Here is a 230,686-nt window from a genome sequence, read left to right on the forward strand (position 1 = left end):
GAAATCGTCCAGCGACACGCGCACGCCAATGTTATGCAAATCCTGCAGCTGCTTGCGGCTGTGCACCAGGTTGTGAACCAGCGAAGGCTCGGTGATCTCGACTTCCAGTTGCCGGGGTTTCAGGCCATGCAGCTGCATGGCGCGCTGCAGCTCGGCCGCCAGATTCGGCAGGCTGAATTGCGCAGGGCTCACGCTGACGCTCATCACCAGATCGTCCGGGAATACGTCGCTCCAGCGCTGGCGCTGGGCCGCACCCTGTTCGAAAATCCAGCTGCCGAGTTTGTTGATCAGGCGCGTTTCTTCCAGCAGCGGAATAAACACCCCTGACGGCACATCGCCCGCGTCCGGATGATGCCACCGCAGCAGCGCTTCGAAACCCCGCGTCTTGCCGGTGACCACGTTGACCTGCGGCTGGTAGACCATGGAAAAGTCTTTGCCATCGATGGCCGTACGCACGCTCTCTTCGAGCATCAGACGGGAGCGTGCGCGGCCATTCATGTACTGATCGAAGAAACGGTACTGCTGACGCCCTGCCCGCTTGGCTTCGTACATCGCGATGTCTGCCGCGCGCAGCAGGCCATCCAGATTGGTGCCGCAGTCCGGGTAAACCGCGATGCCGATACTCGCCCCCAACGTGGCTTCGACCCCGTCAATCATGCGCCGGGCAGACACCCTCTCGATCAGCTTTTCGGCGACCTTCGCGGCGTGTTCGGGGAAGTCCAGCCCGTCGATGACCACTACGAACTCATCGCCACCCATGCGCGCGAGCACATCGTAAGGGCGCAGGCAGTCTTTCAGTTGCGCACCGACCCACTGCAACACCTGATCGCCGGCGTCGTGGCCCAGGGAGTCATTCACATCCTTGAAGCCGTCGAGGTCCAGGTACAACACCACCAGATACTTGCCCGCGTGTTCGTTGCGCAGCAGCATGCCTTCGACCGTCTGATAGAAGCCGCGGCGGTTGAGCAGACCGGTGAGGGAGTCGGTTACCGCCTGATGTTCCAACTGACGATAGAGGTCACGCACCACCGACATGTCGAGCACGCTAAGCACCATGGCGCGCTGTTCGGCAGGCAGCGGCGCGCAGGACAACGCGACCGGCACTTGTCGGCCCTCGGGCGTTCGCAGCACGGCGTCGTGAACGCGGTAGGTGTCGGCACGGCGATAGTGGTGATAAAAACCGGAATCGGCCCACTCGCCGACACTGGGTTCGTGCAGGTAGGTGCACAACCCGGTGCCGCGCAGCTCGCCGTCGGTCATGCCCAGCAAGCGGCAGATCGCCGGATTGGCGAAGCTGATGACGCCATCTTCGGTGACGACAAGAATGCCTTCGGCCACGTTTGCCAGCACCGAGGCGTTGAACGCCCGCGCCGACTCCAGTTCGCGGCTCAGCTTTTGCAGAGCACGCCGATTGTGCTGCTGCTCCAGCAGCGCCTGAACCTTGGGCCTGAGAATATTCGGGTCGAAGGGCTTGAACAGGTAATCGACTGCGCCGCTGGCATAGCCCTTGTGGACAGAGTCGCGAGATTGTTCGTTGGCGGTGAGGAATATGATCGGCGTCAATCGCGTTCGCAGACTGCCACGCATCAGGCGGGCGACTTCAAAGCCATCCATGTCCGGCATCTGCACATCAAGCAGCACCAGATCGACATCTCGGTCCAGCAAAATACTCAACGCTTCCATGCCCGAGGCGGCGGTGATGATTTCCCGGTCCTGTCGCTGCAGGACAGCGCACATGGTCACCAGGTTTTCGGGGTAATCATCAACAACCAACAAAACGGATTTGCCACTTAATGGCGGGGACTGCACGCATTCCATGCTGCTACTCATCATTCACTTTACTGCCCGGGGGACGGCCCCGCCGATGGACTGATTGGCCATTACTCTAGCTTCGATTGGGGAAAAGAGAAGGCAGGTATAAGTAGCGCCCTCTAAAAAGTGCCATCCAACCGACTAACGGTAACGCCCCTTGACGTCAGCCCCACCCTGCGCTGGAGCAAAAGTAGCGGCACTTTGACGTCAACCGTTCGACGGAATCGCATTAACAAACGCAGCGGTGAACCGTATAAAAAGCGCCCCTTAACCCCTTGCGCCCGCGACTTTGCTGGCAATGAGACATACCGGACGACTAGACATGATTGATTTGGGAACGTGGAATCTGAGCATTCCAGTGGGCTCGCCCCCGCCACGATCGAAACGCAGCAATTGCTAAAAGGTTACGACAGCAAGTATTTCAAGTCCGGCTCATCGAACGTCACGTTCTGGGCACCGGTCACCGGCACCAAGACCGCCAATGCGATCTATCCGCGCAGCGAATTACGTGAGACCTGGTCCAACGGCACACTGCACAACTGGTACTACCAGGACGCCGACAATTACCTGAACGCAAAGCTTAAAGTCCTGCAGGTGCCATCCTCTGGCAGGGTCGTCATCGGGCAGATCCACGTTTACGACAGCACTCAGCCGCTCCTGAAGCTCGAATATCAGTACCTGGAAGCGACGCACATGGGCAACATCGTCGCCAAGGTCCGCTATCGCCCTAGCGATAAAAAAGCGCGTGTGATCACGGTTGCGGAAAACGTCAGCCTGAATGAGACGTTTAACTACGTCATCCACCTGAATAAGGCCGGGCTGCTCAGTGTGACCGCCCATGGCATGGGCTGGAACGACCGGATCAGCGCCACCTGGACCAAACAGCAGCTTTACTTCAAGGCCGGGGTCTACACCCAGGACCACACTGGCTATACCAGCGAAGGCGGCAAGACCATGTTCTTCAATCTGGACGCCGACCACAACTAAGGCGGACGCGATCGCAAGGGCCCGAGCGCTTACCTCGCCCGGGCTCTTGAGCAGGCAGCCGTTATGCCGCCCTGTACTCTTTTTCTGCAGCTGCGAAGCGCGTCAGCATGCCCGGCGTCGGGCCTTTGCCCACAGCGCTGAAGACCACGATGGCGACACTGGCAAAGATGAATCCGGGGATGATTTCGTACAGGCCCAGCAGTTCGAAATGCTTCCACACCACGACTGTAATCGCACCCACCAGAATCCCTGCCAATGCGCCGTTGCGGGTCATGCCTTTCCAGATCACCGAGATCAGCACCACCGGCCCGAACGCTGCGCCAAATCCGGCCCACGCATAGCTGACCAGACCCAGCACGCGGTTTTCAGGATTCGCGGCCAGGGCGATCGCAATCAGCGCCACTAACAGCACCATGGCCCGGCCGACCCACACCAACTCTGTCTGGGACGCGCTTTTGCGCAGAAAGGCCTTGTAGAAGTCTTCGGTCAGCGCACTCGAACACACCAGCAACTGACAGCTCAGCGTGCTCATGACCGCCGCAAGAATGGCTGACAGCAGCACGCCGGCGATCCATGGATTGAACAGGATCTTGGCCAGTTCGATGAAGACGCGCTCGTGGTTTTCAGTCACTGGGCCCGCCACCTCCGGGTGCGCCGAAAAGTAGGCGATGCCGAAGAAGCCCACGGCGACAGTGCCGCCCAGGCAGAGAATCATCCAGGTCATGGAAATGCGACGCGCCTTGGCGATTGACCTGACCGAGTCAGCGGCCATGAAGCGCGCCAGGATGTGCGGCTGACCAAAGTAGCCCAGGCCCCAACCCATCAGCGAAACGACGCCGATGAAAGTGGTGTTCTTGAGCATGTCGAAGTTGCTTGGGTCCTGCGCTTCGATCGCCATGAACGTGGTGTCGATGCCGCCCGTCGCCAATAGCACGATGATCGGCGTGAGGATCAGCGCGAAGATCATCAGGGTGGCTTGCACGGTGTCTGTCCAGCTGACTGCCAGGAAGCCGCCGATGAAGGTGTAGGCAATCGTCGCCGCAGCGCCTGCCCACAAGGCGGTTTCGTAGGACATGCCGAAGGTGCTCTCGAACAGCCGCGCGCCGGCGACGATGCCGGATGCGCAGTAGATCGTGAAGAACACCAGAATCACGATGGCCGAAATCACCCGCAGCAAACCGCTGTGGTCTTCAAAGCGGCTGGAGAAGTAATCCGGAAGGGTAAGCGCATCGCCGTTGTGCTCGGTCTGTACCCGCAGGCGGCCGGCAACGAACAGCCAGTTCAGGTAGGCGCCGATGATCAGCCCAATGGCGATCCAGCTTTCCGATAGACCTGACATGTAGATCGCGCCCGGCAAGCCCATAAGCAGCCAGCCGCTCATGTCCGATGCACCGGCCGAAAGCGCCGTGACCACACTGCCGAGGCTGCGCCCGCCAAGGATGTAGTCCGAGAGATTGTTGGTGGAACGGTAGGCCATGAGTCCTATGAGGACCATCGCGGCGATGTAGATCACGAAGGTGATCAAGGTAGGGTTGCTGACGCTCATCGGTTAGATTCCGGCGTTGTTTTTATAGGCGCGAGCAATGCGAAGTTCCCCTGAGGCATCAGGTTCGCGTTCAAACGCTCGCGTATGTCGCGGGCTGGCAAAAGACTTGCCGCTGCACACCGCTTGAATGCACCAAAGCGGCGCATCCTAGAGGACACTCCGGCGCAGGTGCAACCTGAAAAGGGTCATTCCGAGGCTTTTTTACAATTTAGATCAAAGTGCCATACGCCCCGTATTTGCAGGGTAAACACCGGTTAGAGGCTCGGCCGGGCAGGCACCCGAATCGGGCAAGCAGAATCCACTACGACTCAATAAAGGGCACTTAGGAAACACTTTGAAAAAAGCGGTTGCACCCGGTTGCACCCTTTCGATCCCGCAGCTAATCTTGCCGCAGCTTAGCCACATGACCGTGGCTGTCATGAGGATAAGAAATGGCCACCACCACCCTCGGCGTCAAACTCGACGATCCCACCCGCGAGCGTTTGAAAACAGCTGCGCAGTCCATCGACCGGACGCCCCACTGGCTGATCAAACAGGCGATCTTCAATTATCTGGAGAAGCTTGAGGGCGGTGCGACCCTGAATGAACTCAGTGGTCAGGGTGGCAAAGACGCCGATGACCAGGGTGACCTGCCCGCCGACAATGGCCATCAGGCGTTCCTTGAATTCGCCGAAAGCATCCTTCCCCAATCGGTCTTGCGCGCCGCGATCACCTCCGCCTACCGCCGTCCCGAGCCTGAAGTGGTGCCCATGCTCATCGAGCAGGCGCGCCTGCCGTCCCCGATGGCCGATGCAACCCATAAGCTCGCGGCGTCGATTGCCGAAAAACTGCGCAACCAGAAGAGCGCCGGCGGCCGCGCCGGTATCGTCCAGGGCCTGCTCCAGGAATTCTCGCTGTCATCCCAGGAAGGCGTGGCGCTGATGTGCCTGGCCGAAGCCCTGCTGCGCATCCCCGACAAAGGCACCCGCGACGCCTTGATCCGCGACAAGATCAGCACTGGCAACTGGCACCCGCATCTGGGCAACAGCCCGTCGCTGTTCGTTAACGCCGCCACGTGGGGCCTGCTGCTGACCGGCAAGCTGGTCAGCACTCACAACGAGGCCGGCCTGACCTCCTCGCTGAGCCGCATCATCGGCAAGTCCGGCGAGCCAATGATCCGCAAAGGCGTGGACATGGCCATGCGCCTGATGGGCGAGCAGTTCGTCACCGGTGAAACCATCGCCGAAGCCTTGGCCAACGCCAGCAGGTTCGAGGCGAAAGGTTTCCGTTATTCCTACGACATGCTCGGTGAAGCGGCATTGACCGAGCATGACGCGCAGAAATACCTGGCGTCCTACGAGCAGGCCATCCACTCGATTGGCAAAGCTTCCCACGGCCGTGGCATCTACGAAGGCCCGGGCATTTCCATCAAGTTGTCCGCCCTGCACCCGCGTTACAGCCGGGCGCAATACGAGCGCGTGATGGACGAGTTGTACCCGCGTTTGCTGTCGCTAACCTTACTGGCCAAGCAATACGACATCGGTCTGAACATCGACGCAGAAGAAGCCGACCGCCTGGAGCTGTCCCTGGATTTGCTCGAACGCCTGTGCTTCGAGCCGCAACTGACCGGCTGGAACGGCATCGGTTTTGTCATTCAGGCGTATCAGAAGCGCTGCCCGTACGTGATCGACTACGTGATCGACCTGGCCCGCCGCAGTCGCCATCGCCTGATGATCCGTCTGGTCAAGGGCGCGTATTGGGACAGCGAAATCAAGCGCGCTCAGGTCGAGGGCCTGGAAGGCTACCCGGTCTACACGCGCAAGGTGTACACCGACGTCTCCTACGTCGCTTGCGCCCGCAAACTGCTGTCGGTACCGGAAGTCATCTACCCGCAGTTCGCGACCCATAACGCCCACACCTTGTCGGCCATTTACCACATCGCCGGTCAGAACTATTACCCAGGTCAGTACGAATTTCAGTGCCTGCACGGCATGGGCGAGCCTTTGTATGAACAGGTCGTAGGCAAAGTCGCCGACGGCAAGCTGAATCGACCGTGCCGCGTGTACGCCCCGGTCGGCACCCATGAAACGCTGCTGGCGTATCTGGTGCGTCGACTGCTGGAAAACGGCGCCAATACCTCCTTCGTCAACCGTATTGCCGATCAATCGATTTCGATACAGGAACTGGTCGCCGATCCAGTGTCCAGCATCGAGCGCATGGCGACCCAGGAAGGCGGTTTCGGCCTGCCGCATCCGCGCATTCCATTGCCGCGCGACCTGTACGGCAGCGAGCGCGCCAACTCCGCCGGCATCGATCTGGCCAACGAACACCGTCTGGCATCGCTGTCTTCGGCCCTGCTCGCCACCGCGCATAACGACTGGAAAGCCGGGCCGATGCTGGGCAGCCCGGTCAGCGCTGGCACTGAAACGCCGGTCTTGAATCCGTCCGATCTGCGTGATGTGGTCGGCCACGTCCAGGAAGCAACCCTGGAAGACGTTGATAACGCCCTGCTCAGCGCCCTCAGCGCCGGACCGATCTGGCAAGCGACGCCGCCGGCCGAACGTGCCGCAATCCTTGAGCGCGCCGCGGACCTGATGGAAGCCGAAATACAACCGTTGATGGGCTTGCTCGCCCGCGAAGCCGGCAAGACGTTCGCCAATGCCATTGCCGAAGTGCGCGAGGCTGTGGATTTCCTGCGCTATTACGCGGTGCAGGCGCGCAACGATTTCAGCAACGACGCTCACCGTCCGTTGGGCCCTGTGGTGTGCATCAGCCCGTGGAACTTCCCGCTGGCGATTTTCAGCGGTCAGGTCGCCGCAGCCTTGGCGGCCGGCAACCCGGTGCTCGCTAAACCCGCCGAACAGACCCCGCTGATTGCCGCGCAGGCCGTCCGCATTCTGCTCGAAGCCGGTATTCCCGAAGGCGTGGTGCAACTGCTGCCGGGCCGCGGTGAAACCGTCGGCGCACGATTGGTCGGCGATGATCGCGTCAAAGGCGTCATGTTCACCGGCTCCACTGAAGTCGCCCGCTTGCTGCAACGTAACGTCGCCGGCCGTCTCGATGCCCAGGGCCGGCCGATCCCGCTGATTGCCGAAACCGGTGGCCAGAACGCGATGATCGTCGACTCCTCGGCGCTCACCGAACAAGTGGTCATCGACGTGGTGTCCTCGGCGTTCGACAGCGCCGGTCAACGCTGCTCCGCGCTGCGTGTGCTGTGCTTGCAGGAAGATTCCGCTGATCGCGTCATAGAGATGCTTAAAGGTGCAATGGCCGAAAGCCGCCTCGGTAACCCGGAACGCCTGTCGGTGGACATCGGCCCGGTGATCGATCAAGAAGCCAAGGCCGGTATCGAGAAACACATTCAGGCGATGCGCGACAAAGGCCGCAACGTGTATCAGGTCGCCATTGCCGACAGCGACGAGATCAAACGCGGCACCTACGTGATGCCGACCCTGATCGAGCTGGACAGCTTCGACGAGCTGCAACGGGAGATCTTCGGCCCGGTACTGCACGTCGTGCGCTACAAGCGCCGTGAACTGGATCAACTGATCGCGCAGATCAACGCGTCCGGGTACGGCCTGACACTGGGCGTGCACACGCGCATCGACGAGACCATCGCCAAGGTGATCGACAACGTCAACGCCGGCAACATGTACGTGAACCGCAACATCGTTGGCGCCGTGGTGGGTGTCCAGCCGTTCGGTGGCGAAGGCTTGTCGGGCACCGGCCCGAAAGCCGGTGGCCCGCTGTACCTGTACCGTTTGTTGTCGACGCGTCCCGCCGATGCCGTGCAGAAGTCCTTTGCCGCCCGCGATGCGCAACAGGCGCCGGACACCCGGATGCAAGAGGCGATGCTCAAGCCACTGAATGCGCTCAGGGCCTGGGCAGGCAGCCAACAACTCAGCGAACTGGAAGCGCTATGCAGTCAGTTCGCCGAGCAATCCCAAAGCGGGGTGACCCGCACGCTCATGGGCCCAACCGGGGAGCGCAACAGCTACAGCATCCTGCCGCGTGAACACGTGTTGTGCCTGGCCGAGGACGAGACGGATCTGTTGGCGCAACTGGCCGCCGTGATGGCGGTAGGCAGTACAGCAATCGTGCCGGACGGTGAGCCGGGCAAGTCACTGCGTAACCGCTTGCCGAAGGACGTTCAGTCGCGCATCAAGCTGATCGCCGACTGGAACAAGGACGAGGTTGCCATCGACGCGGTATTGCACCACGGTGATTCCGATCAGCTGCGCGCCATCTGCGAACAGGTCGCTCAACGCAGCGGCGCTATCATCGGCGTTCACGGTCTGTCCAAAGGCGAAACCAACATCGCGCTGGAACGCCTGGTGATAGAGCGTGCGCTGAGCGTGAATACCGCAGCGGCGGGCGGTAACGCGAGCCTCATGACAATCGGATAGTCGCAGGGGGCGCAGGTCATCCGACCTGCGTTCCCCCGTTTGATCGCCCCATCACCCGCATCAATCATCCTGTTCACCCCCTCCCCGCCCACCTAGACTCGACGGCATTCTCAAGAAAGGTACGCCGCCATGTCCGAGACGCTGCTCAGTTCCCGCAACCTGGCTTTCGAGCTGTATGAGGTGCTGGACGCCGAGGCGCTGACCCAACGCGAACGTTTCGCCGAGCACAGCCGGGAAACCTTCGATGCAGCGATCAGCACGGCGCGCAACATCGCGGAGAAATACTTCGCGCCCCACAACCGCAAAAACGACGAGAACGAACCTCGCTACGAGAACGGCGCAGCGGTGCTGATTCCGGAAGTTAAACCGGCCGTGGACGCCTTTCTGGAAGCCGGGTTTCTCAACGCCGCCCGGGATTTCGAGGCCGGCGGCATGCAGCTGCCGACGTTGCTGTCTCAGGCTTGCTTTGCCCATTTCCAGTCCGCCAATGCCGCGACGGCTTCGTACCCGTTCCTGACCATGGGCGCGGCCAATCTCATTGAAAACTTCGGCACCCACGAGCAAAAGCAGCGCTTTCTGCAGCCAATGATCGAGGGCCGCTTCTTCGGCACCATGGCGTTGACCGAGCCCCACGCCGGCTCGTCGCTATCGGACATCCGCACCCGCGCCGAACCCGCCGCAGACGGCAGCTACCGTCTGCGCGGCAACAAAATCTTTATCTCAGGCGGCGATCACCCGCTCTCTGAAAACATCGTTCATCTGGTCCTCGCCAAACTGCCCGACGCGCCGGCGGGCGTGAAAGGCATTTCCCTGTTCATCGTCCCGAAGTTTCTGGTTAACCAGGACGGCAGCCTCGGCGAGCGCAACGACGTCATCCTCGCTGGCCTGTTTCACAAGATGGGCTGGCGCGGCACTACGTCCACGGCACTGAACTTCGGGGATAACGGCAACTGCGTCGGCTATCTCGTGGGGAAGCCGCATCAGGGCCTGAGCTGTATGTTTCAGATGATGAACGAGGCACGCATCGGCGTCGGCATGGGCGCGGTGATGCTGGGTTATGCCGGTTACCTGTACTCACTGGAATACGCCCGTGAACGCCCGCAAGGTCGACTTCCCGACAGCAAATCCCCGGACGGCGCGCCGGTGTCCATCATTCAGCACGCCGACGTCAAACGCATGCTGCTGACGCAAAAAGCCTACGTCGAGGGCTCGTTCGACCTCGGCCTGTACGCCGCTCGGCTGTTCGACGACACGCAGACGGGCGAGAGCGAGGACGTACGTAAACACGCCCACGAGCTGCTTGACCTGCTGACGCCCATCGTCAAGTCCTGGCCCTCGGAGTTTTGCCTGAAGGCCAATGAACTGGCGATCCAGATTCTCGGCGGCCATGGCTATACGCGCGATTACCCGGTGGAGCAGTACTACCGCGACAACCGCCTGAACCCGATTCATGAAGGCACCCACGGCATTCAGTCGCTGGACCTGCTGGGCCGAAAGCTGGCGCAGAACGGTGGCGCCGGACTCAAGCAACTGATTCGCCTGATCGCTGACACCTGCGAGCGGGCCCAGGCCCATGAACTGCTGACGGCATTGCGACAACCATTGGAGCAACTGGTCGCCCGCCTGCAAGCGGTGACCCTCGGCCTGCTAACCGATCTGAGCCAGGGCAAGGTCAATGCGACATTGGCAAACTCCGCGTTGTATATGAAGGCGTTCGGGCATGCGGTGATTGGCTGGCGCTGGCTGGAGCAAGCGATCCGCGCCCAAGAGGGGTTGGAGAAGAACAACGAAGCCGATGCCGACTTCTACAAGGGCAAGTTGCAGGCCGCCCGGTACTTCCTGACATGGGAAGTACCGGGTTGCCATCATGAACTGGCGATTCTCGAGCGCCGGGATGATGCGTGCCTGTCGATGCAGGGCGAATGGTTTTAAGCTCGCCGCATGCCGGGCCGAAACCGTAAACCACCCACCTGCGATCACGTTCGGGTCACGCCCCCGGTGCCTTCCAGGAGTTTTCGGTGCCCGGGAAAATCCTGAACCGTGAAGCGAACGGGCGATAAAACGCCTTCACCTGATTCAGGCGTTCGTAGTATTCGGACGAGTACACATTGGTATCAATCTCGAATCCGTCGTCGAGAATGTCTGCATAGTCGGGGCGGGTTTCCTTGAGCACATCCAGAAACAGCGTGGGACCGGTGACTTCCGAGATCTGCGTCATGTAGGCAGCCATCGCCGCGCTGGATTGATGCCGTGCCGACGCCAGCGCTTCCAGGTTGGCCTGCTGTGTGGCGAAGCGGGTATGAATTTCCTGTTCCATTTGCCTGAACACTGGATTGCCGGGCCGGCTCGCGAAATGACTGTTACCGGGGCCTTTGAACGACAGCGTCGGGCTTTCCAGTGTGCTGCCCACCAGCACGTCATGCGGCCCCGCCAGCAGCTCGGCGCCCGAGAAAGAGCGACCGATGACGTCGTCGCAGTCCACGTAGATACCGCCGTACTCCCTGATCAAGCGGTACCTCAAGACATCCGAGGCCGCTGCGAAGTTTTCAAACTCCCCCGGCGAAAGCAGGAAAACGCTGTGGATGTGTGCGGATCGCCCATAAACCCCTCGAAGAAAGGCTCATCCTGCAGCCTGGAAATGGTCATGTTGGGAAAGTCGGCGAACGCATTGTGCAGTTGCGCGTGGGGGGACAGGCCTTCCACGGCTGCCGTGTCGTCGATATCAACATGCAGCGTGAACCTGAGCTCGGGGCTCATGCGCATATTGGATTTGATCGTTTCAATGATCTTTTCGCCCGGCAGACGCCGACCCAGCCACACCTGATGAACGATTTGCTCAATGGGCTGCGGATTGGCAGGCAAGCCCGGCAAGCGCCGAAACGTGTAAAACACGTTACGCACGTCCAGCCTCAAGCTGTCCCTTACCTTGAGATAGGCTTTCTCGGTCCCTGTACGCCAGCGGCCCTTGTTGTCCAGCCAGAGAAAAGTGTCGTTGCCTGACTCCCAGCAGGCCACCTCAGCGTTGTAAATGACCTTCGTCCCTCCAGGAGCGGTGTTGGCAAAGTACCGGGGGCTCTGTTTTCCTCCCTCGTCCTCTACCCACCTCGTTTCGATGCCGTCCATGGGGATCTCCACCGTGACGGGTGGCTGGGCGCGCGTCAGCAAGATTTCATCCTTCTCGACGGGCAATACGACCTCGGGCAACTCTTCGATGAAGCTGTCGCCGCCACGCAGACCGGGGCTCAGGTCAATGTCGGAGTAAAAACCTTTAACCCGCTTGACGTATGGCCCCTTGAGCCGCGCATCGTCAGGCGCGTAAATGCGGTACTGGCCGGCTGCCTGTACGGGCTCTACGGGATAGAGCTTTGAATGCACGCGAGCGTAATAACGGGGTTTACCGGTTCCCGGGTTGCTCACCTTATAAACCGCTCCACGTTCATCGGTCGTCCAGATGCCCGACGGATCCAGTGGCGCGTTGTATTCGAACCGGGCGAGCGACGTGCGAAGTTCCGGGCTCAGTGCTCGCAGCCCTTGCGGCTCAACCCCAAAGGCAATCGCGCTGTCGTAGCGTGCGGCATGCTGGCTTTTGATGGCTAGCCTCTGGCGCTCTTCCACGATCAGGCGCGCATCCCTTTCCTCAGGCGACTGGCTGGCGTGCTCAAGAACGTCCTGAATCCGCTGGGCATGGGCCTGTTGCTGCCCGGCGAGCGCCACAGTCCGCTCGGCCTCGGTGCGGGCTCCGACCACGCTTGCCAGCTCATCCGCGGCTCCCGGTATTGCCTGATCCCCGATACGCGCAGCTGCGCCCAGCAAACGGCTTGCTGTCCCAGCCCCCTCGGCAAGCGCCGGTACCGCATTCAAAACGCCGAAGACAATGCGGCCCGTGCCGTTTTTCTTCTCCTCAAGTGTCCGGCCCTCAATGACCTCATCTGCCCCCAGCCCCATCAACGCCAGCGACATCGCCGCCAAAGGCACCCACAAGTAAGGCTCCACCATCGCGACTGCGCCCGTGGCGGCAATGGCATTGCTCAGGGCTTGCGCTGCCACCTCCTTATTGTGCTCGGCACGGTTGCGAATCAATTGGCGGCCATCTGCCTCAAGACGCGTCTGCAAATTGTGTTTGAAGTGCGAAAACGGCCAGGGAGAAAGCGCTGCACCAAGGTGCACCTCGCTGGAGGGGTTCCAGTAACCGGTGGCTTGGTCAAGGAAGTGCGGGTAGGCCGCCAGGCCCGCGAGGGTTTTCTGAATGCCGCTGTAAAACAGCCCGTCCGGGTCGTCCTCAAGCCTGAAGTGGCGCTGCAGTGCTTTTCGCCGACGCGCATCTTTGCATTGCAGCGCGATCCAGTCGGCAAGCGCCGGGAGGTCTGCAAATCCGTGCAGGGGCGAGGAATTGCCGGGGATGTACATCACAAGCCGATCCGTCCGCTCATCTCGCAGTACGATGATTTCAGTGGCGACATACCGGTACAGAACCAGTTCACGGATCGTAACGTCGTGCGCAAGCGGCGCATCGGCAAAGTGCTTGAACGTCAACGCTTCCCAGGCCTGAGCAGGATCGAGGCCGAGGCCGCGCAACACCAGCGACCTGTCTTCATTGCTCAATGACCCTTCGGCCTGCTGCACATACGCAGACTTCAGCAAGGCAGCCTTGATCAAGAGATTGTAGTCAGCCCCGTGCTCGGTCCAGAAACGCGTGAGTGTGGCCTGATAGTGCGCCTGCAGATCCGCGTCCCAGACATAAGCCTTGAACGCCACAGGGTCCAGCTCCACCTGAGTGGATGCGTCGAAACGCTGGGGGCTGGTTTTGCGGTAGATAGCTTCATAAGCGAAGCAATCCCACAACTCCAACGGCGCGGAGGAAATCTGCACCGGATAGCCGCCCTTACGGTAATGGCGCAGCGCCGAAAGGTGATCGAGGAATTGCCCGTTACCGCTCTGCTGCCAATTGCACATGAGCGCGTCAGTCAGCGTCATGGAATACGCGATATTGGCCCTTTGGGGCGCAGCGTCCTGGCCGTTGATGTACAACGTGGTGATCAGCAATTCGTCCGGATCGGTGTCTTCCAGCAAATGCTGGAACAGGAAGCCCTGTGCCTGAGCGCGCGCGTATTCTCGCGGCGATTCATAGCGCACGTGCTGCTGACCGAGCCAGTCGCTCAGCAGCGTGGCGTCAGCGTCGACTTCGTTCTCGGGCGCCGGCTCAATCAGCCATCCGCTTTCATCCCGCAGTTCCCACGGCTTTGTCCATCCATCGTTATCCCAGTCCTCGCCTCTCTGGCCATGCCAGCCCGAGACTCGCGAAATGTCGCGCCTGCGCCGAAGCTCGTCAGCTCTGCGCTCCAGAGCGGTCGTATCCTTTCTGTCTTTCATAACCCGACATCCTGTCAGTGAGTGAAGCCGTAGCGTTCACCAACAGGCACGCGGGATGGCAATAGATAATTATTGTTTACAAAATGAGCAGGCAGTTCATGGTTGTTGAGAAGGGAAAAACGATCGACCAGCACCCGCCCGGCGCCTCCCAGTCGCGCCGCATAACCCTGGCGAGTGAAAGGCTCGGCGGTGCGCATCTCGAGCAATTTCCGACCCGAGACCGGCCCGCTCACTTCGCGCAGTTGTACTTTCATGAACCGGTAGAAGGTCCCGACCACTTGCTCGATGCTGTCGATCTGAAAATAGTGACCGGGTAAAAAAATAACCTCGGCCTCGTCCGGACTCGCGGAAAACGGCGCGATGGGTGCTCCGCTCAAGTACTGTTTTTCCGGCAACACGAACACCACGCTGGTGTCGTCAAAGCGGATCGGCGCATTCGTGGCACTGGCATGTGCGCCTGCCTGAGTGCTGGCGAAAGTGCGAGCCTGATAGGGGTTTTCACTGAACGAGGTGATGTCGGTGTTGACCAGCACATCGCCTACGGTCACGTCACCGGTACGGAAGAAGGCGCCCGAGGTACCACGCGCCCCACTGCCGCCGCGATAGAGCGCGACGTCATTGTTGTACCCCAGCGTGCTGACGTCCTCGACGAGCTTTTGCACCAGCGCGACTTGATCGGAATACATCGCCACGCCGGTTCGCAAAAACTGGTTATACGCCTCGTCTTCGTGGGTGTAGTGCCTGATGGAAGAGCCGACGTATTCGCCGTCTGCGGTCTTGAACACGCGATGTTTGGCGCCCCACTGATCAAAATGTACGTCTTCACCTTCGGAGTCGGTGGCGACCACTTCTTGCGGCTCCATGCAGAACACCTCGACCACTGCCTTTTGCCGGGCCAGCGCCGCCTCGGAATAAAGGTGCTCATCGAAAAGGTTGAGTTGCATGAAGCGATCCCAGAATGCCGATTGCACACTGGCAACGGGCGCCACGGGCGGCGGCGTGATCGTCAGAGCGCCGGCCTCCATGGGTGCACCGCCAGCAAGGCCCGGGATCGGAAGCCGTTCCCACCGGTCTTGCCCATTGAATCGGACCGGGCATCTACCATTGAACGCAAACGGGTTCTGCGGATCGACCATGACCCAGCTGCCCAGGCCTTCATCGAAGGTCAAACGACGCGGCTGCCCTTCGACGACCGCCCATGTCTCGCCATTGCTCAGCCCATATGTCCCCTGGTAGCGCCCTTGCTCCGAGACCGGCGTCAGCGATTCAAGGACAACGTTGTTGCTCATGCCCGACAAAGGATCGGTGGCCACAGGGGTCGGCATTGCATCGGCACCTGCGCTCAGCCCCTCCGAGGTTCGGGCCGTCATGGGCTCCCTGACATCAGCCCCCATGCGCGACAGCAGGGGCAGGTTCACGAACAGATAAATAGCGCTGGCGATGGCACCCAGAATACCCCGCCTGCGTTGTTCGGCGCTTTTACCGTTGACCGCCTGATCGATATTCAATCCCGTGCTGATCAGGCTCGCGCCCACCACAGCCAATGCCAGCGGCCAACCCAGCGGCGCCAGATTGCCGAATACCGACAGAAAGGCATTCAGATAGCCGAGCCAGATCTGCTTGCGAAGATCGCTGTTATCGGTCAGCAAGGTAGTGGCGTCAGCGGTCATGTCATGACGGGCGATATCTCGCAGATAGACGAACGGATCACCCGAAATCGGCTCTGTTCCGCGATTGACGAGGCGATTGGCCCCATCGTCGTGATCATTGCTCAGCAGCTGAGCCACATCGCGCTGGAATGCCGCGCGGTGCGCCTCCCAGTCACTGGCCGAATGCAGAAAACGGGCGCAGAAGGCCGCCCGAGTCCTGATGGAAAGGAACTGCGCCTTCAACCATTCGTACAGTTGGTGGTGGGTATCGAAGCAGTAGAACGGCGCTTGCGCACCGCAGACATAAAGGATCTGACGCCCGCCCTCATCGACGATACGCAGAATGTCCCGAGCCTTGAAGCCGCCCAATTCCAGATGAAACACTGACACGGGCGACGTCGCAGGCATTGGTCCGCGCAGTTGGGCAAGCGTTACAGGTCTCGGTCCGGTCGCCAGCACGCTGCGCAGCATCCCGAAATCCGTTGCCGACAGCTGGTTTCCGCTCAGGGCTTCTCCAGCAGAGGCCAGGTATCGAACTTTGGCCAGCACGCAGAAGTTGTCGCTGTGCTGCGCCCAGAACCTGTCCATCTGGCGCCGGTAGCCGGCACTGAAATCTAGGGTCCAGAAATCGTTGAGCACCTCTGCCGGAAGCATGCGCACTTCATTGCGCTCGTCATAAAAGCCATGCTGCGGGCCGTCGGTGTAGAAACCGCCATACACCGCGAGCTCGTCGGGGGCTTGCTGCTCGCTTGCATTGAAACGACGAATCACGAGTTCGGTCATTGTCATGGACGTCACCGTAGCGCCCGCGTGCTGCCATCCGGTAAAGGACCGAGAACTGCTGCTGGCGCTGGAGAACCGATGCCAATACACATGATCGGGGTCCAGGTGTTTACCCGTGTGCCTGAAAATGATGCTCTGGGCGGCGGACCTCGCCAGCGCATTGAGATCGGGGTAATCGGTGACGTAACGGCTCGCCATTTTTTTGAGCTGACGTTCGTCCGATTCGGGTGATAGGTGGGCTTGTGCGTTCATGGTGATCACTTCTCCTGAAATAGAATTCAGAAGTGATCAGAGTTCGCAGCACTGGCTGGCATAAATATGTATTGCTGCTGTCATCCGGGAACGGATGTCATCAGCGGCCTGTGAGTAACAGGCCCGTTGGCACGGCCATTAGCCTGCCCATCTGGAATTACGCTTTGACAGCCAAGCAATTCAACAGGTTAAATCCCTTGGCACGCGGACTGCATGGTCAGTTCGCGCCCTCGTCTGTTTGAATTCGTTTTCTGGAGTACCGCCCTTGGATGCCACGACCATCAACAGCCTGTTCCTGATCGGCGCGTTGCTGGTGGGTGCAAGTATCCTGGTCAGCTCGCTGTCCTCCCGCCTCGGCATTCCGATTCTGGTGATCATCCTTGCCGTGGGCATGGTCGCCGGCGTCGATGGCGGCGGCATCATCTTCGATAACTACCCGACGGCCTATCTGGTCGGTAATCTCGCGCTGGCGGTCATTCTTCTCGACGGCGGCCTGCGCACGCGGGTGGCGAGTTTCCGGGTCGCACTCTGGCCCGCCTTGTCGCTGGCGACGGTCGGGGTGCTGATCACCACGGGGCTGACCGGCATGGTCGCCGCCTGGTTGTTTGACCTGAACATTATTCAGGGCCTGCTGATCGGCGCCATCGTCGGTTCCACAGACGCCGCCGCCGTATTCTCGCTGCTGGGCGGCAAAGGCCTGAACGAGCGGGTGACCGCCAGTCTCGAAATTGAATCCGGCAGCAACGATCCCATGGCGGTGTTCCTCACGGTCACGCTGATCGACATGCTGTCCAGCGGACAGACCGGCCTGCACTGGAGCCTGCTGGGCCATCTGGTTCAGGAGTTCGGCATTGGCGGGATCATCGGGCTGGGCGGCGGCTGGATCATGCTGCAGCTGGTTAACCGGATTAACTTGGCCAACGGCCTGTACCCGATTCTGGTGGTCGCTGGCGGTCTTGTCGTCTTCGCACTGACCAACGCCATTCACGGCAGCGGCTTTCTGGCGGTTTATCTGTGCGGTCTGGTACTGGGCAACAAGCCTATTCGCAGCCGCCACGGCATCCTGCACATGCTTGACGGCATGGCGTGGCTGGCGCAGATCGGCATGTTCCTGGTGCTCGGCCTGCTGGTCACGCCCCATGACCTGTTGCCGATTGCGCTGCCGGCCCTGGGCCTGGCGCTGTGGATGATTCTGGTCGCACGCCCTCTGTCGGTGCTGGCCGGCCTGCTGCCTTTCCGGGTGTTCCACCGCCGCGAAAAAGCCTTTATCGCTTGGGTCGGTTTGCGCGGCGCGGTACCGATCATTCTGGCGGTGTTCCCGCTGATGGCCGGCCTGCCCCATGCGCAGCTGTATTTCAATCTCGCGTTCTTCATCGTGCTGGTGTCGCTGCTGGTTCAGGGCACGAGCCTGCCGTGGGTGGCGAAATGGCTGAAAGTGACGGTACCGCCTGATCCGGCGCCGATTTCCCGCGCCGCGCTGGAAGTGCATGTCACCAGCGAGTGGGAGCTGTTCGTGTATCGCCTTGGCGCCGAAAAGTGGTGCATCGGTGCCGCACTGCGCGAGCTGAAAATGCCAGAGGGCACACGTATTGCCGCCTTGTTCAGGGGTCAACAACTGCTCCATCCGTCGGGTAGTACGGTGCTGGAAGTGGGCGATCTGCTCTGCGTCATCGGCCACGAACACGACCTTCCCGCCCTCGGCAAGCTGTTCAGTCAGGCGCCGCAACGCGGTCTGGATCTGCGCTTCTTCGGTGACTTCGTTCTTGAGGGAGACGCTGAGCTGGGGGCTGTCGCGGCACTTTACGGTTTGAAACTCGATGGGCTGGATCCGGGTATGCCGCTGAGTCAGTTCATCATTCAGAAGAATCGCGGTGCGCCGATCGTAGGCGACCAGGTCGAATGGAACGGAACTATTTGGACCGTCGCAGTTATGGACGGGAACAAGATCCTCAAAGTGGGCGTCAGATTCCCCGAAGGAAGCAGCCCGGGGCCCGCGCTGTTCCTTTAAACTGCCCCCCATTCTGTTCGCTCGACCCGGTGTCTATGTTCACGCTGCGTAACCTTTTTGCCTCGGCCCTGCTTGGGCTTTGCCTGTCGTCCGTACCGGCGCACGCCGCCGATACGCCACCCCTGTCCAGCGAGGCCGTCCAGCGCAGTCTGGACAAGATCGCCGACCGCAAACTGACCGCTGACGACCAGAAAGCCCTGCAGCAGGTCCTGGAACAGACGCTGACATTCCTGTCCAGCCAGAAGGACAACCAGCAAAAGCTGGATGACCTGAAAAAGCAGCTCGCCGACGCGCCCCGGCAGACCACCGAAAACCAGCACGAGCTGACCAAGCTCAAGGCCAGCAAGGTCATTCCGGTCGCTCAGCGTTACGCCAATCTGGACGTGCCGCAGCTTGAGCAAATACTGAGTCAGCGCAGTGCTCAGCAGGCTGATCTGCAAAAAGCCCTCAACGACGCCAACAGCCTGACCATCACCGCGCAGACCCGGCCCGAGCGCGCCCAGGCCGAGATCAGCAGCAGCCAGACGCGCATTCAGGCCATCAGCGGCACGCTCAAGTCCGGCAAGGATGGCGGCAAGGCCATCAACGCCGACCAGCGCAACGCATTGAACGCCGAGCAGACCTCGCTCAACGCGCTGATTGCCCTGCGTCGTCAGGAGCTTGCCGGCAACAGCCAGTTGCAGGACCTGGGCGGCAGCCAGCGCGACCTGCTCACGGAAAAGGTCAATCGTCAGGATCAGGAAATCCAGGACCTGCAGACGCTGATCAACGAGAAGCGTCGCGCCCAGTCCCAGCAAACCGTGACGCAGTTGTCCCTTGAAGCGCAGAAAGCCGGGGGCAGCAGCCTGCTGGCGACCGAAAGCGCCGCCAACCTCAAGCTCTCCGACTACCTGCTGCGTGGCACCGACCGCCTCAATGAGCTGACCCAGCAGAACCTCAAGACCAAGACCCAGCTGGATGCCATCACGCAAACCGATCAGGCGCTCGACGAGCAGATCAACGTGTTGAGCGGAAGTTTGCTGCTGTCGAAAATCCTCTACAAACAAAAGCAGTCGCTCCCCAAACTCAAGCTCGACAGCGGTCTGGCCGACGAAATTGCCGATATTCGCTTGTACCAATTCGAGGTCAATCAGCAACGCGAGCAGATGAGCAGCCCGAGCGCATACGTCGACACGTTACTGGCGACGCAGAAGCCGGAAGACGTCACACCCGCGCTGCGCAAGACGCTGCTCGATCTGGCGACCACTCGCAGCGACCTGCTGGAGCGGCTGAACCGCGAGCTGAGTGCGCTGCTCAACGAATCCATCACCCTCCAGCTCAACCAGAAACAGCTCGTCAGCACCGCCAACAGCCTGCGGGCCACCCTTGATGAGCAGATGTTCTGGATTCCGAGCAACAAGCCGCTGGATCTTGAGTGGTTCGAGCGCATACAGCCACGACTCGTCAAACAGGTGACCACCCTTCCCTGGACGTCCAGCGTCAGCGAACTCTACGACGGACTGACCCAGCGGCCGCTGATCTTCCTGCCGCTGTTTCTGGTGATCGGCGCGCTGATGTGGAAGCGCAAGGCGCTGTACGACAAGCTCAATCGGTTGCACGCCGACATCGGCCACTTCAAGCGGGACCGGCAGTGGCAGACACCGCTGGCGATCTTCATCAACGTGCTGCTGGCAATGCCGTTGTCGCTGACCCTCACGGTGTGTGCGTTCGCGCTGCAGATCGACGCCCGCGGCCAAAACGTCAATCTGGGTTCTGCGCTGCTGCAGGTGGCGCTGGCCTGGCTAGTGTTCTACACCGCTTACCGCATTCTGGCGCCGGGCGGCGTGGCGCAATTGCACTTCCGCTGGGAAAAACCACAAGTGGAATTCCTGCGCGGCTGGATCCGTCGTCTGGGTCTTGTCGTGCTGGCGCTGGTGACGGTGGTCGCCGTGGCCGAGCACGAGCCCTCGGCATTGGCCGACGACGTCATCGGCATCGCCGTGGTGCTGACGTGCTACGCCCTGATGGCCTGGCTGCTCGCGCGGCTGTTGCTCACCAGCCCGACCCACCAAAGCGCGTCGCTGTTTCGTCGTGCGGTGGGCCTGGCCTTCACCGCCCTGCCCGTCGCGCTGTTCGTCGCCGTGTGCTTTGGCTATTACTACACCGCGCTGAAACTCAGCGATCGGCTGATCGACACGCTGTATCTGCTTATGCTGTGGCTGGTGATCGAAGCTGCTTTCGTGCGCGGGCTAAGCGTGGCCGCGCGCCGTCTGGCGTACCAGCGCGCGCTGAGCAAACGTCAGGCCGCAAAAGAAGCCGGCGAAGGCGAGACGCTGATCGAGGAGCCGACGCTGGACATCGAACAGGTCAACCAGCAGTCGCTGCGATTGATTCGTCTGGCGCTGATTGCAGGCTTCATCGGCGCGCTCTACTTCGTCTGGGCCGACCTGATTTCGGTGTTCTCGTACCTCGATAACATCACGCTGTACGAATACACCAGCGGCACCGGCGCCAACATCAGCATGGTGCCGATTAGCCTGGGCGACTTGATCGGCGCCTTGGTCATCATCGGCATCACCTTCGTGCTGGCGGGCAACTTGCCGGGCCTGCTGGAAGTGCTTGTGCTGTCGAAACTCAACCTCAAACAGGGCAGTTCGTACGCAACCACGACGTTGCTTTCGTACACCATCGCCGGCGTCGGTTTTGTCTCGACGCTCTCGGCGCTCGGCGTGAGTTGGGACAAGCTGCAATGGCTGGTGGCGGCGCTATCGGTGGGCCTGGGCTTCGGTATGCAGGAGATCTTCGCCAACTTCATCTCCGGGATCATGATCCTGTTCGAACGCCCGGTTCGAATCGGCGACACCATCACCATCGGCGCCTTGTCGGGTACGGTGAGCAAAATCCGCATTCGCGCGACCACCATCACCGATTTCGACCGCAAGGACATCATCGTCCCTAACAAGACGTTCATCACCGGGCAACTGATCAACTGGTCGTTAACCGACACGATCACCCGCGTGACGTTAAAACTGGGGGTGGATTACGGGTCGGATCTGGACCTGGTGCGCAGCCTGCTGCTCAAGGCCGCGCGTGACAATCCCAGGGTGCTGAAAGACCCCGAGCCGATTGTTTACTTCCTCAATTTTGGTGAAAGTACCCTCGATCACGAACTGCGCATGCATGTGCGAGATCTAGGCGACCGCAACCCGGTGCTCGATGAGATCAACCGGTTCATCAACAAAGAATTCAAGAAACAGCACATCAATATTTCGTTCCGGCAAATGGAGGTTTACCTCAAGAACATGCAGGGGCAGGAGTACAAAATGGTGCCAATCGAGCCAGAGCAGAAAACCATCACGCCGCCCACTGCTGTGCCTCCAGCCCCAAAAGATGCACCTGAGCCGCCCGAAGTCAGGCTCGACTGACCCGGAAAAACCCAGCAGAATGGTCGGACATTCTGCTGGAGGCATCCCTTGAAAGCCCTCGACGAGCTGACCTTCGATAATCGTTTTGCCCGCCTGGGCGATGCGTTTTCCACCACCGTACTGCCCGAGCCCATCGCCGACCCGCGGCTGGTGGTTGCCAGCGAAGCGGCCCTCGCGTTGCTCGATCTGGACCTTGCTCAGGCAGAACAACCTCTTTTTGCTGAAATCTTCAGCGGTCACAAACTGTGGGCCGAAGCCGATCCGCGCGCGATGGTTTACTCCGGTCATCAATTCGGTTCGTACAACCCGCGCCTGGGTGATGGCCGCGGCTTGCTGCTCGGCGAGGTGTACAACGACGCCGGCGAACACTGGGACCTGCACCTCAAGGGCGCCGGGCAGACACCGTATTCACGCATGGGCGATGGTCGTGCTGTATTGCGCTCGTCGATCCGCGAGTTTCTGGCTTCAGAAGCCCTGCATGCCTTGGGCATCCCGACCAGTCGCGCGGCCTGCGTGATCGGGTCCAGCACCCCGGTGTGGCGCGAAACCCAAGAACGCGCAGCGATGGTTCTACGCTTGGCGCAAAGCCACGTGCGCTTCGGCAGCCTCGAATATTTCTTCTACACCAAACAGCCGGAACAGCTGAAGCAACTGGCCGATCACGTGCTGTCCCTGCACTACCCCGGATGTCTCGAAGAGCCCGAGCCGTACCTGGCGATGTTTCGCGCGATCGTCGAGCGTCAGGCCGAGCTGATTGCCAAATGGCAGGCCTATGGTTTCTGTCATGGCGTAATGAACACCGACAACATGTCGATCCTCGGCATTACCTTCGACTTCGGCCCCTTCGCGTTCCTCGATGACTTCGACCAGCATTTCGTCTGCAACCATTCCGATCACGAAGGCCGCTACTCTTTCAGCAATCAGGTGCCGATTGGCCAGTGGAACCTCAGCGCGCTGGCCCAGGCGCTGACACCCTTCATCAGTGTCGAGGCATTGCGTGAGGCGCTGGACCTGTTTCTGCCGCTGTATCAGGCGCATTACCTGGACCTGATGCGTCGACGTCTGGGCCTGACAACGGCCGAAGAAGATGACGCTGACCTGATCGCGCGCTTGCTCCAACTGATGCAGAACAGCGGCGTCGACTACACCCTGTTTTTCCGCCATCTGGGGAAGAATCAGCCGAAGTCGCGGCAGGAAAGTTGCGCGACGACTTCGTCGACATGCTCGGCTTCGACACCTGGGCCGACGCCTACAAAGCCCGCATCGCGCGTGAACCCGAGTCAAGCCAACAAGATCGCCGCGCGCGCATGCACGCGGTTAACCCGCTGTACATCTTGCGCAACTACCTCGCCCAACGCGCCATCGAAGCGGCCGAACAAGGCGACGACAGCGAAGTCCGCCGTTTGCATCAGGTGCTGTGCAACCCGTTCGAGGAGCAGCCCGGAATGGAGAGTTATGCACAGCGTCCGCCGGATTGGGGCAAACATCTGGAGATCAGTTGTTCGTCGTGAGTGCGGGCAAGTTGAGGTCAGGTGAAACCTCCACCGTTTTGGGCAATGCGGGATCCTCGTGCTCTAAGCGCTTTTTTCCGGATCAGTCATGGCAGCGAGGATGTCGTAAAGGTTGAGAATGTGCGTTTGGGCTTCGCGCTCGCCTCCCGCCGGCAGCGCTAGCTCTTCTGCGATTTTCGCCTCCATTTCTGCCTCGTAATTCCAGGGATAACGGTCCTGAACTTTTTCGATCATCGGCAGCGCTTTGTAGTAATTCAAGACCTCCCTCATGAACACAGGCTGCTTGCCAGTCGCACTGCTTTCGAGTTGAGCACGAGCAATGGCGCCTTGCGCCCACTTATATTCCATTTGCGCACTGCCGCGCCAAGCGGCTTGCCGCTCATTGATGGTGTAGCCGCCTTGGTCGTCATAGGCAATCAGGATCAACTGATCCCGTGAAAGGCCCGCGAAGGGACTTTTCGCGTTCGTGTCGCCCGCACTGGAACGGTTCACGTATTCAGTAGCTTGCCGGGCGCGATTCAGAAGCTCAGGGTCATCGGTTTGCGGCGTCTCCAGATCATGCCGGGCTTTTGCGGCTGTATACCCTTCGAATAAAAACCTGCTTTTTTGCTTGGCCGCATAGGCCGCCAGTTCATCGCGGGACATCGCAAGCTCTCGTTGGCTCGCCCTCTCTGCACTGTCACTTAGCTGACGCCCCAGAACTGACACGGTCGCGACCTCCGGTTGAGGCATTAGTGAGGCAATCGACGCTCGCTCAGTGCCTACGACTGGCAACCCGGCAGACGGCATTTTTTCAACTTCGGCTGCACTCAAAGAACCTCGTGTGGCCGAACGTATAGTGGAAAGCATAGAAAGTTCCTTTTCCGATACCACGCGCAGCCGAAGCCGCCACTAATGGGCAGCTCCGGTTCATGTTTGCGTCATCAGCGCATGATGAAGTTCACCACCCAATTGTGGTTGGAATAGTTGACGGAGGTGACAGTAACTTCACATCTGGCGCCGCCGCCCGACACTGCACTTCTGTTCCACTTAGGCGTGCGGACACCTCCCGGTGTAGAGCTCATCAAATAGCTGGTTGTAAATTGGCAGGTTTTGAACCCCGCTTGATATCGCACGGTGGCGTAGCTTATAGGAGACGCACCGCTTGGACGAACGTTAAAGCTCGTTGAGGCCCCTGCCGCCACGGCGTCAGGTTTGGGTGATGCGTTCGAGTAAGTGGTCAGTTCATTACTGCTACTTCCACGCACATAAACTGCATTTTCATCGGTTTCATTTTTAAAGTTTACGGTCACCTGAGGTCCTGCACTCACCACCCCAACCGTGGCCAAAGTAGAAAACAGCAACACTGTATTAACTTTATTTTTAGATTTCATTTTTAGATCCTCCTTTTTATTAGATCTAAAAAAAGCTAATCAGGCATCGCGTTAAATGCCTACTACCCGAACGGATAGGCTCTTTGGAGCGCATCGAGCGCGGACAGCAGGCGCCCTCAATGATCACGCTTCAGCTGCAGGCTTGGGTGAAGCAGAAACTTGCGCACCGGCATTCGCAGCCGCTGGCTTTTCAACCCCCTGCGCAGCCGCCGTAGCTGGCTCAGGTGAAGTACGAGGCGCGAACTTCTTCGTGTAGGCGATGTTGTTTGGGTCAGCTTTCTTGTCTTTGCTGGTGTCGACGATGCCGGCGAGGATGTCGTAAAGGGTCAGGTTGCGGTCTGTCGCTTGACGTCCGAAAGCGCCCGGCAGGCTGGGCAGCGTGAGGTCGCTCTTGATTCGCGCCTCCAGAATGCCTTCTGCTCCCTTGGGATAGCTCACCGCCTTTTCGATCGCCGGCAGCGACTTGAGGTAGCTCAGAGCGTCGTTATAGAACCGGGAGGCCTTGCCCGTCCGGGCTTGCTCGATCACCCCCTCGTTTATCGCCACTTTGCGCCAGTCCTCGTCCATCTTCTGCACGCCCTGCCAGGCCGCGCGCCGCTCGTTGAGTGTGAAGGCTCCGCTGTCGTCAAAGGCAATCAGGTTCAGTTGTTCACGGGACAGGTTTTCGAAAGGGCTTTTGGCGTTCTTGTCACCGGCCAGTGTCCGGGTCACGAACGCACTGGCCTCTCGCGCGCGGTCCAGCAATTCAGGGTCGTTAGTCTTGGGCACTTCCATGGCCCGGGTGCCGCTGTTGACTGTGCGGCCTTCGATCAAAAACTCATCGATGCGATTTCGCCCGTATTGCCCCAGCTCGGCGTGGGTCATCACCGCGTCCCTCTTCTGGGCTCGCGCAGCGCTACCGTTCAGTTGTGCCGCCAGTGTCGAAAACGTCGCCTTGTCGGTCGCGGTCGCTGCAGGTTTATCGACGGTTTTGGGGGCGCTGTTTGGAGCGGCGTCAACGACTGGCTTTTTATTCGCGACAACCGCTGCAACCGCGGCCTGGATCTGGCTGATCATGGGCGACTCCCTGGCTATGAGATGACAGGGGCCGACGCGCATGTTCGTCAGTCAGCCCCTCGCGTCGACACTAGCGACGGCCAGACAGGGCGAACAGTTGGGCGAACGGGGGATGCTTTCGGGGAATCAGCGACCGAGGATTGGGCTTAACGCCCGTAGTCAGGGGCTGGGACAAGCGGTGAAGGAGGAATGCGTTGCGTCTTCAGGTTAGAGAGTTTGTAGGCGTGGTGTGCTTAAACGAATAGTGAAACTTGAACCAAGTCACGTCGCCTATTTGAGGTAATTGATGAAGTCACCGCCACTCTCTACCGCTCGGCGCTTCAGATGAACCTGTAAAGCTTGATAACTCACCCCGCCGGCTCCACCTAGTAGTCATCAACCCTACTCAGGCCTCTGCCATGTCCGATTCCCTGCTGATCCCCTGCCCACATTGCAACGGGCTCAATCGCATCCCTGCCGGGCGGGTGTCCGACCAGCCGAAATGCGGGCGTTGCAAGCAGCCGGTTTTGCTGAGCAAGCCGTTCAACCTGACGCAGGGCGATTACGCGAGTCAGATCAAGGGCGATCTGCCGCTATTGGTGGACGTATGGGCGGAGTGGTGCGGGCCGTGCAAATCCTTCGCGCCGACGTTCGAGCAAGCGGCCACTCAGCTGAGCGGTAGGGTTCGGCTGGCGAAGCTGGACAGCGAGTCCAATCAGCAGCTTTCCGCGCAGCTGGGCATTCGCTCGATCCCGAGTTTGATCGTGTTTAAGGACGGTCGTGAAGTTGCCCGGCAGAGTGGCGCAATGCCGTTGCAACAGCTGATCGCCTGGCTGGCCAGTCAGGGAATTTGAGAGACGCTTCTTCAGCGATCGAAGTGCATGACAGCCAGCGCTGTAGGCAGGTTCTGAAAGACCTTTTTGGCCCCGAATCCGTTGAATTCTGCGTCTAGGCTTCGCCACTCCTATCGGTACCCTGGAGTGGTTTGCTATGACATACGTGGTCAGAGAGGGCGATTCAACGACAACCGGCGGCGTGGTGTTAAGCGCCTCAGGCTCGCACACATGGGAGGACCGGCGTCTGGCCCGCATGGGCGATCCGGTCTGGTGCGAGTTGTGTGCACAGGTTGGCTTCATTGCCCAAGGCAATCCGACCTTCATCGATGAGCTCGTGGCCGTGGCGACCCACGGACAGGCCGTGCGCTGCGGCTGTGCGGACGGCACCCACCATCTGATCGCCAGCCAGGATCAGCTTCAGGCCGACATGGAAGCGACCATCGACATTCCCAAGGACATGGCCGAAAAGGCGCGCAAGCGAGCCAAGCACATGACCCGAGCCCGTCGGGAAAGCCACGAACCGCTCGCCTAGCAGTCAGCGATTACCCGCACCCGTTTCCAGCAAGTGATGCAGCTCGACAAATTGCTGAGTCAGTTTATGCCGCGGCTCCAGATGGATCAGCGGCATATTGGCCTGGTGGGATTCACGCATCTTGATTGAACTGGTGAGGTAGACCGGCAGCACCGGCAACCCTTCAGCGATGAGTTCGTCGAGGATCTGCTGGGGCAGGCTCGCCCGCGCCTGGAACTGGTTGACGATAATGCCTTCCACTTCCAGATCCTCGTTGTGATCTTCCTTGAGTTCTTCGATTTCTTTGAGCAGGCCGTAAAGCGCCTGACGGGAGAAGCTGTCACAGTCGAACGGAATCAGCACGCGATCCGCCGCGATTAACGCCGACACCGCGTAGAAATTCAGCGCCGGGGGCGTGTCCAGGTAGATGCGCTCGTAATCTTCACTCAGCTCATCCAGCAGCTTCCGCAGCTTGTTGATCTTGTGCTTGGCTTCCAGCTTGGGCTGCAGATCCGCCAACTCGGCCGTGGCGGTCACGACATGGAGGTTGTCAAAGGGCGTTTCGTAGATGTCGACCTGATTCTTTTTGGCGCCAGGCCCGGATGACAGGGTCTGCTTGAAGAAATCCGCGATCCCCATGGGAATCTCGTCGCCGGTCAGACCGGTGAGGTACTGCGTCGAGTTGGCTTGGGCATCAAGATCGATCAACAGCGTCCGATAACCTTCATGAGCACTGACAGCCGCCAGATTGCAGGCGATGCTGGACTTGCCAACGCCGCCCTTCTGATTGAATACCACACGCCGCATGTATGACTCCCTGTTGCTGTCCAGCCGTGAAGGATCGCCTGCGACCCGATGAATGGTCCCGAGTCTAGGCAATCGCGAAGAGTAGGGCGAGCCTCTTGGAAAAATCTGACTGTAAGGGCGAGGCCCGCAACGCATACAGGCCCATTGCTCCTACAAAACCGTGTCAGATGTCGCCGCCATACCAGTAAGAATAATCGTCAGTAAACAAACCTTTTGTTTCAACGTTTGCCTCGGCGCTGTGGCATCCGGATAATGCCCGCCACTCGGCGATAGCGCCGCGCCATGGCTGGTGCCACTTCGGAGACTCGAAGTCCGGAAGTATGCCCGTATCAGGGCAGGATGATTTTGTGATCAAGTTCAACATTGCACAGTGGCGCGCGTGGGCGCCGGGGCTGACATCGGTCGAAGAGTGGCGCCAATGGAGCCACGAACCCGTGATCCCCGCCCCGACGGACGCAGCGCCAGACGTTTCATTTTTGCCGGCCATGCAACGCCGCCGGTTGAGTCGTCTGGCCCGCATGGCCTTCAGCGTAGGCTGGCCGCTGGCAGAGGGCCTGGAGCGATTGCCGCTGGTGTTCGTCTCGCGGCACGGCGAAACGCCCCGAACCTTCGACATCCTCAGCGATCTGGCCAACGACGAGCCGCTGTCGCCCACTCAGTTCAGCCTGTCCGTGCACAACGCCGTTATCGGCCTGTGGTCGATCCTGCGCGGCGAGACCAGCGAGATGACGGCCCTGGCCTGCGCGGGTGACGGGCTCGAACATGGCGTCGTCGAGGCCGCGTCCCTCCTTGAAGACGGTGCGCCGGCGGTGCTGCTGGTGATCACCGAGGAGCAGCCGCCTGCCGCCTACGCGCCGTGGATCGATGATGTGCCGTTCCCCTATGCGCTCGGCCTGCTGCTGACGCCGGGGGATGAGTGGCAGCTTTCGTTGATGACCCGCGAACCGACCGAGACGGATTCCGAGCGCAGCCAATGGCCCCACGCGCTCAACCTTTTACGTGCGCTGTCGACACAACAGAGCGCTCTGCAACATCCCTGGAAGAATCGGCTATGGAATTGGCAACACAACCGCTGAGCAAAAGCCGCGACGCCTATCGCTGGCGCCTGCTGGCCACAGCCCTGAGCTTTGCCCTCTTCGGTGTGGGCGGGTTGTGCCTGCGCGTGTTTGTCTTTCCCCTGCTGGCGCTGCTGCCCGGCGATGCCTGCAGCCACCAACGGCGCGCCCGCCGGACCATCAGCCGCCTGTTCTGGGCATTTATCCGGATCATGAGCAACGCTGGCGTGCTGACTTACGAGATCCAGGGCGCCGAGCGTCTGGGCCGCCCCGGGCAGATGATCATCGCCAACCATCCGTCGCTGATCGACGTGGTGTTTCTCATCGGACTGGTGCGCGACGCCAATTGCGTGGTCAAGCAGAGCCTGTGGCAGAACGTATTCACCCGAGGCCCGGTCCGGGCCACCGGGTATGTCAGCAACGACGGCAGCGCCGACATGCTGGAGCAAGCCGCGCATCTGCTGAGGACCGGCCAGACCCTGATCATCTTTCCCGAAGGCACGCGAACCCAGCCAGGCCATGCGCCCGCCTTTCATCGCGGCGCTGCGGCCATTGCCCTGCGTGGCGCCCACGTCATTACGCCGGTGACCATCCATGTGTCGCCGACCACGCTGACCAAGGCCGAGCCGTGGTACCGCATTCCCCTGCGCCGCCCGCATTTTCATCTGCGGGTAGGCAACGATATCGATCCAGCGGCATTTGCCGCGCTTGGCCCGGCCCCTGTGGCGTCGCGCAAGCTCAACGACTATCTGCATCAACACTTCACCAAGGAGCTCGCCACAGATGAGCGATCTGCACCAGGACATTAAACAGCTGATCATCGACGCCCTGGGCCTCGAAGACATCAGCACCCAGGACATCGGCAACGACCAGACGCTGTTCGGCGAGGGCCTGGGGCTGGATTCGGTCGACGCCCTGGAGTTGGGCCTGGCCATCCAGAAACGCTACGGCATAAAGATCGACGCCGACGCCAAAGACACTCGCAATCACTTCACCAGCGTCGACAGCCTCGCGGCATTCGTCAGCGCGCGCCAAGTGGCCTGAGGACAGAACATGCAATCCCGTGAAGACATCTTCGACACCCTGCGCTCGTCGATGGTTGAGCTGTTCGAGCTCGAACCCGAGCGCGTCACCCTCGAAGCCAACCTGTATCAGGACCTCGAAATCGACAGCATCGATGCCGTGGACCTGATCGACCACATCAAGCGCAAGACCGGCAAGAAGATCGCCGCCGAGGAATTCAAGTCGGTACGCACCGTGGGCGATGTCGTCGACGCGGTCTATCGCCTGGTCCACAGCCCCGCATGAGTCGACTGATTGGCCTGGTCCTGGTGCTTGCAGGCGTCCTGTACCCGTTTGCCGTCTACTTCGGCATGGGCCATTTCGCCCCATGGCAATTCGCGCTGCTGCTCGGCGCGCTGTGGGGGTGCGTGCGCTGACCAGCGAGGGACGTCCGGGCGGCGTGTCGATGGCGCTGACGGCGATGGGCTTTTGTCTGCTGCTCGGGTTGTTCAACAGCCCGCAATTGCTACGCTGGTACCCCGTGCTGATCAGCGGTTTCATGCTGACCCTGTTCGGGCTGAGCCTGATGCGCGGCATGCCGCTGATCGAGCGACTGGCACGCCTGACAGAACCCGATTTGCCGGTCGTTGCGGTTCGCTACACGCGCCAGGTCACCCGGGTCTGGTGCCTGTTTTTCTTTTCAACGGTTTCGTCGCCGCCGCCCTGACCCTCTGGGCGCCGCTGAGCTGGTGGACGTTATACACAGGGCTCATCGCCTACGGTTTGATGGGCCTGCTGTTCGCCGGTGAATGGATCGTTCGTCAGCGCGTGCGGGGGCGGACATGAGCTGGATCGATCTCGGACACCTGTTGCTTGATGCTCATCCACAGCGCGCCGTTGCCCATACTCCCGCGCTGAGCCATGCCGCGTTGCAGGAACGTGCGCTGCGTGTCGCCGCCGCGCTGCAGCAACGTGGCGTGACACGTTTGGCAGTCCATCTGGAAGACGCCGCTGAACTGGCCATCGCATTGTTCGCGGCATGGCGCGCCGGCGTGGCGGTGTTGCTGCCGGCCGATTTGCAGGCGCAAACGAGACTACGCTGGGCCGGCCATGTCGACCTGTGGCTGACGGATCTGCCGGACGACACTCGGCTCGATCAACTGAACGCCGACCCGCTTCCTCCCGCCGCGCTCGATCTGGATGAGTGCAGCTTGAGCCTGTGCACGTCCGGCTCCAGCGGCGAACCCAAGCTGATCGAGAAGCGCCTGCGACAACTGGCCAACGAGGTGTCTGCCCTTGAACGCTTGTGGGGCGCCGACCTGGGCGATGCCTGCATCATCGGCAGCGTGGCGGCGCAGCACATTTACGGACTGCTGTTTCGGGTGCTGTGGCCGCTGTGCGCCGGACGCAGCTTCGTGCGTCAGCAACTGCCGTTTCCCGAAGACTTGCAACGCGTCAGCCGTGAGCATCAATCCTTCGCCTGGGTGGCAAGCCCCGCGCTGCTCAAACGCATGGGGGACAATCTCGACTGGAATCACCTGAGCGCCGTGCGCCGTGTGTTTTCGTCCGGCGGCGCGCTTCCGACCGACGCGGCAGAATGCCTGCATCAGCGGCTCGGGCAGTGGCCAAGCGAAATACTCGGCAGCTCCGAAACCGGCGGCATCGCCTGGCGCCAGGGCGACCCGCTGTGGCGCGCTTTCGATGATGTCACGCTGGGTCAGGACGACGACGGCGCCCTGCGGATCGAGTCGCCGTACCTGCCGATCGGCCATGTCGAACAGACAGCCGACGCGGTGCGCTTTCTGGGAGACGGTCGTTTCGAGCTGCTGGGCCGGCTGGACCGCATCGTTAAACTGGAAGAAAAGCGCATATCCCTGCCGCTTCTGGAGCAAGCACTCGCGACCCATGAATGGGTCAGCGAAGCACGCTTGGGCGTGGTCCGGGAAAACCGCGCGTCGCTGGGCGCATTGGTGGTGTTGAGTGCCAGCGGCGTCCACGCACTGCGCAATCAGGGTCGGCGCGCGCTGACCCAGGCGCTGCGCCAGCATCTGGTGCCGCATTGCGAAGCACTGGCGTTGCCGCGTCGCTGGCGACTGCTGAGCCATCTGCCCCTCAATGCCCAGGGCAAGTTGCCGCAAGCGCTTATCGAGACATTGCTGGTGTCGCCGCGCACTCAAGCCCCTGAGCTGGTCGCACAGGAGCAACACGACGACGAGTGGCGACTGGAATTGATCGTCCCTCTGGACCTCGCGCATTTCCCCGGCCACTTCCCGGGCACGCCGATTTTGCCCGGCGTGGTGCAGGTCGACTGGGCGATGAACCTGTCCCAGCGTCTGATGGACCTGCCGCCGCGCTTTGCCGGCATGGAAGTGCTGAAGTTTCAACAACTGGTGCGCCCCGGCGATCGCATCAGCCTGACCCTGCGTTTCGACCCCGAGCGCAGCAAGCTGCATTTTGCCTATCGCAACGGCGAAGCGGCCTGCTCCAGCGGGCGGATTTTACTGGTGAAAGCGGATGCATGAGCTCTGCACATTCAAGGAAGAGGTCGCTTATGCATAACCCCTGCGCCGTGATCCCGGTCTACGACCACGAACTCGCCGTACCGGCTGTGGTTCAGGAGCTGCTGCACGCCGGGTTGCCCTGCGTGCTGGTCGACGACGCCAGCAGCCCGGCCTGCGCGACTGTGCTTGAATCACTCGCCCAACAGGCCAATGTCTTCCTGGTGAAGCTGGCGATCAATCAGGGCAAGGGCGGCGCCGTCATGGCCGGCCTGCGTGAAGCGTCGAAATTGGGTTTCAGCCACGCCCTGCAAGTCGACGCCGACGGCCAGCACGATCTGAACGACATCGCGGTGTTTCTCGATCATTCCCGCGAACACCCGGCGGCGCTGATCTGCGGCTATCCGCAGTACGACGCCAGCGTGCCCAAAGGTCGCTTGTACGCGCGCTACCTGACCCACGTCTGGGTCTGGATCAACAGCCTGTCTTTGCAGATTCCCGATTCCATGTGCGGCTTTCGGGTCTACCCGCTCAAGCCGGTGCTGCACCTGATCGACACCGTCAATCTGGGCAAGCGCATGGACTTTGACCCGGAAATCCTTGTGCGCCTGTCATGGCGCAATCAGCCGATGCGCTGGCTGCCGACCAAGGTTCACTATCCCCAGGACGGCCTCTCGCATTTTCGGCTGCTTCACGACAACGCCCTCATCTCGAAGATGCACGCCAAGCTGTTCTTCGGCATGCTCGGCCGCTTCCCGCTGATCCTCTGGCGGCGGTGGTTGCCATGAGTGACGCCGATCAAAAGCAGCACTGGGCGGCCCACGAAGAACGCGGCAGTTTCCTGCTGATGAAGCTTACGGCCTGGGGCGTGAAGGTTCTTGGTCGTCGGGTGCTCAGCCCGATCCTGCACGGTATCGTCCTGTACTTTTTCCTGTTCGGCCGCCGCGCTCGCCGCAGCGCCTGGCAGTACCAAGAGCACCTGGCGGACTGGACCCAGCAGCCGGAACTGCGACCCACGCACTGGCGCGTCTTCGGGCAGTTCATGGCCTTCGCCGACGCCCTGCTCGACAAGCTGGACGTGTGGAACGGCAAGCTCGGTCTGGAGCAGATTGAAATCATCGACGACGCCCAACTGCGTGACCAGTTGCGCGGCGAACGGGGGCAGATGCTGGTCGGCGCGCACCTGGGCAATCTTGAAGTCTGTCGGGCGCTGGCCGAGCTGGGTGAAAAAGTCACCATGAACGTGCTGGTGCACACCAAGCACGCCGAGCGTTTCAACCGTCTGCTGGGTGAGGCTGGCGCGACCAATCTACGGCTCATCCAGGTCAGCGAACTGGACCCGGCGATCATGCTGCAACTGAGCCAGCGTCTGGATCGCGGCGAATGGCTGGCCATCGCCGGCGACCGGGTTCCGCTGCACGGCGGGCGCAATGCACGGGTCGATTTCCTCGGCCATCAGGCTGCGTTCCCTCAAGGCCCGTGGCTGCTGGCCGGCTTGCTGAAATGCCCGATCAACCTGATTTTCTGCCTCAAGGGCGCGAGCGGTTACCGGGTGATTCTGGAGCCGTTCGCCGCTGCCATCGAATGGCGCCGCAGCGATCGCCAGCAAGTGATCACCCAATGGACCCAACGCTACGCCGACCGTCTGGCGCACTACTGCGTGCAAGCGCCGCAGCAGTGGTTCAACTTCTACCCGTTCTGGAAATCCGATGACGAACCCCGCACCTGAGCCCATCATTTTCGGCGAGTGCCACCTGCGCATCGAAGACGTACTGGCCTTGTCCAACCGCCAGCGGCCGACGGCGTTGCAGGACGACAGCGCCTACCGCCAGCGCATCGCCAAGGGCGCGCAGTTTCTTGATTCGCTGCTGGACAAGGAAGGCGTGATTTACGGCGTAACCACCGGTTATGGCGATTCGTGCGTGGTGGCGGTACCGCTGCAACACGTCGAAGCGCTGCCTCGCCATCTGTACACCTTTCACGGTTGCGGGCTTGGCGAGTTGCTCGATGCCCAGGCCACCCGCGCAGTGCTGGCCGCACGTTTGCGCTCGCTGTGCCACGGCGTGTCTGGCGTACGCGTCGAGTTGCTTGAGCGTCTTCAGGCGTTTCTTGACCACGACATCCTGCCGCTGATTCCGGAAGAGGGCTCGGTGGGCGCCAGTGGTGATCTGACGCCGCTGTCGTATGTCGCGGCGACCCTGTCCGGCGAGCGTGAGGTGCTGTTCAACGGCGAGCGTCGCCAGTCCGCCGATGTGCATCGTCAACTGGGCTGGGACCCGCTGGTGCTGCGGCCGAAAGAAGCACTGGCCTTGATGAACGGTACGGCGGTAATGACCGGTCTGGCGTGCCTGGCCTTCGCCCGTGCCGATTATCTGCTGCAACTGGCCACCCGCATCACCGCGATGAACGTCGTGGCGCTGCAAGGCAACCCTGAGCATTTCGACGAGCGCCTGTTTGCTGCCAAGCCGCACCCGGGGCAGATGCAAGTGGCCGCCTGGCTGCGCAAGGATCTGGCCATCGACGCGCCGACCGCTCCGCTGCATCGCCTGCAAGACCGTTATTCCCTGCGCTGTGCCCCCACGTGCTCGGCGTGCTGGCAGACAGCCTGAACTGGCTGCGCAGCTTCATCGAAATCGAGCTCAACAGCGCCAATGACAACCCGATCATCGATGCCGAAGCCGAGCGCGTGCTGCATGGCGGTCACTTCTATGGCGGCCACATCGCCTTCGCCATGGACAGCCTGAAAAACCTGGTTGCCAACGTCGCCGACCTGCTGGACCGCCAGCTCGCGTTGCTGGTGGACGAGCGCTACAACCATGGCCTGCCGAGCAACCTGTCCGGCGCCCCGGCGGACCGCGCGATGATCAATCACGGCTTCAAGGCCGTGCAGATCGGCACCAGCGCCTGGACCGCCGAAGCGCTGAAAAACACCATGCCCGCCAGCGTGTTTTCGCGCTCCACCGAATGCCATAACCAGGACAAGGTAAGCATGGGCACCATCGCCGCCCGCGACGCCATTCGCGTGCTGGAGCTGACCGAGCAGGTCGCTGCCGCCACGCTGATCGCCGCCAATCAGGGCGTCTGGTTGCGCAGCCGCGATGCCGACGCGCGCCCGCTTCCACCTCAGCTTGCGGCCATGCATGAACAACTGCGCGAGGACTTCCCGCCGGTGATCGAAGACCGCGCACTGGAGGGCGAGCTGCGGCTGTGCCTGAAGCGCATCGCCGAACAACACTGGAGGCTGCATGCGTAGCAAAGGCGTGATCCACGAAGACACCGAAATCCTGGTGCCGTTTTTCGACGTCGACACCATGCACGTCGTCTGGCACGGGCACTACGTGAAGTACCTGGAAGTGGCGCGCTGCGCGCTGCTCGACAAACTCGGCCACAACTACACGCACATGCTCGATTCGGGCTACGCCTGGCCGGTGATCGACCTGCAACTGCGCTATGTGCGCGGGGCGGTGTTCGGTCAGCGCATCAACGTGCGCGCCAGTCTCGTCGAGTGGGAGAACCGCTTGAAGATCGACTACCTGATTACCGACATCGCGACCGGCGAGCGCCTGACACGCGCCAGCACCGTGCAAGTGGCCGTCGACGTGAACACACGCGAGATGCAATTGGTCTGCCCCAGGGTGTTTGTGGAAGCGGTCGAGAGGGCTTTGAAATGAGTGCCTTTAAAGGCCTCCTCAGCTTGATGCTGCTCACGCTGACCCCACTGGCCCACGCCTTCGACCTGCAGCAACTCAGCGATCAACTGGCCAAACCTGCCGTCATCCATGGCGCCTTTGTGCAGGAGAAACACCTGCGTTCGCTGCCCCAGCCGCTGACCAGCAAGGGCAACTTCGTGCTGGCCAAGGATTCAGGCCTGCTGTGGCTGCTCGAGACGCCGCTCAAACAGGATTACCGCATCACCGCCGCCGGCATTGCCCGTCGCGCTACCGATGGCGGCTGGCAGATGCTGCCCGGCAAAAGCGCAGGCGCCGAGCAGAACCGGCTGTTTCTCGCCGTTTTACAAGGCGACAGCAGCGGCCTGCAGCGTGATTTCGACGTGCAGTTGAGCGGCGACGCCCAAGCCTGGCAGCTGACATTAGTGCCGCGCTCGATGTTGCTGAAACAGGTGTTCAACCAGATCAACATCAATGGCGGCGCGCTTGTGCAGCGTATCGAGCTGCTTGAAACCCAAGGCGACAGCACGCTACTGAAGATGATCGACAGCTCAAGCGACAAGCCGCTGAGCGACCCGGAGCGCGCTGACTTTGCCGATTGAACGCCTGCTGCCGCGCCTGTTTCTAATCGCCTTGCTGGCCGTGCTCGCACTCGCCGGCTGGCAATGGCGTCATGGCGCGCCGCTGTCGGCCAACCTCATGGAACTGGTGCCCGGCAGCACGCCCGACGCTCTGGAGCTGCGCGCCGAACAGCGCATTCAGGAACCGATGAACCGCGAGATGCTGGTGCTGGTCGGTCACGCCGATCCGGCCCAGGCCGTCGAGCTGGCGCAGCAGTTAAGCGAGAAATGGCAGGCCAGCGGGCTCTTCGAAAAGGTCCAGTGGAACGTGCAGGCCGATCTTCCGGCGCTGCGTGAACAACTGCTGCGCGGTCGTCTGGCGATGCTGCCGCCCAGGGACCGCACCGACCTTATCGAGCACCCGGAAGCGTTTATTCAGCAGCGCGTACAGAGCCTGTTCGATCCGTTTGGCGGTTTCAGTCTTGTCCCCAGCCAGGAAGACTGGCTCGGGCTGACAGGACGCATCCAGAACGGCCAGCCCATGCACGGCTCGGTGCAACTGGACATCGGCAGCGGCGCGCTGATCGCCAAGGCCGACGGCAAGAGCTGGGTGCTGCTGCGCGCCCGGACCCGCGCCGACGCCTTCGACATGCGCCTGCCGCTGCACGTCTCAGCGCTGCTGGACGAGGCGCGCCAACAGGCGAGCGCCAGAGACGCACAATTACTGGCGGCCAGCGGACTCTTGTACGCCGCCCACGGCCAGCAACAGGCTACCCGGGAAATCACCTGGGTCGGCGGCGGTGCCACGCTGGGCATCCTGTTGCTGCTGCTGCTGGCGTTCAAACGCTGGCGCGTGTTGCTGGCGTTCGTTCCGGTGATGGTCGGCATGCTGTTCGGCGCCACGGCCTGCGTCGCGCTGTTCGGCAAGATGCACGTCATGACGCTGGTGCTGGGCTCAAGCCTGATCGGCGTGGCGGTGGACTATCCGCTGCACTACCTCTCCAAAAGCTGGAGCCTGAAACCTTGGCGCAGCTGGCCGGCGTTGCGCCTGACGCTGTCGGGCCTGAGCCTGAGTCTGGCCACCAGTTGCATTGGCTATCTGGCCCTCGCCTGGACGCCCTTCCCGGCCCTGACCCAGATCGCCGTGTTCTCGGCGGCCGGTCTGGTTGGCGCTTATCTGACGGCGGTGTGCCTGCTGCCGGCGCTGCTCAACGGTGTCGAGTTGCGACCTGCGCAATGGCCACTGAAGATCGCTGAAGCCTTGATGAACGCACGCGCCAGACTGCTCACTCGAGTGGGCACGCCGGTGCTGTTGGGGGCGTTGCTCATTTTTTGCGCAGCCGGCCTGCTGCAATTGACCACCAAGAATGACATCCGCCAATGGATCGCCGCGCCGCAAAGCCTGACCGACGAAGCGCGCTCCTTGGCGCGCATCACCGGCTACCAACCCACCAGCCAGTTCTTCCTGGTGCGCGGCGCCGATCAGCAGCAGCTCCTGGAGCGTCAGACCGCGCTGAGTCAGCGACTTGATCAACTGGTCACTCAAGGCAAGCTGCAGGGTTACCTGTCACTCAACCAATTGGTGGCGACGCCCGCTGAACAACAGGCTGCGCGCGCCGCCCTCGACACGCTGCCTGCGCACTGGCAGCCGCTGCTAGCGCTGGGTGTGCCGCCGGAGGTGCTTGATAACGAACTGGCAAACCTGCGCGCCCTTCCCGTTCAAGGCATTGACGATGTATTGGCCGGACCTTTGGGCGAACCCTGGCGCCTGCTGTGGCTGGGCAGCAACGATCAAGGCGTGGCCGGAATCGTCAGCCTGCAGGGCCTGAACGATGCGGCGCTGCTCCGCGCGCAGGCGCAGGACCTGCCGGGCGTCCAATTGGTGGACCGTCTTGGCGACCTGAACAAGGTGTTTGCCGCCACCCAGATCAGCGCCGCCGAACTGAAGCTGGCGTCATGCGTGCTGATCGTTCTGCTGCTGATTCTGCCATTTGGTCTGCGCGGGGCACTGAGGGTGATCGTCCTGCCACTGCTCGCGGCCGTGTGCAGTCTGGCGAGCCTCGGCTGGCTGGGTCAGCCGCTGACGCTGTTCAGCCTGTTCGGTCTGCTGCTGGTCACTGCGATCAGCGTCGATTACGCGATCCTCATGCGCGAGCAGATTGGCGGCGCGGCCGTGAGTCTGCTGGGCACGCTGTTGGCTGCAGCGACCACGTGGCTGTCGTTCGGTCTGCTGGCGATCTCCAGCACCCCGGCAGTGAGCAATTTCGGGCTGTCGGTGAGCCTCGGTCTGGCCTTCAGCTTCATTCTGGCGCCCTGGGCCGGTCGGCAGCACGGGGCACGCTCGTGATGATTGTCGCGTTCTGGGCGCTGGTGCTCGGGCTGTTCGCGCTGGCCGGCCGGCTCGGCGCTCGACTGAACCTGATCCCCATCGTCAGCCAGTTGCTGCTGGCGACGTTTGCCATCCCGCTGCTGATGCTGTTCCTCATCGAACCGCAGTGGCAGCTCACCGGCGCGCAACTGGTCGCGCCGGTCTGGCTGAAAACCCTGTACGGCGTGAGCTTCGCGGTCGTGCTCGGTCACATCCTCAGCGACGTGATCGATGTGCGTCTCGACCCGCAGAGTCTGAAAGTCGCGCTGCCCAGCTTCTGCGTACCCTTTCTCTGCGGCATGGCCTGCGCCGTGTGGCTTTTGCCGGCATCGAGCTGGATAAGCAGCCTGTCGCTGGGGTTGGTGTTCGCCATCACCGCCATTCCGGTGCTGTATCTCTATCTCAATCACATCGGCTACCCGCTGCACGCCACGCGACGTCTGGTGCAGACGGCGATCCTGATCGATCTGGCCTGCTGGGGGCTGTTCGGGCTGGCCCAGGGCAGCCTTCACCTGACCAGTCTGATTATGCCGTTGCTGCTCGCCGGCGTGCCGCTGCTGTTACGGCTGCTGCGGGTTCGCCTGCCACAGGTTTACGGGGCTGTTTTCTTTCTGCTGCTGATGGTCGCCGAGCACTACCGCCTCAACGCGCTCATCGTCGGCATCGGCTATCTGCTGTGCATGAACGCGCTCAAGCAACCCTTTGCGCTGCCGCTGAAAGCCGCCTGGTTCAAGGCGCTGCAGCACTACGTGGCGATCCCGCTGATCCTCACGTTCGGCATCGTCCAGATCAATATTCACAGCGCCATCGGCGAACTGGGCGGATTGAATCTGCTGGCGCTGATCGGGCTGCCAATCGCCAGCAAACTGCTGGGCAACTGGATCGGCGTGCGCTGGGCGGCGCCGTCGTTTGCGGGTGCCGTGCGCTGGAAGGAAGCCCTGCTGCTGAACATCCGTGGCCTCAGCGAAATCGTCTTTCTCAATCTGCTGTTGCAACAAGGGCTGATCAGCCCGTCGCTGTATTTCGCGCTGATGCTCATGAGCCTGATCGCCACCCTGTTGCCTGCCCTCCTGGGCATGAATCGCCCTCTTGATTTGCATGACGTCGATGTCGTCGAACACTCGAAAAGGAAACCTTGTGCCAATAGCTGAAATGGAATGTCGCCAGATCGTCGTGATCGGTGCCGGTCCAGCCGGAGCCATCGCCGCTGCGTTGCTCAAACGTCAGGGCCACGATGTGCTGATCATCGAGCGCCAGCAGTTTCCGCGCTTCTCCATCGGCGAGAGCCTGCTGTCCCATTGCCTGGATTTCGTCGAAGAAGCGGGCATGCTGGAAGCGGTCAACGCCGCCGGTTTCCAGATGAAAAACGGTGCGGCATTCGCCTGCGGTGAGCAATACAGCGCCTTTGACTTCGGCGACACCTTCAGCAACGGCAAGCCCACGACCTTTCAGGTGCAGCGCGCCGACTTCGACAAACTGCTGGCCGACGAGGCCGAGCGCCAGGGCGTTGCAGTTCGCTACCGGGAAACCATCACCGCCGCGGACTTCTCCGGCGAGCAGCCGACCCTCGACGTGCAGCGCGAAGACGGCACAGGCTACCGCGTGCAAGCAACGTTCGTGCTCGACGCCAGCGGTTATGGCCGCGTGCTGCCGCGCCTGCTGGACCTGGAGGCGCCGTCGAACTTTCCCCTGCGTCAGGCGGTGTTTACCCACGTTGAAGACCGCATCGACGACGCGCAATTTGATCGCGAAAAGATTCTGGTGACGGTTCACCCAACCCTGAAGGACGTGTGGTTCTGGTCGATTCCGTTCAGCAACGGTCGTTGCTCGGTGGGCGTCGTGGCGTCCGCCGAGCGCTTTGTGGGCAAACCTGACGACCTCGACGCCTGCCTGCGCGCGTTCATCGACGAGACCCCAAGCCTGAGCCGCGTGTTGCAAAATGCTGTCTGGGACACACCGGCGCGCAGCATCGGCGGGTATTCGGCGAACGTCAAAACCCTGCACGGCAAAGGCTTTGCCCTCCTCGGCAATGCGGCTGAATTCCTTGATCCGGTATTTTCTTCCGGCGTCACCATCGCCATGCGCTCGGCGAGCATGGCGGCCGGAGTGCTTCATCGCCAGCTGCAAGGCGAGCCCGTTGACTGGGAAAGCGAGTTCGCCACGCCGCTGAAACGCGGTGTGGACACGTTCCGCGCCTACGTCGAAGGCTGGTACGAGGGCAGTTTTCAGGACGTGATTTTCTATCCGGACAGCCGACCCGACATACGCCGCATGATCAGTTCGATCCTGGCCGGGTACGCGTGGGATGAGCGCAACCCGTTCGTCGCCGAGCCCAAGCGTCGCCTGCGCATGCTCGCCGAAATCTGCGCGAGCCCACAGCCATGAGCGGCCAGTATTTCAGCGACAGCTACGTCGAAGAGACGCGCCTGGGCTTTCTTTTTCTGCGCAGTCACACGTGGCAGCACCGCGTTTTGCGGGTGGCCATCGACGACCTGCGCAGCCTGTTCAGTGAACCGCTGCCGGAGAGCCCGGTGTTGCTGGACGCCGGTTGCGGGCAGGGCAAGTCGTTTCAGTACCTGCACACTGCTTTCACCCCGGCGAAAATTTTCGGCATCGACGCCGACCCGCTCAGCCTGCAACTCAGCGCTGAAGAGGCCGGGCGTCGCGGGTTGAACGTCGAGTTGATTGGCAGCGATTGCGCAGCCTTGCCCCTGGCGGACGCGAGCGTCGACATGGTTTTCTGCCACCAGACGTTCCATCATCTGGTCGAGCAGGAAAAGTCCCTCGCCGAGTTCTATCGGGTGCTCAAGCCCGGCGGCTATCTGCTGTTCGCCGAGTCCACCGAGGCCTACATCGACACATGGGTGATTCGCTGGCTCTTCCGCCATCCGATGCATGTGCAGAAAAGCGCCGCGCAATACCTGGACATGCTGGGCAATGAAGGTTTTCATTTCACTGCGCACAACGTTTCGTACCCCTACCTCTGGTGGAGCCGGGCCAAAGATTTCGGTCTGCTGGAACGTTTGAAACTGGTCAAACCCAAGCCCTTTGGGGAACGTGAAGAGACGCTGATCAATGTCGTCGCACGCAAACCTCTCTCGGCCCCCATAGAAGGTAACGCCTCATGATTCGCGCCTTTCTGCTGCTCTGCGTCCTGTTGGTGAGTGGCTGCGCCAGCCATGCGCCGCTTCCTGCGCAAACGCCCCACATCAAATTCCCGGTGCAGCTGCATGTGCAGCGCGAACAGGCCGGCCAGCGCCAGGACTGGCTGATGGTGATCCAGAAGGAACGCCACGGCCTGCGCTTCTCGTTGATGGACCCCCTCGGTATTCCCGTTGCGCGCCAGCAGCTTCGCGAAGATCGCTGGAAGGCCGACGGTCTGCTGCCGCCGAATCCTGAAGCGCGCGAGTTGTTCGCGGCCGTGCTGTTTGCCCTGACGTCACTGAAAGAAGTGCGCTTTGAATACCCTGGGGTCGAGCTGCGTCCCTATGGCCGCAGCCTGGATGATCGCTGGTTCGTCGATTACGCCTCCGAGGGCGTGTTCAAGATCAGCATGGAAAGCGGCGAACTGAAATACGTCGTCAGCCCGCTCGAAGGCAAGGCGAGTCAATGACGGCATACCTCAATGCCCTGGGGTTGATCTGCGCGCTAGGGGACGACCGCCAGAGCGTGGCCCGGACGCTGTTCGCCGGGGACACCTCATGCATGCGCTCGGAAAGCGGCTGGATACCCGAACGCTCGCTGCCCGTGGCCGGCGTGAAAAGCCTGCTGCCGACGATCCCTGCGACGCTCGGCCAACAAAGCAGCCGCAACAACCAGCTGCTGTTCGCCGCCGCCCTCCAGATCGAGCCTGACATTCAGCAGGCGATCACCCGCTATGGTCGTGGCCGCATCGGCGTGATTCTGGGCACCAGCACCTCGGGCATCGACGAAGCGAGCCGCGGGATCGCCAGCTACCTGGCCGATCAGACCTTTCCGGACAGCTACGACTATCGCCAGCAGGAGCTCAGCGCTCCGGCCAACTTCCTCGCATCGTGGCTGGACCTCAGCGGCCCGGCCTACGTGATTTCCACCGCCTGCACCTCCAGCGCCCGCGCCCTGCTCAGTGCGCGTCGGCTGCTCGACATGAACCTGTGCGACGCGGTTCTGTGCGGGGGCGTCGACAGCCTGTGCAAGCTGACCATCAATGGCTTCTCGTCCCTTGAAGCGGTGGCGAACGAGCGCTGCAACCCGTTCTCGCGCAATCGCAACGGCATCAATATCGGTGAAGCGGCCGTGCTGTTTCTGATGACCCGCGAGCCAGCGAACGACCACCGCATTGCCTTGCTGGGCGCCGGGGCGAGTTCGGATGCGCACCATATTTCCGCCCCCGAGCCGAGCGGCCGCGGTGCGCGAGACGCCATGACCAAGGCGCTGACCAGCGCCAGCCTGGCGCCCACGGACATCGCGTATCTCAATCTGCACGGCACCGCGACCCAGCACAACGATGCGATGGAAAGTCTCGCGGTCAACGCCGTCTTCCCTGATGGCGTGGCGTGCTCGTCCACCAAACCCATGAGCGGGCACACCCTGGGCGCCGCCGGGGCCTTGGAAGCCGCGTTCTGCTGGCTGGCACTCGCCCCTGAAAATACCGAGGGGCAACTGCCGCCTCATGTGTGGGATGGCGAAGCCGATACAAGCCTGCCCGGGCTGAACTGGGTCAAGGCAAACGAAACCCTTCAGCCTGATTCACCGCGCCGGATGATGAGCAACTCGTTTGCGTTCGGCGGCAACAACGTCAGCCTGATCATCGGGGAGCAGCCATGACCGCTGCACCTTCATGCCCGTGGCCTCCGGCTGATTTACTGCCCCACGCCGGCGACATGGTACTCATCGACCAAGTGCTGTCGTTCGACGAAGAGCAGATTCACACCCGCGTCATCGTTCGGCCCGGCGGGCTGTTCAATCGCCCTGACGGGAGCATGCCGGCCTGGGTCGGCATCGAACTCATGGCGCAAAGCGTCGCGGCGTTTGCCGGCTGCCAGGCACGGGTGAAGGGTGACCCGGTTGAGCTGGGGTTCCTGCTGGGCACACGCAAATTCGAATGCAACGTCGAGCACTTCCCGGTCGGCAGCGAGCTGACCATTCATGCGCGGCGGTCCTTGCAGGACGACAGCGGCATGGGCGTGTTCGAGTGTTCTCTGAGCGGCGCCGGCATTCAGCTCAGCGCCCGACTCAATGTTTATTGCCCGCCACAATCGGCGAGCTATCTGGCCGAAGGAGCCGCACATGACTGACTCAATTCTGGTCACAGGCTCAAGCCGCGGTATTGGTCGCGCCATCGCGCTGCGCCTGGCCCAAGCCGGCTACGACATCGTCCTGCACTGCCGCAGTGGCCGGGCCGAAGCTGACGCCGTGCAGCGTGAAGTCGAGGCGCTGGAGCGTCAGGCGCGCGTCCTGCAATTCGACGTCGCCGACCGTGCTGCGTGCAAGGCCACCCTTGAAGCCGATGTCGAAACCCATGGTGCCTATTACGGCGTGGTCTGCAACGCCGGCCTGACCCGGGACGGCGCGTTTCCGGCGCTCACCGATGACGACTGGGACATGGTCATCCGCACCAACCTCGACGGCTTCTACAACGTGCTGCACCCGGTGATGATGCCGATGATCCGTCGCCGCGCCGCCGGGCGCATCGTCTGTATCACGTCCGTGTCCGGGCTGATCGGCAATCGCGGCCAGGTCAACTACAGCGCCTCGAAGGCTGGCGTCATCGGCGCGGCCAAGGCGCTGGCCATCGAGCTGGGCAAACGCAAGATCACCGTTAATTGCGTCGCGCCGGGGCTGATCGACACGGCCATGCTCGACGAAAACGTGCCGGTCGATGAACTGATGAAGATGATTCCCGCGCAGCGCATGGGCACCCCGGAAGAAGTCGCTGGCGCCGTGAATTTCCTGATGTCGGCGGAAGCGTCCTACATCACCCGCCAGGTGCTGGCCGTCAATGGAGGCCTGTGCTGATGAAACGCGTTGTCGTCACCGGCATGGCCGGCATCACGTCACTGGGCAGCGACTGGGCCAGCATCGAGGCCAATTTCAGCGGCAATCGCAGCGGCATCCGGCGGATGGACGAATGGGATCGCTTCACCGAACTCAACACCCGTCTGGCCGGTCCCATCGACGATTTCGCGGTGCCTTCGTACTGGACCCGCAAGCAGCTGCGCAGCATGGGCCGGGTGTCGCGACTGGCGGTCGGCGCCGCCGAACAGGCGCTGCGTGACGCGGCCTTGCTGGGCGATCCGATCATTCGTGACGGGCGCATGGGCGTGGCCTGCGGCTCGTCCACCGGCAGCACCGACGAGATCAAGGCCTTCGGCAACATGCTGCTGAATTCCGTGGCCGAAGGCCTCAATGCCAATTCGTATGTGCGCATGATGCCGCACACCACGGCGGCGAATATCAGCATCTTCTTCAACCTCACCGGCCGCCTGATCCCGACTTCCAGTGCCTGCACCAGCGGCAGCCAGGGCGTGGGCTATGCCTATGAAGCGATCAAGTTCGGGCGTCTGCCGTTGATGCTGGCCGGTGGTGCCGAAGAGCTTTGTCCCACCGAGGCCATGGTGTTCGACGCGCTGTACGCGACCAGTCTGAAGAACGATGCGCCGCACACCAGCCCTCGCCCTTACGACAGCGGGCGCGATGGTCTGGTGATCGGCGAAGGCGGCGGCATGCTGGTGCTTGAGGAGCTGGAACATGCGCTGGCGCGGGGGCGAAGATTCACGCCGAGGTGGTCGGCTTTGGCAGCAACGCCGATGGCGTGCACACCACCCGCCCCGAGCAGGTCACCATGCGCCGGGCCATGGAACTGGCGCTGGAAGACGCGGGTCTGCCGCCAGAGGCCATCGGTTACGTCAACGGCCACGGTACGGCGACGGAACAGGGCGACATCGCCGAGACGCTTGCCACGCAAAGCCTGTTCGGCTCGCGAATGCCGATCAGTTCGCAGAAGAGTTTTCTGGGCCACACCCTCGGCGCCTGCGGTGCCCTGGAATCCTGGTTCAGCATCGAAATGATGAACCGCGACCGCTACATCCACACGCTCAATCTCGACGAGGTCGACACTCGCTGCGGCGAGCTGGACTACCTGCGCGGCGAGCCCCGCCACATGAGCCACGAGTTCGTGATGAACAACAATTTTGCGTTCGGCGGGGTCAACACGTCGCTGATCTTCCGGCGTTGGTCTTGACCCCGTAATTCGTTCACCCCGCCGGCGCAACGGAAGACGCTCCCGGCGGGGCACATCACTGATCTTCTACACCCGTTAACCACCTCAAGGAGCGAAACCATGAAATTGAAAGTCTGGGCAGCAACGGCCGCCGTCGTTTTGTGCACACTGCCGGGCATCAGCCAGGCTCGGGACACGGCGCTGTATCTACCGTTCGACAAGGTGGTCGCGCAGATGACCCAGGAGAAAAACTCGACGGCAGCGTGAAGTTCTACCTCGCTGGCGTACAGCCAAAAGGCAAGGTGTCCGTGCTGTCGCCGAACGTGGTGACCAACAAGAAAACCAACGCATTCAACAAGAGTGACAACGACGCCTGCGAATGGGTCTTGCAGTCCGCGATCCTGCAACTGAATGAGGCCGCAAAAGGCGCAGGCGCCAACGCAGTGGTCAACATCGCCAGCTACTACAAAAAGATCGAACGCAAAGACCCGGCCACCTATGAGTGCCACGCCGGCGCCATCATGGCAGGCGTTGCGTTGAAGGGTGATCTGGCGAAGGTGCAGTAAGTTTTTGCCAGTGAGTTGAGGCGTTTCCCCGGCTCACTTGCTTGCCCATCACCTGTGCGGGAGCGCCACCCGGCGCTCCCGCATTTCAACCCTGTACAGGTCAGTTACCCCGCCTTGCGCGTCACCAGTTCGACAAACGCCTTGGCCATCGGGGATTTCTGATCCTTTCGCTGCACCAACCATACCGCTGACGTCGCCTGCGCATCCAGAAGGGTTAGGTACACCACCCCGTCGATGCGCATGCGTTGATACGACGCCGGCAGCACCGTCACGCCCAGCCCAGCTGCCACCAGACCAATGATGGTCATCGCCTCGCCCGCCTCCTGAGCAAACAATGGGCTAAAGCCCGCCTCCCGCGCCAGATCCAGTAACTGTGCGTAGAGCCCGCTGCCGTAACTGCGCGGGAAGAACACAAACGGCTCACTGGCCAGTTCCCGCAGATAAATGCCGCGTTCCGAGCCTTCGGCCAGTGGATGGTCCGAGCGCAATATCGCCACCAAGGGTTCGTGCAGCAGCTCCACTGCGACCAGTGAATCCGGCAACGGCAGTGGTCGCATGATGCCCACTTGCATCGACTCGTTCTCGAGCCGCTCAGCGACTTCCCGACTGCTCATTTCCTGAAGCGCCAGATGCACCGCGGGGTAGCGCTGGCGAAACGCGAAGATGGCCTGCGGGATGCTTGAGGTGAACGGCGCGGATGCCGTGAAGCCGATTTTCAGTTCGCCCAGCTCTCCCAACTGCGCGCGCCGAGCGACGTCCGAGGCCTTCTCGACCTGCGCCAGCACCAGGCGCGCTTCATCGAGGAACAACCGGCCCGCTTCGCTCAGCTCCACACGTCGATTGGTTCGCTCAAACAGACGCGCGCCGAGCTCTTGCTCCAGCGCCTGGATCTGCTGACTCAACGGCGGTTGAGAGATGCCGAGCGCCTGCGCGGCACGGCCAAAGTGCAGCTCCTCAGCAACGGCAATGAAGTAACGCAGATGACGCAATTCCATGGCGATTCCATTGGGTCGTTAAACCTATCAAACAGGTCGAACAATATATTGGAAGCAATCGTTAGCCGGCTATATTCTTCCGTCACTGCGTCCGCTCTCCCGTCTGAGGTCAATCGTGAATACTGCTGCATCCGCCGCCGCGCCTGCCGAGTTCGCCACAGCAGCCATCCCTTTGGGCGATACCTACATCGAGAAGGACACGCCTGCTTTCATTCGTACGGTATTGGCGCTGTTCTCCGGTGGCTTCGCGACGTTTGCGCTGCTGTACTGCGTGCAACCGATGATGCCGGTGCTGTCGCGGGACTTCTCCATCAACGCCGCCCAGAGCAGCATGATCCTGTCGGTGTCCACCGCGATGCTGGCAATAGGACTGCTTATTACCGGCCCCATCTCAGACCGCCTCGGCCGCAAGTCGGTCATGGTGTTCTCGTTGTTCTCGGCTGCCCTTTTCACCATCGCCAGCGCACTGATGCCCACTTGGGAAGGCGTGCTGATCACTCGGGCGTTCGTGGGCTTGTCGTTGAGCGGACTCGCCGCCGTCGCCATGACCTACCTCAGCGAGGAGATCCACCCGCAGCACATCGGCCTGGCGATGGGCCTGTACATCGGCGGCAACGCTATCGGCGGCATGAGCGGCCGGGTGATCACCGGGGTCCTGAGCGATTACGTCAGTTGGCACACGGCACTGTTGATCATGGGCATCATTGCGCTGGGCGCGGCGGGCGTGTTCTGGAAAATCCTGCCGCCGTCGCGTAACTTCCGCGCCCGCCCGCTCAATGGCCGCAGCCTGCTGGAAGGTTTTGTCCTGCAGTTCCGTGATGCCGGGCTGCCATGGCTGTTCCTCGAAGGCTTCCTGCTGATGGGCGCGTTCGTGACGCTGTTCAACTACATCGGCTACCGCCTGTTGGCCGATCCGTACAACTTGAGCCAGGCCGTGGTCGGCTTGTTCTCGGTGGTGTACCTGTCCGGCATCTACAGCTCGGCGAAGATCGGGGCACTGGCCGACCAACTGGGCCGACGCAATGTGTTGTGGGCCGTGATCGTGCTGATGCTTGTCGGCGTGACGCTGACCATGTTCACCCCACTGGTGGTGGTGATCGTCGGCGTATTGATGTTCACCTTCGGCTTCTTCGGCGCCCACTCCGTCGCCAGCAGCTGGATCGGCCGCCGCGCCATCAAAGCCAAAGGCCAGGCATCCTCGTTGTACCTGTTCAGTTACTACGTAGGCTCCAGCGTCGCCGGCACCGGCGGCGGTGTGTTCTGGCACTACGCCGGCTGGAACGGCATCGGCGCCTTCATCGGCGCCCTACTGCTGATAGCCCTCGCCGTGGCGCTGAAACTGGCGAAAGTAAAACCGCTGGCGGTGAATGTGCAGGTTTGAGCCAAGGGCACATCGGGCATTCGCCGCTGTTTTAGTGGGACTGGCTTCAGCCGGGAAGACGACCTTGTGTGCGCCCTCAATTTTGCAGCGTGACGCCTGAGGTCTTCCCGGCTAAAGCCAGTTCTAACTCTGCGTTCACAGGCACTCTCACTGACCGCAGCGCTATCTGTTCGCGATCAAAGCTCACCGCAGCCTGAACCCCACACAAAAACGCCCGGCAATTGCCGGGCGTTTTCATGTCTGCAAAGCGCTTATTGGTGGTACTTGGCCGACATTTCGTGCACCGCTTCGATGAAGGCGCCGGCATTGGCCGGGTCGACTTCGGGGGTGATGCCGTGGCCGAGGTTGAAGACGTGGCCGGTGCCGCTGCCGTAGCTGGCGAGGATGTTCGAGACTTCCTGGCGGATGGCGTTTGGGTTGGCGTAGAGCACGGTTGGGTCCATGTTGCCCTGCAGCGCGACTTTGTTGCCAACGCGACGGCGGGCTTCGCCGATATCGCAGGTCCAGTCCAGGCCCAGCGCGTCGGCGCCGGCGTCGGCGATGCTTTCCAGCCACATACCGCCGCCCTTGGTGAACAGGATGACCGGCACTTTGCGCCCGTCGCGCTCACGGATCAGGCCGTTGACGATCTTGCGCATGTAAGCCAGTGAGAATTCCTGATACGCCGCAGCCGAAAGGCTCCCGCCCCAGCTGTCGAAGATCTGCACCGCTTGCGCGCCTGCGAGAATCTGGCCGTTCAGGTACGCCGTGACTGATTGCGCGAGCTTATCGAGCAACAAGTGCATGGCCTGTGGGTTGTCGTAGAGCATGGCCTTGGATTTGCGGAAGTCCTTGGACGAGCCGCCTTCAACCATATAGGTCGCGAGGGTCCACGGGCTCCCGGCGAAACCGATCAGCGGTACGCGGCCGTTGAGTTCGCGGCGAATGGTGCTGACCGCGTCCATGACATAGCCGAGGTCTTTCTGGGCGTCAGGGATCGGCAGCGCTTCGATGTCAGCCAGGGTGGTGACAGTTTTGCGGAAGCGCGGGCCTTCGCCGGTTTCGAAGTACAGGCCAAGGCCCATGGCGTCGGGAACGGTGAGGATATCGGAGAACAGAATGGCGGCGTCGAGCGGATAGCGCTCAAGGGGCTGCAAGGTAACTTCACAGGCGAACGCCGGGTTCATGCACAAGCTCATGAAGTCTCCGGCCTTGGCGCGACTGGCGCGGTACTCCGGGAGATAGCGGCCGGCCTGGCGCATCATCCATACAGGCGTGACGTCAACAGGCTGCTTGAGCAGGGCGCGAAGGAAACGGTCGTTCTTCAGGGCAGTCATGTCGGCATCCGGAAAAAAGTGCGGGCATTTTCTCAGACACCAACTTAAAAGGCACGGTCGGTGCCGTGCCTTTTATTTATCGGGGCGATTTGTCGCATCAATGCAGCTGCGAGCTTCAAGCCGCAAGCTTCAAGTAAAAATAAATCAGCGTCTGCCTTAAGCTTGTGGCTTGGAGCTTACCGCTTACCGCTTGTGGCTTGGAGCTTGCAGCTTGCAGCTTGCAGCTTGCAGCTGGCGTCATCAGACGCCCAGATAATCCAGAATCCCTTCACCCGCATTGCGGCCTTCGAAGATGGCGGTCACCACCAGATCGGACCCGCGGACCATGTCGCCGCCGGCAAAGATCTTCGGGTTGCTGGTCTGGTGTTTGAACTGGCCCTGCTCCGGCGCCACGACGCGGCCCTGACTGTCGGTCTGGATACCTTGCGGATCGAACCACGACGCCGGGCTTGGACGGAAACCGAACGCGATGACCACGGCGTCCGCCGGGATGATCTCTTCGGAACCCGGAATCGGCTCGGGGCTGCGACGGCCGCGCGCATCAGGCTCGCCCAGACGCGTTTCGACGACTTTCACGCCTTCGACACGATCCTCACCCACGATGGCAATGGGCTGGCGGTTGTACAGAAACCTTACGCCTTCTTCCTTGGCGTTCTTCACTTCCTTGCGCGAACCCGGCATGTTTTCTTCGTCCCGGCGATAGGCGCAGGTCACTGACTTCGCGCCCTGACGGATCGACGTGCGGTTGCAGTCCATCGCCGTATCGCCGCCGCCGAGTACCACGACCTTCTTGCCCTTCATGTCGACGAAATCTTCCGGCGACTTTTCAAAGCCCAAGTTGCGGTTGACGTTGGCGATCAGGAAATCCAGCGCATCGTGCACGCCAGGCAGGTCTTCACCGGGGAAGCCGCCCTTCATGTAGGTGTACGTGCCCATGCCCATGAACACCGCGTCGTACTCTTCCAGCAACTGCTCGACGGTGATGTCCTTGCCGATCTCGGTGTTGAGGCGGAACTCGATGCCCATGCCGGTGAACACTTCGCGGCGATTGCTCAGCACGCTCTTCTCGAGCTTGAACTCGGGAATGCCGAAGGTCAGCAGACCGCCGATTTCCGGGTTCTTGTCGAACACCACAGGCTTCACGCCGCCGCGCACCAGAATGTCAGCGCAGCCCAGACCTGCCGGGCCTGCGCCGATGATGGCCACGCGCTTGCCGTTTGGCACCACGCGGGACATGTCCGGGCGCCAGCCCATGGCGAAGGCCGTGTCGGTGATGTACTTCTCGACCGAGCCGATGGTGACGGCGCCAAAGCCGTCGTTGAGGGTACACGCGCCCTCACACAGACGATCCTGTGGGCACACGCGGCCGCAGACTTCCGGCAGGGTGTTGGTCTGGTGCGACAGCTCGGCGGCCGCGAGGATGTTGCCCTCGGCCACCAACTTCAGCCAGTTGGGAATGAAGTTATGCACAGGGCATTTCCATTCACAGTACGGGTTGCCGCAACCCAGGCAGCGGTGCGCCTGATCGGCCGACTGCTGAGGCTTGAAGGGTTCGTAGATTTCAACGAACTCTTTCTTGCGTTGACGCAGCAGTTTCTTTTTCGGGTCTTTACGCCCGACTTCGATGAACTGGAAGTCGTTACTGAGACGTTCAGCCATGGTGGTAAAACTCCTGACTACAGCCTCAAGCGCCAAGCTTGAGGCTGCAAGAAAATCATGTTCGCAGGCACTCGCGCGCTGCCGTTAGCTTGCGGCTTGAAGCTTGCCGCTCGCAGCTGCTGTTATTGCGGATTCGCGCGGGTGCTGGACAACAGCGACTTCAAGCTCGCGGCTTTCGGCTTGACCAGCCAGAAGCGGCGCAGGTAGTCGTCCAGGTTTTCCCAGAGATTGCGGCCCCACTCGCTGTCGGTTTCGGTCACGTATTCGGCCAGCACACGCTCCAGGTGGCTGCGATAGGCTTCCATCGCTTCCCCGCTGATGCGCTGAATCTCGACCAGCTCGTGGTTGACCCGGTCAACGAAGGTGTTGTCCTGATCGAGCACGTACGCGAAGCCGCCCGTCATGCCTGAGCCGAAGTTGTAACCCGTCTTGCCCAACACGCAGACGAAACCGCCGGTCATGTATTCGCAGCAGTGGTCGCCCGTGCCTTCCACAACGGTGTGGGCGCCAGAGTTACGCACTGCGAAACGCTCGCCCGCCGTGCCCGCCGCGAACAGCTTGCCGCCAGTCGCGCCGTACAGGCAGGTGTTGCCGATGATGGCGCTGTCCTGGGTTTTGAACGGGCTGCCTTTTGGAGGCACGATCACCAGCTTGCCGGCGGTCATGCCCTTACCGACGTAGTCGTTGGCGTCGCCTTCCAGGTACATGTTCAGGCCGCCGGCGTTCCACACGCCAAAGCTCTGCCCTGCCGTGCCCTTGAAGCGGAAGGTCACCGGCGCGTCGTTCATGCCCTGGTTGCCGTGGAGCTTGGCGATCTCGCCGGAAATCCGCGCGCCGATGGAGCGGTCGCAGTTGCAGATGTCCAGTTCGTAGTCGCCGCCGCTCTTGGCCTGAATGGCGGTGATCGCCAGTTCAACCATTTTCTCGGCCAGCAGGCCTTTGTCGAACGGCGGGTTGCGCTCGACCTGGCTGAACTGCGGTTTGTCGGCCGGAATGTGGTCGCTGCCCAGCAGCGGCGTCAGGTCCAGATGCTGCTGCTTGGCGGTTTCACCCGGCAGGATGTCCAGCAGATCGGTACGCCCGATCAGTTCTTCCAGCGAACGCACGCCCAGCCTGGCCAGCCACTCGCGGGTTTCTTCAGCCACGTAGGTGAAGAAGTTGATCACCATGTCTACGGTGCCGATGTAGTGGTCCTTGCGCAGCTTGTCGTTCTGGGTCGCCACGCCGGTGGCGCAGTTGTTCAGGTGGCAGATGCGCAGGTATTTGCAGCCCAGTGCGATCATCGGCGCGGTGCCGAAGCCGAAGCTCTCGGCGCCGAGGATGGCCGCCTTGATCACGTCCAGCCCGGTTTTCAGGCCGCCGTCGGTCTGCACCCGAACCTTGCCGCGCAGGTCATTGCCACGCAGGGTCTGGTGGGTTTCGGCCAGGCCGATTTCCCATGGCGAGCCCGCGTATTTGATCGACGACAGCGGTGACGCACCGGTGCCGCCGTCATAGCCGGAAATCGTAATCAGGTCGGCGTAGGCCTTCGCTACACCGGCTGCGATCGTGCCCACGCCCGCTTCGGCCACCAGCTTGACCGAGACCAGCGCCGCCGGGTTGACCTGCTTGAGGTCAAAGATCAGCTGCGACAAGTCTTCAATGGAGTAGATGTCGTGGTGCGGCGGTGGCGAAATCAGCGTCACACCCGGCACTGCGTAGCGCAGCTTGGCGATCAGGCCGTTGACCTTGCCGCCTGGCAGTTGCCCGCCCTCGCCCGGTTTGGCGCCCTGGGCGACCTTGATCTGCAGCACGTCGGCGTTGACCAGGTACTCAGGCGTCACGCCAAAACGGCCGGTCGCGATCTGTTTGATCTTGGAGCTGCGGATGGTGCCGTAGCGCGCCGGATCTTCGCCGCCCTCACCGGAGTTGGAGCGCGCGCCCAGACGGTTCATCGCCTCGGCCAGCGCTTCGTGGGCCTCCGGCGACAACGCGCCGAGTGAAATACCCGCCGAGTCGAAGCGCTTGAGAATGCCCTCCAGCGGCTCGATTTCATCGATGCCCAGCGGCGTATCGAGCTCTTTCACCTTCAACAGGTCACGGATCATCGACACCGGACGATTGTCCACCAGCGCCGTGTATTCCTTGAATTTGCTGTAATCGCCCTGTTGCACGGCAGCTTGCAGCATCGCCACCACATCAGGGTTGTACGCATGGTATTCGCCGCCGTAGACAAACTTCAGCAAACCGCCCTGCTGGATCGGCTTGCGTGCGCTCCAGGCTTCGAAGGCCAGGGCTTTTTGCTCGGCTTCGATGTCGACGAAACGCGCGCCCTTGATGCGGCTCGGCACGCCACGGAAGCTCAGGTCGCAGACTTCTTCCGACAGGCCGATGGCCTCGAAAAGCTGCGCGCCACGGTAGGACGCGACGGTCGAAATGCCCATCTTCGACAGGATCTTGAGCAGGCCTTTGGTGATGCCCTTGCGGTAGTTCTTGAAGACTTCGTACAGATCGCCCAGCACTTCGCCGGTACGGATCAAGTCGCCCAGCACTTCGTAGGCCAGGAACGGGTACACCGCCGACGCACCGAAGCCGATCAACACGGCGAAATGATGCGGGTCGCGAGCCGTTGCTGTCTCGACAAGAATGTTGCTGTCGCAGCGCAGGCCTTTTTCGGTCAAACGGTGATGCACCGCACCGGTGGCCAGCGACGCGTGAATCGGCAGTTTGCCTGGCGCTATATGGCGGTCGCTCAAGACGATCTGGGTCTTGCCCGAACGCACGGCCTCTTCAGCCTGATCGGCGATGTTGCGCACGGCCGCTTCCAGGCCCATGGCTTCGTCGTAGTTCAGGTCGATGATCTGACGATCAAAGCCCGGACGATCCAGGGTCATCAGCGAGCGCCACTTGGCCGGGGAAATCACCGGCGAGCTGAGGATCACGCGAGACGCATGCTCTGGCGACTCCTGGAAAATGTTGCGCTCGGCACCGAGGCAGACTTCCAGCGACATGACGATGGCTTCACGCAGCGGATCGATCGGCGGGTTGGTGACCTGCGCGAACTGCTGACGGAAATAGTCGTACGGGGTGCGGACACGACGGGACAACACCGCCATCGGCGTGTCATCGCCCATGGAGCCGACCGCTTCCTGACCCTGCTCACCCAACGGGCGCAGGATCTGATCACGCTCTTCGAACGTGACCTGGAACATCTTCATGTACTGCTTGAGCTGATCCGGGTTGTAGAACGCTGAACCGTGGTCGTGGTCTTCCAGCGTCGCCTGAATACGCAGGGCGTTCTTGCGCAGCCACTGCTTGTACGGGTGGCGCGACTTCAGACGGCTGTCGATGGCGTCGGTGTCGAGAATCTGGCCGGTTTCGGTGTCCACGGCGAAGATCTGGCCCGGACCAACACGGCCCTTGGCGATAACGTCTTCGGGCTTGTAGTTCCACACGCCGATTTCCGACGCGAGGGTGATGTAGCCGTTCTTGGTGGTGACCCAGCGCGCAGGGCGCAGGCCGTTGCGGTCGAGCAGGCAGACGGCGTGACGACCTTCGGTCATGACGATGCCGGCCGGGCCATCCCACGGCTCCATGTGCATGGAGTTGAATTCGTAGAACGCGCGCAGATCCGGGTCCATGGTTTCGACGTTCTGCCACGCCGGCGGCACGAGCATACGTACGCCACGGAACAGGTCGATGCCGCCGGTCACCATCAGCTCGAGCATGTTGTCCATGCTCGAAGAGTCGGAACCCACGCGATTGACCAGCGGGCCCAGCTCGTCGAGGTCCATCAGGTCGTTGGCGAACTTGGTGCGACGGGCCTGAGCCCAGTTGCGGTTACCGGTGATGGTGTTGATCTCGCCGTTGTGGGCGAGGAAGCGAAATGGCTGAGCCAGCGGCCATTTCGGCAGGGTATTGGTCGAGAAGCGCTGGTGAAACACGCAGATCGCGGTTTGCAGGCGCTCGTCGTTGAGGTCCGGGAAGAATGCCGTGAGGTCACGCGGCATCATCAGGCCTTTGTAGATGATGGTCTTGTGGGAAAAGCTGCAGATGTAGTGGTCGGCGTCGGCAGCGTTGGCCACCGAGGAGCGACGACGTGCGCAAAACAGCTTGATTGCGAATTCCTGATCGCTCAGGCCTTCGCCTCCGATGAACACCTGTTCGATCTTCGGCAAGCGCTCAAGGGCCAGACGGCCCAGCACGCTGGTGTCGATCGGCACCTGGCGCCAGCCAATCAAGGTCAGGCCGGCCGCGAGGATTTCACGGTTCATGTTTTCGCGGGCGGCTTCAGCCTTCGCGTCGTCCTGATTGAGGAAGACCATGCCTGCGCAATACTGGCGCGGAAGCTCGACGCCGAAAGCTTCGGTGGCGACCGCACGCAGGAAGGTGTCAGGTTTTTGCATCAACAGCCCGCAACCGTCACCGGTCTTGCCGTCGGCGTTGATACCACCACGGTGGGTCATGCAGGTCAGGGCTTCGATAGCCGTCTGCAACAGGTGATGACTGGGCTCGCCTTGCATATGGGCGATCAGGCCGAAACCACAGTTATCCTTGAATTCTTCTGGATGGTACAGACCTGCTTTCATAGACACATTCTCACCAGGCTGCCCCTTAACGGGACAAATTTCTTTTCAATTCAACCATTTACCATCCACGCCGAACGTATGCCGGCTTTGCGGGAGCAAAAGGGAGGTCATTGTACACAGCGACACAAGTCCTCACAAATTTGACGACGAAGTGTCGCAAATTTATGTCGCATTCATGAAAGGTTTTATATCGATTCTCGTGCTAGCCAGAGCTTTGTTGCGAGTCTGACCAACGAGAGCCCGAAGATCAATGTGTGCCTGAGACGCAGACACCGCAAGGCGCGCTGCTCATTGGCAGCACGCTCATGCGTGATATCGGGAGGGCCAAGCGAGGGACCTGGATAAGGTCCCTGCGTCATCAGCGGGCGGCGGCGAGTTCCTGTTGGATGCTGCCGACAGTACGAGGCCAAGGTTTACCAGCCTGAACCTTCTCTGGCAAGGCCTTGATAGCGGTCAGTGCCGCGTTGCGGTCGGCGAAGCTGCCGTAAGTGACCACAAACAGGGGCTTGCCCTGCAGGGTTTTCTTGAAGTAGCGGTATTCACCGCCCTGCTCTTTCACGTAGCTCTGCGCGGTGGCTTCGGAGCTGGTACCGAGGATCTGCACCACGTAATGCGTCGGTGCCTGACCTGCGTACCAGCCACTGCCCGCAGCGCCGGACGCTGCAGCTGCCGCAGCTGGTTTGGCCGCCGGTGCCGGGGCAGGTTTGGCGGTGGCCACCTGAGTCGGCGCGGGCGCAGGTTTCGCGGCAGGCGCCGGAGCAGGCGTTGGCTTGGCCGCCGGTGCAGGGCGCGTTGCCGGAACCGGCTGCTGAGCCATGGTCGGAGCAGGACTCGCCGTCGCACCCGCCGGTGGCGCAGTGGTGGTCACGGTTGGTGGCTGCAGCGACTGGTTAGCTGCAGGGCCGCCATCTTCGCCGTCACCTTCGCCCGAGCCTGCGGCTTCAGCCAGCGGCGCGCGAGTCGCGGGTTGAGAGCCGTTCATCGGCAAAGGCATAGGCTGCGAATTCCCCGCGAACTCGATGGCCGGGCCACCGTTGTTCGATTGTTGCGCAGGCGCCTGGCCCTGACCCAGAGGCAGTTGCGCCTGAGAGTTGGCAGGTGCAGTGGCAGGTGCGTTGCTGCGGCCCGGAATCAGCCACGCCGCGAGAACGGCTGCAACAACAACCCCACCCAAAGCCAACACGTGTTTCTTAGGCATTTTGAACCCCATACTTGGACGCTTGACCGCAGAGCGGCTGGCAATCATGGCTTCGATCATCGAATCGCGCGCGACCTGGTTGATCGCGCCTGGCCATCCACCGGATTGCTCGTGGATATCAGTGATCTGTGCGGCGCTGAACAACTCCACGCCCTGTCCTGCGCCGTCGAGACGCTGAGCCAGATACTCACGGGTTTCTTCTTCGGTATACGGCGCGAGCTCGATAACGTGGAATCGCTCTTCCTCGGTACCGCTCTCGGCGCACAGTTGATCCAGGCGATCAATGATCGAAGCCTCGCCGAACAGGAAGACATGCGGACGCCCTTCCGGGGTGCCTGCTGCCAATCCCAACAACGCTTCGAGTGCGGATTCGCCCAGTTGTTCGGCATCGTCCACCAGGATGTAGACTTCCTGCCCGGTCAGCGCCAACTGCACGACTTGCGCCAGGATCGGGCGCATTTCCGCTTGAGCGACGTTCAGCGCCTGGGCAACCTGACGCAACACGCCCGTCGCGTCACCTGCGCCACGCGCGGACACCACAACGCTCTGCACCGACTGCTTGTTGGTGCTCGCCACCAGCGCCTGACGCAACAGTGTTTTGCCACTGCCCTGAGGCCCCGTGACGACCAACAGCAGTTGGCTGTATCGCGCGAGATGATGCAACTGACCCAGCACAGGCTTGCGCTGTGCCGGGAAGAATTTGAAGCCGGGAACCCGCGTTGCAAAGGGGTCATGACTCAACTGGTAATGACCGAGGAAGGCCTCATCGGCGTGCAAACTAGTCATGGATTTCTCATTAACCTCTAAGCTGATCCACCAAGGCGCGGTAGTCCGCGACCAGTGTGGCCTGTAGTACTTCTTGTGGATATTCGTCAGTTACCACTGCTTCACCGATGCGACGCAACAGCACCAGGCGCAGACGACCGTCAATGACCTTCTTGTCCACCGCCATGTGCTCGAGGAAGTGCTCGGGCGTCATGTCTTCCGGCGGAACCACCGGCAAGCCGGCGCGCTGGAAAATACGAATGCCGCGGTCACGTTCCTGCTCGCTGATCCAACCCAGACGCGCCGACATCTCCAGCGCCATCACCGTGCCTGCGGCCACCGCCTCGCCGTGCAGCCACACGCCGTAGCCCATGTGGGTTTCGATGGCGTGGCCGAAGGTGTGGCCGAGGTTCAGTGTGGCACGCACGCCGGACTCGCGCTCATCGGCGCCAACGACTGCAGCCTTGGCAGCGCACGAACGCTCGATCGCCGTGGTCAGCGCGGCCTGATCCAGCCCGCGCAGCTTGTCCACGTTCTCTTCGAGCCACGTCAGGAACGGTTCGTCACAGATCAAACCGTATTTGATGACCTCGGCTAGACCGGCGGACAGTTCGCGTTCAGGCAGGGTGTTCAGTGACAAGGTATCGATCAGCACCGCATTGGGCTGATAGAACGCGCCGACCATGTTTTTGCCCAGAGGGTGATTGATGCCGGTTTTGCCACCGACCGACGAATCGACCTGGGACAGCAGCGTGGTCGGCACTTGAATGAATTCAACGCCGCGCTGGTAACAGGCCGCAGCAAAGCCGGCCATGTCACCGATAACGCCGCCGCCCAGCGCAATCACAGTGGTGCGGCGGTCGTGGCGTGCGGTGAGCAGCGCGTCGAAGATGGTTTGCAGGGTTTCCCAGTTCTTGAAGGCTTCACCGTCGGGAAGCACGATCGGCAAGACGCTGTAACCGGCAAGGGATCGGGTGAGGCGGTCCATGTACAGCGGCGCGACGGTGGCATTGGAAACGATCGCCACCTGTTTTCCGACAATGTACGGCTTGAGCAACTCGGGCTGATCCAGCAAGCCTTCGCCGATATGGATCGGGTAGCTGCGTTCGCCAAGCTCGACCTTGAGTGTCTGCATGTGTCCCCACGCTGTTAACAATTGGTTGCCTGCGGGCGTCTGAGAAAACGCCGATACCGGCTATGGCGCAAGGCCATGTAGCGACCCCACTTTTATGGTCGCCGAGGATAGCGCATTTCCGTCTGCGCTTTAACGGGGAGGAAGCTCGGCCAGCAGGGCGAGGATGTCGATAACCACCATTCGCGGCGGCCGCTCATCGGTTTCGATGATGACATCGGCGATCTCGCGGTACAGCGGATCGCGGATGGCCAACAGTTCGCGCAGCACCCGCGCCGGGTCCGCGGTGCGCAGCAAGGGGCGATTGCGATCCCGCGAGGTGCGGCCCACCTGCTGCTCAACCGATGCATGCAAATACACCACCCGACCACCGGCGTGGAGCGCGCGGCGGTTCTCTTCGCGCATGACCGCACCACCGCCGGTGGCCACAACTACGCCGTCCAGTGCAGAGAGCTCGGCGATCATCGCCTGTTCTCGATCACGAAAACCCGCTTCGCCTTCCTTGTCGAAGATCCAGGGAATATTGGCGCCCGTACGCAGCTCGATTTCCTTGTCGGAATCCTTGAACGGCAGTCGAAGCTCTTTGGCCAGCAAGCGACCGATGGTGCTTTTGCCAGCCCCCATCGGCCCCACAAGAATTAAATTTCGCACAGAATCAACGACTCACAGCAATCGCCTGGTTATTCATGATACGCGGAGTGAGAAACACCAACAGCTCGGATTTTGACTCCGAAACCACATCGCGCCGGAAAAGGCGGCCAACATACGGCACATCGCCTAAAAATGGCACCTTGTCGACGACTTTACTCTGCGTATTCGAGAACACGCCACCAATTACGATGGTCTCGCCATCGGCCACCAGCACCTTGGCGTTCACTTCGTTTTTCTTGATCGGCGGCACACCCAGCACCGTGTTCACGTAGTCCGGCTCATCCTTCGTGACCTTGACCTCCATGATGATGCGGTTGTCAGGGGTGATCTGCGGGGTCACTTCCAGCGACAGCGAGGCCTCTTTGAACGACACCGACGTCGCGCCGCTGGAACTCGCCTCCTGGTAAGGCACTTCCGTACCTTTCAGAATTTTCGCGGTTTCCTTGTCCGACGTAACGACCTTCGGCTGCGAGACTACTTCGCCGTTGCCGCTCTTCTCCATGGCGGTCAGCTCAAGATCAAGAATCGTGTTGTTGGTCAGGAAGCCCAGACCGATAGACGAGGTGGCATCGGTCACGCCCATGTCGACATAGGGACCGTTGGTCGCTGCTGCGCCGGTCACGGTGCCGCTGCCGCCGGTGGTGAAATTGCCTCTGTTGCTCGACCCGCCCCAGCGCACGCCAAGGGCCTTGTCGTAATCGACGTTGGCTTCGACGATACGCGCCTCGATCATCACCTGGCGCACCGGGATGTCCAACTGCGACACGATGCGGCGCAACTCGTCGAGACGATCCTGAGTCTGGTAGGCAATGATGTTGTTGGTGCGCTCATCGACGGTGATCGAACCGCGCTCGTCGGTCTTCGATTCAGCGCTGGTCACCGACTGGAACAGCTTGGCGATGTCCGCAGCCTTCGCGTAGTTCACTTGCAGCAACTCGCGACGCAGGGGGCGAGCTCGGAAATCTGCTTCAGGGATTCCAGCTCCTGGCGCTCGCGGGCGGCGATCTCATCAGCAGGACCGACGAGCAAAACGTTACCGATCTTGCGCTTATCCAGGCCTTTGGTCTTGAGCACCAGATCCAGCGCCTGATCCCACGGCACGTTCTGCAGCCGCAGGGTGATGCCGCCTTGAACGGTGTCGCTCGCTACGAGATTGAGGTTGGTGAAGTCGGCGATCAGTTGCAGCACCGAACGCACGTCGATGTCCTGGAAGTTCAGCGACAGTTTCTCGCCGGTGTAGACCAGTTTCTCCGAATTGCGGCGCTCCTGATCTTCGTTGGTCAGGGGACGTACGCTGATGGTCAGCTTGTTGTCGGTCTGGTAGGCGGAGTAATCGAACGCGCCGGACGGCTCGATGGAGATGCTGGCCTTGTCACCTGTGGCGCTGGAATTGACGAACTGCACCGGGGTCGCGAAATCCTTCACGTCCAGGCGCACGCGCAGCGGTTCAGGCAGTTGCGTTTTGGCGAAGTCAACGCGGATCTTGCCCCCTGCTCCTGGATATCGGGCGCAATGCCGGTGTCGCTCAATTCGATAATGACGTTGCCTTCACCCAACTCTCCACGCTGGAAGTCGACGTTTTTTACCGACCGTGGGCCCGGCGCATATGAGCGGGCAACGGGTTTCGATTGCGCGGCAGGTCCGCTCGGCACACTCACTCGCGCTGCGCCTGTGGCAGTACTCGGCTGCGAGCCCTGAGCCGCGGCAGCGCCCTGCCCCACGACCACAAACAGGTTGTTGCCGTCGACACGCGAGCTGTACGGCGCGAGTGTGGTGAGGTTGATGATCACGCGTGTGCGATCCTTGGCTTCGACGACCACTACGCTGTGGGCATTGCCTGAACCCAGGTCACGGCTCTTGATCGCCAATTGGCTGGTCACGCCCGGCAAGTCCAGCGCGATGCGCGCCGGCTGCTCGGTGGTGTAGCCCCGCGGCGCCGCCACCGGACCGTCGAAGGACAGTTTCAATTCGACTCGATCCCCCGGCAATGCAGCGACATCCAGCGTCTTGAGGTTAGCCGCCTGGATAACCGGTGAAAGCATCGCCATCCCTAGCGACAGGCCGATAATCGAAAGAATCCTGTTCATGTTCACATTCCACCACTGTGCCGATCCGAAGGTGCTTCGCTTGCTTGCCGTCTTCATGAGCGCTCCTTGAGAGAGATGCTGAGCGGGCGCTCCAGCCACGCCCCTCTCCGTCCGGAACGATTTCCATCACTTGCACCGCCGAGTCGGTGATCGCCGTGATCCGGCCATCGTTACGCCCCAGGTAATCGCCCACTTTCACTCGATGCACCCCACCCGCCCCGCGAAGCAGCGCGAACGTGCCGGATTCATTGCTCAACGTGCCGACCATTTCGAAGGAATCGATGTTGAAGCCTTCGAGGAACTGCTTCACCCGCGTCGGATCAGGCTGCACCAGGTGCGAGCCCTTTGGACGGTTGACCAGATCGATCTTGACCGGCGGCTGAAACGGACTGCGCAAACTGGCCGCCGCATACGTAAAGGCTTCATACGGCCGAAACTTGGGCATCGGCTCGATAGTGCCGACAGGCCGCGCGCGCACCTCGGCCATGAACTGCTTGAGATCGTCAAATTCGTTCGAGCTGTCGCAGCCCGCGAGCCCCATCAGCGTGACGCCGACGCACAACCAACGCATCGCCCTCATTTCGCTGGCCCTTTCGTGTCGACGTTCTGAAGACCTTTGTCGTTATAGCGATAGGTCTTGGCAAGGATGCTCATGCGCAGCTTGCCGGGGGACTTGACGTCCAGCGGTTTGATCTCGAAGTCATGCAGCGTCACGATTCGCGGCAGGCTGGCGACGCCGCTGGCGAAGGTCGCGAGGTCGTGATAACTGCCTGTCACGGTAATCTGGATCGGCAATTCGATATAAAACTGCTGGGCCTCTTCGGGGAGCAGCTTGATTTCCTCGAACTCCAGGCCACTGCCCAGACCGGTGCGGGTAATGTCTTCAAGCAGGCCGGGGACCTCAGTGTCGCTCGGCAACTGCCGCAACAAGGCGCCGAAGGTGTTTTCCATCTCCACCATCTGGCTCTTGTAGGCCGCGAGGTTGGCAGCCTGATAAGCCTTGGTCGCGAACTGCTCTTTCAGCGCCGTCTCTTCGCCACGGGCCTGATCGAGCTGAGTCTGCATGTCCTGGATATAGAAGAAGTACCCACCGGCCAGTACCAGCGCCAGCAACAGCGCGCCGGCAATGGTCTTCACCGCAGCAGGCCATGAACCCAGGTTATTGACGTCCAGGTCGTTGATGTCGATCTTTTTCAGGCTATCGAGCCAGTCATTCATGTTCATGGCTTAACCCCTCAACGGCTGGCTGCGTCTGGCGCACCGTCAACTGGAAGGTATTGGTCTGATCCACGCCACCCGCCGCAGTGTTTGCCTTGACCTCGGTCAGACTCGGCGACTCCAGCCAGTCAGACGCATCCAGATTCCGCAGCAGGTCCGATACCCGGTTATTGGATTCCGCAGCGCCGGAAATGCTGATCATCTGCCCGGTCATCTTGACGTCGTTGAAATAGACGCCATCGGGGAGGGTACGAGCCATCTGATCGAAGATGCGTCCGATGATTGGCCGGTTACCCTGCAGGTCCTGAATGATCTTCATCCGTTCCAGCAACTGCTTGCGACGCGCCTTCAGCTCGCTGATCTCCTTTATGCGCGCATCGAGCTGGACGATTTCGGTCCTGACAAATTGATTGCGAGCGTTTTGGTGGGCGATGGCACTGCTCAAATATTGATCAGCCAAAAGAATGGCGCCTACGCCAAGCACCAGCACGCCAACCAGTGCCAGAATGAAGCGCTTCTTGCGCTCCTCGCGTTGCTGCTCGCGCCAGGGAAGTAAGTTGATCCGTGCCATTAGTCGAAGCTCCTCAGGGCCAGACCGCAAGCGATCATCAATGCGGGAGCATCGCTGGCGAGGGCGCCGGCGTTGACCTTGACGCTCAGCGCCATGTCAGCAAAGGGGTTGGCCACCAGCGTCGGCGTGCCCAGGCGTTCCTGGATCAGCCGATCAAGACCGGAAATAGAGGCGGTGCCGCCGGCCAGCATGATGTAGTCGACGCGGTTGTACTGGCCGGCCGCGAAGAAAAACTGCAGAGAACGAGACACCTGTTGCACCACGGCGTCCTTGAACGGCTGCAGGACTTCCATAACGTAGTCGTCGGGGAGTCCGCCCTGCTTTTTCGCAAGCCCGGCCTCGCTGACCGACAAGCCATAACGGCGCTGGATTTCTTCGGTTAACTGGCGACCGCCAAATAATTGTTCGCGGGTATAGATGATGCGGCCGTTGTGCAGCACGCTGAGGGTGGTCATGGTTGCGCCGATGTCTATGACGGCGACGGTCAACTGTTCGTGGTCCTGGCCCAATTGCGCCGACAGCAGACCGAACGAGCGCTCCAAGGCATAGGCTTCGACGTCGACCACGCGAGCGGTGAGCCCGGCCAGTGCCAGCGCGGCTTCGCGAACTTCTACGTTTTCCTTGCGGCAGGCGGCGAGCAATACCTCAACGCGTTCGGGATTGCGCGCCGAATAGCCCTGGACTTCGAAGTCGATGGCGACTTCTTCAAGCGGATAGGGAATGTACTGATCGGCCTCGATCTTGAGCTGGTTTTCCATCTCATCGTCGGAAAGGCCTGCGTCCATCTCGATGGTCTTGGTAATAACAGCCGAACCGGCGACGGCAACCGCCGCGATTTTGACGTTACTTTTGGCTTTTACCAGCAGCCGCGTCAAAGCACTGCCGACACCTTCGAGCTCCGCGATGTTCTTTTCGACCACTGCGTTGGCGGGCAGTGGCTCGACCGCATAAGACTCGACCTTGTAACGGTTACCGGAACGACTTAGCTCCAGGAGCTTGACCGAGGTGGAGCTAATATCGATCCCCAGAAGGGTGTTGGCCTTCTTACTGAAGAGTTCGAACACAACCGATTCCCTATGCGTTTCCGTCACTTACGGATGATTTCTAGTCCAGTGCCACTGTCGGCTGACTTGACAGTAGCGCAAATAACGCTCGACGACGAAAAATGCTTATAATGCCCAGCGTTTTTTCGTGTACCAACGCTTCAAGGCGTGTTCATTTGTAAATGCCTGCGTCTAACTCATTCTTTTTTCTGGAAATCCAAAAGCCTTGATACGCCTGCTGAAGTTCGTCTGGTGGTCCTTCGTCGCGGTCGTCTGCGGGCTGCTGCTCGGCCTGAGCGGCGCCTTTCTCTACCTGGCCCCGAACCTGCCCTCGGTCGATGCCCTGCGCAATATTCAGCTGCAGATCCCGCTGCGCGTGTTCAGCAGCGACGGCAAACTGATTGCAGAGTTTGGCGAAATGCGCCGCTCTCCCATCCGTTTCGCCGACATTCCCCCCAACTTTATCCACGCGCTGCTGTCGGCCGAAGACGATAACTTCGAGAACCACTATGGCGTGGATCCGAGCAGCCTGATGCGCGCGGCCAGCCAATTGGTCAAGAGCGGTCACATTCAGTCCGGCGGCTCAACCATCACCATGCAGGTCGCGAAAAATTACTTCCTGACCAGCGAGCGCAGTTTTTCGCGCAAAACCACCGAGATTCTCTTGGCCTTGCAAATCGAGCGCCAACTTACCAAGGACGAGATTCTCGAGCTGTACGTCAACAAGATCTACCTGGGTAACCGCGCTTACGGCATCGAGGCCGCAGCGCAGGTCTACTACGGCAAATCAATCCGCGACCTGAGCGTTGCGCAAATGGCAATGATCGCCGGCCTGCCCAAGGCGCCGTCACGATTCAACCCACTGGCCAACCCGGTGCGTGCCAAAGAGCGCCGCGACTGGATTCTGGGCCGCATGTTCAAACTGGGGAAAATCGACCAGAACACCTACCAGACCGCGCTTGTCGAGCCGATCAACGCCAGCTATCACGTTCAAAGTCCTGAAGTGAATGCGCCTTATATCGCTGAAATGGCGCGGGCCGAAATGGTGGGTCGTTATGGCAGCGCAGCCTACACAGAAGGCTTCCGCGTCACCACTACCGTGCCGAGCGGCCTGCAGGAAGACGCCAACAAGGCGGTGCAGGACGGCCTGATCGAATACGACCAGCGCCATGGCTATCGCGGACCTGAGAGCCGATTCCCAGGCCTGACCCGCGAGGGCTGGGTGCAGGAGCTGAGCAAACAGCGTCCGATCAGCGGTCTGGAGCCGGCCATCGTCACTCAGGTCGACAAGACCGGAATCCGCGTCCTGACCCGCAATGGCGAGAACGAAGAAACCGTCACCTGGGACAGCATGAAGTGGGCCAAGGCGTTTCTGAACACCAATAGCGTCGGCGCCAATCCCAAACAGCCCGGCGATGTCGCCCATGTCGGCGATCTGGTGCGCCTGCAGCGTCAGCCGGACAACTCGCTCAAGTTCAGCCAGCTTCCCGTGGCGCAGAGCGCGCTGGTTTCGCTGGACCCGCAGAACGGCGCGATTCGTGCGCTGGTCGGCGGCTTCGCGTTCGAGCAGAGCAACTACAACCGCGCGATGCAGGCCAAGCGTCAGCCGGGCTCCAGCTTCAAGCCGTTCCTGTATTCGGCAGCGCTGGACAACGGCTACACCGCCGCCAGCCTGGTCAACGACGCGCCGATCGTGTTCGTCGACGAGGCCATCGACAAAGTCTGGCGGCCAAAGAACGATACGGGCACCTTCCTCGGTCCGATTCGGCTGCGCGAGGCGCTGTACAAGTCACGTAACCTGGTGTCGATCCGCCTGCTGCAAAGCCTGGGCGTGAACACCGCGATCAACTACATCACCCGCTTTGGCTTCAACAAACAGGACTTGCCGCCCAACCTGTCCCTCGCACTGGGCACTGCAACCCTGACGCCGATGGAAATCGTCGGCGGCTGGAGTGCGTTTGCCAACGGCGGTTACAAGATCAGCCCGTACCTCATACAGAAAATCGAAGACCGCGAGGGCAAAACCCTTTTCGTCGCCAATCCGCCGACAGTGCCCGCCAACGACCCGAACCCGAAAGCGGTCAGCGAAGCGGCCCTCAGTAGCGCATCGACGTACGCTGCGCCAGAAACCCCACCGTTGACCGCCAACGTCGTGCCGAACGCGCTGGATGCCTCGGGCGCAGCGCCAGCACCTGTCGTAGCGGAACGGATTGTTGACGGTCGCACGGTCTACATCCTCAACAGCATGCTGCAGGACGTGATCAAACGCGGCACCGGTCGCCGCGCTCTGGCGATGAACCGTCCGGATATCGCAGGCAAAACCGGTACCACCAACGAATCGAAGGACGCATGGTTCACGGGCTACAACGCTGACTATGTGACGACGGTCTGGACCGGGTTCGATCAACCGGAAAGCCTGGGTCGCCATGAGTTCGGCGGCACGGTCGCGCTGCCGATCTGGATGAAGTACATGAGCGCCGCCCTGAAGGACAAGCCGCCCCATGTTCAAGCTGAACCGGACGGCATCCTCAGCCTGCGCATCGACCCCGTCAGCGGCCGCTCCGCCACGCCGAGCACGCCGGGTGCGTTCTTCGAGCTGTTCAAAAGCGAAGACACGCCGCCCAGCGTGAACGAACTCGGCGGCAGCCCGCCTCCAGGCAGCCCGCTGCCGGCGGACGAATCAGCGCCGATCGATTTGTTCTAGTGAGGCAGCGGCGAGCTTGAAGCGGCAAGCTACAAGTAAAGGCAAGAGCAGCGGCGATCTTTGCACTGCTTGTAGCTTGTAGCTTGCAGCTCAAAAAAACCCAGCACTTGGCTGGGTTTTTTGTGGCCGCGGTTATCAGCCGTTGAAAACGTCATCCACGCTTTTCAGCGGGTAGTGCTTTGGATACGGCAGGGTCGCAACACCGCTTTCGATGGCTGCCTTTGCAACGGCATCGGAAACGATAGTCAGCAGGCGCACGTCCAGTGGTTTCGGAATGATGTACTCACGACCGAATTCCAGGGCGATGCCGCCGTAGGCGTCGCAGACTTCCTGAGGCACCGGCAGCTTGGCCAGTTCGCGCAGGGCGTTGGCCGCAGCGATCTTCATCTCTTCGTTGATGCGCTTGGCGCGAACGTCCAGTGCGCCACGGAAGATGAACGGGAAGCCCAGCACGTTGTTGACCTGGTTCGGGTAGTCCGAACGGCCGGTCGCCATGATTACGTCGCTGCGAGTGGCGTGAGCCAGTTCCGGCGAGATTTCCGGATCCGGGTTCGAACAGGCGAACACGATCGGGTTGGCTGCCATCGACTTCAGGCCTTCAGCGCTCAGCAGGTTCGGACCGGACAGACCGACGAACACATCAGCGCCTTCCAGAGCATCGGCCAGCGTGCGCTTGTCGGTGGAGTGAGCGAACTGGGCCTTGTACTGGTTCAGATCGGTACGCCCGTCGTGAACCACGCCGTTGCGGTCGATCATGAAGATGTTTTCGATCTTCGCGCCCATGCTCACCAGCAACTTCATGCAGGAGATGGCTGCAGCGCCAGCGCCCAGGCAGACGATCTTCGCCGCTTCCAGGGTTTTGCCTGCGATTTCCAGCGCGTTGATCATGCCGGCTGCGGTAACGATCGCGGTGCCGTGCTGGTCATCGTGGAAAACCGGAATGTCGCACTGCTCGATCAGCGCCTTTTCGATCTCGAAGCACTCAGGTGCCTTGATGTCTTCCAGGTTGATGCCGCCGAAGGTGATGGAGATGCGTCGCACTGTGTCGATGAAGGCCTGCGGGCTTTCCGAATCGACTTCGATATCGAACACGTCGATACCGGCAAAGCGCTTGAACAGCACGCCCTTGCCTTCCATGACCGGCTTGGACGCGAGAGGCCCGAGGTTACCCAGACCCAGAATCGCGGTGCCATCAGAGATGACCGCTACCAGGTTGCCTTTGCCGGTGTACTTGTAGGCAAGCTCCGGATCGCGACCGATTTCGCGGACCGGCTCAGCCACACCCGGGCTGTAGGCCAGCGATAGATCGCGAGCGGTTGCAGTGGCTTTGGTGAGCTCGACGCTGAGTTTCCCTGGACGGGGATGAGCGTGATATTCGAGAGCGGCAGTTTTCAAATCTGACATGGGGGCATTCCGCTTTTTTGCTGTTGGACAGACGGACCGCCGAGCATACGCAAGTCATAAAGTCCTAACAAGACTGGCGGGTCACCTGTGTCAAGAGGCCGCATCTACGACTTTCAGCCTAGAACCGCAAGAAACAAGGCCTCCAGCTGCGACAATCCACGCTAAAAATGTCTACAATTTATTTATTTAATGTATCCAACATTGCAGGATGAGTAATCGACATCATCCAGCGCGGTTGGCCTGATTTCAGACCGCCCCGACGCGATCGATCGACTACCCAGCCACGGGCTTCGATTCGCTGACCTCTCAAGCGCTGCAGCGCGGCAGTGTCGAACTGGCCGAGCAGCTTGGGCGCAATGCGCAACACCAGCGCATCGCCGAATTCGATCCACAGACCGCCGCCATTGCGCTGCACGCTGGTCACGCGCCCACTGACCAGCGCGAACCCGCCGGCGTTGATCTGCTCCGCCGGCTGAACCGGCGAATTGCGCCACAGGCCCTGGCCGGTCTGGCGAGCTGACTTCTCTGCGACCTGCTGGCAGCTGACCAGCGCAACGTTTGGTGCGACCGCAACCAGATAGCCAAGGCCTTCCGCCAGCAGTTGCGCTTCAAGGTTGGCGCCATCGCGGCTATAGACGTTGGCGAGGGTGCGACCGTAGTGATCGGTCGGCTCTTCACCGACACGCAGCCTGACCTGCCCACCGCTGGCATCCACCAACGTCTGCAATCGACGCTTGGCCGCTTCGGCAAACGGCTGCGCGGACTGACCCTTTTGCCGGTTTCTGGCGTGTTCAGGCCAATCATGCGAACGCTGCGGCCATCACTCAGGCGCACCGTGTCGCCATCGACCACTCGCTGCACCTCAACCACAGGCAGAGACGGCGGCGCAGGACACAAGGCCTGGGCCGTCGAAAGCCAAATCGCGGACATAAAAAAGGCGCCCGCGAGGGACGCCTTCTTAAGCAGCCTGGAGAAACGCATCGGCGACTCCAGAACGGCCAACCTTACTCTGCAGCAGGAGCTTTGGTAGGACCGAATGCACCGAAACGCGACTTGAACTTGTCGACACGACCGCCGACGTCCAGAGTTTTTTGCTTGCCGGTGTAGAACGGGTGGCACTCGTTGCACACGTCCAGGCTCAGAGGCTTGGCCAGTGTGGAACGGGTTTTGATGACATTGCCGCAGCTGCAGGTTGCGTCAATGGCTTCGTAAACTGGATGGATATCAGCTTTCATGGGTATTTCCTCAGGCTATCGTGCCGCCACCCAACACTATTGTTGAATACCGCACGGAATTAGGCCGCGCATATTAACAGACAACGCCAATCACGCAAGGGAACGTTCACGCCGGTCGTCTGCTAAGATCGCGCCCTTCGTCATACTCCGTAACAGGAAATCCCCCGCGTGCCCGACGCCATCTTGCGCCTCGCCCTGCCCTCGCCGCTGCGTCGCCTGTTCGACTACCTTGCCCCCGCAGGGGTGGCGCGCAGTGCGTTGCAACCGGGGATGCGCCTGCGCGTGCCGTTCGGTCGTCGGGAAATGATCGGCGTGCTGGTGGAAGTCGTCGATCACAGTGACGTGCCGGCCGACAAGCTCAAGCCGGCCATTGCCGTGCTGGATGCCGAACCGCCGCTGCCGCCCGCGCTGTTCAAGTTGTGCCTGTGGACGGCCCAGTATTACCAGCACAGCCTGGGCGACACCCTCAGTTGGGCGTTGCCGGTGTTGCTGCGTCAGGGCGAACCGGCGGAAGCGCGGCAGGAGCGGTTCTGGCACGCAGCCCCGGACGCCAGCGTCGATGACCCGCGCATCGCCCGGGCGCCGAAGCAAAGGAAGCGCTGCGCACGCTGGCCCAGCACCCCCATGGCGTGGCTCACCAGTTGCTGAGCAAGCTGATGCTCAACCGGGACAGCCTGAATCTGTTGCTCGCCAAAGGACTGGTGACCGTCGAGGTACGCGGTCATGGGCCGGTTGAGCGACACGAGCACTGGCTGGCGCAGCCGGAATTGCCGCTCAACACCGAGCAACGGGCTGCCTATGAAGCCATTCGTTCGGGGTTCGGCAGTTTCCACGCTTCACTGCTGGCGGGGGTCACCGGCAGCGGCAAGACCGAAGTGTATCTGCAGCTCATCCGCGAAACGCTGGAAGCGGGCAAGCAGGCGCTGGTGTTGATTCCGGAAATCAATTTGGGGCCGCAGACCCTCGCCCGCTTCGAGCAGCGGTTCAACGCACGCATCGCGCTGCTGCATTCGGCGGTCAACGACCGCGACCGGCTGGAAGCCTGGCTGGCAGCACGCGATGGCGAAGCCGACATCATCATCGGCACCCGTTCGGCGCTGTTCACCCCGATGAAAAACCCCGGGCTGATCATCATCGACGAGGAGCACGACGGCTCCTATAAACAGCAGGAGGGGCTGCGCTATCACGCCCGGGACCTGGCGCTGGTGAGGGCGCATCAGGAGGACATCCCGATCGTGCTCGGCTCGGCGACGCCTTCGCTGGAAAGCCTGCACAACGCCCACACCGGTCGGTATGCGCTCCTGCGTCTGAATCAGCGCGCGGGTGGCGCTCAGCAACCGCGCTTCCTGCGGCTGGATGTAAAAAGCCGCCCACTCGACAGCGGCATTTCAGGCCCCATGCAGCAAGCCATCGGCCAGACCCTGGCGGCGGGCCAGCAGGTGCTGGTGTTCCTCAATCGGCGGGGCTTTGCCCCGACGCTGCTGTGTCACGACTGTGGCTGGTTGTCGGAATGCCCTCGCTGTGACGCGCGCATGACCGTTCACCAGCGCTCGGGCGAGCTGCGCTGTCACCACTGCGGCCATGTCGAGCGCGTGCCACGCAATTGCCCGGCGTGTGGCAAGGTCGATCTGCGTCCTGTGGGTGCAGGGACCGAACGTGCCGAGGAGCGGCTGGCGATTCTGTTTCCCGATTACCCGGTGCTGCGCGTTGATCGGGACAGCACCTCACGCAAGGACGCGATGAATCAGCTGTTCGCAACCATCCAGAAAGGCCAGCCGTGCATTCTGGTGGGCACGCAGATGCTCGCCAAAGGGCATCACTTCCCGCGCGTGACGCTGGTGTCGATTCTCGATGCCGATGGCGGGCTGTTTTCCGGTGACTTCCGCGCCAGTGAGCGCATGGCGCAATTGATCGTGCAGGTCGCAGGCAGAGCCGGGCGCGCCGAAGAGCCAGGCAAGGTGATCATCCAGACTCACCTGGCCGACCATCCTTTATTGATTCAACTGACCGAACAGGGTTATTTCGCCTTCGCCGAGCAGGCGCTGAGTGAGCGTCGCGCCGCCGGGCTGCCGCCGTTCTCGCACTTGGCACTGCTGCGCGCCGAAGCGCACAAGCCGGGTCAGGCCGAGGGATTTCTCGACGAAGCTTGCACCGAAGCCGAGCGCCTGTTGAAGGACATGGCCCTGGGCGGGATCGAGCTGTTGGGCCCGGTTCCCGCGCCGATGGAGCGACGCGCCGGACGCTATCGCGCTCAGTTGCTGGTCCAGGCCAACGCCCGCGCGCCGCTGCACAAGCTGCTCGCGACCTGGCTGCTGACACTGGAAAACATGCCCAGCGGGCGCCAGGTCAGATGGTCGCTGGACGTGGATCCGGTGGACCTTTATTGATTCGCATCGGTTGACCGCGCATCCAGCGCGGTTGGCAAGGTGGCCCCGGCCACGGATAATGCCCAGTTTTTCCACCCGCGCATCCAGGCGCGGCCGCGCTTGCGGTCGAAAGAGAGCACCATGAAAGACACCATTCGCCAGCTGATTCAACAAGCTCTGAGCCAACTCGTCACCGATGGCGTCTTGCCGGAAGGGCTGACGCCGGCGATTCAGGTGGAGAACGCCAAGGACAAGAAAAACGGCGACTTCGCCAGCAATATCGCCATGATGCTGGCCAAGCCTGCCGGCTTAAAGCCTCGCGATCTGGCCGAGAAAATCGTCGCCGCGTTGCCCGCCGACGAGCAGATCACCCGGGTGGACATCGCCGGGCCCGGTTTCCTCAATTTTTTCCAGAACACCCAGGCCCTCGCTTCACGCCTCGACGAAGCCCTCGCCGACACGACTCTGTCCGTCCGCAAGAACAGCCCTGCTCAACGCGTTGTGGTTGACCTGTCCGCGCCGAACCTGGCCAAAGAGATGCACGTTGGCCATTTGCGTTCGACCATCATTGGCGACGGCGTGGCCAGCGTTCTTGAGTTCCTTGGCGACACCGTGATCCGTCAGAACCACGTCGGCGACTGGGGCACCCAGTTCGGCATGCTGCTGGCCTATCTGCAGGAAACCCCGGCGACCAGCGACGAGCTGGCTGACCTCGAAAACTTCTACCGCGCCGCCAAGGGCCGTTTCGACGAGTCGGAAGAATTCGCCGAGCGCGCTCGTGGCCTGGTGGTCAAGCTGCAAGCGGGCGACGCCGAATGCCTGAGCCTGTGGACGCGCTTCAAAGACATCTCCCTGTCCCACTGTCAGGAAGTGTACGAGCGCCTGAACGTCAAGCTCACGCCGAAGGACGTCATGGGCGAAAGTGCCTACAACGACGACCTCGCCAATGTGGTCGCTGATTTGAAAAAAGCCGGTCTGCTGGTCGAGAGCAACGGCGCGCAGTGCGTGTTTCTTGAAGAATTCAAAACCGCTGAAGGCACGCCGCTGCCGGTGATCGTGCAAAAGGCCGGTGGTGGTTATCTGTATGCCACCACTGACCTCGCGGCTGTGCGCTATCGCAGCAACGTGTTGAAAGCCGATCGCGCGCTGTATTTCGTTGATCAGCGTCAGGCCCTGCACTTCCAGCAGGTTTTCGAAGTGGCCCGCCGTGCAGGCTTCGTCACCAACGGCATGCAGATGGAGCACATGGGCTTCGGCACCATGAACGGCGCCGATGGCCGTCCGTTCAAGACCCGCGATGGCGGCACGGTCAAGCTGGTCGACCTGCTCGACGAAGCCGAAGAGCGCGCCTACACGCTGGTCAAAGAGAAAAACCCGGACGTCGCCGAAGACGAGTTGCGCTCGATCGCCAAGGCCGTCGGCATCAGCGCGGTGAAATATGCGGACCTGTCCAAGCATCGCGCCAGTGACTACAGCTTCAACTTCGACCAGATGCTCAGCTTCGAAGGCAACACCGCGCCTTATCTGCTGTACGCCTACACCCGTGTGGCCGGTGTATTCCGCAAGCTCGAAGAAAAGGGCGAAACCTTCGACGCGAGCGCGGGCCGGATCATCCTCGACGCACCGCAGGAGCAAGACCTGGCCGCGCGTCTGGCGCAGTTCGGCGAGACCGTCAACACCGTCGCTGAAAAGGGCACGCCCCATGTGCTCTGCGCCTATCTGTATGACCTCGCCGGTCTGTTTTCCAGTTTCTACGAGAACTGCCCGATCCTGGCCGCGGAAAACCCTGAACAACAGCAAAGCCGTCTGCGCCTCGCCGCCCTGACGGGTCGCACCCTCAAGCAAGGCCTGCAGTTGCTGGGTCTGGACACTCTGGAGCGTATGTAAGTTGGCCGTTAAAAAGAAACCTGCTCCCAAGCGCGGCGCCAGCCGGTATCAGGCTCCCGCAAAGACGCCGATTCCGGGCTGGGTGTGGATGGCGATCGGCCTGACCGTCGGCGCTTTTGTTGTGTTCCTGATGAAGCTCGAACCCGGCAGTGGCGACGACATCAAGCGCGTCAAGGCGGAAGCCAAGGCTGCGAAGATCGCCGAAGCAAACAAGACGCCGCCCAGCCCGACCGCGCCGGTGAAGCCGAAGTACGACTTCTACACGCTGTTGCCTGAGTCGGAAGTTATCGTGCCGAACGAAGCAGTGCCGGAGAAGACGCCTCCGGTCGTTGCGCCAAGCACGCCGGTTACGCCTGAAGTCGCCGCGAAGATCGACACCGCTCGCGCCCAGGCGGCACTCAGTGGTTTGACCCCGCCACCAGCACCTCCGGTGACCAAACCGGCGGCGGTGACGACGTTCTTCCTGCAAGCGGGTTCGTTCCGCAAACAGGCCGACGCCGAGAAAGTGCGCGCGCAGATCATTCTGTTGGGGCAAACGTCGACCGTGGAATCGGGCACGGTGAAGGATGAAACCTGGTACCGCGTGCTGGTCGGCCCGTTCAGCAACCGCGAACAGCTGACCATCGCGCAGAAGCAGTTGGCAGGTGGCGGTTTCAGCAACCTGCTGCTGCAACAGCGTCAGGCTCGCTAGGGCACTGCCACCCACCGCAGGACCAACGATCGGTCGCGCTACAGGCGGGGGCGATCAGCTGTAGGAGTGAGCTTGCTCGCGATGACGTTGGCACATCCAACATAATGGTGCCTGATTCACCGCCATCGCGAGCAAGCTCACTCCTACACAAACTGGAAGCAACCTTACCCACCGCCTTTCATCCCTCAACCCACTCAACGGTTGAAATACCCGCCCCCACCCCCATATGAGTTTCCATCAGGGCATTTTCGCCCCGCAGCGTGGAGACTCTCCCTTGACCACCATCGTTTCAGTGCGCCGCCAAGGCAAAGTCGTCATGGCCGGTGACGGCCAGGTTTCTCTGGGCAATACCGTCATGAAAGGCAACGCCAAGAAAGTCCGGCGCCTTTACCACGGCCAAGTCATCGCCGGATTCGCCGGTGCCACCGCTGACGCCTTCACCCTGTTCGAACGCTTCGAAGCCCAGCTGGAAAAACACCAGGGTCACCTCATTCGTGCCGCCGTAGAGCTGGCGAAGGAATGGCGTACCGACCGCTCTCTGAGCCGGCTTGAAGCCATGCTGGCCGTTGCCAACAAAGACGCTTCGCTGATCATTACCGGTAACGGCGACGTCGTTGAGCCCGAAGATGGCCTGATCGCCATGGGTTCCGGCGGCGCCTTTGCCCAGGCTGCGGCCCGCGCACTGCTGCTGAAGACCGAACTCTCCGCCCGTGAAATCGCCGAAACCGCTTTGCACATTGCTGGCGACATTTGCGTCTTCACCAACCACAACATCACCATTGAGGAGCAGGACCTCGCGGAGTAAGCCTCAGGTAATGGCCGCCATTCATGGCGGCCTGCCGACTTGCACTCTGCCGAGGACCGTTGAAAACCATGTCCATGACTCCCCGTGAAATCGTCCACGAACTCAATCGCCATATCATCGGCCAGGACGATGCCAAACGCGCCGTCGCCATCGCGCTGCGTAACCGCTGGCGCCGGATGCAACTCCCTGAAGAGCTGCGCGTTGAAGTCACCCCCAAGAACATCCTGATGATCGGCCCGACCGGCGTCGGCAAGACCGAAATCGCCCGTCGTCTGGCCAAGCTCGCCAACGCGCCGTTCATCAAGGTCGAAGCGACCAAGTTCACCGAAGTCGGCTACGTGGGTCGCGACGTCGAGTCGATCATCCGTGATCTGGCCGACGCTGCCATGAAGCTGCTGCGCGAACAGGAAATCACCAAGGTTCGCCACCGCGCCGAAGACGCTGCCGAAGACCGCATTCTCGACGCCCTGCTGCCACCGGCACGCGCGGGCTTCAACGAAGACGCGACGTCGGGCAGCGACTCCAACACCCGTCAGCTGTTCCGCAAGCGCCTGCGCGAAGGCCAGCTGGACGATAAGGAAATCGAGATCGAGGTCGCTGAAATGGGCGGCGTCGACATTTCCGCGCCGCCGGGCATGGAAGAGATGACCAACCAGCTGCAGAGCCTGTTTGCCAACATGGGCAAGGGCAAGAAGAAGAGCCGCAAGCTGAAAGTCAAAGACGCGCTGAAGATGGTTCGCGACGAAGAAGCGGGCCGTCTGGTCAACGACGAAGAGCTGAAAGCTAAAGCGCTGGAAGCGGTTGAGCAGCACGGTATCGTGTTCATCGACGAGATCGACAAAGTGGCCAAGCGTGGCAATGTCGGCGGCGCTGATGTGTCCCGCGAAGGCGTTCAGCGCGACCTGCTGCCGCTGATCGAAGGCTGCACCGTCAACACCAAGCTGGGCATGGTCAAAACCGATCACATCCTGTTCATCGCGTCCGGCGCGTTCCACCTGAGCAAGCCGAGCGATCTGGTGCCTGAGCTGCAGGGTCGTCTGCCGATCCGCGTCGAGCTCAAAGCGCTGAGCCCGCAGGATTTCGAACGCATCCTGACCGAGCCCCATGCGTCGCTGACCGAGCAATACCGCGAGCTGCTGAAGACCGAAGGCCTAAACATCGCGTTCCTGCCGGATGGCATCAAGCGTCTGGCCGAGATCGCCTGGCAGGTCAACGAGAAGACCGAGAACATCGGTGCGCGTCGCTTGCACACGCTGCTTGAGCGGTTGCTGGAAGAGGTTTCTTTCAGTGCCGGCGACCTGGCGGGCGCTCAGGACGGCGGGACGATTCAGATCGACGCTGAATACGTGAACAGCCATTTGGGTGAACTGGCGGAAGACGAAGATCTGTCGCGCTATATCCTTTAAAGCAGCTGCAAGCGGTTAGCTTCAAGCTGCAAGCAGATTTCACTGGCTGCACGAATCTGCTTCGCTTGGAGCTTGTAGCTTGTAGCTTGTAGCTTGTAGCTTGTAGCTGAGATTACCTCTATGACCCGCATCCCCACCGCCATCCAGCTACACAAAGCCTCGAAAGTCCTCAGCCTGAAATACGGGCCGGATGAGGAGTACCGCCTGCCGGCGGAATTTCTGCGGGTGCACTCGCCGTCGGCGGAAGTGCAGGGGCATGGCAATCCGATTCTGCAGTTCGGCAAGCTGGGCGTCGGGCTCACCAAGGTCGAACCCGCCGGCCAGTACGCGCTGAAGCTGACCTTCGACGACGGTCATGACAGCGGGTTGTTTACCTGGGAATACCTGGAGCAACTGGCGCAACGCCAGGCCCAGCTATGGGAGGAGTACCTGGCCGAGCTCAAGGCCGCCGGCAAATCCCGCGACCCCTCCGAGCAAGTCATCAAGCTAATGCTCTAGCCGCATCTATAAGCGTCAGGCAGTGAGTACCTTGTCCAGCTGCCGTTCAACTTCCGACTGAATCGAACCGCTCATGGCGGAGAGGAAGAAGTTGAGGTCGATGTTCACCCGCACCCACTCATCCTCGACTGCGACAGTGCCCTTGGCGCCTTTGCCTTCCAGGGCCACGGTGTCACCTGTCCACTCGTGCTCGATGCCGTACTTGTCGGACAGCTTCTGCAGCATGATCTCAGCCTTCTCGCGGGCTTTTTCCTTTCCCAGCGTGTGCTGACGTTCCACGGTAATTCTGGCCACTGACGGGCTCCTGCTTCGGCTTAAATCGTCGGCGCACTATACCAGCGGCCCGGACCGAAGAAACTGTTGGCCGTGAGCCTTGTCAAGACAAAGCCAGCCTCGACGATTAGAATGGCGCCACTTTATTCCGGTGACAGCGATATGAATGATCCGCGCAAAGGCAGCGATGCCGAACCCATCACCCACTTCGGTTACAAAAACGTACCGGAAAGCCAAAAGGCCGAGAAAGTCGCCGAGGTATTTCACTCCGTAGCGGCCAAATATGACCTGATGAACGACGTGTTGTCCGGCGGCATGCATCGCCTCTGGAAGCGCTTCACCATCGAACTGTCCGGCGTTCGCAGCGGCAACCGCGTGCTCGACATCGCAGGCGGCACCGGCGACCTGGCGAAGAAGTTCTCCCATCTTGTAGGTCCGACCGGCGAAGTCGTGCTGGCCGACATCAACGCTTCGATGCTCAAAGTCGGTCGTGACCGCCTGCTGGATCGCGGCGTGGCTGGCAACATCAAGTTTGTTCAGGCCGACGCTGAAAAGCTGCCGTTCCCCGACAACTACTTCGACTGCGTGACCATCGCCTTCGGCCTGCGCAACGTGACCCACAAGGAAGACGCCATCCGCTCCATGCTGCGCGTGCTCAAGCCGGGTGGTCGGTTGCTGGTGCTTGAATTCTCCAAGCCCACCAGCAAAGTCATGTCCAAGATCTACGACGCCTACTCGTTCGCCTTCATGCCGCTGGCCGGCAAGTTGATCACCAACGATTCGGAAAGCTACCGCTATCTGGCAGAGTCGATCCGCATGCACCCCGACCAGGAAACCCTGAAGTCAATGATGGTCCAGGCCGGTTTTGACCGCGTGACCTACCACAACATGACCTCCGGGATCGTCGCGCTGCACCGGGGCATCAAACCCTGATGCTGCTCAACGGCTTGCTCGCCAGTGCCGAGCACGGCATCAACCGCGTGCTGCGCTTGGACAGCACCGCCCTGCCGCGCCTTGACCGGCTCAGCGGCAAGGTCATCGCGATCGAATGCACCAGCCCTGCGTTTCATCTGCACGTGCTGCCCAGTGACGACGGCCTGATGCTGGCGGCGAATTGGGAAGGCGGTGCTGATGTAACGCTGCGCGCCCCGCTGCGAGCCTGATGCGCCTGGCGATGAGCAAAGACAAAAATGCCGTGCTGCACAGCCCGGAAGTCGAGCTGGAGGGCGAAAGCGCCGTGTTGCTTGAGCTGGTGGGCGTGCTGCAGGATCTCGACCTCGACTGGGAGTACGAGCTGCAACGCTGGCTCGGCCCTGTCGCCGCGCCCCTGATCGGCGGGCACTTGCGCAACAGCGCACGCTGGACCCGCGACAGCGCAGCCAGCCTCAGCCACAACCTGGCCGAATACCTGGCCGAAGAATCCCGCACGCTGGTCGGCAAACGCGAGGCCGAAGCCCGCTTCGCCGAACTGGATCAGACCAAACAAGACCTGGAACGCCTCGAAGCCCGCTTCGAGCGTCTGGCCCACTCCCTCAAATCCAGCGATAACGCATGAGCCTGCTTGCCGTCCGCCGCCTGTTTCGCATCCAGCGTGTCGTAATCCGTTACCGCCTCGATGACCTGTTGTTCGCCCTGCCCCTGCCTTGGTGGCTGCTGGCCGTGCGCTTCGTGCTGCCATGGCGCTGGCTGCCGCGGCGCAAAAACGAACTGAGCCGTGGCGCCCGTCTGCGACTGGCGTTGCAGGACTTGGGGCCGATTTTCATCAAGTTCGGGCAGTTGCTGTCCACCCGACGCGATCTGCTGCCTGAAGACGTCGCCGACGAGCTGATGATGCTGCAGGACCGCGTGCCGCCGTTCGACTCCGCCAAAGCCGTCGCGCTGATCGAATCGCAGCTGGGCGCGAAGATCAGCGAAGTCTTCAGCCGCTTCGACGTCGCCCCGCTGGCTTCGGCTTCTGTCGCTCAAGTCCACGCCGCGCGTCTGAAAACAGGCGAAGAAGTCGTAGTCAAAGTGGTGCGGCCGGGCTTGAAGCCGATCATTGGTTCTGATCTTGCGTGGCTGTTCATTCTGGCGAAGATCGCCGAGCGGGTATCCGCTGACGCGCGACTGCTGCACCCGGTGGACGTGGTCGCCGATTACGAAAAAACCATTTACGACGAACTCGACCTATTGCGTGAGGCGGCCAACTCCAGCCAGCTGCGCCGCAACTTCGAAGGCTCGTCCATGCTGTACGTGCCGCAGGTCTATTGGGACTGGTGCCGGCCGAAGGTGTTGGTCATGGAGCGCATTTACGGTGTGCAAGTGACCGATCTGGCGACCCTCGCCGATCAGCGCACCGACATGAAGAAGCTGGCCGAGCGCGGTGTCGAGCTGTTCTTCACTCAAGTCTTCCGCGACAGTTTTTTCCATGCCGACATGCACCCCGGCAATATTTTCGTCAGCACGGTCACGCCGTGGGATCCGCAGTACATCGCCATCGACTGCGGCATTGTCGGCAGCCTGACGCCTGAGGATCAGGACTATCTGGCGCGCAACCTGTTTGCCTTCTTCAAGCGCGACTACCGCCGCGTGGCTCAGCTGCACATCGACTCGGGCTGGGTGCCGGCCGAAACCAAGCTGAATGAATTCGAAGCGGCCATCCGCACGGTGTGCGAGCCGATCTTCGAGAAGCCCCTGAAGGACATTTCCTTCGGGCAGGTGCTGATGCGCCTGTTCCAGACCGCCCGCCGCTTCAACATGGAAGTGCAACCGCAACTGGTGCTGCTGCAAAAACGCTGCTCAACATCGAAGGCCTCGGCCGTCAGCTGTACCCGGAGCTGGATCTCTGGGCGACCGCGCAGCCGTTCCTTGAACGCTGGATGCGCGAGCGCGTCAGCCCGAAAACCCTGCTCGGCAATCTGCAGTCCCAGGTCGAACAGATTCCGCATCTGGCCAACATGACCCGGGATTTGCTCGAGCGTCTGTCGCAGCCCCATCGTCATGATCCGCCCCCGCCCTATCGGCGCGATGGCGATCACTGGGCCCTTCGCCTGCTCGGCGCAGGCCTGCTGGCTGGCGGCGTACTGTTGGCGATCACCCATACCCAGACCGGCGCAGCGCTGAACAGCCTGAGCGCCTGGCCTGCCTTGTTGATGTTGGCGGCAGGCGTCTATCTGGTCGTTCGCCGATAGCCATCGGCGCAAGCCGCTGGCACACTAACCCTCCCTGGAACGGCCGGAGCCGATGATGAAAGACTGGCTGGACGAGATTAAGTGGGACAAGGACGGTCTGGTGCCCGCCATCGCGCAGGACCACAAGACCGGTCGCGTGCTGATGATGGCCTGGATGAACCGCGAAGCCTTGAGCCTGACTGCCAGCGAACAGCGCGCTATCTATTGGTCACGTTCGCGTGGCAAGTTGTGGCGAAAGGGCGAAGAATCGGGCCACGTGCAGAAGCTTCATGAGCTGCGCCTGGACTGTGATGCCGACGTCATTATCCTGATGGTCGAGCAAATCGGCGGCATCGCTTGCCATACCGGCCGCGAGAGCTGCTTCTACCGCGTCTACGACGACGCAGCCTGGAAGACCGTGGATCCGGTGCTCAAAGACCCGGATGCCATTTACCAAGCAGGACACTGAACATGACTGATACCTTGTCACGCCTTGCCGAGGTGCTTGAATCACGCAAAGGCGCGGCTGCCGACTCGTCTTACGTCGCCAGCCTCTACCACAAGGGACTGAACAAGATTCTGGAGAAGGTCGGCGAAGAGTCGGTCGAAACCATAATCGCTGCCAAGGACGCTGCCATCAGCGGTGACTGCAGTGATGTTGTCTACGAAACCGCCGATTTATGGTTCCACAGCATGGTGATGCTTGCCCAACTGGGTCAACACCCGCAAGCCGTGCTGGATGAGCTGGACCGCCGCTTCGGCCTGTCCGGCCACGCCGAGAAAGCGTCGCGCTCGGCGGAATAAACACCTGGGCTGCGGCCCGAAATTTCTTGTGAGGAACGCGTCATGGGCATTTTTGACTGGAAACACTGGATCGTCATTCTTGTGGTTGTCGTGCTGGTCTTCGGCACCAAGAAACTCAAGAACCTGGGGACCGACGTGGGTGAGTCGATCAAGGGCTTTCGCAAAGCCATGAATGATGACGACAAGCACCCTGAAGAGCCAACCGTGACGCCGCCGGTTCAGCCACAGCCGACCGCGCAGCCTGTCCCTCCGACTCAGCCGCTGCACCAGCCGCACACCATCGACGCTCAAGCGCAACGAGTCGAAGACCCCTCCGCAAAGACTAGGTCGTGACGCATGTTTGGTATCAGCTTTTCTGAACTGCTGCTGGTCGGCCTCGTTGCCCTGCTGGTATTGGGCCCCGAGCGTTTGCCAGGCGCAGCACGGACGGCCGGACTCTGGATCGGCCGCCTGAAACGCAGCTTCAATGCGATCAAACAGGAAGTTGAGCGCGAAATCGGCGCTGACGAGATTCGGCGTCAGTTGCACAACGAGCACATTCTTTCGCTGGAAGAAGAGGCTCGAAAAATCATGCAGCCGCAGCAACCGCCTGCTGCGCCTGTCGCCCCGGCGGCCCCGGCGGCAACTGTTGCGCCAGCGCCGGCCGAACCTGTCGCCGAGACGCCGGTTTCACCGGCTCCGGCCTCTACAGCGCCGGTTATAGGTGCCGCATCTCCGGTACAGAGCGCGGACATTGGCCCGGCCGCTCCGGCTGAAAGTGCGTCGGTCACACCGCCGCCTGCTCACGTTGGGCCTGCCGCGCCTGCTGCACCAGAATCTGCACCCGCACCTGCGCCGGTCATCACCCCTGCGACCGGGGTGCAAAGTGCGCCTTCTGCCAACGATTCGTCACTGCCACCACGAGCCCCATGAGCGAAATTCCGGAAAATGACCAGCAAATGCCGCTGGTCTCGCACCTGACAGAACTGCGCTCGCGACTGCTGCGCTGCGTGCTGGCGATCTTCGTGATCTTCGGCGCGCTGTTCTACTTCACCCAGAAGATCTACACCTTCGTCTCTGCCCCGCTGCGCAAGTTTCTGCCTGATGGCGCCACGATGATCGCGACCGATGTGGCCTCGCCGTTCATTACGCCGTTCAAGCTGACGATGATGGTGGCGCTGTTCCTGGCGATGCCGGTGATTCTGTATCAGATCTGGGGCTTCATCGCGCCGGGGCTGTACAAACATGAAAAACGCGTGGCAGTGCCGCTGTTGATCTCCAGCATCATCCTGTTCTATGCCGGGATGGCATTTGCCTACTTTCTGGTCTTCCCGCTGATTTTCCACTTTTTCGCCAGCGTTACCCCGGAAGGCGTGTCGATGATGACGGACATTGCCAGCTACCTGGACTTCGTCATGACGCTGTTCCTGGCGTTTGGTGTGGCGTTCGAGATCCCGGTGGCGGTTGTGCTGCTGGTGTGGATCGGCATCGTCGACGTCAAATACCTGAAGAAGATTCGCCCGTACGTGGTGATCGGCTGCTTCGTGGTGGGCATGATCCTCACCCCGCCGGACATCTTTTCGCAGACCCTGCTGGCTGTGCCGATGTGGCTGCTGTTTGAAATCGGCGTGTTGTGCAGTTCGATGATCACCAAGCGCGGCGATCATGAAGACGACGAAAAAGCCGAAGACGAGCAGAGCCAACCGCCAGCGACCCAGCCGTGAACCTGCTGTTGCTTGAGGACGCCGACTTCATCGCGGCGGACCGGGTGGTGCTGCGTGACCGGCGCCTCAAGCACATGCAGGAAGTGCATCGCAGCGAAGTGGGCGACAGCCTGCGGGTCGGTCGTGTGAGCGGACTGCTGGGCAGTGCGCAACTGCTGCGGCTGGAGCCTCGGGAAGCCGAGCTGTCAGTGAGCTTCGAGCACGCCCCGCCGGCCAAACTCCCCTTAACGTTGATCCTGGCACTGCCCCGCCCGAAGATGCTGCGCCGGGTGTTTCAGACCGTAGCGACGATGGGTGTGCCCCGAGTCATCCTGGTCAACAGTTACCGCGTCGAAAAAAGCTTCTGGCAGACGCCTTTTCTGGAGCCTGCGGCCATCCGCGAACAGTTGATTCTCGGGCTGGAACAGGCCCGGGACAGCGTGCTGCCGGAGATCATTATCGAGAAGCGTTTCAAGCCCTTCGTTGAGGACCGACTGCCCGCCATTGTGGACGGAACGTTGGGGTTGGTCGGTCATCCGGGTGACTTCCCCGCCTGCCCGCGTGCGGTTGAGCAGCCTGTCACCCTGGCGATCGGCCCTGAAGGTGGCTGGATTCCCTACGAAGTTGATTTGCTGCAGGCCTCGGGCCTGACTCCAGTCCAGCTGGGCGCGCGGATCCTGCGCGTCGAAACCGCCGTCACCGCGCTGCTCGCCCGATTGTTCTAGGGCCCGCGCACATCGAACATGGGGACACCCGTTTCCCCGCAGACGCAAAACCTGTGGGGAGCGAGCTTGCTCGCGAAGGGGCCGATACATCCGCTAAATATCCGGCGCTTGAAATGCAGTCTTCGTGAGCAAGCTCACTCCCACAAGTCCTGCGTCTGCTGCTCGACAGCGCCGTGTCAAAACACAGACCTGCGCTCACCGACCATCGTGACACCGCCTTCCTTACGGACGAAGAACCCGTGGGAGCGAGCTTGCTCGCAAAGGGGCCGATACATCCGCTAAATATCCGGCGCTTGAAATGCAGTCTTCGTGAGCAAGCTCACTCCTACAAGTCCTGTGTTTGCTGCTCGACAGCGCGGTGTCAGAACACAGACCCGCGCTTAGAGCACATGGCGACACCGATCTCCCCGCCGACGAAGAACCCCTGGGAGCGAGCTTGCTCGCGAAGGGGCCGATACATCCGCTAAATATCCGGCGCTTGAAATGCAGTCTTCGTGAGCAAGCTCACTCCCACAAGTCCTGTGTTTGCTGCTCGACAGCGCGGTGTCAAAACACAGACCCGCGCTTAGAGCACATGGCGACACCGATCTCCCCGCCGACGAAGACCCCGTGGGAGCGAGCTTGCTCGCGAAGGGGCCGATACATCCGCTGAACATCCGGCGCTTGAAATGCAGTCTTCGTGAGCAAGCTCACTCCCACAAGTCCTGTGTCTGCTGCTCGACAGCGCCGTGTCAGAACACAGACCCGCGCTTAGAGCACATGGCGACACCGATCTCCCCGCCGACGAAGAACCCGTGGGAGCGAGCTTGCTCGCGAAGACGCCGATACATCCGCTAAATATCCGGCGCTTGAAATGCAGTCTTCGTGAGCAAGCTCACTCCCACAAGTCCTGTGTTTGCTGCTCGACAGCGCGGTGTCAAAACACAGACCCGCGCTCAGAGCACATGGCGACACCGATCTCCCCGCCGACTGATAACCCGTGGGAGCGAGCTTGCTCGCGAAGGCTCACTGTCAGTCACCCGACAACGTTGCTGACTGTCCCGGCCTCTTCCTGAGCAAGCTCAGTCCCACATGGGCAGTGTTGGCTGGCTGAATTACGCGGTGTCAGAGCGATGGGGAATTTTCCATCCAACACCCCCACGCCCTCTTCATCACCCCACGCTTCAGTTCGTCACGCAGCGGCCGATGTACAGGCGTCCATAACTACAATTCGCAGGAATCATCATGTCTCGCTGGTTTACCCAACGCCTTGGAAATATGAGCGTCAGCCTCAAACTGGGTATCGGCTTCGGCCTGGTGCTATTGCTGACGCTGCTCATCACGGCGACGGGGTGGTCTAGCGTGAAGGCGTTGATCGAGCGCGGCGACAAGCTGGGGATGATCTCGCAGATCAGTGAGCGGACGATGGACCTGCGCACGGCACGCATGGTGTATGAAACCCAATACACCGCTGAAGCCGCGACGGCTGTCATGACCGCGCTGGACAATCTCGACGCCGACCTGAAAACCGCGCAGAGCATGGTCAAAGGTGTCGGCGATCTCAAACTGATGGACGCTCAGGCTCAGGCCGCGGGCGAATACCGCCGCGCCTTTGGCGACATGACCAAAGCCATCCAGACCCGCGAAGCGAGCCGAACCAATCTGGGAACTACGGCCGATGCAGCCGTAGATGTCGTCAAAAAGATCGAAGAAGCGTTGATCCAACACGACAACATCCTGCAATTCAACAGCGCGGTGGATGTCAGCAAACAGATTCAGCAGGCACGCTTCCAGGTGCGCGGTTACACCTTCAGCGGCAAAGCGGATTTCGAGAAGAACGCCACCGCCGCCATCGACGAAGCCATCGTCGGAGTGAACACGCTGGCCGGGGACGTTTCCTCCCAATACATCCCGCAGTTGCAAAAGGCCAACCTGGCGCTTAAAGGCTACCGCGACGCTGTCGGCCAGTACCGTGACGCACAACTGGTCAGCGTCCAGGCCCTGGCCAAAATGACCGAGCTGGGCCAGCAGCTGCTGGACAACAGCGAACAATTGAACAATTCGCAAAACGCCAAGCGCGATGCAGATACCCGTCAGGCCCAATCGACTCTCGGCATCGCTACGGTAGTGGCGCTGATCCTCGGTGTTCTCGCCGCCTGGATCATTACACGACAGATCACGGTGCCGCTGGGCCAGACGCTTGTGGCGGTCGAGCGCGTGGCGTCCGGTGATCTGACCCACAACGTGAGCGTCGACCGCCGCGATGAGCTGGGTCAGTTGCAGGGGAGCATCCAGCGCATGACCGTGGAGCTTCGCCAGTTGATCAGCGGCATCGGCGAAGGCGTGACCCAGATCGCCAGCGCCGCCGAAGAGCTGTCGGCGGTTACCGAACAGACCAGCGCCGGCGTCAACAGCCAGAAGGTCGAGACCGATCAAGTGGCGACGGCCATGCACGAGATGACCGCTACGGTGCAGGAGGTGGCGCGTAACGCCGAAGAAGCGTCCGAGGCCGCCGTAGCCGCCGACCAGCAGGCCCGCGAAGGCGACAAAGTGGTCAACGAGGCCATCGCGCAGATTGAGCGGCTCGCGACCGAAGTGGGTCACTCCACCGAGGCAATGGCCGAACTCAAGCGCGAGAGCGACAAGATCGGCAGCGTCCTCGACGTGATCAAATCCGTCGCACAGCAAACCAACCTCCTCGCCCTGAACGCGGCTATTGAAGCCGCGCGGGCTGGTGAGGCCGGGCGTGGATTTGCCGTGGTCGCGGACGAAGTGCGCAGCCTGGCGCAACGCACGCAGAAATCCACCGAAGAGATCGAAGAGCTGATTTCAGGCCTGCAGAACGGCACCCGGCAAGTGGCGACGATCATGGACAACAGCCGCGAGCTTACCGTCAGCAGCGTCGAGCTGACCCGCCGCGCCGGCACCTCCCTGGAAAGCATCACCCGCACCGTGTCTGCGATTCAATCCATGAACCAGCAGATCGCCGCTGCGGCCGAGGAGCAAAGCGCTACCGCCGAAGAGATTAACCGCAGTGTGCTCAACGTGCGCGATGTGTCGGAACAGACCTCGGCCGCCAGCGAGGAAACCGCCGCGTCGAGCGTCGAGCTGGCGCGCCTGGGCAGCCATCTCCAAGCGCTGGTGGGTCGCTTCCGGGTCTGATCCAGTGGCCTGATCCGCGTCCGCTTCAGTAACGGACTTGCCGGCAAAACCCCAATCAGGGGCGGAATTTGTGACACGTGTCACCCCTTTCTGCCCCTCGGAAATCTCCTACGACCTGATCAGGTCACGCCTCCGCTTCCCCTGCCGATGCGCGTTTATCGCTCATCCGCAGGAGACGCATCATGCTGCAAGGCATCAATCGGACGCTGGCCAATACCAGCGTCAAACTCAAACTCTCGCTGGGCTTCGGTCTGGTTCTGCTTCTGACCCTGGCCATCACGCTGACCGGATGGCATGGGCTCGACACCATGATCGAGCGCTCGGAGTCATTGACTTCCATCGCTCAGCTCAACGCGATGACCAAGGACCTGCGCGCCGAGCGCATCGTCTTTCGGGTCGAAAACACTGCTGACAGCGCCTCGCGTGTCGTCGACCGCATCAACGAGATTGAAGCGCATCTGGTGGTGCTGCGCGCCGACGCGCCTCCTGCCGACATCCTCAAGTTGCTCAATGGGCAGAGCGACACTGTCAGAGCGCTCGAAGCCACGTTCGCCGATCTGGCGAAGCTGTTGAGCGCACGGGCAGATTCCCGCGCGCAACTTGCCCTTCTGTCTGAAGAGGCGATCAAGTCCATTGGCCTGGTGGAAAGCGAGGTTCTGAAAGCCGTCAGTCAGGAGCAGGACAGCAGCGAACGCCTCGGGGAGTTCACAAATATCCAGCAATTGCGCGGGCAGGTGCAAAATGCCCGTTACGAAGTCCAGGCGTACGTGTTCAGCGGTAAAGAGTCCTACGAAGTCGCGGCCATTACTGCCATCGACGAAGCATTGAAAGAGGTCGAGCAGATTGCCAGCGATCAGGCCGATGGCAATGTCAGTGAATTGCTCAATGCCCGTAAGACGCTGCTTAAGTACCGCGAGCACATGGGGCAGTTCAAGGACCTCCAGGTCAAGGTTGAAGCCGCTCAGGAGTCCATGGAGGCGCTGGGCGAGAGTTTGCTCACTTCGACCGGCGAGATCACTGCGCTGCAAGGCCAGCGGCGTGATGCCGAAGCCAGCCAGTCGCGGCAGACACTCAGCGGCGTGGCCGGGCTGGCAATGCTGCTCGGCCTGCTGGCGGCCTGGTTGATCACCCAGCAGATCATCGCGCCCCTGCGGCTGACCTTGAGTGCCGCTGCGCGCATCGCCAAAGGTGATCTGAGTCAGGACCTGGAAATCGGCCGTCGCGACGAAATGGGCATGCTCCAGCGCAGCATGCAGGAGATGACCCTGAGCCTGCGGCAGCTCATCAGCGGCATCAGCGACGGCGTCACCCAGATTGCCAGTGCCGCAGAACAGCTGTCGGCCGTGACCGAGCAGACCAGCGTGGGCGTTAACAGCCAGAAAGACGAAACCGATTGCGTCGCCACGGCGATGAACCAGATGACCTCGACCGTCATGGAAGTGGCCCGCAATGCCGAAGAAGCCAGTGAGGCAGCGCGCCACGCCGATCAGCAGGCGCGGGACGGCGACAAGGTGGTCAACGACGCCATCGCGCAGATCGAGCGCCTTGCGGTGGAGGTCAATAACTCGACCGAAGCCATGGGCAAGCTGAAGCTGGAGAGCGACAAGATCGGCGGGGTGCTCGACGTCATCAAATCGGTGTCGCAGCAGACCAATCTGCTCGCCCTGAACGCCGCGATCGAAGCCGCCCGCGCAGGCGAAGCAGGACGCGGGTTTGCGGTCGTCGCCGACGAGGTTCGCGGCCTGGCCCAGCGCACGCAGGAATCCACCGAAGAAATCGAAGTGCTCATCGCAGCACTGCAGAGCGGCACCCAGCAAGTGGTGATGACGCTCGACGCCAGCCGAACCCTGACGGACAGCAGCGTCGATTTGAGTCGCCAGGCTGGCAATGCGCTGGGACACATCACACGCACGGTGTCGACGATTCAGACGATGAACCAGCAGATTGCTGCAGCGGGCGAGGAACAGAGCAGCGTGGCCGAGCAGATCAACCGCAGCGTGCTGAACGTGCGGGATGTGTCCGAGCAAACCGCGGCATCCAGTGAAGAGACCGCCGCCTCAAGCATCGAACTGGCGCGGCTTGGGGTGCAGTTACAGGAGATGGTCGGGAAGTTTCGGGTGAGTTGAGGCGAAACAGGCTGCGACGTTGAGTTGTAGGACTGGCGTTAGCCGGGAATGCGTCTGCATTCACACCGCAGAATTAATAGCGCACGCACTGGCCTCTTCCCGGCTAAAGCCGGTCCCACAGGGGAAGCGCCAACACCGGCCCCCAAACAAAAACGCCGCCGAAGATCACTCTTCGGCGGCGTTTTGTTTAGCGGGTGGATCAGGCGTTGACGAGGGTCGCGTCGTTCACATGGGTCGCTGGCTGCAGTGGCAGCAGCGGCGCATGGGGGTCGGCTTCCACCGAAGCGCGCCAGGCATTCAGCCAGGCGGAGTTGCCTTCGCTCCAGACCAGCTCGTGCAACCGAGCCAGCGCAACCGGATCGCTCAGCAACTGCAGGCGCTCGTGGTTGTTCAGAAGCTCAGGGCCTCCCTTGATCGCATGACGCACACGCTCGACACGCATCCACTCAATCGGCTCGGCTTCGCGATGGCGAGAGGTCGCCAGCGCGCAGGCCAGGGCGTTCTGCTGTGGATCAACCACGGCGCGAACAAAGCCGTCGTTCAGGGCGTGCCAGCGGTTTTCGTGGGTGTACTGATCAGTGGACACCAGCTCTTGAGGCGGCGTGTGCTCTTCCGGAATCAGGAACAGCTTAGTGTCGCGCGCCTTCAGACCCAGATTCGTGCGGCTGGAAATCACCGAGACCGGGATCGACAGCATTAACGAACCCACGATCGGCACCAGCCACCACAGGAAGCTTGGATTCAGCCAGGCCACCAGCAACGCCCAGCAAAAGCCCAGCAGCGTCTGCGGCCCGTGGCGCTTGACCGCTTCGCTCCACGGCGTCGAGTCATCATCACGCTGCGGCGAGTTCCACGTCGCTGCCCAGCCCAGGAACGCAGCCAGTACAAAGCGGGTGTGGAAGATCATGCGCACTGGCGCCAGCAGCATGGAAAACAGCATTTCCAGCAGCATGGACAGGGTGACCTTGATACGGCCACCAAAACCGGTCGCGCCCTTGGCCCAGATCAGAATCACGCTGAGCAGCTTCGGCAGGAACAACAGCACGACCGTCGTGGAGAACAGCGCAACGGCTTTTTCCGGGTGCCACTGTGGCCACAACGGATACAGCTGACGCGGTTCCATGAAGTAGGTCGGCTCCATCAGCGTGTTCACCGCCAGCAGCGCTGTGGACAACACGAGGAAGAAGAACCACAACGGCGCCGACAGGTACGACATCACGCCGGTCAGGAACACCGCACGGTGCACCGGGTGCATGCCTTTTACCAGGAACAGACGGAAGTTCATCAGGTTACCGTGGCACCAGCGACGGTCACGCTTGAGTTCATCCAGCAGGTTCGGCGGCAGCTCTTCGTAGCTGCCCGGCAGATCGTAGGCAATCCACACGCCCCAGCCGGCACGGCGCATGAGCGCAGCTTCAACGAAGTCGTGGGACAGAATCGCACCGGCAAACGCACCCTTCCCGGGCAGCGGCGCCAAGGCGCAGTGCTCGATGAACGGTTTCATGCGGATGATCGCGTTGTGACCCCAGTAGTGGGATTCACCCAGCTGCCAGAAATGCAGGCCGGCCGTGAACAGCGGGCCGTACACGCGAGTCGCGAACTGCTGCATGCGCGCGTAAAGCGTGTCCATGCCTGACGCACGTGGCGCGGTCTGGATGATGCCGGCGTCCGGCGTCGCTTCCATCAGACGCACGAGGCTGGTCAAACATTCGCCGCTCATGACCGAGTCAGCGTCCAGGACGACCATGTAGCGGTATTCACCGCCCCAGCGACGGCAGAAGTCATCGAGGTTACCGCTCTTGCGCTTAACGCGACGGCGGCGACGACGATAGAAGATCTTGCCGAAACCACCGGTCTCACGGCAGACGTCCAGCCAGGCTTGTTGCTCGGCCACGCAGATGTCGGTTTCGTTGGAGTCACTGAGGATGAAGAAGTCGAAACGATCCAGATCGCCCGTGGCTTTCACCGATTCAAACGTCGCTCGCAAACCCGCGAATACGCGAGGCACGTCTTCGTTGCAGATCGGCATGACCAACGCAGTGCGCGCACCGGCCTCGATTGGCTCATTGCCCGCGCTGGCACCGGAAATACGGTACTTGTCGTGGCCAGTGAGCAATTCGAGGAAGCCCATCAGCGCGGTCCAGAAACCGGCCGATACCCAACAGAAGAGAATCCCGAACAGCAGAAGGATGCTGGTCTGCAGCGCATACGGCATGACCTGAACAGCGGTCTGCCAAAGGGTCTGATGACTGATTTCGTCGAATGAAACCAGCGACCAGCCTTGATACGGCAGGATGCCCTTCATGTAGAAGCCGGCGACGATGGTCTGGCCCAGCATGAGGACCAGCAAGATGTAGCGACGGATCGAACCCACGGTGCGCCAGCGCGCCTTCGGCAGATCACGTGGCAGATCATCCTTGGGCGGCGGCGGATTGGTCTTGCCGGTCAGCCGGCGCCAGCCGCGGTGCAGGATGTTGGTCCGCCACGGTTCCGGCACGACTTTGGTACGACGAATCGGCGGCGTCGCTTTCAGGACAACGCGGCCACTGGCGTCCACACTCAGCATCTCGGCTTCGTGCAGTTCATCAGCGGTCGTCAGGGTCAGGCGACGACCCACCGAGGCCTGGGAGGCCTCGGCGGGATCAGCGACGGTTTGCGCGGAAAGGCGCTCATGCAGCTCAGCGAACGACGTACAGCTGGCAAGTTCTGCCCGCTGCGCGTCGGTCATCGGCAGATGCGCGAGGTACTCGCTGAGAGACTCATTCAAAGGCTCTGGCACCGCGTGTGAATTACTCATCGGCTGGCAACTGGTAGCTCCAGGTTTCGGTCAGGATTTGTTGAATCATGTCCGGCCCCTGTTGGGTGGGTGCAGCCTGGACCGCTGGCTGCGGGGTGTCTTTGGCGCCTTTGTTGGCCTTGGCGGCGTCGCCCAGCGCAGCTTCAGGCTTGTAGGCCTCGTCCGACTTGGCTTCGGCAACCTTGGCGGCGTCAGCAGGCTTGGCAGCGTCCTTACTGTCGGCTTTAGGGCCTTTGGCGTCCTTCATGTCTTTCGCGTCTTTCGCATCACCGGCCTTCAAGGCGTCGGTTTTGACGATTTCGGCTTTCTCGTCCTTCGGTGCGGCAACGACTGGCGCCGCGGCAACAACAGCTTTGGCGTCAGCCTTGGCAGCCGGCTTCTTGTCCGACTTGTCAGCGGTGATTACCGCTGGCTCCTTGCCCGGTTCGGCAGGGGTTTCGCGCAGCAGGTAGGCACGCATTTCAACCGACTTGCCCGGATCCTTGACCTTCAGGCGCAGCGTCAGACGCCAGCCTTTGGTCACCGGGTTGTAACGCAGGTTGTTCTCGACCAGATCGGTGTTGTCATCGGTGATGACCTGACTGCGGATCGAAGGATCTTCGCCCAGCTTGGCCAGATTCGGACCAACGAAGTCGACGAGGTAGGCAACGCTGCCGTCCGGCTGACGAATCAGGTTGGATTGCTTCACGTCACCGGTGGAGCGCAGGGTCTGCTTCACCCAACCCAGATCAGGCGAGTGAATGGCGTCTTCATCCATGGTCCAGTGCAGACGATAGTTGAAGTCGACCGGCTGACCCGGCTCTGGCTGGGTTTCCGGCTTCCAGAACGCAACAATGTTGTCGTTGGTTTCGTCAGCCGTCGGGATCTCCACCAGATCAACAGTGCCCTTGCCCCAATCGCCCTTCGGCTCGATCCAGGCGCTCGGACGCTTGTCGTAGCGGTCATCCAGGTCTTCGTAATGGCTGAAGTTGCGGCCACGCTGCAGCAGACCGAAACCGCGCGGGTTCTCGACCGAGAAGCTGCTGACGGCAAGGTGTTTAGGGTTATTCAGCGGACGCCAGATCCACTCGCCATTGGCTGCCTGGATCGACAGACCGCTGGAGTCGTGCAGCTCGCGACGGTAGTTGAGGACTTTAGACGGCTGATTGGCGCCGAACAGGAACATGCTGGTCAGCGGCGCTACGCCGAGCTTGCCGACCTTGTCACGCAGGTACATGCGCGACTGGACGTCGACCAGTGTGTTGGTGCCCGGACGCAGGGTCAGCTTGTACGCGCCGGTGGCACGAGGGGAGTCGAGGAGCGCGAAGATGACCAGATGATTGTCATCCGGGCTCGGCTTCTCGATCCAGAATTCGGTAAAGCGAGGAAATTCCTCACCTGACGGCATGGCCGTGTCGATCGCCATCCCGCGCGCAGACAGACCATAAACCTGACCTTTACCGATGACGCGGAAGTAGCTCGCGCCCAGCATGGTCATGATTTCATCTTGCTTGTCGTCTTTGTTGATCGGGTAAGTGACGCGGAAACCGGCGTAGCCCAGGTTCTCGGTCGACTTGGGATCGAACTTCACGTCGCCGAAATCGAAACGACTCGGGTCGTACTTGATCTCGTTGACGGAGTTGGCGGTGACTTCGTTGATTTTGACCGGGGTGTCGAAGTGCATGCCCTGGTGGTAGAACGACACCTTGAACGGGGTCTTGTCATTGGCCCATTCGGCTTTGTCTTGCAAGAAGCGGATCTTTTGATAATCCGCGAACTTCATGTCGCGGAATTCGGCCGGAAGATTGCTCTTCGGCGCGGTGAATTTCTGTCCGGCCAGATCTTTGGCCTTTGTCGCCACGTCGTCGAGATCGAACGCCCACAGCTGACTGGCGCCGAACAGACAAAACAAAGCCGACCCTGCCAGCAGCGCGCTGCGCAAGCGTCCGCCCGGGTTCTTTGGTGCATTACATGGACTAACAATCACGAGCAACCCTCGCCGAAAACAGATGAAGAAACCAACGGCCAGCTTTCAAATGCCGGGTTGGCGAGCACTGTTCCGACTCCAAAAAGGGCCAATGATTCCCCAAGCGGTGCCGGAGCAGTCTGCGTTTTACCGATTTGACGGGCCTTGGCCCGTCCTTGTAGCGCGCGATTATCCAGTAGCTCGCGTTACAACGCATCAGGGGACGCAAACTATTTATTGCGTTTGGAGCGCGTAAATCCGGGGCCATCAATCGGACCAGGCTATTCAGGTCTCAAGCAAAAATGTCACGGGGCCATCATTGATCAGGTGCACCTGCATATCCGCACCAAACTGGCCCGTTTCCACGGTTGCGTGAGACGTCTTGGCTTTTGTTACCAGATAGCCAAACAGCTCGGCGCCGAGAGCCGGGGGTGCTGCTTTTGAAAAACTTGGCCGCATCCCGCTTTTAGTATCCGCCGCCAGTGTGAACTGAGAGACCAGCAGTAACCCGCCATTAACGTCGATTAACGAAAGATTCATCTTGCCGTCGGCGTCGCTGAACACCCGATAGTTAAGCAGCTTGTGCAACATCTTGTCGGCGCTGGCCGGCGTGTCTTGAGGCTCGATGCCAATCAGGACCATTAATCCTTGATCGATCGCGCCAATGGTTTCGCCAGCAACGTCAACGCGCGCCTGGGAGACACGCTGAAGCAACGCTTTCATTTATGCCTCTTCCGGTGGCAGATCCAGCAAACGGCGCGCCACTTCTGATGCTGCGCGCACCAATGCGTCGGTGATACCCGGCTCGGACGCCGAGTGACCCGCGTCGCGGATAACCTGCAGCTCACTGTTCGGCCACGCCTGATGCAGTTCCCAGGCATTGTCCAGCGTGCAGATCATGTCGTAGCGGCCGTGGACGATGATGCCCGGCAGATGGGCGATTTTCGGCATATCACGAATCAGCTGGTTTTCTTCAAGGAACGCGCCGTTGGTGAAGTAGTGGCATTCGATGCGCGCAATGGACAGGGCGCGATGGGGCTCGGTGAAACGGTCGACCACCTGCGGATTCGGACGCAGTGTGGCGGTGCGCCCTTCCCATGTCGACCATGCCTTGGCGGCGTGCATCTGGGCGATCTGGTCGCTGCCGGTGAGGCGCTTGTGGAACGCGCCGAGCACGTCGTGGCGCTCGTCCGGCGGAATCGGCGCCATGTAGTCCTGCCAGTAATCCGGGAACAGGCGGCTGGCGCCTTCCTGATAAAACCACTTGATGTCCTGGGGCCGGCTGAGAAAGATGCCGCGCAAAATCAGTGCATGAACTCGATCAGGGTGCTTCTGCGCGTAGGCCAGGGAAAGTGTCGAACCCCACGAGCCACCGAACACGACCCATTTGTCGATGCCCAGGTGGGTGCGGATGCGTTCCAGGTCATCGACCAGGTGCCAGGTGGTGTTGTTTTCCAGGCTGGCGTGGGGGATGGAGCGGCCGCAACCGCGCTGATCGAAGGTGATGATGCGATAGAGATTAGGATCGAAATAGCGGCGGCTCTGTGCATCGCATCCCGAACCCGGCCCGCCGTGAATGAAGATGACGGGCAGGCCGTCTGGCGAGCCGCTTTCATCGACATACAGCACATGCGGCTCTTCAACCGCCAGATCGTGCCGGGCGTAAGGTTTGATCTGCGGGTACAAAGTCTGCATAAGTGCTCCAAAAGTCCGGTTCAGGGGCTGCGGTCTATCTGCCGTGGGGCATCATAAACCCGAATCGGCGAATGAACATGCTTGCCTGATTCGAGCCAACTTTTCTCGCCTGTTCGAGCCCATGGGCCCAACTCTGCCCCGCAACAGCCGGCGCATGAGCAAGAGTGGAACGATCAATGCAAGCCGTCTTGACATCATGGGAAAGCGCCAGAGATTCGTCGCGATGTGCAATGACGGCGAACCGAGGTAGCTTGTTCGAGTCGAACCGAGGGTCGTGCATTCGCGTATTTTTCATCCGACCGGGAGGAAATAACCAATGACACGCCCTACAGTCTACGCACCCATTTAATCGTCAAAACAACTTGAGGTCGTACCCGATGTCTCCGGAACCCAACGTTCGTGACGCTGAAGTGGCAGCCTTCCGAGAAGCTGTGCTGAACAAACTCGAGTTTGCCGTCGGTAAAGACCCCGACCATGCCTTCGACCATGACTGGTTCATGGCAATTGCCTTGGCGACTCGCGACAAAATGGCGGAGCGCTGGATGAACCACACGCGCTACGTCTACCGGCAGGAAAAAAGCGCGTCTATTACCTCTCCCTCGAGTTCCTGATCGGCCGTCTGATGTTCGACAGCCTGAGCAACCTGGGCATTCTCGAAACCGCGCGCGAAGCGTTGAAGGGCCTGAACGTCGACCTGGAGCAGATTCGCTCGCTGGAGCCTGATGCTGCACTGGGCAACGGCGGCCTCGGTCGTCTGGCTGCGTGCTTCATGGAAAGCATGTCGACCCTTGGCATTGCCGGTCACGGCTATGGCATTCGTTACGAACACGGTCTCTTCCGTCAGGCCATCGTCGATGGCTGGCAGCAGGAGCAGACCGAAAACTGGCTGGACTTCGGTAACCCGTGGGAATTCGAACGCCCGGAAGTGATTTACCAGATCGGTTTCGGCGGCAGCGTGCAGCCCCAGCTTGATGCAGCCGGCGCACCTGTACTGGATGCCTCGGGCGAAACCCGTCAAGTCTGGACCGCAGGTGAAACCGTCCGCGCGATCGCGTACGACACCCCGGTTGTGGGCTGGCGCGGCAAAGCGGTCAACACGCTTCGCCTGTGGCGTGCGCGCGCCGTGGAAGACCTGCACCTGGAACGCTTCAACGCCGGCGACCACGTCGGTGCGGTGGCGGAAGTGGTGCGGGCAGAAAGTATTTCCCGCGTGCTGTATCCAAACGACAGCACCGAAGCCGGCCAGGAACTCCGCCTGCGCCAGGAATTCTTCTTCGTTTCGGCGTCACTGCAGGATTTGCTGCGCCGCCACAAGAACATGGGCTACAGCATCAGCAGCCTGCCGGAACACGTGGCCATCCAGATGAACGACACGCACCCGTCGATCGCTGTGGCAGAGCTGATGCGCGTTCTGATCGACTTGCATGACGTGGAATGGGACGAGGCCTGGCGCATCACCGTCGGCACCTTGGCGTACACCAACCACACGCTGCTGCCTGAAGCGCTCGAAACCTGGTCCGTCGGCCTGATGGAGCGCATGTTGCCGCGCCACATGCAGATCATTTACATGATCAACGCCCAGCACATCGACAAGGTTCGCCAGGACTTCAAAGACGACCCTGGCCTGTTCGACCTGCTGCGCGCCGTGTCGCTGATCGAAGAAGACAACGGCCGTCGCGTGCGCATGGGTAACCTGGCTTTCCTGGGTTCGCACAGCGTGAACGGTGTGTCGGCCCTGCACACTCAGCTGATGCGCAAGACCGTTTTCGCCCATCTGCACAAGCTGCACCCGGACCGCATCAACAACAAAACCAACGGCATCACCTTCCGCCGCTGGCTGTTCCAGTCCAATCCGCAGCTGACGTCCATGCTGGTCAACGAGCTGGGCGAGCAAGTGCTCGACAACCACGAGACCGCACTGCTGAAACTGGAACCGCTGGCCGACGACGCACGTTTCCAGCAGGAATTCGCTGCTCAGCGCCTGCAAAGCAAGCAAGCCCTGGCCTCGATCATTCAGGAACGCATGGGCATCTCGGTTAACCCCGAGGCGATGTTTGACGTGCAGGTCAAACGCATCCACGAATACAAGCGTCAGCTGCTGAACCTGTTCCACACCGTGGCGCTGTATCAGGCCATGCGTGCCGACCCGAGCACCGATTGGGTGCCGCGTGTGAAGATCTTCGGCGGCAAGGCGGCAGCCAGTTATCACTCGGCCAAGCTGATCATCAAGCTGACCAACGACATCGCACGCACGGTCAACAACGACCCGACGCTGCGCGGCCGTTTGAAAGTGGTGTTCATGCCGAACTACAACGTCAGCCTGGCGGAAAGCATCATTCCGGCGGCGGATCTGTCGGAGCAGATTTCCACGGCGGGTCTGGAAGCGTCCGGCACCAGCAACATGAAGTTCGGCCTCAACGGCGCACTGACCATCGGCACACTCGACGGCGCCAACGTGGAGATGAGCGAGCAGGTCGGCCTGGAGCACATGTTCATCTTCGGCATGACCGCGCAGGAAGTCGAAGCGCGCAAGCATGCCGGTGAGTTCAACGCGCATCAGGACATCGCCGCATCCGGGCGTTTGAATGACGTGCTGCAAGCGATTCGGGGCGGGGTGTTCTCGCCGGATGATCCGTATCGCTATGCCGGGTTGATCGATCAGTTGATCAACTACGACCGCTTCTTCGTCTGCGCTGACTTCGAGTCGTACTGGCACGCCCAGGCGAAGGTCGAAGCGCGCTGGCACGATTCGAAAGAGTGGTGGCGCTCTGCGGTGCTCAACACCGCACGCATGGGCTGGTTCTCCTCGGACCGGACCATCCGCGAGTACGCGACCGAAATCTGGAACGCTCTGGATTAAAGGCGTGTGAGGTGATCGTTTCTCCCCGAAACGATCACCTCGGCCACACCGCTCGGCTTCAAAGCAGATGCACATCCTGTAGGAGCAAACTTGCTCGCGAATAAGGCAGTTCAGCCGCTGACGATTTAGCGGATGTACCGGCCTCTTCGTGAGCAAGCTCACTCCCACCATTCCAGCAGCGCGCCAGAGATTTCCGAGTCAACCCAAACTCTGTGGGAGCGAGCTTGCTCGCGAAGACTTATTTTCACTCACCAAGAAACGCCGCCCCCCTTCACCGCCCTCTTAAACCCAGCTCTCCTCCCCGACACAAAATGTTTCCCCTTTCCTGACGCCCGATATACTTTTCGCCATCGCCGTTAATCGGCCGAAAAGGGACGTCGTCGCGTGCAATGGATTCTTCTGCTGGCCGGTCTGGTAATCGGGGCGCTTCTTGATGAGTCGCTGTTGGGCGGCGCTGTCGGTGCGGTTGTCGGCCTGGCCGCGGGCTTGAGCCTCCGGCTGACTGCGTTGTCACGCGAAACGGCCGCGCAGAAAGCCGAACTTGCCAAGACCCGGCTGGATCTCAACGTCGTCCAGCAACGCCTCAGCCAGTTGGACTCCGCCGCCGCACAATTGCCGGATGCGCCCGTGTCGGCGCCGTTGAATGTTCAGCCCATCGCAGACGACGGCCCGGAACTGCTGTGGGACCTTCCGGACCTCGAGCCCGCGGCCTCGGATGTCAGCGATTCGGAATGGCGTCGGCCTCAGCAGCCGCCAGCCCCTGCAGCCCCGAGTTATGAGCCCGCTTCTGCGCCCGCTTCCGCCCAGCCCAATCTGTTCGACAGCGCCCTTCTGCGTGCTAAAAACTGGCTGCTGGGTGGCAACACCGTGCTGCGGGTCGGCGTGGTGTTGCTGTTTCTCGGTCTGGCGTTTCTGCTGCGCTACGCCACTGAGGGCATGGTCGTTCCGATCGAGGCCCGCTATGCCGGCGTCGCTTTGGCAGCGTTGGCGCTGCTGGGTCTGGGTTGGTGGCTACGGCAACGCAATGAATCCTTCGCGCTGATGCTGCAGGGGACCGGCGTCGCGGTGCTGTACCTAACCGTGTTCGCCGCTATGAAAGTCCACACCCTGCTGGCGCCGGGGATGGCGTTCAGCCTGCTGGTCGCGGTCACCGTGTTTTCGGCGATCCTTGCCGTCACGCAAAATTCCCTGGCCCTCGCCTGCGTCGCGGCGCTGGGTGGATTTGCCGCACCACTGCTGACGTCCTCCGGCGAGGGCAGCCACGTCGCGCTGTTCAGTTATTTCGCCCTGCTCAACGCGGGCATCTTCGCCATCGCGTGGTTCAAGGCCTGGCGCCCGCTTAACCTGATCGGCTTCATCGGCACGTTCGGGATCGGTTTCGCCTGGGGCATGGACGCTTACACGCCCGAGCTGTTCTGGAGTACCGAGCCGTTCCTGATTCTGTTCTTCCTGATGTACCTGGCCATCGGCCTGTTGTTCGCCCGACGCAAGCTGCAAGAACACGCCGCCGGGCCCGACGACGACAGCCGGGAAGCCACCCTGCGCTGGTCCGCGCGCCAGACCCACTACGTCGATGGCAGCCTGTTGTTCGGCACGCCTATCGTCGGTTTCGGCCTGCAATACGCCCTTGTTCGACACATTGAATTCGGCGCTGCGTTGAGCGCACTGGCGCTTGGCTTGCTGTACATGGGCATCGCTCGACTTCTGACCGGGCGCGCACCGGGTCGGGCATTGCTGCTGGTCGAAACGTGCCTGTCACTGGGCGTTGTGTTCGGCACCCTGGCGATTCCCCTTGGCCTGAGCGCGCAATGGACGACGGTGGCCTGGGCCGTCGAAGGCGCGGCCGTGTTCTGGCTCGGCATGCGACAGAACCGCTTGCTGGCGCGGGGTTTTGGCTTGCTGCTGCAACTGGGCGCCGGGATCGCGTTCCTGGGAGTGGTCGGTCGCTGGTATGTGCCGACGTTCAATCAGGGGGATTTCTGGACCCCCTTGATCATCGCACTCGCTGGTCTGGTCAGCGCGTTCTCCGCGGAGCGCATCGGGACTTTACGTCTGTCGCTAAGCAAGCGTGTATTGCAACCTGCGTTGCTGATGTGGGGAACGCTTTGGTGGTCCGTAGCGCTGTTCATCATGACTGACTACGTAGCAGGCCCGAACGTGTTCTCGACGTTGCTGGTGCTGGGCGCCGTTAGCGCTGGGCTATGGACCATGGCAGCCCTGCGCCTGAACTGGACCGGAGTTGCTCAACTGTCCACGCTGCTGACGCCGATGAGCGCGGTGTTGCTAGCGCTGATGAGTTTCAGTTCCTACTACAACCCTGCTGCCGATTGGGGCTGGCTGGGCTGGATCGCAGTGTTTGCGGTTCACCTGTGGTCTTTGAAGCGGCTCGACAACATGCTGCTTCCGCGCTTGCGCAGTGCGGCCCACGTCATCGGCTGCTGGCTGATCATCGGCGTGCTTTCGTTGCTGCTTCGTTATGGATTGCTGGTGCTGTCGGAGTCTTATAACGCCTGGCGCTGGCTGGGCTGGGCGTTGTTGCCGAGCCTGTACTTGCTGGCGATGACGGCATCCCGCACGTGGCCCTGGCCTGTTCGGGCGTACCCGCGCGAGTACCGTGTCTGGGCTGCCGCGCCGCTGGCGGGGTTGATGCTCGGCTGGTTCTGGCTGGCGAACGGGTTCAGCGAAGGCGCTGCCGATCCCCTGCCCTATCTTCCGCTGCTGAACCCGCTGGAACTGGGCTTGCTGATCACGCTGACCGGCATCGTCAGCTGGACCCGCCAGCACCTCCCGCAATTGGGCGTCAGCGTGAGGCGTGCTCAAAAAACGGCGCTGGTCATTGCCGGCGCATCGTTGTTTGCACTGATCACCGCCATGGTCCTGCGCACGGCCCATCACTGGGCCGGCGTGGCCTGGTACCCCGACGCGCTGTTCGAATCGATGCGTGTGCAGGCCGGGCTTTCCATCGTCTGGACGCTGATGGCCCTGGCACTGATGATCGGCGGCCACCTGCGCGCCCGCCGGGACCTGTGGATTGCCGGCGCCGCGTTGATCGGGGTCGTCGTGGCCAAACTATTCTTCGTCGAGCTGAGCAATCGTGGCGGTCTGGAGCGAATCATTTCCTTTATCGGCGTTGGCGTTCTGTTGCTGGTGGTGGGATATTTCGCCCCCTGCCGCCCCGGCATCCGGCCCGAGACCAGGGTTCGACCGATACGGATGTTGCGGACCGGGCATCGAAATGAAGCGCGTAAGGAGTGTTCAGTTGAGTCGTCAGTTCATCGTCAAGGCCGCCCTGCTCGCCCCGTTGCTGGGCTCGCTACTGTGCGCGGCAACGCTCAGTCAGGCCGAGGATCTGCCGGATGATTTCACCACCCATGCGCCGCTGACCGTCACCGGTGAAGGGCCTTGGTATCGGCTGGAATTGCCCCTCGGCGTGCAGTTGAACGCGCGCCAAAGCACTCTCAACGACGTGCGTGTTTTCAATGCAGACGGCCAGGCCCAACCCTACGCAATCACCCAAAGCCCGCCCCAGCGTGCGGCCGACGCCAGCCCCGTCTCGGTGAAGTGGTTCCCGCTGTACAACAGCGATGGCGCCAAAGACGCCGAGCCGAAAATCCGCGTCGAACGCACGCCCAACGGCACGCTGGTGGAGGTTCAGCCCCAGGGCGAGATTGAGGCGGGCGAAGAGATTCTGCGCGGCTGGCTGCTCGACACCAGCGCGATCGACGCGCCGCTGGATCAACTGATTCTGGACTGGAGCAGCGAGCGCGACGGTTTTCAGCGGTTCGGCATCGAGGCCAGCGACGACCTCCAGCATTGGCAGCGCTGGGGCGAGGGTCAGGTGGCGAGGCTGTCATTTGCTGAAGAGCTGGTTGAGCAGCGCGTCGTCAATCTGCCGGGACGCAGCGCTCGCTATCTGCGTCTGCTGTGGAAATCGCCGCTGTCCGCGCCGACGCTGAACGCCGTGCAACTAATCAGCACTCAACCCGGCGTGCTGCCGTTGAGCTGGTCACCGGCCATCAATGGTCGCGTCGAAAAACCTGGCGTGTATGTGTGGCAACTGCCGGTGGCTCTGCCGCTGGAACGCATGCGGATCAACATTGCGCAGCCCAACAGCCTCGCGCCCGCCACGCTGTATGGGCGTCGTGACAGCAACGCGCCATGGCAGATGATCGACAACGGCCTGCTTTATCGGCTCAGCCAGAATGGTCAGGACGTTGTGCAGGACGAAATGGAGCTGCCCGGCAATGTCGTCCAGCAGCTGAAACTTGAGGTGGATGACCGTGGCGGCGGCCTGGGTAAGGACGCGCCAGCGCTGAGTTTTGCCGTGCGCGCCACACAACTGGTGTTTCTCGGACGGGGCGCGCCGCCTTACAGCCTGGCGGTTGGCAATGCCACCGTAAAAAGCGCGGCGCTGCCGCTGGCGACGCTGATTCCCGGCGTCAGCCCCGAGAAGCTGGCAGCACTGGGCATCGCGTCCATGGCCTCCACACCGGTCGCGCCGGTTGCTGCGGCTGCACCCGTGGAGGCCAGTGGTCCCGACCTGAAACGCATCGGTTTGTGGGCGGTGCTGATAATCGGGGTGGTTTTTCTGGCCTGGATGGCGCTTGGCACACTGCGCGGGTCTCGTAGCAAGTAACGCGCAAAATAACGCGCCAACCTACGCGCCAAATTATAAGTGTCGGGGTGATGACGCTGAATCGATCCGGGATCGAAAAAATTGCAGACGATGGCCGCCGATTCGTCACCCCGTTCGCGCTACGCTTAACGTACAACCGATGCGACCGGGTGCGACGATCCCTTGTGGGACCGGCTTCAGCCGGGAAGGCGTCGGTCGTCACGCTGCAAGATTTGTGGTGTCCACACTGGCCTCTTCCCGGCTAAAGCCGGTCCCACTAGGATGTAGCCCGTGAACTGAATCACTACCTAACCGGTCTGACAGGCAGTATTAAATCTCCGCTCACGCTAGACTGTGCGCGTTTTTATCCCCCATTTCGGAGCTCTCCATGTCCCGCGTTACCTTGAGTCGTTATCTGATCGAGCAGACCCGCACCAACAACACCCCTGCCGATCTGCGCTTTCTGATTGAAGTGGTGGCGCGTGCGTGCAAGGAGATCAGCCACGCGGTATCCAAAGGCGCCCTGGGCGGCGTACTCGGCAGCATGGGCACCGAAAACGTGCAGGGTGAAGTGCAGAAGAAACTGGACGTGATGTCCAACGAGATTCTGCTCGAAGCCAACGAATGGGGCGGTCACCTGGCCGGCATGGCGTCCGAAGAAATGGACAATGCCTACCAGATCCCTGGCAAATACCCGAAAGGCGCTTACCTGCTTGTGTTCGACCCACTGGACGGTTCGTCCAACATCGACATCAACGCGCCGGTCGGCACGATCTTCTCGGTGCTGCGCTGCCCGAACGAGTACCTGAGCCAGAACGAAGCACTGAACGAGAAGGCTTTTTGCAGCCAGGCACCCAGCAAGTCGCCGCCGGTTACGCCATCTACGGCCCGCAGACCATGCTGGTGCTGACCCTGGGTGACGGCGTCAAAGGCTTCACCCTGGACCGCGAAATGGGCAGCTTCGTCCTCAGCCACGAAGACATCCAGATCCCGGAGTCCACTCAGGAATTCGCCGTCAACATGTCCAATCAGCGTCACTGGGAAGCCCCGGTCAAGCGCTATGTCGAAGAGTTGCTGGCTGGCGAAGACGGCCCGCTGAAGAAGAACTACAACATGCGCTGGGTCGCGGCGATGGTTGCTGATGTACACCGTATCCTGACCCGTGGCGGCCTGTTCATGTACCCGCGTGACTCCCGCGAGCCTTCCAAGCCGGGCAAGCTGCGCCTGATGTACGAAGCCAACCCTATGTCGTTCCTGGTTGAGCAAGCTGGCGGCGCGTCGACCGACGGCCATCAGCGCATCCTCGACATCCAGCCCGAAGGCCTGCACCAGCGCGTGGCTGTGTTCCTGGGCTCGAAAGAAGAAGTCGAACGCGCAACGGCGTATCACAAGGAATAAGGTTCTGAATGGCCGCTTTAAGCGGCCATTATCTTTTCAATGTCAGCGCTGATTGACGCATTGAGCAGCAGCGCGTGTCTGTAGGAGCCGGCTTGCTGGCGAATGCAATGGGCCAATCGCCGCCTGGTTGCCTGTCCCGACGAGTTCGCCAGCAAGCCGGCCCCTACAGAAATGTATCGATGCTGAATTCGCCGTTATCATCATCTGCTGATTTTAGGCGCTGCGACGCTGCCCCCATCGGATTCAGGAGCTTCATCTCATGTCTTTGCGCACTCTCGCGGTGTTGTCGTTCTGCGTATTGCTGGCGGCCTGCAGCAAGGTCACCCAGGAAAACTACTCGAAAATCTCCGCTGGCATGTCGAAGGCGCAGGTCGAGCAGTTGCTTGGCAGCCCGACCGAATGCTCCGGCGCGTTGGGCATGTCCAGCTGCACGTGGGGCGATGCGAAGACGTTCATCAGCGTCCAGTACGCCGCCGACAAGGTTGTGCTGTTTTCCGGGCAGGGCCTTAAATGAGCATTCGTCAGGCATTGAAGATCGGCGCTGTGGCGCTGGCAGCAGTGTGGATCAGCGCCTGTGCGACGAAGCCTGAAACTGAATCCATGGCGCCGAAGACGGTCGATCATGTCGACCTCAAGCGCTACCAGGGCACGTGGTACGAGGTGGCGCGGCTGCCGATGTTCTTCCAGCGCAACTGCGCGCAGTCCGAAGCGCACTACACGCTGAAGGATGACGGGAATATTGCCGTCACCAACCGCTGCCGCACCATTGAGGGCAAGTGGGAGGAAGCAACCGGGACGGCTTCGCCGCAAATCAAAGGCAAGACCGACAAGTTGTGGGTCGTGTTCGATAACTGGTTCTCGAACCTCTTCCCCGGTGTGGCGAAGGGCGACTACTGGGTGCTGTACGTGAGCCCCGACTACAAAGTAGCGCTGGTGGGCAGCCCGAACCGCAAGTTCCTGTGGCTGCTGTCGCGCACCCCTCAAGTGCCGGACTCAGTGCGTAACGACCTGCTGATGAAAGCGCAGCAACAGGGTTACGACACCACCAAGCTGATCTGGCGGGTGGCGGATTCGAAGGTGGGCAAGGCGGATTGACCCTTCGCGAGCAAGGTGATGCTTCACCTTGCTCGCGAAACTACTATCCATTCACTGCAGCGCATCAGCCCAGCAATTCTCGCAGCACCTGAGCGAACGCGCGGCTGGTCTGCGCTTCGTCGTCGTGGTGGCCGTCGCGGATCACCCAGCGGCCATTGACCATCACATCCTTGATCTGGCGATCACTCCCGGCGAACAGCCAGCGATTGAGAATGGCATCATCGGATGCCGTCGCCAGATACGGGTCGTTGCCATCGAGCACCAGCCAGTCCGCCCGTTTGCCTACTTCCAGCACACCCACCGGTTGCCCCATCGCTTGGGTACCGCCCACCAGGGCTGCGTCGTACAGCGTGCGTCCGACCATCGGTTGATCAGGCCGGTACAGACGATTACGGCGCTGGTCGCGCAGACGCTGGCCGTATTCCAGCCAGCGCAATTCTTCGACCACGCTCAGCGACACATGGCTGTCGGAACCAATGCCCCAGCGCCCGCCCTGAGCGATGTAATCCACCGCCGGGAAAATCCCGTCGCCCAGGTTCGCTTCGGTAGTTAGGCACAGTCCTGCGATCGCACGACTTTTCGCCATCAACGCCACTTCGTCCGGCTCGGCATGGGTCGCATGCACCAGGCACCAGCGCCCATCGACCTCGACGTTTTCATACAGCCACTGCAACGGCCTGCGACCGCTCCAGCTCAGGCAGTCATCGACCTCCTTCTGCTGCTCGGCGATATGAATGTGGATCGGGCATTGGGGGTCGCTGGCGGCTGTCACGTCGCTGATCTGCTGTGGGGTCACGGCGCGCAACGAGTGAAAGCAAAGCCCCAGGGCCTGAGCCGGCTGCTTACCGATGATCGGCTTCAGACGGGACTGCAAATCCAGGTAACTGTCGGTGCTGTTGATGAACCGGCGCTGCCCTTCGTTCGGGGTCAGACCGCCAAAGCCGGAGTGGCTGTAAAGCACCGGCAGCAGGGTCATGCCGATGCCAACCGAACTTGCCGCCTGACTGACCTGCAGCGCGAGTTCGGCAGGGTCAGTGTAAGGTTTGCCGGTGGTGTCCTGATGGACGTAGTGAAATTCGGCGACCGAGGTGAAGCCGCCCTTGAGCATTTCGATGTACAGCTGCCGCGCGATGACGCCAAGCTGTTGCGGACTGATCTGCCCGACGAGGCGATACATCAGGTCGCGCCAGGTCCAGAAACTGTCATTGGGATTGCCGGCCACTTCCGCCAGGCCGGCCATGGCGCGCTGAAAAGCGTGGGAGTGCAGATTGGGCATGCCCGGCACGACCGGCCCGTTGAGCACCTCGGCGTCAACGCGTTCGGCATTGGACTGAACCTGGCTCAGCAAGCCGTCGGCGCTGACCTCGAAACGTACGTTAGTGGCCCAGCCGGTGGGCAATAGCGCGCGTTCGGCAAAGAAAACGGACATGACTCGGCACCCCATGCTTGAAATTGTCTATACATATACAGACGTTTATACGGCCGGTAAACTGCGCCGCGCTTGTCGGCCCACGTGTTAATGGTTAGCGTGAACGCTGTAACCTCTCTCGCCTGAATAACGCCATAACAAGGATTTCTCTGTGCCGACTCCACCTGCCCATTTGCCGCTGGCTTCCCAGATGGGTGACAGTCCGGCGCCGCTCTACGCCAGGGTGAAGCACATGATCACCCAGCAGATTCAGAACGGCACCTGGCCGCCGCATCACCGCGTGCCGTCCGAGAGCGAACTGGTGACGCAGCTGGGCTTCAGCCGCATGACCATTAACCGCGCCCTGCGCGAGATGACCGCCGAAGGGCTGTTGGTGCGCATGCAGGGCGTCGGCACTTTCGTCGCCGAGCCCAAGACTCAATCCGCGCTGTTCGAAGTGCATAACATCGCCGATGAGATCGCCGCCCGCGGACATACCCACACTTGCCAGGTGATTATTCTGACCGAAGAAGCTGCCGGCTCCGAACGCGCGCTGGCGCTGGACATGCGTGAAGGCCAACGGGTGTTTCACTCGCTGATCGTGCATTTCGAAAACGATATTCCCGTGCAAATCGAAGACCGCTTCGTCAACGCCCTGGTCGCGCCGGATTACCTGCAGCAGGACTTCACCCAACAAACGCCCTACGCTTATCTGTCCCAGGTCGCGCCGCTGACCGAGGGCGAGCACGTGGTCGAGGCGATTCTCGCCGAGCCCGACGAGTGCCAGTTGCTGCAGATCGAGAAGGGCGAGCCGTGTCTTCTTGTGCGCCGGCGCACCTGGTCCGGCCGCCAACCGGTGACCGCCGCACGCCTGATCCACCCCGGCTCACGCCACCGCCTGGAAGGACGCTTCAGCAAATGACTCAACTGACTGTTCTGCGCGCCGCTGACTACCGGCGCATGCCCTGGAAAAACGGTGGCGGCAGCACTGAAGAAATTACCCGCGATGCCGGAAAAGGACTGGAAGGTTTCGGCTGGCGGTTGTCCATCGCCGACATCGCCGAGTCAGGTGGCTTTTCGGTGTTCGCCGGTTATCAACGCATCATCACGGTGCTGCAAGGCGCAGGCATGACGCTGAATATCGATGGCAGAGATAGCGAGCCACTGCTGCCCTCCGATCCGTTCGCGTTCAGCGGCGACAGCGCGGTGTCATGCACGCTGCTCGACGGCCCGATACGCGATTTCAACCTGATCTACTCGCCTGCCCGCTACCGCGCGCGCCTGCAGTGGATCGACGTGATGCAGCCGCAGCGGTTTTTCAGTTCGGCTGACGTTTTTCTGATGTTCAGCACCGCTGAGCAGATGGCCGCCAACATCGGCGAGCATCCGCCGCAATTGCTCGAACAACATGACTGCTTACAATTGGACAATGCCCCCGGCGCGCTAGTGGAAGCGGTGCTCTACGCTCCACGCGCCAGCCGCGTCTGCGTGATCGAGCTGTCGCGCGTCTGAGTCCCGCCGCCCCTGTGTTAGATTGCGTTTTTTCGCCAGCACACAGGGACGACCATGACGACGCTCAACAACAAAGAAAGCCCACGAGCCCTCGCCATTCTTGCCAGTTTCCTTGCATCGGAATCAGCAGGCGGCCTTGTACTGATGGGCGCCGCCCTCGCGGCGATCGTCGTTGCCAACTCCCCCTCGCCCCCACGTATTTCGCCGCACTGCAAAGTGTCTGGGGCGGGTTGTCGATCGAGCTGTGGATCAACGACGGGCTGATGGCGATCTTCTTTCTGATGGTCGGTCTGGAAATCAAACGCGAAGTATTGGCCGGCGGTCTCGCCAGCTGGGGTCAGCGTGCGCTGCCCGGTTTTGCAGCAGCGGGCGGCATGCTGGTGCCAGCGCTGATCTACATCGGCGTCAATATGGGCAACGCCGAAACCCTGAGCGGTTGGGCGATTCCGGCGGCCACCGACATCGCTTTCGCCCTCGGCGTGCTTTCGTTGCTGGGCAAGCGGGTGCCGACGTCGTTGAAGGTTTTTCTGGCCGCGCTGGCGATTCTCGACGACCTGGGCGCCGTTACCATCATTGCGCTGTTTTACAGCACCGGCCTGAACATGCCGATGCTCGGCGCCTCGTTCGCGACGCTGGCCGTGCTGGTCATCATGAACCGCATGGGCGTGCAGCGATTGCTGCCGTACCTGCTGCTCGGTCTGTTGTTGTGGTTCTTCGTGCTGCAATCAGGCGTGCATGCAACGCTGGCCGGTGTAGCTCTGGCGCTGTGCATTCCGTTGGGCACGCGCAAGGAAGAAGCCCGCTCGCCGCTGCTGTTTCTTGAAGAGAAAATGCACTACTGGGTGGCGTTCGCGGTGGTGCCGATTTTTGGCTTCGCCAACGCAGGCGTGTCCTTGTCGGGCATCACGTTGGGCAATCTGGTAGACCCGGTGCCGCTGGGCGTGGCACTGGGGTTGTTTGTCGGCAAGCAGATCGGCGTGTTTCTCGCGGCGGTGCTGGCCATCCGGTCCGGTCTGGCGACACTGCCGGAAGGCAGCAACTGGACGCAGCTGTATGGCGTGGCCCTGCTCTGCGGGATCGGGTTCACCATGAGCCTGTTCATCGGCAACCTGGCATTCCCGGGCGCCGCGCATCTGATCGATGAAGTGAAAGTAGGCGTGTTGCTCGGCTCAATCGCGTCGGCGCTTGCCGGGGTGTGGCTGTTGCGCAGCAAGCTGGCTCAGCGCTGATTAGCACTGAGACCACCCTGATATATCCAGCGCTACCGATCATGTGGGAGTGAGCTTGCTCACGAAGATGGCGGTACATCCGCTACATCTCCGCGGCTGAAATGGCCTCTTCGCGAACAAGCTCGCTCCCACAGGTCGTGTGTCAGCGCACGAGGTTCTGTTACCCCTAGCCACGCACCGCACTGGGGCGCGCGCACCGAAAAGTAACAATTTCCTTCCTGTGGCCGCTTCTGCGCTTTTCGATATCCCGACTCACTCACCTTCGGAACGACCGGGCCAGCGCGGCCCAACGGCTTTTCTGCGCCCGCAAAACCAACATTGGCCCCTTGGTTGCATATGCTTGTATGTACAAGTAAGCATGAGTCAGCACGAGGCCATCGAGCCCGGTCCGGATCACAGCGGCAGCACTCACGCAGAACCTTATTCCACGTTCGTCACGGACCCCGCGTCCAGGCCGGATTGATCATCGAGGATTGTTAAGTGACTACTGACCACACCCCCTGCTCAGCAATGGACCAAACGCCGCGATGTCGAAATCCGCGCAGCCCGTGGCACGCAACTGACCGCCAAGAGCTGGATGACCGAGGCGCCATTGCGGATGTTGATGAACAACCTCGACCCGGAAGTCGCCGAGAACCCGAATGAACTGGTGGTCTACGGCGGTATCGGTCGTGCAGCGCGTAACTGGGAGTGTTACGACAAGATCGTCGAGAGCCTCACGAACCTGAACGACGACGAAACCCTGCTGGTGCAATCCGGCAAGCCGGTCGGCGTGTTCAAGACTCACAGCAACGCGCCCCGCGTGCTGATCGCCAACTCCAACCTGGTGCCGCACTGGGCCAGCTGGGAACACTTCAACGAACTGGATGCAAAAGGCCTGGCGATGTACGGCCAGATGACCGCCGGCAGCTGGATCTACATCGGCAGCCAGGGCATCGTTCAAGGCACCTACGAAACCTTCGTCGAAGCCGGTCGCCAGCATTACGACGGCAACCTTAAAGGCCGCTGGGTGCTGACCGCAGGACTGGGCGGCATGGGCGGCGCGCAGCCACTGGCTGCCGGCATGGCGGGCGCCTGCTCGCTGAACATCGAATGCCAGCAAAGCCGCATCGATTTCCGCCTGAAAACCCGCTATGTCGATGAGCAAGCCACGGACCTCGACGACGCCCTCGCCCGCATCGCCAAATACACTGCCGAAGGCAAAGCGATCTCAATCGCCTTGTGCGGCAACGCAGCGGAGATCCTTCCGGAAATGGTCCGCCGTGGCGTACGCCCGGACATGGTCACCGACCAGACCAGCGCCCACGACCCGCTTAACGGCTACCTGCCCAAAGGCTGGAGCTGGGAGCAGTACCGCGAGCGCGCCGCCACTGAGCCTGCCGCCGTGGTCAAGGCCGCCAAGCAGTCCATGGCCGAGCACGTCGAAGCCATGCTGGCGTTTCAGAAAATGGGCGTGCCGACGTTCGATTACGGCAACAACATCCGTCAGATGGCCAAGGAAGTCGGCGTGACCCATGCCTTCGACTTCCCCGGTTTCGTCCCCGCGTACATTCGTCCGCTGTTCTGCCGCGGCGTCGGTCCATTCCGCTGGGCCGCGCTGTCGGGCAATCCTGAAGACATCTACAAGACCGACGCCAAAGTCAAAGAGCTGATCCCGGACGACGCACACCTCCACAACTGGCTGGACATGGCCCGTGAGCGCATCAGCTTCCAGGGTCTGCCGGCACGCATCTGCTGGGTCGGCCTGGGCCAGCGCGCCAAGCTGGGCCTGGCCTTCAACGAAATGGTCCGCAGCGGCGAGCTGTCGGCGCCGGTGGTGATCGGTCGTGATCACCTGGATTCCGGCTCCGTCGCCAGCCCGAACCGCGAGACCGAATCGATGCAGGACGGCTCCGACGCCGTATCCGACTGGCCGCTGCTCAACGCGCTGCTCAACACCGCCAGCGGCGCGACCTGGGTATCGCTGCACCATGGCGGCGGCGTCGGCATGGGCTTCTCGCAGCACTCGGGCATGGTCATCGTCTGCGACGGCACCGATGAAGCCGCCGAGCGCATCGCCCGCGTCCTGCACAACGACCCGGCCACCGGTGTGATGCGTCATGCCGATGCCGGGTATCAGATCGCGATCGACTGCGCCAAAGAGCAGGGGTTGAACCTGCCGATGATCGACTGACACTTCAGCGGCCATTGCGCCAAACCCTGTGGGAGCGAGCTTGCTCGCGAAGACTGAATCTCAGACGCAGTTGATGCTGCGGATGTACCGGCCCCTTCGCGAGCAAGCTCGCTCCCACAGGTCCGCGCAGAAATGTGCCTGACGACTAGAGCTTCCAAAACCGTCTTGGGGATCTTCGCAATGGCTATTCCAGATGATCGTGCTGCACCTGCTTCCGTGATCGAGCGGCGTTCGATCGATTACATCCCTGATGCCGAACGACACGGGCGTCTGTTCAGCCAGTTCACCCTCTGGCTGGGCGCCAACCTGCAGATCACCGCGATCGTCACCGGGGCGCTAGCCGTGGTGCTGGGCGGCGATGTGTTCTGGTCGCTGATCGGGTTGTTCATCGGTCAGCTCATCGGCGGTGGCGTCATGGCGCTGCATGCGGCGCAGGGCCCGAAGCTCGGTCTGCCGCAGATGATTTCCAGCCGGGTGCAATTTGGCGTCTACGGCGCGGTGATTCCGCTGGTGCTGGTGTGCCTGATGTACATCGGCTTTTCCGCCAGCGGCTCGTTGCTCGCAGGGCAAGCGGTGGCGCAACTGATCAACGTGCCGGACTGGCAGGGCGTGGTGATCTTCGCCGCCGCCATCGTGGTACTGACCATTCTCGGCTACCGGGTCATCCACATGATCGGCCGGGTCGCCAGCCTCATCGGCGTGATCGCCTTCGTTTACCTGTTCGCTGCGCTGCTGGCAGGCAACGACGTCGGCGCTCTGCTGGGCAACAAGCATTTCTCGCTGAGCAGCTTCCTGCTGGCGATCTCGTTGTCGGCGTCCTGGCAGATTGCCTTTGGCCCTTATGTCGCGGACTACTCCCGCTACCTGCCGCGCAGCACATCCGCCGGCAAAACGTTCTGGGCGGTGGGCCTGGGTTCGGTGATCGGCGCGCAGGCGTCCATGGTCTTCGGCGTGTTCGCGGCGGCACTGGCGGGCAAAAATTTCGCTCATCACGAGGTCTCGTTTATCGTCGGCCTTGGCGGGACCGGCGCAGTCGCGGCAGCGCTGTATTTCAGCATCGCGTTCGGCAAGGTGACCATCACCACGCTCAACGCCTACGGCAGCTTCATGTCCATTGCCACCATCGTCAGCGGCTTTCGCGGCAACCGGCACATCTCCAGCGCGCTGCGGCTGACGTACATCTTCGCCATGGTCGGCATCGCCACGGCCCTGGCGCTGCTGGGCAAGGACTCGTTCCTCAAGGACTTCTCGGCGTTCATCCTGTTTCTCCTGGCGTTCTTCACGCCGTGGAGCGCGATCAATCTGGTGGATTTCTACTGCATCACCAAAGAGCGCTACGACATCCCGGCGCTGTCGGACCCGAACGGTCGCTATGGCCGCTGGAACGGGATGGGCATCGGGATATACGTGTTGGGCGTGCTGATTCAAATGCCGTTCATCTCCACGCATTTCTACACCGGCCCACTGGTGGCGAGCCTCGATGACACTGACATCTCATGGATCATCGGTCTCATCGTGCCGGCTGTGCTGTACTACGTGGCGGCGAAGATGTGGCCGGGCAACGTGGTCGATCGTTTGATCCTGCCAACGGAGCAAAACGCGTCTCCCGCAAGCGGCACCGTTGCTCCTGCGCACGTCGAGGTGAACTGACCGTTCGTCATGCACGTCTGTTGCAGGGGGCATGCTGGAGAGAGAAGCGGGAAAAGGCCGACAAGTGCCTCTCCCCTTGGCTGGAAGCCGTCTGTTTTCGCTACTGCCGTCATCCACTACAAGACCGGAGCGTCACTCAATGAACACGAAAAAGGCCCTGCTATCCACGTTGCTCACCGCGGGCGTGCTCGCCAGTGGCGCCAGTCAGGCTGCGGGATGGTGCGAGTCCGGCAAACCGGTGAAATTCGCCGGTCTGAACTGGGAAAGCGCAATGCTGCTGACCGATGTGCTGCAAGTTGTGCTGAACAAGGGCTATGGCTGCGAAACGGACAGCCTGCCGGGCAACTCCATCACCATGGAAAACGCCCTGAGCACCAATGACATTCAGGTGTTTGCCGAAGAGTGGGTAGGCCGCAGCGAAGTCTGGAACAAGGCTGAAGCCGCCGGCAAAGTGGTCGGTGTCGGCGCGCCAGTGAAGGGCGCGGTGGAAGGCTGGTACGTGCCGCGTTACGTGATCGAAGGCGACGCCAAGCGCAAGCTGGAAGCCAAGGCACCGGACCTGAAGTCCATCGCCGATCTGGGCAAATACTCGGCACTTTTCAAGGACGCTGAAGAGCCGGAGAAAGGCCGCTTCTATAACTGCCCGGCTGGCTGGACCTGCGAGCTGGAAAACAGCGAGATGCTGAAAAGCTATGGCCTGGAAAGCAAGTACACCAACTTCCGCCCAGGCACCGGACCGGCGCTGGATGCGGCGATTCTGTCCAGCTACAAGCGTGGCGAGCCGATCCTGGCTTACTACTGGTCGCCAACGCCGCTGATGGGCCAGGTGGACATGGTGCGTCTGGAAGAAAAAGCCGGCGTGGACAAGACCATCGAGATCAAGGTCGGCCTGTCCAAGGCGTTCCACGAGCAGGCGCCTGAACTGGTGGCAGTGATGGAAAAGGTCAATATCCCGATCGACCTGCTCAACCAGAACCTGGCGCGCATGACCAAGGAGCGCATCGAGTCGCCGAAGCTGGCGAAGATCTTCCTCAAGGAACACCCGGAAGTGTGGCATCAGTGGGTGAGCGAGGATGCGGCGAAGAAGGTGGATGCTTCGCTGTAAACCTTGATCCGGGTGCCGCGCTACGGCGGTACACCGAACCTGTAGGAGTGAGCTTGCTCGCGATGACGTCGGCACACCCACCATCGTTGGTGGCTGACAAATTGCTATCGCGAGTAAGGTGGAGCGCCACCCCGGTCACTCCTACAGGAATCAGTACCACCTACTTGATCGAGAAAACCTATGTTCCCCGAAAGCTTCACGTTCTCCATCGCCGACTGGGTCAATGACTGGGTCGATAAGCTGGTCACCAACTACGGCGACGTGTTCCGGCACATCTCCGACACGCTGCTGTGGGCCATCGTTAAGCTCGAAGGTCTGCTGCGCGTTGCGCCGTGGTGGCTGCTGCTGGCCATCGTCGGCCTGATCGCCTGGCACGCGACCCGCAAGATCACCACCACAGTCGTCATCGTCGGCCTGCTGTTTCTGGTCGGAGCCGTAGGCCTGTGGGACAAGCTGATGCAGACCCTGGCCCTGATGCTGGTCGCCACGCTGATCTCGGTGATCATCGGCATACCCCTCGGCATTCTGTCAGCGCGCAGCAATCGCCTGCGTTCGGTGCTGATGCCGCTGCTGGACATCATGCAGACCATGCCCAGCTTCGTGTACCTGATTCCGGTGCTGATGCTGTTTGGTCTTGGCAAGGTCCCGGCGATCTTCGCCACGGTCATCTACGCCGCGCCGCCACTGATTCGCCTGACCGATCTGGGCATTCGTCAGGTGGATGGCGAAGTCATGGAAGCGATCAACGCATTCGGCGCCAACCGCTGGCAACAACTGTTTGGCGTGCAACTGCCGCTGGCCCTGCCGAGCATCATGGCCGGGATCAACCAGACCACGATGATGGCGCTGTCGATGGTGGTGATCGCCTCGATGATCGGTGCGCGCGGCCTGGGCGAAGACGTGCTGGTCGGCATCCAGACCCTCAACGTCGGACGCGGCCTGGAAGCGGGCCTGGCCATCGTCATTCTGGCGGTCGTGATCGACCGCATCACGCAGGCCTACGGCCGCCCACGGCATGAGGCGAACAAATGAGCGTCGAGACTATCAATCCAGCGAGCTCGGGCAATCCGCTTGGCACGGGCAGTCCAGATAGCACGGACGGCAAAATCGTCGTCAAGAACGTGTACAAGATCTTCGGCAACCGCGCCAAAGATGCATTGGCCATGGTTCAGAACAACCAGAGCAAGGATCAGGTACTCGCGCAGACCGGTTGCGTGGTCGGCGTGAACGACCTGTCGCTGTCCATTTCCAGCGGCGAGATTTTCGTGATCATGGGCCTGTCCGGCTCCGGCAAATCGACCCTGGTGCGCCACTTCAATCGTCTGATCGACCCTACCAGCGGCGAGATTCTGGTCGATGGCGAGAACATCCTGACCTACGACATGGAAGCGCTGCGCAACTTCCGTCGGCACAAGATCAGCATGGTGTTCCAGAGCTTCGGCCTGCTGCCGCACAAGACCGTGATCGACAACGTCGCCTACGGCCTGACCGTTCGTGGCGAAAGCAAAGCGCAATGCGCCGAGCGCGCGCAGCACTGGATCACCACGGTGGGGCTGAAGGGCTACGAGAAAAAGTACCCGCATCAGCTTTCCGGCGGCATGCGTCAGCGTGTTGGCCTGGCCCGGGCGTTGGCGGCTGACACCGACATCATCCTGATGGATGAAGCGTTCAGCGCCCTCGACCCGCTGATCCGCGCAGAGATGCAGGACCAGTTGCTGGAGCTGCAATCGAGCCTGAAGAAAACCATCGTGTTCATCACCCACGACCTCGACGAAGCCGTGCGCATCGGCAATCGCATTGCGATCCTCAAGGACGGCCGGCTGATTCAGGTTGGCACGCCGAAGGAAATCCTCTACTCGCCTGCCGACGATTACGTTGATCGTTTCGTGCAGCGGCGCGTGGCGACTCTCTAAGGACGCTGTGGTCATGTCGCGAGCAGAACAGATCATCATCGGCGAAGGCCCGCTCAGCTGGCGGGATGTGACCGCGGTTGCCCGTCATGGCGCGACGCTTTCGTTGTCGGAAGCCGCCTGGGCGCGGATCGACAACGCCCAGGCGATTGTGCAGCGCATCGTTGCCAGCGGCGAACGCGCCTATGGCGTGAACACCGGCCTCGGCGCCTTGTGCAATGTATCGCTGGCGGGCGAGCAACTGGGCCGACTGTCGCGCAATACCCTGCTCAGCCATGCTTGCGGCGTTGGCCCGGCGTTACCGGACGAGCAGACCCGCGCGATCACCTGCGCCGCGATCATCAACTACAGCCAAGGCAAGTCCGGGATTCATCGTCAGGTGGTCGAGGCCTTGCTCACCCTGCTCAATCGACGCATCACCCCCAAGTGCCGTCCCAGGGTTCGGTGGGTTACCTCACGCACATGGCGCACATCGGCGTCGCGCTGCTCGGCGTGGATCAGGTCAGCTATCGCGGGCAGGTGATGTCGGCGTTGCAGGCGCTCAGCGAAGAAGGCCTGTCGCCGGTGGAGCTTGGCGCAAAAGACGGGTTGTGTCTGGTCAACGGCACGCCGTGCATGACCGGCCTCAGTTGCCTGGCCGTCGCCGACGTGAATCGCCTGATGCAGTGGGCTGACGTGATCAGCGCCATGACCTTCGAGGGCCTGCGCGGCCAGCTCGACGCTTTCGACGAAACCATCATCGCGCTCAAGCCGCACCCCGGCATGCAGCAGGTCGGCAAAAACCTGCGCGGCCTGCTCGCCGGCAGTGAAGTGCTCGCCAACAGTCAGGGTATCCGCACCCAGGACGCCTTGAGCATCCGCTCTATTCCGCAGGTCCACGGCGCCACCCGCGACCAGCTGGCCCACGCCACACGGCAGATCGAGATCGAGCTGAATTCCGCCACCGACAACCCGCTGCTGCTCGGCACGCCCGAGGCGTATCGCGTGGTTTCCCAGGCCAACCCACACGGCCAGTCCGTGGCGATGGCCGCTGACTTGCTGGCGATCGCCATGGCCGAACTGGGCTCGATTGCCGAGCGACGGCTGGACCGTTTGATCAACCCGACGGTCAGCGGGCTTCCGGCGTTTCTGGTCAGCCAGCCGGGGGTCAATTCCGGGATGATGATCACCCAATACGTCGCCGCCTCGTTGTGCGCGGAAAACCGCCAGCTGGCACAACCGGCGGTCATTGATAACTACGTGACGTCCGGCCTGCAGGAGGATCATCTGAGCATGGGCACCAGCGCCGCCTTGAAGCTGCACAAGGTGCTGGAAAACGTGACGCAGATCCTCGCGATCGAGTATTTGCTGGCCGCCCAGGCGTTCGAGTTCTTCAAGGGCCCGCGCTTTGGCGTCGGCACTGAAGCGGCGTGGCGTCTGCTGCGCGAGCGCGTGCCGGCCTACGACGAAGACCGCTGGCTGGCCCCGGACATCGCCAGCAGCGTGACCCTGCTGAAGAACGAAGAATCATTGGAAACCGTATTCCAGCGCTGCCGCGATTACGCGGCGCAGGCTCACCCCGACACCGACAACAACGGTCGCAGCGCAAGCGCCCCCGCGCAGGACAGGCAGGAGCCGGTTCAGCGCAGACGACCGATATCCATTCAGGAGTAGCAGCATCGTGACCGACACCCAACAGGCGACCCCGCTGAATCTGATCCCCGGCCAATTGAGCCTCGCCCAGTTGCGCGCGATTTATCAGCGGCCGGTTACGCTGACCCTCGACGCCAGCGCCAATCGGCAGATTGAAGACAGCGTGGCCTGCGTCGAGCAGATCCTCGCGGAGAACCGCACCGCCTACGGCATCAACACCGGTTTCGGCCTGCTGGCGTCGACGCGCATTGCCAGCGCCGACCTCGAGAACCTGCAGCGTTCGCTGGTGCTGTCTCACGCTGCGGGCGTTGGCGGGCCGATCAGCGATGAGCTGGTGCGCCTGATCATGGTGCTCAAGGTCAACAGCCTGAGCCGGGGTTTCTCCGGGATTCGCCGCCAGGTCATCGACGCGCTGATCGCCCTGATCAACGCCGAGGTTTACCCGCACATTCCGCTCAAGGGTTCGGTCGGTGCCTCCGGAGACCTCGCTCCATTGGCGCACATGTCGCTGGTGCTGCTGGGCGAAGGCAAGGCGCGCCACAAGGGCGAATGGCTGAATGCTGTGGAAGCGCTGGCGATTGCCGGGCTCACGCCGCTGACGCTGGCGGCCAAAGAAGGCCTGGCGCTGCTCAACGGCACGCAAGTGTCGACGGCCTACGCGCTGCGCGGCCTGTTTGAAGCCGAAGACCTGTTCGCCGGCGCCCTGAGCTGCGGCGCGCTGACTGTTGAGGCGGTGCTTGGCTCCCGCGCGCCGTTCGACGCGCGCATTCATGCGGCACGGGGTCAGCGCGGCCAGATCGACTCGGCTGCCGCCTATCGCGAGCTGCTCGGCGACGGCAGTCAGGTCTCCGACTCTCACCGCGACTGCGACAAGGTTCAGGACCCCTACTCCCTGCGCTGCCAGCCACAGGTCATGGGCGCCTGCCTGACCCAACTGCGTCAGGCCGCCGAAGTGCTGGCGATCGAATCCAACGCGGTGTCGGACAACCCGCTGGTGTTCGCGGCCGAAGGCGAAGTGATTTCCGGCGGCAACTTCCACGCCGAACCCGTTGCCATGGCGGCCGACAACATCGCCTTGGCCATCGCTGAAATCGGCTCGCTGAGTGAGCGTCGCATCTCGCTGATGATGGACAAGCACATGTCGCAACTGCCGCCGTTCCTGGTGGCCAACGGCGGCGTGAATTCCGGCTTCATGATTGCCCAGGTGACGGCCGCGGCGCTGGCCAGTGAAAACAAGGCGCTGTCCCACCCGCACAGCGTCGACAGCCTGCCAACCTCCGCCAACCAGGAAGACCACGTGTCGATGGCGCCCGCCGCTGGCAAGCGCTTGTGGGAAATGGCGGAGAACACTCGCGGCGTGCTGGCTGTAGAATGGCTGGCTGCGTGTCAGGGTCTGGACTTGCGCAACGGTCTGAAGACCTCCGAAAAACTGGAAATCGCCCGCACCACGCTGCGCGGCAAAGTCCCGTTCTACGAGAAAGACCGCTTCTTCGCCCCTGATATCGAGGCCGCCATCGAGCTGCTGGCTTCCAACTGCCTGAGCGACCTGGTTTCTGCTGACCTGCTGCCGAGCTTCTGATCGGGACAGGCCAGGATGGCCTGTCGTTGAAATGAGTGTGGGGTTACCCCCTGTAGGAGTGAGCTTGCTCGCGATGCAATAGGTCAGAAACGCATTTGCCGTCTGACACACCGCAATCGCGAGCAAGCTCACTCCTACAAAAGCCTCTCGTTTCGCAGCAAAAAGTAAGACTAGGAACGTGTGAAATGACATCGCAAAACGCTACAGATCTGAAACGCGGGCTCAGCGCGCGTCACATTCGCTTCATGGCGCTGGGCTCGGCCATCGGCACCGGTTTGTTCTACGGTTCCGCGTCGGCCATCAAACTGGCCGGTCCCGCCGTTCTGCTGGTGTACATCATCGCCGGCGCTGCGGTTTACATGGTCATGCGCGCTCTCGGCGAGATGGCCGTGCGCAACCCGGTCTCCGGCTCGTTTGGCGAGTACGCCACCACGTATCTGGGTCCGCTCGCAGGGTTTGTCCTCGGCTGGACCTACGCCTTCGAAATGGTCATCGTCTGCCTGGCCGATGTCACTGCGTTCGGCATCTACATGGGCTTCTGGTTTCCCGAAGTGCCGCGCTGGATCTGGGTGCTCGGCATTGTCTTTCTGATCGGCGCGCTCAACCTGTGCAGCGTCAAAGTGTTCGGTGAAACGGAGTTCTGGCTGTCGCTGCTGAAGGTCGGCGCAATCATCGCGATGATCCTCGCCGGCTTCGGCATCATGCTGTTCGGCCTCGGCTCGGTCTCAGGCGGCGGCGTCAGCAGCGTGAGCAATCTATGGGCCTACGGCGGCTTCATGCCCAACGGCATCGGCGGTCTGGTGGCCTCGCTGGCCGTGGTGATGTTCGCGTTCGGCGGCATCGAAATCATCGGCATCACCGCCGGCGAAGCGCGCAACCCGGAGCGCGTGATTCCTCGCGCGATCAACGCGGTGCCGTTGCGGATTCTGCTGTTTTACGTGCTCACGCTGTTCGTCCTGATGTCCCTGTATCCGTGGCAGCAGATCGGCAGCCAGGGCAGCCCGTTCGTCCAGATCTTCGATCACCTGGGGATTTCCTCCGCCGCCACCGTCCTCAACATCGTAGTCATCACTGCAGCCGTTTCGGCGATCAACAGCGACATCTTCGGCGCCGGACGCATGATGTACGGCCTGGCGACACAAGGTCAGGCGCCCAAGGGTTTTGCTCAGTTGTCCGCCCAAGGCGTGCCGTGGATGACCGTGCTGGTGATGGGCGTCGCGCTGCTCTGCGGCGTTGTGCTGAATTACCTGATTCCTGAAAACGTGTTCCTGCTGATCGCCTCGATCGCGACCTTCGCGACGGTCTGGGTGTGGCTGATGATTCTGGTCACGCAGATCGCCATGCGCCGCTCGATGAGCGCAGAAGAAGTCGCCCAGCTGAAATTCCCGGTGCCGTTCTGGCCCGTCGCGCCGATCGTTGCCACGTTGTTCATGGTGTTCGTATTCGGCGTGCTGGGTTATTTCCCGGACAGCCAGGCCGCGCTGGTGGTGGGGGCGGTGTGGATCGGGTTGCTGGTGGTTGCGTACTGGGTATGGGTCAAGCCGAAGCGGAACCTGAGGAAGGCAACATCAAACCGCTGATAAATGGGCTGTCATGAATGGTCCGTGTGTGAGCGAGCTTGCTCGCGAAGACTGAAGTTCAGGTGTTGGAGATTTGGCGGACACACTCGCCTCTTCGTGAGCAAGCTCACTCCCACACTTAACGCTTGCGATACCCGAAACAGGTTGTAAAACCGGACTCTTGGAGGCATCGATGAAAACGCTCTGGCACCACTGTCACGCAGCAACCATGGCGAACGGCACGTACTCGATTATTGAGGACGCCGCCATCGTGACCGATGCAGCACAGATCGTCTGGATCGGTCCTCTGCACGAGCTGCCGGATCAGGGCGACGTCAAGCGCGTCGACCTGAACGGCGCATGGGTGACGCCGGGCCTGATCGACTGCCACACGCACACCGTGTTCGGCGGTAACCGCAGCGGCGAGTTCGAGCAGCGTTTGCAGGGCGTCAGTTACGCGGAAATCGCCGCAGCCGGCGGCGGTATCGCCAGCACCGTGCGCGCCACCCGCGCCGCCAGTGAAGAAGAACTCTACGCCAGCGCCGAGCGTCGCTTGTTGCACCTGCTCAGGGACGGCGTGACCACGATCGAGATGAAATCCGGCTACGGCCTGGACCTCGCCAGCGAACGCAAGATCCTGCGGGTGATTCGCCAACTGGGTGAAAACCTGCCGGTCACCGTGCGCAGCACATGCCTGGCCGCCCACGCCCTGCCGCCGGAATACAAAGACCGCGCCGATGATTACATCGCCCATATCTGCAGCGAAATGTTGCCCGCGCTGGCGGCGGAGAATCTGGTGGATGCGGTCGATGCGTTCTGCGAATACCTGGCGTTCTCGCCGGCGCAGGTCGAGCAGGTGTTCATCACCGCCGGCCAACTGGGCCTGCCAGTGAAGCTGCACGCCGAGCAGTTATCCTCGCTGCACGGCTCGAGCCTGGCGGCGCGTTATCAGGCACTGTCGGCTGATCATCTGGAGTTCATGACCGAAGAAGACGCCATCGCGATGGCGGCCTCAGGCACGGTCGCCGTCTTGCTGCCGGGGGCGTTCTACTTCCTGCGTGAAACTCAGTTGCCGCCGATGGATGCCCTGCGCAAACACGGGGTGAAGATCGCCATTTCCACCGACCTCAATCCCGGCACGTCGCCGGGCCTGTCGCTGCGGCTGATGCTGAACATGGCCTGCACGCTGTTCCGCATGACGCCGGAAGAAGCCCTGGCTGGCGCCACTGTTCATGCGGCCCAAGCGCTGGGCATGGCCGAGACCCATGGTTCGCTGGAATTGGGCAAAACGGCTGATTTCGTTGCCTGGCACATCGAACGGCCTGCCGACCTGGCCTACTGGCTGGGCGGCGATCTGGACAAACGCGTCGTGCGACATGGCGTGGAACGCACTCTCTAATCAGGGGAAAACTGTGGACAAGGTTCTGAGTTTCACTCGCGGTCGCGTACCGCTGTTGATCAGCATGCCGCACCCGGGACTGCACCTGACGCCCGCCGTGCGTGACGGTCTGGTGGACGAGGCCGTGAGCCTGCCGGACACCGACTGGCACATTCCGCGTCTGTATGACTTTGCTTCTGATCTGGGGGCAAGCGTGCTCTCGGCGGAATATTCGCGCTTCGTCATCGACCTCAATCGCCCGTCCGACGACACGCCGCTGTACGCCGGCGCGACCACCGGGTTGTTCCCGTCGACGCTGTTTGAGGGCGATCCGTTGTTCAAAGAGGGTTTGGCGCCGAGCAAGGAAGAACGCGCGACTTATCTGGAGAATATCTGGACGCCGTACCACGACACGCTGCGCAACGAGCTAGAGCGCCTGCGCGCGGATTTCGGTTACGCGCTGCTGTTCGATGCGCATTCCATTCGCGGGCACATCCCGCATCTGTTTGACGGTCGGCTGCCGGACTTCAACCTCGGCACGTTCAACGGCGCGAGTTGTGATGAAGCGCTGGCCCGGCGTCTGGATAGCGCGTGCGCGGCGGCGAAGAACTACAGCCATGTGCTGAATGGGCGCTTCAAGGGCGGCCACATCACCCGCCACTACGGCGACCCGGCCAACCACATCCACGCGGTGCAACTGGAACTGGCGCAGAGCACGTACATGGACGAGTTCGTGCCCTTCCACTACCGCCCGGATCTGGCCGAGCCGACGCAGGTGGTGCTGAAAGGGCTGTTGGAAGAGATGATCGCCTGGGGGCGGGAGAAGTACGGCAAGTAACCACCGGATGATAGTTCCCACGCTCTGCGTGGGAATCAATCCCCGGACGCTCCGCGTCAAAGGACGCGGAGCGTCCACCCTCGTGTGCCCACGCAGAGCGTGGGCACTATCATCAATGCGCAGTTGCCTTTTGTAGGACCGGCTTTAGCCGGGAAGAGGCCTGCCTACGCACCATCAGTCTCCTGATGGTGAGCGTCACTTCTTCAACAACCGCAACCCGTTAAACACCACCAACAGACTCACGCCCATGTCGGCGAACACCGCCATCCACATGGTCGCCATCCCGGCGAAGGTCACCGCCAGAAAGATCAGCTTGATCACCAGCGCCAGCGCGATGTTCTGCTTGAGCACTGCTGCGGTGTCCCGCGACAGCCGAATGAAGGTCGGGATCTTGCGCAGGTCGTCGTCCATCAGCGCCACATCAGCGGTTTCGATGGCGGTGTCCGTGCCCGCTGCCGCCATGGCAAAACCGATCTCCGCCCGGGCCAGCGCCGGCGCATCGTTGATGCCGTCGCCGACCATGCCCACTCGGTGGTTCTTCGCATACAGAGCTTCGATGGCTTGCAGCTTGTCGGTTGGCATCAGATTGCCCTGGGCCTGATCGATGCCCACCTGAGCAGCGATGGCCTTGGCCGTGTGCGGGTTGTCGCCCGTCAGCATCATGGTCTTCACGCCCAGCGCGTGCAGTTGCTCAATGGCCTCGCGGCTGCTGTCCTTGACCGTGTCGGCGACCGCAAACAAGGCCAGCGGGCCTGAGGCGTCGAACAACAGCACCACGGTTTTGCCCTGGCTTTCCAGCGCTTCAAGTTGCGCTTCCAGTTCAGCCGAGCAATACCCGGCGTCATGCACCAGACGGTGATTGCCCAAGTGGTACAAACGCCCTTGCACCTCGCCCTTCACGCCAAGCCCCGCAAGGGCTTCGAATGCTTCAACCGGCAGCCGGGTACCTTCCTGCGTGGCCTTGGCAATGGCTTGAGACACCGGGTGATCCGAGCGACCGGCCAGGCTCGCCGAGATCGCCAGCGCTTGCTCGCCCAACGACGTATCGAGCAACACGTAATCGGTCTGCACCGGCTTGCCATGGGTAATGGTGCCAGTCTTGTCGAGGGCAAGGTAATCGAGCTTGTGCCCCATCTCCAGGTATACGCCGCCCTTGATCAGGATGCCTTTGCGCGCCGCCGCCGCCAGGCCGCTGACGATCGTCACCGGCGTGGAAATCACCAGCGCACACGGGCACGCAACCACCAGCAGCACCAGCGCGCGATAGATCCAGTCGAACCAAACCGCGCCCATGAACAGCGGCGGAATGATCGCGATCGCCAGCGCCAGTGCGAACACCGCAGGTGTGTAGATTTTTGAAAAGCTGTCAACGAATCGCTGGGTCGGCGCGCGCGCACCTTGGGCCGCCTCGACGGCATGGATGATCCGCGCCAGCGTCGAGTTGTTGGCGGCGGCGGTCACTTTGTATTCCAGCGAACCGGCCTGATTGATGGTGCCGGCAAAAACCTTGTCGCCGACGGTTTTCTCGACCGGCAGGCTTTCACCGGTAATCGGCGCCTGATCGATGCTCGACTGGCCGGCAACCACTTCACCGTCCAGCCCGATGCGCTCGCCCGGTTTGACCCGGACGACGCTGCCCAACGCAATATCCTTGACCTCAAGCTTAAGCCACTCGCCGTTCTGCTGCACGGTGGCGGTTTCCGGCGTCAGCTGCATCAGGCCGCCGATGGCGTTGCGGGCACGGTCCAGGGACTTGGCTTCAATCAGCTCGGCAACAGTGAACAGAAACATCACCATCGCCGCTTCCGGCCACTGCCCGATCAGCACCGCACCGGTGACCGCAATGCTCATCAGCGCGTTGATATTCAGATTGAAGTTTTTCAGGGCGATCCAGCCCTTTTTGTACGTGGTCAGGCCGCCGCTGAAAATAGCGATCAGCGCGACAATGGCAACGACCCACGTTGGCGCGGCGTTGGTGAAGTGGATGACTTCCGCGGCCAACGCAGCGACGCCCGACAGCGCCAGCGGCCACCACGGTTTGTTCGCAGGCGGCAGCGACGCGGTTTCCTTGTCGGCGCCCTCCTCGATCAGGTCCGCCTGCATACCCAGCGAGCCAATGGCGTCGCGGATGGGATCGGTGGACGGCAGCTCGTGCCACACACCCAGCACGCGGTTGATCAGGTTGAATTCAAGCTTCTGAATGCCCTTCATTTTGCCGAGCTTATTCTGGATCAGCGTCTGCTCAGTGGGGCAGTCCATGGCTTCGATACGGAAGCTGCTGAGCTGACCTTCGGCGTCTGACGCGCCATCGATGGTCACGACGGCCGGTGCGCTGTCGTGGGAGCAGCAGGCGTGGGCGGCATGGTCGTGTTTCTGCACGGGCGTGAGTTTGGATTGCCCGTGGCCGTGACCGGCATGATCGTGATCGGCGTGGTCATGGCTGGAATGGTCATGGCCAGCGTGCTCGTGCTCGGCATGATTATGCGAGTTGTGGGCAGGCTTGTGCGGGGAGGATGTGTGTACAGAGTCACTCATGGGTTGAGTCTCTAAGTGTGCGTGTTGCCAAGTGAACACCCTGTAGCCACTATAGGGTCAAGCGTCCTATCGAGGTCTTGCGCATGAACCCTTCATTTAAAATCGGCGAACTGGCGAAACTCACGGACTGCCCGGTGGAAACCATCCGCTATTACGAGCGTGAAGGCCTGCTTAGCGAACCCGCACGCAGCGACGGTAACTATCGGCTGTACACCCAAGAGCACGTCGAGCGCCTGACTTTCATCCGCAATTGCCGCAGCCTGGACATGACGCTGGACGAGATTCGCAGCCTGCTCGCACTGCGCGACAGTCCCCGGGACCAGTGCGAGAACGTCAACGCGCTGATCGACGAACACATCCAGCACGTGAACGCCCGCGTCGCGAGCCTGCAAGCGCTGCAGGAGCAATTGGTAGACCTGCGCCAACGCTGCAGCGAAGGCGCGCCGGATCACTGCGGAATACTTGATCGACTGGAAATCAGCGGCAGCGTCGTGGCCGCGGACGTCGAACACTCCCACGTAGGCCGCAGCCACGGGCATTGACTGGTTAGTGGGACCGGCTTTAGCCGGGAAGAGGCCATTGGCGGCAACATCACTTTCGCGGTGTGGCATCCGACGCCTTCCCGGCTAAAGCCGGTCCCACAGGGATCAGGCGTTGTGAATACGCTCAACCGCAGCCGCCACACCAATCCCGTACTCAGGATCAGCCATCGAGCAGTGTTCGATGTGCAGCTGGATAATCGGCGCCGACACGCCGCGCAGCGAGCGGGCGGTGTTGTCGAACAGCGACTGTTTCTCCCGGGCGTTCATCAGGCGGAACAGGTTGCCTGGCTGCGAGTAGTAGTCGCCATCCACGCGGTGGTTCCAGTGAGCGGCCGCGCCTTCGATGGACAGCGGCGGCTCTCTGAAATCCGGCTGTTCCTGAAACGCGCCCTTGGTGTTCGGCTCGTAAGAGGTCATGCCCCCACGGTTGCCGTCGACGCGCATCAGGCCGTCGCGGTGGTAGCTGTTCACGTGCAGTGCCGCCCGTGGCGAGTTCACCGGGATCTGGTGGTGGTTGACGCTCAAACGGTAGCGCTGCGCATCGCCGTAGGAAAATAGCCGACCCTGCAGCATTTTGTCCGGCGAAAAGCTGATGCCAGGCACCACGTTGGAAGGCGCAAATGCCGCCTGCTCGACGTCCGCAAAATTGTTCTCCGGGTTGCGGTTCAGCTCGACCACGCCCACTTCGATCAGCGGATAATCGCCCTTCGGCCAGACCTTGGTCAGGTCGAACGGGTTGATCGGATACGAGCCCGCCTCTTTCTCCGGCATGATCTGCACGAACAGCTTCCAGCGCGGGAAGTTGCCCTGCTCGATGTTTTCGTACAGGTCGCGGTGATGGGACTCACGGTCACGGCCAACCAGTTCCTGCGCTTCGGCGTCGGTCAGGTTGGCGATGCCTTGTTGCGAGACGAAGTGAAACTTCACCCAAAACCGCTCGTGCTGTGCGTTGAGGAAGCTGTAAGTATGGCTGCCGAAACCGTGCATTTCGCGGTAACTGCGGGGGATGCCGCGTTCGCTCATGACCACGGTCACCTGGTGCAGCGCTTCCGGCAGTTGAGTCCAGAAGTCCCAGTTGTTTTCGGCACTGCGCATGCCGGTGCGCGGGTCGCGCTTGACGGCGTGGTTCAGGTCAGGAAACTTCATCGGGTCGCGCAGAAAGAACACCGGCGTGTTATTGCCGACCATGTCCCAGTTGCCTTCCTCGGTGTAGAACTTCATCGCAAAACCGCGAATATCCCGCTCGGCGTCAGCCGCACCGCGCTCGCCGGCAACGGTGGAGAAGCGGGCGAACATTTCAGTGCTCTTGCCGATTTCAGAAAAGATTTTTGCGCGGGTGTAGCGGGTGATGTCGTGGGTGACGGTGAAGGTGCCAAACGCGCCAGAACCCTTGGCGTGCATGCGACGCTCAGGGATGACTTCACGATCGAAATGGGCGAGCTTCTCGAGGAACCAGACATCTTGCAGCAGCGCGGGGCCGTGGGGGCCAGCGGTCTGGATATTCTGGTTATCGACTACAGGGGCGCCAAAAGCGGTCGTCAGTTTGTTGCTCATGCGTGTTTCTCCACCGAGGATACTGGCGGGCGACCTCTGCTGAGGCCGCCCTGTGTCTGTCCGATGGGGAGAACGATAGAGAAATCGACGCGTTTAAGCTCATTGTCACTGCGCACTGAGCGGATAGAGGATTTCAATCGACTGCCGATTGATCAATAGCCTCCGCTCATGAGCGCAGCCGGATCACACCGCTACGGGCGCCTTGATGCTAGGATCCGCGTCATAACCCACGATCTCGAAATCTTCGAATCGATAATCGTAGATGCTCTCCGGACGACGCTTGATGTTCAACTGCGGCAGCTGTCGAGGCGTGCGGGTCAGCTGCGTCGCGATCTGCTCCTCATGGTTGGAGTAAGCGTGGGTGTCGCCCAGGCTGACGATGATCTCGTGGGGGATCAGGTCGCATTGCTGAGCCAGCATGTGAGTCAGCAGCGCCAGCGCGGCGATGTTGTACGGCAGGCCGAGGAAGACGTCAGAACTGCGAATGTAGAGCTGCATCGACAGCTTGCCGTCGGCCACGAAGGCTTGGTACAGCAAATGGCACACGGCAAGTGCCTGGCGCCCGGCCTTGACGTTCTCCTGCGGCGACAGCTTCTCGTCTGGCAGGTATTCGGTATTCCAGCCATGGAACAGGATGCGGCGGCTGTTCGGGTTGTTCTTCAGGCAGTCGACCATGTAGTCGATCTGGTTGATCTTGCCGCCATCCTTGGTCGGCCAGCCGGTCCACTGGGCGCCGTACACAGGGCCCAGATCGCCGTCTTCGGTGGCCCACTCGTCCCAGATGGTCACGCCGTTTTCGTTGAGCCATTTGGTATTGGTGTTGCCGCTGAGCATCCAGATCAGCTCGTTGGCGATGCTCTTGAAGTGCAGCTTTTTGGTGGTCAGCAGCGGGAAGCCATCGGCCAGGTTGTGGCGAATCTGCCGACCGAACACGGCAGTGGTGCCAGTCCCGGTGCGGTCGCCCTTGCGGGTTCCGTTGTTGATGACGTCCTGCAGCAGTTCAAGGTATTGCTTCATGACCAGAGGCCCTCTGTTTCGGTGAATCCGCCGAACCCTTCAGGTCCGGCGTTCAGCAAATGTACCCGGCGCGTCACGCCGCAGCGTTGTTGGCAGCGGGCGCGCGGTGGTAGGCAAGCCAGATCAGCACCAGGCCGCCGATGATCATCGGCAGGCTGAGGATCTGCCCCATGGTGACCCAGCCCCAGGCCAGATAACCCAGCTGGGCGTCCGGCACCCGAACGAACTCCACCACAAAGCGGAAGATGCCGTAGAACAACGCGAACATGCCGGACACGGCCATGGTCGGACGCGGCTTGCGGGAATAAAAATAGAGAATGGCGAACAAGGCCACGCCTTCCAGCGCGAACTGGTAGAGCTGGGACGGGTGGCGCGCCAGCTGCGCAGGATCGCTGTAGGGCGGGAACACCATGGCCCAGGGCAGATCAGTCGGTTTACCCCACAGTTCGGCATTGATGAAGTTGCCGATGCGCCCGGCGCCCAGACCAATCGGCACCAGTGGCGCGATGAAGTCCATGAGCTGGAAGAACGACTTGCCGTTGCGCTTGCCGAACCAGTACGTCGCGATCATCACGCCGATGAAGCCGCCGTGGAAAGCCATGCCGCCCTTCCACACTTCGAAGATCAGCAGCGGGTTGGCGATGTAATTGGGCAGATCGTAGAACAGCACGTAGCCGAGACGCCCACCGACAATGACGCCCATGGCGACCCAGAAAATCATGTCCGAGAGTTTTTCCTTGGTCCACGTCGGGTCGAAGCGATTAAGGCGACGGGATGCCAGGTACCAGGCACTGCCGATACCGACCAGATACATCAGGCCGTACCAGTGAATTTGCAGCGGACCGATGGCCACGGCTACCGGGTCAATCTGCGGGTAAGGCAGCATTGCGACTCCTTGAAATAGAAGCGCTCATTGAGCGACGAAGCAGAACTATGCGGCGGCGGCAGCAGGTCATGCCACCCAATAATCATGAAATCTGGTGTAAGGCGACTGCAAAGGGAAACCCGCGAGCCGATGATGTCACCACAGCTTGGTGGGGCATCTCTCAAAAACAGAGTGCGGCATGTTACCGGACCGCGCCGATCCGCTCTAGCAGCGTGCGATGGATGTCGGCGTGCGGGGTGGGTAAAGTGGCGAAGAAAGGAGTCATCCATGTGCCTTATCGTCTTCGCCTGGCGGCCGACGCACGCGCAGCCGCTGATTCTGGCAGCCAATCGCGACGAGTTCTACGCGCGCCCTACGTTGCCGCTCGCGCAGTGGGAAGAAGCGCCACAGATCTACGCCGGACGCGATCTTGAAGCGGGTGGAACGTGGCTGGGGATCAATGCTGACGGACGATTCGCAGCGCTCACCAACATCCGCGAGCCAGGCAAGCCGCCAGGCCGTCGTTCGCGGGGGAATTGGTCGCCGGGTTTTTAAACAATGAAGTTGCGATTGACGATTATTTGCGTGGTGTCGCCGCGCGTTCGGCGGAGTACGGCGGGTTCAACGTGCTGGTAGGTGATCGTGAGCAGTTGCACTTCCTCAACGGGAACGATCCGACACCCCGCCGACTGGAAGCAGGCCTCTACGGAGTGTCCAACGCCGGGCTCGACACGCCGTGGCCCAAGCTGGTGAAGGCCAAGGCTGCCCTGTCTGATCATTTGGACAGTCCTGATCCCGAGGCGCTGTTTGGCTTTCTCAGCGATCACGCGCCTGCGCCAGACGCTGAACTGCCGAGCACCGGCGTTGGGCTTGCGACGGAGAAGCTGCTGTCGAGCGTGTTCATCGCCAGCCCCAATTACGGCACGCGAGCGAGCACGGTGTTGCTGGTTAATGCGGATGGCAGCCGGCGACTTATCGAGCGCAGCTTTGGGCCGTATGGCGGGAGATTGGGTGAGGTGGACCTGCAGGTTTAGCCTGCATCAAGGTTTTAGTAGGACCGGTTTTAGCCGGGAAAGCGTCTTGTGTCACACCGCACATTTGAGGGTGACTGATCCGGCCTCTTCCCCGCTGAAGCCTGTCCCACCAGGAGCAGCGCAGCAGCAGCCCTCAATGCCCTTTCACAGACCCCGGATTGATCATCCGCGACAGGCCCATATTTCTCAACGCCAGTTGCAACGAGCTGCTGATGACCTGCGGGTTGTCGTTCTTCATCAGCTGGGCCAACAGATCCTTGGCCATGCTCAGGTTGATCTGACGCAGCATCCATTTCACTTTCGGCAAGTTGGTGGCGTTCATCGACAGGCTGTCAAAGCCCATCGCCATCAGCAGCACCGCCGCCGCAGGATCACCGGCCATCTCGCCGCAAATGCTCACCGGCTTGCCTTCGGCGTGGGCATCACGCACCACGCTCTGCAAGGCCTGGAGCACCGCCGGATGGAGGTAATCGTACAAATCCGCCACGCGCGGGTTGTTACGGTCGACCGCCAGCAGATATTGAGTCAGATCGTTCGAACCAACAGACAGGAAATCCACCTGACGCGCCAGCTCACGGGTCTGGTAGACCGCCGCCGGCACTTCAATCATCACGCCCACCGGCGGCATCGGCACGTCGGTGCCTTCATCGCGCACTTCGCCCCACGCCCGGTGAATGAGGTGCAGCGCCTCTTCGGTCTCGTGGGTGCCGGAGATCATCGGCAGCAGAATCCGCAGGTTGTTCAGACCTTCGCTGGCCTTGAGCATGGCGCGGGTCTGCACGAGGAAGATTTCAGGATGATCCAGCGTCACGCGGATGCCGCGCCAGCCGAGGAACGGGTTGTCTTCCTTGATCGGGAAGTACGACAGCGACTTGTCGCCGCCGATGTCCAGGGTTCGCATCGTCACCGGCAATGGGTGGAACGCCGCCAATTGCTCACGGTAGATGGCGAGCTGTTCCTTCTCGCTCGGGAAACGCTGCTGAATCATGAACGGCACTTCGGTGCGGTACAGGCCAACGCCTTCCGCGCCCCGCTGTTGCGCGCGGGCCACGTCTGCCAGCAGACCGGTGTTGACCCACAGCGGCATGCGGTGACCGTCGAGGGTCACGCAGGGCAATTCACGCAGCGCGTCGAGGCCTTGAGAAAGCTGTCGCTCCTCTTCGACGACGACGGAATACTGTTTGATCAGAATCTCGGAGGGGTTGGTGAAAACCTCGCCGTGGTAGCCGTCGACGATCAGCTGTATGCCGTCGACTTTCGAGTACGGCAGGTCCACCACGCCCATGACCGTGGGAATGCCCATGGCCCGGGCGAGAATGGCGACGTGGGAGTTACCCGAGCCGAGTACTGAAATCAGACCCACCAACTTGCCTTCCGGCACCTCGCCGAGCATGGCGGGGGACAGCTCTTCGCTGACCAGAATGGTGTTGTCGGGATAAACCAGTGTTTGCTGGCGCGCTTCCTGAAGGTAGGCAAGCAGGCGGCGACCGAGGTCTTTGACGTCCGATGCACGTTCGCGCAGGTAGGCGTCGTCCATCAGCTCGAAGCGTTTGACGTGCTCGTTGACCACCGAGCGCAAAGCGCCCTGGGCCCACTGGCCGGTTTTGATGACGTTGGTGACTTCACTGCCCAGCGACGCATCGTCGAGCATCATCAGATATACATCGAACAACGCGCGTTCTTCTGGGCGCAACTGTGTCGCCAACTTCGCCGAAAGGGTGCGCATGTCATTGCGAACGCCTTCAAGCGCGGTCTGGAACAACTTGAGCTCAGCGGTGATATCAGAGACGGTCTTGTCCGGCACAACTTCGAGGTCGGCCGGCGGCAGCATGACCAGCGCAGTACCGACCGCAGCGCCCGGCGAACCCGGCACGCCGACAAATCGGGCTTCCTGGATGCCCTTGCCCTGCCGACCCAGCCCGCGAATGGAGCCGGTGGCTTCCGCATGGGCGATAACGCCTGCGAGTTGCGCGCTCATTGTTACGAGGAAGGCTTCTTCGCCCTCGTCGAACTGACGGCGCTCCTTTTGCTGGATAACCAATACGCCCACTACCCTGCGGTGGTGGATGATCGGCGCGCCAAGAAACGACGCGTAACGCTCTTCACCGGTTTCAGCAAAGTAGCGATAGCGAGGGTGATCGGCGGCGTTTTCGAGGTTCAGCGGTTCTTCACGTGTACCGACCAGACCCACGAGACCTTCGTTCGGGGCCATGCTCACCTTGCCGATCGAGCGCTTGTTCAGGCCTTCGGTCGCCATGAGTACAAAGCGGTTGGCTTCAGGGTCGAGCAGATAGACCGAGCAGACCTGGCTGCTCATGGCCTCTTTGACGCGTAACACAATAATGCCCAACGCCGCCTTGAGATCCTTGGCGGAGTTAACTTCCTGGACGATCTTGCGCAGCGTATTGAGCATGGCTCGGGGTCGAACTCCGTGTCAGTCGCGCGCCAACAGGCGCGGGGCAAGCTCTTTGAGTGCGCGGCGATATACCTCGCGCTTGAATGTCACCACTTGGCCCAACGGGTACCAATAACTGACCCAACGCCAGCCATCGAACTCCGGTTTGCCGGTCAAATCCATCCGCACCCGCTGCTCGTTGGAGATCAGGCGCAGGAGAAACCATTTTTGCTTCTGGCCGATGCACAGCGGCTGGCTGTGGGTACGGACCAATCGTTGCGGCAGACGATAGCGCAACCAACCCCGGGTGCAGGCAAGAATTTCAACATCATGCCGTTCCAGCCCGACTTCTTCATTCAATTCACGGTAAAGCGCGTCTTCCGGCGTCTCTTGAGGGTTGATACCCCCTGCGGAAACTGCCAGGCGTCTTGATTGATGCGCCGAGCCCATAAGACCTGACCAGCATCATTTGTCAGAATTATCCCGACATTAGGGCGAAAACCATCGGGGTCGATCACGGCTACAACCTCGCAAACGCATGTCGCCGCATTGTTCCACAAAGATCGTGAAGGCAGCAACGAGGCTGCGACAGCTTATCGTGACAACTGCATTAATAGATGCGATCTCTCGGGCAAACCTCGTATTCTTGTGCTCTTTTTCTGATATTTCAGCGAGTAAAGCTCATGCGCCTGGCCCTCTTCGACCTCGACAACACCCTTCTCGGCGGCGACAGCGACCACGCCTGGGGCGATTACCTGTGCGAACGCGGCATCCTGGACGGCGCGGCCTACAAGGCACGCAACGATGCTTTTTATCAGGACTATCTGGCCGGCACGCTGAACCTGACCGACTACCTGAATTTCAGCCTGGAGATTCTGGGGCGCACCGACATGGCGCAGCTCGACGAATGGCACCGGGAATTCATGCGTGATTGCATCGAGCCCCTGATCCTGCCAAAGGCCCTGGCCCTCATCGCCAAGCACCGCGACGCTGGCGACAAACTGGTAGTGATCACGGCGACCAACCGTTTCGTCACCGCGCCGATCGTGGCCCGACTGGGCATCGACACGCTGCTGGCGACCGAGTGCGAAATCGTCGATGGCCGCTACACCGGGCGGACCACTGACGTCCCGTGCTTCCGCGAGGGCAAAGTGACCCGTCTGAACCGCTGGATCGAAGAGAACGGTTTCAATCTGGACGACAGTTGGTTTTACAGTGATTCGATGAACGATTTGCCATTGCTGGAGCAGGTGGCGAACCCGGTGGCGGTCGATCCTGATGAAAAGCTGCGCGCCGAAGCCACCCGTCGCGGCTGGCCGGTGATTTCACTGCGCGATTGAAAAGCCTTCACGAGCAAGCTCCCTCAGTTCTTATCAGCAGGAACATCTGCGCTGGCCTCCGTTTGGATGACTGAGATTTAGACCGGTTTGGCGCCCATCAGACCGGCAATCGCCACGAAGCAGACGACGCTGAAGATGGCCAGCGCCAGGGTGAAGCGGGAGTTACCCACGATGACCGGCCGGCGCAGGCGATTGACCCGCACCGCCAGCCAGGCCCAGCTCAAGGCGCCGAAGAGATACAGCACACTCGCCGCCAGCAGCCAGGTCTGTCCCAGCGGCCAGCCGGCGTAGTGCACCAGCCACCAGCCGCTGATCGGCAGGGTTAGCAGGCATACGCCCATCAGCACCCAGACGAATGCCCACGGCCGTTGCATGGCGCGGTTCTGCACGGTCACATCACCGGCCCGACGACCACGGACGATCCACACGATCAGCCCCAGCGCGCAGATGAACAGCAGCACCGTGCTGACGACGTGCAGAATTTTCAGTGCAGCGAAGTGTTCCATTGTGTTCGTGTCCCTGTGTATGGCTGTGTTTGAAGCGTAGCAGCCGGTCGCATGCCGCTGCCGTTATCCCAAAAACAGCTTGTATGCCGGGTTCTTGGTCTCGTCCCAATACGGATAACCGATTTCCGCCAGCGCCTGCGGCACCAGATGCCGTTCGTCTTCCGGCACCACCAATCCGGCCACCACACGCCCGTCTGCCGCGCCATGGTTGCGGTAATGGAACATCGAGATATTCCACTTCCCGCCCAATTTGTTCAGGAAATTGAACAACGCACCCGGCCGCTCCGGGAACTCAAAGCGCAGCACCACCTCGTCGCTGACCCGCTCCGAATGCCCACCGACCATGTGCCGCAGGTGCAGCTTGGCCAGTTCGTTGTCGGTCAGGTCGAGCACAGGGAAACCCTGCTCGGTCAGGCTCGCAATCAGAGCTTTGCGAGGGTCGGTGTCGGGGTGGGTCTGCACGCCGACGAAGATGTGCGCCTCGCGGTCGGTGTGGTAGCGGTAGTTGAACTCGGTGATCTGCCGTTTGCCGATGGCTGCGCAGAAGGCTTTGAAGCTGCCCGGCTGCTCCGGAATGGTCACGGCAATGATTGCTTCACGGCCTTCGCCCAGCTCAGCGCGCTCGGCCACATGGCGCAGGCGGTCGAAGTTGACGTTGGCGCCGGAGTCGATGGCGACAAACGTCTGCCCGGTGACTTCGTACTGTTCGGTGTACTTTTTGATTCCGGCCACGCCCAGCGCGCCGGCGGGCTCGGTGATCGAGCGGGTATCGTCGTAGATGTCCTTGATCGCCGCGCAGATTTCATCGGTGCTGACGGTGATCACCTCGTCGACGTAATCCTTGCAGATGTCGAAGGTGTACTGACCGATCTGCGCCACCGCGACGCCATCGGCGAACAGCCCGACCTGTTGCAGCACCACGCGCTCGCCGTAGGCCATGGCCTGTTGCAGGCAGTTGGAATCGTCCGGCTCGACGCCGATCACCTTGATCTCCGGGCGCAGGTATTTCACGTAGGCCGCGATGCCGGCAATCAGCCCGCCGCCACCGACCGGGACGAAGATGGCATCCAGCGGCCCCTGATGCTGACGCAGGATTTCCATGGCCACCGTGCCTTGCCCGGCAATGGTGTCAGGGTCGTCATAGGGGTGAACGTAGACGTAGCCGTGTTCCTCGACCAGCTTCAGCGAATACGCCAGCGCTTCGGGAAACGAGTCGCCGTGCAGTACGACTTTTCCGCCCCGGGAGCGAACGCCCTCGACCTTGATCTCGGGGGTAGTCTTCGGCATGACGATGGTCGCCGACACACCCAGAGTCTTCGCCGCCAGCGCCAGGCCCTGCGCATGATTACCCGCCGAAGCCGTCACCACGCCCCGCGCCAGTTCTTCCGGGCTCAGCTGCGCCAGCTTGTTGTACGCGCCGCGAATCTTGAAGGAGTACACGGGCTGCAAGTCTTCGCGCTTGAGCAGGACGTTGTTGCCCAGGCGCTGGGACAGCTGGCGAGCGGCGTGCAGCGGGGTTTCCACAGCAACGTCGTACACGCGGGAGTTGAGGATCTTTTTGACGTAGTGCTCGAGCATCGGAGAAGAATCGCTGGCGAAGGGGCAAGACCCGGAAGTCTACCCCTCGTCCCGGCGCACGACCACATCAAGACTCAGGCTTTGACCACGGCATGTCGTTATACTGCCGGCCCTCGGACCTATCGCTATTCCCTGTAACCGGAGCCCACCTCGCATGACCCAGGATCAACTCAAACAGGCCGTTGCCCAGGCCGCCGTCGATTTCATCCTTCCGAAACTCGACGACAAAAGCGTCGTGGGCGTAGGCACCGGCTCTACCGCCAATTGCTTTATCGACGCACTGGCCCTGCACAAAGGCGCGTTCGATGGCGCAGTCGCAAGCTCTGACGCGACGGCCGCACGCCTTAAAAGGCACGGCATTCCGGTGTATGAGCTGAACACGGTCAGCGATCTGGAGTTTTACGTCGACGGCGCCGATGAAAGCGACGAGCACCTGAACCTGATCAAAGGCGGCGGCGCGGCCCTGACCCGCGAGAAGATCGTGGCCGCCGTGGCCAAAACCTTCATCTGTATCGCTGATGCCAGCAAGCTGGTGCCGGTGCTGGGGGCGTTTCCTTTGCCGGTCGAAGTGATCCCGATGGCCCGCAGCCACGTGGCCCGGGAACTGGTGAAGCTGGGCGGCGACCCGGTTTACCGCGACGGTGTGCTGACCGACAACGGCAACATCATCCTTGATGTGCACAACATGAACATCACCAACCCGGTGGAAGTGGAAGCGCAGATCAACAACATTGTCGGCGTCGTCACCAATGGCCTGTTCGCCGCCCGCCCGGCGGACCTGCTGCTGCTGGGCACTCAAGAAGGCGTGAAAACCCTCAAGCGCTAATGGTTGCGGGGCAAAGCAAATCCTAGCGGAGATGCCTTGCCCTCAGCGCTTCTTGAACACATAGAACAGGTTCGGCTCGCTCACGACGTACAACGTGCCGTCGTCCCCCATGGCGATGCCTTCGGCCTGGGGCACGCTTTTGCTCAGGCCCATGCTGCCTTTGGTCAGCGACACGTTGGCGACGGGTTTCCCTTCAGTATCCAGTTCGAGAATCTGCCGCGACTCATCCGAGAGCGCCAGCAGATGCCCGCTGCGTTCATCGAATTGCAGGCTGGAAAGATCGCGCACAAACAGGCCTGCATCCCGCTGCTTGCTGGACGTCACTTCCAGAATATTCGGGGAATGGGTGCCCGCGTCAGGAAAGCCGCGCACTTCGATGATCTGCACGGGCCGCCGCTCTTTGGCGACGAACAGCCGAAGGCCCTGATTATCGTAGGCCAGGCCTTCGAAGCCGTTGTTGCCGCCGGCGTCGATGCCCAGGGTCAGCTGCTCGGCATCGGCCGCGTCGAGAAATGTCGTGTCGTCATCCACATGAACCTTGATCAGCCGCTGACTGTGCTCGTCGCTGATCACGTAAATCCCGGGGCTGATGTACTCGACCGCCTCGGCATCACCAAACCCGGTCAGGGGAATTCGTCTGAGAATCCGCCCTTCCAGGCTCAACTCGACCAGCTCGGGGTTTTTGTTGGTCACAGTGAAGAGGGTCTTGCGCTGCGGATCGAAGCTGAGCGCCGAGACATTAGCCTCCAGGCCGTCGATGGCCCGCGCCTCAATCTCGACCTCATAGGCGTCTAGGCCCAGCGCTTGCGCATCGCTGGATTGCCAGAACACGTACCAGTTGAACCAGAGCCGCTCGATGACCCTGTACTCGCGCGCCACGAAAAACGACGCGGTCAATATCAACAGGACAAGTAACGTGAGCACGACGCTCTGGAACGGGGACACACGACGCATGCAGGGGGCTCGACTTCAGTGGGGCGACTTTAATAGCACCGTATTCTGAAGCCAAACTGAAAGCGATGTGACATCTCGTTTGGATTTTTCGGGGCCATGACGAGCCCCGAACGACGTTCCAGACGAAGCCAGCCGAGGCTTACTGGCGCTTGAAGGTATAAAACAGATTGGGCTCGCTGACCATGTAAATAGTGCCGTTCTCGTCCATCGCCACCCCTTCGGCGCGTGGAATGGTCTGGCTCAGCCCATTGAAACCGCTCAGCAGCGTCATGAAGCTGACCTGATTACCCTTGCCGTCCAATTCCAGCAGCATGTGCGATTCAGCAGACAACACCAGCAAATGCCCGGTCTTCTGGTCCGCATACAGGGACGACAGATTGCGCACGATGAGGTTGTCGTTGATCAGCTTGCGCTTCTCGCCTTTTACCTCGCTGCTGCCATCGGCCTTCCAGCTGTACAGCGCTGGCGGACGTTCTTCCCCGAACAGAAACTGCTGGTCGCGCGGGTCCCAGGCGATGCCTTCGAAGGCTTTGTTCTGGTCCTTCGACGGACCGAGATCGTACTTGGGGAAGTCGGCGATGTTCAGGGTTTTGGTGTCAGGCGTGACGTGGACGATGGTCATCAGGTGCTGGCGCTCATCGACAATAGCAATCAGGCCGTCGCCGAGAACGGCTACACCCTCGGGATTGCCCCAGCCCTCAAGCGGAATTTTGCGAATGACGTCGCCAGTCAGCGTGATCTCGGAAAGGAACGGGTTTTTGCCCATCACCGAATACAGGGTTTTAGTCGCTGGGTCGTAAGACAAGTCCGAGGCCTCATCCTTTTCCATGCCGGCCAGCGGCTTGGCATCGATGTCGACCTTGTAATCCGGCAGCCAGATGCCCGCGGCGCGCTCCGCTGGCGTGACGTTGCGCTCGCGCAGCCACAACAGACCGCGATCATCCCAGTGCCAGGCATAAGACAGACCGGCCAAAATCACCAGTGCTGCAGCGAGCAGCCACCACCAACGGAAACGCAGACGGCTTCTACGCTGTGTCATCCGCGAACGTCGCTTTCAAAACGGCTATGGCCGGTCAGCTCCAGCACGATCTCATCGCCAACAGTGAACGGCCCTACGCCAGCAGGCGTGCCGGTCATGATCAGGTCACCGGCCTGCAGTGAGAACTGCGAGGCCATGTGCTGGATCATCGGCACGATCGGGTTGAGCATGTGACTGCTGTTACCGTCCTGGCGGACTTCGCCGTTGATGGTCAGGCGGATGGCGATGTCGGTCAGATCAGGATAAGCGTCAGCGGACACGAACGGCGCAATGACCGCCGCGCCGTCGAACGACTTGGCGATCTCCCACGGCAGGCCTTTCTCTTTCAGCTTCGACTGCAACGTCGCGCAGCGTCAGGTCCAGGCCCGGGGCGAAGCCGGAAATCGCGTCGAGGACTTCTTCGCGGCTGGGGTTCTTGCTCAGCGGTTTGCCGATCAGCACGACGATCTCGGCTTCGTAATGCACCGAACCCCGGTCCTGAGGAATGCTGAAGCCCCCTCGATCCCGACCACGCAGCTGCCCGGCTTGATGAACAGCAAGGGCTCGGTCGGTACCGGGTTATCCAGCTCCTTGGCGTGCTCGGCGTAGTTGCGGCCGATGCAGACGACTTTACCGAGCGGAAAGTGAACCTTGGTGCCGTCGACGTATTTGTGCTGATAGCTCATGAGCGCTCCTGAGAAGCTTGTTGTAATGGGGAACCGCTTACACAGCGAAGATTTTGCCAGGGTTCATGATGCCGTTCGGGTCGAACACCGCTTTGACGGCTTTCATGTATTCGATCTCCACCGGCGAGCGGCTGTAATGCAAGTAGTCACGCTTGGTCATGCCGACGCCGTGCTCGGCGGAGATCGAGCCGTTGTACTTCTGGACGATCTCGAATACCCACTTGTTCACCGTTGCGCACTTGGCAAAGAACTCGTCTTTGCTCAGGTTTTCCGGCTTGAGGATGTTCAGGTGCAGGTTGCCGTCGCCGATATGCCCGAACCAGACGATTTCGAAATCCGGGTAATGCTCACCAACGATCGCATCCACTTCAGCGAGAAACGCCGGGACTTTCGAAACGGTGACCGAGATGTCGTTCTTGTACGGCGTGAAGTGAGAGATGGTTTCCGAAATGTATTCGCGCAGTTTCCACAAATTCTGCAGTTGCTGTTCGCTCTGGCTCATCACGCCATCCAGCACCCAGCCTTGTTCGACACAGTGCTCGAAGGTTTCCAGCGCGTGGTTGGCCACTTCTTCGGTGGTCGCTTCGAATTCCAGCAGCGCGTAGAACGGGCACTCGGTTTCGAACGGGGACGGCACGTCGCCGCGCGCCATGACCTTGGCCAGCGCCTTGTCCGAGAAGAACTCGAAGGCGGTCAGGTCCAGCTTGCTCTGGAACGCGTGCAGGACCGGCATGATGGCGTTGAAATCAGTGGTCCCGAGAACCATCGCGGTGAGGTTTTTCGGCGCGCGGTCCAGGCGCATGGTCGCCTCAACCACAAACCCCAACGTGCCTTCAGCACCAATGAACAGCTGACGCATGTCGTAGCCGGTGGCGTTTTTGATGAGGTCTTTGTTCAGTTCGAGCAGGTCACCCTTGCCGGTGACCACCTTGAGGCCCGCGACCCAGTTGCGGGTCATGCCGTAGCGAATCACTTTGATCCCGCCGGCGTTGGTGCCGATGTTGCCGCCGATATTGCTGGAGCCTGACGACGCGAAGTCCACCGGGTAATACAAACCGTTTTCTTCGGCGAGATTCTGCAGCTGTTTGGTGACCACGCCTGGCTGACAGATGGCTGTGCGGTCTGTCAGGTTAAGTTCGAGCACCTGATTCATGTAATCGAAGGAGACGACCACCTCACCATTGGCCGCAACGGCGGCGGCGGACAACCCGGTGCGGCCACCCGAAGGGACCAGCGCGACATTGCGCTCGTTGGCCCAACGGACGATGGCCTGCACCTGTTCGGTGGTCTTGGGGAACACGATGGCGGTGGGCGCCGGGGCAAAATGTTTGGTCCAGTCCTTGCCATAGGCTTCGAGGGAATCGGCGTCGGTCAGGACCTTGCCAGGCTCAACCAGGTTCTTCAGCTCATCTATCAGCGCAGGATGGGTCATCAACAGAACTCTCGAACAATTCATGGTCATCCTGAGAACGGCTCACGTCCAGGAATGGGGTGTTTCGCGGGGGCATATGCTAGCATACGCCCCCGCCAATCGAGCTTTCGACCCATTGGCGCGCGCTTCACTTACTGCCATTTCTCTCCGGGACACAGGTTTACGCAGATGAGCAAGACTTCCCTCGACAAGAGCAAGATCAAGTTCCTTCTTCTCGAAGGCGTCCACCAGTCCGCGGTCGACGTCCTCAAGGCCGCCGGTTACACCAGCATTGAGTACCACACCAAGTCTCTGCCGGAAGCCGAACTGAAGGAAAAGATTGCCGACGCTCATTTCATCGGTATTCGTTCCCGCACCCAACTGACTGAAGAACTGTTCGATAGCGCCAAGAAACTGGTCGCGGTCGGCTGCTTCTGCATCGGTACCAACCAGGTTGACCTGAACGCAGCCCGCGAACGCGGCATCGCTGTGTTCAACGCCCCTTACTCCAACACCCGTTCGGTGGCGGAGCTGGTGCTGGCGGAAGCCATCCTGCTGCTGCGCGGTATCCCGGAGAAGAACGCTTCCTGCCATCGCGGTGGCTGGATCAAGAGCGCGGCCAACTCGTTCGAAATTCGTGGCAAGAAGCTCGGCATCATCGGCTACGGCTCGATCGGCACGCAGTTGTCGGTCCTGGCTGAAGGCCTGGGCATGCAGGTGTACTTCTATGACACCCTGACCAAGCTGCCGCTGGGCAACGCCACTCAGGTGTCCAGCCTGAACGAGCTGCTGGGCATGGCTGACATCGTCACCCTGCACGTTCCGGAAACCAACGAAACCCAGTGGATGATCGGCGAGAAAGAAATTCGCACGATGAAGAAGGGCGCCATCCTGATCAACGCGGCGCGCGGCACGGTGGTCAAGCTCGACGCCCTCGCTGACGCGATCAAGGACCAGCACCTGATCGGCGCGGCCATCGACGTGTTCCCGGTCGAGCCACGTTCCAACGATGATGTGTTCGAAAGCCCGCTGCGCGGCCTGGACAACGTGATCCTGACCCCGCACATCGGCGGCTCGACCGCTGAAGCCCAGGCCAACATTGGTCTGGAAGTGGCCGAGAAGCTGGTCAAGTACAGCGATAACGGCACGTCGGTTTCTTCCGTCAACTTCCCGGAAGTGGCCTTGCCGGCCCACCCTGGCAAGCACCGCCTGCTGCACATCCACGAGAACATCCCGGGCGTGCTGATGGAGATCAACAAGGTCTTCGCTGAAAACGGCATCAACATCTCGGGTCAGTTCCTGCAGACCAACGAGAAAGTCGGTTACGTGGTGATCGACGTCGACGCCGAGTATTCCGACCTGGCGCAAGAGAAACTGCAGCACATCAAAGGCACCATCCGTAGCCGCGTTTTGTTCTAAAGCGGTGGTTTCGGGGTGATAAAAAGGAGACCCTCGGGTCTCCTTTTTTATGCGCGAATCACGTAACACGCCGGCACCGGCTGTGCGCCCAATGCCCAGCCTACAGCAGGTTATTTCACCGTGATGGTGATCTTCTGCGACTCAACCGGCGGGTTCAGCGGCACGTGGTTCTTGTCGCCAACCAGCAGTTGCAGGGTGTGCTGGCCCGGCGTCAGGTTCAGCTCGGTTTCCGTCTGGCCCTTGCCGAAGTGGCGGATGTTGTCGGTGGTCGGCAGCGGCGCGGTCATGTCGGGCTGATCCTTGACGTCGATCAGCAGGTGATGATGGCCGGTGTCTGGCACATCAACGCCGGCCGGGGCGACGCCCATGCCCTTGAGGCCGAACTGCACCTTGAATGCGCCGTTGACGGTCGCGCCGTCTTTGGGCGAGATGATGTAAACCTCGGCGCCTGCAGGCGATGCAGTGCGCGGCATGTCAGCGGCCTGGGCCAGCAAGCTCGCCCCCAGCAGCAGTCCGGTGAGGGCAGTTTTAGCGAATAACGTCTTCATGATCTCTCCGTTTTTATCGATGTGCGATTGGCGGGCTCGGGGTCGAAGCTTCTTTATCCCGACAGACAACCGCCCAGAAACGACCTTCACCTTAGCTTCGGTTGGCCGCGAAGTGTTTCGCTGAGTGGCTTGATGTAGAAGATTTCATGTTGGACCGATGCGGCGTCGCGCAGCAAACGCCGTTCATGTGGGAGTGAGCTTGCTCACGAAGGCGGCATTTCAGGCGCAAAAGATGTAGCGGATGTCTGGGCCTCTTCGCGAGCAAGCTCGCTCCCACGGGATCGCGGGTCGGCTTGTAATCTCCGGCTGCTGTAGGACTTGTGGGGGTGAGTTTGCTACAGCTCGAACGGCTCGTTCCCGCGCCGCCTGAACCAGCCGGTCAGCGACAGACGCTCGCGGGTCGAGGGCATGACTTCGTGGGGCATGTCGCCCGAAAGAAACACCACGAGGCAGCCGCCCGTTGGCTGCACGTCATACTCAACGCCGCCTTTGAGGTACATCCGCAACTGGCCGCCGTGCTCTGGCAACCAGCCGTCGTTGAGGTAGACGACCGCTGAGACCATGCGTTTGTCGTCATCGCGAAACCGATCCACATGCTTGAGGTAGAAGGCTCCCGGCGGATACAGCGCGAAGTGGCTTTCATAATCCTCAAGGCCCAGAAACAGCCCCCGGTTCAGCGCCTGACGCAGGCTCTCCATCAGGTCGAGATAACGATCGCACGGCTCGGCCTGCCCCGCTTCGAGCCATTGGATGTGATCGCCTCGAATCCCCTCGCGCACCTCCTGCGCCGGCCCGCGCCCCACTGCGGCAGGCGCGAGCTCACCCTGGACGGCACGTGTGCGGCATTCAAGGGCCAGCTCTCGGGTCAGGGTATCGGGCAGGAAGATGTTCTGCTGCGACCAGCCACGCTCGGCCAGGTCGTCGACGATTCGCAACAGCAGCGGGTGATCAGGGGATATGCGCATGGCGCGCATAGTATCCATACGCCGATTAATCCGACAGGGCCTGCAGTCCGGCGAATGAGGAATATTTTCGCGGGTTTGAATACGCCCGGCGGTTTTGCCCGATCACTGATCGAACCCACGGTTTTTAGCGGGGTCTGGCAAGTGTTAACTCGACAAATCCCCGCTGCCCCACCGAGAATGGCGGCCTGCCGACAGGAGTCTCTAATGCGCCGTCTGTTTTTCCTGCTGTTGATGTTCTGCACTTTGCCCGCTTGGGCAGACGGCCACGATCAGCTCTACAAGCTCGCCGGCTGGCCGGAACAACGCGCTCATTTTGTCGATGCCTTGAAAGCCGCTCAGCAGCGTTACCGCAACAGCCTTCCGCCCGCCGTGTTCGACGCTCTGGTAAGTAACAGCAATCAGCGGTTCGCGCCGCAGGCGATGGACCAGCGCGGGGAGCAAATGCTGCGCCAGACGCTGCAGGACCCGAACCCTGCGCTGCAGTTTTTCCAGTCGCCGCTGGGCCGCAAGATTGTCAACGCCGAGCTCACCGCCACGCGCCCGGACCAGCTGGCCAAAAACGCTCAAGGCCTGCCGCACATTCAGGCCGACGACAACCGACTGCTGATCATCGGCCACCTGGCCAACGCCCTCCCCGCCAAGGAAGCCGGCGCCGAGGTCAGCATGGCGATTGCTGGCGTCGCCGCCGACAGCCTGAGCTCGATGATTCCAGGCCTGATGGGCGGCGGAACGACCCAGGCCATGCTAGACAGTCAGCGCCAGCGGCTCATGGGGCAGATCGGCAAGGACGTGAACAACACGCTGCTCTACGTGTACCGCGACCTGTCGGATGGCGAGCTGGACGAGTTCGCCAGCTTCGCCGAGTCCAACGATGGCAAGGCCTATTACAAGGCAGCGCTGGCAGCAGTTCGCGCGGGATTGGCGGTCGGCCAGACTGTCAAATGACGTCAGTGGGACCGGCTTAAGCCGGGAAGAGGACTGAGTAAACACCCTCCATCTTTCGGTGTGACCACTGAAGCCTTCCCGGTTAAAGCCGGCCTCACACTCGCTATGTCAGCCGGGAAACCTGCCCTCCGAGCCCTACCCCATACGCTGCGTCAGAAACTCAAAAACCGCGCGCGCAGCTCGGGTGACTCATTGACGAGATGGTGCCGCGCTTCGTGCAGCATGAAGATCTGCGGATCAGCGAACTTGTCCTTGAGCACCGGCAGGTTATGTTTCCAGTCCACGGTCATGTCCGATTCGCCCTGCACGATCAGCGGGCTGCGGCGGCTGCGGGGCGCGCGCTCGATGCGTTCGATCCATTTGGCCAGCGCGCCCACCCAGACGGTCGGCAGGCGTCGCGGCTGCAACGGGTCCGCCAGCAGAAAAGGCAGAAAGGTCGGAGCGTTTGAGTTTTCGCTAAAGCGTCTGTCGATGGCTTTGACGAAGCCGCGTAGCAGGTAATAACTGAACTTCGACAAGGCCCAGCCACGCGGCCGCACCAGCGGCGCCAGCAGGATCGTCTGACCCTGCGCCGGACTGGCATCGCCGTGATGCAGCAAGTGGTCGATGACAATCGCGCCGCCAGTGCTTTGCCCGCACAGGTGCCATGGCTGCGGCAGGTTGAGGCTTTCGGCCTCAACGAAAAGCCGGTCCAGCACCGCCTGGTACTCCGAAAAGTCGGTAATGCTCGCCCGCGCCCCGCTGGACAATCCATGGCCCGGCAAGTCGCAGGCAATCACCACCAGTCCAAGCCCCAGCGCCCAGTCGATAACGTGACGATACAGCCCAACGTGATCGTAAAACCCATGCATCAGCACCAGCGTGCCAACGGGTTGATCGGGCATCCACAGCTGCGTGACGATCTCATAGCCGCCCACCTCAACGCGTCCTATCCGGCTACTGGTGGCGCCACTCGGGCCGAGCGCATTCAAACCGTAGAAACGCTGATAAGCCTGGGCCTCTGCAGATGGCGCCTGTGACGCGTTCAGCGGCAACAGCTCAGCACGCAGATGGTCGGGGTCGAACGTGTCGGACATCGGAATTCCAGATGAGGGTGTGTAGGAAGCGACCGCACGGAAGTGTCATCTGTCCGCCGCGGCGTGGCAAGTTACGCCACTTAAATCCATCGGCGCGCCGTCTACCCAGTCGCGAGACAAATCTGTAGCCTGCAAAACCTTCCCGATTCTCATTTGAGCCCCCGGATGAAACGCAGCCTTTACGTCGTCGTCGCATTGTTGGTGCTCATCGGGGGCGCAGGCGCGTGGTACATCCACAGCAAACAGCCGGTCCGCGATGGCGAGATAAGCCTCGCAGGTCTGCAGGCCCCGGTCACCGTGCGTTACGACGAGCGCGGCGTGCCGCATATTCGTTCCGACAACCAAAACGACTTATACCGCGCACTGGGCTACGTCCACGCCCAGGACCGCCTGTTCCAGATGGAAATCCTGCGCAGGCTGGCGCGCGGCGAGCTGGCTGAAGTGCTGGGTCCCAAGCTGGTCAACACCGACAAGCTGTTCCGTAGCTTGCGCATCCGCGAGCACGCCGATGCCTATATCGCGCGCCAGGACAAGAACACGCCGGCGTGGAAGGCGCTTCAGGCGTATCTGGACGGCATCAATCAATACCAGGCGACGCATCCCAAACCGATCGAGTTCGACGTGCTGGGCATTCGCGAGCGGCCGTTCACGGCGCAAGACACCCTCAGCGTCGGCGGTTACCTGGCGTACAGCTTCGCCGCGGCGTTTCGCACTGAGCCGCTGATGACCTACGTGCGAGATCAATTGGGCCCGGAATACCTGAAGGTGTTCGATATGGACTGGCAGGCAAAAGGCGCCGTTGACCAGTCCCCTGCATTGACGAGTAACGACTGGAAGGGCCTCAATGATCTGGCGCTGCTCAGCCAACAAGCGCTGGAGAAGGCCGGTCTGCCGCAGTTCGAGGGCAGTAATGCCTGGGCGGTGTCCGGCAGCCGCACCCAGAGTGGTAAACCGCTGCTGGCGGGTGATCCGCACATTCGTTTCTCGGTGCCCGCGGTCTGGTACGAAGCGCAGCTGACGGCGCCGGGCTTTGAACTTTACGGGCATTTTCAGGCGCTCAACCCCTTCGCATTGCTCGGCCACAATCTGGATTTCGGCTGGAGCCTGACCATGTTCCTGAACGATGATCTGGACCTGATCGCTGAAAAGACCAACCCCGATAATCCCGATCAAGTCTGGTACCACGGCGCCTGGGTAGACATGACGTCTCGGACCGAGCAGATCAGCGTCAAGGGCGAATCTCCCGTCACGCTCACCCTGCGGCAGTCACCCCACGGCCCGATCGTGAACGACGCGCTGGGCGCCAATGGGCCGCAACAGCCGCGCGATACGCCGATTGCGATGTGGTGGTCGTTCCTGGAGTCGGACAACCCGATCCTGCAGGGCTTCTACGAAGCCAACCGCGCCGACACCCTGGACAAGATGCGCAGCGCCGCCGAGAAGATTCAGTCGCCAGGTCTGAACATCGTCTACGCCAACGCCCGGGGCAATATCGGCTGGTGGGCGGCGGCGCAGTTGCCGAAGCGGCCTGCGGGGGTCAATCCGACGTTCATTCTCGACGGCAGCTCCGAGCAGGCTGACAAGCACGGTTTCTACCCTTTCAGCGACAACCCGCAGGAAGAAAACCCGGCGCGGGGTTATATCGTCTCGGCGAACTTCCAGCCGGTGTCGCCGACGGGGATGGAGATTCCGGGCTACTACAACCTCCCCGAACGCGGTCGCCAGTTGAATAACCAGTTGAGCGACGACAAGGTGAAATGGAGTCTGGAGAACAGCAAGGCGCTGCAGCTCGGCACGCGGACGGACTACGCCGCGCAGATTCTGACGCCGCTGATTCCGGTGCTGCGCCGGGTGGTGAGCGAACCGGAGGAGCACGATTTACTGGAGCGGTTGGCGGCGTGGAACGGTGAGTACTCCGTCGATTCGGTGGGGGCGACGCTGTTCAATCAGTTCCTGTTCAATCTGACCGATCAGGTGTTCCATGACGAGCTGAGCGACGGGATGTTCACGACGCTGCTGTCGACACGACTCATTGACTTGGCGCTGCCGCGACTGGCGGCAGACCCTGATTCGCCGTGGTGGAACAATCGCCATTCAAGAGAGCCCGAGAGCCGCGACAACACAGTGAAGGTCGCGTGGCATGCAGCGGTCTCCCATTTGAAATCGCTGTACGGGCAGAACCCGGATGAATGGACGTGGGGCAAAGCGCACACGCTGACCCACGAACATCCGCTGGGCAAGCAACCGCCGCTGGACATGCTTTTCAATGTCGGACCATTCGCTGCGCCGGGGACCCATGAGGTGCCGAACAACCTGTCAGCCAATATGGGGCCCGCGCCGTGGCCGGTCACTTACGGGCCATCGACGCGCCGCCTCATCGACTTCGCCGACCCGTCCCATGCGTTGGGGATCAACCCGGTGGGCCAGAGCGGCGTGCTGTTCGACGAGCACTACGCCGATCAGGCGCAGCGTTACGTCAACGGCGAGTACGCGCCGGAGCGGTTCAGCGAAGGGGATGTGGCGGGGAACAGCAAAGAAGTGTTGAGGCTTGTACCAGGGCGTTGAACCCATATTCAGATTGTGGGACCGGCTGGAGCCCCGACCTGTGGGACCGGCTTTAGCCGGGAAGGCGTTAAGCGCTGCACCGTAGAATCTACAGCGCACACACCGGCCTCTTCCCGGCTGAAGCCGGTCCTACGAGATCAAACCGATTCGACCACCTTCGCACGGCGCAGGTCCGGCTGTTTCCAACCATCTGCAGCGGCTTCTTCGATGGCTTGCTGGATCGCGCGCTTGCGGTTGTTTTCCGCTCGGCGGCTGAAGAACCAGACCAGGAAGGTCGCAATCGACACCGCCAGCAGGATCAAACTGGCAATCGCGTTGATCTCAGGCTTCACGCCCAGGCGCACCGCCGAGAACACTTCCATCGGCAGGGTGGTCGACCCCGGGCCGGAGACGAAGCTCGCCAGCACCAGATCGTCCAGCGACAGCGCGAAGGACATCATCGCCCCCGCCGCCAGCGATGGCGCGATCATCGGGATGGTGATCAGGAAGAACACCTTCCACGGCCGCGCACCCAGGTCCATTGCCGCCTCTTCGATGGACATGTCCAGCTCACGCAGACGCGCCGACACCACCACCGCCACATACGCCGCACAGAACGTCGTGTGAGCGATCCAGATGGTGACAATGCCGCGCTCCTCGGGCCAGCCGAGCAACTGCGCCATCGCCACGAACAGCAGCAGCAGCGACAGGCCGGTGATCACTTCCGGCATCACCAGCGGCGCGGTGACCAGACCGCCGAAGAAGGTCTTGCCCTTGAACCGGGTGATGCGCGTCAGCACGAACGCCGCCATGGTGCCCAGCGCCACCGCCGCAATCGACGTATACAGCGCGATTTCCAGCGAGCGCATGACCGCGCTCATCAGCTGGGTGTTGTCGAGCAGACCGACGTACCACTTCACCGACCAGCCACCCCAGACCGTCACCAGCTTGGAGGCGTTGAACGAGTAGATCACCAGAATGACCATGGGCGCATAGATGAAGATCAGGCCCAGTACCAACATCAGGTTCGAGAATCGGAAGCCTCTCATGCCTTGCCCTCCAGCTCTTTGGCCTGACTGCGGTTGAACAGAATGATCGGCACGATGAGGATCAACAGCATCACCACCGCCAGCGACGACGCTACCGGCCAGTCACGGTTGTTGAAGAATTCCTGCCACAGCACTTTACCGATCATCAGCGTCTCGGGGCCGCCGAGCAGTTCCGGGATGACGAACTCGCCCACCACCGGAATGAACACCAGCATGCAGCCGGCGATGATGCCGTTCTTGGACAGCGGCACGGTGATTTTCCAGAAGCTGTTGAAGGTGCTCGAGCCCAGGTCCGACGCGGCTTCCAGCAGACTTTGATCGTGCTTCACCAGGTTCGCGTACAGCGGCAGGATCATGAACGGCAAATACGAATAGACCACGCCGATGTACACGGCAAGGTTGGTGTTGAGGATCTGCAACGGCTCGCTGATCACGCCCAGCCACATAAGGAAAGCGTTGAGCAGGCCGTTGTTACTGAGGATGCCCATCCACGCGTAGACGCGGATCAGGATCGCGGTCCAGGTCGGCATCATGATCAGCAGCAACAGCACCGTCTGCATCTCTTTGCGGGCGATGGAGATGCCATACGCCATCGGATAGCCGATCAACAGGCACAGCACAGTGCTGATGAACGCCATCTTCAACGAGCCGAGATACGCCGAGATGTACAGATCGTCACTGGTCAGCAGCGCGTAGTTGGCGAAGTTGAGCACTATGTCGAGCTTCTGCTCGACGTAGGTGAAGATCTCGGTATACGGCGGAATCGCTACATCGGCTTCAGCGAAGCTGATCTTGATGACGATCAGAAACGGCAGCGCGAAAAACAGGAACAGCCACAGGAACGGCACGCCAATAACGGCCTGGCGCCCGGTGGGTTTTATTCGATTGAAAGCCCGTTTTATTTTTCGGATTTTCATGAGCGCAATACCACGCCGCTGTCGTCTTCCCACCAGACGAAGACTTCATCGTCCCAGGTCGGTCGTGTGCCCTGACGCTCGGCGTTGGCGACAAACGACTGCACCAGCTTGCCCGACGGCAGTTTCACGTAGAACACCGAGTGACCGCCCAGATAGGCGATGTCGTGAACTTTGCCCCGGGACCAGTTGTGTTCGAACGAAGGTTGCTCAGTGGTCACCAGCAGCTTTTCAGGACGCAGCGCATAGGTAATCCGCTTGTCTTCCACCGACGTGGTGACGCCGTGGCCGACATAGATTTTGCGTTCGAGCTCAGGGCTGCTGATCAGCGCGTGGCCTTCCATGTCTTCGATGACCTCACCGTCGAACAGGTTGACGTTGCCGATGAATTCACAGACCAGACGGCTGGTGGGCGTTTCGTAGATATCGATCGGGCTGCCGATCTGCGCGATCCAGCCCAGGTGCATGATCGCGATGCGCTCGGCCATGGTCATGGCCTCTTCCTGGTCGTGGGTCACCATCACGCAGGTCACGCCCACGCGCTCAATGATTTCGACCAGTTCCAGCTGCATCTGTGAGCGCAGCTTTTTATCCAGTGCGCCCATGGGTTCGTCGAGCAACAGCAGCTTCGGTTTCTTCGCCAGCGAACGCGCCAGGGCCACACGCTGACGCTGACCGCCGGACAACTGATGCGGCTTGCGCTTGGCGTACTGGGTCATCTGCACCAGCTTGAGCATCTCGGCCACGCGGGCCTCGACTTCGGCCTTGGGCAGCTTGTCCTGCTTGAGGCCAAAGGCGATGTTGTCCGCCACGGTCATGTGCGGAAACAGCGCGTAGGACTGGAACATCATGTTGATCGGACGTTCGTACGGCGGCATGTCGGTGATGTCGACGCCGTCGAGGTAAATGCGCCCTTCGGTCGGGCGTTCAAAGCCGGCGAGCATGCGCAGCAAGGTGGATTTCCCCGAGCCGGAGCCGCCGAGCAGGGCAAAGATTTCACCCTTGTTGATCTGCAGAGACACGTCGTCCACAGCAATCGTCTCATCGAACTTCTTCGTGACCCGATCGATTTTGACCAGCACCTGTTTCGGTTGCTGACCACCCTCAAGGGATTTCTTGTAGGCGCCGGAGGCAACTGCCATGGGTGAAACTCCCAACTGTTTTTGCGCCCGGCCAATGTGGCCGGGCGCCAAGGTCTTTATTTACCGGTTTTGATCTTCGTCCAGCTGCGCGTCATCACACGCTGGATCTTCGGCGGCAGCTCGGAGTTGACGTACAGGCGCTCCTGTATTTCCTTCGAGGGGTAAACCGCCTCATCGTTGCGAATCTCCTGATCCATCAGCTCACCCGAAGCCGGGTTCGGGTTGGCGTAACCGACCTGGTCACTGACCTTGGCGATGACGTCGGGCTTGAGGACGTAGTTGATGAACGCGTGAGCGGCCTTCACGTCCGGCGCATCCGAAGGGATCGCGAGCATGTCGAACCACAGGTTGCCGCCCTCTTTCGGGATCGAGTAGGCAATCTTGACGCCCTTCCCGGCTTCTGCGGCACGGGCCTTGGCCTGGAAAACGTCACCGGAAAAACCGGCCGCGATGCAGATGTCGCCATTGGCCAGGTCCGTGATGTATTTGGACGAGTTGAAATAGGTCACGTACGGACGGACTTTGAGCAGCTTGGCTTCAGCGGCTTTGTAGTCTTTCTCGTCGGTGCTGTTCGGGTTTTTGCCCATGTAGTTGAGGACTGCGGGCAGCATTTCGTCAGCCGAGTCGAGGAACGCGACGCCGCACTTCTGCAGCTTCTTGATGTTTTCAGGCTCGAACAGCGTGGCCCAGGAGTCGATGGTGTCGACGCCCAGCACTTCCTTGATCTTGTCTACGTTATAGCCAATGCCGTTGGTGCCCCACAGATACGGCACGGCGTACTGGTTGCCCGGGTCGTTTTTTCCAGACGCTTGAGCAGTTCGGGGTCAAGGTTGGAATAATTGGGCAGCTGGGATTTATCAAGCTTCTGAAACGCCCCGGCCTTGATCTGTTTGCCCAGGAAGTGGTTGGACGGCACGACCACGTCATACCCGGTGTGGCCGGCCAGCAGCTTGCCTTCCAGGGTTTCGTTGGAGTCGAAGACGTCGTACTTGGTCTTGATCCCGGTGCTGGACGTGAAGTCCTCCAGCGTCGTGGTGCCGATGTAATCGGACCAGTTATAAATGCGAACGGTGGAATCCGCGTAGGCACCGGCAGCGAGTGTGAGCCCGGCGCCGAGCAGCAAGCCTTTTGAAAATAAAGAAATAGACACGTGTGCCGTCCTTTTTAGTAGGTGGGCTGTTGCCCGTACCGATGACAGTAACGACTGCCTGTGACCCATCCGGCGCGCAACTTACCTTCGATAAACCCTTCTCGCAAAAAAACTTTTTGTGACGCGCGATTGTGTGGGCGTGAGCTTGCTCGCGATTGCGGTGTGTCAGTCCTGCATCCGGCTGAGGCAAACCGCATTCGCGAGCAAGCTCACTGCCACAGGTGCGCCGTACAGGACGACGCACCCGGTCACGCTTATTTACCCGATTTGATGTTGGTCCAGCTGCGGGTCATCAAGCGTTGAGTCGCCGCCGGCAAGTCGGCGATCGCGTACAACTTGGCCAGAACGTCTGCTGGCGGGTATACGCCCGGGTCAGAGGTAATGTCCTTGTCGACGAACTCGGTTGCCGCCTTGTTGCCGTTCGGGAAGTGAACGGAGTTGGTGATCTCAGCCATCACCTTCGGTTGCAGGAGGAAGTTCATGAACTTGTAAGCGCCTTCGACGTTCTCGGCATCTTTCGGGATGGCGACCATGTCGTAGAAGCTGCCTGCACCTTCTTTCGGAATGTTGTAGCTGACTTTGACTTTGCCGCCCGCTTCCTCAGCGCGCGCCTTGGCCTGGTAGATGTCACCCGAGTAACCCACGGCTACGCAGATGTTGCCGTTGGCCAGGTCCGAGATGTACTTGGACGAGTGGAAGTAGGTGATCGAAGGACGAATCTTCTTGAACAGATCCTCGGCCTTCTGAATGTCCTCTTTCTTCTGAGTGTCGGTCGGCAGGCCCAGGTAATGCAGCGCCACTGGCAGCATTTCGGTTGGCGAGTCGAGGAAGCTGATCCCGCAGCCTTTCAGCTTGGCAGCGTTTTCCGGCTTGAACAGCAGGTCCCACGAGTTGACCGGTGCATCAGCGCCCAAAGCGGCTTTGACTTTTTCAGCGTTGTAGCCGATGCCGATCGAGCCCCACATGTACGGGAATGCGTGCTTGTTGTCCGGGTCGCTGATCGACACGGCTTTCAACAGCGCAGGGTCGAGGTTTTTGTAATTTGGCAGCTTGGACTTGTCCAGCTCCTGGTAGACGCCGGCCTTGATCTGCTTGGCCAAAAAGTTGTTCGACGGAACGACGATGTCGTAACCCGATTTCCCCGCCAGCAGCTTGGCTTCCAGGGTCTCGTTGCTGTCGAACACGTCGTAGACCACTTTGATGCCCGACTCTTTCTCGAAGTCGGCGATGGTGTTTGGTGCGATGTAATCGGACCAGTTATAGACGTGGAGGACTTTGTCATCGGCCTGTGCAGCGGCGGCCACTGCGCCCATGAGGGACAAGGCCAGGAGGGTTTTGCCAAATTTCTTCATTCGTACGGCTCCAGTGTTTTTATGTAAGCGGCGTCTAGACGGCGGACAGTCTGGCAATTTCCCGGTAAAAATTCAGCCTTGCAATGACTCAAGCGTCAGGTCCAGGCACTTGCGCGCCTTTTCAATCAACTCGTCGATCTCGGCGAAGGTAATCACCAGCGGCGGCGAGATGATCATGGTGTCGCCCACGGCCCGCATGATCAGGCCATTGTTAAAGCAAAAAGTGCGGCAAATCATGCCTGCGCCCTTGCCGACATAACGCTCGCGAGTGGCCTTGTCTTTCACCAGTTCGATTGCGCCCAGCATGCCGACGCCCCGCACTTCACCCACCAGCGGGTGATCGCTCAGCTCGCGCAGACGCTTTTGCAAATAGGGTGCCGTTTCGGACTTCACCCGTTCGACGATTTTTTCTTCGCTCAGAATGCGAATGTTCTCCATACCCACTGCTGCCGCCACCGGGTGACCGGAGTAGGTAAAGCCGTGGTTGAAGTCGCCGCCCTCGTTCAGCACCCTGACCACGTCGTCGCGCACGATGACGCCGCCCATGGGTATGTAGCCCGAGGTCAGGCCCTTGGCAATGGTCATGAGGTCAGGCTTGAGGTCGTAGTAATCACTGCCGAACCATTCACCGGTGCGGCCAAAACCACAGATCACTTCATCGGCCACAAAGAGGATGTCGTACTTGGCGAGGATCTCCTTGATCTTCGGCCAGTAGGTATCCGGCGGCACGATCACGCCGCCAGCACCCTGGATCGGCTCGGCAATAAACGCGCCGACGTTGTCTACGCCCAGTTCGAGAATCTTCTTCTCCAGCTGTTCGGCCGCCCAGACGCCGAACTCGTCGGGGGTCATGTCCCCGCCTTCACCAAACCAGTACGGCTGCGGAATGTGCACGATGCCCGGAATTGGCAAATCGCCCTGCTCGTGCATGTAGGTCATGCCGCCCAGGCTTGCGCCAGCGACGGTCGAACCGTGGTAACCGTTGACGCGGCTGATGATGACTTTCTTGCTTGGCTGGCCTTTGATCGCCCAGTAATGGCGAACCAGGCGCAGCACCGTGTCGTTGCCTTCGGAGCCTGAACCGGTGAAGAACACGTGGTTCATGCCCTCGGGGGCAATGTCGGAAATGGCCTTGGCCAGTTGAAGTGCCGGCGGGTGAGCGGTCTGGAAGAACAGGTTGTAGTAAGGCAGCTCGCGCATCTGCTTGCTGGCAGCGTCGGCCAGTTCTTCACGACCATAACCGATGGCGACGCACCAGAGCCCGGCCATGCCGTCGAGGATCTTGTTGCCTTCGCTGTCCCAGAGATAAACGCCCTTGGCGTGGGTGATGATGCGCGGGCCTTTCTCTTTCAACTGCTTGAAATCGCTGAACGGCGCCAGGTGATGATCACTGCTGAGGGCTTGCCATTCGCGGGTTTGCGGGTTGTTGGAACTCATGAATCACTCCATTGTGGTATCGCGTGTGGGGCGCCGTCGATTCGCTCGTGATCCGCTCGGATCTGGCTAGGATTCGGCGACGCCCCGTGACGTCAGACGGCAAAGAGCAGGAATTCCCGCTCCCACGAACTGATCACACGCTTGAAGTTTTCGTGCTCGGCGCGCTTGACCGCGACGTAGCCGGTGATGAATTTCTTGCCGAGGTATTTTTCGACCGTCTTGCTGTTTTCCATGCGTTCCAGCGCGTCTTCGATGGTCAACGGCAGGCGCAGGTTGCGGCGCTCGTAACCACGGCCGACCACAGGGGCACTGGGGTTCAGGCCCTCGACCATGCCAATGAAACCGCACAACAGGCTGGCGGCGATGGCCAGATACGGGTTGGCATCGGCGCCAGGCAGGCGGTTTTCCACGCGACGGTTCTGCGGACCGGCATCCGGTACGCGCAGGCCAACGGTGCGGTTTTCTTCGCCCCACTCCACGTTAACCGGCGCGGAGGTGTCCGGAAGGAAGCGGCGGAACGAGTTGACGTTGGGCGCGAACAGCGGCAACAGCTCGGGGATCAGCTTTTGCAGGCCACCAATGTGTTGCAGGAACAGCTGGCTCATCGTGCCGTCTTCATTGGAGAAGATGTTCTTGCCGGTCTCGATGTCGATGATGCTCTGGTGCAGGTGCATGGCGCTGCCGGGCTCGCCGGTCATGGGCTTGGCCATGAAGGTCGCGGCCACATCGTGCTTGAGGGCGGCTTCGCGCATGGTGCGCTTGAACACCAGAATCTGATCCGCCAGCGAAAGCGCGTCACCGTGACGGAAGTTGATCTCCATCTGCGCGGTGCCGTCTTCGTGAATCAGCGTGTCCAGGTCGAGGTTCTGCAGTTCGCACCAGTCGTAGACGTCTTCGAACAGCGGGTCGAATTCGTTGGCGGCTTCAATGGAGAACGACTGACGACCGGTTTCCGGACGCCCTGAGCGCCCCACTGGTGGCTGCAGCGGGTAATCGGGATCGTCGCTGCGCTTGGTCAGATAGAACTCCATCTCCGGCGCAACAATCGGTTGCCAGCCTTGATCGGCATAGAGCTTTAGGACTTTCTTGAGGACGTTGCGCGGGGACAGCTCGATGGGGTTGCCTTGCTTGTCGTAGGTGTCGTGAATCACCTGCGCAGTCGGCTCGATGGCCCAGGGCACCAGAAACACCGCGCTCTGGTCAGGACGGCAGAACATGTCGATGTCTGCGGGGTCCAGCAATTCGTAGTAGATATCGTCTTCGACGTAATCGCCCGTCACGGTCTGGAGCAGTACGCTTTCCGGCAAGCGCATGCCCTTTTCAGCGATGAACTTGTTGGTCGGTGAAATCTTGCCCCGCGTGATACCGGTGAGGTCGGCGATCATGCATTCGACTTCGGTAATCCTGTGTTCTTTCAACCAATCGGTGAGCTGGTCGAGGTTGGTACTCATAAATACCTCAGGGTTTTAATTCCTGGTCGCCGTCATGGCGGTCAGGCGTTCTTTGAAGCGCTGGCGTTACGGTGCCGCATTTTGAATCAAGGCATCGCCAAATGCGGGAAGACTCAAAGATAGTCGTGCTTGTGCGAAACGCGCGGCGGAAGATGCCGCAGACAGCCGGGGCCGGGTACGACAGCCGAAGCAAAAGACGCGCCCGCTGGAACCGCTGCGTGGATAAAGAGTAAGGTGTCGAGGAGCCACGCAGAGGCATGGGCAGTGCACGGCGCCCTGGCTGGGCCGCTACACTGAACGCGTGAGGTATGAAAAGCAGGTGCCCGAATGGCTGAGTGCAGGCGGTGAGGCCGATCAGCGGAAGGCGAAACATGAGACCCCCGGTATTATTGCTGTTATGGGTTGCAATCGAGCTTAGCGTTGTTCATTTTTTCCACAACACGCCCGTAAAAAATAAAACACGCCCTACTCAAACCCGCAGTTTGCATTACGTTAGGTGCCTAACATTTGCCCTAAAGTGCGGCGAAAATGGCTTTTCGGCGCCCTTTTAGGGCAAAACAGGGCTCCCTTGACTTCGTCTGGCCTTTCGGATTGACTGAAACCCGTAATGCTCGATGATTGATATTTTCAACAACAAAGGTGTTGCATCATGTCGGTACCCCCGCGTGCCGTTCAGCTCAACGAAGCGAACGCGTTCCTTAAGGAACATCCTGAGGTTCTATACGTTGACCTTCTGATTGCAGATATGAATGGAGTGGTGCGCGGCAAGCGCATCGAACGCACCAGCCTTCATAAGGTTTACGAGAAAGGCATCAACCTCCCAGCTTCCCTATTCGCACTGGATATCAACGGCTCGACGGTGGAAAGCACCGGTCTTGGTCTGGACATCGGTGACGCTGACCGAATCTGCTATCCAATCCCCGACACTCTCTGCAATGAGCCCTGGCAGAAGCGTCCTACCGCACAACTCCTGATGACCATGCACGAGCTGGAAGGCACGCCTTTCTTCGCGGATCCGCGTGAAGTGCTGCGCCAGGTTGTCAGCAAGTTCGACGAGATGGGCCTGACCATCTGCGCTGCATTCGAGCTTGAGTTCTACCTGATCGATCAGGAAAACGTGAACGGTCGTCCGCAACCGCCGCGCTCGCCGATCTCTGGCAAACGTCCACATTCGACACAGGTCTACCTGATCGACGATCTGGACGAGTACGTCGACTGCCTCCAGGACATTCTGGAAGGCGCAAAAGAGCAAGGCATTCCCGCCGACGCGATCGTCAAGGAAAGTGCCCCGGCGCAGTTCGAAGTGAACCTGCACCACACCGCCGACGCGCTGAAAGCCTGTGATTACGCGGTGCTGCTCAAACGCCTGATCAAGAACATCGCCTACGACCATGAGATGGACACCACCTTCATGGCCAAGCCTTATCCGGGCCAGGCAGGTAACGGTCTGCACGTGCACATTTCGATCCTGGATCGTGATGGCAAAAACATCTTCACCAGTGAGGATCCCGAGCAGAACGCCGCATTGCGTCATGCGATCGGCGGTGTGCTCGAGACCCTACCCGCGCAGATGGCGTTCCTTTGCCCGAACGTCAATTCGTACCGCCGGTTTGGTGCTCAGTTCTACGTTCCGAACTCGCCGTGCTGGGGTCTGGATAACCGGACCGTGGCCGTACGCGTACCAACCGGTACCGCCGATTCGGTACGTATCGAGCACCGGGTTGCCGGTGCGGATGCCAACCCGTATCTGCTGATGGCATCGGTACTGGCAGGCATTCACCACGGCCTGACCAACCAGATCGAGCCCGGTCCGCCCGTGGAAGGCAACTCCTACGAGCAGAACGAGCAAAGCCTGCCGAACAACCTGCGTGATGCACTGCGCGAGCTGGACGACAGCGAAGTCATGGCCAAGTACATCGATCCGAAGTACATCGATATTTTCGTTGCGTGCAAGGAAAGTGAGCTGGAGGAGTTCGAGCACTCCATCTCCGACCTTGAATACAACTGGTATCTGCACACGGTTTGATGGCTGCAAGGTCCAGAAAACGCCACCTTTTCGAGAGAACCGGTGGCGTTTTTCATTCATGAGCTGCGCGGACACCCTGTGGGACCGGCTTCAGCCGGGAAGGCAATCTCCCGGCTGCCACTGTAGAATGCCGGCGGCCCCGACCGAGAGAGCACTGATGACCCGCCTTGCCCCACCCCGCAAACCTCGTGCACGCAGCCAGGCGCGGATCGACTCAATCCTTGATGCCGCACGTGCGCTGCTGGCCTCGGACGGCGTGGCTAGCCTCTCCATCTACAGCGTCGCCGAACGGGCCGAGATCCCGCCTTCCTCGGTCTATCACTTCTTCGCCAGCGTTCCCGCGCTGCTCGAAGCGCTCACGGCCGATGTTCACGAAGCCTTTCGCGAAAGCCTGCAGCAGCCCATCGATCATGATCAGTTAAATCAGTGGCGTGACCTGTCCCACGTAGTGGAATCGCGCATGCTCGCGATCTACAGCGACGACGCTGCCGCGCGGCAGTTGATCCTCGCCCAACACGGTTTGACCGAAGTCACTCAGGCGGATCGTCAACACGACATTGAACTGGGCAACCTCATGCATGAGCTGTTCGCCCGGCATTTCCAACTGCCGACGCTGCCCGATGATGTTGAGGTGTTTGCCCTGGCGCTGGAACTTGCGGATCGGGTGTACGCGCGCTCGGTGCAATTGCACCACGCGATTACCCCGCGCATGGCCGAGGAAGGGTTGCGTGTGTTTGATGCGTATCTGGGGTTGTACCTGCCGCCGTATTTGCCGAAGCGGTTAATCGAGCAATAACGCAGGTCAGTTGTGGGGGCGCCACCCCGGTCACTCCCACAAGTCCTCGACCAGCCCGAAGCCCGAGTCAGACGCTAAACCTGTGGGAGCGAGCTTGCTCGCGAAAGCATTCTGTCAGACAGCCTGACTATTACTGACCCACCGCATTCGTGAGCAAGCTCACTCCCACAGGTCCTCGCTCAGCCCGAAGCCCGAGTCAGACGCTGGAGTTGTGGGAGATCGCTTGCGATTCAGCATCGATCACAACTTGGCGATCGACACCTCGGTCGATTTCACGAAGGCGATCACTTCGCTGCCAACCACCAATTCCAGCTCTTTCACCGAGCGGGTGGTGATAACGGAAGTGACGACACCCGATGCGGTCTGCACATCGATCTCGGACAGCACGTCGCCGGTGACGATTTCCTTGATGGTGCCTTTGAACTGGTTACGCACGTTGATGGCTTTGATAGTCATGGTAAGGCTTCCTTAGTGAGATCAGCTCCGGGGCAAGATTGCCTCTGGAGTTAGTTGGCCCAGCGCAGTTGCGTGGGCAGCGGTGAAGTCGGTTCGGGGTCGGGCGGGTTGCCTGGCAGCGACAACACGCGATTGAGCACTTCGGTTTCCAGCGCGGCGAGTTGGTAGGAGCCCCGCGCCCTCGGACGGGCCAGATCCACCTGTAGATCAAGCCCGATACGGCCCTCTTCGATCAGCAAGACTCGGTCGGCAATAGCGACTGCCTCGCTGACGTCGTGGGTTACCAGCAATACGGTGAAGCCGTGCTTCTTCCACAGGTTCTCGATCAGCTGCTGCATCTCGATTCGGGTCAAGGCATCCAGCGCGCCAAGGGGCTCGTCGAGCAGCAACAGGCGCGGCTGGTGAATCAGCGCACGCGCCAGCGCCACGCGTTGTTTCTGACCACCTGATAATGCCGCCGGCCATTCATTGGCGCGCTCGGCCAGGCCCACGGATTCCAGCGCTTCCAACGCTTTGCCACGCCAGTCGCCGCTGAGGCCAAGGCCGACGTTGTCGATGATCTTTTTCCAGGGCAGCAAACGCGCTTCCTGGAACATCAGTCGCGTGTCTTCTCGCGCATCCGCCAGCGAGCCGTTACCGGCAAGCAGTTGGCCGCTCGACGGCTGATCGAGGCCCGCCAGCAGGCGCAGTAACGTGCTCTTGCCGCAGCCGCTTCGGCCCACGACCGCCACGAACTGGCCGGCCGGGATGTGCAGATCGATATCTTTCAAGACTTCCCGCGAGCCGAAGGTCTTCTTCAGCTTGCGGACCTGCAAGGGGATCCCGCGCAAGAGGTTTGCCGGTTGTTGGAGATTGCTCATTGCGCGCCACCTTTAGCCACTTGATACGCCGGGTGCCAACGCAGGCAGACCCGTTCCAGACCACGCGCCGCGAGGTCTGCCAGTTTGCCGAGTACGGCGTAGAGGACGATCGCCAGTACCACGACGTCGGTCTGCAGAAACTCCCGAGCATTCATCGCCAGATACCCGATGCCGGAGCTGGCCGAGATGGTTTCCGCAACGATCAGCGTCAACCACATAAAGCCCAGCGCAAACCGCACGCCGACCAGAATCGATGGCATCGCGCCCGGCAGAATCACGTGCCGGAACAGCCCGAAGCCGCTCAAACCGTAGCTGCGGGACATTTCCACCAGCGCCGGATCGATATTGCGAATGCCGTGATACGTGTTCAGGTAAATCGGGAACAGCGTGCCCAGCGCGACCAGAAATATCTTCGCGGTCTCGTCGATGCCGAACCACAGGATGACCAGCGGAATCAGCGCCAGGTGCGGGACGTTGCGGATCATCTGCACAGAGCTGTCGAGCAGGCGTTCGCCCCATTTCGACAGCCCGGTGATGAAGCCGAGCGCCAGGCCGATCCCTCCACCGATGGCGAAGCCGATCCCGGCACGCCAGCCACTGATTGCCAGATGGGTCCAGATTTCGCCGCTGCGCACCACCGTGACGCCGGCCTCAATCACTGCGCTCGGGGCTGGCAGAATGCGGGTAGACAGCCAGCCTGCGCTGACCGCCAGTTGCCATATCGCCAACAGCAGGACCGGTAGCAACCAGGGCGCCAGTCTGTGGGTGATTCTTTCCACGCTCATGGAGTTGTCTCCTTCCAATGCCGGGCTTACTGGGCTTTCGCGACAGCAGCGGGTGGCGTCCAGATCACATTAGCGATGCGCAACGGTTTAGGGATCAGCTTGAGCTGGTAGAAGGTGTCGGCGATTTTCTGTTGGGCGGCTACGGTTTCGGGCGTGATGAACGAGGCGCCGTAGCCCTGACGTTTCACCGCCGTGCGGGTAATGTCTTCCGGCAGGCCGAGCAGCGGCGCGACCTGCTTAGTCACTTCCTCCGGGTTGGCCTTGGACCATTCGCCGACGGCGCGCACTTCTTCAACCAGGGTCTGGATCACCTTGGGATGCTGCTGCGCATAGGGTTTGGTCGCCAGGTAGAACTGGTTATTGTCGACGATGCCTGTTCCGTCGCGCAGGGTTTTGGCCTGCAGCTGCTGCTCGGCGGCGGCCTGGTACGGATCCCAGATCACCCAGGCATCGACGCTCCCGCGCTCGAAGGCTGCACGGGCATCGGCGGGCGGCAGGAATACGGTTTGGATGTCGGTGTACTTAAGACCGGCGTCTTCCAGCGCGCGGACCAGCAGGTAATGGACATTGGAGCCTTTGTTGAGGACGACTTTCTTGCCTTTGAGGTCTTTGACCGAGCTAATCGACGAGTCCTTGGGCACCAGAATCGCTTCGCTGGTGGGCGCAGGCGGTTCGGAGGCGACGTACACGAGATCAGCGCCCGCGGCCTGGGCGAACACGGGTGGGGTTTCGCCCGTCACACCAAAGTCGATCGAGCCCACGTTCAGGCCTTCGAGCAATTGCGGGCCACCGGGAAATTCGGTCCACTGGACCTGCACCCCTTGATCGGCGAGCTTTTTCTCGAGCGAGCCTTTTGCCTTGAGCAGCACCAGCGTGCCGTATTTCTGGTAACCGATGCGCAAGGTATCGGCCTGGGCCTGAGTAAGGGCGCCGAAGGAAACCGCCGCCGCAAACAGAGCGACCAGGCCTCGACGCAAATTAACGGTGCCCATGGCACGCTCCTTTGCTGTGTAGCTATCAGGTGGCACCTGCTCGTCCGATGGCGGACCAGTAAGGCAGAAAGGGATTCATGGCTGGCGATCTCGCCAGGACGGAGAGACCATAACAGGGGATAGTTATTCTCTAAAATCATATTTATTCATTTGGTTAGCACCAAAAGGAATATGCGTAGGTGGCTTGTACTCTGAGTGCGAATGGAATTGTGGGAGCGGGGTTGCTCGCGAAGACTGGCTTTCATTCTTCACAGAAAGTGGCTGCATGCCCCGGCCCCTTCGTGAGCAAGCTCACTCCCACATAGGTGGGAATTCCTTCGTGGATGGCGCTTACAGCACAAAAAAGGGCCGACAAATCGGCCCTCACGTGCTGCTCAAAGCGGGTGTATCAGCGGTTCGGCTGTGGCGTCAGGCGCAGGTACGGCGTGACGGCTTTATAGCCTTTAGGGAAGCGTTCCTTGATCTCCGCTTCATCCTTGATAGACGGCACGATGACGACGTCTTCGCCATCCTTCCAGTTCGCCGGCGTCGCGACTTTATAGTTGTCGGTCAGCTGCAGGGAATCGATCACCCGGAGGATCTCGTGGAAGTTACGCCCAGTGCTGGCCGGGTAGGTGATCGTCAGGCGGACCTTCTTGTTCGGATCGATCACGAACAGCGAGCGGACCGTCAGGGTTTCGCTGGCATTGGGGTGAATCAGGTCATAGAGCTCGGAAACCTTGCGATCTTCGTCCGCCAGGATCGGGAAGTTCACAAGGGTGTTCTGAGTGGTGTTGATGTCGCCGATCCACTTGGTGTGGGATTCAGCCGAGTCCACGGACAGGGCAATCGCCTTGACGTTGCGCTTGTCGAATTCGTCTTTCAGTTTTGCGGTGAAGCCCAGTTCGGTGGTGCAGACAGGCGTGAAGTCGGCGGGGTGTGAGAACAACACCGCCCATTTGCCACCCAGCCATTCGTGAAACCTGATCGGTCCTTCGCTGGAGTCCTGTTCGAAGTCGGGTGCGATGTCGCCGAGTTTAAGGCCCATACGTTGGTGCTCCTTGGTGATGATTCATCGGTTTACTGTGCATGCCAGCATCTGAAAGCAAAAGGAACGATTCGTGCTGAATGGCATTGTTTCAGGCATAAAAAAGCCCCGCCGAAGCGGGGCTCTTTTCAACACATTACGCTTACTTGAACGCGTAGGTGTAGTTGAGGACCAGACGGGTCTGGTCGGTGTCTTGCTGGCTAGCGTACAAATCGGAATCAGAACGCAGGTTGGCGCGACGCAGCGTCACACCGAAGCCCTTCATGAGGCCTTCTTGGAACACGTAGTCGATACGCATGTCACGTTCCCACTCCGAACCCCGACCCAGCGATGCGCTTTGCAGACGGATCTGATCGCCATGCAGGTAAGCAATCGCAGCTTTCAGACCAGGCACGCCCAAACGTGCGAAGTCGTACGAGTACTGGCCGAACTTGGTCTTCTCACCGGTGCGGGTGAAGTTGGTGATCATGCTGTCAGTGAACAGGTAAACGCTGTTACCACCCTCACCTTCGTTACGACCGCTGGCCGAGCCATTGCGGGTGACGCTACCGTTGTTCATGATTGGCATGGCGCCGCTGTCACTGACAGACTGGTAGCCCAACAGGAATGCGTTGCCACCCAAGGTGTAGGTGAACATTGCAGTCCAGGTGTTGTTGTCGACTTCGCCGTTGTCACTGTAGCCGTTGTTGAACTTGTAACCGGTGTTGACAGTTTGGCCGTTCTTGCCATCGGAGGTGCTGTGGAAGTAGCGCAGGTCGGTCTTGAACGACTGGTCTTCAGCGATTGGCAGGACGTGTACCAGGCCGAGGAACTGCTGCTTGTAATAATCTTCCAGGTTGGCGTAGTAGTACTGAACGGTCAGGTCTTTGGTGACTTTGTAATCACCGCCAGCGAACTGGAAGTTGTTGGAGCCTTCGGTACCAGCGTTCAGGGACATATCAGCGTAGTTGCTGGACGCACGACCCGCAGCCTGAGTCAGCTTACCGGCGGTCAAAGTCAGGCCATCGATTTCTTTGGAAGTGACGATGCCACCCTCGAAGGTCTGAGGCAGCAGACGACCATCGTTCGATACGAGGATCGGCAGGTTTGGCTGCAAAGCGTTACCTACTTTCAGCTCGGTCTTCGACAGCTTGACCTTGGCGTTGGCACCAGCGCGGGCCCAGTCAGCAACTGGCGAACCGTCGGAGCTGGTTGGAGACACGCTGTTGGCGGTAGTTGGAAGGCGGTTGTCGATACCACCGCTCAAGTTGATGCCGTACATGCCTTGAACGTCGAGACCGAAACCAACGGTACCCGGGGTGTAGCCCGAGATGAAGTTGAACAGGAAACCCTGGGTGGTCTGACGCTGATCCTGACCTTTGAGAGTACCGCTAGCGTTACGGTTCTCACGCGGATCTTGTTCGAAGTACAACGTACGGGAACTGAGTGTCGCTTTGCTGTCATCCAGGAAACCGGCTGCACCAGCCTGAGTAGCCAAGACACCTGCGTATACGGCCAAGGCCAGGGTGGACTTCTTCATTGTGTATCGCTCCTCGTGAATCTAATTTTTGTAGTTCCCGGGCCCGAGCCTAAGGCTCAAAACCGAGGATGCGCGATTAGCGCCGGACCTGACTCGGCGAGTCAATGGCCCCAAGACTAATTGACTAGACCGCGTTACAGCTGGCTGCAAGGTAAGGTAGATCCTTTAAACCTAAAAAGACTTGTAAGACCTGCTTTTATGCCAAGCAGTTATATGTCACAAGCCGTTTCAGCCGTCCGTTGCGGAGTGTATCGGCCCTAATCCCTAATTCCCAAAACATATTTCAGTGCCGTTCGTCAGATCGATAGGTTTGGGCGGGTCGTACAACAGGAACTTGACCGGCAAGTCACGGTCGGCCTGCGAAACCAGGTGAGAATTGCCGCTCCAACCTGCTGAAATACATGAGATTTCTTCGCCGCTAGCCGCATTCATTGCAGTTGTCACCCTGCCTTTCGTCTGTTTCCGAACGACGCAGGGCGAAAAGCTCATTCGCGACACAGCCCCCGTTAAACTCGTCGCCTCAACCGTGCAGTCATCCCACATCAGCCTGTTAAAAATGCGCCATCCCTGCGGAGACATCGTTTAGCGGGCGTCGCGATCGTATTTACAAATTGTGACGTTTAGATGAACTGTCTAGCGGAACAGTGCTTTTTGTTCTGGGCTTTAGGGGCTGTCGGGCACGGGCAGAAGGAAATTAGCGCTAAGGAAATTCCAAAAGGTTATTTATTTCGATTTTCTTAGATCATTTACGCTCTGCGGCATTCGAAGGCGGTGTGCCTTTCCACGGAGCCTCACCATGAAACTGCTCAACCCTTTACGCGTTCTGGCGGCCTTGTCCCTGGCCGGCTCAGTGCTCTTCGCCCAAGCCGCCGATTTTACCGTCGCCTACCAGACCACCGTGGACCCGGCAAAAGTCGCTCAGGCCGATGGCGCCTATGAAAAGGCGACAGACTCGAAGATTTCATGGCGCAAATTCGATAACGGCGCGGACGTGATCACGGCGATCGCGTCCGGTGATGTACAGATCGGCTATCTCGGCTCCAGTCCTCTCACTGCGGCGGCAACGCGCAAAGTACCGGTGGAGACCTTTCTGATCGCCACCCAGATCGGCGCTGCCGAGGCGCTGGTTGCGCGTAATGGCTCCGGCATCAACGGCCCCCAGGATCTGATCGGGAAGAAAATCGCCGTGCCGTTCGTATCCACGGGCCACTACAGCCTGCTCGCGGCCCTGAAGTACTGGAAGATTGATCCGGCGAAAGTGACCATCCTCAATCTCGCCCCACCAGCGATTGCGGCGGCGTGGAAGCGCGGCGACATCGACGCCACTTACGTCTGGGACCCGGCGCTCGGCGTGGCCAAGGAGACAGGCAAAGTGCTGATCACGTCGGGCGAGCTGGCGAAAGTCGGCGCACCGACCTTTGATGCGTGGATCGTGCGCAAGGACTTCGCTGACAAACACCCGGAAGTCGTCAAAGCCTTCGCCAAGACCACACTCGACGCCTATGCCGCCTACCGCAAGGATCCAGCAGCCTGGCTGGCGGACGCCAGCAACGTCGACAAGCTGGTGAAGCTATCCGGCGCCAAACCTGGCGACATCCCCGGCCTGTTGCAGGGCAACGTCTACCCGCTGGCGGCTGACCAGGTGACCGAACTGGGCGCGCCGACCACCGACGCCATCACCAAGACCGCCGCGTTCCTCAAGGAACAGGGCAAGGTCGACGCAGTGCTAGCTGATTACACCCCTTACGTGAGCGCGAAGTTCGTCACCCCGTAAACGAAAACGTCCACCCGATACCGCGCCGGCTTCGACGGCCCTGCCGCTCGCGCACATCTATTAAAGCGGAGTCCACGCCATGGCTTTGTTACAGCTGGAGCGCATTAGCGCACAGTATCCCGGTGCGGCCGAACCGGTGCTGTCGGATATTTCCCTGACCCTCGGTCCGCAGCAGCTGCTGGTTGCCCTGGGCCCATCCGGCAGCGGCAAGACTTCGTTGTTGAACCTGATTGCCGGGTTCGTCACGCCCAGCGCAGGCCGCATCACCCTTGATGGCGCACCGGTTAACGGGCCCAGCGCCGAGCGCGGCGTGGTGTTTCAGGATGATGCTTTGCTGCCTTGGCAGGACGTGTTGACCAATGTGGCATTCGGACTTGAGCTGGCGGGCGTGCCCCGGGACAAACGTGAGACGAAAGCGCGGGACATGCTGGCGCTGGTCGATCTCGCCGGTTTCGAGAAGCGGCGTATCTGGGAATTGTCCGGCGGGCAGAAACAACGGGTGGGCCTCGCCCGGGCGCTGGCGGCCGATCCGCGGGTGCTGCTGATGGACGAGCCTTTCGGCGCGCTGGACGCCTTTACCCGTGAACAGATGCAAGAGCTGCTGCTGCAGGTGTGGCAACGCAGCGCCAAGCCGGTCTTCCTGATCACCCACGACATTGAAGAGGCGGTGTTCCTGTCGACCGATCTGATTCTGCTTGCGCCGAACCCTGGTCAGATCGTCGAGCACCTGAAGCTCGACTTCGGTCAGCGTTACAGCGCAGGTGAATCGGCCAGAGCCATCAAGTCCGACCCTCGTTTCATCGAAACCCGCGAGCACGTGTTGGCTCGAGTCTTTTCCCAGCGGCAAGGCGTTCGGGAGCAACGGGCATGAGTCTTTATCAATCGCCGGAGCCGACACTCACTCGCGCGCCGTTGAAGACCGCGCCGCGCCACCCTCCTCCTTCCATGTGAGCACTCGCACCATCAGCGTGTTGACCCTCGCTGTCCTGCTGGGCAGTTGGTGGCTCGTCACAGCCTTTGAATGGGTCGAACCGCTGTTCCTCCCGCCCCCGTCCGCCGTGCTGGAAAAAGCCTGGTTGTTGATGACCAAAGGCTACATGGACTCCACGCTGTGGCAGCACTTGGGGGCGAGTTTGCAACGCATCGGACTGGCGCTGTTCTTCGCCGTGCTGACGGCCATTCCCGTTGGTATTGCCATCGGTCATAACCGCATCGCGCGTGGGATTTTCGACCCGCTGATCGAGTTCTACCGCCCGGTGCCGCCGCTGGCCTACCTGCCGTTGATCGTGATCTGGTGCGGCATTGGCGAGTTCTCCAAGGTCCTGCTGATTTATCTGGCGATCTTCGCGCCCGTTGCGATTGCCACTGCGACAGGCGTGCGCACGGTCGACAAGACGAAACTGCGCGCGGCTCAATCCCTTGGCGCCAGCCGCTGGCAGCTCATCCGCCACGTCATCCTGCCCAGCGCCCTGCCCGACATTCTCACCGGCGTGCGCATCGGCCTGGGCGTGGGTTGGTCGACGCTGGTGGCAGCCGAGTTGATTGCCGCCACCAGTGGCCTGGGTTTCATGGTTCAGTCCGCTGCGCAGTTTCTGGTGACCGATGTGGTGGTGCTGGGAATTTTGGTCATCGCGCTGATCGCCTTCGCGCTGGAGATGGGCCTGCGCGCGCTGCAACGCAAGCTTGTGCCATGGCACGGCCAGAACCACTGAATCCCGGACATTACTGACTACGCCGACACCTCGGCGCCTAATACACGAGAACACCATGAGCATCGACATCCACCCGCTCAGCCCGGCATTGGGCGCACAGATCAGCGGCATTGACCTAAACCGCGACCTGACCGGTGAGCAACGCAACGTCATTGAACGGGCGCTGCTTGATCATCAGGTGCTGTTCTTCCGCGATCAGCCGATCACGCCGCAGCAACAGGCGCGATTCGCCGCCAACTTTGGTGACCTGCACATCCATCCGATCTACCCCAACGTGCCGGAACAGCCTGAAGTGCTGATTCTCGATACCGCGGTCACTGACGTGCGCGACAACGCCGTCTGGCACACCGATGTCACCTTTCTACCGACGCCCGCGCTGGGCGCAGTCCTCAGCGCCAAGCAGGTGCCGGCTTACGGTGGCGATACGTTGTGGGCGAGCGGCATCGCGGCCTTCGAAGCGCTGTCCCGGCCGATGCAGACGTTGCTCGACGGCTTGACCGCGACCCATGACTTCACCCGGTCATTTCCGCTGGAGCGCTTTGGCAATACGGCTGAAGACCTCGCGCGCTGGGAGGAGACCCGCCGCAAGAACCCGCCGCTGTCGCACCCGGTGATTCGCACGCACCCGGTCAGCGGTCGCAAGGCGTTGTTCGTCAACGAGGGTTTCACCACGCGGATCAATGAACTGGAAGCTGCCGAGAGTGAGGCCATTTTGAAATTGCTGTTCGCCCACGGCACGCGACCGGAGTTCACCCTGCGCTGGCGCTGGCAGGCAAACGACGTGGCCATGTGGGACAACCGCGTGACTCAGCATTACGCGGTCGACGATTACCGGCCGCAGCGCCGAGTGATGCACCGCGCGACGATTCTGGGTGATGCGCCGTTTTAACAAGACGCCGGCAAGCGCGCTGATGCTTTTAGTAGGACCGGCTTCAGCCGGGAAGAAGCCGGTAGGTGTGCCGTAGACTTGTGGCCGCTTTAGGGCGTGCATCACTTTGGTTAGTCAGCACGGGCAAATGCGCGAATAGCGTGCAAAAACGCTCACCAAACGTCCAACTCCGAAAGCGGATTCGAACCTCACCTAGATGCAGGCAGTGAAATGGCGCGGCCTACAAGGCCCTAAACCGGGCGCCTGTAAGACATTACGAATATTCCTACGGACATTTCCCAAAACTGGCACGCACGCTGCAATAGGTTATACATCACCAGTTTTGGGGACCTTGGTACAGGCAGGCCGGGGATTCCCCTCTTTTATTCCTCCCGGAGACTGACCTCCAGTCTCCAGCGCCCGTCCTGGGTCGCACCGCGCCAGTCGCCGTGCAGAGGACGGGCCGCCAGCAAGTTCAGCAACAACCCCTTGTCACTTCGTTGCACCCTCCAGCGCACATCTTTGCCGTTGAGCTTCAGTTCGCCTTTGTGCGCCTGACCCTGGGCGTTGAACAGCAACGCCACCGCGCCATCGATGTGTTCACCATGAAGCTGCGGCTCGCGGTTAAACCACACGGCAACGCCGTTAGGCAGCACTTCAATGGTTTGCAGCTGGATGGGGTCCGGGGTCGTCACGCGGCCGATCATCAGCCCGACCATCACACCAACAATCGCCACCGAGCCCAGAAACTTGGGCCATAGCTTCGGCCTGGGGTCTTCTTCAGGGGTAGAATGCATCCCGTCCTTTCGTTCGGAGCCGTGCATGTTTCACGTGATCCTTTTTCAACCAGAAATTCCGCCGAATACCGGCAACATCATCAGGCTCTGCGCCAATAGCGGCTGCAGCCTGCATTTGATCGAGCCGCTGGGTTTCGAGCTGGATGACAAGCGCCTGCGTCGAGCCGGCCTTGATTACCACGAATACGCCACGCTGCATCGTCACGCCGACCTGCCAAGTTGCCTTGAAACCATCGGCCAGCCTCGGCTGTTTGCTTTTACCACAAAGGGCTCGCGGGTTTTCCACGATGCGCAATTCCAGGAGGGCGATGCTTTCCTTTTCGGCCCGGAAAGCCGAGGGCTGCCGCCGGAGGTGCTGGATCCGCTGTCGAGCGACCAACGCCTGCGCCTGCCGATGCGCGAAGGTTGCCGCAGTCTGAATCTGTCGAATACCGTCGCAGTGGCGGTGTACGAAGGCTGGCGGCAGTTGGGCTTCAAGTAACCCACCCGCAGCACCGTCGAATGCCGCCCACAAAAAAGCGCCCATTACAGGCGCTTTTTTATTGCAGCGACAACGCTTACTGAACGGTAGGCGTTGGCGTTTCGCCGCTTTCCTGCATGCGTTGCAGTTCTTGCGCGTACAGGGCGTCGAAGTTCACCGGGGCCAGCATCAGCGCAGGGAACGAGCCACGGACAACCAGACTGTCGATGGTTTCGCGAGCGTACGGGAAGAGGATGTTCGGGCAGAACGCGCCCAGGGTGTGGCTCATCGAGCTGGCATCCAGGCCCTTGATCAGGAAGATACCGGCTTGCTGCACTTCAGCGATGAACGCGATTTCTTCGCCGTTCTTCACTTCGACCGACAGGGTCAGCACGACTTCGTAGAAGTCATTTTCCAGCTGCTTCTGACGGGTGTTCAGGTCCAGGCTGACGCTCGGGGTCCATTCCTGACGGAAGATCGCCGGGCTTTTTGGCGCTTCAAACGACAGGTCGCGGACGTAGATGCGTTGCAGGGAAAACTGCGGTGCTTCTTCTTCGTTGGAAATGGCGCCGTTATTCGGTTGATCAGTCATCTCAAATCCTTACATTGAGGTCTTGTAGGCTTCCGGGCTGTGCAAAAAACCATCGTTTCCACATTCCGGTTCGAATTCAGGCGCTCAGCAGCTTGTCCAGCTTGCCGGCGCGCTCCAGCGCGAACAGGTCATCGCAACCGCCCACATGGACCGAGCCGATCCATATCTGCGGAACCGAGGTACGCCCGGCTTTCTTGGTCATTTCAGCGCGAATCTGTGGCTTGCCGTCGACCTTGATCTCTTGGAAGCCGACACCCTTGCCCGCCAGCAGCGACTTGGCGCGGGAGCAATAAGGGCAATAATCGCTGGAGTAGACGACGACGTCGGTCATTTCACTTCACCAGCGGCAGGTTGTCACCGCGCCACGACGAAATACCACCGGACAGCTTGGCGGCATTGAAGCCCACCTTTAGCAGTTCACGGGCGGTATGGCCGGCGTGCTGGCCAGCGGCGTCGACGATGATCAGGGTTTTAGGCTTGAATTTCTCGAGCTCCGCCGTGCGGGTCAGGATTTTGTCTTGGGGGAAGTTCACGGCGCCGACGATGTGGCCGGCAGTGAAGTCTTTCTTGGCGCGGACGTCGATGACAACGGCTTCATCGCGGTTGACCAGGGCGGTCAATTCGCCGGTGCTCAGGCTGCGGCCGCCTTTGCTAAGCTCGGTTGCGATCAGAAGGCCCAGCAGGATGACGAAAGCACCCGTCAGCAAATAGTGATTCGTGGCAAATTCAATCAGGTGAGCAACCATCATCGGGTTCCAGGGCGTTAAAATGTCGGCCAGTATACACAGCCCCCAAGGTGGGCCAAAGCCCGTACGGCAGTGACGTCGTTTAGCTTGTTGCTGATTTGAACTTGTCCCTAAACTGTCGATCTTTTTTCTACTTCACCTATTAGCCAAGAGTGGGATTCATGACTACCACGCCTAAACCTCTGGTTCTGATCATCCTTGACGGCTTCGGTCACAGCGACAGCCACCACGGCAATGCGGTCTACGCAGCGAAGATGCCGGTCTTCGATCGCTTGTACCAGACCATGCCAAACGGCTTGATCTCCGGGTCCGGCATGGATGTCGGTCTGCCTGACGGGCAGATGGGCAACTCCGAAGTCGGCCACATGAACCTGGGCGCCGGCCGCGTGGTGTATCAGGATTTCACCCGCGTGACCAAAGCGATCCGCGACGGTGAGTTCTTCGAGAACCCGGCTATCTGTACAGCGGTCGACAAGGCCGTAGCCGCTGGCAAGGCCGTGCACATCCTTGGCCTGCTGTCCGACGGCGGCGTTCACAGCCATGAAGATCACCTGGTGGCGATGGTCGAGCTGGCCGCCAAGCGTGGCGCCGACAAGATTTACCTGCACGCCTTCCTCGATGGCCGCGACACGCCACCGCGCAGTGCCCATCAATACCTGCAGACCATGGAAACGGCCTACGCGCGCGTGGGCAAAGGGCGCACCGCCACGATCATCGGCCGTTACTTCGCCATGGACCGCGACAATCGCTGGGACCGTGTCGAATCCGCCTACAACCTGATCGTTGACGGCACCTCGGAATTCCACGCCGACAACGCCAAGGCCGCGCTGGACGCCGCTTATGAGCGCGGCGAGAACGACGAGTTCGTCAAAGCCACCAGCATCGGCGCGCCGGTGACAGTCGAAGACGGCGACGCGGTGGTGTTCATGAACTTCCGCTCCGACCGTGCCCGCGAACTGACCCGCGTATTCGTCGAAGACGATTTCGCGGACTTCGCCCGTCGTCGTCAGGCCAGACTGGCCGGCTTCGTCACGCTGACCAAGTACGCAGCCACCATCGACGCGCCGGCGGCGTTCGAAAAGGCCGGCCTGCACAACGTGCTCGGGGAATACCTCTCGAACAACGGCAAAACGCAGCTGCGCATCGCCGAAACCGAAAAATACGCCCACGTGACGTTCTTCTTCTCCGGCGGCCGTGAAGAACCCTTCCCCGGCGAAGAGCGCATCCTGATCCCTTCACCAAAAGTGGCCACTTACGACCTGCAGCCGGAAATGAGCGCGCCGGAAGTCACCGACCGAATCGTCGACGCCATCGAGCATCAGCGTTATGACGTGATCGTGGTCAATTACGCCAACGGCGACATGGTCGGCCATAGCGGGATCATGGAAGCAGCGGTCAAGGCCGTTGAGTGCCTGGACATCTGCGTCGGCCGCATCACTCAGGCGCTGGAAAAAGTCGGCGGCGAAGCGCTGATCACCGCCGACCACGGCAACGTCGAACAGATGACCAACGAGGAGACCCACCAGCCTCACACTGCCCACACCACTGAGCCGGTGCCTTTCGTTTATGTCGGCAAGCGTGATCTGAAGGTGCGCGAAGGCGGCGTGTTGGCCGACGTGGCACCGACCATGCTGATGCTGCTCGGCATGGAAATCCCGACCGAAATGACCGGTACGCCGATTCTGGTCGCCAAGTAAGCCTCTCGAACCGGTCCGCCAGTCGCTGACGGGCCGGTTTTGTATGAAATGTCTGACGGCCACGTCGTCCGAGCGTTTTTTTGAAGCCACCGCCGGGCATACTAGGCCGGTCTTTACTCCTGGTGTCGCCCAACCTCATGCTTCGCGCCCTGATCACCCTCGCCTTGATTTGTCTGCTCAATCCGGCCTTCGCCGACGATGATCGCGCACAGACGCAGAAACAGCTGGATGCCACGCGTCAGGACATCACCGAACTGAAAAAAGCGCTAAGCCAGTTGCAGGAAGAAAAATCCGGCGTCCAGAAAGACCTGCGCTCCACTGAAACTCAAATGGGCAAGCTGGAAAAGCAGGTGGAGGCCCTGCAAAAAGAACTAAAAAGACTGAAAGCGAGCTGCAACGGCTCGACCAGGAGAAAAAAACTCCAGAGCGCACGCGTTGAACAGCAACGACTGATCGCGATTCAAGCCCGCGCTGCCTACCAGAGCGGCCGCCAGGAATACCTCAAACTGCTGCTCAATCAGCAGAACCCCGAAAAATTCGCCCGCACCCTCACCTATTACGATTACCTGAGCCAGGCCCGCCTGGAGCAGTTGCGCAACTTCAATGAAACCTTGCACCAGCTGGCCGGCGTCGAGAAAGACATCGACCTGCAGCAAGCGCAGCTGCTGGTGCAGAAGAGTTCGCTGGATGACCAGAAAGCCCAGCTCGATACCGTGCGCCAGGAACGTCAGGTGGCACTGGCCAAGCTGAATCAGGATTACAAGGTTCGCGACCAGAAGCTTCAGTCGCGGCAGCAGGATCAGGCCGACCTGACCAAGGTTCTCAAGACCATCGAAGAAACCCTCGCCCGCCAGGCTCGCGAAGCCGAAGAGGCTCGCCAGAAGGCATTGCTCGCGCAGCAGGAAGCCGAAAAACGTCAGCGCGAGCAAGAAGCGCTGGCGAAGAACCGGGCCAAAGACGATGCGAAAGACGACAGCGATGTGGCCCCGCGTCGTCCGATCAAAGCGCCCGGCGCGATGGTTTCCAGTGCCGGTCAGTCGTATGGCGGCGCTTTTGAGCAAGCAAGGGGAAAACTTCCTTGGCCCGTCGATGGTCGATTGTTGGCGCGATTCGGCGAAAGCCGTGGCGATGACGAGCGCACCAAGTGGGATGGCGTGATGATCAGTGCGGCTGCAGGCAGCCAGGTTCGTGCGGTGCACGGTGGTCGGGTGGTCTTCGCCGACTGGTTGCGCGGCGCCGGGCTTCTGGTCATTCTCGACCACGGCAATGGTTATTTGAGTTTGTACGGTCACAACCAGAGCCTGTTGAAAGAGGCCGGGGACGTCGTAAAAGCCGGAGACGCGATCTCTACTGTTGGTAACAGCGGTGGTGGTCAGGACACTCCGGCGTTGTATTTCGCTATTCGTCAGCAGGGTCGCCCTAGTGATCCGGCCCAATGGTGTCGCACTCAAGGATAAGTCGACACCTCACTCAGGAGTTCGTAAGACATGCTGTTTTCGTCCCGCCTCACCTCGCTGGCCCTGACTATCGCCGTGGTTATCGGCGCTCCTCTGGCCCAGGCTGCCGGCGCCGCCCCTGCTGCTGCGCCTGCCGCCACTGCGCCCGCCAACGCCGCGAACATCAAGGCGCCGCTGCCGCTCGACGAGCTGCGCACCTTCGCCGAGGTCATGGACCGGATCAAAGCCGCGTACGTCGAGCCCGTGGATGATAAGACCCTGCTGGAAAACGCTATCAAAGGCATGCTCAGCAACCTTGATCCGCACTCCGCTTACCTGGGCCCTGAAGATTTCCAGGAGCTGCAGGAAAGCACCAGTGGCGAGTTCGGCGGGCTGGGTATCGAAGTGGGCGTCGAAGACGGCTTTGTAAAAGTTGTCTCCCCCATCGATGACACCCCTGCGTCCAAAGCTGGCATCGAAGCGGGTGACCTGATCGTCAAAATCAACGGCACGCCGACCCAGGGCCAGACGATGCAGGAAGCCGTGGACAAAATGCGCGGCAAGATCGGCGAAAAAATCACCCTGACGCTGGTGCGTGACGGCGGCACTCCATTCGATGTGACGCTGGCCCGCGCAACCATCCAGGTCAAAAGCGTGAAGGCGCAGATGCTGGAGCCGGGTTACGGTTACATCCGCATCACCCAATTCCAGGTCAAGACCGGTGAGGAAGTCGGCAAGGCGCTGGCCAAGCTCCGCAAGGACAACGGCAAGAAGATGAGCGGCCTGATCCTCGACCTGCGCAACAACCCGGGCGGTGTGTTGCAGTCGGCGGTCGAGGTGGCTGACCACTTCCTGACCAAGGGCCTGATCGTTTACACCAAAGGCCGCATTGCCAACTCGGAACTGCGCTTCTCGGCAGACCCGGCTGACGCCAGCGAAGGTGTGCCTCTGGTGGTGCTGATCAACGGCGGCAGCGCCTCGGCTTCGGAAATCGTCGCCGGTGCGTTGCAAGACCAGAAGCGCGGCATCCTGATGGGGACCGATACGTTCGGCAAAGGCTCGGTGCAGACTGTTCTGCCGCTGGCCAACGACCGCGCGCTGAAGATCACCACGGCGTTGTATTACACGCCTAACGGTCGCTCGATTCAGGCCCAAGGTATCAATCCGGACATCGAAGTGAAACGCGCCAAGCTCACGGCCGAAGCCGATGGCGACAACTACAAAGAGGCCGATCTGCTCGGTCACTTGGGCAATGGCAACGGCGGCGCGGACAAACCGACCACCAAGGCCAAGGCTGGCAAGGCGCGTCCGCAGGACGATGACTACCAGATGAACCAGGCCCTCAGCTTGCTCAAGGGTTTGAGCGTCACGCGCGGCAATTGATGCGCGTCTGGCTAACCGGCCTGGTCTGCGCCCTTGCCGTCACTACGGGGCTGCACGTGCAGCTCCCGTTGAATCCTCAGCGACCGCAGGCAAAGCGCCGAAGGTCGCTTATCTCAGCCTGATCATCGACGATCTCGGGCAAAACCCTGAAAGGGACAGCCGCGCGCTGGCCCTGCCCGGCCCCGTGACGCTGGCGATCATGCCTGACACGCCCCACGCAACGGACTTTGCCCGTCAGGCGCACAAGGCTGGCAAGACGGTCATGCTGCACATGCCCATGGACCCAGCGACCGGGCCGTACGCCTGGCATCCGGAACTGCCGCTGCCCGAACTCGAATCGCGTCTGAACGCCGCGCTGCTAAAAGTCCCCTACGCCGCTGGCATCAACAACCACATGGGCAGCCGCATGACGGCCGAGCCGGTGGCCATGGGTTGGTTGGTGGGCGAGTTGCAGCGCCGTCATTTGTTTCTGGTCGACAGCCGCACCAGCGCCAAAACCGTTGCGGCGGCTGAAGCGCAGAAGATTGGGCTGGCCAGTGTGTCCCGCGATGTTTTTCTCGACGACGAGCGCACCGCCGAGGCCATCAGCGGCCAGTTGCAGACAGCGATCAAGCTCGCTCACAAGCAAGGCTCGGCCGTGATGATCGGCCATCCCTATCCGGTGACGCTCGATGTCCTGGAGCGCGAGCTGCCCAAGCTTAAATCCCAAGGTATAGAGCTGATCGAGATCCGCCACATGGTCACTGAGCGCGGAAATGAGGCGATGGCCGGCCATGGAAAGAACGGGCGTTATCGCTAGGCCGACAATGCTTCGCTAGAGATATTTGGCGAAAATCGAATCGACCACGCCTTCTTTGCGCAGCTGATCCAGCGCGCGCTGCAGCCGTTGGACCACGGCGTCCGGGGTGTCTTTGTTCAATGCCAGAAACAGTTCGGCACTGTTGAAACGCAGCACGGTTTTCAACCCTGTGATGCCCTCCTGCCGCGCCAGATAGCGACCCGCCGGATCACCCGTGGCCCACAGATCGAGCTGGCCATCGACCAGCTTCCTGGCGTTGTCTTTATCGCTGAGCACCGTGATCGGGTTCATACCCTGACGCGCCAGCTCCACGGCAATGGCGTCGCCCTTGTAGGCACCGATTCGGTAAGACCGTGCAGCCTCAAGGGTGCTCAGCTGGATCGGGCTGTCAGCGCGCGCCAACAGAATCCAGTCGTCCGGGCCGATCGGTCCGACCCACTTGAAGCGTTTTTCGCGCTCGGGCAACCGCGCAGTCACGAACACGCCGTAACCGGGATTCTCCAGCGCCAGTTTGTAGATGCGATCCCAGGGAAAGCGCAAGGTCATGTTGTAGCCGACACCGGCGCGCTTGAAGGTCTCGCGCACTACTTCGACGGCGATGCCCTTGATGTTGGCTTCCTGGGCGAAATTCTTGCCGTCGGTAGCCATGTTGTAAGGCGGGAAGTTTTCGGTCAGCAGGACCATTGAATAGGCCGGCGTATCGTCGGCCCGGGCGGCTCCTGACAGCATTATCGCGACGCTGATCAGTGCAAGAAAAACACCTTTGAACATATCCCTGGCCCCTGATCCTGACGACGGCAAGAGAGTGCCGCTAACGATCAGCAAAGTCCAGTTCGACGACCGGGACGGTCGCCTTCAGAGCAGGCTCGCCACGATGCGCCAGACCACTTCGGCGCAATGCGGGCACCGCCGTGCGGGAGTGAGCCTGCCTACGGAGACTCAGCCCTCAAGTAACAAGGACTGAGCGGCCGAAGGCTCAGCGAACCACGATCCCTTGCGCCGCCATGTACGCCTTGGCCTCAGGCACGGTGTATTCGCCAAAGTGGAAAATACTCGCCGCCAGCACGGCGCTGGCGTGGCCTTCCAGCACGCCGGCCGCCAGGTGCTCAAGATTGCCGACGCCGCCTGAAGCAATCACCGGGATGCCCAGCGCATCACTGATGGCACGGGTCACGCCGAGATCGAAGCCGTTTTTCATCCCGTCCTGATCCATGCTGGTCAGCAGGATCTCGCCGGCGCCAAGGTCTTCCATCTTTTGGCCCACATCACCGCGTCCAGGCCGGTTGGCTTGCGACCGCCATGGGTGAAGATTTCCCAGCGTGGCGCTTCGCCGGGCAGCGAAACACGTTTGGCATCAATGGCCACGACGATGCACTGCGAACCGAAACGGGCAGCGGCTTCACCAACGAACTCGGGATTGAACACCGCAGCGGTGTTGATCGACACCTTGTCGGCACCGGCGTTGAGCAGATTGCGAATGTCCTGCACCGTGCGCACGCCGCCGCCAACGGTCAGCGGGATGAACACCTGACTGGCCATGCGCTCGACGGTGTGCAGCGTGGTGTCGCGGCCGTCGACGCTGGCGGTGATGTCGAGGAAGGTAATCTCGTCGGCACCCTGCTCGTCATAACGACGGGCAATCTCGACCGGATCACCGGCGTCGCGGATGTTCTCGAACTTCACGCCCTTGACCACACGGCCGTTGTCGACGTCGAGGCAAGGGATGATGCGTTTGGCGAGGGCCATGGGCCGGTTCTCCGAAAACGGTTGGGAATCTGCCCAACATCACAACATTCTGATTTGAAGCACGCCCCTGTAGGAGTGAGCTTGCTCGCGATGCGCCGGGTCAGTCAGCAAACATACTTCTGACACACTGCTATCGCGAGCAAGCTCACCCTACACGGGGCGTGCCAGTCAGCCTTTGTACGAATCACAAAACGCCTGTGCTTCAGCCACATCCAGTGTGCCTTCATAGATCGCACGGCCGGTGATTGCGCCGATGATGCCCGGTGCCTTGGCGTCGAGCAGCGCTTTGATGTCGCCCAGGTTATGAATGCCGCCCGACGCGATCACCGGAATGCGGGTGGCAGCGGCCAGCGCGGCGGTGAACGGGACGTTGCAGCCCTGCATCATGCCGTCTTTGGCGATGTCGGTATAAACGATGGCCGAGACGCCGTCGGCTTCAAAGCGCTTGGCCAGGTCGATCACCTGCACCGTGCTGACCTCAGCCCAGCCGTCGGTGGCGACGAAGCCGTCTTTGGCATCCAGGCCCACAATCACTTTGCCAGGGAACGCGCGGCAGGCTTCGGCGACGAAGTCAGGGTCCTTGACCGCCTTGGTACCGATGATCACGTAACCCACGCCGGCTTTGACGTAGTGCTCAATGGTTTCCAGCGAGCGGATGCCGCCGCCGATCTGGATCGGCAGGTTCGGGTAACGACGCGCAATCGCTGTCACGACTTCGCCATTGACCGGCTGGCCTTCGAACGCACCGTTCAGGTCAACCAGATGCAAGCGACGGCAGCCGCCCTCGACCCATTTGGCAGCCATGCTCACCGGATCATCGGAGAACACCGTGGAATCTTCCATCCGACCCTGGCGCAGTCGTACACATGCGCCGTCTTTAAGGTCGATCGCGGGAATAATGAGCATTCTTTTTCCTTCGTCAAAAGAGCTGCGCGCCGCGAGCTGTAAGCTGCAAGTCTGCGCATCTAACCATTCTTGCAGCTTGAAACTTGCCGCCTCTAGCTGCTCTTCTCCAACGCCCACAGGTCGCTCTCGATGCTTTCGAAACGCTCCTTGAGGTGCGTCTGAACATCGAAGATCGCCCGGTTGTAATAATGCGGCGCGATCTCGCGGGTGAACAATTCCAGGATTTCAGCCGCTTCGAACGAACCCAGGTCCAGCTCGAAACGGTCTTCCATGAACCGCTTGATCCTGTGGCACGCCTCACTCTCCTGCTCGGGAGTGAGGGTCAGAATCGGCGGTTTGGTCTTCTTGCTCATTACCAGCGGCCGTTCCATGCCGCGAAGTTCTGCAGCAACTGCAGGCCATGGGTGTGGCTCTTCTCGGGGTGGAACTGCACGGCGAAGCGCGAGCCATCGGCCAATGCGGCGGCGAAATCATGACCGTAATGGCCACGGCCGACGATCTGCTGCGGGTTGGGCGATTCGATGTAATAGCTGTGCACGAAGTAGAACCGCGCCATGTCCGGAATGTTGGCCCAGAGCGGGTGATCCACGGCCTGCGACACTTCGTTCCAGCCCATGTGCGGGACTTTCAGGTGCTGGCCATCTTCGTGGAGGTCCTTGCCGAAGAAGCGCACCTGACCGGGGAAAGTGCCGATGCAATCAACACCGCCGCTCTCTTCGCTGCGCTCCATCAGCGCCTGCATGCCCACGCAGATCCCGAGAAACGGACGGTCCTGACTGACTTCACGCACCAGGGCATCGAAGCCCAGGCGACGAATTTCCGCCATGCAGTCACGGATCGCGCCGACACCGGGAAACACGACACGGTCAGCTTCACGGATGACGTCGGCATCGCTGGTAATCAGCACGCGACCGGCGCCGACATGCTCCAGCGCCTTGGCCACCGAGTGCAGATTGCCCATGCCATAGTCGATAACGGCAACGGTCTGCATTACAGCACGCCTTTGGTCGAAGGCATCTGGCCGGCCATGCGGTCGTCCAGTTCTACCGCCATGCGCAATGCACGGCCGAACGCCTTGAAGACGGTTTCGATCTGGTGGTGAGTGTTGTGGCCGCGCAGATTGTCGATGTGCAGCGTGACGTTGGCGTGGTTGACGAACCCCTGGAAGAATTCCTGGAACAGGTCCACATCAAAGCCGCCGACGGTGGCGCGGGTGTACGGCACGTGCATTTGCAGGCCAGGCCGACCGGAGAAGTCGATGACCACGCGCGACAGCGCTTCATCCAGCGGGACGTAGGCGTGGCCGTAGCGACGGATGCCTTTTTTGTCGCCGATGGCTTTGCTGAACGCCTGACCCAGCGTGATGCCGACGTCTTCCACGGTGTGGTGATCGTCGATATGCAGGTCGCCTTTGCATTCGATGTCCAGATCGATCAGCCCGTGACGGGCGATCTGGTCGAGCATGTGTTCAAGAAAAGGAACGCCGATGTCGAATCGGGACTTTCCTGTGCCATCCAGGTTGATCGAGGCTTTGATCTGGGTTTCCAGAGTGTCGCGCTCGACGAACACCATACGTTCGGCCATCACCAGCTCCGCAAAATCATTGGGCGAAAAGGCGGCCATTATAGGCGTGTGGCAGGGAAACAGAAACATGAAGCGAGCAATGCCGGACCGGGGGGAATGCGGGCTGCATGGGATAGACATGTGTGTACAAGCGAATACGTACAGCCAAAAAATGTGGGAGCGGGCTTGCTCGCGAATAGGCCCTCACATTCGACATCTCTGCCGACCGTTAGACCGCCTTCGCGAGCACGCTCACTCCCACAGGTTCTGGTTAGCCTGAAGCATCTCAGGCTAACCAGATCAGCTTTTAGTGAAACAACACCGCAGTTTTCTGCAGAGTGATCCACACGCCCCATGCCAGCGGAATGCCCACTGCCAGCCAAGCCAGAATCGCCAGTGGCTTGGTGCTCGGGTCCGCTTTCCATTCCAGCGAAGTGCTGTGATCGGCGCCGGCATCGTGACCGATGGCTTGCTCAGCCTTCAATTGCTCGTCGGTCATGAAGTACTTGTCGGCCACCGGGCGCACCAGCAGGTTGCAGATGAAGCCCAGCACCAGCAGACCCGCGAGGATGTACAAGGTGATGTCGTAAGCATCGGCACGAGCAACGCCGTGGCTCAGCTGGTACTCACGCAGGTAGTTCACCAATACCGGGCCAAGCACACCAGCGGCAGCCCATGCAGTCAGCAGACGACCGTGAATCGCGCCGACCATTTGCGTACCGAACAGGTCAGCCAGGTAAGCCGGAACGGTGGCGAAACCGCCGCCGTACATCGACAGCACGACGCAGAACGCCGCCACGAACAGCGCAACGCTGCCCAAGTGACCCAGGGTCGGTACCGACGCGTAGAGCAGGAAGCCCAGTGCGAAGAACACGAAGTAGGTGGCTTTACGGCCGATGTAGTCCGAGAACGAGGCCCAGAAGAAACGGCCGCCGATGTTGAACAGGCTCAGCAGACCGGTGAAGCCGGCCGCAATGGCCGCGATGGCCGCCAGTTGCGAAGCATCCAGCTGCCCGAACGGCTGGTCGGTGCCCAGCAGCTTGCCGCCGAACACTTCCTGCAGCAGGGGCGAAGCCATGCCGAGGATGCCGATGCCTGCCGAAACGTTCAGGCACAGCACCAGCCAGACCAGACGGAACTGAGGCGTCTTCCACGCAACACTGACGTGCACGTGGCGGTTGGTGATCATCGCGCTGTTGGCTTTCTTCGCCGGAGCGGTCCAGCCTTCAGGTTTCCAGCCGGTAGGCGGAACGCGGTACGACAGTGCGCCGCCGATCATGAAGATGAAGTAAATCACCGCCATCACCGCGAAGCTCTGCCATACACCAACGCTGTCAGGCGTGGCGAAGTGGCTCATCAGTGCGGTTGCCAGCGGAGCACCCACCATCGCGCCACCGCCGAAACCCATGATCGCCATACCGGTCGCCATGCCGCGCTTGTCCGGGAACCACTTGATCAGCGTCGAGACCGGCGAGATATAACCCAGGCCAAGACCGATACCGCCGATCACGCCCGAGCCGATCCACATCAGCCAGATCTGGTGCGTGTATACGCCCAGCGCCGAGATCAGCAGACCGCCACACCAGCACAGTGCCGATACGACACCGGCCTTGCGTGGGCCCGCGTGTTCCAGCCAGCCGCCCCAGATCGCTGCGGAGCAACCCAGGAAAATGAAGAACAGGGTGTAGATCCAGCCGAGCATGGAGATCGGCCAGTCACAACTGGACGAAATGACTTGCTCGAAGAAACCCATGTCAGCCGGGCAGGCGACAGCAGTCTTGATGCCGATTGCCTTGGACAACGGCAGCCAGAACACAGAAAAGCCGTAGGCCATGCCGATACACAGGTGGATTGCCAATGCAGCTGGCGGAACCAGCCAACGGTTGAAACCGCGTTTGGCGATAATGCGCTCTTTGGACAAGAACGCAGGCTGAGCGGCCGTACCGCCCAGAGCAGTGCTCGTAGTCATTTATTGTTGCCCCCAATTTTTAGTTATATCCCGCAAGAACAGCGACATCGCTCTGCCACCACTCTTCAAGCACGCAGGCCTCGGTGGTTTATCGGCAGACCGTCTCTTTACGTGACAATTCGACGCAGCAAAGCTGGCGAACGGCGCGAGATTACCATTTGCGACAGAAAAGAAAGCATTCTGCTACTACCTTTTTCGTGCCGTTTGTCATTGTGCGAGGCGCTGACATTTCGATCGGAGGTGTCTGTGGCGATCCAAAACCCGATGCCTGCGTGAGGACGCTATACTCGCGGGCTAAATTTTGAACGACTCGACACAAGGACTCGCCCATGAAAGCGTTCGGCAAAATCCTGGGGCTCACCCTTCTCGGGCTGTTGCTGATCATCGTGGCTCTCGGCTTTGCCCTGACCCACTTTTTTGATCCCAACGACTACAAAGACGAGATTCGAAAACTGGTTCGCGATCGCGCCCACGTCGAGCTCACGCTCAATGGCGATATTGGCTGGAGCCTGTTTCCGTGGCTGGGCCTGGAGCTGCACGATGCCAGCGTTGCCACCTTGAGCGAGCCGTCCAAACCCTTCGCCGACCTGCAGATGCTCGGGTTGTCCGTGCGCGTTCTGCCGCTGCTGCGCAAGGAAGTGCAGATGAGCGATGTACGTGTCGAGGGCCTGAACCTGACGCTGACCCGTGACGAAAACGGCCATGGCAACTGGGAAGACATCGGCAAAGTCCCCGCCACTGCGGCCAATCCAGCCCAGCCGCCCGCCACGCCGGATGCGCCGGCCAATACAGCGCCGGCTAAACCCGACAAGCAGTGGCAGCCGCTCAAGCTGGACATTGACAGCCTGACCGTGAACAACGCGCGGATCGATTTCAACGATATTCCCAAGGCCCGGCAGTTCACCGCCGAGAGCATTCAGCTGAGCACCGGCCCGATCCACAACGCGACCGATATCCCGCTGAAACTGACCGCGTTCCTCAGCACCAACCAACCCGTCGTGCGCACCAAAACCGAACTGACCGGCAAGCTGCGTTTTGATCGCGCGCTCAAGCGTTATCAGCTTGATGACATGCGGTTCTCCGGGGAAGCGGCGGGCGATCCGCTGCAGGGCAAGACGCTGACGTTCTCGGCCCAGGGCCAATTGCTGGCAGACATGTCCGCCAACGTCGCGGAATGGACCAATCTGAAGCTGTCCGCCAATCAACTGCGGGCTCTTGGCGAGTTGCATGTGCGTGATCTGGACAAGACGCCGCAGCTTACAGGCGGTATCTCGATTGCCCAGTTCAATCTGCGCGACTTCCTCGACGGTGTTGGTCAACCTGCGCCACCCCTTGGCGACGGCAGCCTGAACAAACTGGAATTGGTCACCCGCATCGAGGCGACGTCCACTAGCGTTGCGCTGGATGACCTCAGGGTGAAACTCGACGACAGCACCATCACCGGTCATGTCGCCGTGGAAGACTTCGCTAAACAATCCCTGCGCCTGCAACTCAAGGCCGATGCGTTCGACGCCGACCGATATCGCAAGCCCGAAGGCGAGCAGGCGAAGAGCGCCGGGGCCGCGCGCAGAGTCGAAGTTCAGGGCGCGGAAGCCGAAGCCATGGTGGCGTCGGGCACCTCGCCTCTGCCGAATCAGCCGACTCAAGGCGCCTGGAGCGACGCGAAACTGCTGCCCCTCGAGCGCCTGCGCAAACTGGACGTCGACGCCGACCTGAGCTTCGGCAAGCTGACCCTGGAGAAACTGCCAATTCAGAATGCGGCGCTGAAAACCTCGGCGCTTGATGGCGTGATCACGGTCAGCAGCCTGCGCGGCGATCTGTACAACGGTAACTTCGAAGTGAAAGGCGACCTGGATGCGCGCCCTGAAGTGCCATTGGCACGTGTTCAGACGCGCATTGCCAAGGTGCCGGTGGAACATTTCATTCAGAGCCAGGGCACTACGCCGCCGTTGCGCGGTTTGCTTAACCTCACCAGCGATGTGACCGCCAAAGGCAACAGCGAGAAGGCGCTGGTCGAGAGCCTCAACGGTACCGCGAGCTTTGCGCTGAACGACGGCGTGCTGGTCAATGCCAACCTTGAGCAGCAGCTCTGCCGCGGCATCTCGACGCTTAATCGCAAGAGCTTGAGCGGCGAACCGCGCGGCAAGGACACGCCGTTCCAGCAGTTGAATGGCAATCTGGTGTTCCGCAACGGCGTGGCCAGCAACCCGGACCTGAAAGTCCGCACCCCGGGCCTGACGGTCAACGGCGATGGGGACATCGACCTGCGCGTCATGGGCATGAACTACCGCGTCGGCGTGATCATCGAAGGTGACAAGAGCGACATGCCGGACCCTGCCTGCGAAGTGAATCCGCGCTTTGTCGGCATCGAATGGCCGGTGCTCTGCCGCGGCCCGCTGGAAATGGGCGCCAAGGCCTGCCGTCTGGATAACGACGGCCTGGGCAAGGTCGCTGCCAAGCTGGCAGGCGACCGGATCGGCGACAAGATCGATGAAAAGCTGGGGGACAAGGTGAGTCCCGAGCTCAAGGACGCGATCAAGGGATTGTTCAAGCGTTAACCCCGTCCAGCAGCCGCTGCGCCTCCAAATTGTGGGAGCGAGCTTGCTCGCGAAGGCGTCGGGTCATACACCATGGTGGTGGCTGACCCAGCGCACTCGCGGGCAAGACATGGCGATGCAACCCGACTCTCTCTTATCACCGGAACCCTTGATGCAACCCGAGCAGTTCTCCTCCGCCGTTCTTGACTGGTACGACCGCCACGGCCGTCACGATCTTCCCTGGCAACACGACATCACCCCCTACCGTGTGTGGGTGTCGGAAATCATGCTGCAGCAAACCCAGGTCAGCACGGTGCTTGGCTATTTCGATAAATTCATGGACTCGCTGCCCACCGTGCAGGCGTTGGCCGAAGCGCCGGAAGATGAGGTCCTGCATCTGTGGACCGGGCTGGGTTACTACACCCGCGCGCGCAACCTGCAGAAAGCCGCGAAAATCGTGGTGGCCGAGCACGGCGGTGAATTCCCCGGGACGTGGAAAAGCTCGTCGAGCTGCCCGGTATCGGCCTCTCCACGGCGGGCGCGATTGCCAGCATCAGCATGGGCCTGCGCGCGCCGATCCTCGACGGCAACGTCAAGCGCGTACTCGCCCGCTTCACCGCCCAGGAAGGCTATCCAGGTGAGCCCAAGGTGGCGAAGCAGATGTGGGCCACGGCAGAGCGCTACACGCCGCACAGCCGGGTCAATCACTACACCCAGGCGATGATGGATCTGGGCGCCACACTTTGCACCCGGACCAAACCCAGTTGCCTGCTCTGCCCCCTGGAACGTGGATGCGAAGCGCACATGCTCGGTCAGGAAACCCGCTATCCAATACCGAAACCGCGCAAGGTCGTGCCGCAAAAGCGCACCTTGATGCCGATCTTTGCCAACGACGAAGGCGAGATTCTGCTCTATCGCCGCCCGTCGACCGGGCTTTGGGGCGGGCTGTGGAGCTTGCCGGAGCTGGACGACTTCAACGACATGCAGCATCTGGCCGACCAGCACGCCCTTGAATTGGGCGAGCATCATGCCCTGCCGGGCCTGATCCACACGTTCAGCCACTTCCAGCTGACTATCGAGCCCTGGCTGGTCCGGGTCCGCGCGTCCGTCCATCACGTGGCCGAGGACGACTGGCTCTGGTATAACCTCGCCACCCCGCCGCGCCTGGGCCTTGCCGCCCCGGTGAAGAAACTGCTGAAAAACGCAGCCGACGTACTGAATGCAGGAGAGTCCTCATGACCCGCACCGTGATGTGCCGCAAATACAAAGAAGAATTGCCTGGCCTGGACCGTCCGCCGTATCCGGGCGCCAAAGGTGAAGACATCTACAACAACGTCTCGCTGAAAGCCTGGGGCGACTGGCAGAAACACCAGACGCTGCTGATCAACGAGCGCCGCCTGAACATGATGAACGCCGAAGATCGCAAATTCCTGCAGACCGAGATGGACAAATACCTGTCCGGCGAGGAATACGCCAAGGCCGACGGCTACGTTCCCCCTGCCGAATAACCCATCGGAGACAGTGTCGTCGTAAGCGGAGGAAATAATTCAGATTTTTTCGACACCATGCTTGACGACCTCCTGAAAAACACGTTTAATGCGCCCCGTTGCCCAGATAGCTCAGTCGGTAGAGCAGGGGATTGAAAATCCCCGTGTCGGCGGTTCGATTCCGTCTCTGGGCACCACCTTTCGTTTTCAGGTGATGCCAAGCACAGCTGAAAACACACAAGAAGCCCGCCTCGTGCGGGCTTTTTGCTTTTCACGATTCTCCACCGCTTCTTTGTAAGCCCTGATTGACGTGAATGGATTCGTAAGCTCAGAGCCGTATATGTGTGAAGACGCCCAGCTGGTGGCCGACGTCTCCGACAAACGCGCGTGTGTCGTCGCTTAGATCACTCGATTGGAGGTGTGGGAGCAGATCGCCGGGCTTTCAATCATGCTTATTTTTCTTGTGTCCATGTCGCTTGCCGTGAGACCGGTTGTTGCCGCCGTCATCTGCCATGTTGCTACCCACTGCGCCTCCGGCAGCGCCGCCTAAGCCGGCACCTATGGTTGACCCTGTTGAGCCACCCAACTGGTTACCAATGACAGACCCACCCGCTGATCCCAGCCCCCGCCGATAGCCGCCTCGGTCTTGCTTCCTCTTTTGGCGCCCAAAGCTCCGCCAGCGGCTCCGCCGACACCCGCACCAACCGCCGCGCCGGTGCTTCCACCCATTTGCTGTCCAATGACATTCCCAAGCGCACCGCCTAGGCCTCCGCCCACTGCGGATGTTCCATCCCCAGCCGCCAGCGCGCATTGAGCGCTAAGCATTCCTAAAAGTAGTACCGGTACAGTGATTCGCATGGATTCAATCTCAAGTGGGTGAAGTAGCCTCTCGGAGAAGCATCGAGCAGGACTAAAACGACGGTGCTGGACTGGGCAAGGGAGATTCAACTCAGAGTATGTCCAGCGGGATGCTCATACCCACTCATCGGCTGCCGTGGATAAATCTTGATAAGGTAGAACTACCGGCGGGTGGCAGGCGCCGGGATGGACAGCCACAAGGAATTCCTATTCGCCACGCACCGGCTTTTTACAATTTTCCCCTAAGCGCTCGTCCAAGATCAGTTGAACGAGACCCTGATCAACCTCAGAATGCACTTCTTGAGCAACCACGGAAACGGGAGGTGTGCATGAAGACTATCGAAACGTCGAGCCGCCTCATTGGAGTCGGCGTATACACGCCATCAGAAGCAGCCCTCTACACGGGCATTCCCGCCAAGGATATTCGCAGATGGCTCTTCGGCTATAAAGCGGATGGCGTGGAGCATTCCGGTCTGTGGCTACCTGAGCTGGGCGTCAACGATGAGAAGCTGCTTGGCTTCCACGACCTGCTCGAGATCAGATTTGTCCATGCCTTCCGAAAGCACGGCGTAAGCCTTCAAGCTATTCGCGCAGCATCCAGACAGGCCAAGGAAATTTTTCACCAGCACTATCCGTTCACCTGCAGAAGATTCCAGACTGACGGCAGGAGCATATTCGCCACTGTGTTTGACGAGACTGGCGACGAGGCGATCCTGGATCTGGCGAAACGTCAGTACGCATTCAGGCAGGTAATCGCGCCTTCGCTGTATGAGGGCATTGACTATACGGGTGAGGGAAAGGCGCAGCGTTGGTATCCGGTCAAGCGCAGCAAGGCAATTGTGCTCGACCCCAACCGTAACTTTGGAAAACCGGTGCTCTCCTCCGCTGGTGTCGATACGGCGTCGATTTATCAGGCTTATCTGGCGGAAGGCCAGGACGCAAAACGTGTGTCTGTGATTTTCGAAATTCCCACCGCGGCAGTGGACGCTGCGGTGACCTATGAGCACAGGATTGCTGCTTGAATTTTCTGATCGATAACAATCTTCCACCGTCCATTGCCAGAGCCTTGCACGAGCTTTGCAGCGGCGAAGGCCATGTCGTCGTCTCGCTCAGGGACAGGTTCCCAGCGGACACAAGTGACATCCACTGGATTACCGACCTCACTGCCGAAGGCGGATGGGCCGTGGTGTCGCAAGACAAGTTCTCCAAGGGAAACGCCGAGCGGCAGGCCTTCAGAGAATGCGGACTACCGGTTTTCTGTCTCGCGAGGCAATGGGGTCAAACGACCTACTGGAGTAAGGCCGAAAATCTTGTCCGATGGTGGCCTGCCATCATCCGGCAGGCAGAACTGATATCCGGCGGTGCAGCATTCAAGGTGTCCTGGAAATTTTCAGCGCCGGGGAAGTTTGAGCAATTGAAAATGTAACCCCGCATCAGACCTACCCCTTGCGACTCCGTCTCCGGGCACCATAAATACCGAAAAACCCCTGCATCGAAATATTCAGGGGTTTTTTATCGGGCGTGATTTATTAACATTGCAGGCTTGAGCCGACTAGAGGACTTCGTGATGGCATCTGTCAGCAAGCAACAGAAACGAGCCAAGCGCGCCAAGACCAAAGCCAAAGAGCAGCGAGTCGCTCGCCAGCACCCGCAGACGCCCAACCCGATCGTCCCGGATTACTTCATGCCTGATTTCTTCTCGGACGACGAAGCATCGTTGCTCGACGACGATACCTTGCTTAAGAATTTCGTGGAGCCCGACATCCTCGAAACCATGGACGAAGAAGAGCGGGAAGCGGTGGCGGCGGTGATAAGGGGCGAAGCCGACGAGATGTCGATCACTGAGGACGAAATGCTGCTGATGGAGGTTTACCAGTCCCCTGCGCCAGAGCCGTCTCAGGAGCAACGCCTCGCGCATTACGAAGTGCTCAAGGTTGCTGAGCAGAAAGGGTTCCTGGATTTGCTCGATGCCTTTGCCAAAGGTCCGATAGCCGCACACGCCTTCTACGACTTCAATTTCGACGACTACCTCGACGTTCTGGTGAACACGCTGGGCGCCTACATGATGTGGGCCCACGGACTGGATGAGGCGACTGTCAGGGCGCGCATCCACGACGATGATTTCTATGAGGCGTTCCGCGCCATTCTCAGCGAGATCGAGATGGAATCCACGATGGAGATGCTGGGGATCGACCGCAACAAGCACGACGAACCAGCTCAAGACTGAATACAATACGCGCCCGATGACCCTGGGCCATGCGAATGGCTGCACCGCACAAGGAACCGCCGTCATGGCCTCCCCCGACAAACAGCAAAAACGCGCCCAGCGTGCAAAGGCCAAGGCCAAGCAGAACCGCTCCGGCAAGGCCCGGCCGAGCGTCATTCACCCAGTGCTCAACCACGCCTTCGTAAACGAGCCTTTCGATGACGTCGAAATCGATCTGAGCACATTCGATTTCAAAGACATCGAAGAGAACGGTTTCGACCCGGCGGATTTCGACGACCTGTTCGAAGCAATGAAGCAGGCGGAATCGATAAGCCTGCTGGCGCTGTGCGTGGTCTTCCTGCAATACCCGGTGCTGGAGCTGGTGATTGCTGAAGAAGACGAAGAGCCGGCGACCGACTTCATGATGGGCCTGCTGATTACCTACCGCGGGCTCTTCCACGAGGAAGATGAAGACGCGGCCGTTGAATGGATCGGCAGCGATGCCTTCCAGACTGCCTACAACGAAGCGTCCGTTATCCTGCAGAAAAAGAACGCGAAAGGTGCAGGCGGGCGTTCTCAAAACGTTTTTTGATTTACATGACCCCGGTCAAAACGGTAGCTTTGCGCCATTACGAGAATGCAACTCCTTCTCAACTAAAGGCTAGCCGTTTTGACACTCCCAAACACTCCTTCGCCTGAACCCATACCAGGCGAAACGAGCGCTTACTCCCGAACCCGAATTGTCCTGCATTGGTTGTCTGCTGCCGTCATCCTGTGGGCGACGTTCAGCGGCTTCGGCGTGGCATTGCTGGATCAGAACGACCCAGTTCGGCTGTGGGTTGAGTCATTCAACCCACAGCTGACCAGTCTGTTTATTCCGTTCTTCGCGTGGCGGTTGTGGCTGGCGATCAAAGCCCCTGCGCGGCACTCCGCTAAAAACGTCCAGGCGCGACTGGCGAGCGCTGCGCACAAGGCGATCTACGGGACGGTGGCGGGCGTGCTGATTACTGGGGTGCTGATGATGAGCCATCCGGTCATGCTGCTGGCGCTGGTGCCGCTGCCACAGCTCATTCACTCAAAGATCGCGCTGCTGGAGCTGCATCAGCTGCACCACGTCCTGTGCGCGGTATTGGCAGGGTTGGTGGCGCTGCATCTGGCGGCGGTGGTACTGCATCAGGTACGCGGAAAATCAGTGCTGAGCAGGATGAGCTAAGGCGCTGAATCTCCTCACCGCAACCCAATCGTCGAGCAAAAAAACCGCCATCATCCCTGATAGCGGCTTCTCGACAGCGGTCGGCCACAACCGACTCACTTCCCCATCAATTCAAAACAACCTTCCCTGCCTTCCCCGCCTTGCGACGGCTTGAAACGATCAGGCCTGCTGCCACGACCATCAGGCTCAGCAGCCCGGTGGCAATGATTTCCATACGGTGGCCTTCCTGGAACAGCATGATGGTCAGCACGGCGACAATGAACACGATCACCGCCCAGGTCAGGCCGGGGAACAGCCACATGCGGAAGTCCACCGCCTGGCCTTCTGCTTCACGCTTGCGGCGCATACGCAGCTGGGAGACGGCGATCACCAGGTACACCAACAGCGCGATGGCGCCCGAGCTTGCCAGCAGGAAGTCGAAGACCGCCGCGGGCGCAACGTAGTTGGCGAACACGGCAGCAAACGCAGCACCGGTCGACAGCAGCACCGCCCAGTAAGGCGTGCCGGCCTTGGTGGTGCGCTGGGAAACAGCAGGGGCGTCACCACGTTTGCCGAGGGAAAACAGCATGCGTGAAGCCGTGTACAGCGCCGAGTTCAGGCAACTGGTCACTGCGACCAGCACGACGATGTCGACGATCAGCTTGGCGTTCGGAATGCCCATCAGATCGAGCACGGTCTGGTACGAGCCCACTTCAGCCAGACGGCTGTCGTTCCACGGCACCAGCGAGACGACGAGGAGGATCGAGAGCAGGTAGAACAGGCAGATCCGCCAGATCACCGAGTTGGTGGCCTTGGTGATTTGCTGGCCAGGATTCTTCGACTCTGCCGCCGCGATGGTGACAATCTCCGTCCCCATGAACGAGAACATGGTGGTCAGCATCGCTGCGAGCACCGCGCCCATGCCGTTAGGCAGGAAACCCTGGGTATCGTAAAGGTGACTGACGCCGCTGACCTGGCTGTTCGGCAGCAGACCCAACACGGCCGCAATGCCCAGCAGCACGAAGCCAATGATCGCAATGACCTTGATCAGTGCGAACCAGAACTCGAACTCCCCGTAGTTCTTCACGCTGAACAGGTTGGTCGCGGTCAGCAGCAGAGTGATCACCAGCGTGAACGCCCAGATGGCCACGTTTGGGAACCACGCGTGCAGAATCGTCGCGGCAGCGTTGGCTTCCAGCGGAATGACCAGCACCCAGAACCACCAGTACAACCAACCGATGGTGAAGCCGGCCCAGTGCCCGATCGCGCGGTCGGCGTAGGTCGAAAAAGAACCGGTGTCAGGCGAAGCGACAGCCATTTCCGCCAGCATCCGCATCACCAGCACTACCAGTGTACCTGCGGCGCCGTACGCCAAAAGCACGGCCGGCCCTGCTTCGGCGATCGCGTGGCCGGAGCCAACGAAGAGGCCGGCGCCGATGACGCCCGCGATAGAGAGCATCGTGATGTGCCGCGGTTTGAGCCCTTGTTCAAGGTTTGAAGCGTTGGGTGTACTGCTCATGGAACCAACCTTAGAAGGATTTTGTACGGATCAGGACGTGTAGAGGCTCTTCGTAAAGAGAACACAACAGCTCTGTTATTTATTTTTTACGCAAGAATTACGCCAAGATGTTTCAAACGCGACGTCGCAGCGGGATACGCCCACTCCAGATGATTTCCGCAAGTCCATGAATGCAATAGCAATCCGCCACTCATGTAGGAAACGTTACCGGGAGCAACAGGAGGGTGACGATTAGCCGCACCGAAAATACACACTAACTACGAAAGGGCACCAAATAAGCGCACAAGAATGGCCGTCGATCGCGGGCGTGGCCGAAACACCCTTCCCCACGGCGGTTAAAGCTGGCACCATCGCGCCCTTTTTGCGCAACGGCATTCAACGCCAGCGCTCATCAAGCTCATCCTTATGAAGCTCGCGCCGCACGATTGTGCGACCGCCAGGTTGTGTCCCGCTGGCCGACCCGATGAGCCCACCGAACACACGAGGACTGAACATGGCCGAGGCCACGCCCGCCCTGGAAATCCGCAATCTGCACAAACGCTACGGCCAACTCGACGTGCTCAAGGGCATCTCGCTGAGTGCGCGCGATGGCGACGTGATTTCGATTCTGGGTTCCTCCGGCTCAGGCAAGTCGACGCTGCTGCGCTGCATCAATTTGCTGGAGAACCCCAATCAAGGGCAGATTCTCATTGCCGGGGAAGAGCTGAAGCTCAAAGCCACCCGCAAAGGTGAACTGATCGCCGCCGACAACCGTCAGATCAACCGCCTGCGCAGCGAGATCGGCTTTGTCTTTCAGAATTTCAATCTCTGGCCGCACATGACCGTCCTCGATAACATCACCGAGGCGCCGCGTCGTGTGCTGGGGCAGAGCAAAGCCGAGGCCATTGAAGTCGCCGAAGCGCTGTTGGCCAAAGTGGGGATCGCCGACAAGCGTCATGCCTATCCGGCGCAGTTGTCGGGCGGTCAGCAACAACGTGCCGCCATTGCGCGCACGCTCGCGATGCAGCCCAAGGTCATTCTGTTCGATGAACCTACATCCGCACTTGATCCCGAGATGGTGCAGGAAGTACTTAGCGTTATTCGTGGCCTGGCCGAAGAAGGCCGGACCATGCTGATGGTGACCCACGAAATGAATTTCGCCCGGCAGGTGTCCAGCGAAGTGGTTTTCCTGCACCAAGGGCTGGTAGAAGAACAAGGATCGCCAGACCAGGTCTTCGATGACCCACGGTCGGCGCGCTGCAAACAATTCATGTCCAGCAATCGCTAACGGAGCAACATCGATGCAGACCCTGAGAAACATTCTGTTGGCCGCTGCCGCCACCCTGGCCATGGCATCCAGCGCCTTTGCTGCCGACACCCTGAAAATGGGCATCGAGGGCGCCTATCCGCCGTTCAACAACAAGGACGCCAGCGGTCAGGTCGTGGGCTTCGACGTGGAGATCGGCAACGCGCTGTGCGCGAAGATGAAAGTGACCTGTGAAACCGTCACCTCCGATTGGGACGGCATCATTCCCGCACTGAACGCGCAGAAGTTCGACTTCCTGATTTCTTCGATGTCGATCACCGAAGAACGCAAGCAGGCGGTCGACTTCACCATTCCGTACTACTCCAACAAGCTGCAATTTGTCGCGCCCAAAACCACCAACCTCAGTGGCGACCTGGCCGCGATCAAGGAGACGTTGAAAGGCAAGACCATCGGTGCTCAACGCGCGACCCTCTCCGGCACTTGGCTGGAAGACAACTGGGGCGACGACGTGACCGTCAAGCTGTACGACTCCCAGGAAAACGCCTTTCTCGACCTGGCTTCAGGCCGCCTCGACGCACTGCTCGGCGACAAATACGCCAGCTACGAGTGGCTGAAAGGCAAGGAAGGCCAGAGCTTCGAGTTCAAGGGTGACGCGCTGCCGGTTGACGACAAAATCGGCATCGCCGTGCGCAAAGACGACCCGCTGCGCGACAAGCTCAACGAAGCGCTGAAAGAAATCATCGCCGACGGCACCTACAAGAAGATCAACGACAAGTACTTCCCGTTCAGCATCCTCTGACCTGCCTGACCATCGCCGCCGCCTGCTTGTGCAGACGGCGGCGTCTGTCCTTTAGACAAACAACGCCATGAACTTCGATCTCTATGGATTCGGCCCGGCCCTGGCCGCCGGCATGCTGATGACCCTCCAACTTGCGCTGTCGGCCCTCTGCCTGGGTCTCGTCCTCGGCCTGCTCGGGGCGCTGGCGAAGACTTCGCCGAATCATGCCTTGCAGTGGCTGGGCGGCACCTATTCCACACTGGTGCGCGGCATCCCCGAATTGCTGTGGGTGCTGCTCATCTACTTCGGCACGGTCAGCTCGATGCGGGCGATCGGCAAGCTGTTCGATATTCCCAACCTGTCGCTGAGTGCGTTCGCTGCCGGTGTCATCGCCTTGGGCCTGTGCTTCGGCGCCTACGCGACCGAGGTGTTTCGCGGCGCCATGCTGTCGATCCCGAAAGGCCACCGCGAGGCGGGCCTGGCGCTGGGCATGTCACGCTCGCGCATCTTCTTCAAGCTGGTGATGCCGCAGATGTGGCGCATTGCACTGCCGGGGCTGGGCAATCTGTTCATGATCCTGATGAAGGACACCGCGCTGGTGTCGGTCATCGGCCTTGAGGAAGTCATGCGCCACGCGCAGATCGCCGTCACGTCCACCAAGCAGCCTTTTACCTTCTATATGGTCGCGGCGCTGATGTACCTGTGCATGACCGCGCTGTCGATGATCGGCCTGGCATGGCTGGAAAAACGCGCGTCCGTGGGCTTTGTGAGGAGCGCGTCATGAGTTGGGAGTTCGTCCTCAAGTGGCTGCCGAAACTGCTGCACGGCGCCACCGTCACGCTGGAACTGGTCGCCGTCGCAGTGATCGCGGGCCTCATTCTCGCCATACCGCTGGGCATCGCCCGCGCTTCGCGTAACGCCTATGTCCGGGCGCTACCCTACGCCTACATCTTCTTTTTCGCGGCACGCCGCTGCTGGTGCAGCTGTTTCTGGTTTATTACGGCCTGGCGCAGTTCGACGTCGTCACCAAAGGTCCGCTGTGGCCTTACCTGCGCGATCCGTTCTTCTGCGCGGCGCTGACCATGACGCTGCACACCACCGCCTACATCGCGGAGATCCTGCGCGGCGCCATTCAGGCCGTGCCGCCCGGCGAAATCGAAGCGGCCCGCGCACTGGGCATGTCCAAAAGCAAAGCGCTGCTGTACATCATCCTGCCCCGCGCCGCACGCATCGGTCTGCCCGCCTACAGCAACGAAGTCATTCTGATGCTCAAGGCCAGCGCATTGGCGAGCACCGTGACCCTGCTCGACATCACCGGCATGGCCCGCACCATCAACGCGCGGACTTACATGCCGGAGCAGACCTTCCTTATCGCCGGGTTGATCTATCTGGTGATGTCGTTCGTGCTGGTGCAAGGCTTCAAGCTGCTGGAGCGGTACTTGCGGGTGGACGCCAGCCAAGGGCGGTGAGGCCTGATGCGCGCTCTAGCGGGAAACCTGTGTGAGCAAGCTTGCTCGCGCAGAGAATACGGTCCATGTAGGAGTGAGCTTGCTCGCGAAAGCGTCACTTCAGCCGCCAAAGATCACCGTGGCTGAAGAGCGCTCCCTGCCCAAAATTCACCGTATGCTGCAACGCACATTCCGACTGCCTTAATCCAATGCCACTCACACTCACGCAACTCCAATCCCGGTTCGCAGCGCTCGATGCCTTCCTCCTGGAGCATCAGGCCCTGTGGCGCCCGCGCCCCTTCACCCATCGCCACCTGCCGTGGGAATCGCAGCACCCGGAGCTGTCACGCTGGCTGCGGCAACGTTCGCTCGAAGAAGCAGAAGCTGCACACAACCACCCCGAACTTCTCGATGCGCCTCAGCCCTTTGCTCAGCTGGCCTTACAGTCGAAGGTGTTGAGCGAGATCGACGCGCTGCCGCCCGTTAGTCTGGCGCCTGTGTCATCGCGCATGAGCGTCGACGTACCCGGCCGCAAATGGCAGCAAATCGAAGCCTTCGCCAGCCGCTTGAACTTTCAAAGGCAGCCAACCCACTGGCTGGATTGGTGCTCGGGCAAAGGCCATCTCGGTCGACGCCTCGCCCATGGCGGTCAATCGCTGACCTGCCTGGAATACGATGCGGACCTGGTTGAATCAGGAAGGCAACTCAGCGAAAAACTGGGCCTCACCGCCGACCATCTGCACCAAGACGTTATGGCCGACGATGCAGCCGGGCGCCTGGAAACGCATCACACGCCCGTCGCTTTGCACGCCTGCGGCGACCTTCATGTGCGCCTCATGCACCTCGCCAGCGAGGCACGCTGCCGACAACTGGCCATCGCGCCCTGCTGCTACAACCGAATCGTCGGCGAGCACTACCTGCCGATCTCTAAGCAGGGCCAAGCGTCTTGCCTTGCGCTCTCCATCGATGACCTCGGCCTGCCCCTCAGCGAAACCGTCACCGCCGGCGCCCGCGTGCGCCGCCAGCGCGACACCTCCATGGCCCGACGCCTCGGCTTCGACCTGCTGCAGCGAGAGCTACGCGGCATCGATGACTATCTGCCGACACCCTCACTGCCCAGCGCCTGGCTCGACAAAACCTTCGCCGACTATTGCCGCGACCTCGCCGAACTCAAGCAACTCCCTCCCCCGGCGTTCAGCACTGGGAGGCATTTGAAGCAGCGGGCTGGGCGCGTCTGACCGAAGTGCGCAACCTGGAACTGCTGCGCAACCTCTTCCGTCGGCCGCTGGAAATGTGGCTCATCCTCGACCGCGCGCTTTATCTGACTGAGTGCGGGTACGACGTGCGCATCGGCACCTTCTGCGATAGCCAAGTCACTCCGCGGAATCTGCTGATTCTTGCAGAACGACCATGAGCGTTTTTTGACGCGCGCGCCTGTGGATAAGTCTGTTGATGAAATTCCAGCGAACGCCCGGAAATCCTACAGTGAAAGGGATGTAGCCATTTGTTCATTTTTTAGGCAGCGTAAAATTGGCGCTAAAACAGTAGCTTGCGAACGATTGAGAATGGTTCCCGAATCTGACCGATCGTCGCCTTCGGTTTGTGCGGATTGTGAATAACGGTAATCACCTTCTGGCATAAGGCCGCCGAAAAAACTGAAATTAGGGCTTTACTCGCCAGATCAAATCCCTATAATCAGCGCCCACAACGCCGGTATAGCTCAGTTGGTAGAGCAACTGACTTGTAATCAGTAGGTCCCGGGTTCGACTCCTGGTGCCGGCACCAGATTTAGCAAAAAGGCTCACCGAAAGGTGGGCCTTTTTGTTTGGGCCGATTCAGCTCCCCGCTGACAGCAAACCGATACCGCCAGGCATACCACCCGCCAAACGCCCTAGGCATCTGCGCGAAAAGCCAACCATCACCGCAGCCCCTTCGTCTCGAACAACTCAACCAGCCATTCAACAAAAACCCTTACGCGTGCACTCAAATGTCGGTTAGGCGAATAAACAATATAGATCGGGTTAGGCTCCAGCGACCAACCTTCCAAAACCTGAGTCATCGCCCCTGACTTAAGATGCGGCTCTGCCATGAACATCAGCGTCTGTACCACGCCCATGCCTGCGAGCGCGGCGGCGAGCAGTGCGTTCGAGTCATTTACAGCTACGTAATAGTTCGCATCGACGGTGATGCGCTCTCCCGCTTTGACGTACTCCACCGGCAGCCTGCGGTGGGTACCTGCGAAAAAATAGCGGACCATCTGGTGGCCCTTTTCCAGGTCGCTTGGGTGCAGGGGCGTGCCGTGGCGGGCGAGATAGTCCGGCGTTGCGCAGGTCACGAAGGCCAGGCTCCCCAGGCGGCGGGCGATGAGCGATGGGTCGTTCAGTGTGCCGCCGCGAATGACGCAGTCGACGCGATCACCCAACAGGTCAACGGGCCGGTCGCTCACGCCGATGTCCAGTTGCAGTTCGGGGTAGCGCTTTTGAAATTCCTGCAATGCGGGAAGGACCAGCATCGTTGCCATGGTAGATCCCATGTCCACGCGCAACCGTCCATGAGGGCGCGCCTGGGCGCTGGCCAGATCCGATTCCGCTTCAAGCCACTGATCCACCACCCGCACCATGCGTTCGTAGTAAGCGGTGCCATCGTTGGTCAGCGAGATACGGCGCGTGGTGCGGTTGAGCAGCTTGACGCGCAGATGGCTCTCCAGCGACTGGATGTGCTTGGTGACGGTGTTGCGCGGAAGATTCAGCGTCTGTGCGGCTTTGATGAAGCTTCCCGCTTGCACCACTTGGATAAACGCCTTAACGGCTGTGAAGTAATCCACGCTACGACTCGCTTAGCAAAACTTGGGCTCACTATTAGCACGCATACAGGAACAGTGGAGTCATTTTTAGGTAATTTATCCCGCTCTGATGTTCTCTTACATTGATCTCACCGAAACGCAGCCAGCCATCCTGGTTGGCCTTAAACGAGATCAAAAGAATGACTCAGCATCTGAAAGGAAAAGTGGCACTGGTAACCGGCGGCTCACGTGGGATTGGCGCTGCGATCGCGAAGCGACTTGCCGCCGATGGCGCTCACGTTGCATTCAGCTACGCAAAATCCTCAGAGCAGGCTCAGACAGTGGTTGCCGACATTCAAAGCCAGGGCGTGCAAGCGCTGGCGATTCAGGCTGACCAGGGCGATACCGCACAAGTGACCGCGCTGGTGAAACAAGTCCATGCCCACTTCGGCCGACTGGATATTCTGGTCAACAGTGCTGGTGTGTTCGTCACCGGTGCAGTGGACGCACCTGATGCCGATATCGCCGCGTTTGATCGCCAGCAGGCCGTCAATGTGGGTGGCGTGGTGACCGCTGTGCGCACTGCGGTGGGGTTGATGAATGATGGCGGCAGGATCATTTCTCTGGGGACAACGGGAGCCGACCACGTGCCGTTTCCGGGCGCTGCAGATTACATCGCCACTAAGGCGGCAATCGCGGCGTACAGCCGTGGTTGGGCACGGGATCTGGGGCCGCGCAATATCACGGTCAATGTCATTCAGCCCGGCGCCATCAATACCGAGATGAACCCTGAAACCGCTGGTCACGCGCCCTTCCTCGCGGGCCTCGCAGCATTGGGTCGTTACGGGCAGCCCGAAGATATCGCCGCCGCCGTGTCGTTCCTCGCGGGCCCGGATGCCTCTTACATCACTGGCGCGACACTCAATGTCGATGGCGGCCAGAGCGCCTGATCAATACACCCCGAGCAAACTCACGGTCGGTGCGCCACGCTGCATTCAGCGGTGCGGCGCGATTGGCTCGAGTTCTCCCAACGCTTTCCTTGGAGGCAACCATGAATCAGCGCATCCGGATTTACCAACAGGGCACTCCCGCTGTGCTCACCTACGAAAGCTTCACGCTCGAAAAGCCTGGACGTGGGCAAGTCGCGATACGCCATGAGGCAATTGGCGTGAACTACGTCGACACGATGTTCAGGGATGGCACATTCAAGATCCCGCTACCGTTCAGCATGGGCGTCGAGGCGGCGGGTGTTGTCGCAGCAGTAGGCACCGACGTGCAGCATCTTAAACCCGGGGATCGCGTCGGTTATTTCTTCGCGCCGGGCGCCTATGCAGACAGCCGAGTGATTGACGCCGGTGCGCTGATCAAATTCCCAGTCGACATTTCCAGCGAGCAGGCTGCAGGATTGCTCTCCAAAGGGCTGACTGCGTGGGCACTGATCAAACAGGTCCATGCTCTGCGGGCAGCCGAGACCGTTGTGGTGCATGGCGCGTCCGGTGGCGTCGGCACGTTGCTGACTCGTTGGGCTAAATCCATTGGCGCCACGGTGATCGCTACCGTCGGTTCAGCAGAGAAGGCGCGAATTGTCGAAAGCTGGGGCATCGCTACGGTGCGCTCGGATGAGCCGCACCTGGCAGAACGGATAAAAGCGGCGAATGGCGGTGCAGGCGTTGACGTGGTGTACGACCTCGTCGGGCGGCAGACCCTTGAGGCTTCGACCCACGCACTACGAGACGGGGGTGATCTGGTCCACGTCGGCAACGCTTCGGGGATGGCAGTACCGGACAGCACGCTATTGGCCGCGCGGGGCATTCAATATGTCCAGCCTTCTACGCCGCAGTACGTGAATACCGAGAACCAGAACACGGCGGCATCCGAGGTTTTCGAACGATTCCGCGAAGGGGCGTTGGGCCCGCTGGAGCTGTCACGCTATCGGCTGGAAGACGCAGTACTGGCGCATCAAGCCATCGCAGCGCGCAAGCACACCGGGTCGATCTTGTTGATGCCCTGAACGTGTGCCGCCGCGCCTTGCCCAGCCGATGGATAGCGGCGGCTCATCACTCCTTTGAGCGAGTCATCGGTGCTACATCCGTTTCGCGTCTAGTCTCCTGTTTCCACAATCGAAGGTCTTGCCATGGCTCAGTCACACGAAAACCCACCCGACTCATCGGCCCCCGACTTCAACGCACTTCTGCGCGCGAACCTTGCACAGGTGTTCAACGAGCGAGATGCCAATAAACGCATCGCTGCCATCCAACAGCTGTTCTCTGCCGAACCCACGATGTACGAGCCACAAGGCGTCGTCACCGGGCACGCCGCTATTTCGGACGTTGCAGGCGCACTGCTCGAGCAGTTCGGTCCCGACTTTTCCTTCGTCGCCCAAGGCGTGGCGGTGGGGCATCACGGAATAGCTTACTTGCGCTGGCATGCGGGACCCAAGGAAGGTCCGGTGGTTGTAACGGGCGCGGATGTGGCCGAAGTCGTCGACGGCAAGATCGTCCGGTTGTGGGTCTTGCTGGATTCACTTACGCAGTAATTCCGAAAAATCTTCCGCGCAGATGCTGCCAGGCGCACATCTGGTGAAAGCGTTCGATCACCTTACGCCCGCGCTGCTCGCACATCCTTCGGCTGAGGGTGGAAAGCGCGTGCTGTTTTATTCGGGCGAGCACGGCCCAAGCAAACAGCGCGTCGGGAGCCTCATTGATGAGCTGGGCTTTCATGGCATCGACCTGAGCAGTCTTGAACAAGGACTACCTGCGCAATTTCCAGGCGGTCCGCTTCCGGGCCTGAACTTGGTCAAGCATGGATAAAGCCGCGCACCCGCGCGCCTGAACACAGGCGCATTGGGGTTTCGAGCATGGCGTTGGGTTGCCTGCCGAAACCGGCGCAGTCCGTGTTTTACTAAGGCCCATTCACGCCGGGAAACTTTATGACTGACCTCGACCTGTGTGCCGCCCAATATTGCTCAGTGGCAGGCGACCTCAACGCCAATCTCGACCGACATGCTCAGGTGATGCGACTTGCCGCCCATCACGGCGCTAAATTTCTCTTGTTCCCGGAGCTTTCTTTAACCGGTTACGAGCCTTCGCTCGCCAGCAACCTTGCCCTTAACGCCGACTCCCAATTGCTGGAGCCGTTACGGGACCTGGCGAAACAGTCAGGGATGACCACTGTGCTCGGCGCGCCCCTACGCCAGCCGGGGGCGGAAGCAGTCTTCATCGGCGCACTGGTTTTTTGCGCTGACGGCTCACAGATCACCTACACCAAGCAGCACCTCCATCCGGGCGAAGAGGTCGTCTTCACTCCGGGACAAGGCGGCCCGTTGGTGACCGTCGATGCCGGGCAGATTGCGCTGTCAGTCTGCGCGGATTTCAGTCACGCCAGTCACGCACAGGCTGCGGCGCAGGAAGGCGCCGGTGTCTACGCCGCCAGCGTCTTGATCAGCGACAACGGCTATGACCATGACAGTGGCTTGCTAAAGGGCTACGCGCGGCAACATGCTTTTGGGGTATTGATGGCCAACCACGGCGGCGTCTCTGGAGGATGGGCCTGCGCCGGTCGAAGCGCGTTCTGGTCGCCTGATGGAGAACTCGTCGTGAGCGCGGCCGGTACGGGGGACTGTCTGGTTATGGCCCGCAGACGGCGAGGCGCCTGGGAAGGCGAAGTTTTGCAGGCCTTGTAGAGCGCTCCCGACATCAACCGCGCCACCGAAGCAGTTATCGTTAATCTACACGCCTGACATCAGGCGCCAGCGCCGGTATACCATGCCATGGGCGTCGTTGTGACCCAGACAAGGAGGTTGAAATGGCCAAACCTACACTGCATCTCATGTGCGGAAAGATTGCATCCGGAAAATCTACGCTGGCGAACGCTCTAAAAACTGAGCAAGCAGCGATCCTATTGACCGAAGACCATTGGCTCTCAAGGCTCTACCCAGACCAGATCCACTCGGTCGCCGACTACGTAACGCTCTCAAGAAGACTCCGAGATGTCGTAGGCCCCTTGGTCATCGACATGCTAAAGGCCAGGATCAATGTGGTTCTCGATTTCCCCGCCAACACTCCCGCAGACCGCCAATGGTTGCGCGGTCTGGCTGACACCGCCCAAGCCTCGCACAGCCTTCACTTCATCGACGTCGACGACGAAACCTGCCGCGCCCGGCTGCACCTGAGAAATGAAGGCGGTGAACACGACTTCGCAGCAACCGACGCTGAATTCGATTTGATCACCAGCTACTTCGTCGCCCCAGATAAGGAAGAAGGGCTCAACGTAGTCATTCACCAGGATTACTCCTAAACGGCTTTCACCCGGAGAGAACCAAACCGTCAGGTTCAAATGGCGCCCTAAGATTCAGAGCGCCCCCTCCCCCATCCCGCCCCCATCGAGTAACGTATACCCATCCAACGGGCCCTCGCGTCTGCGTCAGGACAGCGACCCGCCATCAGAAACACGATAGAAGGCCCAACCGTGCACAAAGTCCGATTGATCAAGTACGTCTGGACCCACCAGACCCCGGAGATTTCATCTGAATGGTCCAAGCTGCTTTACGAAGTGGAGCTGCCGTTCGTCCCCTTCCATGGCTTGAACATTCAGTTACCGATGCAGCGCGTCTGGCGGATTCGGGATGTTGAGTGGAACGTCGAGGAGCAGACCTTTCGGTGCCATATCGAAGATCAGTTCATGAACTTGCTGGACGTGGATGACTCGTACGAGGACTGGATCGAAACCTTGCTGGAATGTGGCTGGGTGCTGAGCGGCCGCTACACCAATGAGCACAACAAGACCTGATCCGCCTTTGCTCAAATTTTCCCCGAAACTTACGCAGGATGCGCGCTGTGCCCGGCAGAGACGACTAACCAATGCCAGACTGGATAGCAAGCCAGGCACAAGACCTGTTTTGACGCCCTATTCCCTTTGAGCATGACTGCCATGAAATGGATTTCCTGTTGTATCCGTTACGCGGCCGGCGCGCTCTTGGCGTGCTCGTCGATGGCGTATGCACTTCCTTTCGTTGATGTGTACGTGGCCGAGGCTCCGCCGCTGACCATGGCCAGCCAGGGTGACCAGCACGGGATAGCGGGCGACATCACCCTGCAGGCTATGGCGATGGCCGGGTATTCCGCTCACCTTCTCTCACCTCCGTGGCCACGGGCGCAACGGGACGTGACGCTGGGCACCAACAAGCTCATCGCGCCGCTGACCCGCACACAAAGTCGTGAAGACAGCTTCACCTGGATCGCTCCGGTGATGACGATGGATCGGGCGTTTTTCAGCCTTGATCGCCATGTCGACAGTTTTGAAGAGGCGCGCCAGACCTTCAAGATGATCGCCGTCGGCAGTGGCTCGGCACAGGAGACGCGGCTACGTGAGGAAGGCTTTTCAGCCGCTCAGATTTATCCGTTGAAGATTGGCGAGAACCCGGCGCTGATGTTGCTCAAGGGCCGGGTGGATGCGTGGTTTAACGGCGTGCCGGAAACGCTCTACATCTGGAAGCAGATCAGCGAACGGCCGCTGTTGATGAGCAGGCCGTTGATGACCGCCGATCTGTATCTGGCGTGCTCCAAGGACTGCGACCCTCAGATGGTCGAGAAGCTTAGGGCGGCGATCGACAAGCTTCAGTCAAACGGGTCGATCAAACGCGTCCAGCATGACTATCTGAAAGGGCTGCCCGTCCAGTGATCGGGTCAGCGCTGCTCTAACGCCCATGCTTGCCTGTCACGGCAGCAAAATCACCTTGTCAGCGCCGCCTTGATTCACATCGGCGTAACGCGCCAGGCCTTCTTCCAGCGGCGATTCAATCAGGCCGGTCGGCAGCGGCAAGGTGCCGTCGTCGAACTGTTTGCCGAACTGCTCAAGCATCCGCGCGCAGGCTTCAACGTCGTACAGCAGCGAGTTGATCCCCACCACCGAACCGCCCTTGCGGTACAGCGCCAGCGCGGGCAGTTGCACGTGGCCGTCCGTTGGCGCGGCAATAATTGCGATGCGGCCTAATTGCGCCAACGCAGGTACAGAAGCCGGCAGCCAGAAGCCGGTGGTGTCGAAGATCACGTCGGCGCCGCCTGCAAAAACCGCATTCACTTGAGCGCCCAGGTCTTCCGGCTTGTCGAGCTGGATCGCGTTGAAGCCTTGCTCTTGCAGCGCTTTCAGCTGGTCCGGTTTACGCACCGCTGCCAGCACCTGGGCGCCGCGTGTTTTCGCCAGTGCGATGGCGGCGCTTCCCACTGCGCCATTGGCACCGATGACCAGCAACCGAGTGCCAGACTGCACGAGGCTGCGCTCGAGCGCGTCCCACGCTGTGGTGTACGGAACCCCCAGGCTGGCGGCCTGGCTGAAAGTCAGCGATGCCGGCTTGATCGCCACGCCTCTGGCCGACAGGGTGATGTAGCCCGCGTGGGAGCCGTCGCGGACAAAGCCGATTTCCTTGCCGGTGCCCCACACTTCTTTGCCGATCAGCTCCTGCGGGCCTTCGACGACAACGCCCGCAAAGTCACGACCCGGAATGCGAGGCATCGTGGTGTAGGGGAAACGGCCCAGGACGTTTTTGACGTCGCTGGGGTTCAGGCCTGCGGCTTTTATCTGCACCAGAACTTCGCCAGCCGCCGGGACAGGCGTGGGCAGATCGACGACTTCCAGCGCAGCCAAGTCGCCGGTGCGGGAGAATTGCAGAGCTTTCATGTGGATTCATCCAGAGAGGGGAACGGGAGGTCGTCGATTCAGGACGCCAGATTGGACAAGAACTGCTTGCCCACCGGCCACAGCCATTCACCGGCTTGCATGCCGAGCAGGCCAACCAGTGCGACCAGAGGCGGTGCAGGTGAGCGGAAATCCAGCAGGCCGTACAGCAAACCGACGGCGATACCGATGGCGAGGGAAATGACGTAGCTCATGACAAACTCCGGTGCGTGGGACGCGCGACTCGATGGCGGCGCGACGGCGTTAAGCGATGACCAGAGTGTAAGGAGGGTCGGCAGGCGCTACCGGCCAAGAGCTTCTGAATTTCGGACAGAAGCACCGCGCGCGCTAGTTAGACAGGTGCGTCAGCGACCGGGTACTGAGAAGGCGCCATGCCCAGTTCGCGGCGGAACATGTCGCTGAAGCTGCTCGGCGAATACCCCATGGAACGGGCGATGGCGTTGACCGGCACGCCCTGGATGATCTCCGCCACCGAGGTCGCCAGTTGCACCTGTCGCCGCCATTCGGCGAACCCCATGCCGAGCACCGCCTGAAACAGCCGGGACAGCGTCCGCACACTGGCACCGGCGTTTTCGGCATGCTGCTCGAATGAGACGTCGATGGACGGCTCGATCATCACCGCCTGGCACACGTTCATCAGCCTGCGGTCGCTGTCATCGGGCATCGGCACTTTCAGCAGCGAACGCCGGGCACGCTTGAGTTCGAGCAACGCCAGGTTCACCACGGCCTCGTAGTAGTCCGACTCCTTGTCCTGCTCGGCCACTAGACCGACAATCAATTCGCGCAACAAGCGCCCTACTTCCAAGACTTGAACCGTGGCGTCGAGGGTTTGGGCGAGCGCCGGGCGCAGGTAGATGTTGCGCATTTCCAGATCCGACACCACGCGGATGCCATGGGGCACGCCGGGCGGCAGCCAAACGGCGCGCTGCGGCGGCACGACCAGCGCTTCATTGGGAGTCTCGACCCACATCACGCCCGACATCGCATACAACACCTGCCCCCACTCATGCTCATGGGGCTCGATGTACAACCCGCGCGGATAGGTCCGTGACAAAGGCTGCACGGGGACGGCGGTATTGGAGAGGTCGGGCGGCGCGGCGATTGCCATGATGAAACCGGCTGGAGTGGATGCAGCGATGGTAGCGGGAGAGCGGGCAGGATCGCCAGTGCGGTGAAGGCTCATAGCAGAACGCCCCGATCTTGCGACCGGGGCGTCGGGGTAAATCAGTCAGCTCTTCAGCCGATCGACATCAGAACACGTTGATCGGGTAATCCACGAAGATCCGCGTTTCATTACCGCCAACGTTGTACTGATCCACATCGTTGGAGACCCGCAGGAACGAGTTACGCAGGCGCACCGACAGGTCTTTGACCGGGCCGCTCTGGACTACGTAGGTCAACTGGCTGAACAGTTCACGCTCTTCGCCACGCCCACGACCGCTGCCGTCGTCGATGTTGTCGCCGCGCACGTAGGCCACGCGGTAGCTAAGGCCTGGAGTGACAATTGTTCCCAGGTTCACGCCGTAGCCCACTTGCCACGAACGCTCGTCCTTGCCGTTGAAGTCTGACCAGTAGGAGTTGGCCAGGTAGATGGTGTTGCCGCCATCGCCGGTCCCGCCTGCGTTGCGATAGCCGCCGTAGGTGTAACCGGTTTCGCCGGTACTGCGCTGATGCGCGATCGTGAACGAGTGAATGCCCACCGCCCAGGTCGCCGCCAGACTCCAGATCTTGTTGTCGCGAGCGTCATCGACGGCGAAGTCTTTGTCCAGCTTGGTCTTGTAGCCGTTGAAGTCGAAGGTCAGTGACTGATCTTTCGGCATCGCCCAGACGTAGTTCAGGTTCACGTACTGCTTTTTCAGCACGTCTTCGTCATCGGAGGCGTAAAACGCGGCGCTCAGGGCTTCGGTGAATTTGTAACTGCCGCCGTAAACGTTGATGCTCTTCAGATCACCGCTGTCGCGGCCTTCGGCACTCTTGCGGGTTTCGGCAGTGAAGCGGCCGGCCACCAGCGTGAGGCCTTTAATCTCTTTGGAGGTGATCATGGTGCCGGTGTAGGACTCAGGCAACAGACGCGAGTTGTCGTAATTGAGTACTGGCAGCTCCGGCATCATGTCGCCGTATTTCAGTTCGGTATTGGAAACCCGGAATTTGACCGCGCCGCCAAAGCGCGACAGGTCGTCCGCCGCGTTGCCGCTGTCGCCCTGTTTGAAGAAGTCGATACCGCCCGCGCCGCTCTTGCCCTTGCCTCCGTCCAGACGCGCTGCGTACAGACCAAAGGCGTCAACGCCAACGCCCACCACGCCCTGGGTGAAACCGGACGTGTAGCCAGCCATGAAGGCCTGACCCCATTCCGAGCGGTCCTGCGGTCCGTTTTTATAGTCACGATTGATGTAGGCGTTACGCAGGTTGATCTTCAGGCTGCTGTCTTCAACAAATCCTTTGGAATCTGCCTGACCGTCCGCCATGGCGTGAGTGGCGGCAAGGATGCCCAGAGCGAGCAGGCCGATACGCTGTTTCATCTTGTTGTCCTTGTGAGCGGATTAATCGCGCGCTGTGGCAAATGCCCGGGGGTGGGCAATTGCGTCCCCCGGAACTGGAACAGTTCCGGAAGCCCGCACGAAATCATCGCAGTGGACTACTGATGCACGTACATGGCGCTAGGCCACAGGCGGTGGAGCCGCGAATGCTATCCCCGGCCTGCCGGGGTGTCAATTTGATGAAAGCCAAACCGAGGCAGGCCGTGTCTGTGGTCGCACCCACAACACCTTTGTCAGCTATGAAGCAGGCCCAACATTGCTTCGATCTCTGCGTCGCTGATCAGCCCGATGGGGTAACGCTTGGAGAGCATCTCTCGAAAATCGCCGCGTTGCTCAAACGTCTGCACATCATGCATGCGTTCCATCGGGATCCGGGTCGTCCGTAACCAGTCCGCCATCATCTGCCGTGCTTCACTGCTCGCAGAAAAACCTCGAGTCACTCGCAACTCATGACCTGCGTTCATAAGGACAACCTCTTATGTCGTGGACTGCGAAATCTACGGGGCTTTTGTTACAGACGGACGACCCGGCGCGAGCCATTCCCCGCCTTGGGATCCCATCTTCCTACGACCGACTGGAAACTGTCCGCTCATAAAAAAGCCCATCGTCTGATGGGCTTGATGACAGCAAGAAGCGAACCAACTCAGCTGCGATGGGGGGCCGGTTGCTGCTGCGTCAGGCAGTGAATGTTGCCGCCGCCCAGCAACATTTCACGGCCCGGAACCATGACCACCTCGTGTTCCGGGAACAACTGCTGGAGGATCTTGCGGGCCGTGTCATCCATCGGATCGTCGAAACACGGGGCAATGATGCCGCCGTTAACGATCAGAAAATTCACGTACGAACCGGCCAGACGCACCGATGGGTTGCGCTCCTGACTGCCGTGCACCTGATCCACCCCGGCGCACTCTTCTTCGGTGGCAAACAGCGGGCCCGGGATCGGCATCTTGTGTACGACGAACGGACGTCCCTTGGCGTCCCGGGCATTTTCCAGCACCTTCATGGCTGCCTGGCAGCGCGGGAAATTGGGGTCTTTCGGATCATCTGTCCAGGCGAGTAACACTTCACCGGGGCGCACGTAGCAGCAGAAATTATCCACATGGCCGTCGGTCTCGTCGTTGTACAGACCCTCCGGCAGCCAGATGATTTTTTCGACCGACAGATGATCGCGCAGCACGGCTTCAATGTCTTCGCGAGACAAGTGCGGGTTGCGGTTACGGTTGAGCAGGCATTCTTCAGTGGTAATCAGCGTGCCCTCGCCATCGACGTGGATCGAGCCGCCTTCCAGCACAAACCCATCGGTGACGTAGCGCGAGCAGCGCTCGATTTCCAACACTTTGCTGGCGACCTGTTCATCCAGGTTCCACGGCGCGTATAGCCCACCGTCGAAACCGCCCCAGGCGTTGAAGCCCCAATTGACGCCGCGAACCTCGCCCGCGTCATTGATGACGAAGGTCGGACCGCTATCACGCACCCAGGCGTCGTTGCTGCTGAGCTCGACGACGCGGATGTTGGGCACATTCAGTCGTGCGCGGGCATTGTCGTACTGTGCCGCCGAAACGCCGACGGTGACAGGCTCGAAACGGGCGATGGCCTTGGCCACGGCAACGTGATCGTTCTGAACCGGCTTGCCGCCCAGACGCCAGTTGTCCGGACGCTCGGGCCAGATCATCCAGGTTTGCGTTTGCGGCGCCCACTCGGCAGGCATGTAGAAGCCATCGGCGCGGGGGTGCTGTTGAGAGTGGTCACGGTAATCAGAACTCCATGAAACGACGAGGGCGTCTACGGCCAAATAAGGAAGACGTTATAGACGATAAAAATCGGATTTAAAAACACTAATCGAGCTTTCGGCGCACACCCAGACAGCAAACACCGATATATATCGACCTATGCTCGACGGGTGAATCAGCTCAGCTCTCCAGCTCACCCAGCACATTCGACACACTGTCGACGAAGAAGTCCACGCTCCGGCGGCTGGTCACCATCGGCGGCTTGATCTTGAGGATGTTCAGATAATCCCCCGTAGGCTGCATGAAGATCCCCAGCTCACGAAGACGATCGCACAGGTAGGTCGTTTCCTCGGTTGCAGGTTCCAGCGTCTCACGGTCGCGAACCAGCTCAAGTCCCAGATAGAACCCCGAGCCGTGGACAGCCCCGGCCAACGGGTGTTTGTCGATCAGCGTGAGCAGGCGTTCCTTGAAATAGCCGCCCACCACGCGGGCGTTCTCCCAGAGCTTTTCTTCTTCCATGACGTCGAGCACCGCCATGCCGATGCGGCAACTCACCGGACTACCGCCTGACGACGAAAAGAAATAGCCCTCGGCCTCCAGCGCCTCAGCGATCTCGCGGCGGGTGATGACGGCGCCGAGGGGATGGCCGTTGCCCATGCCTTTGGCCATGGTGATGATGTCCGGCACCACGCCCTGCTCTTCGAAGCCCCAGAAGAACTGGCCCAGGCGGCCATAACCCACCTGCACTTCATCGGCGATGCACACGCCGCCCTGATCACGGACCCTGGCGTAGACCTGATGCAGATAACCCGGCGGCAGGGAGATTCCGCCGGCATTGCCGTACACCGGCTCGCAGATGAAGCCCGCCACTTGCCGCCCCTGCTCCTTGAGCGCGCTCAAATGCGCGTCAACGCTGCGCAGGTAGAACGGCGCAGTGTCCGCGCCACGAAACTCACCGCGATAGGTATTGGGCGCCACCACGGGATGCACCCAGTCGGGACGCGTGCTCAGGGCTTGCGGGTTGTCGGCAATGGATGTCGAAATCGCATCGGTCGCCACCGACCAGCCGTGATAAGCCTCCAGCACGCTCAAGACATCGCGGCCGCCGCTGTAGGCCCAGGCCAGACGAATCGCCAGATCATTTGCCTCAGTGCCGCTGTTCACCAGAAATACACGGTCCATGCCGGCGGGCGCCAGCTTCAGCAGCCGCTCGGAAAACTCGGCGATCGCTGCGTAATGAAAGCGTGAGTTGGTGTTGAGCAGCGACCACTGCCGCGACGCAACCTCGGCCATGCGCGGATGGCCATGACCAAGCACCGCGACGTTGTTGAGCATGTCCAGATAGGACCGGCCCTGCAGGTCAATCAGGTGGTTGCGCCAGCCGCGCTCGATCTGCGGCGGGGCCTGGTAATAATGCTTTTGAGAACGGGCGAAACTGGCGTCGCGGCGGGCGAGCAGCGCGGCGGAATCGGCCAACGCCGGCGCATCGCAATCGAAACCCAGGAGCCCTTTGGGTGACAGGCACAGTGCACGCCAGGCGGGAGCCCGCGACGGGGTGGTGAACAACGGCGGGCTCACGTCAGGCTCCGAACACAGCTGCACGATCAACGCGCCACCGCCCTGCCCGATCACGTCCCCCGCGCCGAACTCGACGCCGGAATCAAAATCAGAACGTACCCCCACAGGCGCAGGCTCACCTCGGCGCCCACCAGCTGCAAGGCGCCGTCAGCGGTGTGGCGCAGGACTCCGGCAAACGGCGCATGAACACCGGTGCCGTGGGGGATGCGCAGTTCGGTATGCAACGCGAAGGTATCCGGCTCCTTTGCGCTGTCCGGCAACGTGCGCGATAGCCGGTATTCCCCATAGCGACTGGCGGCCAGCCCATGAGCTTGCGCAGCCTCTCTCAATAGTTGCTCGTCGATGCCGCTCTGTTCCCAGTTGCCAGCCACAAAATGCTCGCTGAGTACACCCAGGTCCACGAGGGTAAAACCCTGCCCGCTCAAGTTCGGCAACAGCGGCGAGAACGGCTCGGGCTCTCCGTCCGTTTCCCATTCACCTACTGCGTCGAGAATCGCCGCTTCCATCAGCGCAATCGGCACGGAAGTGGCGACGTCGAAGATGTTCCACTCGCTCGCCAGATTGGCCTGGATGTAGGTGTTTTCCGGCTCGATGCTCGCCTGTTGCTCGCTGCCCAGGACCAGCACGGCCGAGCGCGCGACGATCAACGGCCACAGCGCCAGCAGCTCCTCGGTTTGAAGGGGATTAATGAGGTGGTAAGCCTGAACGGCGGGCAGGATAAAAAACGGATCGCCCTCGGCATGGTGCAGCAGCGCGGCGCAGGTCACCGAAAGATCGGCGATGCGCCATGTACGGATCAGATCCCCGAAGTCGATCAGGCCTTGAAGCTGCCATTGGCGATGGGCGTCTCGAGCCCAGACCACGTTGTACTCAGTGATGTCCATGTGGATCGCCTGCACCGGCAGCGACGCCACCAGCGGCAGCAAATAGGCCTGGGCCTGCTCGGCGGCCTCGGCGATACAGGCGCGCTTGTCGGCATCGGGGATGACCGGGAGCAAGTGCTCGATCAACGCAAAGGCGTGGCGAGGGTCCCATTGCAAAACACGATCAAGGCCGGCGTGCTCGAACCCCGCCAGCGCCACGTCGACACGAGCGCAGAGCTGCGCCAGTCCGGTCACAATGTGCCGGTTCAGGTGCGCAACGTGGGCGAGTGATTGTCCGTTGATAAACTCCAGAACGCGAAAGTGCACGGCGTTGCCGTTGTGATCAACGGTCAATAGGTCCTCACCCTGCAACGTCGGCATCACCGACGGGACGCGGACCGGTGACTCGCGGCTCAAATGCCGCAGCGCCGCATGCTGCGCGGCAAGTTCGGTGGTTGAATAATCTCCGTGGCAGATCTTCAGAACGAAACGTCGCCCGTCACCGCAGTCCAGCAGGAAGTTTCGGTCCTGATGGCTACCCAACTCTTTCAACGTCCCCGACAGCCCGTAATACGTCGCCAGCCATTCGGCGGCCTGCGCGGCACCGACATCCGGGCATGGCAGGCTGGAGCGGCGAATCAAGGTGTCAAGCGACATGAAGGAAGTCCTGATAGATAGAGGCGCCCAAATACTATCGCCAGTTGCGCGGCGGTTAATCAACCCCGTGCCATAGCCAATAAAGAAATGTCTTACAAGTCCGGCAGATAGGCAAATCGTTAAGGTCCTGAAACACGTACGGCGGTTTTATGGCGCTAATCGCGATGGGCCATCAATTAATATCATCGCCTGTCGGCGGATTGCGCCTTGCGCCAGTGAGCAAGGGCCCACAAGCTATGCTCCATCGTCTTACATCTTTCCAGGGAAGAAGGTTTATCCATGCGAATACTTGTTACCGGTGGCGCCGGCTTCATCGGTTCTGCGCTGATCCGTCATCTGATCAACAACACCGATCACGACGTCCTCAATTTCGACAAGCTGACCTACGCCGGGAATCTTGAATCGCTGCAGGGCATTGCGAACAACACTCGGTATGAGTTCGTGCAAGAAGACATCGTTGACCAGGCTGCGGTGAGCAAAGTCCTCGCGCGCTTCAAGCCTGACGCGATCATGCACCTGGCGGCAGAATCCCACGTCGACCGTTCGATTGACGGCCCGTCGGAGTTCATCCAGACCAACATCGTCGGCACCTACAGCCTGCTGGAAGCGACCCGCAGCTACTGGCTGACCTTGCCTGAAGACGAGCGCGCCGCCTTCCGCTTTCACCACATTTCCACCGATGAAGTGTATGGCGACCTGCATGGCGTGGACGATCTGTTCACCGAAACCACGCCCTACGCGCCGAGCTCGCCGTATTCGGCCAGCAAAGCGGCGTCGGACCATCTGGTTCGCGCCTGGCAACGCACCTACGGGCTGCCGGTGGTCGTCACCAACTGCTCGAACAACTACGGCCCGTTCCACTTCCCCGAGAAGCTCATCCCGCTGGTGATCCTCAACGCCCTGGCCGGGAAGCCGCTGCCGGTGTACGGCAATGGCTTGCAGGTGCGTGACTGGCTGTTTGTCGAAGATCACGCCCGCGCACTGCTCAAGGTGGTGACCGAGGGCCAGGTCGGCGAGACCTACAACATCGGCGGCCACAACGAACAGAAGAACATCGACGTCGTGCGCGGCATCTGCGCGCTGCTCGAAGAACTGGCGCCGGAACAGCGCAAAGGCGTGGCCAACTACGCGGACCTGATCACCTACGTGACTGACCGCCCTGGCCATGACATGCGCTACGCCATCGACGCCAGCAAAATCGAGCGCGAACTGGGCTGGACGCCGGAAGAGACATTCGAATCCGGCCTGCGCAAAACCGTGCAGTGGTATCTCGACAACCTTGAATGGTGCCGCAACGTGCAGGATGGCAGTTATCAGGGCGAACGCCTGGGCACCGACGTAAAGGAACTGATCGCATGACTAAAGGAATTGTACTGGCGGGCGGTTCGGGCACACGCCTGCACCCGATTACCCTCGGGGTCTCCAAACAGCTGTTGCCGATCTACGACAAACCGATGATCTATTACCCGATCTCGGTGCTGATGCTGGCCGGGATCAAGGACATCCTGGTCATCTCGACGCCGCTGGACCTGCCGCAATACCGGGCGCTGCTGGGTGACGGCAGTCAGTTCGGCGTGCGCTTTCATTACAAGGAGCAGCCCAAGCCGGACGGCCTCGCGCAGGCATTCCTGCTTGGCGAAGAGTTCATCGGCGATGACTCGGTATGCCTGATTCTCGGCGACAACATCTTCCACGGTCAGCACTTCAGCGAACAGCTCAAGCGTGCGGCGGACAACACCTCCGGCGCGACTGTGTTCGGCTACTGGGTCAAGGATCCGGAGCGTTTTGGCGTGATCGATTTCGATGAGCACGGCCACGCGCTGTCCATCGAAGAGAAGCCCAAGGCGCCTAAATCCAGCTACGCCGTGACCGGTCTGTATTTCTACGACAACGAGGTCATCCAGATCGCCAAGGACGTCAAGCCGTCCCCGCGCGGCGAGCTGGAGATCACCGACGTCAACAACGCTTACCTCAAGCGCGGCGACCTGCGCGTTGAACGTTTAGGCCGCGGTTTCGCCTGGCTCGACACAGGCACTCATGACAGCCTGCTGGACGCGTCGCAATACGTGCAGACCATTGAGCACCGTCAGGGTCTGAAAGTCGCGTGTCTGGAAGAGATCGCCTATCAGAATGGCTGGATTGACCGCGCCCACTTGTTGAATCGGGCTGACTATTTCGGCAAGACCGGCTACGGTCAGTACCTGTTCAAGATCGCAGGGGAAAGTCAGTGAAAGTGGTTGCCAGCAAGTTGCCTGAAGTCCTCATCATCGAGCCCAAAGTGTTCGGCGATGAGCGTGGCTTCTTCTACGAAAGCTTCAACGCCCGGGCCTTTGCCGAGGCCACCGGCGTAGCTGATCAGTTCGTCCAGGACAATCACTCGCGCTCGCAAAAAGGCGTCCTGCGCGGGCTGCATTACCAGATTGAAAATCCTCAGGGGAAACTGGTGCGCGTGACCGCTGGCAGCGTGCTGGACATCGCCGTCGACATCCGTCGCAGCTCGCCGCAGTTCGGCCAGTGGTTCGGTCTGGAGCTGTCGGCCGAGAACGCTCGTCAGCTGTGGATTCCCAAAGGTTTCGCCCACGGCTTCGTGGTGCTGAGCGATTACGCCGAATTCCTCTACAAGACCACCGACTACTACACGCCGTCGGCCGAGCGCTGCATTCGCTGGGACGATCCGGAGCTGAACATCGACTGGGGCCTGAACGAAGCACCTCGACTGTCGGCCAAAGATCAGCTTGGCAAGCCCCTGAAAGAAGCGGATCTGTTCCCGTGAGTGCGCCGCTGCGGATTCTGATCAGCGGGCAACATGGCCAGGTGTCCCAAGCGCTGCAGCAACACCTGCAGAGCATGGGCGAGCTGATTGTGCTGGGCCGTGATCAGCTTGATTTGAGCCAGCCGGAATCCATCCGCCCGGTGGTTCGCGACATCAAGCCTGACCTGATCATCAACGCTGCCGCACACACAGCGGTGGATCAGGCCGAAAGCGAGCCGGAACTGGCCTTCGCCATCAACGCGACCTCCCCTGGTGTGTTCGCTGAAGAAGCCGCTGCTCTAGGCGTTCCGCTGATTCACTACTCCACCGATTACGTGTTCGACGGCAGCAAGGCTGGGGCGTGGGTTGAGGCAGACACGCCCAATCCGCTGGGCGTTTACGGCAACAGCAAGCTGACAGGCGAACGCGCGATCGCCGCAGCGGGCGGGCAGCACCTGATTTTGCGCACGAGCTGGGTTTATTCCCTGACCGGGCGCAACTTTCTGCTGACCATGCAGCGCTTGCTGCAAGAGCGAGAGAAGCTGTCGATCGTTGCCGACCAGATTGGCGCACCCACCTGGGCCGGCACCATCGCCGCCAGCACCGGCGCGCTGATTGAGCGCTGGCGTGACGGCGCGCCGGGCGCCTGGGGTGTTTATCACCTGACGGCCAGCGGCGAGACGTCGTGGTTCGGGTTCGCTGAAGCAATTGGTCAGCAATTGATCAACACCGGCAAGCCCTGCGCGGCGCTGGAACCGATTGCGTCCAGCGCTTATCCGACCCCGGCTGCACGCCCGCTCAATTCGCGTCTGGATTGCAGCCTGTTGCAGCGCCAATGGGGCGTCAGCCAGCCCGACTGGCACGATGCGTTGCTGGAGTGCTTAGCGCAGCAGCGGTAGGCATAATGGGCCGACTCGATGTTGAGCGGCTGCGGAGCACTGATACATCCGCAGCCGTCCCGCATCGCAACGAACCCACCGGCGATTCCATGATCAGCACTAACGCCCTTCCCCGCCGTCCTCGCTGGCGCAGCCTTGCCCTGCTGGCGCTGATCCTCGCCCCGCTGTTGTGGCCGCTCGAACGTCTGGCGGAACACTATTACCGCAATGAGCTGCTGAGCCAGAATCGCCAGACGCTCGACCTTTACGTCGCCAACCTGCTCGGCACCTTGCACCGCTATGAAGTCCTGCCGCAGATTCTTGGCGACCTTCCCGGCCTGCGCGCCACGCTGGCGAATCCGCAGGACCAGCACGCCCAGGCCCAGGCGAACCTGCTGCTGATGAACACCGCCAGGCAGACTGGCGCCGAGGTGATTTACCTGATGGCGCCCAATGGCGACACCCTCGCTGCGTCGAACTGGGACAAGCGTGACAGCTTCGTCGGGCGCAACTTCGCGTTTCGTCCGTACTTCAGCAACGCCATGGCCGGCAACCTCGGCCGCTTTTTCGGCCTGGGCACGACGTCGGCCAAACGCGGCTATTTCTTCGCCGCAGCGGTGCGCGATGGCGACGCTGTGATTGGCGTGCTGGTGGTCAAAGTCGACCTGGACCTTACCGAAACGCTGTGGGGCAAAACGCCGGAGCAGTTGCTTGTCACCGACCACAACGGCGTCGTGATCCTCACCTCCAATCCCAACTGGCGTTTCCGCGCGACCCGGCCGCTCAGCGAGGAGGAAAAGCAGGCCATCGTCGCCATCCAGCCCTACCCGACCCGCGACCCGCGCCCGCTGCAGCTGGATGAAACCGGCTGGCTGACGCAGACGCAGCAGATCGACGAGACTGGCTGGAGCGTCAATATCCTTGCGCCCAAGGTGCTTGTGTCGAGACCGGTGCGAACGGTCGTAGCCATTGGCGGTGCGGCGTTGCTGGTGCTGATGTTGCTGCTGGGTCTGATGATGCAGCGGCGACGGCATTATCTGGATCGCATCAACTTCGAGGCCAAGGCGCGCCGTGAGCTGGAAGTGCGAGTCGCCGAGCGGACCTGTGATCTGGAAGGCGTCAATCAGCGACTTCGCCAGGAAGTCCTCGAGCGCGAGCAAGCCCAGCAAGAGCTGTTTCGCGCCCAGGACGAACTGGTTCAGGCCGGCAAGCTGTCTGCGCTGGGCACGATGTCGGCGAGCATCAGCCACGAACTCAACCAGCCGCTGGCGGCGATTCGTAGCTACGCCGAGAACGCCGAAGTGCTGCTCGATCACCAGCGTACCGAAGACGCCCGCGGCAACCTCAAGCTGATCAGCGAACTCACCGGGCGCATGGCGTCGATCATTGCGCACCTGCGCGCCTTCGCCCGGCGCGACCGGCATGCGCCTGAAAGCGTGGCGCTGCAACCGGCGCTGGACGATGCGCTGGCCCTGCTCGCCAAGCGTCGGCGCGCGATGGAAGTGGAGCTGATCCGCGACCTGCCCGCCGCGACTTTGTGGGTGCAGGCCGGCGAGACGCGCCTGCGTCAGGTGCTGGGCAATTTGCTGGCGAATGCGCTGGATGCACTGACCGAGAAAGGCCCGCCGCGCAAATTGTGGATCAGCGCCGAGTACAACGCCGAGGGCGTCAATCTGTTCATCCGCGACAACGGCCCGGGGTTTTCCAAAGAAGCGCTGGAGCACGCGCGCGAGCCGTTTTTCACCACCAAGACGCGCACCCAGGGCCTCGGTTTGGGCCTGGCGATCTGCGATACGTTGATGCGCGCACTGGGCGGCGAGCTGCTGTTCGCCAATCACCCGGAAGGCGGCGCGCTGCTGACGTTGCGGATGCGCACCGGCGCCTCGGGCGTCAACCTTCAACCGTCTGAGGACTTATCTGCATGAGCACCGACGCCATCGACAGCCGCATTCAGGTGGTGCTGATCGACGACGATCCGCACCTGCGTCAGGCCCTGAGCCAGACGCTCGATCTCGCCGGCCTGAAAATCCTGCCGCTGAGCGACGCCAAAGGCCTGCAAGCGCGCATCGAGCGTGACTGGCCGGGGGTAATCGTCAGTGACATCCGCATGCCGGGCATCGACGGCCTCGAATTGCTCAATCAGCTGCATGCCCAGGATCCGGAGTTGCCGGTGTTGCTGATCACCGGTCACGGCGATGTCCCGCTGGCGGTTCAGGCCATGAGGGCGGGCGCCTACGATTTTCTGGAAAAACCGTTCGCCAGCGACGCTCTGCTCGACAGCGTGCGTCGCGCCTTGGCACTACGCCGGCTGGTGCTGGACAACCGCAGCCTGCGGCTTGAGCTCAGCGATCGTCAGCAACTGAGTACGCGACTGGTGGGATTGTCCGCACCCATTCAGCGCCTGCGCGATCAGATCGGCGCGCTGGCCGCGACCAAGGCTGACGTGTTGATTCTTGGCGAAACCGGCGCCGGCAAAGAGGTGGTCGCCCGCGCGCTGCATGACTTGTCCAACCGCCGTAACGGTCCGTTTGTGGCGATCAACGCGGGGGCGCTGGCCGAGTCGGTGGTCGAGAGCGAGCTGTTCGGCCATGAGTCGGGGGCGTTCACTGGCGCGCAAAAGCGTCGCATCGGCAAGTTCGAATTCGCCAACGGTGGCACGCTGTTTCTGGACGAAATCGAAAGCATGAGCATGGACGTTCAGGTCAAGCTGCTGCGCTTGCTGCAAGAGCGCGTGGTCGAGCGCCTGGGCGGGAATCAGCAGATCCCGCTGGACATCCGGGTGATCGCGGCGACTAAAGAAGACCTGCGCCAGGCGGCGGATCAGGGCCGTTTCCGGGCCGACTTGTATTACCGCCTCAACGTCGCGCCGTTGCGCATTCCGCCGCTGCGGGAGCGTGGCGAAGATGCGCTAGTGCTGTTCCAGCATTTCGCCGATACCGCCAGTTTGCGCCACGGTCTGCCCCGCCATGAATTGCAGCCGGGACATCGCGCGCTGCTGCTGCGCCACACCTGGCCGGGCAACGTGCGTGAACTGCAGAACGCCGCCGAGCGTTTCGCCTTGGGGCTTGAGCTGGAACTGGAAGGCGCCGCGCAGCCGGATCTGGTGGCATCCAACGGCGGGCTGAGCGAGCAGGTCGAGGCGTTCGAGCGGGCGTTGATCGCCGCCGAACTGACCCGCCCGCACAGCTCGGTCCGCAGCCTCGCCGAAGCCTTGGGGCTGCCCCGCAAAACGTTGCACGACAAACTGCGCAAGCATGGGCTGACCTTCAACGGTGCGGGGTCCGACGACAATGACTGACCCGCGACGCTTGTCCGCTAGAGACCTGGAAGCGGTGCTGCACCGGGACATTCCCCTCACTCGGGAAATGGGCATCAAGGTGCTGGGCTGGCGAGACCACCAACTGCGTCTGCACCTGCCATTGGCCCCGAACGTCAATCACAAGAACACCCTGTTCGGCGGCAGCCTGTATTGCGGCGCGGTGCTGGTGGGCTGGGGCTGGCTGTATTTGCGGCTCAAAGAAGCCGGGATCGATGACGGGCACATCGTGATTCAGGACGGCCAGATCAGCTATCCCCTGCCGGTCACACGCGATGGCGTCGCTGTCTGCGACGCACCGGATGAAGCAAGCTGGGAGAAATTTCTGAAGCTCTACCAACGCCGCGGCCGTGCAAGGCTGGCGCTGCACACCCGCATCGTGGTGGAAGGATCACAAGACACGGCCGTGGAATTCGTCGGGCAGTTCGTGCTGCATCGCTGAACAAAGCTGCCCGACACGCCTTGCCTATGTGGGAGTGAACTTGCTCACGAAGACGGCATTCCAGACGCTGAAAATGGCGTGGATATACCGACCTATTCGCGAGCAAGCTCGCTCCCACAAATCTAGCGGCTCAGGCGAGATGCTAAGTTGACCCCGATCCTGTAGGAGTGAGCTTGCTCGCGAAGACGGCATTCCAGCTGCTGAAAATGGCGTGGATATACCGACCTATTCGCGAGCAAGCTCGCTCCCACAATTGATCCCCTACGGCGCCCTCAGAGCTGATGTGCGCTCAAGCCCTCGCCAACGCCAGCAACGCGTCGCGCCATGTTGCTTCCCCGGCAACGCCAGAAAGAACGAATTGAGCAGTGTCTCCCGTGCCGGGTACTCGAAGGTCGTGCCGTCCAGGTGCAACACCACGCCGCCGGCGCCTTCCACCACGCCTTGGGCAGCAGCGGTGTCCCACTGAGACGTTGGCGCCAGACGCGGGTAGCAGTCGGCAGCCCCTTCGGCGAGCAGGCAAAACTTCAGCGAGCTGCCGATATTCGTCAGCTCAAGCTCACCCACTACTTCCGATAACCCGGCAAGCAACCTCTGTTGCTCGGGGCTGGAGTGACGACGGCTGGCGACCACCGTGAACGCCTCCCCTGCGCCCGGCTCATTGCGCACCTGAATAGGCGCCAGATGACGCGCATCGTCACTGCGCCACGCACCCAGACCGGCGCCACCGAAATAGCAGCGGTTGTTGGTCGGCATCGATACCACGCCAAATACCACACGACCGTTCTCGATCAGCGCCACGTTGACGGTGAACTCTTCGCTGCCGGCGATAAATTCCTTGGTGCCATCCAGCGGGTCCACCAGCCACCAGCGTTGCCACTGGCTGCGTTCGCTCAACGGGATGTTGGCGTCCTCTTCGGAGAGGATATGAATACTCGGATCCAGCGCCATGAGGCCCGCCACCAGCAGCTCATGGGCGGCCAGGTCGGCGGCGGTGACAGGCGAGTCGTCCGACTTGACCGTGACGTCCACGCCGGAGCGCCAGAACGGCAGAGTAACTTCTCCAGCCTGGCGGCAAAGCTCGATCACGGGCGCAAGCAGCGGGTGTGGCAATTGGGAAAATGTCGGGTTCATGGCAGGAAATCCCCACGCTCGGCCAGCAGGTCGCGGGCAAGGTATAACGCAGCCAGCGCGCGCCCCTCAGTGAACTGCGGGTTCTGAACCAGAGCGGAAAGCACGCGCAGATTGACCTTGTCCACACGCATCGGCTCAGGCTCGTCGCCGGGCAGCGTTTCTTCATACAAATCAGTGGCCAGCACGACCTGAATTTTCTGGCTCATGTAGCCGGGCGAAAGCGACAGCTCGGTCAGGTGCACCAAGGTACGCGCGCCATAACCGGCCTCTTCCTTGAGCTCGCGATTGGCGGCGGCCAACACGTCTTCGCCTGGTTCGATCAAGCCCTTGGGCAGCGAAAGCTCGTACTGGTCAGTGCCGCCGCAGTATTCCTCGATCAGCACGGCGTGATCCGCATCGAGCATTGCCACGATCATCACCGCGCCGTAGCCACTGCCGCTGCCCACCAGCCGCTCGTAGGTACGCTCGACGCCGTTGGAGAAGCGCAATTGCACTTCTTCAACGCGGAACAGACGGCTGCTCGCGACGATTTCGCGAGAGAGGACGGTAGGTTTCTGCTGCATGACGAGCTCCTTGGCGTAGACGGGTTACTATACCGTGGCTTTTGCGGATGTCTTCGCCGCAAACCCACGCGACCCATCCAACGCCGAGAGACCTGTATGCCTTCTTTGCCCTGGCGCGATATCGACACCGTTCTGCTGGATATGGACGGCACGCTGCTCGACCTGCATTTCGACAATCACTTCTGGCTGGAGCATCTGCCCAAGCGCTATGCCGAAGTGCACGGGGTCAGTCTGGCGATGGCGCAAATGGAGCTGATGCCGCTCTTCGAAAAAACGCCGGCACCCTCAACTGGTACTGCACCGACTTCTGGAGCACAGAGCTGAACCTGCCGGTGAAGGACCTGAAAATTGAAATCGCTCACCTCATCGCCTTGCGCCCTGACGCCGAGACGTTTCTGGCCGCCATCAAGCAGGCCGGAAAACGGGTGATCATGATTACCAACGCGCACCGGGACTCGCTGTCGCTGAAGATGGAAAGACTGGAGTTGGCACCCTACTTCGAGCGTTTGATCAGCTCCCATGACTACGGCTACCCCAAGGAAAACCCGCAATTCTGGGACGCGCTGCAAGCCGACACCCAGCTCGACCCTGCACGTAGCCTGTTTATTGATGACACTCTGCCAATCTTGCGCAGCGCGGGCCGATACGGGATTGGTCATCTGCTGGCGGTACGTGAGCCGGACAGTCGCAAAGGGCCTAAAGATACGGAAGAATTCGAAGCGGTTGAAGACTATCGGTCGTTGATACAGGGCTTATAAGCACCACAAAACAGCTGTAGAAGCGCGCTTGCCCGCGAAAGATCCATCCACTCAATGCGGCTGAGCCGGATGTACGATTTTTCGCGGGCAAGCGTGCTCCTACAAATGATCACCGCACGCCCAATACAGTTACGGAGGGCAATACGGTCAATACAACAGGCTTACTCAGGAATACGCAGAACCTGACCTGGATAGATCTTGTTCACGTCTTTCAGCATCGGCTTGTTGGCTTCAAAGATCTGTTGATACTTGTTGGCGTCGCCATACACACGCTTGGAAATCGCGCTCAGCGTATCGCCCTTCTCAACGGTGACGAACTTTGCAGCGGCAACGGCAGGTGCGCCGGCGGCGATAGTCAGTTGATCATCAACACTGCCTACACCGGCGATGTTGCCGGCAGCCAATACAACCTTCTCTTTCTCTTCCTGACTGGCGACTTCGCCCGTCAACGTGATCTTGTCGCCTTCGACCGTTGCATGAACATTGGGATTGCCCAAGCCAACAGACTCGATGTGCTTTTTCAGCTCATCACTGGCATTGGCGTTTCCCGGGGTGAGCAGGTCGATAAGCTTCTCGCCGGCTTCCTTCACAAAACTGAACAGACTCATGGGTTTCTCCTTGGTGTCGTTGTGATGTCGTTGTGGTTTCCCCGCGCAACATCTAATCCGCTGACATTGCCCGACAAAAGTCCGACCCCTGGCCGCGCCTCAAGGTTTCAAGCCATTTGACGTTCGGTCGCGATAGACTTCGCCGGGCCAGCCTGTGCCTTCTGGAGTGAAGATGGACATTAAACAGCTGAAATTTCTGATCGCCCTCGACGAAACCCGTCACTTTGGGCAGGCGGCTGCGCGCTGCCACATCACGCAACCGACACTGTCGATGCGTCTGCGCAGCCTTGAGGAAGAGCTGGACCTGCCACTGGTCAATCGCGGCCAACGCTTCGAAGGTTTCACTGCGCCGGGCGAACGCGTTCTGGCATGGGCGCGCACCGTGCTGGCGGCGTACGACGGTTTGCAGGCTGAAGCAGCCGCCTGTCGCGGGCATCTGGTCGGCACATTACGGCTGGGCGTGGTGCCGCTCTCCAATTTTGATCCATTGCCCTTGCTGCAACGTTTGCACTCCCTGCACCCGAACATGCGCTTCGAGCTTTCATCCCTGAGCTCCGAGCAGATCCTCGACCAACTCGCCAGTAACCGCCTGGACCTCGGAGTTTCGTATCTGGACCGGCTGGACACCGAACGGTTTGACTCATTGCAACTGGCCGAAACCCGCATGGGCGTGATGTACGACCAGCGTTATTTCAGCTTTGCCGAAGCCACTTCAAGCTGGGAAAGCTTGACCGAATTGCCCCTGGGCATGCTCACCAGCGGCATGCACTTTCGGCAGTCCATCGATCACAACTTCCACAGCCGCGGCCTTCATCCGCAGCCGATCATCCAGACCGACGCCGTGCATCAACTGCTGCAAGCGGTTCATGGCGGTTTCTGCTGCGCGATCATGCCGCTGCACGGCGGCCTTGAGTATCTCACTGAGCATCTGCGTCTGCAGCCCATCGAAGACGCGCAAACCCTCGCCCGGCTTGGCTTGATCATGCGACGCTCCGCGCCGCGTTCGGCATTGGCTGAAGCTTGCCTGGCGCTGTATCACACGATGATGGAAGCATCTTGATCGACGTCATCTATCGGTGCATCAGTACTAGCGATTAGACGTAATCCGACCGGAGGCCTAGGCTTAAGCCTAATTAATCTGCCGGTCACTCCCGATGCACGCCAAGCACATGGATATCACGGCGCCCGCACAACAACTGCCCGCGCCCGCCGCAAGCCAGTCCTACAGCTATTCAAACCTCGAACACGACATCAGCGAGCCCAATGTGCTTGCCGAGGAAGTCGCGTTGGCGATTGCCTATAACGGCATCAGTCAGGCCGTCATGCTGGTGACGCCCACTGACCTCGAAGACTTTATCGTCGGCTTCAGCATTGGCAGCGGCCTCATCGAATCACCCGACGAGATCTACGACATCAAGCTCGGAGGCTGCGGCTCTGCGCAGACTGCAGAAGTCGAAATCGCCAGCCGCGCCTTCTGGAACCTGAAGACCCAGCGTCGGCAACTGGCTGGCACCAGCGGTTGCGGCCTGTGTGGTGTTGAAGCCGTCGAGCAGGCATTGCCCGAGCTCAACGTGCTGCCCGGCGCGCCCCTTCCCCCGCCGAATGGTTGAAAGGCCTGCGCGGGCGCATGGGTGAGTTTCAGCCACTGGGTGAACACTGCGGCGCCGTCCATGCAGCGATGTTCATGGACGCTCGCGGCGAAATTCTCTTAGGTCGTGAAGACATCGGCCGACATAACGCTCTAGACAAGCTGATCGGCGCACTGATTCGTCAAGACATCCCGACCACGGGCGGTCTGGCAATCGTCACCAGCCGCTGCAGTCTGGAACTCATTCAAAAGGTATTACGTGCCGGCATTCAGACCCTGGTCAGCCTGTCATCGCCCACCGGCCTGGCGCTGCAATGGGCCCGACGCCACAACCTCAACCTCATTCATCTGCCTAAACACAGTGCGCCGCGGGTTTACAGTCCTGCGTTGGAGAATCAAGCGTGAGCATGCATAAAGAAGCCGACAAAGTATCGACCCCTCGCTACAAGCCCTACAAAGGGCCGGCCGGCGGATGGGGCGCATTGATCAGCGTCGCCCACTTCTGGCTGACCAGCGACAACGCCCTGAAGAACATCCGCACGATGCTCAAGACCAACCAGAACGGCGGCTTCGACTGCCCGGGCTGCGCGTGGGGCGATTCGCCGGAAAGCGGCATGGTCAAGTTCTGCGAGAACGGCGCCAAAGCAGTGAACTGGGAAGCGACCAAGCGCCGCGTCGACCCGTCCTTCTTCGCTCGTTACAGCGTCAGCTCGCTGCTTGAGCAAAGTGATTACTGGCTGGAATATCAGGGCCGTCTGACCGAGCCAATGGTCTACGACGCTCAGACCGATCGCTATAAGCCGATCGCCTGGGACGACGCCTTCGCCCTGATCGCCAAGCACCTGAACAACCTGCCAAGCCCGAACATGGCCGAGTTCTACACTTCGGGCCGTGCCAGCAACGAAGCGGCGTATCTGTATCAGCTGTTCGTCCGTGCCTATGGCACCAACAACTTCCCTGACTGCTCGAACATGTGCCACGAAGCCAGCGGCGTTGCGTTGTCGCAAAGCGTGGGCGTCGGCAAAGGCACGGTGACCTTCGAGGACTTCGAGCACGCGGACGCGATTTTCGTCCTCGGCCAGAACCCGGGCACTAACCACCCGCGCATGCTGGAACCGCTGCGTGAAGCGGTTAAACGTGGCGCCCAAGTGGTGTGCGTCAACCCGCTGAAAGAGCGTGGCCTGGAACGATTCCAGCACCCTCAGCACCCGCTGGAAATGCTCAGCAACGGTTCGGAGCCGACCAACACGGCGTATTTCCGTCCGGCACTGGGCGGCGACATGGCCCTGCTGCGCGGCATGGCCAAGTTCCTGCTGCAGTGGGAGCGTGAAGCCCAGGCGAGCAACGAGCCGTCGGTGTTCGATCACACCTTCCTCAACGAACACACCAACGGCGTGCTGGAATACCTGGCCGCCATCGACGACACCTCGTGGGAATTCATCGTCGAGCAGTCGGGGCTGCCACTGACCGACATCGAGCTCGCCGCGCGCATGTACGCCAAAGGCAAGAACGTGATCATGTGCTGGGCGATGGGCATCACTCAGCACCGCCACTCGGTGCCGACCATCCAGGAAGTCTCCAACCTGATGCTGCTGCGCGGCAACATCGGCCGGCCCGGTGCTGGCCTGTGCCCAGTGCGCGGTCACAGCAACGTGCAGGGCGACCGCACGATGGGCATCAATGAGCGTCCACCGGCGTTCTTCCTCGATGCGCTGGAGAAACGTTTCCAGTTCAAGGTACCGCGTGAAAACGGCCATAACGTCGTTGAAGCGATTCACGCGATGCTGGAAGGCCGCGCGAAGGTCTTTATTGGTCTGGGCGGTAACTTCGCCCAGGCAACCCCGGACAGCCCGCGCACCTTCGAAGCCCTGAGCAACTGCGACCTGACCGTGCAGATCAGCACCAAGCTCAACCGCAGCCACCTGGCCCATGGCAAGGAGGCGCTGATTCTGCCGTGCTTCGGCCGTACCGACATCGACATCCAGGCCGAAGGCCCGCAAGCGGTGACCGTTGAAGACTCTTTCAGCATGGTTCATGCGTCCAACGGCCAGCTCAAGCCGCTGTCAGCGCAGATGCGTTCCGAGCCTGCGATTCTGGCAGGCATCGCCAACGCAACGCTGGGCAAGCAGCCGGTAGACTGGCTGTGGCTGGTAGCGGACTACAGCCGCATTCGCGACCTGATCGCCGACACCATTCCGTCGTTCCAGAACTTCAACGAGAAGATCAAAAACCCGGGCGGTTTCTATCTGGGCAACGCCGCAGGCTCCCGTCGCTGGAACACGCCAAGTGCGCGGGCCAACTTCAAGCCGAACGTACTGCCGAGTGATCTGGT

Annotated in this window: 168 protein-coding genes, 2 tRNA genes and 31 pseudogenes (2 of these 201 only partly in view); 119 read left to right on the forward strand and 82 right to left on the reverse strand. The window is 60.8% G+C overall.

Annotated elements, in window-relative coordinates; all coding sequences use genetic code 11:
* Nucleotides 1-1,818 carry the 5' portion of an EAL domain-containing protein gene (locus JN403_RS02050; RefSeq protein WP_205484952.1) on the reverse strand. The gene continues 324 nt to the left of window position 1, outside the view, so the window shows 1,818 of its 2,142 coding nt (coding positions 1-1,818); its start codon is at nt 1,816-1,818; the stop codon falls past the left edge of the window.
* A gap of 316 nt (nt 1,819-2,134) precedes the next feature.
* Here JN403_RS02050 and JN403_RS02055 point away from each other — a divergent pair.
* Nucleotides 2,135-2,799, forward strand: a pseudogene (locus tag JN403_RS02055) (polysaccharide lyase family 7 protein).
* Between the two features lie 61 nt (nt 2,800-2,860).
* Here JN403_RS02055 and putP read toward each other — a convergent pair.
* A complete protein-coding gene (gene putP, locus JN403_RS02060; protein WP_205484953.1) occupies nt 2,861-4,345 on the reverse strand; it encodes a sodium/proline symporter PutP in 1,485 nt (494 codons plus the stop codon).
* 431 nt (nt 4,346-4,776) lie between these two features.
* Between putP and putA the strand changes: the two genes are divergently transcribed.
* Together putA and JN403_RS02070 are read left to right on the forward strand one after the other, a co-directional pair.
* Nucleotides 4,777-8,730 (forward strand): trifunctional transcriptional regulator/proline dehydrogenase/L-glutamate gamma-semialdehyde dehydrogenase, encoded by a 3,954-nt coding sequence (gene putA, locus JN403_RS02065; protein ID WP_205484959.1) that lies wholly within the window; start codon nt 4,777-4,779, stop codon nt 8,728-8,730.
* A 129-nt stretch (nt 8,731-8,859) separates the two neighbouring features.
* The gene (locus tag JN403_RS02070; RefSeq protein WP_205484961.1) at nt 8,860-10,662 is read left to right on the forward strand and encodes an acyl-CoA dehydrogenase; all 1,803 of its coding nucleotides are present in this window, start codon (nt 8,860-8,862) and stop codon (nt 10,660-10,662) included.
* A gap of 55 nt (nt 10,663-10,717) precedes the next feature.
* Here the strand turns inward: JN403_RS02070 and JN403_RS02075 are convergent, their stop codons facing one another.
* Genes JN403_RS02075 through JN403_RS02085 form a run of 3 tightly spaced genes read right to left on the reverse strand, consistent with a single transcriptional unit; the run spans nt 10,718 to nt 16,784 of the window.
* Nucleotides 10,718-11,239: a hypothetical protein gene (locus tag JN403_RS02075; protein ID WP_205484963.1), complete on the reverse strand. Its 522-nt coding sequence runs from the start codon at nt 11,237-11,239 to the stop codon at nt 10,718-10,720.
* Between the two features lie 8 nt (nt 11,240-11,247).
* The gene (locus tag JN403_RS02080; RefSeq protein WP_205484965.1) at nt 11,248-14,100 is read right to left on the reverse strand and encodes a DUF6543 domain-containing protein; all 2,853 of its coding nucleotides are present in this window, start codon (nt 14,098-14,100) and stop codon (nt 11,248-11,250) included.
* A gap of 14 nt (nt 14,101-14,114) precedes the next feature.
* Nucleotides 14,115-16,784 (reverse strand): DUF6543 domain-containing protein, encoded by a 2,670-nt coding sequence (locus JN403_RS02085; protein ID WP_240356783.1) that lies wholly within the window; start codon nt 16,782-16,784, stop codon nt 14,115-14,117.
* Nucleotides 16,785-17,049: 265 nt separating this feature from the next.
* Here JN403_RS02085 and JN403_RS02090 point away from each other — a divergent pair, with 265 nt between their 5' ends.
* The 3 genes and pseudogenes from JN403_RS02090 to JN403_RS02100 all read left to right on the forward strand — a co-directional run bounded on the left by JN403_RS02090 (nt 17,050) and on the right by JN403_RS02100 (nt 23,707).
* The gene (locus JN403_RS02090) at nt 17,050-18,792 is read left to right on the forward strand and encodes a potassium/proton antiporter (RefSeq protein ID WP_122625568.1); all 1,743 of its coding nucleotides are present in this window, start codon (nt 17,050-17,052) and stop codon (nt 18,790-18,792) included.
* 35 nt (nt 18,793-18,827) lie between these two features.
* Entirely contained in the window at nt 18,828-22,196 is a 3,369-nt protein-coding gene (mscK, locus tag JN403_RS02095) for a mechanosensitive channel MscK (RefSeq protein WP_205484967.1), read from the forward strand.
* A 48-nt stretch (nt 22,197-22,244) separates the two neighbouring features.
* Nucleotides 22,245-23,707, forward strand: a pseudogene (locus tag JN403_RS02100) (protein adenylyltransferase SelO).
* A 63-nt stretch (nt 23,708-23,770) separates the two neighbouring features.
* Here JN403_RS02100 and JN403_RS02105 read toward each other — a convergent pair.
* From JN403_RS02105 to JN403_RS02115, 3 genes are all read right to left on the reverse strand, one after another.
* Nucleotides 23,771-24,352: a hypothetical protein gene (locus JN403_RS02105; RefSeq protein ID WP_205484969.1), complete on the reverse strand. Its 582-nt coding sequence runs from the start codon at nt 24,350-24,352 to the stop codon at nt 23,771-23,773.
* Between the two features lie 278 nt (nt 24,353-24,630).
* The gene (locus JN403_RS02110) at nt 24,631-25,080 is read right to left on the reverse strand and encodes a hypothetical protein (RefSeq protein WP_205484971.1); all 450 of its coding nucleotides are present in this window, start codon (nt 25,078-25,080) and stop codon (nt 24,631-24,633) included.
* A gap of 123 nt (nt 25,081-25,203) precedes the next feature.
* A complete protein-coding gene (locus JN403_RS02115; protein WP_205484973.1) occupies nt 25,204-26,136 on the reverse strand; it encodes a hypothetical protein in 933 nt (310 codons plus the stop codon).
* 398 nt (nt 26,137-26,534) lie between these two features.
* Between JN403_RS02115 and trxC the strand changes: the two genes are divergently transcribed.
* Both trxC and JN403_RS02125 read left to right on the forward strand, forming a co-directional pair.
* Nucleotides 26,535-26,969 carry a thioredoxin TrxC gene (gene trxC / locus JN403_RS02120; RefSeq protein WP_205484975.1) on the forward strand — a complete coding sequence of 145 codons (435 nt, stop codon included), beginning with the start codon at nt 26,535-26,537 and terminating at the stop codon, nt 26,967-26,969.
* A 136-nt stretch (nt 26,970-27,105) separates the two neighbouring features.
* Nucleotides 27,106-27,483, forward strand: coding sequence for a PAAR domain-containing protein (locus JN403_RS02125; protein WP_122533897.1), 378 nt, complete (start codon nt 27,106-27,108; stop codon nt 27,481-27,483).
* A 3-nt stretch (nt 27,484-27,486) separates the two neighbouring features.
* Here JN403_RS02125 and JN403_RS02130 read toward each other — a convergent pair whose 3' ends face one another.
* A complete protein-coding gene (locus JN403_RS02130; RefSeq protein WP_122533898.1) occupies nt 27,487-28,269 on the reverse strand; it encodes a ParA family protein in 783 nt (260 codons plus the stop codon).
* A gap of 320 nt (nt 28,270-28,589) precedes the next feature.
* Between JN403_RS02130 and JN403_RS02135 the strand changes: the two genes are divergently transcribed.
* From JN403_RS02135 to JN403_RS02235, 21 genes and pseudogenes are all read left to right on the forward strand, one after another.
* The gene (locus tag JN403_RS02135; RefSeq protein ID WP_205484977.1) at nt 28,590-29,345 is read left to right on the forward strand and encodes a beta-ketoacyl synthase chain length factor; all 756 of its coding nucleotides are present in this window, start codon (nt 28,590-28,592) and stop codon (nt 29,343-29,345) included.
* A complete protein-coding gene (locus JN403_RS02140; protein ID WP_122625559.1) occupies nt 29,321-30,133 on the forward strand; it encodes a lysophospholipid acyltransferase family protein in 813 nt (270 codons plus the stop codon). Before JN403_RS02135 ends, JN403_RS02140 begins: the two co-directional genes overlap by 25 nt.
* Nucleotides 30,108-30,368, forward strand: coding sequence for a phosphopantetheine-binding protein (locus JN403_RS02145; RefSeq protein ID WP_122533901.1), 261 nt, complete (start codon nt 30,108-30,110; stop codon nt 30,366-30,368). Before JN403_RS02140 ends, JN403_RS02145 begins: the two co-directional genes overlap by 26 nt.
* 9 nt (nt 30,369-30,377) lie before the next feature.
* A complete protein-coding gene (locus JN403_RS02150; protein WP_122533902.1) occupies nt 30,378-30,632 on the forward strand; it encodes an acyl carrier protein in 255 nt (84 codons plus the stop codon).
* Nucleotides 30,629-31,172: pseudogene (locus tag JN403_RS02155) on the forward strand (hypothetical protein). Before JN403_RS02150 ends, JN403_RS02155 begins: the two are co-directional and overlap by 4 nt.
* Complete coding sequence (locus JN403_RS02160; protein ID WP_205484979.1) at nt 31,169-32,848, forward strand: acyl-CoA synthetase family protein; 1,680 nt, start codon at nt 31,169-31,171, stop codon at nt 32,846-32,848. Before JN403_RS02155 ends, JN403_RS02160 begins: the two are co-directional and overlap by 4 nt.
* Nucleotides 32,849-32,877: 29 nt before the next feature.
* Nucleotides 32,878-33,612 carry a glycosyltransferase family 2 protein gene (locus JN403_RS02165; RefSeq protein ID WP_205484981.1) on the forward strand — a complete coding sequence of 245 codons (735 nt, stop codon included), beginning with the start codon at nt 32,878-32,880 and terminating at the stop codon, nt 33,610-33,612.
* Nucleotides 33,609-34,553 carry a glycosyl transferase gene (locus tag JN403_RS02170; RefSeq protein WP_122533906.1) on the forward strand — a complete coding sequence of 315 codons (945 nt, stop codon included), beginning with the start codon at nt 33,609-33,611 and terminating at the stop codon, nt 34,551-34,553. The genes JN403_RS02165 and JN403_RS02170 overlap by 4 nt, the downstream gene beginning before the upstream one ends.
* Nucleotides 34,534-36,077: pseudogene (locus tag JN403_RS02175) on the forward strand (aromatic amino acid ammonia-lyase). Before JN403_RS02170 ends, JN403_RS02175 begins: the two are co-directional and overlap by 20 nt.
* Nucleotides 36,070-36,495, forward strand: coding sequence for an acyl-CoA thioesterase (locus JN403_RS02180; RefSeq protein WP_205484983.1), 426 nt, complete (start codon nt 36,070-36,072; stop codon nt 36,493-36,495). Before JN403_RS02175 ends, JN403_RS02180 begins: the two are co-directional and overlap by 8 nt.
* Complete coding sequence (locus JN403_RS02185; RefSeq protein ID WP_205484985.1) at nt 36,492-37,094, forward strand: outer membrane lipoprotein carrier protein LolA; 603 nt, start codon at nt 36,492-36,494, stop codon at nt 37,092-37,094. The genes JN403_RS02180 and JN403_RS02185 overlap by 4 nt, the downstream gene beginning before the upstream one ends.
* Nucleotides 37,084-39,399 carry a hypothetical protein gene (locus JN403_RS02190; RefSeq protein WP_205484987.1) on the forward strand — a complete coding sequence of 772 codons (2,316 nt, stop codon included), beginning with the start codon at nt 37,084-37,086 and terminating at the stop codon, nt 39,397-39,399. Before JN403_RS02185 ends, JN403_RS02190 begins: the two co-directional genes overlap by 11 nt.
* A complete protein-coding gene (locus JN403_RS02195; RefSeq protein ID WP_205484989.1) occupies nt 39,396-40,571 on the forward strand; it encodes a sodium:proton antiporter in 1,176 nt (391 codons plus the stop codon). Before JN403_RS02190 ends, JN403_RS02195 begins: the two co-directional genes overlap by 4 nt.
* Nucleotides 40,558-41,805, forward strand: a complete 1,248-nt coding sequence (locus JN403_RS02200; RefSeq protein ID WP_205484991.1) for an NAD(P)/FAD-dependent oxidoreductase — start codon at nt 40,558-40,560, stop codon at nt 41,803-41,805. The genes JN403_RS02195 and JN403_RS02200 overlap by 14 nt, the downstream gene beginning before the upstream one ends.
* Entirely contained in the window at nt 41,802-42,548 is a 747-nt protein-coding gene (locus tag JN403_RS02205) for a class I SAM-dependent methyltransferase (protein WP_205484993.1), read from the forward strand. Before JN403_RS02200 ends, JN403_RS02205 begins: the two co-directional genes overlap by 4 nt.
* Complete coding sequence (locus JN403_RS02210) at nt 42,545-43,033, forward strand: DUF3261 domain-containing protein (RefSeq protein ID WP_122533914.1); 489 nt, start codon at nt 42,545-42,547, stop codon at nt 43,031-43,033. The genes JN403_RS02205 and JN403_RS02210 overlap by 4 nt, the downstream gene beginning before the upstream one ends.
* Nucleotides 43,030-44,226, forward strand: coding sequence for a beta-ketoacyl-[acyl-carrier-protein] synthase family protein (locus JN403_RS02215; RefSeq protein ID WP_205484995.1), 1,197 nt, complete (start codon nt 43,030-43,032; stop codon nt 44,224-44,226). Before JN403_RS02210 ends, JN403_RS02215 begins: the two co-directional genes overlap by 4 nt.
* On the forward strand, nt 44,223-44,696 hold the full coding sequence (locus JN403_RS02220) for a hotdog family protein (protein WP_205484997.1): 474 nt from the start codon (nt 44,223-44,225) through the stop codon (nt 44,694-44,696). The genes JN403_RS02215 and JN403_RS02220 overlap by 4 nt, the downstream gene beginning before the upstream one ends.
* Complete coding sequence (fabG, locus tag JN403_RS02225) at nt 44,689-45,417, forward strand: 3-oxoacyl-ACP reductase FabG (RefSeq protein ID WP_205484999.1); 729 nt, start codon at nt 44,689-44,691, stop codon at nt 45,415-45,417. Before JN403_RS02220 ends, fabG begins: the two co-directional genes overlap by 8 nt.
* A pseudogene (locus JN403_RS02230) lies at nt 45,417-46,642 on the forward strand (beta-ketoacyl-ACP synthase). The gene fabG and the pseudogene JN403_RS02230 overlap by 1 nt, the downstream one beginning before the upstream one ends.
* A gap of 99 nt (nt 46,643-46,741) precedes the next feature.
* Nucleotides 46,742-47,187 (forward strand): annotated as a pseudogene (locus tag JN403_RS02235) (excinuclease).
* A 104-nt stretch (nt 47,188-47,291) separates the two neighbouring features.
* Here JN403_RS02235 and JN403_RS02240 read toward each other — a convergent pair.
* The gene (locus JN403_RS02240; RefSeq protein ID WP_205485007.1) at nt 47,292-48,182 is read right to left on the reverse strand and encodes a LysR family transcriptional regulator; all 891 of its coding nucleotides are present in this window, start codon (nt 48,180-48,182) and stop codon (nt 47,292-47,294) included.
* 166 nt (nt 48,183-48,348) lie between these two features.
* On the opposite strand from JN403_RS02240, the gene JN403_RS02245 reads away from it, so the two are divergent.
* Nucleotides 48,349-49,563 (forward strand): MFS transporter, encoded by a 1,215-nt coding sequence (locus tag JN403_RS02245; protein WP_240356922.1) that lies wholly within the window; start codon nt 48,349-48,351, stop codon nt 49,561-49,563.
* A 251-nt stretch (nt 49,564-49,814) separates the two neighbouring features.
* On the opposite strand, the gene hemE is transcribed toward JN403_RS02245, so the two are convergent.
* The 11 genes and pseudogenes from hemE to JN403_RS02300 form a co-directional block, all read right to left on the reverse strand.
* A complete protein-coding gene (gene hemE, locus JN403_RS02250; RefSeq protein ID WP_122533923.1) occupies nt 49,815-50,879 on the reverse strand; it encodes a uroporphyrinogen decarboxylase in 1,065 nt (354 codons plus the stop codon).
* Between the two features lie 240 nt (nt 50,880-51,119).
* Nucleotides 51,120-52,538, reverse strand: coding sequence for an FAD-dependent oxidoreductase (locus tag JN403_RS02255; protein WP_122533925.1), 1,419 nt, complete (start codon nt 52,536-52,538; stop codon nt 51,120-51,122).
* A 122-nt stretch (nt 52,539-52,660) separates the two neighbouring features.
* On the reverse strand, nt 52,661-57,106 hold the full coding sequence (gene gltB / locus JN403_RS02260) for a glutamate synthase large subunit (RefSeq protein WP_205485011.1): 4,446 nt from the start codon (nt 57,104-57,106) through the stop codon (nt 52,661-52,663).
* A 358-nt stretch (nt 57,107-57,464) separates the two neighbouring features.
* Nucleotides 57,465-59,090: an AAA family ATPase gene (locus JN403_RS02265; RefSeq protein ID WP_205485013.1), complete on the reverse strand. Its 1,626-nt coding sequence runs from the start codon at nt 59,088-59,090 to the stop codon at nt 57,465-57,467.
* A 10-nt stretch (nt 59,091-59,100) separates the two neighbouring features.
* Complete coding sequence (gene aroB, locus JN403_RS02270) at nt 59,101-60,204, reverse strand: 3-dehydroquinate synthase (RefSeq protein ID WP_205485015.1); 1,104 nt, start codon at nt 60,202-60,204, stop codon at nt 59,101-59,103.
* A gap of 129 nt (nt 60,205-60,333) precedes the next feature.
* A complete protein-coding gene (gene aroK, locus JN403_RS02275; RefSeq protein ID WP_065986620.1) occupies nt 60,334-60,852 on the reverse strand; it encodes a shikimate kinase AroK in 519 nt (172 codons plus the stop codon).
* Nucleotides 60,853-60,856: 4 nt separating this feature from the next.
* Nucleotides 60,857-62,939 (reverse strand): annotated as a pseudogene (pilQ, locus tag JN403_RS02280) (type IV pilus secretin PilQ).
* Nucleotides 62,940-62,992: 53 nt separating this feature from the next.
* Nucleotides 62,993-63,519: pseudogene (locus JN403_RS02285) on the reverse strand (pilus assembly protein PilP).
* Nucleotides 63,516-64,163: a type 4a pilus biogenesis protein PilO gene (gene pilO / locus JN403_RS02290; RefSeq protein WP_122533930.1), complete on the reverse strand. Its 648-nt coding sequence runs from the start codon at nt 64,161-64,163 to the stop codon at nt 63,516-63,518. Before pilO ends, JN403_RS02285 begins: the two are co-directional and overlap by 4 nt.
* Nucleotides 64,150-64,728, reverse strand: a complete 579-nt coding sequence (locus tag JN403_RS02295; protein WP_205485017.1) for a PilN domain-containing protein — start codon at nt 64,726-64,728, stop codon at nt 64,150-64,152. Before JN403_RS02295 ends, pilO begins: the two co-directional genes overlap by 14 nt.
* On the reverse strand, nt 64,728-65,792 hold the full coding sequence (locus JN403_RS02300; RefSeq protein ID WP_074890782.1) for a pilus assembly protein PilM: 1,065 nt from the start codon (nt 65,790-65,792) through the stop codon (nt 64,728-64,730). Before JN403_RS02300 ends, JN403_RS02295 begins: the two co-directional genes overlap by 1 nt.
* A gap of 205 nt (nt 65,793-65,997) precedes the next feature.
* Here JN403_RS02300 and JN403_RS02305 point away from each other — a divergent pair, with 205 nt between their 5' ends.
* Nucleotides 65,998-68,475: a penicillin-binding protein 1A gene (locus JN403_RS02305; RefSeq protein ID WP_205485019.1), complete on the forward strand. Its 2,478-nt coding sequence runs from the start codon at nt 65,998-66,000 to the stop codon at nt 68,473-68,475.
* Nucleotides 68,476-68,610: 135 nt separating this feature from the next.
* Here the strand turns inward: JN403_RS02305 and JN403_RS02310 are convergent, their stop codons facing one another.
* The 3 genes and pseudogenes from JN403_RS02310 to rpmE form a co-directional block, all read right to left on the reverse strand.
* A complete protein-coding gene (locus tag JN403_RS02310; RefSeq protein WP_122533933.1) occupies nt 68,611-69,879 on the reverse strand; it encodes a malic enzyme-like NAD(P)-binding protein in 1,269 nt (422 codons plus the stop codon).
* A 178-nt stretch (nt 69,880-70,057) separates the two neighbouring features.
* A pseudogene (locus JN403_RS02315) lies at nt 70,058-70,860 on the reverse strand (thermonuclease family protein).
* Nucleotides 70,861-70,883: 23 nt separating this feature from the next.
* Nucleotides 70,884-71,114, reverse strand: coding sequence for a 50S ribosomal protein L31 (gene rpmE, locus JN403_RS02320; protein ID WP_122533935.1), 231 nt, complete (start codon nt 71,112-71,114; stop codon nt 70,884-70,886).
* 168 nt (nt 71,115-71,282) lie between these two features.
* Between rpmE and JN403_RS02325 the strand changes: the two are divergent.
* From JN403_RS02325 to JN403_RS02350, 6 genes and pseudogenes are all read left to right on the forward strand, one after another.
* A pseudogene (locus tag JN403_RS02325) lies at nt 71,283-73,501 on the forward strand (primosomal protein N').
* Between the two features lie 120 nt (nt 73,502-73,621).
* Nucleotides 73,622-75,367, forward strand: a complete 1,746-nt coding sequence (gene argS, locus JN403_RS02330; protein ID WP_205485021.1) for an arginine--tRNA ligase — start codon at nt 73,622-73,624, stop codon at nt 75,365-75,367.
* Nucleotide 75,368: 1 nt separating this feature from the next.
* Entirely contained in the window at nt 75,369-76,058 is a 690-nt protein-coding gene (locus tag JN403_RS02335; protein WP_108119117.1) for an SPOR domain-containing protein, read from the forward strand.
* A gap of 274 nt (nt 76,059-76,332) precedes the next feature.
* Complete coding sequence (gene hslV, locus JN403_RS02340; protein ID WP_065986638.1) at nt 76,333-76,863, forward strand: ATP-dependent protease subunit HslV; 531 nt, start codon at nt 76,333-76,335, stop codon at nt 76,861-76,863.
* Between the two features lie 68 nt (nt 76,864-76,931).
* The gene (hslU, locus tag JN403_RS02345) at nt 76,932-78,269 is read left to right on the forward strand and encodes an ATP-dependent protease ATPase subunit HslU (RefSeq protein ID WP_122533939.1); all 1,338 of its coding nucleotides are present in this window, start codon (nt 76,932-76,934) and stop codon (nt 78,267-78,269) included.
* Nucleotides 78,270-78,389: 120 nt separating this feature from the next.
* The gene (locus JN403_RS02350; RefSeq protein WP_074890794.1) at nt 78,390-78,767 is read left to right on the forward strand and encodes a DUF971 domain-containing protein; all 378 of its coding nucleotides are present in this window, start codon (nt 78,390-78,392) and stop codon (nt 78,765-78,767) included.
* A 15-nt stretch (nt 78,768-78,782) separates the two neighbouring features.
* On the opposite strand, the gene JN403_RS02355 is transcribed toward JN403_RS02350, so the two are convergent.
* Nucleotides 78,783-79,061 carry a polyhydroxyalkanoic acid system family protein gene (locus tag JN403_RS02355; protein ID WP_065986644.1) on the reverse strand — a complete coding sequence of 93 codons (279 nt, stop codon included), beginning with the start codon at nt 79,059-79,061 and terminating at the stop codon, nt 78,783-78,785.
* Between the two features lie 141 nt (nt 79,062-79,202).
* Here JN403_RS02355 and ubiE point away from each other — a divergent pair, with 141 nt between their 5' ends.
* The 11 genes and pseudogenes from ubiE to JN403_RS02410 all read left to right on the forward strand — a co-directional run bounded on the left by ubiE (nt 79,203) and on the right by JN403_RS02410 (nt 90,667).
* Complete coding sequence (gene ubiE / locus JN403_RS02360) at nt 79,203-79,973, forward strand: bifunctional demethylmenaquinone methyltransferase/2-methoxy-6-polyprenyl-1,4-benzoquinol methylase UbiE (protein WP_122534362.1); 771 nt, start codon at nt 79,203-79,205, stop codon at nt 79,971-79,973.
* Nucleotides 79,973-80,595, forward strand: a pseudogene (locus JN403_RS02365) (SCP2 sterol-binding domain-containing protein). The gene ubiE and the pseudogene JN403_RS02365 overlap by 1 nt, the downstream one beginning before the upstream one ends.
* Nucleotides 80,592-82,210 (forward strand): annotated as a pseudogene (ubiB, locus tag JN403_RS02370) (ubiquinone biosynthesis regulatory protein kinase UbiB). Before JN403_RS02365 ends, ubiB begins: the two co-directional pseudogenes overlap by 4 nt.
* A 55-nt stretch (nt 82,211-82,265) precedes the next feature.
* Nucleotides 82,266-82,658 carry a phosphoribosyl-AMP cyclohydrolase gene (gene hisI, locus JN403_RS02375; protein WP_122533944.1) on the forward strand — a complete coding sequence of 131 codons (393 nt, stop codon included), beginning with the start codon at nt 82,266-82,268 and terminating at the stop codon, nt 82,656-82,658.
* 2 nt (nt 82,659-82,660) lie between these two features.
* Nucleotides 82,661-82,993 carry a phosphoribosyl-ATP diphosphatase gene (locus JN403_RS02380; RefSeq protein ID WP_065986654.1) on the forward strand — a complete coding sequence of 111 codons (333 nt, stop codon included), beginning with the start codon at nt 82,661-82,663 and terminating at the stop codon, nt 82,991-82,993.
* A 42-nt stretch (nt 82,994-83,035) separates the two neighbouring features.
* Complete coding sequence (locus JN403_RS02385; protein ID WP_205485023.1) at nt 83,036-83,326, forward strand: twin-arginine translocase TatA/TatE family subunit; 291 nt, start codon at nt 83,036-83,038, stop codon at nt 83,324-83,326.
* Nucleotides 83,327-83,329: 3 nt separating this feature from the next.
* The gene (gene tatB, locus JN403_RS02390) at nt 83,330-83,905 is read left to right on the forward strand and encodes a Sec-independent protein translocase protein TatB (protein WP_205485025.1); all 576 of its coding nucleotides are present in this window, start codon (nt 83,330-83,332) and stop codon (nt 83,903-83,905) included.
* The gene (gene tatC / locus JN403_RS02395) at nt 83,902-84,696 is read left to right on the forward strand and encodes a twin-arginine translocase subunit TatC (protein WP_065986665.1); all 795 of its coding nucleotides are present in this window, start codon (nt 83,902-83,904) and stop codon (nt 84,694-84,696) included. Before tatB ends, tatC begins: the two co-directional genes overlap by 4 nt.
* On the forward strand, nt 84,693-85,400 hold the full coding sequence (locus JN403_RS02400) for a 16S rRNA (uracil(1498)-N(3))-methyltransferase (RefSeq protein ID WP_205485027.1): 708 nt from the start codon (nt 84,693-84,695) through the stop codon (nt 85,398-85,400). Before tatC ends, JN403_RS02400 begins: the two co-directional genes overlap by 4 nt.
* Before the next feature lie 1,224 nt (nt 85,401-86,624).
* On the forward strand, nt 86,625-88,541 hold the full coding sequence (locus JN403_RS02405) for a methyl-accepting chemotaxis protein (protein ID WP_205485039.1): 1,917 nt from the start codon (nt 86,625-86,627) through the stop codon (nt 88,539-88,541).
* 182 nt (nt 88,542-88,723) lie between these two features.
* Nucleotides 88,724-90,667, forward strand: coding sequence for a methyl-accepting chemotaxis protein (locus tag JN403_RS02410; RefSeq protein WP_205485048.1), 1,944 nt, complete (start codon nt 88,724-88,726; stop codon nt 90,665-90,667).
* A gap of 199 nt (nt 90,668-90,866) precedes the next feature.
* Here JN403_RS02410 and mdoH read toward each other — a convergent pair whose 3' ends face one another.
* The 4 genes from mdoH to pip all read right to left on the reverse strand — a co-directional run bounded on the left by mdoH (nt 90,867) and on the right by pip (nt 97,104).
* Complete coding sequence (gene mdoH / locus JN403_RS02415) at nt 90,867-93,464, reverse strand: glucans biosynthesis glucosyltransferase MdoH (RefSeq protein ID WP_122533951.1); 2,598 nt, start codon at nt 93,462-93,464, stop codon at nt 90,867-90,869.
* The gene (locus JN403_RS02420) at nt 93,457-95,430 is read right to left on the reverse strand and encodes a glucan biosynthesis protein G (RefSeq protein ID WP_205485050.1); all 1,974 of its coding nucleotides are present in this window, start codon (nt 95,428-95,430) and stop codon (nt 93,457-93,459) included. The genes mdoH and JN403_RS02420 overlap by 8 nt, the downstream gene beginning before the upstream one ends.
* 264 nt (nt 95,431-95,694) lie before the next feature.
* Complete coding sequence (dtd, locus tag JN403_RS02425; RefSeq protein WP_122533953.1) at nt 95,695-96,132, reverse strand: D-aminoacyl-tRNA deacylase; 438 nt, start codon at nt 96,130-96,132, stop codon at nt 95,695-95,697.
* A complete protein-coding gene (gene pip, locus JN403_RS02430) occupies nt 96,133-97,104 on the reverse strand; it encodes a prolyl aminopeptidase (protein ID WP_122533954.1) in 972 nt (323 codons plus the stop codon).
* A gap of 377 nt (nt 97,105-97,481) precedes the next feature.
* Here pip and JN403_RS02435 point away from each other — a divergent pair.
* From JN403_RS02435 to JN403_RS02460, 6 genes and pseudogenes are all read left to right on the forward strand, one after another.
* A pseudogene (locus JN403_RS02435) lies at nt 97,482-99,964 on the forward strand (glycogen/starch/alpha-glucan phosphorylase).
* 384 nt (nt 99,965-100,348) lie between these two features.
* Nucleotides 100,349-103,324, forward strand: a complete 2,976-nt coding sequence (locus JN403_RS02440) for a DUF2339 domain-containing protein (RefSeq protein WP_205485052.1) — start codon at nt 100,349-100,351, stop codon at nt 103,322-103,324.
* Nucleotides 103,254-104,600 carry a DUF3999 domain-containing protein gene (locus tag JN403_RS02445; RefSeq protein ID WP_240356924.1) on the forward strand — a complete coding sequence of 449 codons (1,347 nt, stop codon included), beginning with the start codon at nt 103,254-103,256 and terminating at the stop codon, nt 104,598-104,600. Before JN403_RS02440 ends, JN403_RS02445 begins: the two co-directional genes overlap by 71 nt.
* A 367-nt stretch (nt 104,601-104,967) precedes the next feature.
* Nucleotides 104,968-105,977, forward strand: a pseudogene (locus JN403_RS02450) (class 1 fructose-bisphosphatase).
* Between the two features lie 259 nt (nt 105,978-106,236).
* The gene (gene bamE, locus JN403_RS02455; RefSeq protein ID WP_122533960.1) at nt 106,237-106,491 is read left to right on the forward strand and encodes an outer membrane protein assembly factor BamE; all 255 of its coding nucleotides are present in this window, start codon (nt 106,237-106,239) and stop codon (nt 106,489-106,491) included.
* Between the two features lie 86 nt (nt 106,492-106,577).
* Complete coding sequence (locus JN403_RS02460) at nt 106,578-107,072, forward strand: lipocalin family protein (RefSeq protein WP_240356926.1); 495 nt, start codon at nt 106,578-106,580, stop codon at nt 107,070-107,072.
* Nucleotides 107,073-107,136: 64 nt separating this feature from the next.
* On the opposite strand, the gene JN403_RS02465 is transcribed toward JN403_RS02460, so the two are convergent.
* On the reverse strand, nt 107,137-108,501 hold the full coding sequence (locus JN403_RS02465) for a formimidoylglutamate deiminase (protein ID WP_205485056.1): 1,365 nt from the start codon (nt 108,499-108,501) through the stop codon (nt 107,137-107,139).
* Nucleotides 108,502-108,691: 190 nt separating this feature from the next.
* On the opposite strand from JN403_RS02465, the gene hutC reads away from it, so the two are divergent.
* The 13 genes and pseudogenes from hutC to hutG all read left to right on the forward strand — a co-directional run bounded on the left by hutC (nt 108,692) and on the right by hutG (nt 125,045).
* A complete protein-coding gene (gene hutC, locus JN403_RS02470) occupies nt 108,692-109,402 on the forward strand; it encodes a histidine utilization repressor (protein ID WP_205487208.1) in 711 nt (236 codons plus the stop codon).
* Complete coding sequence (locus tag JN403_RS02475) at nt 109,399-109,992, forward strand: HutD family protein (protein ID WP_205485058.1); 594 nt, start codon at nt 109,399-109,401, stop codon at nt 109,990-109,992. The genes hutC and JN403_RS02475 overlap by 4 nt, the downstream gene beginning before the upstream one ends.
* Nucleotides 109,993-110,046: 54 nt before the next feature.
* Nucleotides 110,047-111,221, forward strand: a pseudogene (gene nhaA, locus JN403_RS02480) (Na+/H+ antiporter NhaA).
* 487 nt (nt 111,222-111,708) lie between these two features.
* The gene (gene hutU / locus JN403_RS02485; protein ID WP_205487209.1) at nt 111,709-113,394 is read left to right on the forward strand and encodes a urocanate hydratase; all 1,686 of its coding nucleotides are present in this window, start codon (nt 111,709-111,711) and stop codon (nt 113,392-113,394) included.
* Nucleotides 113,395-113,574: 180 nt separating this feature from the next.
* On the forward strand, nt 113,575-115,044 hold the full coding sequence (locus tag JN403_RS02490) for a cytosine permease (protein WP_205485060.1): 1,470 nt from the start codon (nt 113,575-113,577) through the stop codon (nt 115,042-115,044).
* Between the two features lie 139 nt (nt 115,045-115,183).
* A complete protein-coding gene (locus tag JN403_RS02495; RefSeq protein WP_205485062.1) occupies nt 115,184-116,149 on the forward strand; it encodes an ABC transporter substrate-binding protein in 966 nt (321 codons plus the stop codon).
* Nucleotides 116,150-116,329: 180 nt separating this feature from the next.
* The gene (locus tag JN403_RS02500) at nt 116,330-117,181 is read left to right on the forward strand and encodes a proline/glycine betaine ABC transporter permease (protein ID WP_074890829.1); all 852 of its coding nucleotides are present in this window, start codon (nt 116,330-116,332) and stop codon (nt 117,179-117,181) included.
* Nucleotides 117,178-118,062 (forward strand): glycine betaine/L-proline ABC transporter ATP-binding protein, encoded by an 885-nt coding sequence (locus tag JN403_RS02505; protein WP_240356787.1) that lies wholly within the window; start codon nt 117,178-117,180, stop codon nt 118,060-118,062. Before JN403_RS02500 ends, JN403_RS02505 begins: the two co-directional genes overlap by 4 nt.
* A gap of 13 nt (nt 118,063-118,075) precedes the next feature.
* Nucleotides 118,076-119,712 (forward strand): annotated as a pseudogene (hutH, locus tag JN403_RS02510) (histidine ammonia-lyase).
* Nucleotides 119,713-119,746: 34 nt separating this feature from the next.
* Nucleotides 119,747-121,270: a histidine ammonia-lyase gene (hutH, locus tag JN403_RS02515; protein WP_205487211.1), complete on the forward strand. Its 1,524-nt coding sequence runs from the start codon at nt 119,747-119,749 to the stop codon at nt 121,268-121,270.
* Nucleotides 121,271-121,455: 185 nt separating this feature from the next.
* The gene (locus tag JN403_RS02520) at nt 121,456-122,850 is read left to right on the forward strand and encodes an amino acid permease (protein WP_205485064.1); all 1,395 of its coding nucleotides are present in this window, start codon (nt 121,456-121,458) and stop codon (nt 122,848-122,850) included.
* A 172-nt stretch (nt 122,851-123,022) separates the two neighbouring features.
* Nucleotides 123,023-124,228 (forward strand): imidazolonepropionase, encoded by a 1,206-nt coding sequence (gene hutI, locus JN403_RS02525; protein ID WP_205485065.1) that lies wholly within the window; start codon nt 123,023-123,025, stop codon nt 124,226-124,228.
* Nucleotides 124,229-124,241: 13 nt separating this feature from the next.
* Nucleotides 124,242-125,045 (forward strand): N-formylglutamate deformylase, encoded by an 804-nt coding sequence (gene hutG, locus JN403_RS02530; RefSeq protein WP_205485067.1) that lies wholly within the window; start codon nt 124,242-124,244, stop codon nt 125,043-125,045.
* Nucleotides 125,046-125,240: 195 nt separating this feature from the next.
* Here hutG and JN403_RS02535 read toward each other — a convergent pair whose 3' ends face one another.
* On the reverse strand, nt 125,241-127,580 hold the full coding sequence (locus tag JN403_RS02535; RefSeq protein WP_205485069.1) for a heavy metal translocating P-type ATPase: 2,340 nt from the start codon (nt 127,578-127,580) through the stop codon (nt 125,241-125,243).
* 83 nt (nt 127,581-127,663) lie between these two features.
* On the opposite strand from JN403_RS02535, the gene cadR reads away from it, so the two are divergent.
* A complete protein-coding gene (cadR, locus tag JN403_RS02540; protein WP_122533975.1) occupies nt 127,664-128,122 on the forward strand; it encodes a Cd(II)/Pb(II)-responsive transcriptional regulator in 459 nt (152 codons plus the stop codon).
* Nucleotides 128,123-128,227: 105 nt separating this feature from the next.
* Here the strand turns inward: cadR and JN403_RS02545 are convergent, their stop codons facing one another.
* The 3 genes from JN403_RS02545 to lgt form a co-directional block, all read right to left on the reverse strand.
* Nucleotides 128,228-129,676, reverse strand: a complete 1,449-nt coding sequence (locus tag JN403_RS02545) for a catalase (RefSeq protein ID WP_205485071.1) — start codon at nt 129,674-129,676, stop codon at nt 128,228-128,230.
* 183 nt (nt 129,677-129,859) lie between these two features.
* The gene (locus tag JN403_RS02550) at nt 129,860-130,693 is read right to left on the reverse strand and encodes a thymidylate synthase (RefSeq protein ID WP_074889717.1); all 834 of its coding nucleotides are present in this window, start codon (nt 130,691-130,693) and stop codon (nt 129,860-129,862) included.
* Between the two features lie 73 nt (nt 130,694-130,766).
* Nucleotides 130,767-131,579, reverse strand: coding sequence for a prolipoprotein diacylglyceryl transferase (gene lgt, locus JN403_RS02555; protein WP_037016162.1), 813 nt, complete (start codon nt 131,577-131,579; stop codon nt 130,767-130,769).
* Between the two features lie 267 nt (nt 131,580-131,846).
* Between lgt and JN403_RS02560 the strand changes: the two are divergent.
* Nucleotides 131,847-132,592 (forward strand): annotated as a pseudogene (locus tag JN403_RS02560) (NRDE family protein).
* 133 nt (nt 132,593-132,725) lie between these two features.
* Here the strand turns inward: JN403_RS02560 and ptsP are convergent.
* Both ptsP and JN403_RS02570 read right to left on the reverse strand, forming a co-directional pair.
* Entirely contained in the window at nt 132,726-135,005 is a 2,280-nt protein-coding gene (gene ptsP / locus JN403_RS02565) for a phosphoenolpyruvate--protein phosphotransferase (RefSeq protein WP_205485073.1), read from the reverse strand.
* 21 nt (nt 135,006-135,026) lie between these two features.
* Nucleotides 135,027-135,505: pseudogene (locus JN403_RS02570) on the reverse strand (RNA pyrophosphohydrolase).
* A gap of 165 nt (nt 135,506-135,670) precedes the next feature.
* On the opposite strand from JN403_RS02570, the gene JN403_RS02575 reads away from it, so the two are divergent.
* Nucleotides 135,671-136,327, forward strand: coding sequence for an HAD family hydrolase (locus JN403_RS02575; RefSeq protein WP_205485081.1), 657 nt, complete (start codon nt 135,671-135,673; stop codon nt 136,325-136,327).
* Nucleotides 136,328-136,404: 77 nt separating this feature from the next.
* Here JN403_RS02575 and JN403_RS02580 read toward each other — a convergent pair whose 3' ends face one another.
* Together JN403_RS02580 and ilvA are read right to left on the reverse strand one after the other, a co-directional pair.
* Nucleotides 136,405-136,833 (reverse strand): DUF2269 family protein, encoded by a 429-nt coding sequence (locus JN403_RS02580; RefSeq protein WP_205485084.1) that lies wholly within the window; start codon nt 136,831-136,833, stop codon nt 136,405-136,407.
* Nucleotides 136,834-136,896: 63 nt separating this feature from the next.
* Nucleotides 136,897-138,411, reverse strand: coding sequence for a threonine ammonia-lyase, biosynthetic (gene ilvA / locus JN403_RS02585; RefSeq protein WP_205485085.1), 1,515 nt, complete (start codon nt 138,409-138,411; stop codon nt 136,897-136,899).
* Between the two features lie 154 nt (nt 138,412-138,565).
* Here ilvA and rpiA point away from each other — a divergent pair, with 154 nt between their 5' ends.
* Complete coding sequence (gene rpiA, locus JN403_RS02590; RefSeq protein ID WP_205485086.1) at nt 138,566-139,237, forward strand: ribose-5-phosphate isomerase RpiA; 672 nt, start codon at nt 138,566-138,568, stop codon at nt 139,235-139,237.
* Nucleotides 139,238-139,279: 42 nt separating this feature from the next.
* On the opposite strand, the gene JN403_RS02595 is transcribed toward rpiA, so the two are convergent.
* The 4 genes and pseudogenes from JN403_RS02595 to JN403_RS02610 all read right to left on the reverse strand — a co-directional run bounded on the left by JN403_RS02595 (nt 139,280) and on the right by JN403_RS02610 (nt 143,327).
* Nucleotides 139,280-140,191 (reverse strand): SdiA-regulated domain-containing protein, encoded by a 912-nt coding sequence (locus tag JN403_RS02595; RefSeq protein WP_205485087.1) that lies wholly within the window; start codon nt 140,189-140,191, stop codon nt 139,280-139,282.
* 139 nt (nt 140,192-140,330) lie between these two features.
* Nucleotides 140,331-141,230 (reverse strand): SdiA-regulated domain-containing protein, encoded by a 900-nt coding sequence (locus tag JN403_RS02600; RefSeq protein ID WP_205485088.1) that lies wholly within the window; start codon nt 141,228-141,230, stop codon nt 140,331-140,333.
* Nucleotides 141,227-141,895, reverse strand: a pseudogene (locus JN403_RS02605) (fumarylacetoacetate hydrolase family protein). Before JN403_RS02605 ends, JN403_RS02600 begins: the two are co-directional and overlap by 4 nt.
* Before the next feature lie 37 nt (nt 141,896-141,932).
* Complete coding sequence (locus tag JN403_RS02610) at nt 141,933-143,327, reverse strand: FAD-binding oxidoreductase (RefSeq protein ID WP_122533987.1); 1,395 nt, start codon at nt 143,325-143,327, stop codon at nt 141,933-141,935.
* Nucleotides 143,328-143,495: 168 nt separating this feature from the next.
* On the opposite strand from JN403_RS02610, the gene serA reads away from it, so the two are divergent.
* On the forward strand, nt 143,496-144,725 hold the full coding sequence (gene serA / locus JN403_RS02615) for a phosphoglycerate dehydrogenase (protein WP_122533988.1): 1,230 nt from the start codon (nt 143,496-143,498) through the stop codon (nt 144,723-144,725).
* 110 nt (nt 144,726-144,835) lie between these two features.
* On the opposite strand, the gene JN403_RS02620 is transcribed toward serA, so the two are convergent.
* Together JN403_RS02620 and JN403_RS02625 are read right to left on the reverse strand one after the other, a co-directional pair.
* Entirely contained in the window at nt 144,836-145,273 is a 438-nt protein-coding gene (locus JN403_RS02620) for a DUF4399 domain-containing protein (protein WP_205485089.1), read from the reverse strand.
* Between the two features lie 335 nt (nt 145,274-145,608).
* Nucleotides 145,609-146,247 (reverse strand): 2OG-Fe(II) oxygenase, encoded by a 639-nt coding sequence (locus JN403_RS02625; protein WP_172613011.1) that lies wholly within the window; start codon nt 146,245-146,247, stop codon nt 145,609-145,611.
* Nucleotides 146,248-146,442: 195 nt separating this feature from the next.
* On the opposite strand from JN403_RS02625, the gene JN403_RS02630 reads away from it, so the two are divergent.
* The gene (locus tag JN403_RS02630) at nt 146,443-147,183 is read left to right on the forward strand and encodes a DUF2059 domain-containing protein (protein WP_122533991.1); all 741 of its coding nucleotides are present in this window, start codon (nt 146,443-146,445) and stop codon (nt 147,181-147,183) included.
* Nucleotides 147,184-147,335: 152 nt separating this feature from the next.
* On the opposite strand, the gene JN403_RS02635 is transcribed toward JN403_RS02630, so the two are convergent.
* Entirely contained in the window at nt 147,336-148,259 is a 924-nt protein-coding gene (locus JN403_RS02635; RefSeq protein WP_205485090.1) for an alpha/beta hydrolase, read from the reverse strand.
* 165 nt (nt 148,260-148,424) lie between these two features.
* Between JN403_RS02635 and JN403_RS02640 the strand changes: the two genes are divergently transcribed.
* Nucleotides 148,425-150,824, forward strand: coding sequence for a penicillin acylase family protein (locus JN403_RS02640; RefSeq protein ID WP_205485091.1), 2,400 nt, complete (start codon nt 148,425-148,427; stop codon nt 150,822-150,824).
* A 137-nt stretch (nt 150,825-150,961) separates the two neighbouring features.
* Here the strand turns inward: JN403_RS02640 and JN403_RS02645 are convergent, their stop codons facing one another.
* The 7 genes and pseudogenes from JN403_RS02645 to JN403_RS02675 form a co-directional block, all read right to left on the reverse strand.
* Nucleotides 150,962-151,852 (reverse strand): ABC transporter permease subunit, encoded by an 891-nt coding sequence (locus tag JN403_RS02645; RefSeq protein ID WP_122622881.1) that lies wholly within the window; start codon nt 151,850-151,852, stop codon nt 150,962-150,964.
* Nucleotides 151,849-152,769, reverse strand: coding sequence for an ABC transporter permease subunit (locus JN403_RS02650; RefSeq protein WP_037016213.1), 921 nt, complete (start codon nt 152,767-152,769; stop codon nt 151,849-151,851). The genes JN403_RS02645 and JN403_RS02650 overlap by 4 nt, the downstream gene beginning before the upstream one ends.
* Nucleotides 152,766-153,908, reverse strand: coding sequence for a polyamine ABC transporter ATP-binding protein (gene potA / locus JN403_RS02655; RefSeq protein ID WP_074889771.1), 1,143 nt, complete (start codon nt 153,906-153,908; stop codon nt 152,766-152,768). The genes JN403_RS02650 and potA overlap by 4 nt, the downstream gene beginning before the upstream one ends.
* A gap of 56 nt (nt 153,909-153,964) precedes the next feature.
* Nucleotides 153,965-155,058: pseudogene (locus JN403_RS02660) on the reverse strand (polyamine ABC transporter substrate-binding protein).
* 254 nt (nt 155,059-155,312) lie between these two features.
* The gene (locus tag JN403_RS02665) at nt 155,313-156,410 is read right to left on the reverse strand and encodes a polyamine ABC transporter substrate-binding protein (protein WP_122533996.1); all 1,098 of its coding nucleotides are present in this window, start codon (nt 156,408-156,410) and stop codon (nt 155,313-155,315) included.
* Nucleotides 156,411-156,482: 72 nt separating this feature from the next.
* Nucleotides 156,483-157,847 carry an aspartate aminotransferase family protein gene (locus JN403_RS02670; RefSeq protein ID WP_205485092.1) on the reverse strand — a complete coding sequence of 455 codons (1,365 nt, stop codon included), beginning with the start codon at nt 157,845-157,847 and terminating at the stop codon, nt 156,483-156,485.
* A gap of 92 nt (nt 157,848-157,939) precedes the next feature.
* The gene (locus JN403_RS02675; RefSeq protein ID WP_037016227.1) at nt 157,940-159,298 is read right to left on the reverse strand and encodes a glutamine synthetase family protein; all 1,359 of its coding nucleotides are present in this window, start codon (nt 159,296-159,298) and stop codon (nt 157,940-157,942) included.
* Nucleotides 159,299-159,947: 649 nt separating this feature from the next.
* Between JN403_RS02675 and JN403_RS02680 the strand changes: the two genes are divergently transcribed.
* A complete protein-coding gene (locus tag JN403_RS02680) occupies nt 159,948-161,324 on the forward strand; it encodes a glutamine synthetase family protein (protein WP_065987362.1) in 1,377 nt (458 codons plus the stop codon).
* Nucleotides 161,325-161,481: 157 nt separating this feature from the next.
* The gene (locus JN403_RS02685; RefSeq protein ID WP_122533998.1) at nt 161,482-162,120 is read left to right on the forward strand and encodes a TetR/AcrR family transcriptional regulator; all 639 of its coding nucleotides are present in this window, start codon (nt 161,482-161,484) and stop codon (nt 162,118-162,120) included.
* 240 nt (nt 162,121-162,360) lie between these two features.
* Here JN403_RS02685 and JN403_RS02690 read toward each other — a convergent pair whose 3' ends face one another.
* From JN403_RS02690 to JN403_RS02715, 6 genes are all read right to left on the reverse strand, one after another.
* Entirely contained in the window at nt 162,361-162,576 is a 216-nt protein-coding gene (locus tag JN403_RS02690) for a TOBE domain-containing protein (protein WP_037016233.1), read from the reverse strand.
* Between the two features lie 50 nt (nt 162,577-162,626).
* The gene (gene ssuB, locus JN403_RS02695) at nt 162,627-163,436 is read right to left on the reverse strand and encodes an aliphatic sulfonates ABC transporter ATP-binding protein (protein ID WP_122622883.1); all 810 of its coding nucleotides are present in this window, start codon (nt 163,434-163,436) and stop codon (nt 162,627-162,629) included.
* Complete coding sequence (gene ssuC / locus JN403_RS02700) at nt 163,433-164,221, reverse strand: aliphatic sulfonate ABC transporter permease SsuC (protein WP_205485094.1); 789 nt, start codon at nt 164,219-164,221, stop codon at nt 163,433-163,435. The genes ssuB and ssuC overlap by 4 nt, the downstream gene beginning before the upstream one ends.
* Before the next feature lie 26 nt (nt 164,222-164,247).
* Nucleotides 164,248-165,213, reverse strand: a complete 966-nt coding sequence (locus JN403_RS02705; protein WP_205485102.1) for a sulfonate ABC transporter substrate-binding protein — start codon at nt 165,211-165,213, stop codon at nt 164,248-164,250.
* 388 nt (nt 165,214-165,601) lie between these two features.
* Nucleotides 165,602-166,240, reverse strand: coding sequence for a peroxiredoxin (locus JN403_RS02710; protein WP_205485105.1), 639 nt, complete (start codon nt 166,238-166,240; stop codon nt 165,602-165,604).
* A 142-nt stretch (nt 166,241-166,382) separates the two neighbouring features.
* The gene (locus JN403_RS02715) at nt 166,383-167,759 is read right to left on the reverse strand and encodes an OprD family porin (RefSeq protein ID WP_122534002.1); all 1,377 of its coding nucleotides are present in this window, start codon (nt 167,757-167,759) and stop codon (nt 166,383-166,385) included.
* 796 nt (nt 167,760-168,555) lie between these two features.
* Between JN403_RS02715 and tauA the strand changes: the two genes are divergently transcribed.
* The 4 genes and pseudogenes from tauA (at nt 168,556) to tauD (ending at nt 172,134) form a co-directional block, all read left to right on the forward strand.
* Complete coding sequence (tauA, locus tag JN403_RS02720; RefSeq protein ID WP_205485106.1) at nt 168,556-169,533, forward strand: taurine ABC transporter substrate-binding protein; 978 nt, start codon at nt 168,556-168,558, stop codon at nt 169,531-169,533.
* A gap of 79 nt (nt 169,534-169,612) precedes the next feature.
* Nucleotides 169,613-170,404, forward strand: a complete 792-nt coding sequence (gene tauB / locus JN403_RS02725) for a taurine ABC transporter ATP-binding subunit (RefSeq protein ID WP_205485108.1) — start codon at nt 169,613-169,615, stop codon at nt 170,402-170,404.
* 76 nt (nt 170,405-170,480) lie between these two features.
* A pseudogene (gene tauC, locus JN403_RS02730) lies at nt 170,481-171,245 on the forward strand (taurine ABC transporter permease TauC); the annotation flags it as partial.
* A gap of 55 nt (nt 171,246-171,300) precedes the next feature.
* Nucleotides 171,301-172,134 carry a taurine dioxygenase gene (tauD, locus tag JN403_RS02735; protein WP_205485116.1) on the forward strand — a complete coding sequence of 278 codons (834 nt, stop codon included), beginning with the start codon at nt 171,301-171,303 and terminating at the stop codon, nt 172,132-172,134.
* Nucleotides 172,135-172,496: 362 nt separating this feature from the next.
* On the opposite strand, the gene JN403_RS02740 is transcribed toward tauD, so the two are convergent.
* On the reverse strand, nt 172,497-172,937 hold the full coding sequence (locus JN403_RS02740; RefSeq protein WP_205485119.1) for a hypothetical protein: 441 nt from the start codon (nt 172,935-172,937) through the stop codon (nt 172,497-172,499).
* On the opposite strand from JN403_RS02740, the gene trmL reads away from it, so the two are divergent.
* Nucleotides 172,936-173,391, forward strand: a complete 456-nt coding sequence (trmL, locus tag JN403_RS02745; protein ID WP_205485129.1) for a tRNA (uridine(34)/cytosine(34)/5-carboxymethylaminomethyluridine(34)-2'-O)-methyltransferase TrmL — start codon at nt 172,936-172,938, stop codon at nt 173,389-173,391. The genes JN403_RS02740 and trmL overlap by 2 nt on opposite strands.
* Nucleotides 173,392-173,467: 76 nt before the next feature.
* On the opposite strand, the gene secB is transcribed toward trmL, so the two are convergent.
* From secB to JN403_RS02760, 3 genes are all read right to left on the reverse strand, one after another.
* A complete protein-coding gene (gene secB / locus JN403_RS02750) occupies nt 173,468-173,962 on the reverse strand; it encodes a protein-export chaperone SecB (RefSeq protein ID WP_065987376.1) in 495 nt (164 codons plus the stop codon).
* A 76-nt stretch (nt 173,963-174,038) separates the two neighbouring features.
* Nucleotides 174,039-174,293, reverse strand: a complete 255-nt coding sequence (gene grxC / locus JN403_RS02755) for a glutaredoxin 3 (protein ID WP_122534009.1) — start codon at nt 174,291-174,293, stop codon at nt 174,039-174,041.
* Nucleotide 174,294: 1 nt separating this feature from the next.
* Nucleotides 174,295-174,708 carry a rhodanese-like domain-containing protein gene (locus JN403_RS02760; protein ID WP_122534010.1) on the reverse strand — a complete coding sequence of 138 codons (414 nt, stop codon included), beginning with the start codon at nt 174,706-174,708 and terminating at the stop codon, nt 174,295-174,297.
* A 161-nt stretch (nt 174,709-174,869) separates the two neighbouring features.
* Between JN403_RS02760 and gpmI the strand changes: the two genes are divergently transcribed.
* The 4 genes and pseudogenes from gpmI to JN403_RS02780 all read left to right on the forward strand — a co-directional run bounded on the left by gpmI (nt 174,870) and on the right by JN403_RS02780 (nt 180,023).
* A complete protein-coding gene (gpmI, locus tag JN403_RS02765; protein ID WP_205485131.1) occupies nt 174,870-176,405 on the forward strand; it encodes a 2,3-bisphosphoglycerate-independent phosphoglycerate mutase in 1,536 nt (511 codons plus the stop codon).
* A gap of 137 nt (nt 176,406-176,542) precedes the next feature.
* Entirely contained in the window at nt 176,543-177,862 is a 1,320-nt protein-coding gene (locus JN403_RS02770; protein WP_205485133.1) for a murein hydrolase activator EnvC, read from the forward strand.
* Nucleotides 177,863-177,892: 30 nt separating this feature from the next.
* A complete protein-coding gene (locus tag JN403_RS02775; protein ID WP_172610385.1) occupies nt 177,893-179,224 on the forward strand; it encodes a S41 family peptidase in 1,332 nt (443 codons plus the stop codon).
* Nucleotides 179,224-180,023 (forward strand): annotated as a pseudogene (locus tag JN403_RS02780) (divergent polysaccharide deacetylase family protein). Before JN403_RS02775 ends, JN403_RS02780 begins: the two are co-directional and overlap by 1 nt.
* A 15-nt stretch (nt 180,024-180,038) precedes the next feature.
* Here JN403_RS02780 and JN403_RS02785 read toward each other — a convergent pair.
* The 7 genes and pseudogenes from JN403_RS02785 to JN403_RS02815 all read right to left on the reverse strand — a co-directional run bounded on the left by JN403_RS02785 (nt 180,039) and on the right by JN403_RS02815 (nt 186,207).
* The gene (locus JN403_RS02785; protein WP_122534015.1) at nt 180,039-180,794 is read right to left on the reverse strand and encodes an ABC transporter substrate-binding protein; all 756 of its coding nucleotides are present in this window, start codon (nt 180,792-180,794) and stop codon (nt 180,039-180,041) included.
* Nucleotides 180,795-180,999: 205 nt separating this feature from the next.
* Nucleotides 181,000-181,769 (reverse strand): annotated as a pseudogene (gene hisF / locus JN403_RS02790) (imidazole glycerol phosphate synthase subunit HisF).
* A 168-nt stretch (nt 181,770-181,937) separates the two neighbouring features.
* The gene (gene hisA / locus JN403_RS02795; RefSeq protein WP_205485135.1) at nt 181,938-182,675 is read right to left on the reverse strand and encodes a 1-(5-phosphoribosyl)-5-[(5-phosphoribosylamino)methylideneamino]imidazole-4-carboxamide isomerase; all 738 of its coding nucleotides are present in this window, start codon (nt 182,673-182,675) and stop codon (nt 181,938-181,940) included.
* A 92-nt stretch (nt 182,676-182,767) separates the two neighbouring features.
* Nucleotides 182,768-183,028, reverse strand: a complete 261-nt coding sequence (locus tag JN403_RS02800; protein WP_205485137.1) for a DUF2164 domain-containing protein — start codon at nt 183,026-183,028, stop codon at nt 182,768-182,770.
* Complete coding sequence (gene hisH, locus JN403_RS02805) at nt 183,028-183,666, reverse strand: imidazole glycerol phosphate synthase subunit HisH (protein ID WP_205485139.1); 639 nt, start codon at nt 183,664-183,666, stop codon at nt 183,028-183,030. The genes JN403_RS02800 and hisH overlap by 1 nt, the downstream gene beginning before the upstream one ends.
* A complete protein-coding gene (hisB, locus tag JN403_RS02810; RefSeq protein WP_065987388.1) occupies nt 183,666-184,259 on the reverse strand; it encodes an imidazoleglycerol-phosphate dehydratase HisB in 594 nt (197 codons plus the stop codon). Before hisB ends, hisH begins: the two co-directional genes overlap by 1 nt.
* A gap of 286 nt (nt 184,260-184,545) precedes the next feature.
* Entirely contained in the window at nt 184,546-186,207 is a 1,662-nt protein-coding gene (locus JN403_RS02815; RefSeq protein WP_122534021.1) for an OFA family MFS transporter, read from the reverse strand.
* 329 nt (nt 186,208-186,536) lie between these two features.
* Between JN403_RS02815 and JN403_RS02820 the strand changes: the two genes are divergently transcribed.
* The 4 genes and pseudogenes from JN403_RS02820 to JN403_RS02835 all read left to right on the forward strand — a co-directional run bounded on the left by JN403_RS02820 (nt 186,537) and on the right by JN403_RS02835 (nt 190,428).
* Nucleotides 186,537-188,765 carry an AsmA family protein gene (locus JN403_RS02820; RefSeq protein WP_205485145.1) on the forward strand — a complete coding sequence of 743 codons (2,229 nt, stop codon included), beginning with the start codon at nt 186,537-186,539 and terminating at the stop codon, nt 188,763-188,765.
* A 151-nt stretch (nt 188,766-188,916) separates the two neighbouring features.
* Nucleotides 188,917-189,983, forward strand: a pseudogene (gene mutY, locus JN403_RS02825) (A/G-specific adenine glycosylase).
* Nucleotides 189,980-190,252, forward strand: coding sequence for an oxidative damage protection protein (locus JN403_RS02830; RefSeq protein ID WP_122622902.1), 273 nt, complete (start codon nt 189,980-189,982; stop codon nt 190,250-190,252). Before mutY ends, JN403_RS02830 begins: the two are co-directional and overlap by 4 nt.
* 100 nt (nt 190,253-190,352) lie before the next feature.
* Nucleotides 190,353-190,428, forward strand: a tRNA-Phe gene (locus JN403_RS02835).
* 245 nt (nt 190,429-190,673) lie between these two features.
* On the opposite strand, the pseudogene JN403_RS02840 reads toward JN403_RS02835, so the two are convergent.
* Nucleotides 190,674-191,089, reverse strand: a pseudogene (locus JN403_RS02840) (glycine zipper domain-containing protein).
* 329 nt (nt 191,090-191,418) lie between these two features.
* Here JN403_RS02840 and JN403_RS02845 point away from each other — a divergent pair.
* The 5 genes from JN403_RS02845 to JN403_RS02865 all read left to right on the forward strand — a co-directional run bounded on the left by JN403_RS02845 (nt 191,419) and on the right by JN403_RS02865 (nt 194,508).
* A complete protein-coding gene (locus JN403_RS02845) occupies nt 191,419-192,111 on the forward strand; it encodes a MerR family transcriptional regulator (RefSeq protein WP_205485148.1) in 693 nt (230 codons plus the stop codon).
* Entirely contained in the window at nt 192,108-192,515 is a 408-nt protein-coding gene (locus tag JN403_RS02850) for a hypothetical protein (protein ID WP_192171299.1), read from the forward strand. Before JN403_RS02845 ends, JN403_RS02850 begins: the two co-directional genes overlap by 4 nt.
* Nucleotides 192,516-192,656: 141 nt before the next feature.
* Nucleotides 192,657-193,316: a hypothetical protein gene (locus JN403_RS02855; protein WP_205485150.1), complete on the forward strand. Its 660-nt coding sequence runs from the start codon at nt 192,657-192,659 to the stop codon at nt 193,314-193,316.
* Between the two features lie 64 nt (nt 193,317-193,380).
* Nucleotides 193,381-193,887: a hypothetical protein gene (locus JN403_RS02860; protein ID WP_205485153.1), complete on the forward strand. Its 507-nt coding sequence runs from the start codon at nt 193,381-193,383 to the stop codon at nt 193,885-193,887.
* Nucleotides 193,888-193,965: 78 nt separating this feature from the next.
* On the forward strand, nt 193,966-194,508 hold the full coding sequence (locus JN403_RS02865) for a cytochrome b/b6 domain-containing protein (protein WP_275900175.1): 543 nt from the start codon (nt 193,966-193,968) through the stop codon (nt 194,506-194,508).
* 106 nt (nt 194,509-194,614) lie between these two features.
* Here JN403_RS02865 and gabP read toward each other — a convergent pair whose 3' ends face one another.
* The gene (gene gabP / locus JN403_RS02870; RefSeq protein WP_122534030.1) at nt 194,615-196,006 is read right to left on the reverse strand and encodes a GABA permease; all 1,392 of its coding nucleotides are present in this window, start codon (nt 196,004-196,006) and stop codon (nt 194,615-194,617) included.
* Nucleotides 196,007-196,499: 493 nt separating this feature from the next.
* Between gabP and JN403_RS02875 the strand changes: the two genes are divergently transcribed.
* From JN403_RS02875 to JN403_RS02900, 6 genes and pseudogenes are all read left to right on the forward strand, one after another.
* Nucleotides 196,500-197,273: an ABC transporter ATP-binding protein gene (locus JN403_RS02875; RefSeq protein ID WP_205485155.1), complete on the forward strand. Its 774-nt coding sequence runs from the start codon at nt 196,500-196,502 to the stop codon at nt 197,271-197,273.
* A gap of 13 nt (nt 197,274-197,286) precedes the next feature.
* Nucleotides 197,287-198,051, forward strand: a complete 765-nt coding sequence (locus tag JN403_RS02880) for an ABC transporter substrate-binding protein (RefSeq protein WP_192171305.1) — start codon at nt 197,287-197,289, stop codon at nt 198,049-198,051.
* A gap of 67 nt (nt 198,052-198,118) precedes the next feature.
* Entirely contained in the window at nt 198,119-198,814 is a 696-nt protein-coding gene (locus JN403_RS02885) for an ABC transporter permease (RefSeq protein WP_205485158.1), read from the forward strand.
* Nucleotides 198,811-199,499 (forward strand): annotated as a pseudogene (locus tag JN403_RS02890) (ABC transporter permease). Before JN403_RS02885 ends, JN403_RS02890 begins: the two are co-directional and overlap by 4 nt.
* 188 nt (nt 199,500-199,687) lie before the next feature.
* Nucleotides 199,688-200,892 (forward strand): annotated as a pseudogene (locus tag JN403_RS02895) (methyltransferase).
* Between the two features lie 295 nt (nt 200,893-201,187).
* Nucleotides 201,188-201,263: transfer RNA gene (locus tag JN403_RS02900), tRNA-Thr, on the forward strand.
* Between the two features lie 133 nt (nt 201,264-201,396).
* Here JN403_RS02900 and JN403_RS02905 read toward each other — a convergent pair.
* Nucleotides 201,397-202,302, reverse strand: coding sequence for a LysR family transcriptional regulator (locus tag JN403_RS02905; RefSeq protein WP_122534036.1), 906 nt, complete (start codon nt 202,300-202,302; stop codon nt 201,397-201,399).
* A gap of 158 nt (nt 202,303-202,460) precedes the next feature.
* On the opposite strand from JN403_RS02905, the gene JN403_RS02910 reads away from it, so the two are divergent.
* From JN403_RS02910 to JN403_RS02945, 8 genes are all read left to right on the forward strand, one after another.
* Nucleotides 202,461-203,210, forward strand: coding sequence for an SDR family oxidoreductase (locus tag JN403_RS02910; protein WP_205485160.1), 750 nt, complete (start codon nt 202,461-202,463; stop codon nt 203,208-203,210).
* Nucleotides 203,211-203,311: 101 nt separating this feature from the next.
* The gene (locus JN403_RS02915) at nt 203,312-204,271 is read left to right on the forward strand and encodes a zinc-binding dehydrogenase (RefSeq protein ID WP_205485162.1); all 960 of its coding nucleotides are present in this window, start codon (nt 203,312-203,314) and stop codon (nt 204,269-204,271) included.
* Between the two features lie 123 nt (nt 204,272-204,394).
* Nucleotides 204,395-204,796 carry a nuclear transport factor 2 family protein gene (locus JN403_RS02920; protein WP_205485171.1) on the forward strand — a complete coding sequence of 134 codons (402 nt, stop codon included), beginning with the start codon at nt 204,395-204,397 and terminating at the stop codon, nt 204,794-204,796.
* Between the two features lie 43 nt (nt 204,797-204,839).
* Nucleotides 204,840-205,070, forward strand: coding sequence for a hypothetical protein (locus JN403_RS02925; RefSeq protein ID WP_240356792.1), 231 nt, complete (start codon nt 204,840-204,842; stop codon nt 205,068-205,070).
* Nucleotides 205,071-205,189: 119 nt separating this feature from the next.
* Nucleotides 205,190-205,942 carry a carbon-nitrogen hydrolase family protein gene (locus tag JN403_RS02930; RefSeq protein WP_205485174.1) on the forward strand — a complete coding sequence of 251 codons (753 nt, stop codon included), beginning with the start codon at nt 205,190-205,192 and terminating at the stop codon, nt 205,940-205,942.
* A gap of 122 nt (nt 205,943-206,064) precedes the next feature.
* Nucleotides 206,065-206,556, forward strand: a complete 492-nt coding sequence (locus JN403_RS02935) for an ATP-binding protein (protein WP_205485176.1) — start codon at nt 206,065-206,067, stop codon at nt 206,554-206,556.
* A 171-nt stretch (nt 206,557-206,727) separates the two neighbouring features.
* Nucleotides 206,728-207,048 carry a hypothetical protein gene (locus JN403_RS02940; RefSeq protein ID WP_037016364.1) on the forward strand — a complete coding sequence of 107 codons (321 nt, stop codon included), beginning with the start codon at nt 206,728-206,730 and terminating at the stop codon, nt 207,046-207,048.
* A 201-nt stretch (nt 207,049-207,249) separates the two neighbouring features.
* Nucleotides 207,250-207,939, forward strand: a complete 690-nt coding sequence (locus tag JN403_RS02945) for a transporter substrate-binding domain-containing protein (protein WP_240356794.1) — start codon at nt 207,250-207,252, stop codon at nt 207,937-207,939.
* 36 nt (nt 207,940-207,975) lie between these two features.
* Here JN403_RS02945 and JN403_RS02950 read toward each other — a convergent pair whose 3' ends face one another.
* The 7 genes and pseudogenes from JN403_RS02950 to JN403_RS02980 all read right to left on the reverse strand — a co-directional run bounded on the left by JN403_RS02950 (nt 207,976) and on the right by JN403_RS02980 (nt 216,318).
* A complete protein-coding gene (locus JN403_RS02950; protein WP_205485180.1) occupies nt 207,976-208,935 on the reverse strand; it encodes a zinc-binding alcohol dehydrogenase family protein in 960 nt (319 codons plus the stop codon).
* Between the two features lie 38 nt (nt 208,936-208,973).
* Complete coding sequence (locus JN403_RS02955; protein WP_074889899.1) at nt 208,974-209,147, reverse strand: DUF1427 family protein; 174 nt, start codon at nt 209,145-209,147, stop codon at nt 208,974-208,976.
* A 137-nt stretch (nt 209,148-209,284) separates the two neighbouring features.
* Complete coding sequence (locus JN403_RS02960) at nt 209,285-210,061, reverse strand: helix-turn-helix transcriptional regulator (protein ID WP_205487215.1); 777 nt, start codon at nt 210,059-210,061, stop codon at nt 209,285-209,287.
* Between the two features lie 142 nt (nt 210,062-210,203).
* Nucleotides 210,204-211,472, reverse strand: coding sequence for an OprD family porin (locus JN403_RS02965; RefSeq protein WP_205485182.1), 1,269 nt, complete (start codon nt 211,470-211,472; stop codon nt 210,204-210,206).
* A 251-nt stretch (nt 211,473-211,723) separates the two neighbouring features.
* Nucleotides 211,724-211,954: a hypothetical protein gene (locus tag JN403_RS02970; RefSeq protein WP_205485184.1), complete on the reverse strand. Its 231-nt coding sequence runs from the start codon at nt 211,952-211,954 to the stop codon at nt 211,724-211,726.
* A 179-nt stretch (nt 211,955-212,133) separates the two neighbouring features.
* Complete coding sequence (gene aguA / locus JN403_RS02975; protein WP_205485194.1) at nt 212,134-213,198, reverse strand: agmatine deiminase; 1,065 nt, start codon at nt 213,196-213,198, stop codon at nt 212,134-212,136.
* A gap of 202 nt (nt 213,199-213,400) precedes the next feature.
* Nucleotides 213,401-216,318, reverse strand: a pseudogene (locus JN403_RS02980) (aminotransferase).
* A gap of 279 nt (nt 216,319-216,597) precedes the next feature.
* Between JN403_RS02980 and rfbB the strand changes: the two are divergent.
* The 7 genes from rfbB (at nt 216,598) to JN403_RS03015 (ending at nt 223,706) form a co-directional block, all read left to right on the forward strand.
* Nucleotides 216,598-217,677, forward strand: a complete 1,080-nt coding sequence (gene rfbB / locus JN403_RS02985; RefSeq protein ID WP_205485196.1) for a dTDP-glucose 4,6-dehydratase — start codon at nt 216,598-216,600, stop codon at nt 217,675-217,677.
* Nucleotides 217,674-218,549 carry a glucose-1-phosphate thymidylyltransferase RfbA gene (rfbA, locus tag JN403_RS02990; protein ID WP_172610355.1) on the forward strand — a complete coding sequence of 292 codons (876 nt, stop codon included), beginning with the start codon at nt 217,674-217,676 and terminating at the stop codon, nt 218,547-218,549. Before rfbB ends, rfbA begins: the two co-directional genes overlap by 4 nt.
* Nucleotides 218,546-219,091 carry a dTDP-4-dehydrorhamnose 3,5-epimerase gene (rfbC, locus tag JN403_RS02995; RefSeq protein WP_205485198.1) on the forward strand — a complete coding sequence of 182 codons (546 nt, stop codon included), beginning with the start codon at nt 218,546-218,548 and terminating at the stop codon, nt 219,089-219,091. Before rfbA ends, rfbC begins: the two co-directional genes overlap by 4 nt.
* The gene (gene rfbD, locus JN403_RS03000) at nt 219,088-219,969 is read left to right on the forward strand and encodes a dTDP-4-dehydrorhamnose reductase (RefSeq protein WP_205485200.1); all 882 of its coding nucleotides are present in this window, start codon (nt 219,088-219,090) and stop codon (nt 219,967-219,969) included. Before rfbC ends, rfbD begins: the two co-directional genes overlap by 4 nt.
* 89 nt (nt 219,970-220,058) lie before the next feature.
* The gene (locus JN403_RS03005) at nt 220,059-221,873 is read left to right on the forward strand and encodes an ATP-binding protein (protein WP_122534369.1); all 1,815 of its coding nucleotides are present in this window, start codon (nt 220,059-220,061) and stop codon (nt 221,871-221,873) included.
* On the forward strand, nt 221,870-223,246 hold the full coding sequence (locus JN403_RS03010; protein ID WP_205485202.1) for a sigma-54 dependent transcriptional regulator: 1,377 nt from the start codon (nt 221,870-221,872) through the stop codon (nt 223,244-223,246). The genes JN403_RS03005 and JN403_RS03010 overlap by 4 nt, the downstream gene beginning before the upstream one ends.
* Nucleotides 223,239-223,706 carry a YiiD C-terminal domain-containing protein gene (locus JN403_RS03015; protein ID WP_205485204.1) on the forward strand — a complete coding sequence of 156 codons (468 nt, stop codon included), beginning with the start codon at nt 223,239-223,241 and terminating at the stop codon, nt 223,704-223,706. Before JN403_RS03010 ends, JN403_RS03015 begins: the two co-directional genes overlap by 8 nt.
* A gap of 289 nt (nt 223,707-223,995) precedes the next feature.
* On the opposite strand, the pseudogene cysQ reads toward JN403_RS03015, so the two are convergent.
* Together cysQ and nudE are read right to left on the reverse strand one after the other, a co-directional pair.
* A pseudogene (gene cysQ / locus JN403_RS03020) lies at nt 223,996-224,837 on the reverse strand (3'(2'),5'-bisphosphate nucleotidase CysQ).
* Entirely contained in the window at nt 224,834-225,400 is a 567-nt protein-coding gene (gene nudE / locus JN403_RS03025) for an ADP compounds hydrolase NudE (protein WP_205485208.1), read from the reverse strand. Before nudE ends, cysQ begins: the two are co-directional and overlap by 4 nt.
* 96 nt (nt 225,401-225,496) lie before the next feature.
* On the opposite strand from nudE, the pseudogene yrfG reads away from it, so the two are divergent.
* Nucleotides 225,497-226,158: pseudogene (gene yrfG / locus JN403_RS03030) on the forward strand (GMP/IMP nucleotidase).
* Nucleotides 226,159-226,319: 161 nt separating this feature from the next.
* Here yrfG and lysM read toward each other — a convergent pair.
* On the reverse strand, nt 226,320-226,766 hold the full coding sequence (gene lysM, locus JN403_RS03035; protein WP_205485210.1) for a peptidoglycan-binding protein LysM: 447 nt from the start codon (nt 226,764-226,766) through the stop codon (nt 226,320-226,322).
* 172 nt (nt 226,767-226,938) lie between these two features.
* Here lysM and JN403_RS03040 point away from each other — a divergent pair, with 172 nt between their 5' ends.
* The 3 genes and pseudogenes from JN403_RS03040 to JN403_RS03050 all read left to right on the forward strand — a co-directional run.
* On the forward strand, nt 226,939-227,826 hold the full coding sequence (locus JN403_RS03040) for a LysR family transcriptional regulator (RefSeq protein WP_122534057.1): 888 nt from the start codon (nt 226,939-226,941) through the stop codon (nt 227,824-227,826).
* A 94-nt stretch (nt 227,827-227,920) separates the two neighbouring features.
* Nucleotides 227,921-228,759, forward strand: a pseudogene (gene fdhD / locus JN403_RS03045) (formate dehydrogenase accessory sulfurtransferase FdhD).
* A gap of 2 nt (nt 228,760-228,761) precedes the next feature.
* Nucleotides 228,762-230,686: the 5' portion of an FdhF/YdeP family oxidoreductase gene (locus tag JN403_RS03050; RefSeq protein ID WP_205487216.1), read on the forward strand. Its footprint extends 406 nt past the window's final position; the window shows 1,925 of its 2,331 coding nt (coding positions 1-1,925); the start codon lies at nt 228,762-228,764; the stop codon falls past the right edge of the window.

Origin of the sequence: Pseudomonas sp. 15A4 (assembly GCF_016925575.1) — a bacterium.
Lineage (GTDB): Bacteria > Pseudomonadota > Gammaproteobacteria > Pseudomonadales > Pseudomonadaceae > Aquipseudomonas.

Coding starts and splice junctions, on each gene's coding strand:
- putP (WP_205484953.1), bottom strand. CDS start 4,345: ATGAGCGTCAGCAACCCTACCTTGATCACCTTCGTGATCTACATCGCC.
- putA (WP_205484959.1), top strand. CDS start 4,777: ATGGCCACCACCACCCTCGGCGTCAAACTCGACGATCCCACCCGCGAG.
- JN403_RS02070 (WP_205484961.1), top strand. CDS start 8,860: ATGTCCGAGACGCTGCTCAGTTCCCGCAACCTGGCTTTCGAGCTGTAT.
- JN403_RS02080 (WP_205484965.1), bottom strand. CDS start 14,100: ATGAAAGACAGAAAGGATACGACCGCTCTGGAGCGCAGAGCTGACGAG.
- JN403_RS02085 (WP_240356783.1), bottom strand. CDS start 16,784: ATGAACGCACAAGCCCACCTATCACCCGAATCGGACGAACGTCAGCTC.
- mscK (WP_205484967.1), top strand. CDS start 18,828: ATGTTCACGCTGCGTAACCTTTTTGCCTCGGCCCTGCTTGGGCTTTGC.
- JN403_RS02105 (WP_205484969.1), bottom strand. CDS start 24,352: ATGTCCCGCGATGAACTGGCGGCCTATGCGGCCAAGCAAAAAAGCAGG.
- JN403_RS02110 (WP_205484971.1), bottom strand. CDS start 25,080: ATGAAATCTAAAAATAAAGTTAATACAGTGTTGCTGTTTTCTACTTTG.
- JN403_RS02115 (WP_205484973.1), bottom strand. CDS start 26,136: ATGATCAGCCAGATCCAGGCCGCGGTTGCAGCGGTTGTCGCGAATAAA.
- trxC (WP_205484975.1), top strand. CDS start 26,535: ATGTCCGATTCCCTGCTGATCCCCTGCCCACATTGCAACGGGCTCAAT.
- JN403_RS02125 (WP_122533897.1), top strand. CDS start 27,106: ATGACATACGTGGTCAGAGAGGGCGATTCAACGACAACCGGCGGCGTG.
- JN403_RS02130 (WP_122533898.1), bottom strand. CDS start 28,269: ATGCGGCGTGTGGTATTCAATCAGAAGGGCGGCGTTGGCAAGTCCAGC.
- JN403_RS02135 (WP_205484977.1), top strand. CDS start 28,590: ATGCCCGTATCAGGGCAGGATGATTTTGTGATCAAGTTCAACATTGCA.
- JN403_RS02140 (WP_122625559.1), top strand. CDS start 29,321: ATGGAATTGGCAACACAACCGCTGAGCAAAAGCCGCGACGCCTATCGC.
- JN403_RS02145 (WP_122533901.1), top strand. CDS start 30,108: ATGAGCGATCTGCACCAGGACATTAAACAGCTGATCATCGACGCCCTG.
- JN403_RS02150 (WP_122533902.1), top strand. CDS start 30,378: ATGCAATCCCGTGAAGACATCTTCGACACCCTGCGCTCGTCGATGGTT.
- JN403_RS02160 (WP_205484979.1), top strand. CDS start 31,169: ATGAGCTGGATCGATCTCGGACACCTGTTGCTTGATGCTCATCCACAG.
- JN403_RS02165 (WP_205484981.1), top strand. CDS start 32,878: ATGCATAACCCCTGCGCCGTGATCCCGGTCTACGACCACGAACTCGCC.
- JN403_RS02170 (WP_122533906.1), top strand. CDS start 33,609: ATGAGTGACGCCGATCAAAAGCAGCACTGGGCGGCCCACGAAGAACGC.
- JN403_RS02180 (WP_205484983.1), top strand. CDS start 36,070: ATGCGTAGCAAAGGCGTGATCCACGAAGACACCGAAATCCTGGTGCCG.
- JN403_RS02185 (WP_205484985.1), top strand. CDS start 36,492: ATGAGTGCCTTTAAAGGCCTCCTCAGCTTGATGCTGCTCACGCTGACC.
- JN403_RS02205 (WP_205484993.1), top strand. CDS start 41,802: ATGAGCGGCCAGTATTTCAGCGACAGCTACGTCGAAGAGACGCGCCTG.
- JN403_RS02210 (WP_122533914.1), top strand. CDS start 42,545: ATGATTCGCGCCTTTCTGCTGCTCTGCGTCCTGTTGGTGAGTGGCTGC.
- JN403_RS02215 (WP_205484995.1), top strand. CDS start 43,030: ATGACGGCATACCTCAATGCCCTGGGGTTGATCTGCGCGCTAGGGGAC.
- JN403_RS02220 (WP_205484997.1), top strand. CDS start 44,223: ATGACCGCTGCACCTTCATGCCCGTGGCCTCCGGCTGATTTACTGCCC.
- fabG (WP_205484999.1), top strand. CDS start 44,689: ATGACTGACTCAATTCTGGTCACAGGCTCAAGCCGCGGTATTGGTCGC.
- JN403_RS02240 (WP_205485007.1), bottom strand. CDS start 48,182: ATGGAATTGCGTCATCTGCGTTACTTCATTGCCGTTGCTGAGGAGCTG.
- hemE (WP_122533923.1), bottom strand. CDS start 50,879: ATGACTGCCCTGAAGAACGACCGTTTCCTTCGCGCCCTGCTCAAGCAG.
- JN403_RS02255 (WP_122533925.1), bottom strand. CDS start 52,538: ATGGCTGAACGTCTCAGTAACGACTTCCAGTTCATCGAAGTCGGGCGT.
- gltB (WP_205485011.1), bottom strand. CDS start 57,106: ATGAAAGCAGGTCTGTACCATCCAGAAGAATTCAAGGATAACTGTGGT.
- JN403_RS02265 (WP_205485013.1), bottom strand. CDS start 59,090: ATGACTAGTTTGCACGCCGATGAGGCCTTCCTCGGTCATTACCAGTTG.
- aroB (WP_205485015.1), bottom strand. CDS start 60,204: ATGCAGACACTCAAGGTCGAGCTTGGCGAACGCAGCTACCCGATCCAT.
- pilO (WP_122533930.1), bottom strand. CDS start 64,163: ATGAACATGAATGACTGGCTCGATAGCCTGAAAAAGATCGACATCAAC.
- JN403_RS02295 (WP_205485017.1), bottom strand. CDS start 64,728: ATGGCACGGATCAACTTACTTCCCTGGCGCGAGCAGCAACGCGAGGAG.
- JN403_RS02310 (WP_122533933.1), bottom strand. CDS start 69,879: ATGTCAGATTTGAAAACTGCCGCTCTCGAATATCACGCTCATCCCCGT.
- rpmE (WP_122533935.1), bottom strand. CDS start 71,114: ATGAAAGCTGATATCCATCCAGTTTACGAAGCCATTGACGCAACCTGC.
- argS (WP_205485021.1), top strand. CDS start 73,622: ATGAAAGACACCATTCGCCAGCTGATTCAACAAGCTCTGAGCCAACTC.
- hslU (WP_122533939.1), top strand. CDS start 76,932: ATGTCCATGACTCCCCGTGAAATCGTCCACGAACTCAATCGCCATATC.
- JN403_RS02350 (WP_074890794.1), top strand. CDS start 78,390: ATGACCCGCATCCCCACCGCCATCCAGCTACACAAAGCCTCGAAAGTC.
- ubiE (WP_122534362.1), top strand. CDS start 79,203: ATGAATGATCCGCGCAAAGGCAGCGATGCCGAACCCATCACCCACTTC.
- hisI (WP_122533944.1), top strand. CDS start 82,266: ATGAAAGACTGGCTGGACGAGATTAAGTGGGACAAGGACGGTCTGGTG.
- JN403_RS02380 (WP_065986654.1), top strand. CDS start 82,661: ATGACTGATACCTTGTCACGCCTTGCCGAGGTGCTTGAATCACGCAAA.
- JN403_RS02385 (WP_205485023.1), top strand. CDS start 83,036: ATGGGCATTTTTGACTGGAAACACTGGATCGTCATTCTTGTGGTTGTC.
- tatB (WP_205485025.1), top strand. CDS start 83,330: ATGTTTGGTATCAGCTTTTCTGAACTGCTGCTGGTCGGCCTCGTTGCC.
- tatC (WP_065986665.1), top strand. CDS start 83,902: ATGAGCGAAATTCCGGAAAATGACCAGCAAATGCCGCTGGTCTCGCAC.
- JN403_RS02405 (WP_205485039.1), top strand. CDS start 86,625: ATGTCTCGCTGGTTTACCCAACGCCTTGGAAATATGAGCGTCAGCCTC.
- JN403_RS02410 (WP_205485048.1), top strand. CDS start 88,724: ATGCTGCAAGGCATCAATCGGACGCTGGCCAATACCAGCGTCAAACTC.
- mdoH (WP_122533951.1), bottom strand. CDS start 93,464: ATGAGTAATTCACACGCGGTGCCAGAGCCTTTGAATGAGTCTCTCAGC.
- dtd (WP_122533953.1), bottom strand. CDS start 96,132: ATGAAAGCGTTGCTTCAGCGTGTCTCCCAGGCGCGCGTTGACGTTGCT.
- pip (WP_122533954.1), bottom strand. CDS start 97,104: ATGCAGACTTTGTACCCGCAGATCAAACCTTACGCCCGGCACGATCTG.
- bamE (WP_122533960.1), top strand. CDS start 106,237: ATGTCTTTGCGCACTCTCGCGGTGTTGTCGTTCTGCGTATTGCTGGCG.
- JN403_RS02460 (WP_240356926.1), top strand. CDS start 106,578: ATGGCGCCGAAGACGGTCGATCATGTCGACCTCAAGCGCTACCAGGGC.
- JN403_RS02465 (WP_205485056.1), bottom strand. CDS start 108,501: ATGTCCGTTTTCTTTGCCGAACGCGCGCTATTGCCCACCGGCTGGGCC.
- hutC (WP_205487208.1), top strand. CDS start 108,692: ATGGGTGACAGTCCGGCGCCGCTCTACGCCAGGGTGAAGCACATGATC.
- JN403_RS02475 (WP_205485058.1), top strand. CDS start 109,399: ATGACTCAACTGACTGTTCTGCGCGCCGCTGACTACCGGCGCATGCCC.
- JN403_RS02490 (WP_205485060.1), top strand. CDS start 113,575: ATGGCTATTCCAGATGATCGTGCTGCACCTGCTTCCGTGATCGAGCGG.
- JN403_RS02495 (WP_205485062.1), top strand. CDS start 115,184: ATGAACACGAAAAAGGCCCTGCTATCCACGTTGCTCACCGCGGGCGTG.
- JN403_RS02500 (WP_074890829.1), top strand. CDS start 116,330: ATGTTCCCCGAAAGCTTCACGTTCTCCATCGCCGACTGGGTCAATGAC.
- JN403_RS02505 (WP_240356787.1), top strand. CDS start 117,178: ATGAGCGTCGAGACTATCAATCCAGCGAGCTCGGGCAATCCGCTTGGC.
- JN403_RS02520 (WP_205485064.1), top strand. CDS start 121,456: ATGACATCGCAAAACGCTACAGATCTGAAACGCGGGCTCAGCGCGCGT.
- hutI (WP_205485065.1), top strand. CDS start 123,023: ATGAAAACGCTCTGGCACCACTGTCACGCAGCAACCATGGCGAACGGC.
- JN403_RS02535 (WP_205485069.1), bottom strand. CDS start 127,580: ATGAGTGACTCTGTACACACATCCTCCCCGCACAAGCCTGCCCACAAC.
- cadR (WP_122533975.1), top strand. CDS start 127,664: ATGAACCCTTCATTTAAAATCGGCGAACTGGCGAAACTCACGGACTGC.
- JN403_RS02545 (WP_205485071.1), bottom strand. CDS start 129,676: ATGAGCAACAAACTGACGACCGCTTTTGGCGCCCCTGTAGTCGATAAC.
- JN403_RS02550 (WP_074889717.1), bottom strand. CDS start 130,693: ATGAAGCAATACCTTGAACTGCTGCAGGACGTCATCAACAACGGAACC.
- lgt (WP_037016162.1), bottom strand. CDS start 131,579: ATGCTGCCTTACCCGCAGATTGACCCGGTAGCCGTGGCCATCGGTCCG.
- ptsP (WP_205485073.1), bottom strand. CDS start 135,005: ATGCTCAATACGCTGCGCAAGATCGTCCAGGAAGTTAACTCCGCCAAG.
- JN403_RS02575 (WP_205485081.1), top strand. CDS start 135,671: ATGCGCCTGGCCCTCTTCGACCTCGACAACACCCTTCTCGGCGGCGAC.
- JN403_RS02580 (WP_205485084.1), bottom strand. CDS start 136,833: ATGGAACACTTCGCTGCACTGAAAATTCTGCACGTCGTCAGCACGGTG.
- ilvA (WP_205485085.1), bottom strand. CDS start 138,411: ATGCTCGAGCACTACGTCAAAAAGATCCTCAACTCCCGCGTGTACGAC.
- rpiA (WP_205485086.1), top strand. CDS start 138,566: ATGACCCAGGATCAACTCAAACAGGCCGTTGCCCAGGCCGCCGTCGAT.
- JN403_RS02595 (WP_205485087.1), bottom strand. CDS start 140,191: ATGCGTCGTGTGTCCCCGTTCCAGAGCGTCGTGCTCACGTTACTTGTC.
- JN403_RS02600 (WP_205485088.1), bottom strand. CDS start 141,230: ATGACACAGCGTAGAAGCCGTCTGCGTTTCCGTTGGTGGTGGCTGCTC.
- JN403_RS02610 (WP_122533987.1), bottom strand. CDS start 143,327: ATGACCCATCCTGCGCTGATAGATGAGCTGAAGAACCTGGTTGAGCCT.
- serA (WP_122533988.1), top strand. CDS start 143,496: ATGAGCAAGACTTCCCTCGACAAGAGCAAGATCAAGTTCCTTCTTCTC.
- JN403_RS02620 (WP_205485089.1), bottom strand. CDS start 145,273: ATGAAGACGTTATTCGCTAAAACTGCCCTCACCGGACTGCTGCTGGGG.
- JN403_RS02625 (WP_172613011.1), bottom strand. CDS start 146,247: ATGCGCGCCATGCGCATATCCCCTGATCACCCGCTGCTGTTGCGAATC.
- JN403_RS02630 (WP_122533991.1), top strand. CDS start 146,443: ATGCGCCGTCTGTTTTTCCTGCTGTTGATGTTCTGCACTTTGCCCGCT.
- JN403_RS02635 (WP_205485090.1), bottom strand. CDS start 148,259: ATGTCCGACACGTTCGACCCCGACCATCTGCGTGCTGAGCTGTTGCCG.
- JN403_RS02640 (WP_205485091.1), top strand. CDS start 148,425: ATGAAACGCAGCCTTTACGTCGTCGTCGCATTGTTGGTGCTCATCGGG.
- JN403_RS02645 (WP_122622881.1), bottom strand. CDS start 151,852: ATGAGAGGCTTCCGATTCTCGAACCTGATGTTGGTACTGGGCCTGATC.
- JN403_RS02650 (WP_037016213.1), bottom strand. CDS start 152,769: ATGAAAATCCGAAAAATAAAACGGGCTTTCAATCGAATAAAACCCACC.
- potA (WP_074889771.1), bottom strand. CDS start 153,908: ATGGCAGTTGCCTCCGGCGCCTACAAGAAATCCCTTGAGGGTGGTCAG.
- JN403_RS02665 (WP_122533996.1), bottom strand. CDS start 156,410: ATGAAGAAATTTGGCAAAACCCTCCTGGCCTTGTCCCTCATGGGCGCA.
- JN403_RS02670 (WP_205485092.1), bottom strand. CDS start 157,847: ATGAGTTCCAACAACCCGCAAACCCGCGAATGGCAAGCCCTCAGCAGT.
- JN403_RS02675 (WP_037016227.1), bottom strand. CDS start 159,298: ATGAGTACCAACCTCGACCAGCTCACCGATTGGTTGAAAGAACACAGG.
- JN403_RS02680 (WP_065987362.1), top strand. CDS start 159,948: ATGTCGGTACCCCCGCGTGCCGTTCAGCTCAACGAAGCGAACGCGTTC.
- JN403_RS02685 (WP_122533998.1), top strand. CDS start 161,482: ATGACCCGCCTTGCCCCACCCCGCAAACCTCGTGCACGCAGCCAGGCG.
- JN403_RS02690 (WP_037016233.1), bottom strand. CDS start 162,576: ATGACTATCAAAGCCATCAACGTGCGTAACCAGTTCAAAGGCACCATC.
- ssuB (WP_122622883.1), bottom strand. CDS start 163,436: ATGAGCAATCTCCAACAACCGGCAAACCTCTTGCGCGGGATCCCCTTG.
- ssuC (WP_205485094.1), bottom strand. CDS start 164,221: ATGAGCGTGGAAAGAATCACCCACAGACTGGCGCCCTGGTTGCTACCG.
- JN403_RS02705 (WP_205485102.1), bottom strand. CDS start 165,213: ATGGGCACCGTTAATTTGCGTCGAGGCCTGGTCGCTCTGTTTGCGGCG.
- JN403_RS02710 (WP_205485105.1), bottom strand. CDS start 166,240: ATGGGCCTTAAACTCGGCGACATCGCACCCGACTTCGAACAGGACTCC.
- JN403_RS02715 (WP_122534002.1), bottom strand. CDS start 167,759: ATGAAGAAGTCCACCCTGGCCTTGGCCGTATACGCAGGTGTCTTGGCT.
- tauA (WP_205485106.1), top strand. CDS start 168,556: ATGAAACTGCTCAACCCTTTACGCGTTCTGGCGGCCTTGTCCCTGGCC.
- tauB (WP_205485108.1), top strand. CDS start 169,613: ATGGCTTTGTTACAGCTGGAGCGCATTAGCGCACAGTATCCCGGTGCG.
- tauD (WP_205485116.1), top strand. CDS start 171,301: ATGAGCATCGACATCCACCCGCTCAGCCCGGCATTGGGCGCACAGATC.
- trmL (WP_205485129.1), top strand. CDS start 172,936: ATGTTTCACGTGATCCTTTTTCAACCAGAAATTCCGCCGAATACCGGC.
- JN403_RS02740 (WP_205485119.1), bottom strand. CDS start 172,937: ATGCACGGCTCCGAACGAAAGGACGGGATGCATTCTACCCCTGAAGAA.
- secB (WP_065987376.1), bottom strand. CDS start 173,962: ATGACTGATCAACCGAATAACGGCGCCATTTCCAACGAAGAAGAAGCA.
- grxC (WP_122534009.1), bottom strand. CDS start 174,293: ATGACCGACGTCGTCGTCTACTCCAGCGATTATTGCCCTTATTGCTCC.
- JN403_RS02760 (WP_122534010.1), bottom strand. CDS start 174,708: ATGGTTGCTCACCTGATTGAATTTGCCACGAATCACTATTTGCTGACG.
- gpmI (WP_205485131.1), top strand. CDS start 174,870: ATGACTACCACGCCTAAACCTCTGGTTCTGATCATCCTTGACGGCTTC.
- JN403_RS02770 (WP_205485133.1), top strand. CDS start 176,543: ATGCTTCGCGCCCTGATCACCCTCGCCTTGATTTGTCTGCTCAATCCG.
- JN403_RS02775 (WP_172610385.1), top strand. CDS start 177,893: ATGCTGTTTTCGTCCCGCCTCACCTCGCTGGCCCTGACTATCGCCGTG.
- JN403_RS02785 (WP_122534015.1), bottom strand. CDS start 180,794: ATGTTCAAAGGTGTTTTTCTTGCACTGATCAGCGTCGCGATAATGCTG.
- hisA (WP_205485135.1), bottom strand. CDS start 182,675: ATGCTCATTATTCCCGCGATCGACCTTAAAGACGGCGCATGTGTACGA.
- JN403_RS02800 (WP_205485137.1), bottom strand. CDS start 183,028: ATGAGCAAGAAGACCAAACCGCCGATTCTGACCCTCACTCCCGAGCAG.
- hisH (WP_205485139.1), bottom strand. CDS start 183,666: ATGCAGACCGTTGCCGTTATCGACTATGGCATGGGCAATCTGCACTCG.
- hisB (WP_065987388.1), bottom strand. CDS start 184,259: ATGGCCGAACGTATGGTGTTCGTCGAGCGCGACACTCTGGAAACCCAG.
- JN403_RS02815 (WP_122534021.1), bottom strand. CDS start 186,207: ATGACTACGAGCACTGCTCTGGGCGGTACGGCCGCTCAGCCTGCGTTC.
- JN403_RS02820 (WP_205485145.1), top strand. CDS start 186,537: ATGAAAGCGTTCGGCAAAATCCTGGGGCTCACCCTTCTCGGGCTGTTG.
- JN403_RS02830 (WP_122622902.1), top strand. CDS start 189,980: ATGACCCGCACCGTGATGTGCCGCAAATACAAAGAAGAATTGCCTGGC.
- JN403_RS02845 (WP_205485148.1), top strand. CDS start 191,419: ATGAAGACTATCGAAACGTCGAGCCGCCTCATTGGAGTCGGCGTATAC.
- JN403_RS02855 (WP_205485150.1), top strand. CDS start 192,657: ATGGCATCTGTCAGCAAGCAACAGAAACGAGCCAAGCGCGCCAAGACC.
- JN403_RS02860 (WP_205485153.1), top strand. CDS start 193,381: ATGGCCTCCCCCGACAAACAGCAAAAACGCGCCCAGCGTGCAAAGGCC.
- gabP (WP_122534030.1), bottom strand. CDS start 196,006: ATGAGCAGTACACCCAACGCTTCAAACCTTGAACAAGGGCTCAAACCG.
- JN403_RS02875 (WP_205485155.1), top strand. CDS start 196,500: ATGGCCGAGGCCACGCCCGCCCTGGAAATCCGCAATCTGCACAAACGC.
- JN403_RS02880 (WP_192171305.1), top strand. CDS start 197,287: ATGCAGACCCTGAGAAACATTCTGTTGGCCGCTGCCGCCACCCTGGCC.
- JN403_RS02885 (WP_205485158.1), top strand. CDS start 198,119: ATGAACTTCGATCTCTATGGATTCGGCCCGGCCCTGGCCGCCGGCATG.
- JN403_RS02910 (WP_205485160.1), top strand. CDS start 202,461: ATGACTCAGCATCTGAAAGGAAAAGTGGCACTGGTAACCGGCGGCTCA.
- JN403_RS02915 (WP_205485162.1), top strand. CDS start 203,312: ATGAATCAGCGCATCCGGATTTACCAACAGGGCACTCCCGCTGTGCTC.
- JN403_RS02920 (WP_205485171.1), top strand. CDS start 204,395: ATGGCTCAGTCACACGAAAACCCACCCGACTCATCGGCCCCCGACTTC.
- JN403_RS02930 (WP_205485174.1), top strand. CDS start 205,190: ATGACTGACCTCGACCTGTGTGCCGCCCAATATTGCTCAGTGGCAGGC.
- JN403_RS02935 (WP_205485176.1), top strand. CDS start 206,065: ATGGCCAAACCTACACTGCATCTCATGTGCGGAAAGATTGCATCCGGA.
- JN403_RS02945 (WP_240356794.1), top strand. CDS start 207,250: ATGGCGTATGCACTTCCTTTCGTTGATGTGTACGTGGCCGAGGCTCCG.
- JN403_RS02950 (WP_205485180.1), bottom strand. CDS start 208,935: ATGAAAGCTCTGCAATTCTCCCGCACCGGCGACTTGGCTGCGCTGGAA.
- JN403_RS02955 (WP_074889899.1), bottom strand. CDS start 209,147: ATGAGCTACGTCATTTCCCTCGCCATCGGTATCGCCGTCGGTTTGCTG.
- JN403_RS02960 (WP_205487215.1), bottom strand. CDS start 210,061: ATGGCAATCGCCGCGCCGCCCGACCTCTCCAATACCGCCGTCCCCGTG.
- JN403_RS02965 (WP_205485182.1), bottom strand. CDS start 211,472: ATGAAACAGCGTATCGGCCTGCTCGCTCTGGGCATCCTTGCCGCCACT.
- JN403_RS02970 (WP_205485184.1), bottom strand. CDS start 211,954: ATGAACGCAGGTCATGAGTTGCGAGTGACTCGAGGTTTTTCTGCGAGC.
- aguA (WP_205485194.1), bottom strand. CDS start 213,198: ATGCCTGCCGAGTGGGCGCCGCAAACGCAAACCTGGATGATCTGGCCC.
- rfbB (WP_205485196.1), top strand. CDS start 216,598: ATGCGAATACTTGTTACCGGTGGCGCCGGCTTCATCGGTTCTGCGCTG.
- rfbA (WP_172610355.1), top strand. CDS start 217,674: ATGACTAAAGGAATTGTACTGGCGGGCGGTTCGGGCACACGCCTGCAC.
- JN403_RS03005 (WP_122534369.1), top strand. CDS start 220,059: ATGATCAGCACTAACGCCCTTCCCCGCCGTCCTCGCTGGCGCAGCCTT.
- JN403_RS03010 (WP_205485202.1), top strand. CDS start 221,870: ATGAGCACCGACGCCATCGACAGCCGCATTCAGGTGGTGCTGATCGAC.
- JN403_RS03015 (WP_205485204.1), top strand. CDS start 223,239: ATGACTGACCCGCGACGCTTGTCCGCTAGAGACCTGGAAGCGGTGCTG.
- nudE (WP_205485208.1), bottom strand. CDS start 225,400: ATGCAGCAGAAACCTACCGTCCTCTCTCGCGAAATCGTCGCGAGCAGC.
- lysM (WP_205485210.1), bottom strand. CDS start 226,766: ATGAGTCTGTTCAGTTTTGTGAAGGAAGCCGGCGAGAAGCTTATCGAC.
- JN403_RS03040 (WP_122534057.1), top strand. CDS start 226,939: ATGGACATTAAACAGCTGAAATTTCTGATCGCCCTCGACGAAACCCGT.